Below are 225,703 nucleotides of genomic sequence, written 5' to 3' on the forward strand. Positions count from 1 at the left end.
CACCCCGATGCGCTGCCGGCGCACGAACGGGCCCAGCCGCGTGTGCAGCGTCAGCACGTCGTCGGTGACAACCAGCCGCTCATCGGCCCAGAAACAACGCAGCCATTCGCGTATCGCCATCACCCCTCCCAGGGTCCAGAGGCTCACCCACAGCAGCAGGAAGGCGGTCACCGCTGCGGCCTTCCCCACGCTCATGTCCATCGGGCCGGCCCCGGTCCACTCCCGCAGCAGACGGCTGAGCGTGAACAGCGCGAACACTTCCCCGGCCGCCCAGCCGCCCAGCCAGAGGGTGAGGAAGCCCCCCACCGCGAAGCGCGCGGGGCCGCGGGGGCGGAAGTGAAAGGTGAGCGTGGCGGGCATGGCCGTGGGTCGCGCGTGGATTCGCCGGCGTGCGGTCTGGCCGGTCGGGTTCAGAACTGGAAGCTGGTGGTGATCAGGGCGCCGAACTGGCGGAACTGCTCTCCTGCGGGGGTGTCAGCGCCGAGCGGCCGGCTGAGCAGAAACAGTGCCGGGGTCACGGCAATCCTGTCGCTGACCTGCAGCCTGTACCACCATTCGGCCACCAGATTGCTGTCCTGGCCGTCGCCGCCGCCGACCAGCCGCGTGGCCACGATCGGTTGCCCCACGGCCATGCCGAGCACATTTCCCTTGCCCAGCACGTCGCTCCACTGGAGGCCCACCGCCCACGACTGGCTGGTGGCCACGAGGCCGTTGCTGCCCCCAGTGCCACTGTTGCTCAGCCCACTGCTGAGGCCGCGGCTGGAATAGGTGGTGCTGTTGAGGCCCCAGCCGGCGCTGATCGAGGGCCACCAGCCCGCCCGTGACGGCTGCCAGTAGCCGCTCAGGCCGAAGGCCTCCGTGGTGCCCGGGACGCTGAGGCTGGCGGTGGTGAAGGGGCTGGCGGCACCGATCAGGCCGTTGGTGTTCTGCAGGCGGGTGTACACCGCCGCCACGGCCCAGGCCTTGTGCCCGTAACCCACCTGAACGGTGCCGGTGGCGCCGGCGTTGGCGGTGCCGAACCCCCCCTGCCCCGCATTGCCGGCATTGCCACTCGCGGCCACGTAGTTGGCGCTGATGCTGAAGCCCCGGCGGGCCCACCACAGGCCCACGCCTGCCCCCAGGTTCTCGCTGTAGGCGGCTGGAGTCCCGGCCAGGGTGAACAGGTCGAGCACGGCTGAAGCCGGGTAGACGCTGGGCCAGAGGGCGAGCATGTCGTCCTGCTCGACGCGGCCGCCGATGGTGGCGGTGAAGCCCGCCCCCAGGGGGAACTGATAGAACGCGCGATCGATCGCCAGCGCGTTGCCGCAATTGCTGACGTTGAAGCCGCAGTTCTCCTGAAACGCGGCGGCGAGGGTCGAGAGGTTGCTGGGCCCGGCGCCACCGAAGCTGCTGGAGGCGAGGTTGCCCGCCCGCAGCGTGGTGCGCAGCAGGTCCTTGCCGTTGAAGCTGGTGTCGGCGATGAGCTGCAGGTCGTAGCTGAAGCTGGCGGCACCGAAGGCCTGCCGGTTCTGCTGTACCAGCCCTGCGGCGGAGCCACTGAAGGCGTTGGTGCCCAGCACGAAGCTGGCCTGGCCGCTGAGGGTGGTGGTGGTGGAGAACGCGGCGGCTTCCAGCGCCCGCAACCGGGCCTGCTCGTTGCCGAGCTGCCCCTGTAACACGGCCAGTTCGGCGGCGAGCTCGTGCTGCAGTTGCTGCAGGTCGCCTGTCGCCGGCGCCAGTTGCTGAAGGCAGGCCTGCAGCATGGCGGCCGCGTTCCAGCGGCTCAGGGCCCGCTGACCCCCGGCTGTTGTCGGCAGTCTGTTGGTGCGGCACCCCTGCGATGCCATCAGGTCCGTCAGGGCCGCCTCGGTCCGGGCGATGGTTTCGGACGGGGCGGCCACAGGTGCCGCCTCCACAGGAGCTGCGGTCGCCGGCGCCCCTGCTGCCGAAGCCACAGCAAGCGACCACGGAACGAGGCTCAGCAGGCCAAGCGGGACGGGGCGCGGCACCGGAGGCAGCACTGTGACGCCCATCATCGGCGGTTGTTCAGGTCAACGCTTCCCTTTGTTCAGCGCCTGCCGGTGTTGGCAGCCTGCCGGCGGCAGGATCCTGCTGGCGGCGGGATCCCGGTTTCCTGCTTCGCACTCCCGCCACAGGCTCCCCCTAGGGTGCGCACTCCCCACGCCCCACCACCATGCAAGGCTCGATGCGACCGGCCGGTGATGGCCCGGGCGCCATGTTTCAGCTGCTGATCGCCGGCGCCGTGGCGCTGCTGATCCTTTTCACCCAGACGATCTTCATCGTGCCGGCCGGCAACGTCGCCGTGGTCACCACGCTCGGCAAGGTGACCGGCAACCAGCGCGACCCAGGCCCCAACCTCAAGATCCCCTTGATTCAGGCCACCTCGTTCTTTGATGTGCGCACCCAGGTGCGGCCGGAGCAGTTCTCCACCCTCACCAAGGATCTGCAGGTGATCGAGGCCACCGCCACGGTGAAGTACGCGATCAAGCCCAGCGAGGCGGCCCGCGTGTTCGAAACGATCGCCACCGATAACTCCCAGATCTATCCGCGGGTGATCCAGCCCTCGTTGCTCAAGGCGCTCAAATCGGTGTTTTCCCAGTACGAGCTGGTGACGATCGCCACCGAATGGAACGACATCTCCGCCCTGGTGCAGGAGAAGGTGGCGGAAGAACTCAGCAAGTTCAACTACGTGATCGTGCAGGGCCTCGACCTCACCGGTCTGCAGATCGCCGAGGAATACCGCGCCGCCATCGAACAGAAACAGATCGCCGAGCAGCGGCTGCTGCGCGCCCAGACCGAAGTGAAGATCGCCGATCAGGAGGCCAAGCGCTACCAGATCCTCAACTCCAGCCTCGATGACCAGGTGCTCTACAAGCTGTTCCTCGACAAATGGGACGGTCAGACCTCGGTGGTGCCCGCCCTGCCCGGCACCGCTCCAGGTGGTGGCACACCGGTGATCGTCAGGGGGCGCTGAAGCCTTCTGAGCCCCCGTCAGCACGCACTCAGCCGTCTGCGCCCCGCGCCAGCCCTCACTCAGCTGACGGCGTCGCTGTGACAGGGCGGCGTGAGACCGGGGAGCTGGAATTCCAGAAACCAGAGAAATTCCCGCGACCGCCAGCCCAGATCGAAGGGAGCGGTGGGCTGCCAGTCGTGCCGCTCCAGCCCGAACGCCTCCTGCAGGTAGGCGGGCACCAGCGCTTCAACCTCGTCCTGGCCTTCAGCTTCCTCCTCCTCGAACAGGCGGTCGAGATAGAGCGCGGCGAAGATCCCCTGCTCCTCGTCGACCACCACCACCTCAAAGGGGCCATCGGCGGCGGGCAGCGGGTTCACTTCGAAGAATTCATCCCGCTCCAGGGGGTCGGTGGGCGCCTGCTCCATCAATGTGGCCAGGGCCTGCTTGAACCGTTCGAGGGTCATGGGGCCACCGGCCTGGGGGCCTCCATCCTCAACCGCAGGCGTCCGCCCAGGGGCCACAGCCACAGGGTCACGGCCAGCCAATGGATCAGCACGGGCGGCCACAGCGAGCCGCTGAGCAGGAAGACGCCCGCGCACACGGCGCCGAGCCAGCTGCAGGAGAGCAGGAAGGCCGGATCACGGAACAGCTGCCGCCCCGGCCGGTACCAGGTGGCGCCAGCCAGTGGGTGGTAGGCCACGAACAGCCCCACGCTCAGGGCGCCCCAGGCCAGCGACGACCAGGGCCCCACCCCCTCCATTGCGGCTGCCGGCAGCAGGGCGGCGCGGAACACCGCTTCCTCCCCCAGCGCTGGCATCAGCAGCAGCAGCGGCGCCTGGCGCAGCATTGGCCCCAGCGGTCGCCAGCGCCAGCCCTGCCGCAGCAGGCCGCTGCGCCGCGCCAGCGGCAGGGCCACCAGTGCGTACAGCAGCATTCCCAGCACCGCCACCAGCCCATTGCCGCCCAGCAGCGGCGTGCTCACCGCATCGGAGAGCCGCCGCAGCGGCACCGACAACCAGGGCCACTGGCCGAGCAGCAGCGTGGGTGCCAGCGGCAGCAGCTCGGGGTCGCGGCCCGGCACCTGGTTGGTGCGTTGGAACCACAGCTGCGAGCCGTTCTGGAGGAACACGCGGGCGATGTCGTCATGGCCGCGGCGGGGCAGCATCGAACGCCAGCTGAGCAGGGCATCGCGCACGCTTTCCCCGCGCACGAAATGCTGCTCACCGCTGGTGAGCGTGTCAGCGCCGGCCACCACTGCCGCGTTGCGCACCCAGTCGGAGCGCACCATGCCGAAGGGAGTGAGCAGGTCGTCGAGTGACCGGCCCAGGGCCAGCAGCCGCTCGAAGCGCCGGCTGTCGCTGTCGTTGGGATGGGCGCGCCACCAGGCCATCAGCCCGGGATCGGCCAGCACCTGCTGGCGCAGCCGTTGCAGGGCGATGTAGAGGGTCTGGCTGGAATCCTGCACGCAGGAGGTGGCCGGCGTCACCGACGACAGGCCCGTGCCGTCGCCGCTGCGGTAACGGGCCATCATCACGTTGGCCTGCACCCCCAGTTCATCGAGCAGGGAGAAGCGGCGGGGGCCGAGCTGCACGTCGCTGAACAGGTCCTGACGGATCAGCACATCGGAGATCGGTCGCAGCCACAGCCAGCCCCGCTGCAGATCGCCGCTGTAGGCACTCCAGTCCTGGGTGCCGGCCACGATGCCGTTGGGGTTGTTGGCGTAGATCTGGTGAAAGCGCAGCGCAAACAGCGGCTCACCGCTGAAGGGGTCGCGCCCCAGTTCGGCGTCGCCGAAGGCGAAGTGGCCGGTCACGGTGCCGGCCACGATCGCTTCGCCAGCGGGGCCGCCGATGCCGCCGAAGCTGTGGATCAGCAGGCCCCGCTCGCCCAGCTGCCAGCTGCCTTCTCCCCCCACCTGAACCCGTGAGAAGCGGCCCTTGCGCTCGGGTGTGCGGGCCCAGTTGCGGTGCAGCAGGTAGTCGAGGCCGGCGCCGCGGCCCTGCACCAGCTGATCGGCCTGGGGCTGCAGCAGCGCCCGGGGCAGCAGTGCCTGGGCCGTGAACAGGCCGCTGGCATCGGGCGCGCCGTACACCAGCCAGCCGGCGGCGCCGATCGGATCCCCCACCAGGCCATCCGGGTTGAACAGCCGGCGCCCATCGCGATCGGGTGGCTGCCGCGGAATCCGCACCACGTCCAGCGGGCCGCTGAATCCGCCCTGGCGCCGATCGAAGTGCCGCACCTCGAAGCGATCGCCGTCGGGGTTCTCGGCGGCGGCGGCTGGTTGCAGCAGTTGCACCAGGGCCACATAACGCCCGGTGATCTGCACCGGCGGCTGGGCGATCGCCAGGCCGGGGCTGCCGGTGGGGCTGGTGGTGAGCTCCACCTCCTCCAGCCGCACGATCACGTCGTCGTGGGGGCGAGCCCCGGCCAGCGATTGCAGCGGACCCACGCCGCGGCGGCCATCGAGCCGCTGCGGCAGCACGTTGCCGGCAGCGATCGCCGCATGGGCCGCCGCATCCAAGTGGATGTCGGTGCTGACGGTGCGCACCATGGCCTGCAACAGCGGCCGCTCCTGCCAGCCCAGCCGCAGCCTCTGGCCCACCAGTTTCTCGTGCTGGGGAGGCGCGTGCTGCACCTCCAGCCACACCCAGTCAGCGCCGGGATCCTGGGCGCTTTGACCCTGACCGGCGGGATCTGCGGCGCGCGCCTCCGGCAGGATCAGCCGGCCGATCCAGGCGCCGTTCGGCTTGTAGAGCGCCGGATCGGGACGCTGATCAAGGGGGTAGTGATCTGGGCGGTTGAAGGGTTGCTCCCAGGCCAGGGCGTAGCTGGACGGCCGCGTCGCCGCCGGCGCCGACTGAAGCATGGGCAGCAGAACCGCCAGCAAGGCCGCCAGAACAGCGGCGAGACCGGCGGCGAAACCAGCGGCCAGGGTCGCCGCCCTTCTGGTGCTGGGCAGGGGCCGCAGCCGGCGCGTTCGGGGAGGCACGACGGCGACCGGGGGAAGAGCCGAGGTTACGGGAGCCACTTGGCTGCTGTTTTGCATGCCAGTCGGTTGCCAAGCCCACTTGTTCAGGGCGTGACGCAGCCCGGCCTGGCTACAACAGAGGCAGGAGCTGTCTGCGCGTGGCCTTGCAATGTCCCCCTTCCCCGACTACCCGGTCCCCGTCGATGAACTCCAGCGGTTGCGCTCGCTGGAGCGCCACGACCTGCTCAACCATCGCAAGGATCCGCACCTCGATCGCCTGCTGGAGCTGGCCACCGAGTTGCTTGACACACCGATCGGCCTGATCTCCCTGATCGATGCCGACCGCCAGTTGTTCATCGCCCGCCAGGGGCTGGAGATCGAGGAGACACCGCGCAAGATGGCCTTCTGCGCCCATGCCATCGCCGGCAACGGCGTGCTTGTGGTGCCCGATGCGCTCGAAGACCCGCGCTTCAACACCAATCCCCTCGTGCTGGAGGAGCCCAGGATTCGCTTCTATGCAGGCGCACCGCTTACCTCTGAAGACGGCCACAACCTCGGCACGCTGTGCGTGATCGACCGCAAGCCTCGCCAGCCCAGCGATCAGCAGATCCGTCTTCTGGAGCGCATTGCTGAATTGGCGATGCGGGAAATCGAGATGCGCCGCCAGTCGCTGCATTGCCCGATCACCCATCTGCTGGGGCGCAGCCTTTTCCTGCAGCTCGGCGAACTCGAACTGAGGCATGCGCGGGAGCGTCAGGTGCCGTTGTCGTTGGTGATTCTCGACATTGACAACTTCAGGATGATCAACAGCCGTTCAGGCCACAAGGCGGGCGATGAGGTGCTGGTGAAAGTGGCCGATCTCTGCCGCAGCCACGCGGCGGACCAGGATCTGATCGGACGGGTGGGCGACGAGGAGTTCGCGATTCTGCTGATCAACAGCACCGATGAGCAGGCCACCTGGTTGGCGGAAAGCGTGCTGGAGGGCGCCCACCATATTGGTGTGTCGTCCTTCCACAGCGAGCAGCAGATTCACCTCAGCGGTGGAGTCACCACCATGAGCGACACCGATGCCGATTTCGCCGGCATGTTCCAGCGGGCAACCAAAGCCTCCGAACTGGCCCGGATAAACGGTCGCGATCAGATTGTGGCGATGGAAAGGGAATGAAGGCCGCTCCGCCCCAGCAACCCTGCGGAGGTGCCCCTTGGGGGGGTCGCTTCTTGTGCTCAGGGAGGCGGAGCGGACGGATCCGCTGCTGAAGTCTTGAAGGTGCGCCACTGCACCTGTTCGATCGAACCGAGGCGTTCAGCCGGTTTGCCTTCCAGACGGGCCGTCACCAGGTCGGGGCGCCCGGCCAGCACCTTGAGGCCATCGCCGAGCGGAAAGTGGCGCTCCCCCTTGAAGGTGCCGCGGAACACCACCTCCTCGCCGGCAGGCCCGCCCACCTGACGCACTTCCAGCCAGCTGGGGGCACTACTGCTCAGCAGCAGATCGCCAGGAGCTGGCGGCACGGCCACCGGGGCAACCATGGTAGGGGCTGGTTCGTTGGCCGGGGGCTCGGGCCGTGCAGGGGAGGGGGCAGCCGGCTGCGCGGAAAGCCGTGTCTGGAGGGTGCCGGCATCGAAGCGCCGCCAGCCCCACACCAGCGCCGATCCAGCGCCCACGATCAGAGCCATCACGGCAATGGAACGGACCATCACGCCTGCGGCGGCGGTCTTGGCGGACCCTGGCGCCGTCTGCTGTGTCGTTGAGGTGCTTGGGTCCAGGCAGCGGTGGGTGAGGCCACTTTTCTGCAGGTTGCGCAGCGGCTGCAACAACGGCGCCACATCCAGCCCGAGCACCCCGGCCACGCGCTGCGCTTGGGCAATCACATACACAAGCTCGGGCAGGGCGGCACGGTCGCCGGCTTCAAGCGCGTTCAACTGCTCCTCGCGGAAGAACAGGCGCTTGGCAAGCTCCGGCAGGGCAATGCCCTTGGCCTCGCGTGCTTGACGGAGCTGGGCTCCCAATGCGCCCAGTGCATTAGCCGCGGCCTGATCCTGGGCGTCCACGTCGCGCACGGGTTGGTTGGAGGGACTGCCCTCGCTCATGGTGTGGATCTCTGAGAGGGGGAGGTCAGAGGATTTGTAGCTCGAAATGGTGCTGATTGATGTCCATGGGAGGGTTCCTTTTCAGCATGGGTAAAGCTGCCCGCCAATCGCTAGCAAAACGTGAGAGATCTTGTGGCTTTGAATCTTCACACCTCCCTGATTTTGAAGCAGCCTGTGTGAAGGAGAACTGGTTTCTCGGTTAATGGATCCATCCCTCGTGCAGCAACCTGCTCTGGCCATTGCATGAGAGCAGGTCAAACGGTCGTGCGATTCGGCGGAGCAAGCCCACTCAGCTCGGCAAAGCGCGCTCAATAGAGGCGGCTGAGCACGAAGTCCGGCAGGGCCTTGAGGGCGTCGCTGGAGGCGGAAGGCGGTAGCCACTGGAGCGCTTCGCCGGCCTCTCGGGCAAAACCTTCGGCCAGCGTGCGCGACCGGGGGATCGCTTCGCAGCCCCGCACCAGCTCCAGCGCCTGATCGAGGTCGCCGGGTTCGCAGAGCTCTCGCTCGATCAGCCCGGCCAGGGGCGGACGTTCCTCAAGGGCGAAGAGCACCGGGGCCGTGAGGTAGCCGGCGGCCAGATCGCTGGCAGCAGGCTTTCCCAGTTGCTGATCGCTGCCGGTGAAGTCGAGGATGTCGTCGACCACCTGGAAGGCCAGGCCCAACTGGCGGCCGAAGCGGTAGAGCTGATCGAGGCGATCGACCGGCAGGTTGCTCAGCACCCCGGCGGCGCGGGCGCTGTTGGCGATCAGCGAGGCAGTTTTGCAGTAGCTCTTTTCGAGGTAGGTCTCGAAGCTCTGGCCGGTGTCGTAGCGGAACAGCCCCTGTCGCACTTCGCCGTCGGCCAGGTCCATGATCACGCGCGAGAGCAGCTTCACCACATCGAGGTCGTCGAGGTTGGCGAGGTGCCAGCTGGCCTGGGCGAAAAGGAAATCGCCCGCCAGCACCGCCAAGCGATTGTTGAAGCGGCTGTGGACCGTGTCCACGCCGCGGCGGGTGGAGGCCTCATCGACCACGTCGTCGTGGACGAGGGAGGCGGTGTGAATCATTTCGGTGATCTCAGCCAGGCGCCGGTGCCGGCTGGAGAGCTCACCATCAGGGCTGAGAGCCCGTGAGAGCAGCAGAACCACGCCGGGGCGGATCCGTTTGCCACCGGCACTAAAGAGGTGCTCAGCTGCAGCCTGGAGGATCGGGTGGCCGGCGCCGATCAGGCTGCGCAGATCGCTCAGCAGAGTTTCGAGGTCGTTCTCGACCGGCTGGAGCAATTGCGCGACCGTGGCCATGACCCCTGCTCAGTGGATGGATCCTAGAAGGCCTGGATCGGCGCTGAGAGCGCCACCTGCTCCACCACCGGCCGCCAGCCCAGCCAGGGCATGGCGGCACGGGCGAAGGCCTCCGGATCGCCGGTCACGCAGAAGCGGCTGCCACTGGCCAGTGCGGGAGACGGGTGCAGGCCGCAGCGCTGCGGCAGCGGCGCCGGCGTTCGGCCGATGCAGACCGACAGGCGCGCCACGGCGGCCTCGGCCGGATCCACCAGCACCACGTGCTGGGGCAGCAGCTCCCGCAGCAGGTCTTCCAGCAGCGGGTAGTGGGTGCAGCCAAGCACGACGGTGTCCACATCGGCGGCCAGCAGGGGCTTCAGATAGGTGTGGGCCGCCTCGCGCAGCTGCGGGTCGGTGAGATCACCCCGCTCGATCAGGGGCACGAAGGCGGGGCAGCCCACTTCCACCACCTTGATGAACGGACGCACGGCGCGCAGGGCGCGTCCATAGGCGCCGCTGGCTGCGGTGGCCGGCGTGGCCAGCACGCCCACCCGTTCCCCCTGCACCACGGTGGCAGCACTGTCGATCAGACCCAGCACCGGCACCTCGCGGCCGGCAATGGCCTCCACCACATCCAGGGCCAGGGCATGGGTGGTGTTGCAGGCCATCAGCACCACATCGACCGACTGCAGCTGCAGCCAGCTCACCACCTCGGCGGCAATCGAGCGGATCTCCCCCCTGGAGCGCTCGCCATAGGGCACCCTGGCGGTGTCGCCCAGGTAGATGTAGGGCTGGTCGGGATGCCGCTCCACCAGGCGGCGCAGCACGGTCAGGCCGCCGAGTCCGCTGTCGAGCAGGCCGATGCGTCGCTTGGTCATCCGCCCCCCAGGTAACGCAGGATGCCGCGGGTGATGGCCTGGGCCAGCCGCTGGCGGTGTCCCGCATCCGCCAGCCGGGGGGAATCCAGATCGCCTGTCACGAAGCCGGTTTCCGCCAGCGCCGCGGGCATCACCGTCCGGCGGATCACGAAGAAGCGGCCGGTCTTGACGCCGCGGTCGGGGCTACCGGGTGAAACCCGCAGCATCTCCTCCTGCACGGCCTCCGCCAGCGCCCGCGACTGAGCGCCCTGGAAGTAGAAGGTTTCGATGCCGTTCACATCCGGCCGGGCCATGCTCAGGGCGTTGGCGTGGATGCTGAGGAAGGCCTGGGCACCGCTGCTGTTCGCCAGCGCCACCCGCGGCGGCAGGTCGACGTCGATTTCGGAGGTGCGCGTCAGCACCACCTGCACACCCTTGCTCTGCAGCAGCTGGGCCACCTGCAACGAGATGTCGAGCACCACATCGGTTTCCCGCAGCCCGCCGATGCCCACCGCGCCCGGGTCGGGTCCGCCGTGGCCTGGATCGATCACCACCCGGAAGCGGCCGCGCGGCACTGCGGGCATGCCGCCGGTGGAGGGGAGGGGGCGGCTGCCGCCGAAGGGAGTCGGCCGTACCCAGCCTCCGCCTGCCACCTCCACGTTGCCTTCGCCGAGGGTGGAGATCAGCCGGTTGGAGCCCAGCCCGGTCAGCTCGAGGCGCCAGCGGTCGCGGGCGGTGCCCACCAGGCGCATGTTGCGCGGATCGAGCTGGGTGCCTGGGGCGAATTCGAGCACAAGGCGGGTGGTGCCGGGATCGGGCTTGCCGATGCGCACCTCGCGCAGGGCGCCGCTGCCGCGCAGGGTGCGAGGCCGCACCGGGGCGCCGGGGAGGTCGATCCACACCCGAGGACCCTGGGCGCCCCTGCCGCTTTCGTAGAAGGCCTGCAGGGAGATTGAGGGCGAGGTGCGCAGCTCAAGCACCCCATCCCGGCTGACGCGCCAGGCGGCCAGGGCGCTGGCGGCGTGGGCCGGCAGAGAGGCCAGCAGCAGGGCAGACGGCGCGAGCGTGGCGAGGGCGATCGCGCGGCACGACGCCCGCAGCGTGGTGAGCAGTGACGGGCAGGGCTTCCCCAGGGTCAGAACAGCGAAGGACGGCGGTGGTTCAGGCTCGGCATCTGGGTGCGAACCCGTTGGCCATGATCAGGGTCGACCGGCGCCACCGCCAGCCCGGGGGAGATTCCCGCATCCGCCAGCACGGTGCCCCATGGGTCGATCACCAGGGCGTGGCCATGGCTCTGCCTGCGGCCGTAGTGCAGGCCGGTCTGGGCCGGTGCCATCACGTAGGCCGTGTTCTCGATCGCCCGCGCCTGCAGCAGCACCTGCCAATGGTCCTTGCCGGTGAAGGCGGTGAAGGCGGCCGGAATCATGATGAGTTCGGCACCAGCACCGGCTAGGTGGCGGTAGAGCTCGGGAAAGCGGACGTCGTAACAGATCGAAAGTCCGATGCGGCACAGGCCCGGCACATCCACCACCGGCGGCAAGGTTTCGCCCGCTTTGACCGTTCCCGACTCCCGATAGGTGTTGCCATCGGGAAGATCCACGTCGAACAGGTGGATCTTGTCGTAGCGGGCCAGCAGCTGGCCTTCGGTGCCCACCAGCTCTGCGCGGTTGAAGGTGGCCCGCTCCCCGGCCGGCACCGGATAGCCGCCGCCCAGCAGAGTCACCTGGTAGCGCCGCGCCATCGTCACCAGAAAGCGGCTGCAGCGTTCGGCCAGGCTGCCCGCCAGCTCCAGCCGCCGCTCGTCGTTGCCCATGAAGGCGAAGTTCTCGGGCAGCCCCACCAGATCGGCGCCGCGCCGGGCCGCCAGATCGATCAGCTCCTCGGCGGCCGCGAAATTGGACTCCGGATCGGGCGTGCTGGTGAGTTGCAGAGCAGCGGCCAGGAAGCTCGTCACCATGAGCAGGGAAGAGGTCGGCGGAACTGTAAGGGAGCTGCCTTCCGGCACCGGAACGGGGCTGGGCGCCGGCTTCAGCTGGCTTTGAGTACGCCTGGCTCGGCCTGCATCGGCACGATCTCAAGCGAATCCACGCTGGCGCAGCAGCGGAAATCATCGTCGTGATCGCCCAGGCCGATCAGCCGCCGGCCATGGCTGGCGGTACGCAGGCAGCCTTCGGGATCGTGGCGCCACTGCTGCCAGAGCGCCAGCGCCGCCACCATCTCGTCATTGCCCGCCTCCACCGACCGGCCGCCAGCGGCTGCGGCATCCATCGCCGCCTGGGCCACCGCGCCAGCCGCCAGGGTGTCTTCCAGCGAGTAGGAGCCCTCCCAGCCGCTGCCCACGATCCACACCTGCTCGCATTGCCGCTCCAGCAGCCGCGCCGCCACTGCCGCGCGGTTGGGCAGGCAGGCGGTCAGCAGCAGGGGCACAGTGCGCACCTTGTCGAGCGAGCGGGTGCCGTTGGTGGTGCTCATGAAGATGCGCTTGCCCGCCACCAGCGCCGGCGTGACGGCCAGGGGGGAGTTGCCGAGATCGAAGCCCTCCACCCGGGCGCCGCCCCGTTCGCCGGCTGTGAGCCGTTGCGCGGCCGGCCAGGCCGCGGCCGCGGCCTTGAGGCTGTCGAGATCGGCGAACGCCTGCACCGCCTCGGCGCCGTTCTGGAGTGCCCAGGCGATCGTGGTGGTGGCGCGCAGCACGTCGATCACCACGGCTGCATCCGGGCCCGCCGCCGCCGCTCCAGGGCCGCGGTCTGGCACATCTTCGGAGGTGTGGAAGGTATGGATCTGCACGGCGCAGGGCACGGGTCGCGTGCGTCACAGTAGGCAGCGACGCTCAGGACCCACTCAATGACGGCCACGCTGCCGCGGAGTTCCACCAGAGATCTGCGGGGCTTTCTGTCGCTACTGGAGCAGCGCGGCCAGCTGCGGCGCATCACAGCCCCCGTCGACCCCGACCAGGAACTGGCCGCCATCGCCGACCGGGTGCTGGCCCGCGGGGGCCCCGGCCTGCTGTTCGAGAACGTGATCGGCAGCCCGATGCCGGTGGCTGTGAACCTGCTCGGCACCGTGCAGCGGGTGGTGTGGAGCATGGGCCTGGAGTCGGCCGAAGAGCTGGAGGATCTCGGCGCGCGGCTGGCCCTGCTGCAGCAGCCCCGGCCGCCGAAGGGGCTGCGCGAGGCGGTGCGCTTCGGCGGGGTGCTCTGGGATGTGGTGAAGGCCCGCCCCGACCTCGACCTGCTGCCGCCCTGCCACCAGCAGGTGTTCAAGGGGGAGGACGTGAACCTCGACAGCCTGCCGCTGCTGCGCCCCTGGCCCGGCGATGCCGGCGGGGTGATCACGCTCGGACTGGTGATCACCAAGGACCCGGAAACGGGCGTGCCCAACGTGGGTGTCTACCGGCTGCAGCGCCAGTCGGTGAACACCATGACGGTGCACTGGCTGAGCGTGCGTGGCGGTGCCCGCCACCTGCGCAAGGCGGCGGCCATGGGCAAGCCCCTGGAGGTGGCCGTGGCGATCGGCGTGCACCCCCTGCTGGTGATGGCCGCCGCCACCCCGATCCCGGTGCAGCTCTCCGAATGGCTGTTCGCCGGCATCTATGCCGGCGAAGGGGTGCGGCTGGCCAAGTGCAAAACAGTGAACCTGGAGGTGCCCAGCCACAGCGAGGTGGTGCTGGAGGGCACGATCACCCCCGGCGAGGAACTGCCCGACGGCCCCTTCGGTGATCACATGGGCTTCTACGGCGGCGTCGAGGCGTCCCCGCTGGTGCGCTTCCAGTGCATGACCCAGCGCCGGAACCCGGTGTTCCTCACCACCTTCAGCGGCCGCCCGCCAAAGGAGGAGGCGATGCTGGCTATCGCGCTCAACCGCATCTACACGCCGATCCTGCGGCAACAGGTGCCCGAGATCATCGATTTCTTCCTGCCGATGGAAGGGCTCAGCTACAAGCTGGCTGTGCTCTCGATCGACAAGGCCTATCCGGGCCAGGCGAAGCGGGCGGCGATGGCCTTCTGGACCGTCCTGCCCCAGTTCACCTACACCAAGTTCGTGGTGGTGGTGGACAAATCGATCAACATCCGCGACCCGCGCCAGGTGATCTGGGCCATCAGTGCCCAGGTGGATCCCCAGCGCGATCTGTTCGTGCTGGAGGACACCCCGTTCGACACGCTGGATTTCGCCAGCGAGCGTCTGGGGCTGGGCGGCCGTCTGGCGATCGATGCCACCACCAAGGTCGGGCCGGAAAAGCGCCACGACTGGGGCGAACCGCTCCGCCGGCCGGCGGCGATCGAAGATCGGCTCGATGCCCGCTGGCAGGAGCTGGGCCTGGCCGACATCGACGCCACCGAACCGGATCCCACCCTGTTCGGCTACACCCTCGAGAACGTGCTGGAGCGTCTGGCGGCGCGGCGTTGATCAAGCGCCGCGGCCTGCAGGCGCTCAAGGCGCTGCTGGAGCTGGCCAGGGAGCCGGGCGCCTGGCGCTCGGTGACGCAGATCGCCGCCGCTCAGTCGATTCCGGCCCCGATGCTGGAGCAACTTCTGCTGCAGTTGCGGCGGGCCGATCTGGTGGAGGCGCGCCGGGGCCGCAGCGGCGGCTACCGCCTGCGGCGGGTACCGGCGGCGATTCCTGTCGCCACCGTGCTGCAAGCCGTGCAGGCTGATCCGGCGCTGGGGCCGGCGGCGGCTACAGCCAGCGACCCGGCACTGGCGGGCGAGCAGGTGGCCCAGGCTCTGGTGCGGCGTCTGCAGCGGGCGCTAGAGCAGGAACTGGCCGTGCTCACGCTCGAGGAACTGCTCTTCGATCTGCGCAGCTGGCAGGAATGCCTCAGTGAAGACGGCGGCCTGATGGTGGGCTAACGCACAGAGCGGCCTGCGGAACCGCCGAACCCGGCCAGGATGGCCAGGTGTTGATCACGCGCTGATGCCCGACCGCGACGCCATCGAGTTCGCCGAACGGCGCCGCATGGCCGAACGGGATCAGGGGCTGGTGCCCTGGGCGCTCTGGGGCAGCTACCTACCTGATCGTCAGTGGGGCACGGTGCGGGAGGACTACTCCGCCGACGGCGATGCCTGGCGCTCCTTCCCGCACGACCACGCCCGCTCGCGCGTGTACCGCTGGGGGGAGGACGGCCTGCTGGGCCTCTGCGACGAGCACGCCCGCCTCTGCTTTTCGGTGGCGCTCTGGAACGGCCTCGATCCCATCCTCAAGGAGCGGCCCTTCGGGCTGGGCAACCCGGAAGGCAACCACGGCGAAGACATCAAGGACTACACCTTTCACCTGGCCAACACCCCCACCCACAGCTTCATGCGGGGGCTCTACAAGTACCCCCAGCGCTGCTTCCCCTACGACCACCTGATCCACGAGAACGGGCGGCGCGGGCGCGACAGCCCGGAGTACGAGCTGGTCGACACCGGGCTGTTCGACGACGACCGTTACTTCGATGTGGAGGTGGAGTACGCGAAGGCGGCGGCCGACGACCTGCTGATCCGCTTGCGCCTCACCAACCGAGGCCCCGATCCTGCCCCGCTCACCCTCCTGCCCACCCTGTGGTTGCGCAACACCTGGAGCTGGGGCTATGCGGGCGCGCTCGAGCAGCCGCTGGAGCTTGAAGGGGATCAGCTGCGCACCCCTGTGCTGCCCGGCCTCGGGTCGTACCGGCTGGCCTGCGCCGAGCCGGGCTCCTGGATCTTCACCGACAACGAGACCAACACCGAGCGCCTGTTCCGCCAGCCCAACCAGCGGCCGTATCAGAAGGACGGCTTTCACCGGTATGTGGTGGAGGGGGAGGAGGGAGCCATCAACCCCGCCCAGCGGGGCACCAAGGCGGCCCGCCTGCTGCGCCGCACACTGGCCCCGGGGGAGACCTGGGTGGTGGACCTGCGCCTGTGGGCGGGCGAGCAGCCGGCGGCGTTCGGCGCGGCGTTCGAGGCCACCCATCAGGCACGCGAGCAGGAATGGAGGGCCTACTTCGAGCACTGCGTGCCGGGGCTGGAAGCCGACGACCGCCGCATTCACCTCGCAGGCGCCGCCGGATTGCTGTGGTGCAAGAAGTACTACAGCTGGGACGTGAAACGCTGGCTGGAGGGGGATCCGGGCCAGCCGGTGCCGCCGCCGGAGCGCTTCAGGAGCGCCAATGCGGCCTGGCGCCGTCTGCATGTGGAAGATGTGATCTCCATGCCCGATTCATGGGAATACCCCTATTTCTGCCAGTGGGATCTGATGGTGCATGCCGTGGCCTTCGCCGGCTTCGATCCGGCCACCGCCAAGGAGCAGTGCATGCTGCTGCGCAGCCCCCGCTTCACGGCGCCCAACGCCCAGACCCCTGCCTACGAATGGGCGCTCTCCGATCCGAACCCACCGATCGGTGCCTGGGCGGCGATGCGTGTGTATCAGATCGACCGCAAGCAGAACGGTGAACCGGACATGCCCTTTCTGCGGGCGGCACTGCGCAAGCTGTTGCTGGAATACGGCTGGTGGGCCAACCGCAACGATCGTTCGGGCGACAACGTGTTCGAGGGTGGATTCCTCGGGCTGGATAACATTGCCGTGTTCGATCGCCGCTTTCCGCTCGCCGATGGCAGCCACATCGGAGAAAGCGATGGCATCGCCTGGATGGCGTCGCTGAGCCTGAATCTGCTCAACATCAGCGTGGAGCTGAGTGTGCGTGAACCGGAGTATGCGGATCTGTGCGAGCGTTTTGTCTACGACTTCGTGCAGCTCAACCTCACGCTCAACACCCCCACGGACAACGAATTTCTGAACTGGGACGAACAGGATGGCTTCTACTACGACGTGATCAAGCGGCCCGATGGCAGCACTGATTTCCTGCGCAGCCGCTCGATTGCTGGCCTGATTCCCCTGCTGGCGGTGGCCAGTTTCGATCAGGAAACGCTGGAGCGTCTGCCGGTGCTGGATGTGAAGAACAGCATGGCGTGGTACACCCACGAGCGCACCTCCCCCTCCTGGGTGGAAACGCACCTGGGCCGGCGCCACAACGACCGGCTGCTGTTTTCCCTGGTGCCGGAAGATCGGCTGCGCCGCATCTGTGAGCGGCTGTTTGATGAGACGGAATTCCTTTCTCCCTACGGCATCCGCTCCCTGTCGAAGGTGTACGAAACCGCACCCTTCTGCTACACCGAAGGCAGTGAATCAGATTGCCTCTCCTATTCACCGGCGGACAGCCCGGTGGCCATGTTCGGTGGCAACTCCAACTGGCGTGGGCCGGTGTGGATGCCGCTGAATTATCTGTTGATCGAATCTCTGCAGAAATTCGGCCATTTCTATGGCGACAGCTTCACGGTGGAGTTCCCTACCGGCTCCGGCGTATGGCTCAGCCTCTGGGATGTGTCGTTGAAGCTGGAGCAGCGGCTGGTGAATCTTTTCCGCCGTGACAGCCAGGGCCGGCGCGCCTTCCTCGGGGATGTGGATCTGTTTCAGCGCAACCCCCATTGGCGTGATCTGATCCAGTTTCATGAGTATTTCCATGGCGACAATGGCCGTGGGGTGGGCGCCAGCCACCAGACCGGCTGGAGTGCGATCGTCTGCAAGATGATCAACCAACTCTCCCAATATCCAGTGCCCTGATCGCAGCACCTGTCTCTGTTTTGCCCTCTGTTCCGCCGCCACCCTTCCGCCATGCCTGCCACCCCAACGGCCCGGATCATCGACCCGTCGATCACCCTTTCCCCGTTGCCTGGTGCCCGGCAGCTGAATCCACCGGATGGCAGCCACGTGGATGTGTTGATCATCGGCAGTGGGGCTGGCGGCGGCACCCTGGCGCGGCACCTGGCTGGCAGCGGCCTCAAGGTGCTGGTGCTGGAACGCGGCGACTGGCTCCCCCAGGAACCGCAGAACTGGAGCGCCGAAGCGGTGTTTCAGCAGGGGCGCTATGTGTCTGCGGACACCTGGCACGACAAGCACGGCAAGGCCTTTCAGCCCGGTAGCCACTACATGGTGGGAGGCGCCACCAAGATGTACGGAGCCGCCCACTTCCGCCTGCGCGAGGCCGATTTCGGCGAGCTGATTCACCACGACGGCATCTCACCGGCCTGGCCCCTCCCCTACGACGTCTTCGAGCCCTATTACCAGCGCGCCGAAGAACTGTTCCACGTGCATGCCCAGCAGGGGGAAGATCCCACCGAACCCCGCCGCAGTGCCCCCTATCCCCACCCGCCGATTGCCCATGAGCCGCGCATGCAGAAGCTGGTCGACGACCTGCGTGCCGCCGGCCTGCGCCCCTTCCACGCCCCCAGCGGGGTGATGCTCGATGAGGCCAACCTGCCCTTCAGCCGTTGCCGCAAGTGCAACCGCTGTGATGGCTTTCCGTGCCTGGTGCATGCCAAGGGCGATGCGGACGTGGTGGGCATTCGGCCGGCCTTGGCCGATGCGAATGTGTCGCTGCTCACCCGCGCCCATGTGCAGCGGCTGCTCACCGATGCCAGTGGTGGGCGGGTCACGGCGGTGGAACTTCTGCGCGATGGCGAGCCGATGCGCTTTTCCGCCGATGTAGTGGTGGTGAGTTGCGGCGCCGCCAACAGCGCCCGGCTGCTGCTGATGTCTGCCAACGACCGCCACCCGGCCGGCCTGGCCAATGGCTCGGGGCAGGTGGGGCGCAACTACATGTTCCACAACAGCAAGGCCCTCGTGGCCCTGGCCCATGAACCCAACACCACCGTGTTTCAGAAAACGGTGTCGATCAATGACTGGTATCTGGGCTCTGAGGCGTTTCCCTACCCGATGGGCAACATCCAGATGACCGGCAAGACCAGCGGCACGATCATGAAGGGCTATGCCCCACTGGAAACCTTCCTGATGCCCGGCTGGAGCATGGACCAGATCGCGGAACATGCACTGGATTTCTGGCTGAGCAGCGAGGATCTCCCCGACCCTGAGAACCGCATCACCGTGAACAAGGAGGGGGCGATCACCCTCTCCTACACCCCCAACAATCAGACGGCCAGCGCCAAGCTTGAGCATAATCTTCGCGGCTTGCTGGATTCTCTCTATCTGAAGAATCACCTGGTGGAGCGGCAGATCTACGTGAAATCCAGCATGGCGATTGCCGCCGTGGGCCACCAGGCTGGCACCTGCCGCTTCGGCACCGATCCCACCACCTCGGTGCTGGATCTTGATTGCAAAGCCCACGAGCTCGATAACCTCTACGTGGTGGACACCAGCTTCTTCCCCAGCATCGGTGCGGTGAATCCCTCGCTCACCGCCATCGCTAACGCCCTGCGGGTGGGCGATCATCTCATCGCCCGGCTGCAGGGATGATCCAGCCGGGGAGAGGCACCAGGGGGAATCTTCTTGGTTGAACGCTGTCAACCGAGTTGAATGCCCTCAGCACAGTTGCATCCTCTCAGCAGCGCCGAATGGTGTCAGCCGAAGTTGAGCATCAGGGCGTCGCGAATCAGGAGTCCGTCGAGGGAAAGGGCGCCACCTCCGGCTCCGATCAGCACCAGGCACATCACCACATACATGGCGGCCTTTTCCCAGCTGGGTGGTTCCCCCACGCCCATGGGGCCGGCATAATCTCCCGGCGGAATCTGATAGGGATCGGGGGCGATGAAGGGGGTGCCCGCTAGAACCTCCAGCACCATGGCGTACCCCATCGACACCAGAATCGCCAGGGCGGCCAGCGGCGTGAGCAGACCGGGGATCAGGGCGATACCGCCCGCCCACATTGAGAATGCCGACAGAAAGCAGAGCCAGCGTGGTGTTTTCAGCGCGGTTGCCCAGGTGGTGAGGTTGCGCAGCTTCGGCCAGCCGTGGCGGATGAAGGCGATGCCGGTGAACACCCGCAGCAGTGTCAGCACCGCTTCACTGAGGGGAGAGGGGCCGATGGGCACCAGGATCTCCACGATGTCCACGGCCACGGCAGCTCACGTGCGTCGGTGCCTCAAGGTAACCAAGGCGTCCCGAGCGGCTGCCGGGCTTCAGGGAGCGCTGACGCCAGCGGTTTCCAGCAGCAGCAGCTCGTGGCCATCGGGATCGGCCAGCCGCAGCGCCCGTCTGCTCCCGCCGGCCCCCGCTTCCAGCGCCACCAGGCCGGGCGGCAGCAGCTCGGCCCCGAATGCCGCCGCGCTGGCGGCGATGCGATCGAGGCCGCTGGCCGCCAGGCGGATCTGCCAGTGGGCCAGGTCCTGCGGCGCCTGATCCGCCAGTCGCGGGCGCCCCTGGTTGGGGGGCAGATAGCCAAGGGTTTCGATGCCCATGCCTGCCGCGCAGCGCAGGGGCGTGATCTGCACCCGCACCTCGCTCAGCCCATCGAGCCGGTCCTGCTCCAGCCCGCTGTTTTCGCCGCTGGGCAGTGCCGTGAGGCCGAGCAGCTCGCTGTAGAAGGCACGGCTGCGGGCGGTGTCGGCGATGGCGATGGCGCTGTGATCGATGCCGAGCAGCTCAGAGGCACCGGCCGGCCGCGGGCGATGCCAGCGGGGATCCCCCTTGCCGTCGGGAAACTGCAGCAGCTCCAGGTTGTGGCCATCAGGATCACGGAACTTGAAGGCCCAGATGCCGGCGGCGGCGGTGTTCCACTCGGGCAGCCGCTGCGGCGCCGCTGATACCGACGTGATTGCGCCAGCGGCCAGCAGGGGCTGCAGCCGGGCGTGGCTCGCCGCCAGATCCGCCGTGACCAGGCAGAGGTGCTGAAACCAGAGATCGCAGCTGCGTGAGTCAGGTGGCAGCGGCCGCCCCGGGCGCTGCCCCGGGCCAGGATCGAGCACTTCGATCAGATCCAGCCGCTCCTCGCCCAGCCCCAGCTGCACCCGTTGCAGCCGTCCCTGCGGCAGCCCGAACAGAGCGGCCTGGGGCCCGCCCTCCACCCGCTCCTCAGCGAGCCGGATGAAGCCAAGCGACGCGCAGAAGAAGGCGGCGCTGCGCTCGGCACTGGCACAGGTGATCGCCACCGCTTCGATGTGGGGGCCAGAGCTGACCAGGGGGGGCGTCATGTGCCGGTGCTGCCGGTGCTGCCCATGGGGCCAGCAGGCTGTGCGGTGCTCCCCGGGCGTTGCAGCACGATGCTCAGCACGCCGCCGAGGGTGATCAGCGCGGTGCCGACCCACACCGCCAGGGTGGGCGTCTCGGCGAACCAGATCCAGCCGATCAGGCCGGCGAACACCACCGACGAATACTGAAAGGCGCCGATCGCGCCGGGTTCGGCATAGGTGTAAGCCTTGATCAAGAGAAACTGAAAGCAGGCCAGGCACACGCCGGAGGCCAGCACCGTGAGCCATTGGCTGGTGTCCAGCCCGCTGAGCAGTGCACCGGCCTGTCCATCCGGCCGCAGCGGACCAAGGATCGCCAGGGTGGAGCCGACGCTGCCGATGAGCAGGAAATAGATCATCTGGGTGAGCGGCGCCTCGGTGCGGTCGAGCCGCTTCACGGCCAGGAACTCCACGGCGCAGAGCAGGCCGGCAGCCAGGCCCAGCAGATCGCCGGGGCGGGTGAGCAGGGAGGCGTTGGGCTGCACCACGATCACCATGCCGGCAAAGCCGATGGCGAGGCAGCCCCACAGAGCTCTGGGCACCTGCTGGCCGAGCACCAGCAGACCCAGCAGCGGGATGAACAACGGCGTGGTGTTCAGCAGCACATTGGCGTTGACCAGATTCACCAGTCGCGCGGCGGTAATGAACAGAAAGAACCCCGCCAGCCCGGTGCAACTGCGCAGCAGGTGCAGCAGTGGCACGGACGTGCGCAGATCACGGCCACCGCGCCACAGCACCCAGGGCAGGATCAGTGCCAGCGCGATCACGAAGGTGAGCCAGGTGAACGGCACGGGCCCCATGCCACTGCCGAGCGCTTTGCCGAAGGCGCTCTGGGCGGTGTTCGCCAGAAAGGCCAGCACCAGCAGGGCGGCGCCCAGCAGCAGTGAACGCATTGAGCCGGAGGCCTCCTGCGGGGGTGTGGATGGAATCACATTCGCCACGGCGTTCAACCCTTCCCGTTGGGCCCATGCTTACCTTCAAAGCTGCCCCTGTCACCCATGGATTCCGTGACCAGCACCACCAATCCAGACGCCATCCGCACCCTGGCCAAGCTGCTTGAAGGCAAGGTGGCGATCGTGACCGGCGGCAACAGCGGCATCGGCAAAGCGATTGTGGAAGCCCTGGCGCACCGCGGCGCCAAGGTGGTGATCGACTACCGCTCCCATCCTGAGGCCACCGAAGAGATCGAGCGGGAGATCGGCGCGTTCGGCGGCAGCAGCTTCGGTGTGCAGGCTGATGTGTCCAAGCTGGATGATCTTCAGCGCTTGGTGGATGCTGCAGTGGCGAAATACGGGCGCATTGATGTGATGGTGAACAACGCCGGTATCGAAACGCGCACCTCCATTCTCACCACCACCCCCGACGACTACGACAAGGTGCTGGATGTGAACCTGCGTGGCGTTTTCTTCGCCACCCAGTACGCCGCCAAGCAGATGATTGCCCAGGGCGGCGGCGGCCGCATCATCAACATCTCCTCGGTTCACGAAGACTGGCCCATGCCCAACAACACGCCCTACTGCCTCGCCAAGGGCGGCGTGCGCATGCTCACCCGCACCGCCGCCCTCGAGCTGGCTCCCCACGGCATCACTCTGGTGAATGTGGGACCGGGGGCCGTGGCCACTCCGATCAACGACGCCACGATGAAGGATCCGGAGCTGATGGCGAAGCTGGATGCCGCCATCCCGCTGGGCCGCATGGCCCAGCCGGAAGAGGTGGCCAAGGTGGTGGCTTTCCTCGCCAGCGACGACGCCAGCTACATCACCGCCACCACGATCTTTGCCGATGGCGGCATCATGCAGAGCAGCCCGGGTCTGTAGCGGCAGAGCCCTCCGGCACACCCTCCTCAAAGCGCGGTTCTCCCATGATCAGCAGGGAGCCGCGCTGCCGGGCGGCGATCGCCCACAGCCATTTGACCAGCAGGCTCACCCGGTTCTCGTTGGCGGGCATGAAGCCCAGGTGGGCCACGCCCCAGATCAGCCAGCCCAGCGGGCCGTCCACGCGCCAGCCGCGCAGGTCGGCTTCGGCGTGCAGGCGCCCCAGGATCGCCATCGAGCCGAAATCCACGAAGCGGAACGGCGCCTGCGGGCGCCCTTCCAGCCCGGCCCGCAGATCACGGGCCACCCAGCTGCCCATCTGCACCGCCACGCTGGCCAGCCCTGGCAGCGGGCTGGCGCCCGGGCTGGGGGCATAGGCGCAGAGGTCACCCACCACCCGGATCTCGGGATGGCCGGGCACGGAGAAATCCGTCTCCACCGGCACCCGGCCGCCCCGGTCGAGGGGCACGCCGGTGGCCTCAGCCAGCCGGGCACCCAGTGGGGACGCCTTCACCCCCGCCGTCCAGCACACCGTGGCCGCCTCCCGCACCTGCTCGCCAGCGGCGGTGCTGATCGTGACCCGCCCCGGCTCGATCGCCTTCACCCGGCCCCCCAGCAGCACCTCCACGCCGATGGATTCCAGGAAGCGCCTGGCGCCGGCGCCCAGATCGGGATGCATGCCCCGCAGCAGGCGATCGCCGGGATCCACCAACAGGATGCGGGTGTCTTCGGGATCGAGCTGGCGGAAATCCCTGGCCAGGGCGTGGCGCAGCAGCTCCGACACCGACCCCGCCAGCTCACAGCCAGTGGGTCCGCCCCCCACCACCACCACCGACTGCAGCAGGCGCCGCTTCTCCGCCTCGGGCGTCTGCTCCGCCTCCTCCATCGCCAGCAGCAGCCGCTCGCGGATCTCCAGGGCGTCGTCCAGCTGCTTCATCGGCGGGGCGATCGCCTGCCATTCGTCGTGGCCGAAGTAGGAGCTGCCGGAACCTGCCGCCAGGATCAGGTGGTCGTAGCTGAAGCGGCGCTCGTTGAACACCAGCTCCTTCGCCTCGGCATCGATTTCCTTCACCTCCCCCATCAGCACCTGCACGTTGCGCTGCCGCCCCACCAGCAGCCGCAGCGGCACGGTCACATCCCCCGGAGCCACCAGCCCGGTGGACACCTGATACAGCAGCGGTTGGAACAGGTTGTAGTTGCGCTTGTCGATCAGCGTCACGCGAACATCGGCGCCGGCCAGGGCTTTGCACGCCGATAGCCCAGCAAAACCCCCTCCCACGATCACCACATGGGGTCGCCCGCGCAGAGCTTCAGCCGGCGGCTCCAACTCCAGAAAGAAGCGCTCGCGTGGCATGGCGGTTGCAGGCCGGACGGTCGCAGCCTATTCAGGGTGCATCGGTGTGGATAGGCGCCCAGGATGTTGGTGCGAAGAACAGAGCAGGGCCGCGTGCTGACGTGCCCTCAAGCGCCCAGATAGCTGGCGCGCAGTTCGTCGTCGGCGAGCAAGGCAGCGGCAGAGCCGCGCAATTGCACTGTGCCAGCTTCGAGCACCACGCCACGGTCGGCGATCGCCAAGGCCGCCTGGGCGTTCTGCTCGACCAGAAGGATCGTGAGGCCCTGGCTGTGCAACGTGTGGAGCACCGCCATCAGTTCCTCCACCAGCCTGGGGGCGAGTCCAAGGCTTGGCTCATCCAGCATCAGCAGTTCCGGCCGTCCCATCAGGGAACGGGCGATCGCCAGCATCTGTTGCTCGCCCCCCGAGAGGCTGCCGGCCGGCTGGCGGCGCCGATCAGCAAGCCGCGGAAACAGGCTGTAGCACCAGTCGAGGTCGGCGTGGATCGCCTTGGCATCACGCCGCAGGAAGGCCCCCAGTCCCAGATTGGTGGCCACGCTCTGGCGCGCCAGCACCCGGCGGCCTTCGGGGCAATGGCCGATGCCAAGGCGCACGGTGGCTTCGGTGGACAACGAGGCGAGAGAGCGCCCCTTCCATTCCACCGATCCCGCGGCAGCATCCACCAACCGCGAGATGGCGCGCAGCGTGGTGCTTTTGCCGGCGCCGTTGGCACCGAGCAGCGCCACCAGCTCGCCGCTGTGGAGTTCGAGGTTCACATCGCCGAGGGCCTGGATCGCCCCGTAGCAGACCGTGAGCCCCCGCAGGGCCAGCAGCGGCGTGGGTCCGCCTGGCGGAACCCCGTTCATGTCTTGCTCCCCAGGTAGGCCTCGATCACCAGTGGATCGTTGCGTACCTCGGCGGGGGTCCCTTCAGCGATGCGCTGCCCGAAATTGAGCACGGCAAGGCGGTCGCACAGTCGCATCATCAAGGGGACGTGGTGCTCGATCACAAGCACGGTGAGATCGAAGTGCTGGCGCAGCCGCCGAATCAGATCGGCGAGTGTGGCTTTTTCGGCCGGATTCATGCCGGCAGCCGGCTCATCAAGCAGCAGCAACCTGGGGCCGGTGGCCAGTGCACGGGCCATCTCCAGCCGGCGCCGCAGCCCATAGGCGAGGCTGTCGGCCGGCTGGTGCGCCAGGTGATCGAGCTCCAGCAGTTCCAGCAGCTCATGGGCTCGCTGACGCAGCTGGCCCTGCTGGCGGCGGAAAGCAGACCGGTTCAGCAGGGCGCCGAGCAGAGGTGCTCTGTCGGCGCTGTGCAGTCCCACCAGCACGTTGTCGAGGCAGCTGAGCGGTCCGAACAGGCGCAGGTTCTGAAAGGTGCGGGCGATGCCCAGCCGGTTCACCCGTTCCGGCGGCAAGCCGTCGATGGCGGCACCGTGCCAGAGGATGCGGCCCGCATCGGGGGGCGTCAGCCCGGAGATCAGGTTGAAAAGAGTGGTCTTGCCAGCTCCGTTCGGTCCGATCAGCCCGGTGATCGACCCGGCTTCCACCTGCAGCGACACGCGGTTCACGGCGATCAGCCCGCCAAAACTCCTGGTGACCGCCTCCAGTTCCAGCAGTGGTGTGCCGATCATGCCGAGGTGCTTTTTTTGGCCGTTGGCAGTGGCAGGGCGTGAACCAGGGCCGCCAACCGTTCCGGTGTGATCAGGCCCTGCGGCGCCAGGATCGGGCCCACCAGGATCACCAGACCGAACACGATCAGGCGCAGATCCCCCACCGGCCGAAGCAGTTCCGGCAGTGCGGTGAGAAAGAGGCCACCCAGCACCGGCCCGAGCCAGGTGCGTGAACCCCCGAACACCACGAAAGCGAGGGTGGTGATGCTGGCATCGAAGCTGCCTTGGCGGGCGTTCCAGGTGTTGAGGAAATGGGCGGCCACCACCCCGGTGAGCGCCGCGATCGCGGCGCTCAGAACAAAGGCGCTCAAGGCCACTTGAGCCGTGGGCACTCCCATGCAGCGGGCGGCCAGTTCGTCCTCCCGCATGGCGGCCATCGCCCGTCCCAGGCGCATCTGCTCCAGCCGGGCGCACAGCCAGCAGCAGAACGCCAGGAGAAGCGCCGTGCAGATCAGATAGCCCTGCGGGCCGTTGAACGGTTGTGGGATCGCGAAGATGCCCACCGCACCACCACTCCAGCCGGCGTTGAGGTTCACCACCCGCAGAATCTCCACGAGGGCGATCGTGGCGATCGCCAGATAGATGCCCCGCAGCTGGAGCACCGGCCGGCCGATCAGCAGCGCCAGCCCTGTGGCCAACCCTGTGGCCAGGACCATTTCCAGCAGCAGCGAGGGCAAGGGATAGAGCGCTCCGTTGCCGGCCAGCGCTGGCCAGCGCGTGGAAAGCAGTGCGGCCACATAGCCGCCGATGGCATAGAAGCCCGGGGTGGCGAGTGACAGTTGACCCGCACGCAGTGGCAGGTAGACTGAAAGGGCGAGCAGAGCGCCCAGCCCCATCTGCACCAGCAGGGAGAGGTCGCTCACACCTTGCTGATCAGGGTTTTGCCCAGCAACCCCTGGGGCCGAAGCAGCAGCACCGCGAACAGGAAGGCATAGGCAACCCCGTCTTTGTAGCCGGAAAAGTCGGCAGGCACGAGTGCCTCGGCCAGGCCGACCACCAGGCCCCCCAGCATCGCTCCGGGCACAGTGCCCAGGCCGCCAAGCACCAGAACCCCGAGGGCCTTGATGCCGAAGCCGATCCCGAAGTACGGCCCGGAGATGCTCACGCTCAGCCCCACCAGCCCACCGGCCACGCCGGCGAGAAAGCCGCTCAGTGCAAAGGCGAGCTGGATCATGGCCCCGGCATTGATGCCCAGCAGCCTGGCGGTGTCTGGATCTTCCGAGACGGCCTGCAGAGCCTTGCCCATGCGACTGCCTTCCAGCCAGAGCGTCAGCGTGACGAGCACGATGGCAGCCACAGCCATCAGCAGCAGTTGCACGGAGCGCACCTGGGCTGCTCCGATCCGGATGGTGGCCGGCAGCTCTGCCAGGGTGGCGGCGGGGATCGAATAGCTTTCGGCGCCCATCAGCAACTGCACCACATTCACGATCACGACCCCAGCGCCCAGGCTGGAGATGAGGTAGAGCAGCGGCTCGGCCCGCCGCTGGCGCAAGGGTGCAAAAGCGGTGGCTTCCACCAGCACGCCCATGCCGGCGGCGCCGACACCGGCAAGCAGCAGGGCCAGCCAGAAGGGCAGGGCAAAGGGCAGCTGGACGCCTGCGAGCAGGCCATTGGAGCCCACGCTGCCGCCGATCAGCAGATACGTGAAATAGGCCCCGAGCGTGAACAGGGCCCCTTGCGCGAAGTTGATCACCCCGAGCACCGAGAAGACCAGCGTGTACCCGAGAGCAAAGAGGGCATAGACGGCCCCACTGGCCAGGCCATTGAGCAGCACCTGCAGCAGGTGATCCACGGTGTCGCTCAATCGAGCAAGGCGAAGCGCCCGCTTTGCCCGCCTGGAATCATCTGCACCTCTGCAACGTAGAAGCGCTTCTGAACCACTTCGCCCTCTGGGGTGAAGCCGAGCTCACCCAAGGGTGTGTCGTAGCGACCGGCCAGCAGTTCCTTCATCAGCTCCTGGCGCACCTCCGTCAGCGGCCGGCCGTTGATGGGCGAACGGCGGTTCAGCCGTGTGAGCGCTTCGGCCACGACCTGATACGCGGTGAAAGCCTGGGCAGTGAGCTGGGGGGGGATGGCGCCACCAGAGGCCTCCTTGAAGAGCTTCACGAAGGCCGCGTTGGTGGCTGTGTCCAGCTCCGGGCTGTACGCCTGTGCGATCAGGATCCCGTCGCAATAGATCTGGCAGATCGGATAGATGTTCGGGGTGTTCATGCCGTTGCCCACCACGATGCGGCCTTTGTAGCCGAGCTCTCGCAGCTGGCGGATCAGGTTGCCACCATCGACGGCCTGGGCCGAGATCACAATCAGATCAGGCTTCAACCGCAGCGCCGCAGTGATCTGGTTCTGAAAATCCTGGTCGTTCAACTGGGTGCGTTGCACGGTGACCGGTTTCAGCCCCTTTGCCACCAGGGCGTTCTGGAAGATCTCGGCTTCAGAGGTGCTGTAGGCGTCGTCCTGGGCGAAGAACACCGCTGTGCGCCGGATCGTTGGATCCTTCTTCAAGGCGGCTTCGATCGCCAACGGAGCGATCACAGCGCTGGAGGCTGAAACGCGGCTGATGAAGCTGCCGATCTGCGGAATGCCCTTGGCGGTGTTGGAAGGCGCGACGACAGGCACCCCGAGGCGCTGGGCGATCGGGGCGGCGGCAAAGGCTTGCTGGGAGAGGGTGGGACCGATCAGGGCCACCACACCGGCATCGATCAGGAGATTGAAGGCCTGACTGGCTGCCTGCTCATCACCACCTCCATCCTCGATCGTGAGCTGGATCGGCACACCCTTTCCCTTGAACCAGCGTTCGGCGAGCTTGAGGCCCAGCTGTTGGTCCTGCCCGTAGACGTTCGCGTTGCTGGTGAGAGCCAGCACCGCCCCCACCGGCACCCCCTTGTTGACATCGAGAGGCTTGTCGGAGGTGGTGGCCTCACAGCCAGACACCCCGAAGGCGAGCCCGATCATCGCCAGCAGGAGGCGGCGGGAGGGGTAAAGGTGCCTATGCATGCCGATCAGGCGATGGCAGCGAAGGCGGCCCGGAAGGCTTCGAGCGTGGCGTCGATGTCCTCCTCGCTGTGGGCCAACGAGGTGAAGCCGGCTTCAAAGGCGCTCGGCGCCAGGTAGACGCCGCGCTCAAGCATGGCGCGGTGCAGCTTGCCGAAGCGCACGGTGTCGGCGGCTTTGGCGTCTTCGAAGTTGCGCACCGGCCCGTCGCAGAGGAAAAAGCCGAACATGGCGCTGATGCTGCCGCCGCAGATCGGCAGGCCCGCATCCCTGCCGGCCGCCAGGATGCCGGCGATCAGCCGCGAGGTGGTGGCCTCAAGTTTCTCGTAAGTGCCTGGCTGGCGCAGCAGTTCGAGGGTGTGGATGCCGGCGGTCATCGCCAGCGGGTTGCCGCTCAACGTGCCCGCTTGATACATCGGCCCGGCCGGCGCCACCATGGCCATGATGTCGGCGCGGCCGCCGTAGGCGCCCACCGGCAGTCCGCCACCGATCACCTTGCCCATCGTGGTGAGATCGGGGGTGATGCCGAAACGGGCCTGGGCACCGCCATAGCTGATGCGGAAGCCGGTCATCACTTCATCGAAGGTGAGCAGGGCCCCGTTTTCGGTGGTGATCTCGCGCAGACCCTCCAGGAAGCCCGGTTCGGGGGGCAGGAAGCCGGCATTGCCCACCACCGGCTCAAGGATCACCCCGGCGATTTCACCGGGGTTCTCAGCGAAGAGCCGCTTGACCGCTTCCAGGTCGTTGTAGGGGGCGGTGAGCGTGTTGGCGGTGGTGCTGCGCGGTACGCCGGGGGAATCGGGCAGGCCGAGCGTGGCCACGCCCGAGCCCGCCTTCACCAGGAACATGTCGGCGTGGCCGTGGTAGCAGCCCTCGAACTTGATCAGCTTCTCGCGGCCGGTGAAGGCCCGCATCAGCCGCAGCACCGACATGCAGGCTTCGGTGCCGGAGTTCACGAACCGCACCATCTCCACAGAAGGCACGGCATCGACCACCATCTGGGCCAGCTGGTTCTCCAGGGCACAGGGGGCGCCGAAGCTGGTGCCTTTGCCCAGGGCGTTGCGCAGCGCACCGATCACCTTGGGGTGGGCATGGCCGCAGATCGCCGGCCCCCAGGAGCCGATGTAATCGATGTAGCGGTTGCCGTCCACGTCCCAGGCGTAGGCCCCCTGGACCCGATCGAAGACGATCGGTTGGCCGCCGACGGAACGAAAGGCCCGCACCGGAGAGCTCACCCCTCCGGGCATGAGCTTCTGGGCAGCGGCGAAGAGTTCCTGGGAACGGCTGGTGTTCAGGGCAGGAACTGACACAGGGGCCGAGGTCAAGGCGCGATCCGCAGACGGTTGAGAACGGCGCGACAGCGCAATGCCGCTCGGCCGATCTCCATCCTGACTCAAGATGTGTCAGTGCGGTGGTTGCCGCCTCTGCTCGGTAAGGTCTTGTTGGCCGAGGGCCATGAGCCTGGTGTCACAGGCCCATCACTGCTGGCCTGCCGGCCGCTCTGCCCGCCCAGCGTCCCCACCTCCAGGCCGTCATCCAGGCCGAAACCCCGTGAGCCTGCCCTGGTCCACCATCGAACGTCAGCTGCGCCGTCTGCTCCCGGCGCGTGCCGTGGTGGCCCGGCGCCAGGAACTGCTCACCTACGACAGCGACGGTCTCACCCTGCATCGCCATGAGCCGCCGCTGGCGGTGTTGCCGGAAACCACCGAGCAAGTGGCGGCGATCCTGCGCTGCTGCCATGCCCTGGGGGTGCCGTTCGTGGCCCGTGGCAGCGGCACGGGGCTGTCAGGCGGCGCCGTGGCGGAGCAGGAGGCCCTGCTGGTGGTCACCAGCCGCATGCGTTCGGTGCTGGCGATCGACCTCGACAACCAGCGCATCACCGTGCAGCCCGGTGTGATCAACAGCTGGGTCACCCGCGCGGTGGCGGGCGACGGCTTCTACTACGCCCCCGACCCGTCCAGCCAGGTGGTGTGCAGCATCGGCGGCAATGTGGCCGAGAACGCCGGTGGCGTCCATTGCCTCAAGTACGGCGTCACCAGCAACCACGTGCTGGAGCTTGAAGTGGTGCTCCCCGACGGCACGCTCACCCGGCTGGGGGGGGCGCTGGCAGAGCTGCCCGGTCTGGATCTGCGCGGTGTGTTCATCGGCAGCGAAGGCACCCTCGGCATCGCCACGGCGATCACCCTGCGCCTGTTGCCCCAGACCCCCAACGTGCAGGTGCTGCTGGCTGATTTCGTCACGATGGAGGCAGCCGGTGAAGCGGTGCGCCGGGTCACGGCCGCCGGGGTTCTGCCGGCGGGGATGGAGATCATGGACAACTTCACGATCAACGCCGTCGACGACCTCTTCGGGGTGGAGGAGTATCCGCGCGATGCAGCGGCGGTGCTGCTGATCGAGCTCGACGGCCAGGCGCGGGAAGTGGCGGCCGCGGTGGCTCTGGCCAGCGACCTGTGCCGTGAGGCCGGGGCCCGCTCCATCCGCCAGGCGGAGCAGGAAGCCGACCGGGCCCAGCTGTGGAAGGGCCGCAAATCGGCATTCGCGGCGGTGGGGCGCATCACCCCCACGTATTACGTGCAGGACGGGGTGGTGCCGCGCAGTGCCCTGCCTTCGGTGCTGGCGGCGATCGAGCAGTTGAGCCGCCACTACGGCCTGCCCGTGGCCAATGTGTTCCACGCCGGCGACGGCAACCTGCACCCGCTGATCCTTTACACCGCAGGCGAGCCCGGCGTGCAGGAGAAGGTGCAGGCCCTCGGCGCCGAGATCCTGCGGCTCTGCATTGAGGCGGGCGGCAGCATCACCGGTGAGCACGGCGTGGGCGCCGACAAGCGCTGCTATCTCGATTGGATGTTCTCCCACGACGACCTCGACACCATGCAGCTGGTGCGTCGCGCCTTCGACCCGCTGGGGCGGGCCAATCCCGGCAAGATCTTTCCCACGCCCCGCAGTTGCGGCGAGTCGTCCCGGCGGGTGGCGGTGCTGCGCGAAACGCCTGCCCACAACGGCGCTGCGGCCACACTGCCGCCGCCGGAGCCAAAGTCCGCCCCCCGGCTGGCCGACGGCCAGCCGGGCTTGCTGGAACGCGAGGCCGTCGAGCTGTTCTGAGCTCAGCTGTTCTGAAAGGCTCTGATTGCTCTGAGCCCGGCTGTCCGGCTGGAGCTCCTTCCCGCCCGTTCAGGCGCCCTTGCCAAGCTCCTGCTCGATCGCTGCCACCTGCAGGCGTGTGGTGATCACCGCATCGGGGTTGAGGCTGATCGAATCGATTCCCTCCTCCACCAGGAAGCGGGCGAAGTCGGGGTAGTCGCTGGGAGCCTGGCCACAGATGCCGATGCGGCTGCCACAGCGGTGAGCCGTGCGGATCGCCAGGCGGATCATCTCCTTGACGATCGCGTGCCGCTCATCGAACAGATCCGCCACCAGCGCGGAATCCCGGTCCAGCCCAAGGGTGAGCTGGGTGAGGTCGTTGGAGCCGATCGAGAAGCCATCGAAGTGCTCGGCGAAGGCTTCGGCGCCGATCACGTTGCTGGGCAGTTCGCACATCACATACACCTGCAGGCCGTGGCGGCCCCGCACCAGCCCATGACGGGCCATCTCGGCAAGCACCCGCTCGCCTTCCTCCGGTGTGCGGCAGAACGGCACCATCGGGATCACGTTCGTGAGCCCCATCGCCTCCCGCACCGCCTTGAGCGCCTGGCATTCCAGACCGAACGCCTCCCGGAATGCTTCGGCGGTGTAGCGGGAAGCGCCCCGCCAGCCCAGCATCGGGTTCTCCTCGTGGGGCTCGAAGCCGCTTCCCCCGAGCAGACGGGCATATTCGTTGCTCTTGAAATCCGAAAACCGCAGGATCACCGGTCGTGGATGGAAGGCGGCGGCGATGCGCGCCATGCCCTGAGTGAGCAGATCCACGTAGTAATCGGCGGGGTGGGCATACCCCTTGGTGCGCTGCGCAATCGCCTCGCGTTCACCGGCATCGGCCACCAGCTCCGGCTTCAACAGCGCCATTGGATGCACCTGAATGTGGTTGGCGATGATGAACTCCAGCCGGGCCAATCCCACCCCGTCCACAGGCAGAGCCGCCTGCTGGAACGCCTGCTCCGGATTGCCCACATTCACCAGGAGGCGGGTGCGGGTAGGAGGCAGCTCGGAGAGTTCCTGTTCCTCCACATGAAAGGGCAACGCGCCGCGATAGACCCGGCCCGCATCCCCTTCGCAGCAGCTGGCGGTGATCAGATCGCCATCGGCGATGCGGCTGGTGGCCGTGCCACAGCCCACGATCGCGGTGATCCCCATCTCGCGGGCAATGATCGCCGCATGGCAGGTGCGGCCGCCCTGATTGGTGATCACACCGCTGGCTTTGCGCAGGATCGGCTCCCAGTCGGGGTCGGTGCGCTCTGTCACCAGCAGATCCCCCTGCTCGAAGCGGTTGATGGCATCGGCGCTGGCCAGCACCCGGGCCACACCGCTGCTCACCGAGGCTCCGATCGCCCGCCCCTCCACGATCAGTTCGGCCTGATGGGGATCCAGTTGCCAGCGTCGCAGCAGGGTGCTCGAACGCCGCGACTGCACCGTTTCCGGCCGGGCCTGCAGGATGAACAACCTCCCGTTGAGGCCATCCTTGGCCCACTCGATGTCCATCGCGGTGGGAACACCGTGCAGGGCGCTGTAGTGCGCCTCGATCACGCAGGCCCAGCGGGCCAGGGTGAGCACATCAGCGTCGTCGATAGCAAAGCGTTCACGCTCTTCCGCCGGCACCGGCACGTTGCAGGTGTCCGTCTCGGCGTACACCATGCGCAGCTTCTTGCTGCCGAGCCGTCTGCTCAGGATCGGCGCGTGCCCCTGCAGCAGGGTCGGCTTGAAGATCAGGTATTCATCGGGGTTCACTGCCCCCTGCACCACGTTCTCACCCAGGCCATAGGCGGCGGTGAGCAGCACCGCCTCACGGAAGCCACTCTCGGTATCAATGGTGAACATCACCCCTGAGGCCGCCAGATCGGAGCGCACCATCGTCTGCACGCCGATCGACAGAGCCACCGCGTCGTGGGCGAAGCCGTTGATCTGCCGGTAGGAGATGGCCCGATCCGTGAACAGCGAGGCGTAGCAACGGCGGCAGGCAGCCAGCAGGGCGTCGATGCCCTGCACATTCAGAAAACTCTCCTGCTGCCCAGCGAAGCTGGCTTCCGGCAGATCTTCAGCGGTGGCACTTGAGCGCACGGCCACCGAAACTGGAACCGGCACCGAGCTGTCAGTACCGCCAGTGCCGCCCGTGCCGGTGCTGCGCGCGCCGCTGGCGCTGCTGTCACGATCACCGACACTGTCCTCATTCAGCTGCATGTAGTGCTGACGGATCGCTTCCTCCAGCGGCGGCGGCAGGCTGGCGTTTAGCACGAGTTGCCGCGCGGCGGCGCCACTCGCCTGCAGGGCCGCCAGATCGCTGGCATCGAGGCCATCGAACAGGTCGGCAAGCCGGGCCTCCAGTCCGTTGTGGGCGAGCAGCAGGCGGTAGGCCGCCGCCGTGGTGGCAAAGCCGCCGGGCACCGCCACCCCTCGGGGCCCCAGCTGGCGGATCATCTCTCCCAGGGAGGCGTTCTTGCCTCCCACCTGGGCGATGGCGTCAAGGCCGACGGACGCGAGCGGCACCACCAGGAGATCGGGGCTGGCCATCGCAGGTGCCTGACCCATCACGATCTCCGCTCATCCTTTGAGACTAGGAAGGGGGGGCGTTCCCAGCTGCAGGCAGGGGAGTCAGTCGCAGTTCGGCACTTGGAGCGCTGCCCGCGCCCAGATCCAGTTGGCTGGCGGCGCCCTTGAGCGCCGTGCGCCCGCCCTGCCGCCGGCTTTCGATCGCAGCGCAGAGGGCCCGGGGTTGTGCCTTGGGGTCGAGCCAGGCCATGTCCCACGGCGCGGCGTCACCTGGGCGGCGGGCGGTCACGGCCGCCAGCTGGCCGGTGTCGTACCCGGTGGCTTCCACCAGGCTGGGCACATAGTTGTAACGGCGCTGAAAGTTGGCGGCGAAGCGGTTCCAGCCGGGCCCGCGGCTGAGCGGATCCACGCCCAGCTGGGCGTTGGCCAGCGGTTCCGTGGCCGGAAACGGCCACACCAGGGTGAGATCGGCAGGCCAGCGCGCTTCTCGCACCGCCTTGGCCAGCGGGCTGGTCGGTGCTGTCATCACCACCAGGGCCTCGGGGCGGTAGTAGTCCACGTCGTCCACCAGGCGGGTGATGGTGCGGGCATCGGGATCGGCGATCTCCTGGCTCCCCTCCTGATAGCCCACCACCCGGCCGCCGTCGCCGCTGAGCGAGGCCACGAAGCGATTGGCCAGGGCGATCTGCTCACTGCTGCCGTCGTGGATCACCATCACGCGTGAGCGTTTCTCCTCGATCAGCCCTTTGGCGAGGCGGTCGGCCTCCAGGCTGCGCGCCGGCAGCACCGGCCAGAGCCGGTCGGCGCCGGCAAGGCTGGGCAGGCCGTTGAGGGAGCTGCCCCGCTGCAGCGGCAGCAGCACGGTGAGGCCCAGCTCCTGCGCCAGCAACCCATACGACACGAGGGACACCGCCGGCGGCGCGATCAGCAAGCCGGGCAGCGGCCGCACCATGAGCGCCGCGCGGGGGTCCTGCTCCGGCGGCAGCCAGCCGAGTTGGAGCGTGGGCGGCTTCACCCCGCAGACGCGTGCCTCTTCCATGGCCAGCGCGTAGCCGCGGCGCAGGCCGTCACCCACCCCTGCCAGCAGCCCTTCAGGCGTGAGCAGCATCAGCACATCGCTGCGGATCGGTGCACTGGCAGCGAGGCCCTGCAGCCCGAGCAGGGCGGCCACCACACCGGCACCCATCCAGAAGAGGTGGCGGCGAGGAGGTGGTTCAGCACCGGAGCCGGACGCGGACTTCCCCGGGGACATGCGGGTTTCCATTCAGCCGGTGAACACTAGGAGGGTTGTGCTCCTCCGCCATCCTTGTTCGTGCTGCCCCCAAGCTTGCCCAGGCTGCGGCCGGGCCGCGCTGGTGGTGTTGTTCGCTCTGGTTCGTCGAGGCTTGAGCTTTCCTTCTGGCTTTCTGGAAGCAGCTGGGTGAACAGCCCCGCAGCCACAAGCACTCCACCCAGGGTGAAGGCCAGGGGGCGGTTGGCGGCGGCTGCCCCCTCCATCCAGGTGCCTGCGGCGAGAAAGGCGCCGCCCAGCAGCAGGCTGGGCACCAGCACGATCCCTTTGGCGGTGCGGTTGATGCTCATGAAACCGCCGAGGCGGCTGCCGCCGGGCAGCCCTGTGGCGCGGCTGTCGCGTCGAGCGGGGTGGCCAGACCGGCCTGTTGCAGCCCTGTGCCCAGGTCGATGCCGCTGGAGAGCACGGTGACCCGCGCCAGCAGGGTGCCATCGGCGGTGCCCAGCGGGCGCAGATTCACGCGCGTGCGCCGCGGCAGTGCTTCCCGCAGCCAGGAGGTGGCGGCCGCACCATCGGCAGGGTCCACCTGCACGCATCCCAACCGCACCGGGTAGCTGCGGTTCTGGTCGCCCACCTGCAACAACGTGGCGCCACGCACCTGGAGCACTTCGGCCGCCTCAGCGGCAGCAGGGCTGAGGGTGACCATGAGCAGCGCGGCCAGCAAGCAAGGAAAAACAATCCACAGCAGACACTGCAGGGGATCGTGCAGAAGGCTGGAGTGCCGGTGAGGTCTCTGTCTCAGCTTCTTCTGCGACCGGATGGGGAGACAGGGCCCGAGTGCGCTGGCGATGCTCAGGGGGGCTAGGGCGCTATGGCCTCCTGTCAGGACGGCAGGGGAGGTCAGAGCTTTGCCCCGCAGCTGGGGCAGAACAGATGGGCGCTCTCTGTGGTGGCACCGCAGGAGCCGCAGTCGCGGGTGGTGTCGATCGCCAGCTCCGGATGGCTGGGCAGGCCCACCATCTGGGCGTTGCTGGCACCGGGGGGAACCATCGGGTAGCAGTTCTCGTTGCGCCGCACCTGCACGTTCACCACGGCCGGGCCTGGATGGGCCAGGGCCTCCTGCAGATCCTGATACAGACGGTTGCGGTCGGTGATGTCGACGCCACGCACCCCGAAGGCTTCAGCCAGGGCGGAGAAGTTCGGCATGCCGCCGGTCATCTCCGAGGCGGAGTAGCGCTCGCCGTAGAAACTTTCCTGCCACTGGCGCACCATGCCCTGCCAGCCGTTGTTGACGATCACGACCTTCACCGGGAGCCCGTACTGGGAAAGGGTGCCCAGTTCCTGGATGTTCATCAGGATGCTGGCGTCGCCGGCGACGCACACCACCTGATCCCCGGGGAAGGCCACCTGCACGCCCATGGCGGCTGGCAGTCCGTAGCCCATGGTGCCGAGTCCGCTGCTGCTGATCCAGTGGCGCGGAGGGGTGTTCATGAACTGGGCTGCCCACATCTGATGCTGGCCCACATCGGTGGTGACGAAGGCCTCGGGAGCGAGCTGCTGCAGGGCCAGCATCACTTCCTGCGGGGCGATCTCCCCCACCGGTTCAGGGATCACGAGCGGATAGTGGAGCTTCCAGCTGCGGATGCGCTCCAGCCAGGCCTCGGTGCGGTTGGTGGGCGGCTCGTCGCTGGAGGCTGCCAGCAGGGCATCAAGTGCCAGGCCCACATCCGCCACGATCGGCACCTCCGGCACCCGGTTCTTGCCCACTTCGGCTGCATCGATGTCGATGTGGATGACCTGGGCCCGGGGGGCAAAGCTGTCCAGCCGGCCGGTGACCCGGTCGTCGAAACGGGCGCCGGCGGCGATCAGCAGATCGCACTCGGTGACGGCGAAATTGGCATAGGCGGTGCCGTGCATGCCGAGCATGCCCACCGCCAGTGGATTGCGCTCATCGAAGGCGCCCTTGCCCATCAATGTGGTGGTAACCGGCAGGGCGAAGCGCTCGGCCAACCGGCGCAGGGCGCCGTGCGCGCCTGCGCTGACGGCACCGCCACCCACATACAGCAGCGGACGGCGTGCCTTGCGGATCAGCTCCAGCGCCTGCTGAATGCGCGCAGGGTCGGGGGCCACCGGCAGGGCGTAGCCGGCCGGAACCGAGCTGCCCGGCTCCACCGGCATGTAATCGAATTCCTCGAGGCCCACATCCTTGGGCACATCAATCAGCACCGGGCCCGGCCGCCCGGTGGCCGCGATCAGGAAGGCTTCCGCCACGATGCGGCCGATATCGGCGGGATCGCGCACCACCCAGGAGTGCTTCACGATCGGCAGGGTGATGCCGAAGATGTCGGTTTCCTGGAAAGCATCGGTGCCGATCGAAGCCCGGCCCACCTGCCCGGTGATCACCACCATCGGCACTGAATCCATCTGGGCGGTGGCGATGCCGGTGACCAGATTGGTGGCGCCCGGCCCGGAGGTGCCGAAGCACACGCCCACCCGGCCGGTGGCACGGGCGTAGGCGTCAGCGGCGTGGGTGCCGCCCTGCTCGTGACGCACCAGGATGTGCTTCAGCCAGCCGTGGCTTTCGGCCTGGTGAAGGGCGTCGTAGATGGGCAGGATCGCCCCGCCCGGGTAGCCGAAGATGTGCTCCACACCATGGCGATGCAGGGCATCCATCAGGGCGTGAGCGCCGGTGACCCTCCCCGGCACGGCCGGCATCGGCCGCAGGGGGGAAGCGGACACAACCGCTGTGGGGACGGTCGTCAGGGTCACGGTTGTCGCTGCAGACATCACGATGGCCTCACATTAAGAGGTGCTCAACGGCCGTGAGGTGAACTGTTTCGATTCCAATCAGCGGCCAGGGGCTCCGCCGCCGACACTGCGACGGCTGCGCACCATCGCCTGCAGGATCCGCGCCGGATCGAGCCATTGGCCCCGGTAACGGATTCCCCAGTGAAGATGGGGCCCGGTTGTGCGTCCGGTCATGCCGATGTGGCCGATCAGCTGGCCGCGCGCGACCCGTTGCCCGGCGGCCAGCAGCACCCGCCCGCTCTGATAGCGACCGCTGCTCACCTGCCCGCCGAGATGGCAATAGATGTGGTCGTAGTCGCCGGAGCGGATCACCAGGCCGATGCCGCAGCGGCCATCGTTGATCACATCACTCACCACGCCTCCCCACCAGCTGCGGATCGGTGAGCCCAGCGGAGCGGCGATGTCGAGGCCGGAATGCTGCTCGCGGCCACCGCCGGGCCCGATCCGAAAGCCGAAGTGGCTGGTGTACCCAGCGAAGTTCACCACCGGAAAAACGCCCAGGCGCCAGCGTTCATTGGCCGCCTGAACCGGCGGAATCGTGGCCGGGCCGATCATCAGGGCCAGGCCAAGGGCCGCCAGCCGGCGATTAGAGCAGCCCGATGGCATGCAGAGGGCCCTTGCCGCTCAGCAATTCCAGCAGGAAGGCGGAGAAGCCCAGCATGGCCAGCCGCCCGTTCCACACCTCCGAGCTGTTGTTCCAGCCCCACACCCACTTCTCCTGGGGGTAGAGCTTGACTGTGGTGGGCAGGCTGGCCGCCTGGTCGAGGTTCACCTCCGGCCCGGCCAGGGCCAGCTGCACCAGGTCGGCCAGTCCACGGATGAAGGTGGGGTAGGTGTCGAGCGCCGGCACGCGCCGGAAGGTGGTGATGCCGGCTTCGGTGGCGATCTCCCGGTATTCGATGTCGATTTCCTCGAGCGTCTCGATGTGTTCGCTCACGAAGCTGATCGGCACGACCACCAGCTCTTTGACCCCCTGTTCTCCCAGCTCCACCAGCGCTTGATCGGTGTAGGGCTGCAGCCACTCCACCGGCCCCACCCGGCTCTGATAGGCGAGGGTGAAGGGGTTGCTGTGGCCGAGCTGCCGGGCCAGTTCGGCCATGATCAGGTCGGTGCAGGCCTCGATGTGCTGCTGGTAGGGGTCGCCTGCCTCCTCCACATAGCTCTTGGGCACGCCGTGGGCGCTGAAGAAGATGCGAGCGGTGGTGGGGTCGTTGCACTCCTGCACCTCCCGGGCGATCAACTCGGCCATCGCCTGCACGTAACCGGGATGGTCGTACCAGCTGCGGATGCATCGGATCGGCAGGCGGCTGAAGGCGGGATCGGCCTGGCGCAGCCGCTGCAGCTCGCGGAAGCTTGAACCGCTGGTGCTGATCGAGAAGTGGGGGTAAAGCGGCAGCACCACCACCTCATCCACCGCATCGGCCTTGATGTCGGCGACAGCGGATTCGGTGAACGGGTGCCAGTAGCGCATGGCCACGTAGGTGGTGGCCTGCACCTGGCGCTGGCGCAACTCGCTCTGCAGCTCCCGTGCCTGCTGGTCGGTGATGCGGCGCAAGGGGGAGCCGCCGCCGATCGAGCGGTAGGCCTCCTGCGACTTACTGCTGCGCAGGGTGCTGATCAACCAGGCCAGCGGCTTCTGCAGGGCCGGAATCGGCAGCCGGATGATCTCCGGGTCGGAAAACAGGTTGTAGAGAAAAGGCCCGACATCCTCGATCCGCTCGGGACCGCCGAGGTTCAGCAGCAATACGCCGACCCTGGCCATGCCAGATCATTCCGTCAAGTCAGCCGAGCGTAACGCTGCCCCTCCGAGGCTGCTCACCGCCGGCTGGCGTGGCCAGGGCCGTGCCGATACCGTCGGCACCTGCCTGCGGAACGGCAACGGGGGTGAGCGAACAAGCGGTGAGCGCTGCAGCGGCCGGCGCACCGGGCCTGGCGGGGCTCGACGCTGAACTCCAGTGCGGCAACGCCCAGCTGGCCGCCGCCGGTGTCGCCCTGCGTCTGGAGCGACGCGGCCAGCGCCTCGGCCTGCGCGGCCCGCTGCCCTGCCGGCGGGGCAGCGGGCGTTTCCGTGTGCAACGGCTCAGCCTGGGGCTGCCCGCCGATGCGGAGGGACTGCGTCAGGCCCGCCGTGAACTGCGCCGCGTGCAGCAGGAGCTCCAGCAGCAGCGCTTCATCTGGCCCACCGCGCCGGCGGCGGGGCGGCCCGCCACCAACCCCTCTGCCGGCGGCATCGGTGTCACCCGTGCGGCGGCCACCGCGCTCGATGCCGCGCTGGAGCGTTTCGAGCGCCAGTTCTTCGAGGACCCTCGCCGTCGCCGCAACCCGGCCGGCACCCGCACCACCTGGACGGCGGCCTATCTGCCCTATGTGCGGCGCCTGGCCGCCCGCGCCGCCGGGGCCCGGCTCGACGGGGAGCTGCTGCTGCAGGTGCTGGAGAGCTACCCCGCCGCCAGCCGCAGCCGCCAGCAGTGCGGCACTGCCCTGGCGGCCCTGGCCGAGGTGGTGGCGATCGACCTGCCCGCCGACTGGAGCGCAAGGGCCGGCGGTTACGGCCTGCACCGGGCCCAGTTCCGCCAGCTGCCGAGTGATGCTCTGGTGGAGCAGCTGGTGGAGCGGATCCCCAATCCCGGCTGGCGGCTCGCCTATGGCCTGATGGCCACCTACGGTCTGCGCAACCACGAGGTGTTCTTCTCCGATCTGAGCGCCCTGCTGCCCGGCGGTGATCGGGTGATCCGGGTGCTTCCCACCAGCAAAACCGGTGAGCACCAGGTGTGGCCCTTCCAGCCCGACTGGGTGGAGCGCTTCGAGCTGCCACGCCTCGCTCTGGAGACGGGGGCCCTGCCACCGGTCTGCACCGATCTGCGCACCACCACCCTGCAGCAGGTGGGCCGGCGGGTGGCGGAGCAGTTCCGCCGCTACGAGCTGCCGATCACCCCCTACGACCTCCGCCATGCCTGGGCCGTGCGCACGATCCACATCGGCCTGCCCGACACGGTGGCCGCCCGGATGATGGGGCACTCGGTGTCGATCCATACGCGCACTTATCACCACTGGATCACGCGCCGCGATCAGCAGCAGGCCGTGGACGCCGCCCTCTCCCGCCGCCGTGCCGGCTGAGTCGGGCAGGATGCGGCCCTGCCCTGCTCACGGCAGGGGGGTGCCGCTGCTACACCGCTGCAACCCCTTGGCCTCTGCCCCCTGGCCTGACCCAATGACCCGCTCCAGCACCGATTCGACGGCCAGCTCCGCTGCCACTACCCCGCCTCCTACGTCCCTTGCTGCCACCGACCTGGCTGTCACCGCCCCAGTCCCCGATGCCAGCGCGCTGGATCAGGAGGCGGCCCGCCTGGGTCCCGGAGGGGCTCTGGCGCCGGAGGCCGATGGGGAGGCCTACCGCCGCCGCATGCAGCGGCGTCAGGAGGTGCAGCGCCAGCGGGTGGGGGAGCGCAACCTGGAGAAGGGTCTGGTGCTGGTGTTCACCGGCGACGGCAAGGGCAAGACCACCGCAGCGCTCGGATTGGTGCTGCGCACCCTGGGGCACGGCGAGCAGGTGGCTGTGGTGCAGTTCATCAAGGGGGGCTGGCAGCCGGGTGAAGCCCGCGCCCTGGAGCTGTTCGGTGAGGCGCTGCACTGGCGCGCCCTGGGAGAGGGATTCACCTGGGAGACCCAGGACCGGGAGCGTGACCGCGCGCTGGTGCAGCAGGCCTGGCAGACATCGCTCACCTACCTCGAAGACGCCGGCCGCAAGCTCGTGGTTCTTGATGAGGTGAACGTAGCCATCAAGTTGGGCTATCTCGCTGTTGAGCAGGTACTCGATGGGCTGAGCCGAAGGCCACCGCTCACCCATGTGGCGCTCACCGGGCGTGGGGCGCCGCCGGCGCTGCTCGAACGGGCGGATCTGGTGACGGAAATGCGCCTGGTGCGCCACCCCTTCCGTGAGCAGGGTGTGAAAGCGCAGGCCGGCATCGAGTTCTAGCGACCGCCATGCTTGCTACTGTTCGGCCGTCCGCAGCGGCTGAGCGCTCATAACGATGGCATTCAAGCGCGTCCTGCTCAAACTCAGCGGGGAAGCGCTGATGGGGGAGCTGGGCTATGGCATAGATCCGGCCATTGTCCAGTCGATCGCCACGGATGTGGCGGCTGTGGTGGCTTCCGGCACCGAACTGGCGATCGTGGTGGGTGGCGGCAACATCTTCCGGGGCCTCAAGGGTTCCTCGGCAGGCATGGACCGTGCCACCGCCGATTACGTGGGCATGCTGGCCACGGTGATGAACGCCATCACCCTTCAGGACGCCCTTGAGCGCGCCGGTGTTCCCACTCGCGTGCAGACGGCGATCGGCATGCAGGAAGTGGCCGAGCCCTATATCCGGCGCCGGGCGATCCGCCACCTGGAGAAAGGGCGGGTGGTGGTGTTCGGCGCCGGCTGCGGCAACCCCTTCTTCACCACCGACACCACCGCCGCTCTGCGGGCGGCCGAGATCAACGCGGACGTGGTGTTCAAGGCCACCAAGGTGGATGGGGTCTACGACAAGGATCCCGCCCGCTACCCGGATGCCGTTCGGTACGAGAGCCTCACCTTCCAGGATGTGCTGAGCGGCGAACTGGCCGTCATGGACAGCACCGCCATCGCCCTGTGCAAGGACAACGCCATCCCGATCGTGGTGTTCGATCTCTTCGGTGCCGGCAACATCGGTCGCGCCGTGGCGGGTGAGCCGATCGGCACCCGTATCACCCCGGCCCGCTGAGCCCTTCCCCTCACCCCACTCCTTCATGGAACTCGAAGCCAGCATGCGCAAGTCGGTGGAAGCCACCCAGCGCACTTTCAATACGATTCGCACCGGCCGGGCCAACCCCTCCCTGCTCGACAAGCTCAGCGTGGAGTACTACGGCGCAGATACCCCCCTGCGTTCCCTCGCCACCATCTCCACGCCCGACTCTCAGACGATCCAGATCCAGCCCTTCGATTCCGGTTCGATGGGCTTGATCGAGAAGGCGATCTCCATGAGTGATCTGGGCCTCACCCCCAACAATGACGGCAAGGTGATCCGCATCAATATCCCGCCGCTCACCGAAGAGCGCCGCAAGGATTTCTGCAAGCTGGCCTCCCGCTACGCCGAGGAAGGCAAGGTGGCCCTGCGCAATCTGCGCCGTGACGCCATCGAGAAGCTCAAGAAGCAGGAGAAGGACGGCGAGCTTTCCGAGGATCAGAGCCGCGATCAGCAGGACAACGTGCAGAAGCTCACTGACCGCTTCATTGCCGAGCTTGAGAAGCACCTGGCGGAGAAGGAAGCCGACATCCTTCGGGTTTGAGTCCGCTGGATGCCGATGTGATCGTCGTCGGCAGTGGAGCTGCCGGAGCGGCGAGCGCTTTCCAGTTGGCGGCTAAGGGCTGGCGCGTGAAGCTGCTGGAGGCGGCGGAGATGCCGCGCGCCAAGCCCTGTGGTGGCGGCATGGCAGCCTCGGTGCAGCGCTGGTTCCCCTTTGATCTCGCGCCGGCCGTGGATCGGGTGATCACACAGGTGCGGTTCACCTGGTGCCTGGAGGATCCTGTGCTGGCGGAGCTGCCGGGGGCATCGCCGTTCTGGATCGTGCGCCGCTCCGTGCTCGACGCCTTCCTGGCCCGGCAGGCCGTGGCGGCGGGTGCCGACCTGATGGCCGGCACTGCCGTCAGCGCCATCGTGCGGCAGGGGGAGCACTGGCAGGTGCAGCTGGAGCGGGGCGGCGCCCTGCAGGCCAGGGCCGTGGTGATCGCCGATGGCGCCTGTTCGCGCCTCGCCGCTCCTCTGGGGCTGGGGTCACCGCGCCCCCGTTACGCCGCGGCCCTGTCGGTGGAGCTGGAGGGCGCCGCGCTGGAGCCGGACACGGCCCGCTTTGAATTCGGCCTGGTGCGCCACGGCTTCTGCTGGGCGTTTCCCCACGAGGGGGGCGTGAGCGTGGGGGTGGGCACCTTCCTGGGCCGGGATCTTGTCGATGGTGAGGCTGCCCTGGCCCGGCTGTTGCCCAGCCTTGGCTTCGAGGCCGCCAGCGGCGTGCGGCGCCAGTGGCCGCTGCGGGTGTGGGATGGCCACCACCGCCTGCATGGCGATGGCCTGGCGGTGGTGGGTGATGCCGCCTCCCTTTGCGACCCCTTTCTGGCGGAAGGATTGCGGCCAGCCCTGTTGAGTGCCACCCGCGCTGCGGCAGGAATGGATGGCTGGCTGTCGGGCGACAGCGCAGCCCTGGCCGCCTACAGCGACACCATGCGCAAGGAGTGGGGCAGCTCAATGGCCTGGGGGCGCCGCATCGCCCAGGTGTTCTATCGGGTGCCGCGGGTGGGCTATCAGCTGGGTATCAAGCGCCCCACGGCGCCGCAGCGCATCGCCCAGATCCTCTCGGGCGACATGGGCTACGGCGACATCGCCCAGCGGGTGATCCGCCGGCTGCTGCTCAGCGGCGCAGGGAATCCTTGATGTGGCGCAGCCGTTCGTCGATCGAGCCGAGCAGCTCGATCGCGAACATGGGCGATTCCTGCACGGCGAACAGGAACTTCTCGCGGTTCATCACCAGGAGGCGGCAGTCGTTCAAGGCCGTGGCATTGCCATAGCGGCGGTGATCGCCGGTGACCAGGGCGCCTGCTCCGAACACATCGCCCGCCTGGATCTCCTCATGGGCAGCATCGCCGTTCCAGCTGAGCTGAACCACGCCTTCCAGCAGGCCGAACATGCAGTCGCCGGATTCACCGGCGCTGAAGATGCGCTCGCCGGCGGCAAAGTCGCGCACTTCTCCCTGGGAGGCGAGGGCACGCATCGTGTCGAGGGCGTGAACGGTCATGGCCGCGGGGCAACTGATCCCAGTGTGAGCCTCGGAGGTTAAGGGCTCCTTCAGCCCAGCACTTCCTCAGCTCAAGGCTGCTTCAGCCGAGGACGCCCTCAGCCGGCGGCCGTTGCTGAGAGAGAGAGCGCCAGCGGTGCGCCGAGGCCGCCACGGACGTCCTCCGGGACCAGGCGGCCATCATGGTCGGTGTCGAGCGCGTCGAACACCGCGTCGCTGCCGAGCCATTCCTCGCGGGTGATGCAGCCGTCGCCATCCATGTCGTTGAGCAGGAAGATCTCCTGGGCGGCATGGGCGAAGGCGGCTTCACCCTCCAGTTCAGCCAGCCGGTGGGCCAGCTGGGCTTCGAGCGTTTCGATCGCCTTGCAGAAGCCGCTGATGCCTTCCTCCAGCTTCTCGCTGGCCATGCGGTCGTTGGCCATGCGCGCCTCGAATCCGGCGCGATCAAGCTGCAGCTTGGCTTCGGAGGCCGCCGGCGCCTCCGCGTCGAGCTTCCGGATCAGAACCCCCTCCCGTTGCCGCAACTGGTCGAGCAGCTTGGGCGAGATCGTGAGCAGGTCGCAGCCGGCAAGTTCAATGATCTCCTCGATGTTGCGGAAGCTGGCTCCCATCACTTCCGTGGTGTAGCCGTGCGTTTTGTAGTAGTTGAAGATGCTGGTGACGGAGATCACACCGGGATCTTCCGGGCCCGGGTAGTGATCACGGCCGGTGTCCTGCTTGTACCAGTCGAGGATGCGGCCCACGAAGGGCGAGATCAAGGTGACGCCGGCTTCAGCGCAGGCCACCGCCTGGGTGAAACTGAACAGCAGGGTGAGGTTGCAGTGGATGCCTTCTTTCTCCAGCTCCTCTGCGGCCTTGATGCCCTCCCAGGTGGAGGCGATCTTGATCAGCACCCGCTCGCGGCCGATGCCGGCCTCCTCATAGAGGCCGATCAGCTTGCGGGCCTTGGCCACTGAGGCGGCGGTGTCGAAGCTGAGCCGCGCATCCACCTCCGTGGACACCCGCCCAGGCACGATGCGCAGGATCTCCTTGCCGAAGGTGACACAGATTTCATCAAGCGCTTCGAGCACCACGGCCTCTGCCGGTGCATCGGGGCCGATCACCTGGCGGGAGGCCTGCAGGGATTCGTCAATCAGGCCCTGATACAGGGGAATCTGGGCCGCCGCCAGGATCAGCGACGGGTTGGTGGTCGCGTCCCGAGGGGTGAACTGCTTGATGGCTTCCAACTCTCCCGTGTCCGCCACCACCACGGTCATGGCGGCGAGTTGATCGAGCAGGTTGGCCATGGCTGCACACACAAGCGTGGAGTCTCAAGCTACCGAGCAGCTTTGCGGCCCACTCCTGACCGTGCTCAACCCCGCACCGTTGCGGCCCCCTGAGCCGGGGTGGTCCTGCCAGCAGCTCCAGCTTGAGCGCCTGCAGCCGCAGCGGGATTGCGCGCCGGTTCGCTGGGGGCCACCTTTTCGAGCACCAGCAGGGCTTCGATGATCTGCCGGGCCACCGGCACCGCCACGGTGGAGCCGTAGGCATTGGACCCCTGGGGTTCGTCCACCACCACCAGCACCACGTAGCGGGGGTCCTCGATCGGCAGCGTGGCCACGAAGCTACAGATGCGGGCGCCGGCGATGTACACGCCGTTGAGGGCCTTCTGGGCCGTGCCGGTCTTGCCGCCGATCCGGTACCCCTCCATCTTGACGCCAGGACTACTGCTGCTCTTCACCACCGATTCCATCCAGGCCAGCACCTGCTTGGTGACGGCCGGATCCAGCACCGGCAGGCCCTGGGCCGGTGGTGCGGCGTCCGCCAGACCTTCGCCCGAGCGCAGGCCGCGGGTGATGTGCGGGCTCACCAGCCGGCCGCCGTTGGCGAGCATGGCGTGGAGCTGCAGCAGCTTGAGCGGGGTGAGCGAGAAGCCCTGGCCAAAGGCCGCGGTGGCCGGCTCGATCGGTTGGGTGGTGAAGATCTCCCGGCTCTTGAGCTGGCCGGCGACGGCTCCCGGCAGGTCGGTGTCCGGTGTCGTGTCGATGCCGATCCTGCGCAGCCATTCCCAGAACTGCGCCGGCTTCACCTGCCGCATGGCCAGCACCATGCCCACGTTGCTCGACACCTGCAGCACGGTGGGGAAATCGATCAGGCCGTTGCCCTTGCGGTCGTTGTTGAAGATCGGCCAGCCGCCGATTGTGAGCTGGCCGCTGTCACTCACTTTTCCATCGGCCTTGATCGCTTTTTCCTGCAAAGCAATCGCCAGGTTGATCGGCTTGAAGGTGGAGCCCGGTTCGTAGAGATCCTGCACCGACCACTCCCGGAAGAGGGACGGCGAGAAGCTCCAGAACCGGTTGGGGTCGTAGCTGGGGGCGGAGGCGAGCGCCAGCAGTTCGCCATTGCGCACGTCCATGACCATGGCGGCGCCGCGTTTCGCCTTCCATTGCTTCATCTGCTTCACCAGCGCCTGCTGGGCCACCTGCTGCAGCCTGGCGTCGAGGGTGAGCTGAAGCCTCAGGTCGTCGCTGTAGAGGGCACCGGCCTGGATGCCGTCCGGTAGAGGGGTGCCATCGGCGCCGCGGCGCATCTTGCGCACGCCCTCGTGGCGGCGGAGTTCCTTGTCGCGGCTCTGCTCAAGGCCCGCCTGGGCCACCCGTTCGAGATTGAGGAACCCCACCACGTTGGCGAACAGCTGCCCCTGGGGATAGATGCGCTGGGGGTAGGCCTCAAGATCCAAGCCGCTGATGCCCAGCTCCCGCACGCGGCGGGCAGTTTCCGGATCCAGCTCGGTGGCGAGTTTCACCCCTGAGCGGCGTGGCCCCATGCTCTGAACGAGGGCTGTTTCCGGCATGGCCAGCACCGATGCCAGCCTCTGGGCCACATCGGTGGGCGTGCGGACCAATTGCGGGTCATCGCCCGGAAAGTTGAAAAAGCGGGGATGGGCCCAGAGGGTGAAGCGCTCTTCATCGAGAGCCACCAGTCGCCCCTGGCGATCCACGATCGGCCTGCGGCGGCCGATCGGTTCCACCTGCTGGGTCTGAACGGCGCGCGCCCTCGACTGCAGCCGGTCACCTTCCTTGACCTGCAGCCAGGCCAGGCGGATCGACAGACCGACCAGGCCGGCGGCCAGCAGCAGGAAGACGGCCACTAGCCGTCCGGCCGGTACCGACTGCAACGCAACCACCCGACGGTTGCGGCCACCGCGCGCAGGGGGGTCGTTTCGCCGGATGGGCGCAGACGGCGCGGAACCGGTCCATCCCCTTGATCGCACCACCTCAGTAACCGGGACGAACGGTGCGCTGGCTGACGTCGAGCATGGTGGCGTTCACCTGGCCGAGCAGGGGGAGTTGCGCAGCGGCCTTGTGGTGATCCGATGGCGAGGGCAGATAAACGAGTTGGCGGATGCTCGTCGGGATCAACTGACCGGGCCGCCGAGCCGCCGTCAGGTGATGGCGCTCCAACTGGGCCACCGATTCCTGCAGGCGGTGCTCAAGCACCTGAGACGATTCCAATTCCTGGTAGCTCCTGGTCCATTGGCTCTGCCAGTGGACCGTGAGGGCTGCCAGACCGATCATCGAGCCGCCAAGGGCGATCAGGAGACCATCAGCAGCCTTGTGAAGCACGGCGAGAACTGGAGCTTGTCGCGCAACCTTGCGCGACGACAGAGAACCGTGGATGACGGCGAAGGAGCGCCGGTGAAGGGAGGGCTCTGCAGCAGGTGCGGCTGAAGGGACAGCGACCACGGGAATGTGCCTCGATCCGCCAGTGAACCATGCGTGCGCAGGCTCAGCAAGGCGACGTCAGCTTCCCAGCAGAAGCAGGTTGGTGAAGGTGAAGCCGTTCCAGAGGGAATGCAGCCACACACTTGCACTCAACCGGCCGCTGTTGAGCCGCAGCCAGCCCAGGGCCAGGCCCAGCACGAACAGGGCGGGAAGCTCCCCAAGACTCAGGTGCGCCACCGCGAAGATGGTGGCACTGATCACCACTCCCCAGCTGGGTCCAAGGTCGCGGGCCACCACCGGCAGCAGCACACCACGAAAGATCACTTCCTCGAACAGAGGAGCCAGCACAACGGCGGTGAAGGCGAAACACAGCAGGCCGAGGCTGCTGCGGTTGTTGAGCACCATCTCCAGCAGCGGATTGCTGCCACCGGGATCCGGCCAGATCTGCTGCTGCAGCCAGCCGGCGAAGCTCACCAGCGGCAGCACCATCAGAAAATACTGAAACGACCTACCCAAAGTGGGCGCCAGCGGCCGCCAGCGGAACTGCAGCCACCCCCCCTCGGGGCCGGCCTTGGGCAGCATCAGCAGCAGAATCGCCAGCGGAGCGGCGATGAGGCCGAGGTAGAGCGCCACCACGGTGAGGCCTTTCGCCAGGGAGGGTTCCACCTGCAGCCCGTCGAGCAACTGCTTCAGCACCGGGCTCACCAGCACCGGCGTGAGCACTTCGCCCAGCAGCACGAAGCCGCCCGAGATCAGCAGGATCAGATCCACCGCCCCCAGCTCCGGTCCCACCAGCGGCGGCAGCGGGCTCGGTTTGGTTCTCACGCGCACCCAGGCCGCTCGCACCAGCAGGGCCAGGCCGGCCAGCAGGGCCAGGGCCGGCAGCGCGTTCGCCGCCAGCAGCTGGGCCTTGGCCCGGCGCTCTTCTGCAGGCAGGGCGCAGCGGTCCGCAGACCCGCCCAGTGCCTGGCAGGTGAGGCGCCGCTGGAGCGGGTTCTCCAGCGGTAGAGCAGCGGCCACCGGGTCGACGCCGGTCCTTGGGCTGCCCGCCAACAGGCTCTGGATCAGGGCGCTCTGGCCAGGGTCGGTGCCGTCATCGAGCCGCTCCAGCAGGGGGCGGGCTTCCTCGGGAGTGCCCGCACGGATCAGCAGCAACGCCCGGGTCAACAGGGTGGAGCGCTGCTGGACGCGGGCAAACTCGGGGTCCTGATCGTTTTCGGCGCTGTCCGGCAGGGGCGGCAGCTGGGCCTGGCGCTGCAGTTCAGCCAGCAGTGAGGCTTCCGGCTCCTGGCCCACCACGGCGGCACGCCAGCTGGGGGGCAGTTGGGGCGCCGCCAGCGCGGCCAACTCAAGCTGGCGCCGGCCGAGATCGTTGCCTACCGATGGGCGGGTGAGGCTTGCCACCAGGCCATTGACCCAGAGCAGCAGGCTGAGGGCCAGGCTGACGAAGGCCAGCGCCGTTTTCCAGGGGGGGATGCGTTGTCTGGGGCCTGCCGTTGTCACAACACGTCCCGTCTTTGCATCGATTGTGCCCTGAAGCCCTCCCATACGATGGCCTCGCTTGCGGCTCCATCCCTGTGCCCCTCCGGCTTCTTCTGGTCCGTCACGGGCTGAGCAGCTTCAACACCGAGCATCGGGTGCAGGGGCGCGACGACCTTTCCACCCTCACGAGCGAAGGCGTGCGTCAGGCCACCGCCACCGGTGAGGCTCTGCGCGGGCTTGACATCGCCGCCGCTTACACCTCGCCGCTCAGCCGCGCCAGCGCCACGGCCGCCGCCCTGCTGGAAGCCCATGGCGGCGGACAGCGCGCCGAGGCGGACAGCGGTCTGCTGGAGGTGGATCTGGGCCCCTGGAGCGGTCTGCTGAGCCGCGAGATCCGCGACCGGTTTCCTGCCGACTACGCGCTCTGGCGCCAGGCCCCCCACACCCTCGAACTGACCCGCCACGGCCAGCCCTACCGGCCGGTACCCGAACTCAGGGACCAGGCCGCCGATTTCCTCGAACGCCTGCTGAAGCGCCATCTGCCGGTGACCGACCCTGCGGCCGAAACGTCTTCGGCTGATGGGCCCGTGTCGGTGCTCGTGGTGGCCCACAACGCCATCCTGCGCTGTCTGCTGCTGGCGGCACTCGGTCTGCCCGCCAGCGACTTTCAGCGGCTGCGCGTGGATAACGCCTCCCTCTCGGTGCTGAATCTGCGCCGACGCCCCGATCACACCGTGGAGGTGCAGATCGAATCGCTCAATGGCACCGCCCATCTGGGTGTGCCGGTGCCACCGAAGGGGGAGGGGCCCCGCCTGCTGCTCGTGCGCCACGGCGAAACCGACTGGAACCGCCAGGGGCGCTTCCAGGGGCAGATCGACATTCCGCTCAACGGCCATGGCCAGGAGCAGGCCGCCGCCGCCGGCCGTTTCCTGGCCGAGCTGCCGATCCAGCGGGCCTACAGCAGTGCCATGGCGCGGCCACGCCAGACCGCCGAAGCGATCCTGGCGCTCCACCCCGGCGTGCCACTCACCAGCCTGCAGGGCCTGGTGGAGATCGGCCACGGCCAGTGGGAGGGCAGGCTGGAGGCGGAGATTGAGGCCGGTTGGCCCCAGTTGCTGGCCGACTGGAAGCGGGCGCCCCACACCGTGCAGATGCCCGATGGGGAGAACCTTCAGCAGGTCTGGGATCGTTCGCTCGACACCTGGGAGCGGATCGCCCGCAGCCTTGCCGACGACGAGACCGCGCTCGTGGTGGCCCACGATGCCGTCAACAAAACCCTGCTCTGCGCCTTGCTCGGGCTCAGCCCCGCCGACATCTGGATGGTCAAGCAGGGCAACGGCGGCGTCACTGTCATCGATTACCCCGCCCGCCAGGCCAGCGGCCCTGTTTCCGCCTGGCCGGTCGTATCCAGCCTCAACCTCACCAGCCACCTCGGTGGTGTGATCGACCGCACGGCTGCCGGTGCGCTCTGATGGCGGCCCGCTTCCTGTCGCAGGTGCAGGTGCTGGCCGGTCCGGATCAGCCCCTGCGCCACCGCGATGTGCTGCTCGATGATGGCGTGCTGATCGGTTTCGATCAGGCCGCCGCCAGCGAGGCGCAGCATCGTGGTCTCGTGCCGCTGGTCGCCCACGACTGGCTGCTGGCCCCGGCCTTGGTGGATCCCCACAGCACCCTGGAGGAGCCCTTCGCTGGTCGGGCGGAAACCCTGGCCAGCCTGGTGGCCTCCGCGGCGGCGGCGGGCTATGGCACCGTGGCCTTGCTTCCCCGGGCCGGCAGTTGGCGGGACCGTCCGGAGCGGCTGCAGTTGCAGGCCCCAGATCCCTTTCTCCTGCCGCTCTGGGGGGCGTTCAGCCGCGGAGGACGCGGCCAGGAGCTGGCGCCCCATGGTGATCTGGCGGCGGTCGGCGCCATCGGCCTGGCCGAAGACGGCGCCCTGCCGCCCCTGGCGTTGCTGGAGCGCGGGCTGCGGCTGGCGGAGGCGGGGCCTCTGCCCGTGTTGCTTTCACCCCGCGACCCTGACCTCACCCTCGGCGGTTTCGTGCGGGAGAGCGTGGAGGCGCTCCGGGCTGGTTGGCCGCCGGATCCCGTGTTCAGCGAAACGCTGCCGTTGCAGAGCCTGCTGCAGCTGGCCCGCGCCCTGCCCGATGCTCCGCTGCGGCTGGCGAATCTCTCCACCGCTGCGGGGGTGGCCCTGTTGCGCAGCTCCGGGCTGCCGCTGCAGGCGAGCGTCTGCTGGTGGCACCTGGTGGCGGACAGCGGCAGCCTTGATCCGGTGGCCGAAGGCTGGCGCCTTGAACCCTCGCTGGGCAGCCCGGAGGATCGCCACGCCTTGATCCAGGCCCTTGCCGACGGGGTGCTCACAGCGGTGGCAGTGCATCACCTGCCGCTTGATGCCGAAGAACGCCTGCTGCCGCTCGATCAGCGCCGCCCCGGGCTGGCTGGTCACCGCCATGTGCTGCCTGCCCTGTGGCAGGAGCTGGTGGTGCAGCAGGGTTGGGCGCCTGCTGCGCTCTGGCAGCGTCTCTGCTGGGGCCCCGCCAGGTTGCTGGGGCTGGACGAAGACAGGCTGGAGCCCGGTTCACGCCGCTGGTTGCTGTTCGATCCCGCCGCCGCGTCAACCCTGGAGGCAGCCGATCCCTATGCGTCGCGTGCGGCTAATCAGCCCTTCGAAGGTGAAACTGTCACTGGCCGGGTGCTGGCGGTGGGGGTGCTGCCGGAGCTGTGGCGGGGGCCTCAGGTATGAGCAGGGGCGGAACCGCTGATTCACCACTGGCCTTGTCGTTTTCGCCGAGCTCACCCAGGCGATCCAGCGGCCAGAACCGGTAGAAGGCCCGGCCGATCACCTCTTTCTGGGGCAGGAAGGGGGAGCCGGGCCAGAAGCGTCCATCCCAGCTGTTGGCGCGGTTGTCGCCCAGCACCAGCACCGAACCGGCCGGTACCACGGTGTTGATGGTGCGGCAGGGCCCCGCTCCCTGACTGTCGACGGGGCAGTAATTCTTGACGTACGGCTCATTGAGCAGCTTGCCGTTGATGCTCACCCGCCCGCGGGGATCCACGGCCACGCGCTCGCCCGGCAGGGCCACCACTCGCTTGATGTAGGCATCGCAGGCCGGCTCCTGAAGGCCCGGCAGTGAGCCCACCAGTGGAATGTTCACCAGCAGGCAGCGCAGCGGACCGCTGTTGCGATCCTTTCGCAGAGCTGGATCGAAATGGAAGGGGGAGTTGAACACCAGGATTTCGCCCCGGCGTGGCTCGCGGTTCCGCAGCGACAGCTTTTCCACCAGCAGCCGGTCGTTGATCTGCAGCCCCGGCAACATCGAGCCAGAGGGGATGAAGCGGGCCTCCATCAGAAACTGGCGGATGCCCAGCGCCACCAGCAGGGTGATCAGGACGCTGCGCCAGAAGGCCCAGGCGCTCTCGGATTCACCGCCGCGATGGCCCTTCGGCGGAGGGGAAGGCTGCTCGGGGTTCGTGGGCGCTTCTGGAGGCCTTGGCAGATCCTCAGTGGTCAAGAGAGTTCGGGCAGCGGAGGGAGGGCGCCGGAGGCGCGAAGTGGCCGATTTGAAACCTTAAGCGCCCAGCCATGTTCCCTTGCGTTCCTACCCTGACCAAACCGCTCGGTGTTCATGGTCCGCCCCCGCTGGCATGCGATCCGGCCTTTTGCCAGCAATGCGTTGGCGCGCCGCTGGGACCGTTTCGTGGCGATCTGGGCCAGCTTCAATCTGCTGTGGGTCTGCTTCGACCTCACCTACGTTCCGCTGCGCACCTTCTGGCTGCAGCGGAACCTCTATCCGCTGCCTTCGCTGCCGGTGGTCCTGCCGCTGCCGTTGCTGCCCGACATCACCCCCCTCTACGACCCGGTGAAGGGCATCGAACCGCACCGGGAAACCCAGGCCTACCTGGCCGCGTTCGAGCAGCTCGATCGTGCCCTTTCCGCGGGTGAGAGCGCGCCGGAGCTGCGTCGTCGGCAGGTGGAGCTCACCCAGCAGATGATCGACGACAACCCGTTCCTGGCTTCGGTGGGGGCGGGCACGCTGGAGAAGATCAAGAACCGCCTGCGCCAGCAGGCTGACCTGGATTCCGCCAAAGGCTCTGCCGAGAGGCTGCTGAGCGATGCATGGCTGCGCCAGCACACCTGGGAAACGGAGCGCCGCTTCTGGCAGCAGCAGGTGCTGCCGCTGGTGTCCACCAACTACTGGCGATCAATCGATGAGAACGGCCGCCCCACCGACCACTTCTGGCGACTGGATCTGCTGGCGTTCCAGAGCGTCTTTCTGCTCGACATTCTCTTGCGCGCCGCCCGGCTGCGGCGGCGCATCCCCGGGCTGAGCTGGGGGGGAGCGCTGCTGCGCCGCTGGACCGATCTGCCACTGCTGCTCCCCTTCTGGCGCTGGCTGCGCCTGGTTCCCGTGGTGGAGCGGCTGCAGGTGAGCGGCCTCGTCAACTTCGAGCCGCTGCGCGCGGTGGTGAGCAGGGGAGTGGTGTCGCTGCTGGCCGTGGAGCTGTTCGAGGTGCTGGCCCTGCAGCTGGTGGATGGGGCTCAGGGACTGATCCGTTCCCCCCACTGGCCCCGGCGCATCCGGGCCCTGCGCAGCCACCAGACCGTGACGATCAACGAGGAGCGTGAGCTGGTGGAGCTGTTGCGCATCTGGGGCCCCCTGCTGCTCAACGACGTGATGCCGCGGCTGGCGCCGGAACTGCGAGCCCTGCTGAGCCACATCCTTCAGCAGAGCCTGCAGCAGACCGTGGTGCCTCAGGCGCTGCGCCAGCTTCAGCCGCTGCTGCAGGTGGAGCAGGAGCTCGCCCGCCAGCTGTCCGCCGGGATGGTGGACAGCCTCCTGGAGCTGTCCCGCAATGCCGGCCGGCGGCTGGAGTACCCGGACGACCGCCAGATCGACCTGATGCAGCGCTCCCTCGACCGTTTCTGGGAAGAGCTGGCCGGCAGCCTCGAATCGGGCCCAGCCGTGACGCGCAGTCAGCACCTGTTGTGCTCGCTGCTTGAGGAGCTCAAGCTCACCTATCTGGGCCAGATCAACCGCAGCGGCATCGATGCCCTGATCCGCGAGCTCGATCAGCTCACGGTGCCGCCGGTGCCTCCGGTCGAAGCAGCGTCTGCCACTGCTGGGGATCAAAGCCCGTGAGCACGGTGCCGCTGGCGCTGATCAGGAAGGGCCGCTTGATCAGCTTCCCGTCAGAGGCCAGTGCGGCCAAGGCGGCTTCGTCGTCCATGGCTTTCACCACGGCGGAGCCCAGGGCGCGGTAGCTGACGCCGCTGGTGTTGAACAAGCGGCGGCGTTCGAGCTGGGCGAGGGCCAGGCGCAACTCCTCCAGGGAAGGAGGATGAAGGGTGATGTCAATCACCTCGGCGTCGAGGCCATGCTCCTGCAGCCAGCGCAGGGCTTTTCTGCAGGTGGAGCAGGCGGCGTAGCTGTAGACCCTCAGGCCCACGCTCACTTCATGCCGACGAGGGCCTTGAGCGCACCAACCAGACTGTTGGAGCCCTTGCCGACGGCGGCATCCGGACGGGTGCGGATGGTGACATCCCCCGTGACGCTGGTGCGGCAGCTCAGGCGGTAGTTGGCCGGACGATCGGAGAGGTACACCTGTTCGACGTCGCTGCGGGGGGAGAGGTTGCGCTCGCCCTCCAGCACCTCGACGACGCAGGTGCCGCACTGGCCCAGGCCCCCGCAGTTGTTGAGGTTGTTCAACCCTTTGTAGGGGTTGATGCCAGCGTCGAGTGCCGCCTTGCGGAGGTTCGCCCCCTCGATGCAACCGACGTTCTGGCCTTCGTTTTCGAACCGGATCGTGGGCACGGCAGGGAGGGAGTCTGGGCGCCGACCAACCTACCTGCAGGCGGTGGCCCTTGCCCGTGAATGCAACGCTTGTTGGCCCATTTCCCAGGCTCGGCGTCGCTGTCGCGGGATTGCCAACGGGCTGCCCAGCCCGCGGTGCCGCCTAGCATCGCTGACAACGGATCCTGGGCCTTGGCGTCAGCTGAAGTTTCTCCTCTGATCGATCCGCTCGAACCCGAGGGTTACGACCTGGTGGTGCAGCGGTTGATCCCGGGCTACGCCAGCCTGGCGCGCTTGGCTGTGGCCTTGCTCGCCGCTTCCCCGCTCGCCGCTCCTGAGGGCGCCGAGGTGCTGGTGGCCGGATGCGGCACGGGGGCTGAGCTGGTGGAAGCCGTTGCTCAACGCCCCGATTGGCAACTCACGGCGATCGACCCTTCAGCGGCCATGCTCGCCGCCGCAAGGCAGCGCCTCGGCGAGGCTGCCCCGATCCGCTGGCTGCAAACCACGGCAGAGGCGCTCACGAACGAGCAGGGGTTCGCCGGCGCTCTTTCCGTGCTCGTGCTCCAGTCGCTCCCAGACGACGGCACCAAGCTGGCGTTCCTGAGTGCCTTGGCCCGCTGTCTGCGGCCCGGCGGCCAACTGGTGCTGGTGGATCTGATGCGGCCGGCCCTGCCGCTCCTCCAGGAGCAGATCACCGAGGCCTGGCTCGGCTTTCAGAGGGTGAGCGGCCTCGAGCTGGATGCCGACCGGATCGCCCCCCTCACCCAGGGCCTCCATCCGATCGGCGATGCCCGCCTCACGGCATTGGTGAATGCCGCAGGTTTCGGCGACCCTGCACGCATCTTTCAGGCCCTCGACTACGAAGGCTTTCTGCTCCAGCGCGTGGCCTGAGAGCAGACACTGCAGACCCCCTGAGCACCGCCAGTGCACCGCCTGTGAGCGCCGTCATGGGGCAGCACGTGCGGCGTTGCCATCGCACAACTTGCCACTGGAGTTGGCTCTGCCTGAGGGGACGTTCAGGAAGTGAGCAAGCTCAGCGAGGGGCTGTTCAGCGCAGAACCTTTCGGGGCAGGCTCAATGGACCGATGCCCGAGGAAGGCGGCTGGGCCTGGTTGTGGTGCAGGGGCGCTGGTGCGCTTGGCAGACGGCTCAGGCGGGGCAGGACGGCAGGCCGAGATCCCATCACCGAGATCAACGGAATGAACACGGCCATCAGGCCGATCAAGCCGCCCGCAACGGCCGAGCTGGAAAACAGGAGGGATTCCGTACTGAATGGGTCCTCGCCAGGGTCGGCGTCGGATTCAGTGAGCGTGGAAGGGAGGTCTTCGGCTGGAAATCGAGACTGGGCGGAGTCCATGGACGGGGATTGAGGGACACCCCCCGAGCTCAGGATTGCGGCACGAAAGGCCGTGGGGCTCGGGTGGCAGATCCAGAGCAGGAACAGCGCTGCTGGGGCAGGTCTGTAACGTCTGCTGCAAAAATGGTGGAGTTAATCCACCATTTCGGCATGGATCTTGGCTCGATTATGCCATCTTTTCGTTTTGCTTGCCGTGCGTCGTGTGGAACGCCTGTCAGGAGGCAGCGATCAGGCTGCCGGCCGTGACTGCTCAATGTGCTCCCGTTTGCTGTTCAGGTCGGTGGGAGCACGTTCCATGCCCTGAAGTAGGCGCCGGATCCCCTGCAGTTCGTCAAGGATGGATCCCAGCAATTGCTGGGTGATGGTGGAAGGGGCGTTGAGAACTTCCACTGTGACTTCCTTGATGCGAAGCACGTCACGGGCGAACCTGGCCACTTCGTTGGGGTGAAACAGCAGCGCTTCCTTCTGATCGGTGCGGTATTCGGGGTTGAGACGCCGTGGGTTGAAGGGAGGATTGAGATTGCGCGGTTCGGTGTTGGTGTAGCGATACACCGAGGCGCGCGAGCGGTTCAGAGCCCGCTGCACCTCATCGATGGTGATCAGGCCTTCCGGGGGTGCGTCGGCACTGAAGGACGGGGCGCCGGGGGGCGTGGAGTCTTGAGCGTGTGGGGGTACCGCAGGGGAACCAGGGCCAGGGCCGGCCACCCCACCCCCGAAAGCGCCCTTCGGATGTGTGGACATGAGACAAACCTTGGACTACTGGGACTCAAAAATGAATGTAGCAGAAATCGCCGCGGCGTTTGGGTTCCCGCCGAGCCTTTCGCCGTCGTTCTTGCCGCTCGCCCCTGCCGAGGGGCTCGGTGATAGCGTCCAGCCCCTGCTCCGGTTCGCTCGATGCGTGTCTCCCGCCTGATGCTGGTGACGCTTCGCGACGATCCTGCGGAGGCGGAGATTCCCTCCCATCGGCTGCTGCTGCGTGCTGGTTACATCCGCCGCATCGGTTCCGGGATCTACGCCTACCTGCCCTTGCTGTGGCGTGTTCTGCAGAAGGTGTCGGCCATCGTGCGAGAAGAGATGAACGCCACTGGGGCGCTGGAAACCCTTCTCCCCCAGCTGCAGCCCAGCGAACTCTGGGAGCGCAGCGGCCGCTGGCAGGGCTACACCGCTGGGGAGGGCATCATGTTCCACCTGCTCGACCGCCAGGACCGTTCGCTTGGCCTGGGCCCCACCCACGAGGAAGTGATCACGGCTCTGGCGGCGGATCTGTTGCGTTCCTACCGACAGTTGCCGGTATGTCTGTATCAGATTCAGACGAAATTCCGCGATGAGATCAGGCCCCGTTTCGGGCTGATGCGTGGCAGGGAATTCATCATGAAGGACGCTTATTCCTTCCACGCCGATGAGCAGGATCTCAAAGCGGCTTACGGCGTGATGGACCAGGCCTACCGACGCATCTTCGAGCGTTGCGGCTTGCGTGCCGTGGCGGTGGAGGCCGACAGCGGTGCCATCGGTGGTTCCGCCAGCCAGGAGTTCATGGTCACCGCCGATGCCGGCGAAGATCTGATCCTCGCCAGCCCCGATGGCCGTTACGCCGCCAACCAGGAGCGCGCCTGCTCCCGGGTGGAGCCGGCGGTGCCACTGGCAACGACGGCACCCCCCACCCTGCTGGCCACCCCCGCTCAGCGCTCGATCGAGGCGCTCTGCAGTGCCCATGGGTTTGATCCTTCCCAAACCGTGAAGGTGCTGGTGCTGCTCGCCCGCTTCGCCAGCGGTGGGCCCCTGCCCGTGCTGGTGAGCCTGCGCGGCGATCAGACTCTCAATCCTGTGAAGCTCTCCAACGCGGTTTCCGCCCGCTGCGCCGATTCAGGCGCCTTGCTGAGCCTCGAGCCGATCACGCCTGAGCAAGTTCTGGCGGAAGGGCTTGAGCCCTGGCCGCTGGGGTTCCTGGGCCCCCACCTGCCTGATGCGCTGCTGCAAGGGGCTGCGAGCTGGCAGCAGCGCTTCCTGCGGCTGGCCGATCCGTCGGCCGCCGATCTCGGCGCTTTTGTCTGCGGTGCCAACAGCCTCGACCATCACCTGGTGGGAGCCTGCTGGGGCGAGGCCATGCCCACGCCCGACACTGCGGATCTGCGCGCCGCCCAGCCGGGTGACCGTTGTCTGCACGACCCCGAGCAGCGTCTGGAAGCCAGCCGTGGCATCGAGGTGGGGCACATCTTCCAGCTGGGCCGCAAGTACTCCACTGCCCTGGATGCCTGCTTCACCAATGAGGCCGGAGTGGAGGAGCCGCTGTGGATGGGTTGCTACGGAATCGGTGTGTCACGGCTGGCCCAGGCGGCGGTGGAGCAGCACCACGACGCCAACGGCATTTGCTGGCCGCTACCGATCGCGCCCTACGAAGTGATCGTGGTGGTGGCGAACATGCAGGAGCCTGTGCAGGTGGAACTGGCCGAGCGACTCGATGCAGCCCTGGAGGCCGGCGGGCTCGAGGTGTTGCTCGATGACCGCCCCGAGCGCGCGGGTGTGAAGTTCAAGGACGCCGACCTGATCGGCATTCCCTGGCGGGTTGTGGTGGGGCGCGGGGCCGCCCAGGGCCAGGTGGAGCTGGTGGAGCGCCGCAGCGGCGAGCGGCAGGAGCTGGCCGCCGCTGATCTGCCCGCCCAGCTGATCGCGGTGGTGGAAGCGGGCCGGCTGGGCAGGGGGGCCCCCTCCTGCTGAGCGCCGGGGGCCTGAGTGCGGGGGGAACTCGCTGGCACGGCTTATAGAGTTTCCCGATTCAATCAGGAGCACCGATGGCCGCGCACCCCTGGCGTTTCGAAGCAGGCCAAGGCACCTTCCGGCCCTTGTTGCTCGCCGTTCAACGTCTCGGCCGCCGGCTGATGGCGTCGGCCCTGATGGTCGCGCTTTGCCTCTCCCTCACGCTCACGGCCTGTGGCAGTGCCACCGGCAACCTCAGCGGCGTCTACGTGGACGACACCGTGACCGTGGCCCAGAGCCTGCTGAGCACCATCGCCCTGGAGCAGGACGACCCCGCCCGCAGCGCTGCCGAGACCGACGCCCGCGCCCTGATCTCTGACTACATGGCGCTTTACCGCCCCCGGGCGAACGTGAACGGCCTGCCCTCCTTCACCACCATGCAGACCGCCGTCAATTCGCTGGCGGGCCACTACACCAACTACGCCAACCGCCCGCTGCCCGACGCGTTGCGCGCCCGCCTCGAGAAGGAGCTCAAGAAGGCTGAAACCAACGCCGTGCGCGGCGCCTGAAGCCCGGACCACCCCCGCCGGGATCACGGATGCCGCTGGGGGGTTTACGAAGGGGCAGCTGATCTGAGAGGCTCTCTGTTTGTGCTTAGAAGCGGCTTCGGGCCGCTGTTTCCTTCTTGGCCAATGTCGTCGTCATCGGTGCTCAATGGGGTGACGAAGGCAAGGGAAAGATCACCGATCTGCTCAGCCGCTCCGCCGATGTGGTGGTGCGGTATCAGGGGGGTGTGAACGCCGGTCACACGATCGTCGTCGACGACAAGGTGCTCAAACTGCACCTCATTCCTTCCGGCATTCTTTATCCCGACACCACGTGCCTGATCGGCTCCGGCACGGTGGTCGACCCGAAGGTCATGCTCGGTGAGCTCGACATGCTCGCCACGTTCGGCATCGACATCTCCGGCCTGAAGCTCGCCTCCACGGCCCACGTGACCATGCCTTACCACCGCCTGCTGGATCAGGCGATGGAGCAGCGCCGCGGCGATCGCCGCATCGGCACCACCGGTCGGGGCATCGGCCCCACCTATGCCGACAAATCGGAGCGCAACGGCATCCGGGTGCTCGACCTGCTCGATGTGGACCGGTTGCGGGATCGCCTGTTGGCCCCCCTGGCCGAAAAGAACCTGATCCTGGAGCGCATCTACGACCTGCCGCCGCTCGATCCCGAGGAGGTGATCCTTGAGTACGCCGCCTATGGCCAGCGGCTGGCGCCCCACGTTGTCGACTGCACCCGCACGATCCACGAGGCCGCCCGTGCCCGCAAGAACATCCTGTTCGAAGGGGCCCAAGGCACCCTGCTCGACCTTGATCACGGCACCTACCCCTACGTCACCTCGTCCAATCCGGTGTCCGGTGGCGCCTGCATCGGCGCAGGGGTGGGCCCCACGCTGATCGACCGTGTAATCGGTGTGGCCAAGGCCTACACCACCCGCGTGGGCGAAGGGCCTTTCCCCACCGAGCTCGAAGGCAGCCTCAACGATCACCTCTGCGATCGCGGCCATGAATTCGGCACCACCACCGGCCGGCGGCGCCGTTGCGGCTGGTTCGATGGCGTGATCGGCCGCTATGCCGTTCAGGTGAACGGCCTCGATTGCCTGGCGATCACCAAGCTTGATGTGCTCGATGAGCTCGACGAGATCCAGGTGTGCGTGGCCTATGAGCTCAACGGCGAGCGCATCGACCACTTCCCGAGCAGTGCCGAGGATTTCGCCCGCTGTCAGCCGATCTTCGAAACGCTGCCCGGCTGGCAGAGCTCCACTGCCGACTGCCGCCAGCTTGAGGAGCTGCCGGACACGGCAATGGCTTATCTCCGCTTCCTCGCCGAGCTGATGGAGGTGCCGATCGCCATCGTGTCCCTCGGGGCTCAACGTGACCAGACGATCGTCGTGGAGGATCCGATCCACGGTCCGAAGCGGGCCCTGTTGAGCGCGTGATGCCCAGACAATTTGATGTCGTCGGCATCGGCAACGCCATCGTGGATGTGCTGGTGCAGGCGGATGATGCCTTCATTGCTGCCCATGGCCTCACCAAAGGCACCATGGCGCTGGTGGATGAAGCCCAGGCCGATCGCCTCTACGCCGCCTCTGGCCCTGGCCTTGAAACCTCAGGCGGATCCGCAGCCAACACCTTGGCGGGCATCGCCCAGCTGGGCGGCCGCGCCGGTTTCATCGGTCGTGTCCGCAACGATCAGCTGGGCGGGATCTTCGCCCACGACATTCGTTCTGTGGGAGCTCACTTCCAGACGCCCCCCACCACGTCCGGTCCCTCCACGGCCCGCTGTCTGATCCTGGTTACCCCCGACGCCCAGCGCACGATGTGCACCTATCTGGGGGCCTCGGTGACGCTCGATCCCGCCGACCTCGACCTGGAGCTGGTGGGGCAGGCGAAGGTGCTCTACCTGGAGGGCTATCTCTGGGATTCCGAGCCGGCCAAGCGGGCTTTCATCGCCGCTGCCGAGGTGGTGCGCGCCCATGGTGGTGAGGTGGCCCTCAGCCTCTCCGACGGTTTCTGTGTGGAGCGCCACCGCGCCAGCTTCCTCGAACTGGTGGATGGCCACGTGGATCTGCTCTTCGCCAACGAGCTGGAGATCTGCTCCCTCTATGCCACCGACAGCTTTGAGGAGGCGGTGGACCGGGTGCGTGGTTGCTGCAAGGTGGCCGCGCTCACCCGCAGCGAAAAGGGATCGCTGGTGCTGGCCGGAGGGACCAGTCACACGATTGCGGCATATCAGCTGGGCCCCCTGGTGGACACCACCGGCGCCGGCGACCTCTACGCGGCCGGCTTCCTGCACGGCTACACCCAGGGCCAGAGCCTTGAGGACTGCGGTCGACTGGGCTCACTCTGCGCCGGCCTGGTGGTCACCCAGCTGGGACCCCGACCCCAGGCCTCCCTGCAGGATCTGGTGCGGCTGCATCTGGGCTGAGCCGGCCAGCTCATCCTGCAGCCACAGGCCATAGGCGCCTTCAGTCTGGGCCGGCCAGTGGATCCACTCCGGCGTGTCGTAGCTGTGCAATGCGTGCAGGCGCCGCCTCAACGCCTCCAGCTGGGTGGCGCTGGTTTTGATCAGCAGCTGCACTTCCGTGCTGCGCTCCATCCTTCCTTGCCAGTGATAGAGCGAGGTGATCGGCAGCAGGCTGACGCAGACCGCCAGCCGCTCCTCCAGCAGGGCCTGCGCCAGCCGCTCAGCATGGGCGGCGTCCGCCTCGGTGGTGAGCACCAGTGTGAGCGCCGTGGCAGGGTCGTTGGAAGGCGGTGGCATGGCTAGAGCCAGCGGGCGGGCTGGCCCAGCTTCTCCAGCAGCTCTGTCAGCGGCAAGCCTTCCACCCCTGGGGGTTCGGCGGGGCGCGCCAGCAACAGCAGCTGCAGATTTCTGGCGGCACAGAGCTGTTGCCAGCCGCGCTCTGTGTGCCCACCCGACTGCCGGCAGAGCACCGCGCTGATCTGCCACTGCCGCAGCAGCGCCTGCTCGATGCCGAGGGCCGCCCCCCCCAGTGGGCCGCCCGCCGGCCGCAGGCAGGCCAGGTGGGCATCCGGCAGCCCCGCTGCCCGCGCCTGCTGCAGGCTCGCGGGTGTGGGCAGCACCCGTGCGAAGAGCTCCACCCCGCTGGCATGGGCAGCGGCGGTGGCCAGATGGCGAGCACCGATCGCCAGCAGCAGCCGTTGACCGCGCAGATCTTCCTTCCCCAGGGCCTGCAGATCGCTCAACAGGGTCTGCCGCGGGGCGAGGTGCGGCTCCAGCGGCCGCAGCAGCCGCAGCAGCGGTTGCCCCAGCGGCTGGCAGGTCGTCGCCAGCTGAGCGCTGATCTGCACCGCAAAGGGATGGCTGGCGTCGATCACCCATTGGTAGGGGCGCCGCTGGAGGCGCGCCGCCTCCAGGTGCCGCTGGATGCCGGCGCTGCCCTGCATCGCGCCCACCTCCAGCAGCAGCCGGGGGTGCGGGGAGTAAGCGCGCCCCGCCGTTTGGCTCACCACGGAGACGGTCAGCTCCCAGCCGTTCGCCAGCAGCGCCCCCGCGAGCCAGGGACCTTCACCGGTGCCGCTGATCAGCCACAGGCGGCCGCTGGTGCATTTCACGGCCGTGCATCAGGATGTGGCCCGCCGGTGCGGACGGAGAGATGAATCACTGCTTGCTGGAGGGGGTGGTGCTGGAGGCGCCCCAGGTGCGCTACACCCAGGACAACCAGACGCCGGTGGCGGAGATGGCCGTGCAGATCGACGGGCTGCGCCCGGATGACCCGCCCGGCCAGGTGAAGGTGGTGGGCTTCGGCAATCTGGCGCAGGACCTGCAGAACCGCGTTCAGGTGGGCCAGCGCTTGGTGCTGGAAGGGCGCCTGCGCATGAACACTGTGAACCGCCCGGATGGCACCAAGGAGAAGCGGGCCGAGTTCACCCTCTCCCGGCTCCATCCCCTCGGCGGAGCTGTGGTCGGTGCTGGCGGAAGCGCCGACCCATCCAGGGCGCCGGCGCCAGCTCCTGCGCCGATGGGGGCCTCACGGGCCGCCGCTCCTGTGCGCCAGCCGGTGCGGCAGAACCCGCCACCTGCCGCTCCCGCCCCGGCCACACCCACCTGGAATTCCGCTCCTCTCGTGCCTGACACCCAGGAGGAAGACGACATCCCGTTCTGATCAGGAGACAGGGCATGCGTGAACCAACCTGCGCGCGTGACTGAAGCAAGCGGGCGTGCCCTGCTGAACGAATGGGCCGGATGCGCTCGGATGAGGGGGTTGGCGGCCAAACGGACGTCGCCACTCCCACCACCGGACGTTTCAGTCGGTCTGCAGCTTCTCGCGGGCCTGGTCGAGCATCTGGCCCAGTTCGCGCTCCAGGGCTGCCAGATCGAGGCGCAGCTCACCCCAGCGGCCCGCATCGATCTGACGCAGCAGCCAGAGCCGGTCTTCGGTGAGCTGATCGAGCAGCACCCGGTTGCTCGGTGCCTGTGCGGCTCCAGTGGGGTTGGCTGAGGCTGCCGCCCGGCCGGCATCAACGTTGGCGGCTACCGCAGGTTCGAGGCCGTCGGCAGGCGGCGACAGGGACATGGAGGCGGATCGCTGGCGTTGCCTCTCCATCCTGCACGGCTTTGCTGGAGGATGGGTCCATGCAAGCCCTCACCTCCCCCGGCAGCCTGCTCACGATTCTCGGAGCGGTGCTCACCGTGATCGGTTCGATCGCGTACGTCACCGATAGCCCGAACATCAGCCTGGCCGGTGTCTTCTATGGCATCCCTGTGTTGTTGGGTGGCCTGGCGCTGAAATCCTCGGAGTTGCCGCCTGCCGAACGGCTCACCCCCCCGGCCACCTATCAACGTCTGCGGGAGGAGACGGCCAGCGAGCCGCTCCGAAAAGTGCTCAAGGACGTGACCCGTTGGCGCTACGGCCAGAAAGCCCACCTGGAATCCTCCCTCGAAGCCCTCAAACTCTGGGACGAGGACAGCCCGCCCGAGCTGGTGAGCGTGGCTGAGCTGGAGCAGGGCGGTGCTTATGGCCTGATCCTGCGCTTCCGTCTCAATGGCGTGAGCCTGGAGCGTTGGCAGGCACGTCAGGAGCGCCTTGGTCGTTTCTTCGGCCCGGGCCTCACGGCCGAGTTGCGGCCGCTCGATGCCTCGCTCCTGGAGCTGACGCTGCTACCCACGGCGGCTGTCAGCCCCGAGCCTGTGCCCTGATCTCCGCACCTCCCCAGGGCCTCCGACGGCTCTGAACCCGTGGCGTTCCACCGCCCGGGCACAGCTCGGTACCAGCCCATCCCGGCCACGGACCCGTCCACTCCAGTCCAGCCCGGTACCCGCCAGCGCCGTCGATCCCGGCCCGCTCTCCTCAGTCTCTCCACCCACCATCACCCCGCAGTCCATTGAGCCAGGACCCCTTGATCAGCGCCGAGGACAGCCTGCGGGTCTCCGTCCTCAGCGAGGCCCTTCCCTACATCCAGCGCTTCGCCGGCCGCCGGGTGGTCGTCAAGTACGGCGGTGCGGCCATGGCCCACAAGTCGCTGCAGGAGGCGGTGTTCCGCGATCTGGCCCTGCTCGCCTGTGTGGGGGTGCGGCCGGTGGTGGTGCACGGCGGCGGCCCGGAAATCAACGAGTGGTTGACCCGGCTGGCGATCAAGCCCACGTTCCGTGACGGCCTGCGCGTCACCGATGCCGACACCATGGATGTGGTGGAGATGGTCCTGGTGGGCCGTGTAAACAAGCAGATCGTCAACGGCCTCAACCGCCTGGGCGGCAGGGCCGTGGGGCTCTCCGGCAGTGACGGGAGGCTGGTGGAGGCCCGCGCCTGGGGCGGTGGCTCCCACGGACTGGTGGGGGATGTGGCTGCCGTGAACCCCGCCGTGCTCGCTCCCCTGCTTGACGCGGGCTACATCCCGGTGATTTCCAGTGTGGCCGCCAATGCCGAAGGCCAGGCCCACAACATCAACGCCGACACGGTGGCGGGTGAGTTGGCCGCTGCCCTGCAGGCCGAAAAGCTGATCCTGCTCACCGACACCCCCGGCATCCTCACCGACCGCGACGATCCCAGCTCGCTGTTGCGCCATCTGACCCTGGCCCAGGCCCGCGAGCTGATTGCCAGCGGCGTGGTGGCCGGTGGCATGACCCCCAAGACCGAATGCTGCATCCGCGCCCTGGCCCAGGGGGTGGGGGCCGCTCACATCGTTGATGGTCGCGTCCCCCATGCCCTGCTGCTGGAGGTGTTCACCGATGCCGGCATCGGCACGATGGTGGTCGGTCGCTGCCAGCCGGATACCGTTGCCGCCTCGCCCGTCCGCCGCTCCGGCTTGCCTGGCCATGGAGGATGAGTCCTTGCTCAGCGCGCGCCGCGCTCTCGAGCGGGGCGACTACGGCCAGTGTCTGCGATTGCTTCAACCCCTGGCCGACCAGCACCCACCCAGTTCCCCGTTCGGCGGTCAGCTGCGGCTGTTGATGGTCACCGCCTGGATCGGCCAGGGTGACACCGCCGCTGCTCAGGCCTGCTGCCGCAGCCTGCGCGCCAGCACCGATCCTGAACTGCGCCTGCAGGCCAGGGATCTGCAGATGATCCTCGATGCCCCGGCGCTGCAGCGTCCGGCCAATTGGTCCCTCACCCTGCCGAGCCTGGGTGGGGCCGAACCCCTGGAAGGCCGGCTGAAGTCTGCCAGCCGCTGGCTGCCGCGCCGCGATGGGCCGCCTGAGCCGCCGCCGCCACCGGTGGGCCCCACGCGCCAGCCCCTTGGTTTCGCCGTGGTCGCCCTGGTGCTGCTGCTGGTGCTCACCCTGCTGAGCGGATGCCTGCGGGTGGACACGGAGCTGCAGTTTCCGGGCCCGGGGCGGCTGCAGCTCACCCAGGTCTGGAGCAGCGACACCGGCCGCCAGCTCCCCTGGCAGCAACGCTTCGCCACGGCCGTGGCGGAGGCCGATCCAGGTGCCCGCCTGAGCCTCAAGGGAGACGGCCCCCGCCAGGTGCTGCGCAGCCCCTCCCTGCCGGCGGTGGAGATTCAGGCCCTGCTGGCACGCACCACGACCCTGGCCGCTGAACGGATCGGTGTGGTGCTGCCCCCGCCCCGCCTCGAACTGAGCGAGCGGAACTGGCTGCTGGGGGTGCGCCAGCACCTGTGGCTGGAGCTCGATCTTCAGCCCCTTGACGCCGTTCCGGGCCTCGATCTCCAGATGGTGCTCCGTCCGGTTTCTCTCGGCGCCGTGCGGCAGGCCGCCCCCCGGCCGGCCGCTCGCGAAGGAACCGGTGTGCGCTGGCCCCTTGCCACCGGCGCCGCCAATCGGCTGGAGCTGCTCACCTGGCGCTGGAGCAGGCTGGGTCTGGGTGGGATGGTGATCCTGCTGCTGCTCTGTGCCGCCCTTGCCCTGCAGCGGTTGCGCTGGTCATCGGGGTTCGGCTGGCCCGAGCTGCCCGTTCCCCAGGACGCCGACGGGGCCTGATCAACGCCGCCTTTCCAGGTGCGCCGGCGCAGAGGTTCTGTTGCAGAGTGACTGGGAGCCGCTTGCCAGCCCCGAGAGGCTCTGCCGCTCAGAGCTCCATCGGATCGGGATCGATGCTGAGCGTCACCCGGCCGTCGAGGCCCTGGCGCAGCGCCTGCTCCTCGGCCAGGGGCAACGGGGTGCCGGCCGGCCCGTGCAGCAGCAGTTGCCAGCGGTGCCGACCGGCCACCCGCGCCACCGGTGCTGGTGCCGGCCCGATCAGCTCCCAGCCTGCCGCCTCCACCGCCGGGCGCACCCGCTCCGCCAGTGCGGCGGCGGTGGTGGCGGTGGCGCTGGCGGAGTCACCGGCGAAGCGCAGCAGACAGGCACGGCTGAAGGGCACCAACCGGGCCTGACGGCGGAGCCGCAGCTCCTCGTCGAGGAAGCGCTCGTAGTGGCCATCGATCAGGTGACAGATCACCGGATGGTCAGGGCTGTAGGTCTGCACCAGCACGGATCCCGGCCGTTCGCCCCGACCGGCCCGGCCGGCGAGCTGCAGCAGCAGCTGCAGGCACTGTTCCGCGGCGCGCAGATCGGGCCGGTGCAGCAGACCATCAGCCGCCAGCACCGCCGCCAGCGTCACCCGGGGCAGGTCCATGCCCTTCGCCAGCATCTGGGTGCCCACCAGCACGTCAGCGTCTCCGGCGGCGAAGGCTGCCAGCAGACGCCGGTGGCCGTCACGGCCGCGGGTGGTGTCGCGGTCGAAGCGGAGCACCCGCAGCCCTTCCAGCTCCTTCTCCAGCTGCTCGATCACTCGCTGGGTGCCGGCGCCGAAGGGTTTGAAGGCGGTGGAACCGCAGTGGCCGCAGCGCTCGGTGATCTCCTGGCGGTGGTCACACCAGTGGCAGCGCAGCCAGGCACGGCCCTCACGCTGGCGGTGCACGGTGAGTGCCACATCGCAGTGGGGGCACTGCACCACTTCACCGCAGCTGCGGCAGCTGAGGAAGCTGCTGTAGCCCCGCCGCGGCACCAGCACCACCGCCTGCTCGCCACGCTCCTGCACCTGCTCCAGCCGCTCCATCAGGGCCCGGCTGATCAGGCGCCGGTGGCCATCGGCCAGCTCCAGCCGCATGTCCACCACGCTCACCGACGGGGTCTGGGCGCCGCCGATGCGCTCAGGCAGCCGCAGCAAGGTGGTGGCAGGGCGCCTGCCGACGTCACCGTAGCCAAGTCTGGACGGTTGGCAGGCCAGCCAGGTTTCCAGGGAGGGGGTGGCGCTGCCCAGCAGCAGGCGGCCGCTGTTCCGGCAGCGGATCCGCGCCACGTCGCGGCAGTGGTAACAGGGCATGGGAGCGTCCTGTTTGTACGAGGTGTCGTGTTCCTCGTCCAGCACGATCAGACCGAGCGGCTGCAGCGGCAGGAACACGGCGGAGCGGGTGCCCACCACCAGCAACGGCTCGCCTTGCCGGGCCGCCAGGCAGCGGCGCCACACCTGGACCCGCCCGGCGTCGCTGACGCCGCTGTGGTATTCGAGAACGTCGCCGCCGAAACGGGCATGGCAGCGATCCAGCAGCTGGGGGATCAGGCCGATCTCAGGGGTGAGCAGCAGCACGCTTTCACCGGCCGCCAGCGCGGCGGCGGCGGCCTGGAGATACACCTCGGTTTTGCCCGAGCCGGTCACGCCCCAGAGCAGCAGCTCACTGCCCGGCGGCGAGGCCAGGATCGCCTCCAGGGCCTGCTGCTGGGCTGTGGTGAGCGACCGTGGCGTGCTGCGGTCGCCGCCGGGCAGGCCATGGGCACGAGCAGCCGTCTCCGGGCCCGGCAGACGGGCTGTGATGCACACCCCGCCCCCACGGCGCAGCCCCTCCACCACCGAACGGCTGAAGCCCCATCCGCCGCAGACATCGCGCAGCCAGGCCCCGCCCCCGCACTGGTGCAGGGCCACCAGCAACTGCTGCTGACGAGGACTGGCCGCTGCCGCGTCCGCCGTCGCGCTTACCCACTGGAGCGGGCGCGGCCCGGCCGGCTGGGATGGGCGCCACTGGCCAAGCCAGCCCGACGGCAGCGCTGATTTGAGCGTTTTGAACACCGTGGTGTGGCATTGATGGGCCACCTCCTGTAACAACTCCTGCCAGAGGGGATCCACGGCGGCGCGCTGATGCACGGCGGTGATCGCCAGCAGCCGCGCCGCCTGCAGATCGGGCGGAAGGGCCTGGAGCGCCTCCACCACCAGTCCCACATGGGGCCGTCCACGCAGTGGCACCCGCACCAGATCGCCGGCGGCGATCTCAAGATGCTGGGGATTGGCATAGGTGAAGATGCGGCCTTCCCGGCCGGCTTCCACCCAGACCTGCCAGTAGATCACTGCCGTGGAGGGTGGGGCGTGTGCATCGGCCACGACGAGCTGCTGCGTTTGCCTTGCAAACACCATGGGTGTTTCTTAAGGTGATCAGGTTGAGCAGTCCAAACGGCTGCTGTCGGAACCAGGCAGAGTTCCGTCCAGAGGGAAGATCTGAAGCCAGCCATACGGATTTTTCTCCGCAGGGCTGCTGGGTCTGCGACCACCCCTGACAGCCCTGCTCTGGCCTTCGCGCCGCCGTTGTCGTTTCCGGTCTGGTTCCATCTCGTTAGGGCGCTCGATTTCCCATCGTGCCTGGCACTTCGGCGAATGCCGCGGGGCCTCGGCATGTTGGTTGACGTCGATGCCATCACGCCAACGGGGCGACCTCTCCAGAACGCTTCTCCCAGCCTTCGTTTTCAACCCGTTTCGCCCTTCCCCCTATGAGCCCAGCTGCTGCGGCCAAGCCCAAGATTCCTGCTGCCACCATCCTCGCGGTGTCCTCGCCCAACGGTGAGGAAACGTTGATCCAGCCCAAACCCGCGAAGGCTGTCAAGAGCAGGTCCAAGCCCGCTGCTGCCGCAGCCTCTGCCGAAGGTGAAGCGACAGCCACCACCAAGGCGGCGGCCGAAGCCAAGCCCAAGGCCACCCGCACCCGCAAGCCGGCGGCGGCCAAAGCCGCCAAGGTGGCAGCGGCTCCTGTCAAGGACGCTGAGGCGGTGGACGCCGTTGATGACGTCGAGTCGCTCGACCTTGATGGCATCGCCGACGAGCTGCTCGCCCAGGCCGACGACACCACCAAGGCCAAGAAGGAGGCCAAGGCGGCTTCCGCCAAGGCTCTGGCCAGCATCAAGGTGGGCCCGAAAGGTGTGTACACCGAGGATTCGATCCGGGTTTACCTCCAGGAGATCGGCCGCATCCGCCTGCTGCGCCCCGATGAAGAGATCGAGCTGGCCCGCAAGATCGCCGACCTTCTCCACCTCGAGGAGCTTGCCGCCCAGTTCGAGCAGGACAACGGCCACTACCCCGACACCAAGGAGTGGGCGGTGCTGGTGGACATGCCGCTGGTGAAGTTCCGCCGCCGCCTGATGCTCGGCCGGCGCGCCAAGGAAAAGATGGTGCAGTCGAACCTGCGCCTGGTGGTGTCGATCGCCAAGAAGTACATGAATCGCGGCCTTTCCTTTCAGGATCTGATCCAGGAAGGCAGCCTCGGCCTGATCCGTGCCGCTGAGAAGTTCGATCACGAAAAGGGCTACAAGTTCTCCACTTACGCCACCTGGTGGATTCGTCAGGCGATCACCCGCGCCATCGCCGATCAGAGCCGCACCATCCGCTTGCCTGTTCACCTCTACGAAACGATTTCCCGCATCAAGAAAACCACCAAGGTGCTCAGCCAGGAATTCGGCCGTAAACCTACCGAAGAGGAGATTGCGGAGAGTATGGAGATGACGATCGAGAAACTGCGTTTCATCGCCAAATCCGCCCAGCTGCCTATCTCCCTGGAAACTCCGATCGGCAAGGAGGAGGATTCCCGCCTTGGCGATTTCATCGAGGCGGATATCGAGAATCCCGAGCAGGATGTGGCCAAGAATCTGCTGCGTGAGGATCTCGAAGGTGTGCTTGCCACCCTCAGCCCGAGGGAGCGCGATGTGTTGCGCCTGCGCTACGGCCTTGACGATGGCCGGATGAAAACCCTTGAGGAGATCGGTCAGATCTTTGACGTGACCCGCGAGCGCATTCGCCAGATTGAAGCCAAGGCGCTGCGCAAACTGCGGCACCCCAATCGCAACGGGGTGCTGAAGGAGTACATCAAGTAACCTCCAATCGTCAGCGTTCCCTCCGTTTTGCCCGCATCGGTCGTCGCGTCTGCCGGGTCTACCCCGGCAGCGAGGGTCACCATTGTTCTGCCCACTTTCAACGAGCGGCAGAACATCCAGCCCATCCTCCAGCAGTTGTTGGCTCTGCGTGATCGCTTTCAGCTGGAGGTGATCGTCGTTGACGATGATTCCGCCGATGGAACGGCTGATTTCGTCAAGGAACTGGCGCATGGGGAGCCTTGCCTGCGCCTCATCCGCCGTGTGGGGCGCTCAGGCCTCTCCAGCGCCATCAAAGAAGGCCTGCTGGACAGCACCGGCGATCTTGCCGTGGTGATGGATTGTGATGGCCAGCATGAGCCCGCGTCGGTGGCGGCGGCGCTGGAGCTGTTGCTGGCCCGCAACGTCGATCTGGTGATCGGCAGCCGCTTTCACCCAGAGGCTTCCATCAAGGGGTTGAGCGACAAACGGGAAGGGGGATCGGTGCTGGCCAATCGCCTGGCACGTTTCACCCTGCCCCGCTATCGCCACCTCAGCGATTTTATGAGTGGCTTTTTCGCCCTGCGCCTCGACCGCTGCCTGCCGATGATCCGGCAGGTGGATTCTCAGGGGTTCAAATTTCTCTACGAGCTTCTGTCGATCAGCCGCGGGCATCTGATTGCCGAAGAAACCCCGCTCACCTTCCAGCCCCGCACCTTCGGAAGCTCCAAGCTGGACATCTCCGTTCTGTGGGACTTCGGCGTTTCGATCATCCATACGTTGCTGCTGCGGATGGTTCCACGGCGTGCTGTGAGTTTTGCCCTGGTTGGTGTTTCCGGGATCGGCGTGCAGCTGTTGGTGTCCAACCTCTTAATCCTGCTGGGCTTCTCCTTCGTGGCCTCGTTGCCACCGGCTGTGATCGCCTCGGCCTGTAGTAATTATCTCGTGAACAACACCCTCACCTTCCGCCACCTGCGGCTCAAGGGTTTCCCTCTGTTTGCCGGGCTTGTCAAGTTTCTGGTGGTGGCCTCGTTGCCGATGCTCGCGAATATCGGCCTGGCCAGTGTGTTTTACACGAGGGTGGCGAGTGACACCCTCTTCGCCCAGATCGCCGGTATTGCCGTGGTGTTTGTGTGGAACTACGCTGCTTCATCGCGTTTTGTCTGGAACACCCCCTGAGCGGAAGTCTTCCGCTTGCACCCGATGGCCATTGACCTGATCGCCATTGACCTGATCGCCTTTGGTTCGATTTCCCTGGCTCTCATTCCCCTCGATTCAGACCCTTCTCGGCTCCAGTTGGATGTGTTGAAATCCGATCTGTCTCAGCGCCTCACCAGTCCCGCCGCTCTGGCGTCCCGCCGTCGGTGGCTGCTCCCTCCTTCCCCAGCCCGCCTCCTGATCGCATGCTCGTGATCTCCTCGCTGCAGGCGCGCCCGGCCCGCCTGGCCTTGGTGACTGCCGCCGGTCTGCTGCTGCTCTGCTGGCTGGCCTTCTTCAATCACCTGGGCACGCTCAGCTTGATGGACAAGACCGAAGCCCTCTTTGTGGAAGTGGGCCGGGAGATGCTGCTGCGCAACGACTGGATCACGCCCCACTGGAACGGCGAGCCGTTCTTTGACTATCCGGTGTGGGGGTACTGGATGGTGGCCCTCAGCTTCCGCCTCTTCGGCGTCAGCGCCTGGGCTGCCCGGCTGCCGGTGGCGCTGATGGCCAGCCTGGTGGTGGTGGCGGGGTTCGTGCTCCTGTGGCTGCTTGCTGAAGGCGAAGCCACGCCGGCTCGCCTGCGGCGCTCCTGGCTGGGGGCGGTGTTGCTGGCGCTCAACCCCGCCTGGGTGGGCTGGGGGCGCAGCTCCGTCACCGACATGTTCCTCTCCAGCGCCATCACCCTCTCGCTGTTCGGCTTTTTCCTGGCGTACAGCAAGGTGGACAGGCCCGTGCTGCGGCGCGTGGGCTACGTGGTGATGCCTGTGTTCAGTGCCATTGCGGTGCTCGCCAAGGGACCCGTGGGTCTGGTGCTGCCGGGGGCGGTGATTGTGGTGTTCCTGCTCTGCCAGGCCCAGCTGTTCACGGTGCTGCGGCAAATGCCGATGCTGCAGATGGCTGTGCTGTTCCTGGCGGTGGGCAGTCCCTGGTACGTGTGGGCTGCAAAGGTGAACGGCGCCGACTTTCTTGGCGGCTTCTTCGGCTTCAGCAACCTGCAGCGCTACACCTCGGTGCTCTACGGCCATTCCGGCCCTTGGTACTTCTATCTGCCCTGGTGCGTGATCCTGCTGCTGCCGTGGTCGCTGTTTCTGCCGTTGGCCATGGTGCGGCTCCGCTATTGGCAACTGGGCCACTGGCGCCGGCAACCCCGCACCGCCCAGTTGGCCCCGTTCTGCCTGGTCTGGTTTCTGGTGGTGCTGGTGTTTTTCTCTGTCGCCAGCACCAAGCTCGCCGGATATATCCTGCCCCTGATTCCCGCCGGTGCGCTGCTGGTGGCGTTGTTCTGGCAGCCGCTGCCCGCTGCGACCGCCCCCTTACCGGCCACCGATCGCTGGCAGAAGCTTTTCGGCTGGCTGAATGCGCTGCTGTTGGCGGTGATGGCCACTGCCGCCGTGGTGGCCCCGCGCTGGGCCGCTTCCGACCCCGCCTATCCCGGCTTTGCCAAGGCCCTCAACAGCTCCGGGTTGCCGATGCTGCTGGGGGGGCTGCTGGCGGTGGCGGCGTTCTCGATGGTGGTGCAGCTCCTGCGTCGCGGCCCGCTGCAGCACCTGTGGCTGCCAGATGCGGCGGCCTTTGCCGGCGTCCTCCTGCTGGTGGTGCCAGGACTTGCCCCCTTGATGGAGAGGGAGCGACAGCAACCGGTGCGCGAGCTCGCCGTTCTCGCCGGCCAGCTGGCTGGACCGCAGGAACCGCTGCTGGTGGTGGGCTACATGCGCTACAGCGTGGTGTTCTACAGCGGCCGGCCCGTGCAGTTCTTTGACAGCGTCAAAGGGGCCCGTCGGGGCTTGCGGGACAGCCAGCCGGCCAGCGTGCTGGTGTTCGGCGAACAGCGCAAGCTCGAGGACCTCAACACGGAGGGGGGGCAGGTGCAGACCCTGGCCAGCCGCGGCAATCACCGCCTGCTTCGCTACGTGCCCGGGCCGGCAGCGGTGAAGGGATCAGAGCCCCGCCCCGGCGGCGCCGGTTCGTGAACCGCTTCCGCCGCTGGTGCCGGCTGTTCGGCGTCCCTAGGCTGCTGGCCTGCGTGATCGCTCTGGGGCTGGTGCTCTGGATCGAGGCCACGATGGTGAACCAGAAGCACCCTGAGCTCGATATCGCCATCCTCGACTGGCTGGGCCAGGTGATTCCTCCCCAGCCGGGCGCCCTGCTCGTGCTCGTGTACAAGCTCAGCGGCACCCGCTTCACCGCCGTGCTGGTGGCGGCCGCACTGGTGTTCCTTTACACCAAGCGGGCTTGGAACGAGCTGCGCTGGCTGGCGGTGGGGACGGCTGGAATTCTGCTGATCGTGGATCGCTGGCTCAAGCCGATGTTTGATCGCTCGCGCCCCCCCGACCGGCTGGTGGAGGTGATCGGCCGCAGTTTTCCCAGTGGCCATGCCGCCGGCGCCGTGGTGTTCTATTTCCTCATGTGCATGATCCTCTCCTCGCTCTACCCGCGCCTGCGGCGCCCGTTGTATGTGGGTGCCTCGCTCTGGGTGGCGCTGGTGTGGCTCAGCACCCTCTACTGCCGGGTGCACTGGCCCACCGACATGGTGGGTGGCGCTTGCGTCGGCTTCATCTGGTTCAGCATCTGCGCCGTGAGCCTCCAGTTCTGCGCCCCCCGGCAGACTGGCCCTTCCCTGGGGCGAACCCCTTGACCACACCCGCTTCGCTCAGCACGCTCGCGGCTCTCTGCGGCCTGCGTACGGCGCCGGAGCTCACTGCCGCGGCCCGTCAGGCGCTGCGCAGTGAACTCGACCAGCGGCTGGCGGCCTGTGAATGGTTCACCGTCGGGGTGATGGCACCCTCCGCCTCCCAGGCGGTGGCGGCGCTGCGCGCCTGTGAGAAGGCCCTCGGCTGGGAGCCCCTGCAGGCTCCTGACCGCGACACCTCTGACAGTGAGGAGGGCCCGGTGTTCCTCAAGGGCAACCAGCGCACTGGTCACTTCCTGCTGCGTCCGGAATCCGGCCTCGGCTGCGGCCTGCTGATCACCGGCCACAGCAGCGTGGCGCCCGAAGCGGAAGACACCTGGGGACCGTTCCCCCTCGATTTCTTCGCCTGATCCGGGCCTGGTGCCGCTGATGGATCAGGTTCTCTGTTACGTCGCCCGGGCCCGCGGCCGGCCTGTCCTTAGGCTGGGCGGCTGTGAAACGGCCGTGACGCCGAAGTGAGGACTGACGTGATGGCCGGCTCCACCCTGCGCATTGCCTCCCGCCGCAGCCAGCTGGCGATGGTGCAGACCCACTGGGTGCGGGATGCCCTCTCCGCTGCCCATCCCTCGCTGGAGATCAGCATCGAGGCGATGGCCACCCAGGGCGACAAGATCCTTGATGTGGCGCTGGCCAAGATCGGTGACAAGGGCTTGTTCACCAAGGAACTGGAAGCCCAGATGCTGGTCGACCAAGCCGACATCGCCGTCCACAGCCTCAAGGATCTGCCCACCAACCTGCCTGAGGGGCTGATGCTCGGCTGCGTCACCGAGCGGGAGGATCCCGCCGATGCCCTGGTGGTGCACGCCCGCCATGCCGACAAGAGCCTGGCCACCCTGCCGGAAGGCAGCGTGGTGGGCACCAGCTCGCTGCGCCGGCTCGCCCAGCTGCGCCACCACTACCCCCAGCTCACCTTCAAGGATGTGCGCGGCAATGTGATCACCCGGCTGGAAAAGCTGGATGCCGGCCAGTACGACTGCCTGATTCTGGCTGCCGCCGGCCTGGGCCGGCTGGGGCTGGCTGACCGCATCCATGAACTGATCGACCCCTCGATCTCCCTGCACGCCGTGGGTCAGGGCGCGCTCGGCATCGAATGCCGCGAGGGCGATACCGCCGTGCTCGAAACGATCAAGGTGCTGGAGCACCTCCCCACGGCCCGCCGCTGCCTGGCGGAGCGGGCCTTCCTGCGCCAGCTCGAAGGTGGCTGTCAGGTGCCGATCGGGGTCAACAGCCGCTTCGACGGTGACGAGCTGGTGCTGACGGGCATGGTGGCCAGCCTCGACGGCCAGCGCCTGCTTCGCAACGAGGCCCGCGGCGATCAAACCGAGCCGGAGGCCATCGGCATCGCCCTCGCCCACACCCTGCGCAGTGAAGGGGCGGGCGAAATCCTGGAGGAGATTTTTGCAGCTGTCAGGCCCGAGGCTTGAACCGGCCGGCCCTCCCCAGCCACGGGAGGGTGACAGCCGTGGACTGCCCTTCCAGTGGAGCCTGCTGGCCTGGGCTGCGCTGGTGGGGGTGCTCACCGGCGCGGCTGTGGTGGGCTTCCACTATCTGCTCGGCTTCATCAACAATTTTCTGTTCGGCACGCTCGTAGAGTGGGGCACGGGGCTGCTGGGCAGCGCTCAGCCCGATCCCACCCCACCACCGGAGATCTTCACCACCTCCGCCCCCTCCGGCACCCCGCTGAAGGCGCTGGTGCTGATCGGTCTCGGTGGCATCGGCTTCCTGCCACCGCCTCCACTGCCGCCAGTGCCGGTGCCGCTGCCCGTGCCCGCCAGCGGCCTGGCCGGTTGGTTGACTTCCTGGCCGGTGCTGCTGGCGCCGGTGCTGGGTGGACTGTGTGTAGGGCTGCTGCGCCAGCTCGCGCGTGATCTGGGCCCCAGCCTGCCGAGCCTGATGGCCATGGCTGATGGCGCCCTGCCGGCGACGCCGCGCCTGCCGCTGCTGCGCCTGATTGCCGCCTCACTCAGCCTTGGCAGTGGCGCCTCGCTCGGGCCGGAGGGGCCGAGTGTGGAGAGCGGCGGCAACATCGGCCTCTGGCTCGGCTTGCGCGGGGGGCTCACACCCGATTCCCAGAAGGCACTGGTGGCCGCCGGCGTGGCGGCAGGGCTGGCGGCCGGTTTCCAGGCGCCGATCGCCGGCGTGTTCTTCGCCTTCGAGGGGGCCTACAGCACCATCCCCGGCCGGCCCAGCCTCAGGGCTGTGCTGGTGGCGGCGGTGGCCTCTTCCCTGGTCACGCAACTGTCGCTGGGGGACCAGCCGATCTTCCGCCTGCCCGCCTACGAGGTGCGCTCCCCCCTGGAGCTGCCCCTCTACCTGGGCCTTGGGGTGGTGGCGAGCCTGATGTCGTGGGCGCTGGTGAGCATCCTGGCCGCAGGCCGCAGCGCCGCTGTGCAGCGGCGGGTGGAGCGCCTGCCTGCCGTGCTCGTCAACGCCCTCGGCGGCCTTGGGGTGGGGGTGATGGCGCTCGGTTTCCCGCAGGTGCTGGGCGTGGGCTACGACACGATCGAAGCGCTGCTGGGCCGGGAAGGTGGTGTGGCCTTCACCAGCCTGCTGGCGCTGCTGGCCGTGAAGCTGCTGGCCACGGGGCTCAGCAATGCCAGCGGCTTTGTGGGGGGTGGCTTTGCGCCTGCTCTCTTTCTGGGGGCAGTGCTGGGCAACTGCTACGGCCAGCTGCTGGGCGAAAGCGGCTTCGGCCTGCCGGTGGCCGAACCGCCGGCCTACGCCATGGTGGGCATGGCCGCCGTGCTGGCCGGCAGTGCCCGGGCGCCGCTCACGGCCCTGCTGCTGCTGTTCGAGCTCACCCACGACATCCGCATCGTGCTGCCGCTGATGGCGGCCACGGGGCTGAGCGCCGTGCTGGTGGAGCGATGGCATGGCCTGGCCGATCCAGGCCTGCTGGGGCCCGATCCGGTGGAAGAGGAACGTCGTGCCCGCCTGGCGGGCCTGTCGGTGCGGGCAGCGCTGGAACCGGAGAGACCGCTGGTGCTGCCGGGAACCACCGCTGCGGCAGAGGCGCTGGCGCAGCTGGTGCGGGCCCATGGCCATTGTCTGCTGATCGAGCAGGACGGCTGGGTGGTGGGGCTGGCCACGCTGATGGACCTGCAGCGGGTGATCACCAGCCAGGGGGGGGCGGCGCCGCTGAGCGACTGCCGCCGAGCCGAGCTGATCTGGCTGCCGGCCAGCGCTAGCCTCGCGCAGCTGGAGGACCAGCTCAACCCCAACGGTCTGCGCCAGCTGCCGGTGTTTGAACAGGACGATGGCCCTCAGGCCAAGCTGCCGGCCGGCGTGCCCTGGGCAGGCTTGCGAGCCGATGAGCTTCAAGGCATGGCCAGCCGTGATGGCATGGCGCTCGCGCTGGCCCGTGGGCTCAGCGGGTGATCACCACCGGGGTGCCCACGTCCACCAGGTCGAAGAGTTTGCGCACGTGTTCGTGGAACATGCGCACGCAGCCATTGGTGACCGCCGAACGGGAGCTGACCGTCCATGCCCAGGCGCTGGGCGTGCCGTGGATGCCGAACTGGTTGGGGCCGACGGTCTTGAACCCCAGCCAGCGATCACCCAGGGGACCGTTCGGCCCGACGGTGCCTTTCACCTTGCCGGTTCTGGTGCTGGCGTAGATCGGGTTGACCACCTTGTTGGTGACCTGAAAGGTGCCGGTGGGCGTGGGCGTGCGGGCATCACCGATCGCCACCGGCCAGGGGCCATACACCTTGCCGCCCTGCTCAAGCCGGATGTCCCGCTTGCCCAGCCGCAGCACGATCCGTGAGGCCACGACCGGCTGCGCCGTTGGGGTGGCGGCGGGTGACGCGGTGGCTGGGGCAGTGGTGGCTCCAGGTGCCGGGCTGTTGGCTGCCGGGGTGGTTCCAGGCGCCGTGATTGTGGGTGTTGTGGCTTCCGGCGCTGCGACCGCAGGTGCCGGTGTGGCCGTGCCCGGCGCCGAGCTGGCCGGACCCGCCGGTGTGGCGGTGGGGAGTGCCAGTGCAGCGGTGCCTGCGAGCAGGGTGGCGCTGCACAGGCTGATCACCAGTGCGCCGGTGGAGGTCACCAGAGCACCGGTGGAGGCGCCAGGACTGCGAAGGTGCGGAAGAACCATTGGGATCGGGCGCATTCAGGTGCCGGTCGTGGGGCTTCAGCCCACAAGTTTGGCATCGATGGTGTCGAGATAGCGCTTTTCGCATTCCTTGATGATGCGAACCGCCTCCTCCACGCCGAAGAATCCATTCACTTTGCAGGTGCCGGGCTTCTTCAGATCCTTGTAGTGCTCCCAGTAGTAGTGGGTTTCCTTCTGCCAGTGGGCGCCCAGCTGCTCGTAGCTGGTGATGTGATCCATGCGCTTGTCATCGGCGATCACGGCGATCACCTTGTCGTCCACTTCGCCGCCGTCGTCGAAGGTCATGATGCCGATGATGCGGGCCTCCACCAGGCTGCCGGGCACCAGCGGCTCGGTCACACCCACGATCTCGATGTCGAGCGGGTCCCCGTCTTCATCCCAGGTGCGGGGGATGCAGCCGTAGGCGAAGGGATAGGCCAGGGAGGAGTAGCCCACCCTGTCGAGTTTGAGATGGCCGGTTTCGGTGATCAGTTCGTATTTGTTGATCGTCATCGAATTGAGCTCGACGATCGTGTTCAACCGCAGTTCCGCTTCGTCGGCGAAGGCCGGCAGCACATGCAGCAGGTTGAGCATCGTGCGGCTGGGCGGATGGTCGATGTTCGCCATGGCGATGGGAAACGAGCGGCGCGGCCGATCCTACGGAGTGCCCCAGACCGGCCTCACTCAGGGGCTCGCACGAAGGCGCATGCGAACGGCCTTGCTCTCAGGTCACCCTCAGACTCGGCCTCGAATCACCATGCACCCTGACGGCCTCACCCTCTGTTAACGACGCACGCTGACGGCCGCGCCACCAGCCCCCGCAGGCGCTCGCCTTGCCTTTCCCACCGGCTCAGTGGCGGACGCTGCTCAGCAACTGCTGCACCTTGGCTTCCAGATAGGTGAGGAACGGCGTGGCGCTGAGACGCTCCCCCGTGACCTGCTCCACCAGCTCCTCCCCGTTCACCGCCCGCCCCAGCGGCCAGACGTGGGCCGCCAGCCACTGCTGTAGCGCCTGTTCCTGGCCGGCGGCCACGTGTGCCTCGATCGACCCGATCTGCCGCTCCATCGCCTCGGCGAGCTGGGCGCTGATCAGATGGCCGAGGGCATAGGAAGGGAAGTAGCCGAACAGGCCTTCAGCCCAGTGGATGTCCTGCAGGCAGCCCTCGCTGTCGCTGGCCGGCCGCAGGCCCAGCAGGTCCACCATGCGCCGGTTCCATTCACCGGGCAGGTCGGCCACCGGCAGACCTCCCTCCAGCAGGGCCAGCTCCAGCTCGAAGCGCAGCACGATGTGCAGGCAGTAGCTCAGTTCATCGGCTTCCACACGAATCGGGCCGGGCCGCATCGGGTTCAGCCCCCGCCAGAAGCCATCGATGCCGCCCCAGCGATCTGCGCCGGCGCCGGCCACGAAGTGCGGCTGCCAACGGGCGGCGAAGGCGCGGCCGCGGGCCACCCGGCATTCCCAGAACAGCGACTGGCTCTCATGCACCCCCATCGAGGTGGCCTCGCCGAGCGGCCAGGGGAAGTAGTGGTCGGTGCTGCGGGGCAGGCCCTGCTCGTAGAGCGAATGCCCCCATTCGTGGGCGGTGGCCAGGAAGGAGGAGAACGGCTGCCCGGGCACCACGCGTGTGGTGATGCGGAAATCCTGAGGTCCGACCGTGCAGGAGAAGGGGTGAGCGGACCGGGAGCGCTGGCAGCGCGTCGGGTCGTAGCCCCAGCTGTCGAGCAGCTCACTGCAGAGGCGTTCCTGCTCCGTCTCCGGCAGCTCGGCGGTGGCGGTGCTCTCCCCGCTCTGCTGGGAGGTGGCGGCGGCCACCTGCTCCAGCAGCACCGGCAGGGTCGCCTTCAGCGGGGCGAACAGCTCCTCCACCCGCGCTGTGCTGATGTCGGGTTCGAACGGCTGGGCCAGCACCTCCCAGGGGCTGCGCGGCGCCAGCTCGGCGCTGGCCAGTTGCCCGGCCTGCTCCTGGCGCAGGGCGATCAGCTCCGCCAAGGCGGGGGCGAAGGTGGGGAAGTCGTTGTGGCGGCGGGCGTTCTGCCAGAGGGCGTTGCCCTTCGACTGCGCCCTGGCCAGGCTGGCCACCAGCGCAGGGTCGAGGCAGCGCTGCCGTTCCAGTTCGAGGCGCACCAGCTGCAGGTTGCGGCGCCGCTCGGCGGGCGCTGAGGCCCCCAGTTCCGCCTCGGCGGCCGCCACCAGTTCGGCGTAGTGGGCGCTGCTCTGACGGGCATGGATCTGGCTCGCCAGCAAGGCCAGCTGCTCGCCGCGCCACTCGGCCCCGGCCGCAGGCATCACCGTGTTCTGGTCGTAGTAGAGCGCGCTGCTGATCGACCCGAGCACCCTGGTTTCGTGCAGGTGATCCTGCAGGCGTTGCAGGGCGGTGGCCGGCTCGGACATCGGAGGAGCTGCGGTGGCGAGGCCCAGCATGGCGTCCTCGCTCATGCGGCCGGCGGCTGGTCTGAGGCGGGCGTGCCGGCGTGCTCCCAGATCAGTTCCATGGCCACGGCGCCTTCCAGGCTCTGCTTCACCGGGCAGCTTTCCGCCGCGCGCTGCAGCAACTGGCGATGATCCGCCGCCAGGCCCTCCGGCAGGGTGATCCACACCGTGAGCGCCTCGATGCGGCGTCGACCGGAGCGGGTCATCGTTTTCTCAACCCGGGCCCGGCTCCCCTCCAGCGCCCAGCCGTGCCGCTGGGCCGTGATGCCCATCACCGTGAGGATGCAGGTGGCCAGGGCCGTAGCCACCAGATCGGTGGGGGAGAAGCGCTCGCCCTTGCCTTCGTTGTCCAGCGGAGCATCGGTGAGCAGGGAGGAACCGGAGGGTTCATGCAGGGCCTGGCAGCGGAGTGAACCTTCGTACTGGCACTGGATGGTGGTCATCGCGGCGAGGCCGATCGTGTCTGCCCCTGAGAATGGCAGCGGAGTCTTCTGGCGGAATGCGATGACGGCCCCGGACATCCTCGTGCTCGCGGCCGGCACGGAAAGCACCGCAGCGGTCGCCAAGCTCTCCTATGCCATTCAGCTGTCGGTGGCGCCGGTGTTCCTGCTCACGGGCATCACCGGCCTGCTGAGCATGTTCACCCAGCGGTTGGCACGGATCGTCGACCGCACCCGCCTGCTGCAGGAGGCTCTCGCTCGGGGCACCACCCTGGAGGCGCGCCGCTTGCGCAAATCGCTGGATGTGCAGAAGAAGCGCATGTTTTTGATCAACCGCGCCATCTTCTGCGTCACCTTCACAGCGCTGCTGATCGCCGCGGTGGTGGCTGTGATGTTCGTGAGTGCGGTGGCGGTTTTGGATCTTGCCGCCATCCTGGTGCCAGCCTTCGTGCTGGCGATGCTGATGCTGATCGTGGGGCTGGTGCTTTTCCTGCAGGAGGTGCAGCTGGCGATTTCCCAGAATCCCAAGCGTTACTACTGAACCTGCCGATGCGCCAGGCGCAGTGACCGCGCGCTTCGGTATTGAGGCTTCAGGGCATTGCCTGGCCCGTGCGGTAGTGAAACTGAATGGGGCGCCAATGCGTTTTCAGAGGATTGCGTGTCTCCAGGCTGGTGTGAGTGACCGGTGTGGCGCAAAAAATGAGAAGAATAGGGTGCTGTTCTAACGGTGCCCGAGCGATGGCACGGCAATTCTTCTGCAATTCGCCATGGAAACGGCTACCCTCACACAACTTCGTTCTATACGACTTTGCCCGGCCGTGCACATTTTCCCACCCGCCCAATGTGGTCGATTTGGCCCGTGTCGGGGATGTTCCAGGCGGCTAACCGCCTTCAGATGGACCATGTCCCTGTTCTGTCCATCCCATGGCTGGCGTTGTTACCTCTGATACCCCAGTTGTCTGCACAAAGGCAACTCGACCATCTGCCGCTGCGGCATTCAGCGGCAGACTCGCCGGACGATTAATGGATTTCAACCCGTTCCTACAATCTGATCTGGAGCACGATGAAGCCACCAGGAAGCTACTCTTTGGTCGCTCGCTGCTGTGTGTGAGCGCTCGGCGCATGATGATCGGCCACATGAAAATTCTCCTGGAAAGTGTGTTCTGTTCACTGCATAGCGCCACTACTGAGGAGGCTGGCTTGAAGCATCTTCAGCAGCTCGTGCCCGATCTTGTGCTGGTGGGTGAATTCCTTGAAGGAAGCACGGGAATGGCTTTCATTCGCAGGATCAAGCATCGCTATCCCCACCTGCCGTGCCTGCTGATCTTGCAGAACGAAACATCGGACGTGCTGGAGGAAGCGTTCGCCTCGGGCAGTGATGGCATCTGCCTAGAGCGCTATGCGGGCCGGGGTTATATCGTCACGGCGCTCAAGGTGATCCTTGATGGCGGCATCTACATGGATGCCCCTCTGTTGACGATCATGCTGAAGGGTACGTTCAGCTCCGTTGGGGAAGTCAGAACACGGCTGACCCCCCGCGAACGCGATGTGCTCTGCAAGCTGGTGGAAGGGTACAGAAATGCAGAGATCGCTGCCCAGCTGCTCGTGTCCGTGGAAACGGTGCGAACCCACATGAAGGCGATTCGAAGCAAACTGGGAGCACGCAATCGCAACCATGCTGCCCTGATCGCCGTTACCACCGGGCTTGTGCGCTGGCAAAAGGGACCGAGCCAAGGCCGTGATCCCCTGTGATCATTTCTTGCGGCAATAGCCTCCGCCGATGTTCATCCACCCCGACTGACAGGCTTCTCCATCCCGTGGACTCACGGTGTAAGAGGTGACCCCGAGGGTACTGCACTTGCCGTTGAAGGTGTCGACATACCCGAGCGGACACATTCCTTCTCGCTTCGGGATCACCTGCTGTGCAATGGCCCCGCCCGCCACAGCCCCACCCGCCAGCGGAACCATGAGCAGCGCCATCAGGCCAATAGGAAGCTGTGCGGCACGCCATGAAGCAAGGGGAAGGGGAGCCATTGGAAATCTGTTGTGATGGCGCAACCATAGAGACTAAAGATGACCCAACCATGACCGCCCGGCCTGTTTTCCATGCTCTGTCAGTACTTGTCGCAACTGCGAGTTTCCACCGAGGGTGAGGGCTTCACCGACCTGACATCTCAGTTGGCTGCCTGCGTGACCGCTTCTGGACTCCGCCAGGGCGTTCTCAATGTGTTGCTCCGGCATACCAGCTGCAGCCTGACGATCAATGAAAACGCCGATCCCCGTGTGCTGCTGGACCTTGCTGCGTTTCTGCAGGCGCTGGTGCCGCAGGAAGGGGTGCGCCCGCTCAGTGGGCAAGGCCGGCTGCGGCCCTGGGTGCATGACGACGAAGGCCCCGACGACATGCCGGCCCATGTGCGCACGGCACTGACGGCCAGCACCCTGTCGCTGCCGTTTGAGCGGGGCCGCCTGATGCTCGGCACCTGGCAGGCGGTCTACCTCTGGGAGCACCGCGCCGCTGGCAGTTGCCGTGAGCTGAGCCTCCATCTGCTGGGGGAATGACCAGCTGACTGGGGGATGGGTCAGCTTCTGAGCCAGGGCAGCACTGGCAATTTCACCGGCACGGCGGCCGTGCAGGGTTGGGTGCTCCCGGTCCGAAAGGGCGGTCCACGGGGCGCTCTACCTGAGCCCGGGTGGTGAGCAAGAAGCGCAAGCACCAGCCACACCCTCCCCCGTGGTCACCGGACCGCTGCCCCAGGGAGGCGTGACGCTGGGCCACAGCGGCCCCCTCAATCCCGCTTAGGCCACCGCCAACGCCATCGCCGCCACCAAGGCTGAGCGCACCGCCTTAGACGGATGGCAGCGGCCCCTCCCTGGATCGGTGGCTCGCAGCTGATGGGCACCAGACGAGGCAGCCCGCTCAGCGGCACCCTTGGCACCACCGACGGGCTGATCGCCCCGCAGTTCGCCACCAATACCGCTGATCTGCTGCAATTGCTGAGTCAGCAGCCACCGGGACCATCACTTGCCCCACCGCCTGTGGAGCCCGAGTTCATGCCTGAGCTGACCAAGGCCATGATCGGGGTCGCCTGGTTCGAGCTCCAGGCCCTTGCCAATGAGCAGTTCCCACCTCATTGCCGGCGCCAGCCGTTCCTGACCCCTGAGCAGCGCAAGGTGGTGCAGAGGGCGTGGCAGAAGCGCGTCAGGGAGGCTGAGGCGGCTGACATCGATGCATAGGCCAACAGCGAGGCCCGCAGCGCCGCCAGGTAAAGCTGAGCCTCAGAGTTGCAGCCAATCCCCCGAGGCGCAGCCCCTGCCTTCGAGTGGCAAAGTGCTGCGGCCACCTGCAGGATTCTCCAGCATGAAACCAGGGAAAACCTTCGTCGCCACGGCCGCCGCTGCCGCTGCGATCGGCCTGTCCTTGCCGCTTGCCTCCCACGCGATCGATCCTGCCTATGCCAGGAAGCTGGAGAAGTCCGGCTGCACCCAGGTCACCGAGTTGCAGGGCTGTGACATCAACAAGACCAGGGAGCAGAACGCCAAGGCTGGATTCGGCACCGCAGGCGCGGCCGTGTCCCCCTATGCCGGCCAGTGGGTCGCCAGGAATGTGGACGGCCGAACCGTCTCCACCATCCGGATCGATGGCAAGAACAAGGTGCTAGTGAACGGCAAGTCCGTTGCCAGCAAACTCTCCGATGGCGCCCTCGTGTTCAAGTCCGGCTTCATCACCTACACAATTCAGGGCGACCCGCGTATCACCAACGAGAGCAGCTGGTTCGATGCCGACGCCAAGACCACCGGCCCCATTCGTCGGCAGTGATCCGCGCCCCCAGGGCATGGCGGATTGGGGTGACAGGGCACCCTGGGGTCGCTAGCAAAGCCCTGAGTGGAGTCACGCATCGATGGAGACCACCGCATCGGAGGGGGCCCGGGGGCCGCGTGTCCGTCCGACAATCCGTCTTGGGATCGCGCTCTGGCTCGCCTACAGCGCCCTGGCCGGAGTCCTGCAGTACCGCACCGGCATCCCTTACACGGACTGGTTCAAGACGGCGGGCAATGCCTTCGCCACGGCGGTTGTCCCCCTCAGCCTCGGCGGCCTGGCGCTGCTGGCCTTCACCCGCTGGTGCCGTTGGGACCACGTCTGGCGGGATCCCGTGCGACTGCGCTGCACAGGCCTGATGAAGCTGTCGATGCTGGCGTGGATGGCGATGATCGCCTTCCGCCTGGTGGGCATCCAGTGGAGCGCGGTGCCGCCGCCTCTGCTCCTGGCCATCCTCGCCGCCGGCGTCGGGGTGGGCTTCGCTGAGGAGTTGCTGTTCCGCGGTCTCTTCCTGCGCTGCCTGCGCCAGGGTGGTCGCTCGGAAGCCACCGCCGCGATCTGGACGGGCGTCTGCTTCGGCCTGTTCCATCTCCCCAACATGTTCATGGGGATGGGCTGGATCGGTGCGATCCAGGTGGTCCTGGCGGCCCTGAGCGGCATTCTTCTCTATGTCTTTCGCCGCTCCAAGGGCCTCCTCTGGCCGGCGATGGTGGCCCATGGTCTGTGGGACATCTCGACGTTCCTGGCCGGTGGCTATGCCTACCCGTGGCTGTCGCTTGCCTCGGTTGCGGCGCAGACCGTATTCGTGGTGCTTGGCCTGATCGTTTACGTAAGCCTCTACAGAACCGACCGGGCCACCGTCGTCATTCCTTCCTGAGGGAGGAGCATTTCCTCAGGCCGGCCAGTGAATACCGGGACGTGTTCGCCGGTGAGAGTGTCGATGCGTTCCCACCAGCGGAGAGAGGCGCCGAAAATGGCGAAACCCACCACTCTCCAGATGCGCTTCCCAGCCCTGATTGCGTCTCCTGTATTCGGCCTGGCCCTGGCTCCCCTGTCAGCGATGGCGGCGACGGTGATTTCTGTGGGCGTTAGCCCCAGTCTCAGCCCCGCCCCTGGTGCTGCTGCGTCGGGGTGACGCCGTAAGCGGCGGGGCCTGTCTGTAGTTCGACCCCGTGGTAAGCGCACCAGGCCTCCAGATCGTTCGGCTCGTTGGGGTCAGGAGGCAGTCCACGGTTGGTGGTCAGTGTCAGCGGCGCCCCCTTCAGGTCGTCTCGGTTAACTCCCCCACCAGCCGCACATCCTGAGCACCACGCCTGCAGTACGGGCTCTTGGGGCCACGGATCGTCAGGGTGATCCGGCGGCCCGCTCACTTCACCGGGGAATCCGGTCATACGGGCCTGTTGAACCAGCCTGAAGCGGCCTTCCCTCTCCAGCAGCTGCTCATCCGTCAGGTCGGGCCGTTCAGCCCGCTGCTGCTCGATGCTCGGTGGTGGTTGCATCTGAGGAAAGTAGGTCGACGGCGGGTGGTCACGGGTTGTGCTCCAGAACCAGGCGACTGAACTCCTTCAATTCTTCGATGCTCATGTCGTGCTTGGCGTCATTGGTACGCCAGGAGCAGATCACAAAGTCGCAGATGGGCTCGCTGTTGCGGTGGTCGATCGTTGGCTGCATCGCCCTCGCACGTTTGTAGGAGGCACCTTGCCGCCCTGACTCATCGCTGTCGTAGTTGCCGAGCAGATCCCAGCGGAGCGGTTCACCTGTCCAGTGATCGCGGCCGTTGCAGGCAACCATCGCGGCATGGACAGCCGCCTTGGCTTCGCTGACTGTGTATGAGCCCCACGTTCGCAGTCTCGTCGGCACAGACCTTGAGCCTTTCCCCGCAGCCAATTGTTGTAGGCGATCGGATCGAGATGCTCCGCTACCCATGGTGGAGGCTGGTACTTGTGGCGGGTGATGACTCCCGGCAAGTCTGGTGTCACTGGTCGGATCACTCGATCGGTCATGGCCAGGATGCTTTTGGACTGCTGGCCGCCTCATGATCACCGCCAAGTGGGGCAAAGGCCCTTCCGTGGCCTACGCCAACAACGATTCGCTGCTGCGCTTGAAGCCGCGCAAGCTGCCGGGTGCGCGGCTCGCTGCAGCATCCCCACCCGCTGCCCTGTAGGCGGTGCCTGGCTTCCCGAGGATCGCCCCCCAGCGGCAGTCGCGAGAAAGCCCCACCCGAAGGCGGGGCAGCAGGTGGGGGATCTCAGGCGGTGACGGCAGGGGAAGTGCGGGAGCGCTTCGACTGGGCGGGCTCAGCAGGCGGCTCGGGCTCTGCGACCACCACCACCGGCTCGGGCTCTGCGGGCGCCTCCTCGTCTTCGGGCTCCTCTTCCACCTGGGTGGCAGCGATCAACCAATCCAGCACCTCCGGATCGGGCTGGTGGTGGTTGTCGTAGTCGTCCAGGGCCTGCAGGCCGAGGTCGGAGGGGACATAGCTGGAGCGAGCCGAATCCCACTGGATGAAGCCCGACACGAGCAAGGCTTTCACGGTTCTGAAGTTGGCAGCAAGAGCCCAGTGAAGTTGGTGGGCGCGGGTTAGAGATAGGTCCTTCATCGGAGGATCAGGCGGTGGTGGTGAACGATTCGGCCAGTTCTTCAATCACTTCAGCGGCTCGACCCATAGAACCCGGAAATCCCCAGTCGGTGGGCGCTTTCTTCTGTGCAGCATCGAGGGCGATCAGGCGGGCTTCCAACAGTCGAACCGCCTGCAGGAAGCGGGTTCGCTAGGCGATGTACGAGGTATGAGCACGGCCCGCTGAACGGGCCTTGGTGTAGTCGCAGATCGGAAGACTCATCAGAGGCGAGTAGGTGGAGGCGAGATAGTTTCTCCACCTCTCTAGTCTTCGACAGATCCAGATTCGGTGTAGCCCGCACGATCTACTTCGGCAATGTTCAGCTACATCGAAGGATGAGCGAATGTTATGGCTAGAAGTAGCTGCACATCCCGAGTCGGGGCAGGCCTGACCGGCACGGGCTCCAGCCAGGCCGCAGGCGATCTGCGCTGCACCCGCTGCAGGGGCCGCCACCCGGGCCAGCGATCGGTGAGCTCTGCCCTGCCGATCCGGGGCAGCTCCACCACCGACGCGATGGTGTGCAGCCAGATGGTCGGCACCGAGGCAAAGGCCCGCTGCCAGGCCGTGGCCGTCACCCCCAACCGATGCGGGCCTGGGTCTGTCCAAAGGCGATCGGGGCAGTGCTGCTCCACCGCACCGATCCGAATGGCGGCGGTGATGGCCGAGACCGGCGCCCTGGAGTACAGAAGCACCCAGTCGCCAGCGGCGATGCCGGCCGAGTATGAGCGCAGCTCGCAGTTCTTACGCCCCGATCGAATCAGGCCGGCGTAGAGCGGTCGCACCGGCAGGATCCAGCGGGCGTCGGCGGCAGCGACTTCCAGTGGCGTCACTCGGCAGCCTCGGCCACCAGCCCGTCCAGGTCGACCTCGAGGAGCTCTGCGGCGAGGCCGGGTGCTGATCGGCCCTGCTCGGCAGCCGTGGCCCGCAGGACCACCACCGCCTCAGCCGGCAACCGAAGCCAGAGCACCTGCTCCTCCCACCGCAGGAGGTCGACATCGGTGAGCGTGCTGAGCCCACCAGCCAGCCTGCGCACGGCATCAGCACCGGCAACGGTCTACATCGTGGTCCTGCCGCCCAGCAAGGGAAAGCCGGAGGCTGTTCTCAAGGCCAGCTGGTAGGCCCGCAGATCGTTGTCGACCGCCGCGGCCCAGGTGCCGTGCGGGTGAAACGATCGGGCTAGAGCCAGCACCCGCTTTTCGGCGCGGGGTCGGCTTTCGATTGCCACCTCCCACCAGTGCGGGGGCCGCATCTGCTGATAGGTATCGATGAAGCGACCCAGGGCAGATATGCCTGGTTTGGTAGAGCGAGTGTTCGCCAAGTCGAGAGGGCTTGGTTGCCTCTCATTGTCTCATCATTGCCAGTCTGGTGTAGTCTGTCTCGGGCAATCGGCCAAGCTGGCTATAATTAGCTGGTGCGGTGATGTGCCTATGGCTACATTACGCTCTCTGGTGGGGTCGCCAAAATTAAAGGTCTTTTCGTATAGTGTTAGCCTGCCGGCTAGCTATTCAGTCCAATGGGTTTTCGATTTCGGAAGTCGATCCGGATCGCTCCTGGAGTACGAATCAATCTAAGCAAGTCCGGCGTAAGCACCTCAATTGGCGGAAAGGGCCTGACACTCAACAGCCGTGGCCGTGTCACCGCAAGCGTCCCAGGCACTGGTCTTTCCTACACCAGCACAATCGACCGTGGCGCTGGGCGTCGCTCGGGGTCAAGCCAGGCGAGCAGCAACACATCAGCAAAGGTCGGATGCGGATGTCTGCTCCTTCTTCTGGTACCGGTCGTCTTTGTTGCTCCATGGATCCTTCTCATTCTCATTCCAGTCGGCATCCTCTACTTGGTGGGCAACCAACTCGCCGACCAGGCTTCCAAGGCGGCACCGACAACTGCTATCACGCCTCAAGGCTCAAGGAGCAGTAGATCGAGTGCCTCAGCGCCGAGCCAAGCAATAGATTTACCTTTTGAGCAATCAGGCTCAGCAGCGCTGCGTATCCCGCCTCCACCGCCGCCGCCTCCACCGCCGCCGCCACCACCGGAGCTTGATTCATTGGCGACTTTTGGCTCTGAATACGCTGATTTTCAAGACTTTACCGATCAGGACTATCAGATCATATATGTGGACAGGAATGGCAATCGGACAGAGCGCAGAATTACGATTAACCGAATCGAGAATGGCTATGTCTACGCTTTTTGTCATTTGCGAAATGATGAAAGAGCATTCTTTTGGTCTCGGATGGAGCACTGCGTCAACTGCGCATCGGGCGAAGTTTTGAGGATTGCCGGAGAAGGTGTCTCGCGGGACGGGGTCCCAGCTGACGATGAATCCAATGAATATCAGAACAGTGATTTAGATGCGGCCATTGGCGTTCTCCTCTTCCTCGGCAAAGGAGACAGAAGGCTCATGCAGCACGAGCGGGACATACTGATTCGAGTCTATGGACTGCTTTATAAGGAAGGCGGTCTTTCGCCTGATCAGATAAGCGGGCGAATAGACTGCATGAACACGCCTTCCCGCACTCGCTACAAGGTCCTGGTCTCGCAAGTGAAATCTGCTGATCTAGAAGTCAGGCGAATCGTTCTAGATTCTGCAGAGGGATTGTTTTCCAAGCGAAAGACACTGAACCCGGTCGAAGTAGAAGCCATGGAGACATTGAAATCCAAAGTCATGCGTGACTAGAGAGCGCCATCAACCCGGCGGAGTGAGCACAGCAGTCCACGGCCAAGCCACTCCACGGCCAGGCGCACAATCCTCGGTTGAACATCAGGGATTGTTGAAAGCACAATGCGCGGCTGGTGGTGGTGGACATGTGTGGGCCTCCCGGGTGCGTCGCTCGATGTCCCGCAGATTGCGGACCACCGCATCCACCTGCTCTGCCGACCATGGGCAGTCGGTTGGCTGGGACTCTTCCAGGCCGGTGAGCCGTTCCTCGATGGCCTCCAGGCGGGGGAGGATCTTCGCAAGGACGCCCACCAGCCGCTCAAGCGTGATCGGATCGGGTGAGTTGGGGCGGGAGGCCCTGGGCGCGAGAGAGCGGGGGCGAGAATTAGCCGACCCGACGCAGCCGCAGCTACCAGGGACTGTGCTCAGCCACTTGTCAAGCTGTCTACCTCTGGGAGCACCGCGCCGCTGGCAGCTGCCGTGAGTGGAGCCTCCATCTTCTGGGGGAATGTCCAGCTGCCTGGGGAATGGGCCACCCAACTTCCCTTGGAAATGATCGGCCTCCCGGGGGATGGGTCAGCTCCCTCGGGTTGGGTCAGCTTCTTAACCACGCCATCTGAGCCACAGGTATGGACCTGGCGGGTTTTTGCCCAGTCCGACTGGCCCTGCAGCAGAGTGAATCTTCGGCAGAGTGAGGCCATGGAAAGCGCGCCATCCGCCCCGGTCCCGCCGGCCCCGGAGCCGGCTGGGCCGATTTCGGCGCCTGTTCACATGGACGCTCGCTCCAGGTCGGGGAGCAGCCCAGGCCGCAGCGCCGGGTCCATCCCCAACGCGGCCGCTGCGCTGAGCCGCGGCTGCAACGACGAGCTGATGGCGGAAATCGTGCACCTGCGCCGCGAGATCACGCAGCTGCACAGTTCGATCGGCGCTCTCACCGCCGCGATCACCTCCCTGGCCATCCGTCCGCCTGATGCCTGGCTGGAGCCGGCGGCAGAGCTTCCGCCCGCGATGGCCCAGGCCCAGGCCTCCCCCGTCACCCTGCTGGCACTGCGCAGCGGCGAACGGCTCAATGGTGAGGTGCAGCGTCGCCTGCGTCTGGGCGGCGATGCCGACAGCGACACCGAACTCGACCTCCTGATTGATCGGCTCCATGACCTCAGCGATGCCGGCTGCTGAACCAGAGGGCTGGCGTGCCCCCTGGGCGTGCTTCCACCCGCTTGCGCGCCTGGGCCTGCTTGCCATCCTGGTGGGAGCACTGTTCTGCGGACCTGTCATGGCGGCCCAATTGCTCACCCCTGAGGAGATCAAGGCGCTGCCAGCTCAGCTGCCGGGCTGGAGCATGAGCAACGGCAAGCTCCATCGCACCTTTGTATTCGCCGATTTCAACGCCGCCTTCGGTTTCATGGCCCGGGTGGCCCTGCTGGCGGAAACCCTTGGCCACCATCCGGAATGGAGCAACGTCTACAACCGCGTGGTGATTGATCTCACCACCCACGATGCGGGGGGCCTCTCCAGCCTGGACCGGGAGCTCGCGCGGCGGATCAACAGTCTGCTCACTCCCTGAGCATCAGATCCTGAAGGCTGGATCCAAGACGGCTGGATCTCAAGCAGCCGGATCTCAGAGGTACTGATCCATGACAGCTCCCGCCTCCAGGATTCCCGGGTCCAAGAAGACTGGGACCGGAAAGACTGGTTCCGAGAGGGCTGAATCTCAATCTGAGCCATGACCTCTGGCCAGACTGGGCCCAGTTTTGGGCGTGTCGTCCGTGCTGCCGCAGCCGATCCGCTCCCAGAGCGACATCAGCAGCGTGGTCGGGTCATCACCGGCGCGGAAGCGCAGGGTGTGCCGCTGCTCCAATGGCGTGAGCGGTTCGACCTGGCTGCGTTGCAGCGCCGCCACGGCCAGATCGGCATCGCTGGGGTCGTCGTTGCGCTGCAGGCGCGTCCGCAGGCGTGTCTCGATCAGTTCAGCTGAGGCGTCCACGTCGACGATGCACCAGGGCACCCCCAGCTCCTGGGCCAGGGCGGTGGCCCGCTGGCGGCTGGCGAGGCGCAGGTGGGTGGCATCGAGCAGCACGGCACGCCCGGTCTTCAGGCCTGTGGCGGCCTGCTCCAGCAGCGCCGCTTCGGTACGGGCATGGGCTTCGGCGCTGTAGAGGCGGTCCCGCTGTTCACCGCTGGAGCGGGCCAGGGGGTCCAGCCCGAACAGCGCCTTGCGCACCCGGTCGCTGCTGATCGTCTCGGCGATCAACCAGGGAGCCAGCAGGGCGGCCAGGTGGCTCTTGCCGCAGCCCGAGAGGCCCCGCAGCAGGATCAGCGGCGGCGGTTGCAAGCCGGTGCGGGCATAGGCGAGTGCCAGCGACAGGTGGCCGCGCGCACCGCGTTCAGCCGCCAGGCGTTCGGTGGCGGCGCGGTCGTGCTCGGCCCAGCTGACCGTTTCCACCTTGGCCCGCACATGGGCCCGGTAGGCGCAGAACAGGTTGAGCACCGCCGGATCGATCGGGCGGCCGTAACCCGCCAGCAGCGCTTCCGCCTGCTCGGCATGGCCGCTGGCCTGCAGTTCCATCACCAGGAAGGCGAGATCGGAGGCGCCATCCACCTCCCGCAGCCCCGCATTGAATTCCACGCAATCGACGATCAAGGGGCCGGGCTCTGCCTCCAGCAGCACGTGCTCGAGGCGCAGGTCGCCATGGCCGTTCACGCCCCAGTCGGCGGCGATCCGTGTGGCCAGCGCGTGGCGCTGTCGGCGCAGCTGCGCGGCCAGGCTGCTCACCAGGGCAGCATGCACCGGGGCGGGAAACAGTGCGGGCACGGCGCTGGCGGTGGCCTGCACGTTGCTCGCCAGCACGCGGGCGAAGCGCCGGATGGCGGCGCGGCCATCGGCGCCGGGCCTGCCATTGACCTTGTGAAAGCGGGCGATGACGCCCCCCAGGGCCCGCATCTGTGCGGCCGGCACGGGGCCGGCTTCGAGCCGGGCACGCAGGGTGCGCTGCCGATCAAAGCGCCGCATCACCACCACCGGCTCTCCTGCCAGCGCCCGCACGCCCAGGTAGATGGGGGCGGCCAGGCGCTGGTTCAGCCGCACCTCCTCCCGGCACCAGTGCCAGCGCTGCTCCAGGCTGCTGTAGTCGAGCAGATGCCAGAGCTGCAGCGGCTTCTTGAGCTTGTAGGCGTGGCGCGGGGTGAGGAACACCACGCTGATGTGGGTCTGCACCACCTGCACCTGCCGCTCGCTGGCCGCCACGCCCTGCCAGTCGGCCAAGGGATACACCGATGGCCGGCTGAGGGCAGCGATCGTGGCGGCCAGACTGGCCGCAGCCGCTGCGCTGGTCGGCGGGGGCGCGTCACTCATCGGCGCGCCTCCAGCAGGGGCCTCATGCGAGCGCAGGCTCCACCTGGCGCTGGGGTTGGAAGTGCAGCCGCTCGCCCAGCACTGACACCCCCACGCTGGAACCTTCGCCGTAGGTACCGGCCAGGATCGCCTTGGCGATCGGGGTTTCCAGCTCCCGCTGAATCGCTCGCTTCAGCGGCCGTGCGCCGTACACGGGGTCGTACCCGGCGGTGGCGAGCCAGTCGAGTGAGGCGGCATCGAGCTCAAGCCCGATCTTGCGATCGGCCAGCCGCAGCCGCAGCCGCTCCACCTGGAGCTCCACGATCTGGCGCAGTTCCTCGGCCCGCAGGCTGTGGAAGATGATCGTTTCATCGAGGCGGTTGAGGAATTCGGGGCGGAAGTGGCCGCGCAGGGCCTCATTCACCCGCCGCTCCATTTCGCCGTGGCGGGCTGGATCACCGGCCAGATCGAGAATCGAGGCACTGCCGATGTTGCTGGTGAGGATCAGCACGGTGTTGGTGAAATCCACCGTGCGTCCCTGCCCATCGGTGACGCGGCCGTCATCGAGGATCTGCAGCATCACATTGAACACATCGGGGTGGGCCTTCTCCACCTCGTCGAACAGGATCACCGCGTAGGGACGCCGCCGCACCGCTTCGGTGAGCTGGCCGCCTTCCTCGTAGCCCACATAGCCGGGAGGCGCTCCGATCAGGCGGCTCACGGCGTGCTTCTCCATGTATTCGCTCATGTCGATGCGCACCATGGCGTCGGCGCTGTCGAACAGCTGGGCCGCCAGCGCCTTGGAGAGCTCGGTCTTGCCCACGCCGGTGGGGCCGAGAAACAGGAACGAGGCGATCGGCCGATTGGGATCGGACAGGCCGGCGCGGGAGCGTTGGATCGCATCCGCCACGGCGGTCACCGCCTGCTCCTGGCCGATCACGCGGCGGTGCAGTTCCGCTTCCAGATGCAGCAGCTTGTCCATCTCCGACTGCACCAGCCGCGCCACCGGAATGCCGGTCCACTTGGCGATCACCTCGGCAATGTCGTCTTCGGTGACCTCCTCGCGCAGCAGGGTCTTGTCGGCACCGGCGGCATTGAGCTCGCTCTCCTTGGCTGCCAGTTTCTTGTTCAGTTCCGCCAGGGTGCCGTATTCGAGCTGGGCCGCCTTGTTGAGGTCGTAGCTGCGCTTGGCCTGCTCCACCTGCAGCTGCACCTGCTCGATTTCTTCCTTGATGGCGCTGAGCTCGTCGATCGAGCCCTTTTCCTTCTGCCACTGGGCATTGAGGCCGCTCTGCTGCTCACTCAGCTCGGCCAGTTCCCGCTCCAGCCGTTCGAGCCGATCGCGGCTGGCCGCATCGGATTCACGGCCCAGTGACAGCTTCTCCATCTCCAGCTGCAGGATCTTGCGATCGATCTCGTCGATCTCTTCCGGCTTGGAGGTGATCACCATCTTCAGCCGCGCTGCCGATTCATCCATCAGATCGATCGCTTTGTCGGGCAGGAAGCGATCGGCGATGTAGCGGCTGCTGAGCACGGCGGCGGCCACAAGGGCGTTGTCGGCGATGCGCACGCCGTGGTGCACTTCGTAGCGCTCCTTCAGCCCGCGCAGGATCGAGATCGTGTCCTCCACCGTGGGCTGGTCCACGAACACCTGCTGGAAGCGCCGCTCCAGGGCCGGATCCTTTTCGATGTGCTGGCGGTGCTCATCGAGGGTGGTGGCGCCGATGCAACGCAGTTCGCCGCGGGCCAGCATCGGCTTGAGCAGGTTGCTGGCATCCATGGCGCCGCCGCTGGCGCCGGCCCCCACCACCGTATGGATCTCGTCGATGAACAGCACGATCTGACCTTCGGAGGCGGTGACCTCCTTGAGCACGGCCTTGAGCCGCTCCTCGAATTCGCCGCGGTACTTGGCTCCGGCGATCAGGGCGCCCATGTCCAGCGACACCAGTTGCCGGTTCTGCAGCGCCGCGGGCACGTCTCCGTTGATGATCCGCTGGGCCAGGCCTTCCACGATTGCGGTCTTGCCCACGCCGGGCTCGCCGATCAGCACCGGGTTGTTCTTGGTGCGGCGGCTGAGGATCTGGATCGTGCGCCGGATCTCCTCATCGCGGCCGATCACCGGATCGAGCTTGCCGTCCTTGGCGGCCTGGGTGAGATCACGCCCGTACTTCAGCAGCGATTCATAGGTGCCTTCGGGGTTCTGATCGGTCACGCTCTGGCTGCCGCGCACGGCTTCGATGGCCTGACGCAGTTTCGTGGCATCCACGCCTGCCTGCGAGAGCAGCTGGCGGCCGCAACGGGCGTCGTTGGCGAGGGCGAGCACCAGATGCTCGATCGAGGTGAAGCTGTCGCCGAATTCCTTCTGCAGGGTGGCGGCGTGATCCAGCAGCAGGTTCAGCGCCTTGCCGAGGTACACGCTCTCGGGCGCGGTGGCGAGGCTGGGCTGGCCGCCGATGAAGGCTTCCACCTTCTCGGTGAGCACGGCGGGGTTCACGCCGGCCTTCTCCAGAATCCGCCCTGCCAGCCCCTGCTGGGCCAGGAGTGCGGCAAAGAGGTGCTCGCTTTCCAACTGTTGCTGGCGTTTCTGCTGGGCCAGCTGCTGGGCGGCCACGATGGCGGCCCAGGCCTTTTCGGTGAAGGTTTCGGCAGTGGGGTGCATGGCGGGGTGCGCGCGTTGCGCCGTCGGGGGGAGATGAAATCACCCTATGAATCACTTCTGCGCTGGGCTCAGAGGGAGCACCGAACCGATACCCACAGAAAACCCCCCATGGCGCCCGCGATCACGGCCCTGTGGCGGCGGGAAGCGGGAACTGCATCCGGCGCAGACTCTCCGTCCTGGTGCAACGGCGCACGGGGCAGCCATCGGGCCCATAGACGGCATCGGCCGCGGAGAGGCAGCCCATGCCGTTCTTGCCTGCCACCTGCTCGGGTTTGAGCTGCAGCGGCTGCAGGTTGGAATCAGGGGTGGGCGGCAGCCGGGGGCAGGCCTTCAGCGGCGCTGTGGAGGGGCCGATCGCCTCCGGCTGGTTGGGAGACTGGGTCTGGGCGCGGGCAGGACCCGCCGCTGGCCCGAGCAGGGCGGTGGTGAGGGTCGCCGCCGTGGTGAAGGCAAGCGCCGCCCGGCAGACGAAGACATGGCGCTTGCAGCGCCTGTTGAGAACGCTGTGGCCCCCCGGCTGGCGAAGCGGCGGGGCTGCGGGACTCATGGCCATGGAGGTAGGGGGGCGCCTGCCTAGTCTCGTTGGCCAGGCCATGGATGGTGCGCCCGCCGATGACAGCCCTGCCCCCTGATTCCATCCCGACCGACGAGCTGGTGAGCCGGCTGGCGGAAGAATCGCGGCTGTTCGATGCCACCGCCAGGGATCCGGAGCGCAACTGCTGGCTGGTGGTGCACCGGCATGCCCACGGCGTGTTGCCCAGCGAGTACGACATCCGCGATGTACCGGAAGACCTGTATCTGGCCGTGCTGGCCCGCCGCAAGCAGCTGGGCTGAAGCCTCGTCTGAAACCGCTGGGCTGAAGGCCGTGCCTCAAGGCGCTGGTCTGGCTGTGTCGACGCGTGGCAGGCATGGCGCGGGTGCGCTGCCCCTCGAACACCAGCACAGGAAGCTCACGGCAGCTGGCTGAGCGGCGGATCGCCGGACGGCATTGCCCTACCGGCTGATCCGCCCAGGCTCCCGCGCGCTCACAAAGAAAATCCGCCCCGGTGAAGAGGCGGATGGCAGATGGAGCCTCAGGCCAGGCTCAGGGATGGGCCGTGAAGATCAAAGCCTTGAGGGGCTCGAGCCTGACAGCGCGAGCGGAAGCAGAGCTCAGGACCAGCCTTCCGAGGACTTCTGCTCGATGTAGGCGGCCACATCAGCAATGTCAGCTTCGGTGAGCTTGCCGCCGAAGGCGGGCATGGCGTTCTTGCCGTTGGTGACCTGGTAGGCGATGGCCGATTCGTGGCCTTCGTTGTAGTTGGCCAGGTAGGCCTCGAGGGCTTCTTTCTTGAGTGTGCGCTCGGCGTTCACGACGTTGCCGCCGCCCATGTGGCAAGCCGCGCAGTTAGCGGAGAACACCTGGCCGCCATGGGCGACATCCGCGGCGAACGAAGGAGACGCGGAACCCAGCAGAAGCGCCAGGGCAAGGGCAACAAATGACAGCAGACGGCGCATCGAAAGGCGTGCAACGAGAAGAAGTTAGGGTCTCGTCCCCACGCGGCGCTGCAGCACGCGGGAGGATCGAAACAATCTCGTTACGCAAGCGGCGCGTGGCGCCAGCTGAGGTGGGCTGCCGTCAACCGGTGTGGCGGCCCAGCCTTCAGCCCACCGCGCCGCGATGGGGCAGGCCAGCGGCGTCGAACACCCGCTCCAGGGTGGGGGCATGGCTCACCAGGCCGAACCGTTCCGGCGGGCTGACCGGGCTGTGGATGAAGTGGCGCTGACGGATGCTGAAGCGATCCCAGGCGTTCACCTCGATCGGCAGCACCTTGATCAGGGCTTCGATCAGCCAGCCGCTCAGGGCCAGGCCGAACGGCGGCCGCCAACACTGGCGCCAGCGGCACAGGCTGGTGATCGCCCCATCCACCGTGACGGCGGGCTGACCCAGCACCAGGCGCCGCACCGGCCCCTGGCCGGGTTCGCTGTTGGGCTGGTGCGGCTGCAGGCACAGGTGGACGCACACCCGGCTGATGTCCACGGCATGAATGAAGTGGAAGCTGGCCTCCGCCCTCAACCAGCGCGCCAGCCACAACCAGCGCACCCCCTCCTGCAGACCGGCGGTGAGGTAGCTGGTGGGGAAGCGATCACCCGGCTGCACCGAGCCGCCGAACACCAGCGTGGGGAACACGGCCACGATCCGCTCCGCCAGCGGGTGCTGCTCCAGCTGCTGCAGGCACAGGGCCTTGGTCTGGATGTACTCGGTGCCGTAGGCCTGCGCTTCCGGCAGCAGCTGCAGGTTGCGATCCAGGATGCTGGCGGTGGAGAAATAGATCACCTGCTGCAGCCGTTCGGGATCGGTGCGGCCCAGCAACTCCTTCACCGCCACCACATTCACCTGCTGGGCCCGCTCGGGATCGCCCCAGGCGGTGGCGGTGTGGATGATGCGGTCAGCGGAGGCGATCGCCTCGGCATGGGGCTCCTGATCGCGCAGGTCGCCCACCAGCAGGGTGATGCGCGGATCGTCGGCCGGCAGGGCGGTGAGCTTGGCGGGATCGCGCAGCCAGAGCAGCAGCTCCACGTCGCTTTCGCGGTAGAGCTGTTCAGCGATCGTCTGTCCGACGCAGCCGCTGGCGCCGGTGATCAGCACCCGCTGGCGCGGGCCGGGCGATGCGGAACTGCTCAAACAGCCGCCCCGATCCACTCATTCACCGACTTGCCGGCTTCGAAGAACACGCGGGCGTTGTCTTCGGGGGTGCCGGGCAGGATGCCGTGCCCCAGGTTGAGGATGTGACGGCGGCCGCGCGCCTTGAGCACCGTGTCGACGATGCGGGCGCGGATCGCCTCAGGCGTGCCGAACAGCAGGCCGGGATCCACGTTGCCCTGCACCCCGAGGTGCTGGGGCAGACGGGCGCAGCCGTCGGCCATGTCCACGGTCCAGTCGAGGGAGATGAAATCCACGCCGGTGGTGGCCATGCGCTCCAGCACGCCGGCGCTGCCGGAGATGTAAAGGATCAGCGGGGTGTCCGGGTGCTTCGCCTTCACCTGGTCCACCACGCGCTTCTGGTAAGGAGCGGCGAAGGTGTCGTAGTCGATCGGGCTGAGCTGACCGGCCCAGGAATCGAACAGCTGCACCACCTGGGCGCCGCTTTCGATCTGGTAGCTCACGTAGGTGGCGATCGAATCGGCCAGGTGGCCCAGCAGCTGATGCAGCAGCGCCGGCTCCTGGAACGCCATCGCCTTGATCACGGCGTAGTTCTTGCTGCTCTTGCCTTCCACCGCATAGGCGGCAAGGGTCCAGGGTGCGCCCACGAAGCCGAGCACGGCCGCCTGGTTGCCCACGCTCTGGCGCAGCCTGCCCAGCACCTCGCCCACGAAGGGGAGGGTGGCGGCGGGTTCCAGCGGCCGCAGGGCATCCACCTGGGCCTGGCTGCGGATCGGCGGATCAATGATCGGCCCCTTGCTCTCAATGATGTCGAAGTCGATGCCGATACCCGGCAGCGGCGTGAGGATGTCGGAGAACAGGATCACACCGTCGGGCGCGAAGGCCTCAAACGGCTGCATCGAGATCTCGTAGGAGAGGTCGGGGATCTCCGAGCGTTCCCGGAAGCCGGGGTGGCGGTCACGCAGGTCGCGGTAGACCTTCATATAACGGCCGGCCTGCCGCATCATCCAGACCGGCGGCCTCTCCACCTGCTCGCCTCGGGCAGCGCGCAGCAGCAGGGGCAGGGTTTCGGCCATGGAGGGAGGGAATGCCAGCGGCGAACCTACCCGACCAGCCGGCCGGCTTCGGTGGATTCGTCACACAGGGCCTGGCTGCGGGCTTCATCGCGCTGCAGCACCAGCACGCTGAGGGGCGGAAGGCAGAGGTTGATGGATTGCTCGTAGCCGTGCATGGGGCAGGTATCGGTGAACTTGCCACCGAGATTGCCGAGGTTGCTGCCGCCGTAACGGCTGCTGTCGGTGTTGAACACCTCGCTGTAGTAGCCCTCGAGCGGCACCCCCACCCGGTAGTGGGAATGACTCTGCGGGGTGAAGTTGGCCACCACCACCAGCCAGCGCCCAGTAGTGCTCTCTCGGCGCATGAAGCTGATCACAGAGTGGCGGTTGTCGCTGCAGTCGATCCACTGGAAGCCGTATTCCACGAAGTCGTCGCGCCAGAGCGCTGGCTCTTCGCGGTAGAAGCGGTTGAGGTCGTCAACCATGGCCAGCAGGCCTTTGTGGGCGTCGTACTGGAGCAGATCCCACTGCAGATCGCCCCACACGTTCCATTCGGAGCGCTGGCCGAATTCCATCCCCATGAAGATGGTCTTCTTGCCCGGGTGGGTCCACATGTAGGCGAGAAGGGCGCGCACGTTGGCGAACTTAAGCCAATCGTCGCCGGGCATCTTGTGCAGCAGGCTGCTCTTGCCGTGCACCACTTCATCATGGCTGAGGGCCAGCATGAAGTTCTCGGTGTAGTGATACCAGATCGAGAAGCTGATGTTGTTCTGATGGAACTGGCGGAACCAATGATCCAGCTCGAAGTAATCGAGCATGTCGTGCATCCAGCCCATGTTCCACTTCAAGTTGAAGCCCAGGCCACCGATTTCGGTGGGCTTGGTGACCATGGGCCAGGTGGTGGATTCTTCGGCGATCGACAGCGCCCCCGGGAAATGATGGAAAAGCACCGCATTGGCCTGCTGCAGGAAGCGCACGGCCTCGAGATTTTCCCTGCCGCCGTATTCGTTCGGCAGCCACTCTCCATCCGGGCGGAGATAATCGCGGTAGAGCATGGACGCCACAGCATCCACCCGGATGCCATCGATGTGGAACTCCTCGAACCAATACACAAGATTGGCCACCAGGAAGTTGCGCACTTCGTTGCGGCTGTAGTTGAAGATCAGCGTGCCCCATTCCTTGTGCTCACCGATGCGTGAATCGGCGTGCTCGTAGAGGTGGCAGCCATCGAAGAAGGCCAGGCCATGGCTGTCCTTGGGGAAGTGGCCCGGCACCCAGTCGAGCAGCACGCCGATGCCTTCGGCGTGGCAGCGGTCCACGAAGGCACGGAACTCATCCGGGGAACCGAAGCGGCTGGTGGGGGCATAGAAGCCGGTGACTTGATACCCCCAGGAGCCATCGAACGGATGCTCGGCGATCGGCAGCAGCTCGATGTGGGTGAAGCCGCGTGCTTTCACATAGGGGATCAGGCGGTCGGCCAGTTCCGGATAGGTGAGCAGCCTGGCGCCTGGCTTGAGATCAGCGGCGGCCACCGGAGGCCGGGGCGTGCCATCAGGCTCAATGAACGGTTGATCCATGGCCGCGTGCATCCAGCTGCCCAGATGCATCTCGTAGACGGCGATCGGCTGCTCCAGCGGATCGCGGCTGTCGCGCTCGGCCAGCCAGCCCTGGTCGGACCAGCGGTACTGGCCCAACTGCGCCACCACCGACCCCTGCTGCGGTCGCACCTCGTGCTGGAAGCCGTAGGGATCGGCCTTCTGATAGCAGTGCCCGTGTTGATTGCGGACTTCGTATTTGTAGATCGTTCCCGGCATCAGCCCGGGGATGAACAGCTCCCAGATGCCACCGAGGCGCAGCTGCATCGGATGGTGGCGGCCATCCCAACCGTTGAAATCGCCCAGCATCGCCACCGTGAGGGCATTGGGAGCCCACAGGGCGAACTGCACGCCCGTCACACCATTGCGCTCGCACACATGGGCTCCAAGCCGCCGCCAGATGTGGTGGTGGTTGCCTTCGGCGAAGAGATGGCGATCGAGCTCGCCCATCCACTCTTCACGGAAGGCCCATGGGTCGTGCTGCTGGTGCTCGATACCTGCGCGTCGCACCCACAACTGGTAATTCTGGGCGGGATCGTGATCCAGTTCCGCTTCGAACAGCCAGCGGTGATGGGGGCACTCCATCGCCAGCGACTGGCCATTGAGACGCAGTTCCACCCGTTCGGCCTCGGGCATCCAGGCCCGCACCACCCAGTGATCGCCGAGAGGTTGGGGCCCCAGCACCGCAAACGGATGGTCGTGACGGCACTCTTCGAGTTTCTGACCGTCTTGGACCATCCAGTCGAGGCTGGCGGGAGCCATGGGCGCACATGCGGGCGAGCCGGGAGCTTAGGCCGCCCACCTGCTCCGCCGCCTCAGCGCGGCGGGGTGGTGGGGAAATCGATGCCGATGATGTGGCCGGCGGAATCGAGGATCACGAACAGGTTGTCGGTGAGACGACTGAACTGGGTGGTGACGAGCACCAGCTGCTGGTCACCACCCTGACTGGCCACCAGGGTGCCGCGCACCCGCTGGAAGGGGCCGGTGCGTTTCTCCAGGTTCTGCCAGCGGTTTGTGAGTTCCTGCGCGGAGATCTGCTGCTGCAGCTCCAGCGACAGCATGCTCCGTGCCGTCACCACTTCGCCACGGCTCACTGCGGTAACGAAGCTGCTGGCGATCTGACGGATTGGTGTGCTGCTGCGCTCCCACTCCCAGGCCAGTAACCGGCCCCGTTCGTCGACCACCAACACGATCTTCTTTGCGCCGCTGGGGGTGGTCAGCTCCGCTTCCACCGTGCTGTCGTCCACCCCACTCACAACCTCGAGCACCTTGCTGCCGAGAATCCTTTCCTGGCCCTGCAGGCGCTGATTGACCTTTTCAACGGTCGTGGATTGGCGCAACTCCGGAGCCAGCTGCTCGTAGATCGCCTGGCTGTTCCTCTGGCCGATGGCCGTGAGCAGGTTTTCTGCTGCACGCTTGGCGTCGGCCTGGGAGAGGCTGGTAGTGGCCAGTGCCGCCGGCCCCGAGAAGCCGGCCAACAGGGCCGCAGCCAGAAGGGCTGAACGTAGAACCATGGCAGTCAGAGGGTTGGGATCAGCAAAGTTTCGCCGACGTGAGCGGCTTGAGGTGCAACTGCGCCTCTTGGAGACTGAACTGGAGGGTGATCACCCGATGGTCGGGACCTGTGAGGCCCCTGGGGTGATAGCCATCGCCGGGATTGACGGCGATCTGCGGCCATGCCGCCGCCGCCAAAGACAGGCGCAGGCATTCGCCGGCGCGAAGCGTGGCCAGCAGGGGCTGGAACTGCAGCCGGCGTCGTTGCACGGTCAGGGCATCGTGGCCGAGCCAGCGACTCACCCCTGTGCAAAGCTGCAGCACCTGACTGCCACCGGCGCGCACCACCGAAAGCGCCCCACACAGGTCGTGGCCGAGCTGATCGGCGGCCAGATCCACCACCAGCTCTGGCCTGCCGCACAGCTGCACATCCTGCGGGAGAGGCGCCGAGGTGAAACAGGCCACATCGCTGCGCTGGTCGATGTCGCCCCTCTCCACCAGGCCGGCCTCCAGGGCCAGATGGCCACCACGGCCGGGGCAGGGCCGCCAGGGGTCGTGCACCAGCCACACCGCACCACCCCCCTTCCCGGCCTCTGTGAGCTGCCCCTCATTTGCATTGATCGCCGCCAGCCCGCCGCTGCGTAGGCCCCACACCAGGGAAGGATGAGGAGCGGCCGGGGCAGGGACCCAGGCCCCGCTGGTGAGGTCGCCTAGTGCGCAGGCAGCCGGCATCTTGGTGGGCTCACGGCCACGCAGATGCCGGTCGAAGAAGGCCAGCTGCAGCTGATCAATTCCGCCGTTCCAGTTCAGATGGGTCCAGGGACCCACCAGCAGTTTCGCTGAGCCGCCGCAAGCCCGACTGCGTTCAAGCAGGTCAAGCACGCCGCAAAGATGTGGGTCGAGCCAGCCGCCGATCAGCAGCATGGGCTGGCGCAGCAGGGCCGGCGGAGGGTGGTGGCAACGCCAGCCGTGCGGTTCCCGGGGATCAAGGTGCAGCCAGCCGAGCCCCATGCCGTTGGGGTCGTGGCGCTCCAGCAGCGCCATCCCCTCCATCAGGAACTGCCCGCTCTCCAGGCTGCGGCGGATCGCCTGCCAGGCGTCGCGGTCACCGCGGCGGCGCACGGTTTCTGCGGCCAGTTGCAGTGCCCAGCCCAGCCCCAGCGCCCAGCGGTGTGCGCCCCCGTCGCTAGCCCAGTGAAGCCGTTCATCGAGGCCGGTCATGGCCGGGGCCATGGCATCCGGTGGCGCCATGTCTGCGCTGCCCAGCACCTGGGTGAGGCCCTGATAGGAAAAGCCGTAGGTGCCCACCTTGCCATCGGCGAACGGCAGGCTGCGCGCCCATTGCACCGCGGTGGCCCCATCCAGGGCCTCCTGGGCGAATCCTTCGAACTGGCCGGCCGAATCGCCCCGACCGCGCACGTCCTGCACCACCACCGCATAGCCCTGCTGGGCATACCAGTGGGGATGGGCGGCGGTGATGGTGGAGGCGATGGCCCGGCCATAGGGCTGGCGCACCAGCAAAACCGGCCAGCGCCCAGGCGTGCTCGGTTTCCAGACGCGGCTGGCCAGCTTCACCCCATCGGCGCAGGGCATCCAGGTGTCGCTGGACTCCACCGGCAGGGCGTCAGGCACCGGTGCGGCTCAGCGCACGTCTGGGCAGTAGAGGCCCACCACGTAAGTCGTCAGCACTTCGGCGTCCTGGGTGCTGACGTTGCGGCTCTGGGCCACCATCGCTACAGCCTGGGGGGAACTGGAGCGGACGCCCTGGGCATTGAGGGCACGCAACTGACTGCAGAGGTTCTGGGCCACCTGCGGATTCTGTTTGACCGATTCGAGCAGGGCGGAAGCGGCACCGGCTGGAGCGGCTGCCAGTACGGCGAACGATGCGAGTGCGGCTGTGAGGGAGCAGAGCGCATGGCTGGTGTCTCCCCAGCGACGGGTGTAAATCAATGCAAGACCAAGGAGGGAGTGCTCCCATTCCAGTGAGATGGAGGGTGGGGCAGGGGCGCGGCGGGTCAGTTTGGGGAGCGACTGGATGCCTTGCGGGCCCGAAGGATCCAGCCGCGCACGGTGTCACGGTCGATTCTGGCAAGAGCTCCTGGCCGCAGGGCCCGCTCCAGCCGGGTGAGCTGCACCTGCAACCGTTCCGGTGAGCATTCCGCCAGAGCGGTGGCTGTGGCAATGCCGGCATGGAGCAACAGGGCCGCGTCACCGGCGTCGAGGGCGAGCGCCTCAATCAGCCTTGCCTGGCCGCGCAGACGCGTCAGCCGCTGTTCGGAAGCCCCCTGTCTCGCCAACTGGCGCAGGGCCCCGTCCTGGAGCCGGGCCAGGCTGGCCCACTCCCGCACGCCGGCGGCCTGGAGTTGCTCCTGCTCCAGATGGAAGTGCTGGGGCAGGGGATACATGGGGGCGGGGACGTTCAGGGCTTGATCACCACCACGGTTCCATCGCGGCCGCGGGTGGCTTCCGCCAGCACCACGGGCCGGCTCACGCCTGGTGCCACCGTTTCCACACGCCGCAGGCGCACATGCACGCTGCCGTCGGTGGTGATGCGGCCACTGCCGCGCAGGTTGCGGGCCACCTGCTCCACGGTGGGCCCGTAGGAGGCTGGGCTCAGATCGGCGCCGGCGGTGGCCACCACCAGGTTGGTGCCGTTGTCGAACACGATCGGAGCGTTCACCGCCCCTTCGACCTTCTCACGGGGGTTGTAGCTGATCGCGAAGGCCCAGCAGGAGAGTGACAGCAGCACAGTGAAGCTGGTGACCCCCACCAGCCGGAAGCGGATCCCCCAGCTGGAGATGAACCCCACCAGGGTCGCCACGGCCAGCACCGCGCTCGCCCCCGCGAGCCACTGCCCGGCTTTGAGCAGGATCGGATCGGCAGGCATGGGGGCTGGGCGGCAGGGGATTCAACTTATATATTGCGGCCACCTCAGGCGGTGATAGAAGCGAGCCGATGGGGGACGACGCTGAGCGCAATGCAGGGGCCGTGGCAGAGGCCGTGGGCCGGCGGCGACGGCGCCGTCCATTGGTGGTGGCCACAGTGCTCGGTGCAGGCCTGGTGGGCACGGGCTGGTTCGGCGCCGATCACATCGGCCGCAGCCTCTACGACCGCTGGCGCCCGGACCTTGAACGTCAGTTGACCCGCGCCCTGGGTCATCCCCTTGAACTCGGCCCCTACGACGGGCTGCGGCCCTGGGGCATGGCGATCGGCGCCAGCCGCTTCAGCCCCGGCCCCAATGACGGGTCAAGTGTGAAGGTGCGCTCCCTCACTGTGGGGCTGGATCCGTTGGGAAGCCTGCAGACCTGGACCCCCACCCTCCAGCTCACGGCGAGGGGCGCCGAGATGGATCTCGTCCGCAATGCCGCCGGCCAGTACTGGGTGTTCGGCGGCACCGTCGCCGGCCGACAGCCGCCGCGGCTGAACCTGAACGTGCACCTCGCCGATTCCACGCCGGTCACCATTGCCCCGGCGGGGCTCCACCTGCGGCTGCGGGGCTCGGTGGCGGTGAACCTGCAGAAGCGCCTGGTGAACTGGCGCCTCAACGGATCGCAACGCCTGCCCCGCAAGCCTGAGCCGGCGGCTCTCGCCGGACGGCCTGCAGCCGGCGACGGGCTGAGGCAAGCCGTTGGCGCTGCTGCCGGCCGCCTGCGCGCCGAGGGCCGCTTCCAGTGGGACCGCCGCGAGCTTGAACTGGCGCTGCGGCTGCGGCAGGTGCAGCTCGAGCCCCTGGCGGGCCTGTTGCCGGCCGGCATCGGTTTCGCGCGGCCAGGGGGTGCCGGCGGGCGCCATCTCAGCGGTCGCGCCGATGGCCGCCTGTCGTTGTCGCTGACACTGCCGCAGCAAGCCGGTCGCTTCCGCTGTAGCGGCAACTTGCGCCTGGGCGGACTGCAGCTGCAGGACCCCCAGCTGCCCGCCCCCTGGCAAGCCGACAGCGCCCAGCTGCGCTGCCGCGACGACCAGATCAGCCTCGATCCCATGCGCTGGAGCATGGCCAACTGGCGCGGCAGCGCCGCTGGTTCGCTGGTGCCGGGCCGTTCCTTCGCCCTCACCGGCGGTGCTGAAGATCCCCGTCGCGGCGATCGCCTGCAACTGCAGGTTCAGGGGCCCTGGCTGCAACCAAGAGTGCAGCTCACCGGCCGGGTACCGCTCGGCAAAGGCATGCCCACCAGTCCGGCACCGCTGGCGCTCAGCGCCGATCTGCAGGTGGACCGGCGCCGTTCCCTGGCAGTGGACTTGCGGCGTTTACAGCTGACGTCCGGCCGTTCCCAGCTGGTGGCCGACGGTGCGCTCTGGCCCAGGCTGGCGGTGCGCAGTCGGTCGGGCTCGCTGCACCCCAGCCTCTGGAGCGCCGCCCCCTGGCTGGGCTCGCTGCTGGGCCGTCAGGAGCCGCTGTCGCTGGAGCTGGAGTCGTCGGGAACGCTGCTGGCCCCACGCCTGCAGGGCTCGCTGGCCCGCCAGGGCCGCCCGCTGCTGAACCTCGACCTGCTGGCCCGTGCCGCCTCCGCTAGGGCGGGTGGCCGTCCTGCCGTGCCCAACACGCTCACGGCCGTGCTGCGGGCTCCGGCCGGTGTGAGCGTGGAGGGTCGGTCGGTGCTGGGCGCCACCATCGCGCAGCTGGGCTGGAGGGACGGGCTGCTGCGTCTCGACGACTTGACGGCGCCGGGCTTGACCGCCCAGGGGCGCCTGCCGCTGCGCTGGCAGAACCGCCGCGGGCTGGTGGCGGGTGATCTTGACCTGCTGCTCGACCTGCCCGCCTATCCCCTGCAGCGCCTCAGTCCGCTGGTGGGAGTCCGCCTGTTCGGCACGCTGGGGGCCCGCGGCAGCCTGCGCGGTCCGCTGGCGGCCTTGCGGCCCGACCTGCGCCTGGAAGTGGCCGACCTGGGCAGCGGTCCGCTGCAGCTGCGGGAACGCTGGACCGGGCGGCTGGTGGCGGCCGGCAGCGGCAGCCAGCTGAGCATGCGCTCCACCGGCACCGCCCTGCCCGGCACGCTTACCGCCGGCCTCGATACCTCCTGGTTGCCGCGGCAGGTGAGCCTGCAGCGCCAGGGGGGCACGCTCGCGCTCAATGGCAGCCGGGAGCAGTACCGCTGGCAGGCCCGCGGCCTGCCCCTCAACGGCCTGCGCCTAGAGACCACCCGAGGAGGCCGCCGCGAGCCGCTGCAGGGGCTGCTGAGCGGTCAAGGGGTGGTGGGCCTGGCGCCGCTCACGATGAACGGCCGGGTGCAGGTGGAGCGCCCGGCGCTGCTGGGGCTGCTCGCCCGCGAGCTGGTGGCCGAAGGTGACCTCCGCCAGGGCCGCTACCGGCTCCGTGGCCGGGTCGATCCGCTCAGCGGTGGCCAGCTCAACCTGCGGGCCTCCGGCAGTGGCGGTGGCCCGCTCCAGCTCGCCTTTGAAGGCCGTTCGCTCACCAGCGCCTTCTTCGAGCAGGTGCTTCAGCTCCGCGCCCGCACCGGCGGGGTGGTGGGTCCGCCCCAGGGACGCGCCAGCGATCTGGGTGTGCTGGCGATCGACACCCTGGGCGGCACCGTGGCCGATCAACTGGCAGCTCTGGCGGCGGCTCGCGCCCGGCTCGAGGACTCCGCCCAGGCCGGCATGGCGCCCAGGCCGAAGTTCCGCACCGATCTGCTGCGCGGCCTGGTGGATCTCGACGGCACCCTGGCCGGACCCAACCTCGCCGCGCTCAGGCTGACCCTCAACGCCAAGGGTCACCTGTGGCTGAAGGGCGACGACCGCGATCAGGCCCTGCAGCTGGAGCCCTTCGTGGTGCGGCTGCAGGGGCCGCTCGGACCCGGCCTGGGCCAGTTCGCGCTGGAAGGTCTTTCGCTGGGGCTGCTGGCCCTGATCACGCCGGTTCCCAATGGGCTGCGCGGCACGATCGATCTGGAAGGCCGCTTCCGGATCGGTGGCGCGGGCCGGCCTGGGTCCGCACCGGAGCCACAGTTCACCACCCGGGTGGCCCTGCGCGACGGCTCGCTCAACGGCATGCCGCTGGTGCTGGAGAACGCCCAGGTGAGCCTCGATGAAGCCGCTGTGTCGGCCCAGGCCTCCCTGCGTGGTGATAGTGCCGCCGACAGCGTGGATCTGAGCGCGCGGGTGCCGCTGGATCCCGCCAGCGACGGCCTGCGGTTGCGGCTCTCCAGCCGCGGCGATGGCCTGCGCTTCCTCACGGCCCTGGGCGGCAAGCAACTGCTCTGGCGTAGGGGCAGCGCCGATCTGGAGCTGCTGGTGCGCGGCAGCCTCGACGACCCCTCCGCCAACGGCTTCCTGCGCGTCCGAGGCGGCGAGCTGCTGCTGGCCGGTCAGGAGGTGACCAGGCTGGAAGCCACCGTGCTGTTCGACTTTGAGCAGCTACTGGTGCAGGAGTTCAGCGGCCAGGTGGGGCAGAAGGGGGCGATCAAGGCCGCCGGCAGCCTGCGGCTGTTCACCCCGTTGCCGGAGGAGAAGCCGCTGCAGGTGGAACTCACCACCGCCCGCCTGAGCGTGCCGCGCCTCAACGCCCAGACCGATGCCTTGCTCACCGTCACCGGCACCCTGCTGCGGCCGCTGGTGGGCGGAGAGGTGAATGTCAGCCGCGGCAAGCTCAACGTGCAGCCCGGGCAATTAGCCCAGTCGGAGCAGATCGAGGGCGGCGAAGGCAAGACAGTGGCCGTGAGGCCGGTGGCGATGCAGACCCTGCTGGAGTCGAACTGGGACTTCCAGCAGCCGCTGGTGCTGATGGGGGCAGGTGTGGACACGGGTTCGGGAGAGGCGCTGCGCAGCTCGGTGCCCGATCTTTCCTATTTCAAGCTGGAGGATCTGCGCCTGAACCTTGGCCCTGATCTGGAGGTGGTGATGCCCCCGGTGGCGGCCTTCCGCACCACTGGTCTGCTCACCCTCAACGGGCCGATCGACAGCAGCCTGCAGGCCCGCGGTGTGGTGCGTCTTAGGGGCGGCCGCCTGACGCTGTTCACCACCACCTTCACGCTCGATCCCGATGCGCCCAACGTGGCGGTGTTCACCCCGTCGCTGGGCCTGGTGCCCTTCCTCGACATCGCCCTGCGCACCCGGGTGTCGAACAGCCTGGAGGTGGGCCGCAGCCCGGGCTTCGTGACTGAACAGGACCTGCGCGGCGGCTTCACCCCGCTGGACCAGCTCAATCTGGTGCGGGTGGTGATGAAGATCAGCGGTCCGGCCGACCGGATCGGTGAATCACTGGAGCTGCGCAGCAATCCGCCGCTGTCCCAGGAGCGGCTGGTGGCCTTGATCGGTGGCAATTCGCTGGCGGGCCTCACCGGGGGCAATGCGGGCGCGGCCCTGGCCACTGTGCTGGGCCAGTCGTTGCTCTCACCCCTGGTGAGCACGCTCACCGATGCGCTCGGCCAGCGGGTGAGCTTCGCGATCTACCCCAGCTACGTGGTGCCAACCGACAGCCAGAACCCCAACAGGGGCAACGGGCGGGTGCCCTCCCAGCTGGTGCTGGCCACCGATTTCGGCCTGGACCTTACCGATCGGATCAACCTCTCGATGCTGGCGGCACCGAACCGCAGCGACATCCCCCCCCAGTTCACCCTGCGCTATCAGGTCAACGACACCTACGGCCTGCAGGGATCGGTGGATGCGGAAGGTCGCTGGCAAACCCAGCTGCAATTCTTCTTCCGGTTCTGATCGTCCCCGCCCATGGCCGACGCCCCATCCAAGGCCTCAACGTCCGCCATGGCTGCCAGCGCGCTCGAGGCTTCCGCCCTAAGCCTGGCCTGCACGGCTCCGCGGCCCTCTCCCCTGCCGGCAGCCTCCGCGGCAGATCAGGCCATCGGGGTGGATCTCGGCGGTACGGCCATCAAGCTGGCCCGCGTTGACCGCAAGGGCCAGGCCCTGGCAGAGCTGGAGCTGCCCACCCCCCAGCCACCGATGCCCGGCGCCGTGTCCATGGCGATCGCCGCGGCGATCGAGCAGCTCGACCCAGAGCGGCAGGCGGCCGTTGTGGGCGTGGGCGTGCCCGGCCCGGTCGATGCGTCCGGTCGCGTTGCGCGCATCGCCATCAACCTGCCGGGCTGGCGCCGGGTGCCGCTGGCCGACTGGCTGGAGGCCCGACTCGATCGGCCGCTGGTGCTGGCCAACGATGGCAACTGCGCCCTGCTGGGCGAGGCCTGGTGCGGCGCGGCGCGCGGCGAGGACCACGTGCTGCTGCTGACCCTTGGCACCGGCGTCGGGGGCGGGGTGCTGCTGGGCGGCCAGCTGTTCACCGGGCCCCACGGGGCGGCGGCCGAGCCGGGGCTGATCGGCGTGGATCCGCAGGGTCCCGACTGCCACAGCGGCAACCGGGGCTCGCTGGAACAGTTCTGCAGCATCAATGGCCTGCGGCGCCTGTCGCTGCTGGCGCCCCGCGAGCTCTGCCGCCGTGCCGACGCGGGTGAGGCCGATGCCCTGGCGGTGTGGGACCGCTACGGCCAGCTGCTGGGCACGGGCCTCAGCTCCCTGCTCTATGTGCTCACGCCTGAGCTGGTGCTGCTCGGCGGTGGCCTGAGCGGCGCCAGCCACCACTTCCTGCCGGCGGTCTGGCGGGAGGTGGAGCAACGGGTGATGCCGGAGAGCCGCGAGGGCCTGCGTCTGCGCCGTTGTGCCCTCGGCAACGGGGCGGGCCGGCTCGGCGCCGCCCGGCTGGCCTTCGATCGTCTCGCGCCCCTGCCGCCCACCGATTGAGAAGATGGGGCCATGACCAGCCCCGTTCCTGACCCCTCCCCAGAACTGCTGCAGCGCGCCCTGGCGGTGCGGCGAGCGGCGGGTCAGCTCGCCCAGAGCAGTGACGCCGAGCGCCAGGCGGCGCTGGAGGCGATGGCGGCGGCACTGGAGCAGGCGTCCGCTGAAATCCTGGCCGCCAACGCAGCCGACCGCCAGGCGGCACAGGCCGATGGCCTGCCGGCGGCGCTGGCGGCACGGCTGGTGCTCGATGGCCCGAAGCTGGCGGCGGCCGTGGCGGGGGTGCGTCAGCTGGCGGCCCTGAGCGACCCGCTCGGCCAACGTCAGTTGCACACGGAGCTGGATGAGGGCCTGGTGCTGGAGCGGATCACGGTGCCGCTCGGGGTGGTGGGGGTGATCTTCGAGGCGCGCCCCGATGCGCTGGTGCAGATCGCAGCGCTGGCGGTGCGCTCCGGCAATGGCGCCCTGCTCAAGGGGGGCCGGGAAGCCCGCCTGAGCTGCGCCGCCATCCACAGGGCCCTGCAGCAGGGCCTGGCCGCCAGTGCGGTGTCACCGCAGGTGCTCGATCTGCTCACCTCCCGGGAGGAGAGCCTCGCCCTGCTCAAGCTTGAGGGCCTGGTCGATCTGATCATTCCGCGCGGCTCCAATGCCCTGGTGCGCTTCATCCAGGACAACACCCGTCTGCCGGTGCTGGGCCACGCCGACGGCATCTGCCACCTGTACGTGGATGCGGAGGCCAACAGCGAGGAGGCGCTGCGGGTGGCCCTGGATTCCAAGATCCAGTATCCCGCCGCCTGCAACGCGATCGAAACCCTGCTGGTGCATCGCGCCATTGCTGCTGATTTCCTGCCGCCGGCGGTGGCGGCCTTCGCGGCGGCGGGGGTGGAGCTGCGCGGTGATCCCCGCGCCTGCGCCCTCGGCGTGCCGCTCCCCGCCAGCGACGAGGACTGGGGCACGGAGTATTCCGATCTGGTCCTGGCGGTGAAGCTGGTCGACGACCTGGAGGCGGCGCTGGCCCACATCGCCCACTACGGGTCCCGCCACACCGAGGCGATCTGCACCGCCAATCCGGCCACAGCCGAGCAGTTCCTGCGCGCCGTCGACAGTGCCGGGGTGTTCGCCAATTGCTCCACCCGCTTCGCCGATGGCTTCCGCTACGGCCTCGGGGCGGAGGTGGGCATCAGCACCCAGACCCTGCCCCCGCGTGGGCCGGTGGGGCTGGAGGGTCTGGTCACCTACCGCTACCGCCTGCGCGGCCATGGCCAGACCGTGGCGGATTACGCCCGCGGCGATCAGCGCTTCATGCACCGCTCCCTCCCCCTGTGACTGCCGCCTCAAACCCGCCCGGCAAACCCGCCAGCGCCACGCCCAGCCAACCCATCGTTGAGCCTGCCGGCCACCCCGCAGGCTTTGGCGCGGACGCCATCCACGTGCGGGGCCTCCGGCTCTGGGCCCATGTGGGGGTGCTGGAGCGGGAGCGCCTGCTGGGCCAGTGGTTCGAGCTGGATCTCACCCTCTGGTGGCCACTGGCGCCGGCGGGGCGCGCCGATGCTCTGGGTCTAAGCCTTGATTACGGCGTGGCGATCCAGGCCCTGCAGCGGCTGGCCCGGGAGCTGCGCTGCCTCACCCTGGAGGCCTTTGCGGAGCAGACGCTCAACACGATCGAGCGGTTGTACGGCCCGGTGCCGCAGCGGCTGGAGCTGCGCAAGTGCCGGGCCCCTGTGCCGGGCTTCAGCGGCAGCGTGGCGGTGGAGCGCTGGCGGCACGCGGAGCGGATCGGCCAGCCAGTGGGGCTGCCTGCTGCACTTGCCACTTCTGCTTCCAGCGGCCACTGAGCCCCCGGCCATCAGGATGGCCCGATGACGGCGCTTCCCCCCCTTGTTCTCGTCCACGGTCTCTGGGACACCCCACGGCTGTTCGCACGGCTGACCCGCCAGCTGGCCGGCGCCCGCGACCCGCTGCTGATCCCCCACCTGCCCCACCGGCTCGGGGCCACCCGCATGCGGCCGCTGGCGGAGCGGCTCGGAGCGGCGATCGAGGCGGCCTTCGGCCCGGATCAGCCGATTGATCTGCTCGGCTTCTCCATGGGCGGAGTGATCGGTCGCACCTGGATCCAGCTGCTGGGTGGCCATCAGCGCACGCGGCGTTTCATCAGCGTCGGCAGCCCCCAGCAGGGCACGATCGTCGCCCAGCCGTGGCCCTCCTGGCTGGTGGGCGGCATCGCCGAGATGAAGCTGGGCAGCCCGCTGGTGCGCGAGCTCAACGGCGATCTCAGCGGCCTTGAGGGGGTGGAGTGCCAGAGCTACTACTCGCCTCTGGACCAGGTGGTGATACCGGCCTGGCGGGGCGTGCTGCCGGTGGGGCCGTGCACACCGCTGCCGCCCACCCTGCACCAGCACATCCTCAGTGACCCGCGCTCGCTGGAGGCGCTGAGGCTGGTGCTGCTGGCCCCCTGAACAGGCAGGTTCAGGCCACCGCCACCAGGCCCGAGTGCCGGATCAGCGCTTCCGGCGAGGGCTGCCGGCCGCGGAAGGATTCGAACACCTCGGCTGGATGGCGGCTGCCCCCCAGCCCCAGCACCGTGGCGCGGAAGCGGCGACCGGTGGCCTGGATGGCCTCCTCGTTGTCGAGGCCCACATCCTCGAAGGCGCTGAAAGCATCGGCGCTGAGCACCTCAGCCCATTTGTAGGAGTAGTAGCCGGCTGCGTAGCCGCCGGCGAAGATGTGGCCGAAGGAGCAGAGCAGCGCGTCTTCAGGGATCGGGGCGATCACGGTGGTGGTGGCAGCGATCTCACGGCGCAGTGCATCCGGTGAGCGGCCGTCCTCAGGGGTCCACTGGCTGTGCAGGCGCAGATCGGTGAGCGCCAGGTGCACCTGGCGCAGGGTGGCGGCGCCGGTCATGAAGGTGCGGGCTGCCTGCAGCTTGGCGAACTCTGCTTCGGGCAGGGCTTCGCCGCTCTGCCAGTGGCGGGCCATGCCCAGCAGGGTGGAGCGGTCGTAGCACCAGTTCTCCATGAACTGGCTGGGCAGCTCCACCGCATCCCACTCCACGTTGTTGATGCCTGCCGCCTGGGGGCGCTCCACCGTGGTGAGCATGTGCTGCAGACCATGGCCGAATTCGTGGAAGAGGGTCTCCACGTCCTCGAAGGTCATCAGGCTGGGGGTGTCGCCCACCGGCGGGCTCTGGTTGCACACGAGGTAGGCCACCGGCAGCACCGGCCTGCCGTCGTCCGTCACGCTGCGCACCAGGCATTCATCCATCCAGGCACCGCCCCTTTTGCTGCCGGGACGGCTGTAGGGGTCGAGATAGAACGCTGCAATGGCTTCGCCGCTGCCGGCGTCGTCGACGCGGAAGTAGCGCACATCGGGGTTCCACACCGGCGCCTCGCCATCGGCGGCGTTGATGCGGATGCCGAACAGGCGGTTGCAGAGGCCGAACAGACCATCCAGCACGCGCGGCAGCGGGAACCAGGGGCGCAGCGCCTCGCTGTCGAGCGCGAAGGCTTCCTGCCGGCGGACTTCCGCCCAGAAGCTCACATCCCAGGCCTGGAGGTCCTCGGCTTCAGTGGCGCCGGCGCGGACAGCACAGGCGCGCAGTTCGGCCAGTTCCTGCAGGGCAACGGGATGGGCGGCGGCACGCAGATCCTCCAGCAGCCGCTCCACCTCCTCCACCGAGCCGGCCATCTTGGCGGCCAGGCTCACATCGGCCCAGTGGGCGTAGCCCAGGCGCTGGGCCTGCTCGCGCCGCAGGGTGAGGATCCGCTCGATCAGCGGCCCGTTGCCGCCGTCTTCGCCGGAGGCCCGGCTCACATGGGCCTTGTAGAGGCGCTCGCGCAGATCACGGCGGCGGCTGTATTTGAGAAAAGGGGCATAGCGGGGCATGTCGAGGCCCAGCAACCAGGGGCCCTCGGCGGCGCTGGCCTCGGGGTGATCGGCCTGGCGTGCCGCCTGAGCCAGCTGCCCGCGCAGGCTTTCGGGCAACCCTTCCACCTCGGCCGCTTCTCTGAGCAGGAGGCTCCAGCCGTTGGTGGCATCGAGCAGTTGGTTGCCGAAGCGGGTGGAGAGCTCGGCCAGCTCCTGGCTGGTGGCGTTGAAGGCGGCCTGGGCGTCGCCTTCCAGCCCCACGCCGCGCAGCTCCATGTCGCGCCGTTCGGCCGCGAGGATGCGCTGCTGGGTGGCATCGAGGTCGTTGCTGGCCTGCAGGGTTTCCAGCGCCCGGTAGAGCACCCTGCTCTGGCCGACGCGATTGCCGAAGGCCACCACGGCGGCCTGCTGGCCGGCATGGGCGGTGCGCAGCTCCGGCCCGTTGCAGACGCCGTTGAGGTGGCTCACCACCCCCCAGCTCCAGCGCAGCCGCTCACCCAGCCGCTGCAGCGGCCCCATCACCTGCTGCCAATTCAGCGGAGCGTCGGCCTCGAGGGCTGCCGAGAGCTCTGCTTCCAGCCGGTCGAGCTGCTGATCGAGCTCGGCCAGCAGGCCGGGCATGTGCGCGCTGACCTGCTCGGGAGTGATCGCTGCGTAGTCAGGCAGGCCCTCGCCGACCAGCAGGGCCACAGGAGCTTCGAGGGTGGATGGCATCGCCGGGGAGCGTTGGGGTGGTGTGGACCCATTTCACCCCAGCGGTGCAGCCGCCGGCGGCTCAGCCCAGGACGGGAAGCCGGCCAAGGGCCAGCTGGGCGTGGGCGCTGAGCTTCTCGGCCAGGGCGTTGGTGCTGGCGCCATAGAGATCAATGGCCAGGCGGGGCCAGAAGCCGATCGCCAGGGTGGGGACCAGCAGCACCAGGCCGATCACCAGTTCGCGGGGTTTCATGTCACCCACCACGGCCAGGGCAGGAATCCTGGGGCCGAAGAACACCCGCCGGCTCATCGACAGGAGATAGACGGGGGTGAGCACCAGGCCGATGGCGGCCAGGATGATGGTGATCACACGGAAGCCGATCGTGAAGCTGTCGTTGCTGGTGACCCCCAGGAAAACGGTGATTTCACTGATGAAGCCACTCATTCCAGGCAACGCCAGCGAGGCCAGTGAACTGGCCAGGAAGAAGGCGAAGGTGATAGGCAGCACCTTGGCCAGGCCGCCCATGTTGGGGATCGACAGGGTTTTGGTGCGCTCGTAGAACACACCGGTGACGAAGAACATCGAAGCGGCGATCAAGCCGTGGCTGATCATCTGCAGCATGGCCCCGCTCAGCCCGAGGGTGTCGATGGCGCCGATGCCGAGCAGCACGAAGCCCATGTGGCTCACCGAGCTGCAGGCGATCCGCCGTTTGACGTTGTCCTGGGCGAAGGCATTGAGCGCGCCATACACGATGTTGACAATGCCCAGCACGATCAACGCCGGCGCCAGGCGCATATGGGCGTCGGGAAGCATCTGCACGTTGAAGCGCAGCAGGGCGTAGCCGCCCATCTTGAGCAACACGCCGGCCAGCAGCATCGACACCGGCGCGTTGGCTTCGCCGTGGGCATCGGGCAGCCAGGTGTGCAGCGGGAACATCGGCAACTTCACGCCGAAGCCGATCAGGAAGCCGAGGTAACAGAGCAGGGCGAAGCTGCCGCCGTAGGAGCGCTCACTGAGTTCCTGAAGGTTGAGGGTGAAGCCATCGCCGCCGAGGGCCAGGGCCAGTCCGCTGATCAGGATCAGCAGTGAGGCGGTGGCCGTGTAGAGGATGAACTTGGTGGCCGCGTACTGGCGCTGGGCGCCGCCCCAGATGGCGATCAGCAGGTACACCGGCACGAGCTCCAGTTCCCAGGCCAGGAAGAAGAGCAGGAAATCCTGCGAGAGGAACACCAGCGATTGGGCGGAGGCCTGCAGCAGCAGCAAGCCGAAATAGAGCTGGCATTTGCGGTTGAGGTTCCAGCTGGCGGCCACCGCCAGCAGGGTGACCAGGCCGCTGAGCACCACGAGCGGTGCCGAGAGGCCATCGGCGGCCAGCGACCATTCCAGGCCGAGGGCGGGCAGCCAGGGCACCCGCTCCACCAGTTGCAGGCCGCTGAGGCTGCTGTCGAAGCGCTGGCTGAACACCCAAAGGATCAGCAGGAGGTCGACGAGCAGCACCCCGAGGGCAATGGTGCGGGGAGCGCGCGGATCGGTGCCATCGCCGGGCACCAGGGGCATCAACAGGGCCCCCGCCGCCGGGATCAGGGCGATCAGCGTGAGCCAGGGAAAGTCTGCAGGGAGAGAGGACGCGGCCGTCAGGGGCAGATTGGCGTCCATTTCAGCCTGCGAGGGGAACGTTCGGGCCGCCGCTGGGGCGGTGCAACCCGGAGAATTTATCAGTTACACGCACGGTGCTGAGTAGTTCTACTCAACAGGGCTGTGGACACGGATCGCAGCAGGGATCCGCCGTGGCGTCGGCGGGAATTGTGGCGAACTCCGGGTTCAGTTGCGGTCGGGCAAGGGCTCCCAGCGGCTGCCGCCCAGATGCAGATCCAGCACCTGAAAGCGCGAGGCCACCCCTTCCCGTTCCCAGGCCTGGGTCATCGCCCGGCCCACCGCTGCGGCCTGGTCGCGGTTGCTGAGCGCCAGCAGCGTCGGACCGGCACCGCTGATCACACACCCCCACGCCCCTGCGTTCAGCGCCGCCTCCCGCACCTGCCGGCCGCCCTGGATCAGGCCCCAGCGGTAGGGCTCATGCAGACGGTCGTGCATGCCATCGGCGATCAGATCGCCGCTGCCGGTGCGCAGGCCCTGCAGCAGCAGGGTGAGCGAGCCGAGGTTCACCACCGCATCGGGGATCGGCACCACCCGCGGCATGGCCCGGCGCGCCTCGCTGGTGGAAAGCCGTATCGCCGGGATCGCCACCACGGCCTTCACCGCTTCATGCCATTCACAGCGCACAACGCGCCAGCGGTGCGACGCCGCCTTGGCCGTCATGCAGAGGCCGCCGAGCAGGGAGGGCACCACGTTGTCGGGGTGGCCTTCGATGTCGATCGCCAGCTCCAGCAGCTTCTCGCGGCTGAGCGGTTCTCCCACCAGCGCATTGGCGCCGATCAGGCCGGCCACGATTGCGGTGGCACTGCTGCCCAGGCCTCGCGCCGGCGGCACCGCCAACCGCACCCGCGCTTCGAGCGCCACCGGCTGTTCGCCCGCCTCTTTCCACACCCGCTGTGCCGAGCGGTACATGAGGTTGTCGGGGCCGCCGCGCAGGTGGGCGCCCTCGCTGCCTTCGATGATCAGCTCGAAGCGCTCACCATCCCCCTCGATGCAGGTGAGCTGGAAGTGGTTGTTGAGATCGAGGGCGGCGCCGAGACAATCGAACCCCGGCCCCAGGTTGGCGGTGGTGGCGGGGACATCCACCGCCACTCCCTGCCCGATGCGGGGCCTGACCATGCGTTCCTTCCCTTCCTGCTGACCGTGATGGGTTCAGTGTCCCATTCGCCGGTGCGCGCCGATACAGGCCCGCTGCTCCACGCCCGCCATTCCGGCCCTGCGCTCAGCCCATCAAGGTGCGGGCGCGGCAGGCGGCGCTGAACAGGCCAGCCCCCGGATCCACCAGCGCCCGCAGCGGAATCGTCTTCAGCACCGGCGAGAGCCGCCCCTTCGCCCCGAAGGCCTCCAGGAAGACGGGAGAACGCAGCTGGGGCAGCAGCTTGGCGGCCGTGCCGCCGCCCACCCACAGGCCGCCGCTGCAGAGCGTCTGCAGGGCCAGGTCGCCGGCGGCGCTGCCGTAGGCCCCAAGCCAGAGATCGAGCGCCGCTGCAGCGAGCGCCTCCCCGGCCAGGGCCGCCTGGGCCACCAGGGCCGGCAGATCCGGCCGCTCCGCCAGCCCCTGCCTCTCCGCCTGCCACCAGGCCTCGGCCGGGGCGTGCAACGGGTGGCTGCCGCCCGGATCGCGCTCCCGCAGCATCCAGCGCGCCACATGGCCGAGCCCGGTGCCGCTCACCACCCGCTCGATCGAGACACGCTCCAGTTCCAGCTCGTTGAGCAGCCATTGGCGCAGGCGCCATTCCTGCTCCTGGCGCGGCGCAAAGGCGGCATGGGCCGCTTCGCTGGCCAGGGCGATCGGGCCGTGCGGGCCGGGCACGCCGATCGCCACCCCCAGGCCGGTGCCGGCGCCGAGCACGGCCACCGGCCCCGTGGCAGCGGCGGCAGCCGGGTGGGCGTTGCCGCGCAGCGGTTGCTGCTGCTCGGGCGAAAGATGGGGCAGGCCATGGATCAGCACGGCGAAGTCGTTCACCAGCTCCACGGCCTCGAACGCGCAGGCCTTGGCCAGGGCGCCGGCATCGAGATGCCAGGCGAGGTTGGTGAGCTTCACCTGGCCGTTCTGCACCGGCCCCGCTACCGCGAAGCAGGCCTGGCGGGGCGGACCTGTCTCTGTGCCCTGGGCACCTTCGGCCAGGAAGTGACGCACCATGGCGCTGAAATCGCTCCAGGCGGCCGAGGCATAGCGGGCCGAGCGCAGCTGCACCAGCTGACCCTCCCGCACGGCATAGGTGGCGAGCAGGGTTTTGGTGCCGCCGATATCGCCGGCCAGCAGGATGGGCATGGGGAAGGTGCGCCGTGGTGGGATGCTGCCAGGCCCGGTGACGACGCGCCGCAGGGCCCAGGGCTCAGCCGACCGGCAACTCCAGACCCGCCGCACGCACGCTGTTGGCCTGGGCGGCTGCGGCCAGCAGCTCGGCCAGGGCCACCGCGCCAAGATCACCGTTGCGGCGGCTGCGCAGGTTGACGCTGCCCTGCTCGGCTTCCTGGGTGCCGATCACGCCCAGCAGCGGAATCTTCATCTGCTCGCCCTTACGGATCAGCTTGCCGAGCCGTTCTCCGCTGCGATCCAGCGTGGCTCTCACTCCAGCGGCGTTGAGCTGGGCGAGCACGGTGTGGGCATAGGGCAGCACCTCATCGGTGACCGGCAGCAGACGGATCTGCTCCGGTGCCAGCCAGAAGGGGAAATCACCGGCGTAGTTTTCCACCAGGATGCCGAAGAAGCGCTCCAGCGAGCCGAAGATGGCGCGGTGAATCATGATCGGCCGCGCCCGCTGGCCATCGGCGGCCACGTAGTGCAGATCGAAGCGTTCGGGCAGGTTGAAATCCAGCTGAATCGTGGAGCATTGCCATAACCGGCCGATCGCATCCTCGATCTTGATGTCGATCTTGGGGCCGTAGAACGCGCCGCCCCCTTCATCGATCTTGTAGGCCCAGCCCTTGCGATCGAGCGCCTCCACCAGGCCGGCGGTGGCCAGCTCCCACACAGCATCCTCCCCGATCGATTTCTCTGGCCGGGTGGAGAGATGAACCTCGTAGTTCTGGAAATCGAAGGTGGAGAGGATGGTTTCGGTGAGGTTGAGCACACCGAGGATTTCATCGCCGATCTGCTCGGGCAGACAGAAGATGTGGGCGTCGTCCTGGGTGAAGCCGCGCACGCGCATCAGACCGTGCATCACCCCTGGCCGCTCGTAGCGGTACACCGTGCCCAGCTCCGCCCAGCGGATCGGCAGTTCCTTGTAGGAGCGCAGGGTGTTGGCGTAGGTGAGCACGTGGAAGGGGCAGTTCATCGGCTTGAGCTGGAACTGCCGCTCATCCACATCCATCGGGCCGAACATGCTCTCCCGGTAGAAATCCAGGTGCCCGGAGGTTTTCCAGAGGCTCAGATCGGCCACATGGGGCGTGTAAAGCAGCTCGTAGCCGGAGGCGAAGTGCGCCTGCCGCCAGAAATCCTCGATCAGCAGCCGCATGCGGGCGCCGCGCGGATGCCAGAACACCAGGCCGGCACCGGCCTCGTCTTCGATGGAGAAGAGGTCGAGGTCGATGCCGAGCCGGCGGTGATCGCGGCGCAGAGCCTCCTGCTTGCGGCGCTGGTGCTCCGCCAGCTGCTCGGCTGTTTCCCAGGCGGTGCCATAGATGCGCTGCAGCTGGGCACGTTTCTCATCGCCGCGCCAGTAGGCGCCGGCCACGCTTTCCAGCTCGAAGGCCTTGGGATTCAACTCGCTGGTGTTGGCCACGTGGGGCCCGGCGCAGAGATCCCACCACTCCTCGCCGAGCGTGTAGAGGGTGATCGGCTCGATGAGGCCCGCGAGAATTTCCAGCTTGTAGGGCTCGTTCTGGGCCGAGATGCGCGCCTCCGCTTCAGCGCGGCTCACCTCGATGCGCTCCAGCGGCAAGCGGCGGCCGATGATCTTGCCCATCTCCTTCTTGATCGCCTTGAGATCGGCTTCGGTGAAGGGTTCGGGATGGTCGAAGTCGTAATAGAAGCCGGATTCGGTCCAGGGGCCGATCGTGACCTGCGCCCGGGGAAACAGCTTCTGGACAGCCATGGCCAGCACGTGGCTCATCGAGTGGCGAATTTTGAGCAGCTGGGGGCTTTCGCTCGTTTTGGGCAGCAGCACTGGGGTGGTGACCGTTTCCCCAGAGCGGCTGGCGGGCTCGGCGGCAGGGGAAGCGGTAGGCACGGCAACGGGCCAGAAGACCCTCAACTCTAAGCATCGGCTGTTGATCCTCCTAGTGATAGGAACGCTGCCATCCCCTGGGTGCGGCGATTGCCGCTGGCCGGCCGCTTCGGAGCCCCTGGCGCTAGGAGGCCAGTCTCAGGTGGGACGTTGAGAGAAGGCTAAAAACCTGAGAAGTGTCTCTACTGCTGGACGAGTGACCGAATCTGCGGGCACTGCCAGGCAGGGCTGGATGCGGAGAACCCGGTTCAGCGACAAGGTGGCTGGATCCAGGGACACAGCGGCGTCCGGGACCGTGGTCAGTGGCGTGGCCGCTGCCGCGCCGGCGAATGCATTGCTCTTTGGGGTGAGCTCGTGTAATCGCCTCTACTGGATCACTCGTTCTAGGCAGAAGGAACAGGTGCTTTCTCATTCTCTGGATCCCACCACCCTCTTGGGCCATGGCCTTGCTGTGCATCCCCACAGGTTCAATCTGTTGGTAAGGGATCGCGTCAATAATCTCCGGACTTTGCGTGATGGCACCGACGCGCTGGCGATCGCTGCCACCTCCATGCTTGACAGCGACAATCGGCTGCGCAGGGTAGGAGCCTATTCTTCGCTGGATTGGAGCATGGTGCCGGAGGGAACCATTACGTTTGACCGGAACGATCCACGACATCCCGATCTGCAGCTGTTACAGACCTGGCAATCATCAACTTGCCCAGTATTCAGACAAGAACGTTCTCTACGGCGTATCCAGCAATTCTGACCAATGGTATTGGGTCAGCATCCAGCTTGCCAACAACACATGCGCTGCCACAGATGTGCCCTCATGGAGCACACACCTGGTTTTCTTCGATCGTTCTGATGTGACGCTGACGCGGGAGATCAGCCGAAGCGGCCCCATGCCCGTTCTGTTCCCCAGCCGCGGTTGAAAGCTGTAGCGGCGTTGGCTGGAGCCACAGAATCAAGCGCCGGACTGCGGCAGAGCATGCACGGCCTAAGGCCCCGCCTCGGTCTCCCATCCGAGCCACTCCGCCCGGAGCCGCGCGATCCCGCACGGATGTGGCCGCCGCCTTGGCTGATCCTGCGTTGCACCTGCAAGCGTGGGTCCGGCGCACCACAGTTTGCGCCAGTACGCCAGCCGCTGCTCTGCCGAAAGCGGGCTGTGTTCCTAGGCTGTCCATGAGCTGGAGCACACCGATTCCCGACTCTTCCTCACCGTTTTCGCAGCCTGCGGGAGCTGGCCCGCTGCTCAATCAAGTGCTCGATTCGTTGCTGGATGATTTTCAGCGTTGGTTCGAGCGGGGCCAAGATCTGCTGGCCTATTGCCCGGAAACGGTGCTGGGGCCCACGGAGCAGCGGGATTTTGATGCCATGCTTACGCGCTCGTTGCAGGAGTTGATGGCGGCACGAGCACTGCGCGGCGCCATGAGTGAAACCCTCGCCCTCGACATGCAGGCAATGGCCCCTTGGCACCGCCTTGTGATGAAGGTGTGGGGTTTGTCGGCAGCCTTGCGGGAGGCGGGGGTGACCCTGCCCCCGGACCGCCAGAAACCGGCCCTGTTCCCCCCGCCGCCCCCTGGAGACGGATGACACCACGCCAGGCCGGAGCCCAGCCAGAGCCCCGATAGCATCGGGGATCCGCTGTGAGCATCGCTGGTTTTGAGCATGGCGAGCCCCCTGATCGAGCGACGCCACGTGGCACTCGGCTATCTGTTCTGGGCATGCGGCTTCGTCGGCCTGTGCGGTCTGCATCGCTTCTACGCCCGCAAGCCGCTGAGCGGGGTGTTGTGGCTGCTCACCTTTGGCTTCTGCGGCATCGGCCAACTGATTGATGCGCTGCTGATCAGCTCGATGATCGAGCAGGCCAACCAACCGCTGGTGTTGCAGGAAGCCCTCGCCAAAGCCGACACCAACCGTCCGGAGCCGTTGGCGCGCCAGTTGCTCGTGCTGGCCCGCAGTTCCGGCAGTGTTGGCTTCACCCTCAATGACGCGATCCTCGCTGTAACACTGCCCGCCGGCACCGACCACGACGCCGTGCGCACCGAAATCGAAGAGCTGCTGCATGAGCATCTGCTCGATGTGGGCAATGATGAACGTGGTCGCGTGGTGTACCGGGAGCCTTGAGCGGCGTACCGCAGCCTGACTGCTCCCGCGCGACCAAGGCGAAGAGGAGCGTGACGCCATAGGTTGCCCCAGTCAATCAGCACGATTTCCCGTTTGGCTCCGTTGTGTTAATCATGGCGAAAGGTTTATCAGTCGCATCGTGCCACTCACTGCTCAGCAAAGCAGGCACGCCAAGGGCTATGTCTGCATCGGCTTGGGGAAAAGCAACGTCAGTCTTCAAGGAACGCGGCATCGCCCTCGTGATCAGGCCGCCGGCAAGAAGCCCAGGGCTGCCTTCACACGCTCCAGCGTGGCAGTGGCCACGGCTGCCGCCCGCTCCTTGCCCTCGCGCAGCACTTCGCTCAGGTAGGCCTCGTCGCGGCGGATCTCGGCATAACGCTCCTGCAGCGGCTGCAGGGCGGCCACAGCGGCTTCCGCCAGCAATGGCTTGAACTGTCCCCAGCCCATCGCGGCGCATTCGGCGGCAGCGGTGTCCCGTGTCTTGCCGCTGAGCAGGGCGAAGAGCCCGAGCAGGTTGTCGGCTTCGGGGCGTTCGGGGTTGCCGAATTCCAGCCCCATCACCGGATCGGTCTTGGCGCGTTTGATCTTTCTGGTGATCAGCTCGGGCGGATCGAGCAGGTGCAGGCGTGAGCCCTCATTCGGTTCGCTCTTGCTCATCTTGCAGCGGCCGTCGATCAGGCTCATCACCCTCGCACCCTCCGCCAGGATCAACGGCTCGGGCACCTTCAGCAGCGGCTGGTCTTCCGGCGCGAAGCGGGCATTGATGCGCTGCTGGGCGATGTCGCGGGCGAGCTCCAGATGCTGCTTCTGGTCTTCGCCCACCGGCACCAGATCGGCGTCATAAAGAAGGATGTCGGCAGCCATCAGCACGGGGTAATCGAGCAGCCCCACCGACACGTTGTCGCCCTGCTTGCGTGCCTTCTCCTTGAACTGGATCATGCGCTCCAGCCAGTTGAGCGGCGTGACGCAGTTCAGCAGCCAGGTGAGCTCACTGTGCGCCGGAACCTGGCTCTGCACGAACACCGTGGAGCGCTGTGGATCAATGCCGCAGGCCAGGTAGAGGGCGGCGGTGCGGCGCGTGGCCTCCGCCAGCAGGGCGGGATCGTGCGGCACCGTGATCGCGTGCAGATCCACCACACAGAAAAATGTGTCGTGGCTGTCCTGCAGTTGCACCCAGTTGCGGATCGCCCCCAGCCAGTTGCCCAGGTGCAGCGATCCGGTGGGTTGCACGCCCGAGAGCACACGTGGCCGAAGCGTCACAGCTGCGTCTCGGCGTCGGTGGGCAGCGCCTCGGCGTCGCTGGTGTGTGGGCTGCTGGTGTCTGCAGCGTCGTCGGCCAGGGTGGGTTCCTCAGCGGGGGCGCTGGCTTCGGCCACTGGCTCGGGCTCACGCACCGGCTCCGGCCGGCTCGGGCGGGCGAAGGGATCGGGCCGGCTGATCACGCGGCGCTCGCCGCGCCCCTCCGGACGTCCTTCACCGGAGCCCTCGCGCCGGCCACGCCGGCCTTCGCCGCCTTCGCCATAGCGGCCCGTTTCTGAGCGCCCGCCTTCGGGGCGGCTGCGTTCCGGCCGGTTGCCCGCCTGGGCGCGCATCTCGGCCACCAGTGCATCGAGCGCACCCTGCTCCAGCAGCTGGGCCACGGTGCGGATCGAAAAGCCCAGCGCCGCGATCGTGGAACGCAGCTGGAAGGCCTCCTGCACCACCTTGGCGGCCCGTTGCTCGTTCTCGCTCAGGCGGATGCGCAGGCCGCCACTCTCGCGGTGGCTGCCGGCTTCCCTGCCACCGCCCGGCGGGCGACCACCGCCCCGGCGTTGCACCTGTTGCCCAGCCTCAACGGGCACCACGTCGGTGGTCACCACGTCTGTGGTCACCGCTTCGGTGGTCACAGAGTCGGTGGGCATCGCGTCTGTGGGCACCGATGCGTTCTCCAGGTCGGCCATGGCCGCAAGCCTTCAATCAGGGGGCAAGTGTGCCGCATCAAGGGCTCCGGTCTCCACCAGCCAGTGGATGCGGTGCGGCTCCTGGCTGCCGCGCCGGCCCAGCACCACCAGCGGCAGCGGCCGCTCCTGGCCGGCCGCGAACAGCTCGCGGTAGGTGCGCAGGAAGGCCAGGTAGGCGGCCAGCGTCCAGCCGTGATGCGGGCCCTCCAGGGCCTGCCAGTGGCGGTGCAGGGCGAGCTGGCAGGCCGCGGGTCCGAACTCCTCCCAGCAGCGGGCCTGGGCGGCGCCTTCGCTGAACCCCTGCTGGCGCAGTTCGCGGAAACGCACGAGTTCCGGCGCCTCCGCCGTGCTGTCGGGCGGCAACAGCCGGGCCAGGTGTTCCACCGGTGTGACCCGCAGCCGCAGCCAGCAGCGATCGAGAACCAGCACCGGCACGCCGCCGTGCCAGCTGGCATGGCCCTGCTGCTCCAGCAGCAACTGGCGCACGCGCACCTGCTGGCGGGGCGTGAGCAGTGCGATCAGCTCACGGTTGCGATCAGCCATGGGCTCCGCGAAAGGTGATCTCCGAACGCGCATATTCGCGCGGTTCCAGGTGAATCGTGCAGCGCACTGGCCCGAAGCGTTCCTCCAGCCGTTCCTCCACCCGTTCGGTGATGCGGTGGGCGGTGGGCAGGTCGTCGGCGTCCACCACCATGTGCATGTCGATGAACACCTGCTGGCCGAGCACCCCGCGGCTGGCGATGTCGTGGCAGTTCAACACCCCCGGTACCGCCATGGCCACCGTGTGGATCGCCTCGGGGGCGATGGCGATGTGATCCACCAACCAGGGCAGGTTGGTGCGCACCACCTGCCAGCAGGAGCGCACCAGCAGCAGGGCCAGGGGCGCCGCCACCGCCACATCCAGCCAGTTGAGCCCGAACATCCTGGCGCCGCCGAGGCCGGCCAGCACCATCAAGGTGGTCCAGATGTCACTGGTGGTGTGGTGGGCATCCGCCAGCAGCAGGGCGCTCTTGAGCCGCAGCCCCTGCTGCCGTTCGTAGCGGGCCAGCAGGATATTGCCCAGCAGCGACACCACCAGCAGCACGAAGGCGCCGTTCTCCAGCCGCAGCGGTTCCAGCCCGCCCAGCACCCGTTGCGCCGCCGACTGCAGGATCTCGATGCAGGCGAACAGGATGAACACCGCGATCGCCAGGGCGCCGATGCCTTCGTATTTGTGGTGCCCGTAGGGGTGGTCGCGGTCGGGGAGTGGATCGGAAAGGCTGTTGGTGATCACCCCCAGCAGGCTGGAGAGGCCATCGGTGGCGCTGTGCATCGCATCGGCCAGCACCGCCAGCGAACCGCTCCACAGCCCCACGAACAGTTTCAGGAAGCTCATCGCCACGTTCACGCTCAAGGCGATCAGCAGCACCGTGTTCACCGCTTCGCGGTTGTCGGCCACGGCCGAGCGGGGCGCGTCTCCATGGGCGGCGCCTTCACGGGCCAGCCCCCCGTCGGCCACGTCCTTCGGGGCCTGGGCGCCCGTGTCGGGACGGATCCGCTCAGCCGTCATCGGAGAGGCCCCCGGGCCTGGCTCGGTTGCCCCCAACCTATTGAGCCCCTGGGCAGGGGAGAGGAGCTGAGCTAAAGATGCTGACGTTCGTTCGCAGCGGGCGTTGCTCTCCTTGCCTTCTTCCGCTCGCCCCCTGGAGGCCGCTTCCTGGCGCGGCCTGATTCCCTTCCTGCCGGTGGCGGCCCCTGCCGCGGCCGTGCTCGGCGGTTGGCTGCTGCTCGACAGCCTGCACACCCCCCTCTCGGGCGGCCTCCCCCTGCTTGCGGCAGCCGGTGCCTGGTGGTGGTGGCGGCGCCCACGCGGCCCGATCACGCCCCAGCTGCCCAGCTCCTGGAGCGGCTGGATCGAACGCTGTGAGGGGCTGCTGCCCCAGTTCGAGCAGCTGGAGAGCGCCACCACGACCGCCTCCGACACCTTCCAGGCGGCCCAGCAGCAGCGCCGCGACCAGCTCCAGCAGCTGCGTGGCCGCCAGCACCGCCAGGCCCTCGATCTGGGGCTGGTGGGCCTGCGTCCGCTGGAGCGTGCCCTGGAGGGCCCGCTGGTGCAGGGCGTGCGCGCGCCCCTGCCGATCACCCTGCACTGGGGCCATCCGCTGGCGTCCCACAGCCCCGATTGGAGCTGGCCGGCCCCCTTCCCCCGCTGCGACCTGCTGCTTCATGCGGTGCACCCGCCGCTGCAGGCCGCCGATCTGCGCTGGCTGGAGACGCTGCCTGCCGGCCAGCCCGTCTGGCTGCTGGTGGTGGGTGAGGAGCCGCAGCTGGTGGCCGATCTGCAGGCCCAGCTGCCGGCGCCTCTGCGGGAGCGGCTGCTGCCCTGGAGCGGCCAGCCCGAGGCCCTGCCTGCTGCCCTGACGCCCTTGGCCCAGGAGCTCCGCCAGCAGGGCCACGCGCTGCTGCACCGCACCGAGCAGCGCCAGCTCGAGCGGTTGCACGGCGAATGGCAGGGTGTACTGGAGCGCCTGCGGCGTGAGCGCTGCAAGGCTCTCGTGCAACGCACCCAGTGGCTGGTGGCCACCGGCGTGTTCGCCGCACCGCTGCCCAGCGTGGATCTGCTGGTGCTGGCCGTGGCCAACGGGCTGATGCTGCAGGAGATGGCCGGGCTGTGGGATTGCCCCTGGGGGATGGAGCAGCTGCGGGCGGCGGCCACCGAACTGGCCCGTGCTGCCCTGGCGCTGGGGGTGGTGGAGTGGACCGGCCAAGCCCTCGCCAGCGTGATGCGGCTGGAGGGCAGCGCCTGGCTGGTGGGCAGCAGCCTGCAGGCGCTCAGCGGTGCGTATCTCACCCGGGTGGTGGCCCGGGCGATGGCCGATGTGCTGGCCCTCAGCAGCGGCGTGGCGGAAGCGGATCTGCAGGCGATCCGTCTGCAGGCCCCCCTGCTGGTGGCACGGGCCGCCGAGAGCGAACGGCTCGACTGGCCGGCGTTCCTCCACCAGGGCCGTCTGTGGGTGCTGCGCCAGGCCACGGCCTAAGGATTTTGGCTAAGGGCTTAGGCCTGGGGATTGTTGCGTTTGATCTACTGAATGATGTAGTTGCGTGAAGTTCGGAGCGCTTCTGTTGAACATCTGCGAAGAGATGGAGGACGCGTGCCTCGCTTCGGCAGCTCTTCCTTAGCGTTTTTGTACGGTGCCTTTTGCTGCTCTCTCGCTGCGGATGCTGGCGGATTTTCCGTTGCTGCCTGAGGCGAGTGGAGGGTGAAGAAGCCGTTTCCTTCCGTCCTCTTACCTCCAATGGCCACGGCTGTTCGCAGCGGACGTCTCAGCTCCTGGGAGAGCTTCTGTCAGTGGGTCACCTCCACCGACAACCGGATTTACATCGGTTGGTTCGGTGTGCTGATGATCCCCTGCCTCCTGGCAGCCACGATCTGCTTCATCATCGCCTTCATCGCCGCTCCTCCCGTCGACATCGACGGCATCCGGGAGCCCGTTGCCGGTTCCTTCCTGTACGGCAACAACATCATCTCCGGCGCCGTTGTTCCTTCCAGCAACGCCATCGGCCTGCACTTCTATCCCATCTGGCAAGCCGTGAGCCTCGATGAGTGGCTCTACAACGGCGGCCCCTATCAGTTGGTGGTGTTCCACTTCCTGATCGGCATCTCCTGCTACATGGGCCGGCAGTGGGAACTCTCCTACCGCCTCGGCATGCGCCCCTGGATCTGCGTCGCCTACAGCGCGCCGCTCTCGGCCGCTTTCGCGGTGTTCCTGATCTACCCCTTCGGTCAGGGTTCCTTCTCTGACGGCATGCCCCTCGGCATCTCCGGCACCTTCAACTTCATGCTGGTGTTCCAGGCGGAGCACAACATCCTGATGCACCCCTTCCACATGCTGGGTGTGGCTGGTGTGTTCGGCGGCTCCCTGTTCTCGGCCATGCACGGTTCGCTCGTCACCAGCTCGCTGGTGCGTGAGACGACCGAAAGCGAGAGCCAGAACTACGGCTACAAGTTCGGCCAAGAAGAAGAGACCTACAACATCGTGGCTGCTCACGGCTACTTCGGTCGCCTGATCTTCCAGTACGCCTCCTTCAACAACAGCCGCAGCCTGCACTTCTTCCTGGCCGCCTGGCCGGTGGTGGGCATCTGGTTCACCGCCCTGGGCGTGAGCACGATGGCCTTCAACCTCAACGGGTTCAACTTCAACCAGTCGGTGCTGGATGCCCAGGGCCGGGTGCTCAACACCTGGGCCGATGTGCTCAACCGCGGCAACCTCGGCTTTGAGGTGATGCACGAGCGCAATGCTCACAACTTCCCGCTCGACCTGGCCCTGCTGGAGTCGGTGCCGGTGGCGCTGCAGGCTCCGGCGATCGGCTGAGCCAGCCTCTGTCGCCAGCCGCCGGGGGCCAGCTCCCCTGGCACCTGCACCCCTGAAGGCCTCCGCTGCGGCGGGGGCCTTTTCTTCTGGCCCGGCAGCGCCTCCGCTGCCGCAGGCACGTGCCGCACCAGCAACGGTTACGTCAGCGCCGCTTGTGTTCTCTTAGACCATTTTCGTGTTTGACGTTGCGCCGTTGATGGCGGCCCGCTCGATTCTCAGGCGTCCTGCCCTGGCCCTTTGTGGCGTGCTGATGCTCACCAGTGGCGCCCTGATGGGTTGCACGCCGTCGCCGCGTCCGGCCGAGCGGACACCGGCCCCCGGCACCTCCGCGGCTGGCACGCCAGGGGCCGCAGCGACGCAAGGGAAACCGCGCGTGCTCACCACGTTCACAATCCTGGCCGACATGGCCCGCCAGGTGGCCGGCGACCACCTGCAGGTGGAGTCGATCACCCGGCCGGGCGCCGAGATCCACGGCTACGAACCCACTCCCAGCGATCTGCGGCGGGCTGAGGGGGCCCAGCTGGTGCTGGTCAACGGCTTCGGCCTCGAGCGCTGGGCCGATCGGTTTCTCTCCGGCCTGCCGGACGTGCCGCGGGTGGTGCTCACTGACGGCATCGAGCCCTTGCCGATCGCCGGGGATGCCTACGCCGGCAAGCCCAATCCGCACGCCTGGATGTCGCCCTGGCTGGCGGAGGTTTATGTGGAGAACATGCGCAAGGCCTTCACCCAGCTCGCCCCCGCCCATGCGGCCGATTTCAAGCGCAACGCCGAGGCCTACCGCGCTGAGCTGCGCGCCCTCGACAGGGACCTGCGCCGCGATCTGGCCACCCTGCCGCCCCAGCACCGCCTGCTGGCCACCTGCGAAGGCGCCTTCTCCTACCTCGCCCGCGATTACGGCCTCACCGAGGCCTACCTCTGGCCTGTCAATGCCGAATCCCAGGTCACCCCGCAGCGCATGGCCCGCCTGATCGCCACGGTCCGAGAGCGCCAGGTGCCGGCGGTGTTCTGCGAAAGCACAGTGTCGGCAGAGGCGCAGAAGCAGGTGGCCGCGGAGAGCGGCAGCCGCTTTGCCGGTGTTTTCTTCGTGGATTCCCTGTCGCCTGAAGGTGGCCCGGCCTCCTCCCTGCTGGAGCTGCAGCGGCACAATGTATCCACACTGATCAACGGACTCAAGGGGCGCTGAGCCGATGCAACACCGCCCGCCCCGCCCGCCTCAGCACCGTCCGGCCCAGGAGCGCATCGTCGTCGACAACCTCTGCTACGCCTACAACGGCGTGGTGGCTCTGCATGACGTGTCGCTGCGGGCCTACGCCGGCAGCATCTGCGCCCTCGTCGGCATGAACGGCGCCGGTAAATCCACCCTGTTCAAGGCGCTGATGGGGTTCGTGAACCCTTCGCGCGGCACCATCGCCATCAACGGCGTGCCCCTGCGTGAAGCCCTGCGACAGCAGGCGGTGGCCTATGTGCCGCAGACCGAAAGCGTCGACTGGAACTTCCCGGTGAGCGTGGCGAACGTGGTGATGATGGGCCGCTACGGCACCATGAACCTGCTGCGCATTCCTCGTCGGAGCGACCACCAGGCCGTGCGTGAGAGCCTGGAGCGGGTGGAGCTCTGGCCGTTGCGCCACCGCCAGATCGGTCAGCTCTCGGGGGGCCAGCGCAAGCGGGCCTTCGTCGCTCGAGCCCTTGCCCAGGAGGCGTCAGTGATGCTGCTCGATGAACCCTTCGCCGGCGTGGACATCCGCACCGAGAAGCTGCTGATCCAGCTGTTCCAGCAGTTCCGCCAGGAAGGCCGCACGCTGCTGATCTCCACCCACGATCTGAGCCACGTCACCGGGTTCTGCGACGACGTGGTGCTGATCAATAAGACCGTGCTCGCTTACGGCGACACCTCTGAGGTGTTCACGCAGGAGAACGTGGCCCGCACCTTCGGCGGCGGACCGCTCGATTCGCTCACGATCACCCCGCCGGATCCGTCCGGTGAGGGCGACCTGTGATGGACGCGCTCCCCTGGCTCACCGAACCGTTGCAGCATGCCTTCATGCAGCGGGCCCTGCTGGTGAGCATGCTCGTGGCCTCCGTGTGCGGCCTGCTCTCCTGCTACATGACCCTCAAAGGCTGGGCGCTGATGGGTGATGCGGTGTCCCATGCGGTGATGCCTGGCGTGGTGATCGCCTATGCCCTCAACCTGCCCTTCGCCCTCGGCGCCTTCGTGTTCGGCGTGGGATCGGTGGCGGTGATCGGCTACATCAAGCAGATGACGCGTATCAAGGAAGACACCGTGATCGGGCTGGTGTTCACCGGATTCTTCGCCTTCGGCCTGATCCTGGTGTCGAAGGTGCGCAGCAGCATCGATCTCACCCACATACTGTTCGGCAATGTGCTGGGCATCAGCCCCGCTGACATCCAGCAGACGCTCTGGATCTGCGGCCTGGTGCTGGCGGTGCTGCTGCTGCTGCGCCGAGACCTGATTCTGTTCTGCTTCGATCCCACCCACGCCCGTTCGATCGGCATCCACACCGGCGTGCTGCATTACCTGCTGCTGGCGGTGCTGTCATTGGCGGCGGTGGCCGGCCTGCAGACCGTGGGCATCATCCTGGTGGTGGCCATGCTGGTCACCCCGGGGGCCACGGCTCACCTGCTCACCGATCGCTTCGACAGGATGACCTGGATCGCCGTCGGCTCCGCCATGCTCTCCAGTGTGGTCGGCATCTACTGGAGCTACTGGCTGGATGCCTCCACCGGCGGCTGCATCGTGGTGGTCCAGACCTGCCTCTTCCTGGCCAGCTTCCTCTTCGCGCCCCGCCATGGGCTGATGGCGCAGCTGCGGCAGTGAGAGCCTCCAACGGCCTGCCCCCCACGCCGAGGCTGCGGCAGGGGTGGCCCTGGTGGCCGCTGCTGCCGCTCTATCCCTATGGCCGCCGCCGCACCCTGGTGCGCGAGCTTGTGCCTGGCCAGATCTGGAGTTTCGAGCAACTTCAGGGCGTGCTCTACGTGGCGGTGCCGATCCGCATGACCGTGGCACGCCTCACCGATGGGCTGCTGCTCTACGCGCCAGTGGCGCCCACCCAGGAGCTGCTGCACAGCCTGCGCGAGCTCGAAGCCCGCTATGGGCCGGTGCGCACGATCGTGCTGCCCACCAGCTCAGGGCTGGAGCACAAGCTGCCGGTGCCGGCGATGGCCCGGGCCTTCCCTGCCGCCACCGTGTGGGTGAGCCCGTGCCAGTGGAGCTTTCCGCTGCCGCTGCCCCTGCCCTGGCTCGGATTTCCCGCTGGCCGCACCCGGGTGCTGTTCGAGCAGGGCCTGCCCCACGCCGAGCAGCTGCAATGGGAGATGCTTGGCCCGCTGGACCTGGGCCTCGGCACATTCGTGGAAGTGGCCTGCCTGCACCGGGCCAGCGGCAGCCTGCTCGTCACCGATGCGCTGGTGGCCATCTCCAGCGAACCGCCGGAGATCTTCAGCACCGATCCCACGCCCCTGCTGTTCCATGCCCGCGAGCAGGGCGCCGAGCCGCTCAGCGATGGCCAGGAGCAACGGCGGCGCGGCTGGATGCGGCTGGTGCTGTTCGCCTCCTACCTGCGGCCGTCCGCGCTGGAGGTGCGACCCTGGCCAGAGGTGATCGCCGGCAGCTTCCGGCCGGGGCTGCGCGCCGCAAAGGCCTACTTCGGCCTCTACCCCTTTCGCTGGCAGCCCGGTTGGGAGGCTGAATTCGAGGCGCTGCTGGGCGGTGATGCCCATCCTCTGCAGGTGGCGCCGGTGTTGGAGCGCCTGGTGTTTCCCAGGGCCCGCACCGCCCTGGTGGCTTGGCTGCGGCGGCTCGCTCAACTGCCAAGCATTCGCCAGGTGGTGCCTGCCCACTACGCGGCACCTGTGGCGTCCACCCAGGAGGATCTCCAGCGTCTCGCCGATGCCCTGGAGCAGCGCCCGTGGGCGCCCTCCAGCGGATCGTGGGAATTCCTTGCCGGCATCGACAGCGCCCTTGTGCGTTGGGGCGTGGTGCCGGAGGTGCCGGCAGCGGAGCCTCAAGCCGCCGGAAAGGGCTGATCAGCCCGGATCTGGAGAGCCCAGCGGGGCTCTGGGCTCAGAGGCTCAGCTCGCCGGGGTCGGCATCGAGGGTGCCTTCGCCGAACAGGCTGCTCTCCAGCTCCATGCGCTGCTCCATCTGGCGCAGGAAGTAACCCGTCATCATCGCGGAGGCCAGCAGGCCAGCGAGATTGTCGCGACTGGCCTGGATCTTCACTTCAAACTGCTCGCCCGGCAGCATGCCCAGCAGGCCCTGAACGTTGTGGCGGATGATGTCCTGAATGTCGCCGCTGGCGGATCGGGCCACACGCTGCAAAACGTCCGGAGATTGCTCCTGCAGGTACTGGATCAGCGAGTTGCCGCTGATTGATTCGCTGTCGGTCGTCAGGAACTCCGGGTTGAACATCTCCGGTGTGCTCTGCGTCACGGCCTGCACCATAACGCAGCTCTCCGGGTCAACCCATGGCCGCTGAGGGGGAGAACCGTATGGGTCCGAGTTTGTTCCAGGGCCAGTAGCGGAACACGGCGGTGCCGATCACATGGTCGGCCGGCAGGGGGCCCCAGAGGTGCGAATCGAGGCTGGCATTGCGGTTGTCGCCCATGACCAGCAGGCAATCAGGCGGCACGGCGAGCGGCGCCAGTTCATAGGCGATCGGCTCGGCCCGCCACGGCTCCGGCACCGGCTGGCCGTTGCGGATCAGCTGGCCGTCATGGACGGCGATCCGATCCCCCGCCGCTCCCACCACCCGCTTGATCAGGGCGGCATCGGGGTCGTAGCCGGCCGCCAGCAAGGCGTCGGGAGGGTGGAACACCACGATCGTGCCCACCGGCAGGGGCCGGTGCAGGCGAGCCCGCAGTTTCTCCACCAGCACCCGGTCGTTGAGCTGGAGGGTGGGCAGCATGGAGCCGGAGGGGATCCAGCGGGGTTCGATCACCGCCCAGCGCAGCAGCAGCGCCACGCCCACCCACAGCAGCAACAGGCCGACCTGGCGCAGCAGCCCGGCGCGGCCTCCGTCCGGAGAGCTGCCGCCGGTGGGAGTGACGCTCATGTCGGGGGGCTCCGGTCGTGGGCATGATCAGGCCATCCTGAACAGTCATGGGCCCCGGTGAGCGGCAACGACGGCCTCGGCAGCCATGCCCCAGCGGGCACCGATGCTCACGCTGCGGCGAATCTGGGCGCGGCCCATGCGCTGCTGCTCGCCTTCCGGCAGCTGGGGCTGGGGCGGTTCGTGCTCTGCCCCGGCAGCCGCTCGGCGCCGCTGGCGATAGCGGCCGGCCTGCTGGAGGCCGAAGACGAAGGCCTGCGGCTGTACACCGCGATCGATGAGCGCTCCGCTGCGTTCTTCGCGCTGGGGCTGAGCCGCGCCGATGGCCTGCCGGCGGCGGTGATCACCACGTCCGGCACGGCGGTGGCCAACCTGCTGCCGGCGGCGGTGGAAGCCGACCATGGCGCGATTCCGCTGCTGCTGCTCAGCGCCGACCGGCCCCAGCGGTTGAAGGGGCGTGGCGCCAACCAGACGGTGAACCAGGAGGACTTTCTGCGCTGCAGCTGCCGCTGGGCCGGTGCTGGCGCTGCCGAGGGACTGGCCGTGATGACGCCCGCCAGCCTGCAGGCGCTCGCGCAGCGGGCCTGGCAGGAGGCCATCGGCCACCCGGCCGGCCCTGTGCACCTCAACCTGGCCTTCGAGGAGCCGCTCCATCCCTCGGCCGCCGCCATCGCGTCGCTGATGGCCCGCACGCCCAGCGACAGGGTGGTGGGGGTTCAGCCGGAGCCGTCCGTGACCTCGGAAGCCTTGCCGCTGCTGGATCCCGATCAGCCCGGCGTGATCGTGGCCGGGCCCTGGCGCGGTGCCCCGGAGCAGTGGCCGGCCCACCTGCAGGCCCTGCAACGCTGGCAGCGGCGCAGCGGCTGGCCCCTGCTCGCTGATGGCCTTTCGGGCCTGCGGGGTCAGCCGCTGCTGGAGCTGGTGGCGGGCTACGACCTGCTGCTGGAGGAGCCCACGGAGAAGTTGCAGGTGTCCCAGTTGCTGCGGCTCGGGCCCCTGCCCGCCAGCCGCCGGCTGCAGCACTGGATCGGGCGCCAGTGTGGTTGCCAGCTGGTGATCAGCGAGGGCGACCCGCGCGATCTCGATCCGCTCGGCACCGCCAGCCACCGCTTCGGCCATGGGCTGGCGGCCTGGTGCCGGGCGCTGCCAGCGGCGCTCTGGGCGGGGGAGCCGCCGGCGGCCAACCACGCCTGGCAACGGCGCTGGATGGAGCTGGAGCACACGGTGCAGGCCGGCCTCAGCCAGGCCCTGCCGGCCAAGGGTGCTGCCAATGAACCCGCCGTCGCCCGGGCCCTGAGCCAGCTGTTGCCGCCGCAGCTGCCGGTGATGCTGGCCAGCAGCAGCCCCGTGCGCGACTGGGAAAGCTTTGCTTCGCAGGCGGGCGCGCCCCGGCCGCTGTTCGGCTTCCGCGGAGCCTCCGGCATCGACGGCACCCTCTCGCTGGCGGCCGGCCTGGCGGAAAGCGCCGGATCCCTGCTGCTCCTCTGCGGCGACCTCGCCCTCCTGCACGACAGCAACGGCTGGCTCTGGCGCCAGCAGCTGCGCGGACGCCTCACCGTGGTGCTGATCGACAACGGCGGTGGCGGCATTTTCGAGCAGCTGCCAATTCGCACCTCCGGCGCCTCGCCCGTTCCGCCGGAGGTTGCCGCGCCCTTCGATTTTGAGCGCCTGTTCGCCATGCCGCAGAGCCTCGATCAGGCCGCCCTGGCGGCGTTGCATGGCGTGCCCGTGCGGCGCGTGGCTCAGCTGGAGGAGCTGGAGGAGGCACTGGCCTGGGCGCTGCCCCAGCCCCTGGCCCTGCTGGAGCTGCGCACCGATCGCCAGGCGGATGCCCGCCTGCGCCAGCAGCTGCGGGTCGCGCTGGCGCCTGGCTCCCCAGCATGAGCCGGCCCACGGCTCCGCAGAATGAGCCGAAGCCGCTGCCGTTGTCAGGCCTGATGCGCCCCGATTCCGCCGCACCTCCCTCCCAGCCCGCGCCGGCGGACCCCGTGCTGCCCGGCACAGCTCCGGTGCTCTGGACGCCGGCCGCCACCTACACCGACATCCGCTTCGACACCTGCGCGCAGGGGATGGCCCGCATTGCGATCAACCGGCCGGCCAAGCGCAATGCCTTTCGCCCGCTCACGGTGCAGGAGCTGTGCGATGCCTTCTCGCGTGTGCGCGACGATCCCAGGATTGGTGTGGTGCTGTTCACCGGTGTCGGGCCGGCCGCTGATGGCGGCTATGCCTTCTGCTCCGGTGGCGACCAGAGCGTGCGCGGCGATGGCGGCTACCTCGATGCCAGTGGCCTGCCGCGGCTGAATGTGCTCGACCTGCAGCGGCTGATCCGTTCGCTGCCCAAGGTGGTGATCGCCCTGGTGGCGGGCTATGCGATCGGTGGCGGGCAGGTGCTTCACCTGCTCTGTGATCTCAGCCTGGCGGCGGAGAACGCGGTGTTCGGCCAGACGGGCCCACGGGTGGGCAGCTTCGATGGCGGCTTCGGCGCCGGCTACCTCGCCCGCGTGGTGGGGCAGCGCAAGGCACGCGAAATCTGGTTTCTCTGCCGCCGCTACGACGCCAGCCAGGCCCTGGCCATGGGGCTCGTCAATGCGGTGGTGCCGTTGGAGGAGCTGGAGGCGGAAGGAGTGCGCTGGGGCCTGGAGATCCTGCAGCACAGTCCCACAGCGATTCGCTGCCTCAAGGCAGCCTTCAATGCCGAAACCGACGGCATGGCCGGCATTCAGGAGCTGGCGGGCCAGGCCACCCATCTGTTTTATCGCACGGAAGAAGGGCAGGAAGGGCGCAACGCCTTTCTTGAAAAGCGCGAGCCGGATTTCAGCGAGGCGCCGTGGCTTCCCTGAAGCGCCGCGCGACCAGCCCGGGACGGGACCTCACCAGGACAGGACATACTGCAAGTTATGGGATAGAGGGCCGAACGGCGGCGTCCCGGTCCCCCCTGCGTCCTGCTCCCCGCGATGACCGCCTACCCCGTACCGGACAACGAGGCTGAGCGCCAGGCGGCCCTCGACGAGCAACACATTCTGGATGCGGAGTCCGATGAGGACTTCAATCGCATCACACGCCTGGCCAGCCAGATGCTGGGCGTGCCGACGGCCCTGATTTCCCTGGTCGATCGCCAGCGGCAGTGGTTTCTCTCCCGGGTGGGTCTGGAGGCGAGTGAAACGCCCAGGGATGTGGCCTTCTGTGCCCACGCCATCTGCGGCAATGACGTCCTGGTCGTCAATGACGCCAGTGCGGACGAGCGTTTCAAGGACAATCCCCTGGTGACGGGGAACCCCAACATCCGCTTCTATGCCGGGGTGCCGTTGCGGACCCACTCCGGCTTCAACCTCGGCACCCTGTGCGTGATCAGCCCCCAGCCGAGGCAACTCGCCGGCAACGAACAACAACTGCTGCAGGACCTTGCTGGGATGGTGATCCAGCACATGGAATCGCGGCGCAACAGTTACCTCTGCCCCCTCACGGGCCTCAAGAACCGAAGACCCTTCTTCGATGCAGGCCTGAACGAGTTTCGGCGGCAAAGGGAGAACGGAGAACCGTTGACCCTGATGATCTTCGGTCTGGATGACTTCCATGGTTTCTGCACACGATTCGGCCAACAACAGGGCGATCGGTTGCTTCAGGAGCTGGCCAGACAACTGCAATCGGACTTTGGGGAGAGCGCCCTCTACGGGCGTGTGAGTGATGACGAGTTCGCCGTGTTGCAGACAGGCTTGGTGGGGCAGGAGGCGGTAGCCCAGGCGGAGGGCTTCCGTTCCGGCCTGGCTCTCCAGGGCTGGCTGGTGGGGGGAGTCCGCCATCCTCTTCCCGTCAGCCTGGGCACGGCTTGCGCCAGCAGCGACGACACCAGCTTCAAGGACCTGTTCCAACGGGCTGAAGCGGCCCTGAAGCAGGCCAGGCTGTCCGGAACAAGCCTGCCTGGCTGAACCGAGCCACACTCACGGGGCCAGTACAGCCGCGTGGGCCCCGGACAGAGCGGCTTGCAGGGACTCGACCCTGATGGGCTTACCAATGAAATCATTCATGCCGCTGGCCAGGGCCTCGGCACGGTCGCAGTCACGAATGTTGGCGGTGACCGCGACGATCCAGGGCCGCACCGTGTTGCCGGCCTGCTCACGAATTCTGCGGGTGGTCTCAAAGCCATCAACCTTTGGCATGCGCAGATCCATCAGGATGATGTCCGGATCCAGCAGCCGCTGCTGGACAGACCTGAAGAGAGTCCGTTCAGCCACCCAGTAGGTAACAATCAGAGCAGAACCGGTAATGGAAAAGATTCCCAATGCCAGCAGGATGGAAGCCCGGGAGAGCCTGCACCTTGACTCCGATGGACCATCAATGGTGCCCACCCCGCCCCTCATCGCATCACTCAGTATCATTCGGATGCAACCGACTCTGTGGCTCGGCGCCAATCGCGATACCTGCTCAAGGCCACGCGAAGATCCGCTAATCGAAGTGGTTTGGAGAGAAAGTCGTTCATCCCAGCCGCTGCACACTCCTGCCGGTGGGAGTCGAATGAATAGGCTGTCAGGGCAATGATGTAGAGATCAGAGTAACCTTCGCTGCGCAGTTGGCGTGAGGCGGCCATGCCATCCAGACCTGGCATGGCCACATCCATGAAGATGAGATCCACGTTCCCCTTCCTGACGGATTGAATGGCCGCATGGCCGTCTCCCACCGCATCTGCGCTTAGATGCAATCTGGCCAGCATCAACTCAAGCACCCTGCGGTTGACGCGGTTATCATCAGCAACGAGAATTCTGATTCCAGGCTCCAAGCCTTCTTCGGGATTGTCCCTGACAATCTCACCCTGCTCCTGCGAAGCCAGCGTGAACGGCAGACTGACCGTAAAGCAACTGCCGGATCCGAGACTCGAATCAACGGAAATGTCGCCCTCCATCAATTGGCACAATCTCGAACAGATGGCGAGGCCGAGGCCGGCACTTTGCTGCGTCTGGGCGGGATTGGAATGGCCAATGAACTCCTCAAAGATATGCGGTAGAGCCTCCCTGGAGATGCCAATACCCGTGTCGGAAACATGGAACATTAAGGATCTCAGGTTAGCCGTGGCCGCCAAGGTATCAACGCTGAGACGAATCTCCCCCTGATTGGTGTACTTGCAGGCATTCCCCAGCAGGTTGAACAGAATCTGACGCAGCTTGAGATCATCACCAAAGAGCCATCTCGGCGTATCCGGTGGCATGCTGAGGTGCAAGCCGAGGTGTCTTACAGAGGCTTGATACTGAAAGAGATGAATGATGTCATTGAGTAAACTATGAAGGTCGAAGGTTCTGGAGTTGAGTGCCAATCGCCCGGTTTCAATCTGCGAGATGTCCAGAATGTCGTTGATCAGGCTTAGCAGATACTCGCCGTTTTGATGAATCGTTTCGAGCATCTCCCGTTGCTGCCCCTCCATTGGGCTGCTGAGCAGCACATCCGTCATCCCGATCACAGCGTTCAATGGGGTGCGGATTTCATGGCTCATGTTGGCCAGAAACCGGGTTTTGGATTGGCTGGCTGCCAGGGCCTCATCGCGCGCCAGCTGCAACGCGCGGGTTCGCTCGACCACCTGCACCTCCAGCTGGTCACGGGCATCGATCAACTTGTCCTGGGCCTGAACAATCGCGCTTTTGTCCCTGAAGGTGAACACCAACGACGGCTTACCAGGGAGATCGACAGTCGCCCAGGACACCTCAATCACCTGGCGGAGAGGCGCACCCAGCAGTTCCCAGGTGCTGGATCCTTCTGATCCCGAGCTCCAGAACGGCAGGCCTGATTGGCTGTCGCTGAGCTCGTGGAGATAGGGCCTCGGGAGGATCTGGCTCAGGCATTGGCCAAGGCTCTGCAAGCGGGACAAACCCACGAACCGATCAAACGATGCATTCGTCCATTCCACGATTCCGTTGAGATCGGTGAAGGCAAGGGCCTCGTCAACGGCTCCCAGGGCCGCCTCCAGCCTCCCGAGAGTGCTGCGAAGCTGGCCGACAAGGGTCTGGTCCGGCATGCACGCCTCAGGTCAACGGACGCAGGGTTGCCGCGAACACCCAGCTATCGCCACGGCGTTCGGCCACAATGAAATGCTCCGAGTTGATGGCCTGGTTGTCTTTGCAGATGGTCATCAATTGCAGGGGATGGTTGAGAATCTGCGATTCACCAATGATCTGGAAACGGGAGAAGCCGAGATGGTGGGCGTCTTGATAGGCAGCCGGCAGGATCATGGAAAGAGAATGGCCCTTGAGATCGTCCAATGTCCATCCATAGGTCGCCTCAAACAGATCGTTGATCTCTACAATCAAACCTTCCTGGTCGGCAGCGACAAAGGGAAGAGATTGGCGTCGTAACTCTTCAATCGTGACCATGAACCTCGCGGCTGAAGCGGCCTACCTGGTTACGAACTGTAGCGCTGTGCTCCATTGGCTCCCTCCTACCCTCTTAGCGGAATGGGGGCTTGTGGTCAGACCCACACCCGCTCGCCACCAGCGGGCGGACGGGTCTCAACACCCCAGGCCCAGACGAATGGGCTTTCGGCGATGAGTGGTAAACTCTTAGCAATTTGCGTTTCAATGTGTGGATAATCTGTACATCCTGAAACCCATGGGCCTGCTCGACGCCCAGAATGGCGCTGAGTTGCGGCAGTCTGTCGGTTCAGTTCTGGCGGAGCAACCCAGGGACATCCTGATTGATTGCCAGGGCGTCGACTTCATGGACAGCAGCGGATTCGGCGCTCTGGTTTCCGTGCTCAAACGGGTCAAGGAGCAAGGTCGGCAACTGTTTCTTTGCGGTCTGTGCAGCCAGGTCCGCATCGTTCTGGACCTCACCGGCACCGAAAAAGTGTTCACCACGTTTCCGAACAGTGAGGCATGCATCGCCGCATTGGCTGCCGATCAATCGGGCGGCTCAACCGACACCTGAACAACCAGAAGGCCCGTAACGATCACGACAGCAGCGCCCGGATCAGCGAGTAGTCATCGGTGAATGGCGCATGGCCCGAGACGTGGAGGATCTGGGACAGCAACCGATCCAGGCCATCGTCATCAGCGAGCACGTCTTGGCACTGCTCCACCAGTTGCATGAAGTCGGGCAGTGTCCCCATCAAGCCACCGGGCCTCGGCACTTCATAGAGGCCATCGCTGTAGATGAGAAGACAGGCCCCTTCGCCCACCTCCAGGCTCTCGGTGCCATAGGTCGCGTCGTCGAACAGGCCCACGGCCATGCCCTGACCTTTGAGCCAATGGCAGGGAAAGGCACTGGTGCGGCTCCAGAGAAAGGCTGGGGGATGGCCCGCGCTGGCAAAACTCAGGGTTCGGCTGGAGGGCTGATAAACCCCATACCAAAGCGTCAGATACCGCCCCTGGTGACGCTCCATCGGAAACCCGGAGTTCAGGGTCTGCAGCACAGCGCCCGGATCAGGCAGATCAACGGGCAGCGAGCGGGAGCGCAGCTGGTTGTGAACGGAAATCGAGGGGAAGGCCGCCGCCAGGCCATGGCCGGAGCCATCGGCGAGGTAGAGGACGAAGTGGTCGTCATCAAGCCAGAAGAAATCAAACGAATCACCACCCAGTTCATGGCAGGGCTCGAAACGGGAGTCCGCCCGCACGGCACCACCGATGGGCTCGGGCAGCAGGGATCGCACATAACTGGCCGCCTCCTCAAGCTCCTGATCCAGCCGCAACTTCTGCTGATGCAACTCACTCGCAAGGAGCTTCAGCCGTTCATTGGCCTGGTGCAGGCGGATGCCGGAGCGGACCCGGGCCAGCAGCTCCTCCGGATCCACCGGCTTGCTGAGGAAATCATCGGCGCCGCAGTCGAGCCCCTCCACCCGGTCTTCCACCCGGGAGCGTGAGGTCAGCAGGATGAAGTGGGCCGATTCCAGGGCCGGTTCCGCCTTGAACGCCCGGCAGACGTCCAGCCCATTCATGCCGTCCATCAGCCAGTCGCAGACGACGACCGTGGGGGGGCAGACACGGGCCTGCACCAGGGCACTGTCACCCGAATCCGCCACAACAATCTGGTAGCCCTGGGCGCGTAGACGGACCTCGAGGATGCGGGAATGGATGCGATCGTCATCCACCAGCAGAATCGAAATCGGGGCGGGACAACCTTCCATCGGCGTCAGGCGTCCATCGGACGCCGCTGGCGCAGCGCTTCGGTCACCCGTCCAGCCTCGACAAGCAGCTGATCGATTCTGACCTGGGGCCACAGCTCGGAATCGGAGCGCAGGGACTCCTCAACCTGGCCGCACAGCGTGGCCAACCGCAGGGCCCCCAGGCTGGCACTGGGGGAGCGCAGCGAATGGGCAGCGGCGATCATTGCCGGGGGATCGTGGTACTGGTGGGCCATCACCACCGACGAAACGAGTCGCATCGCGTCCTCGAGGTAGAGGTCGATGAGCTCCTGGAGCACGGCCGCCGCCCCGTCTCCCATGGCTTGCTCCAATTCCTCCCAGGCGGCCGCGTCGATCGGGTCGGCCCCTCCACCCGCTGGCGCTTGGGGTTGGTCGCGGGGCTGGTAGTGCTCCAGGGCGTAGGTGAGCTGGGCAGGCACGATCGGCTTGGCCAGAAAGTCGTCCATGCCGGCCTGGAGGCAGGCCTGGCGATCCTCTGGACGGCCATGGGCGGTCATGGCAATGATCCAGGGCTGCACGAAGGGAGCCGGCAGACAGCGGATCGCCCGCGTGGTCGCGTAACCATCAAGCTCCGGCATCTGCACGTCCATGAACAGCACGTCGAAGGGGGTCTCCTGCACGGCTGCGATCACCTCGGAGCCCGAAGCCACGGCCTCGGCCCGGTAACCCAGCCGCTGCAGCAACTGAAGCGCCAACTGGCGGTTCACGGGGATGTCATCGACGACGAGCAGCCGCAGCGGCAGCCGGTCAGCGAGGCGATGGGGGCCGCCCTGGGGGGCAGATTCGCGCGTCAGCGTTGGCGGCCCGGCCAGCCGCAGCTCCAAAGGGCTCTGCCCTTGCTGAATCAGGGCCAGGCGGAGCTGTTCGAATCGCACAGGCTTGGAGAGCATCACAGCCGGCGTCTTGGCCAGCGCTGCCAGCTCTGACACCTTGCACCTGTCAGCCAGGACGATCCAGGGACGCCGCTGAAGCAAGGGGTCCTGCAGAAAGGCTGGTTGGGTTGTCTCCCCTTCGGAGCACAGCAGCCGCCCATCGATGACCACCACGCCAGGGCCGAGGTCGCCGATCTGGGGCTGGGCGGTCGGTATGGGGATCTGGCAGGGATCGGGGGCGATCACCGAGAGCCCTATCCAACCCAGCTGCTTCTGGAGCACGGCGCGCAGGGTGGGATTGCCGACCAGCAGCAGGATGGCGGACGCCGGCGGCACCAGGGGCTCCGGGCTGTTGCTGGCCTGGGGGGCCGGATCAAGATGCAGCAGCACGTTGAAGGTGAAGACACTGCCTTTGCCTTCCTGGCTGGCCAGGTTGATCGAGCCCCCCATCAACTCACACAGGCGCCGTGTGATCGCCAGACCAAGGCCCGTGCCGCCGTAGCGCCGGGCGGTGGAGGGATCGGCCTGGCGGAAGGGCTCGAACAACTGGGGAATCAGCGCGTCGGACACGCCGATGCCGGTGTCGCGGATCTGAAACGTGAACTGGCACGGGGTCGGCTGACCGGCCTCAGCGGCCTGGGGCTCCGCTGACACCGTGACGACGATCTCGCCCTGGGGGGTGAATTTGACCGCATTGCTCAGCAGATTCCAGAGGATCTGGCGCAGACGGGTGAGGTCGCCGATGACAGCCGTGGGCAGGCCGGGCTCGATGTCGAGGATCATTTCCAGCGGCTTGTCCAAGAGGCGGGACACGCTCAGATCGAGGGCCTCTTCGATGCAGATGCGGAGGTTGAAGCGCTGCTCATCCAGCTGCATGGCACCGGATTCGATCTTCGAGAAGTCGAGAATGTCATTGATGATCGTCAGCAGGGAATCGGTGCTGCTGTTGATGATCTCGACATACTCCCTCTCCATGGGCTCCAGCTGGGAGTCCTGAAGTAAACCGGCCATGCCGATGATGGCGTTCATCGGAGTTCTGATCTCATGGCTCATCGTGGCCAGAAACGTATCCTTGGCGGCATTGGCGGCTTCAGCAGCCTGCTTGGCCGCCTCCAGCTCCGCATTGAGCGTCGACAGACGCTGGGTTGACTCGCGCAACTCCCCACGCTGCGCGAAGAGAATCTCATTGAGCTTCTGGCTTTCTGAGAGCGCCACATTCCTGGCCTGCAGCAGGAAAAGAAAGTCAACCAGGGAGTCATGCAAAGGAAAGTCATTGATCTTTAGACTGAGGGTCTTAAGATCCTCCAGTTGCAGCAAACAGGGCGTACCAACAAACAACAGCTGTTCCCTTTCGTCAAGGCAACAGATCTGGCCCTTCAGTTGCAATGGAATCGCGGCGGACTTGAAAATCACGTGCCGGTCTGTGCAGTCACTCAGACTGGCGAAGTTCATGGGGACATCCGGTCGCAGGAGCAGGAAGTGCTCATCGAGGGGCTGCCCCACCAGCTCCGGGACAGAAAGGATGCGACGCAGAACAGAGCCGACGGACTGGATACGTAGCTCTCGGTCGACGACGAAATGGAAAGGGAACAGGGGATCGAGAAGGTGGTCAGGTAACGGCACGGAAGGCACCTTCAGAAACGACGAACCTTCACTCGCTCGTCATGCCGTCATCCGGCCGACCTGCGACAGATTCGGAAGGCGGAGAAAGGCGAACGTGGAACAGGTCCGTGGCATCGCCCCTGTCGCGAGAGGCGACCTGATCGACCGCCAGTGGAGTACGAAAACGCTTGCCCAGGCCATGAAGCAGGCCGGTCACCATGGGGGCAAGGCCGCGCCGCTTTGAACGGTACTCCAGTTGCATAGAGGCGTCAGCACTGTGCTCGCAACGGAAGGAGGGAGGCTGTAGCTCAGGAAAAGCCAGGGCGGCGCGGGCGTGGAGATTATCGAGATGATCCAGGAATTCTGGCAGGGTGTCCCCTGTGCTTTCGAGCAACTGCTCGTAACCTTCCGTGGCTGTGTAGGTGATCCAGTACTCACCAAAAGCCTGCATGATCTGATCACCCGTGAGGCCAAGTTCCTCCGTGGCCGCTGCCACCAGCCGATGGGTCACGTCGTCGGGATAGGCCTGGTACGTGGAAAAGAAATCCAGATCCTGGAGATCGGCCCGCTCCTTGATGCGCTGCCACACCTCCTCACCATGGTGGGTGGTGACCATCTGCTGAATGGCCCGGTTGACAAGCCCGTACATCGTTGAACGGCCAGATAGATGAATCTAGCTCAGGGAACCAAGGGGCTAGACGACGACCGTCAGATCACAGCGGGGAGTTGATCGAGGCACCACCGGAAATCGCTGCGCACCTGTTCACGCACGTGCTGATGATCGAACCGGCGCCCGCGGCTGGCCAGAATCGCTTCCAGCGCCGACGAAGGAACCAGGCTGGCCAGATCACAGCCGGGTAGATCGAGTCGCCGGCTGAGGTCCCTGCCCTTGTTGGAATAGTGGAGATGGTACGGAACCCGCCCGGCCGCCAGCGAAAGAACGGCCGTGTGAAAACGTACGGCAATCACGCTGTCGACCAGAGCGAACAGGGCCATGGCCAACTGCCAACTCGGCACGGCTGGATCGGCGACGAACGGGTTGAGGATGGCGGTGTCGGGGGCCCGTTCCTGGATGGCGGCGGCCACTTCGAGATCATTATCGGAGCCATAGGCGCCCGATTGGATCAAAATGACGGGCCTGAGTCCGGCCCCGGTGAGTTCAACGCTGAGCTGGGCCATTCTGGAAACGAAGGCCTCATTGTCGTGGCCGTACATGCTGTCGAAACCACGCACAGACAGGACGGCTGCCTGGGATGGATCAATCCCTAGCCGCTCCAGGCATTGCCGCGCCGTGGCCTCCGCCAGGGGGGAACTCTCCAGCACAAAGGCAATGTCGTAGGACAACCGTGCTTGAACCCCTGCGGCGCAGAGGCGCTGGTGACTTTCGGCATCCCGCACACAGACAGCCGCCAGGCGCTTGAAATACCGCTGCAACAGGAGAAAGCTGAGGCCGTGGCAGGAGCGAGGAATCGACTGGCCGAACAGGATGGTGCGGTTCGGACTGTGCCTCAGTTCAGCCAGGTTCTTGAGGAAGGCTTTGGTGACAAACCATTCACGGGAATTGTTGAAGATGTCCCCCCCCACGCTCACGTAAGCGTCGCAATTCCTGGGCCGTTCGGACAAGAACGTGACCCCAAGGGTGGCATCGGGCCGTTCATCCTGAACGCAACCCACCAGCTCCACATCAGGCAGCAACTGACGAAAGGCGCTGTAGATCGCTGCATCCCCCAGATTCAGGGTGCTGTAGGCGTTGATCAGGCCAATGCGCACGGGAGAGGGCAGAAGTGGAGAACAGTGATGGAAACGGCGCAGAAACGACTAACGCGTTACGCATGAATCCATAGTGAAGCAGGAGCAAGCCACTGGTTCTTATCCTATCAGCCCTGGCCAGAAGGTAACCACGTGGTGGGTCGGGTAGCTTGTGCAACGACCTGGGCCAGACCTGCCGACCAATCAGATGGCTTGTCCAGATCCCTATGCCCAGGCTGCTGCTCGCCTTAGCGGGTCTGGCAGGCCGTGTGAGCCAGGCCATCAGCGCAGAACACTTCTATCCTGGCGGCAACGATAGAATCAAGTAGACCGAATGAGTCGCCGCAGTTTACCTTTCACCATCTCCAAAGTAGGAACAGTACGGACAAACTTGCGATAGGCGGCTGCTATACCGAGTAGTTTAACAGGACGCTGACCGGCAAAGGCGGTTCGATCCAGTAGTGCAAACCATCGATCTTGAAAATTTGCGGCATAATCTGCGTGCCAGGGCTTGACTTTGCCTAAGAAATGAATAATGCCATCTGAAAAATCAGCATCGGCCCTGCCTTTGGATGTATTCCACTTCGGATCGAGCACCAGCCAATCGCCTGCCAAGACGATATTCAGAGCATCTTGATCCATTTGGTCAAGCAAATCATAGTTGTCCTGTGCAACCGCTAGAGCCTTCGATTGGATCTCATGATGCCTCCATGCATCCAGATCCATCACAATCACTCCTGAATTAAAATACTGGCGAGGATTGTCTAGTTTCAGCTTTTCGCGAAGTCGCTGCTGCTGCTGTGGGGTGTCTATGCCACCATCAATAACACAAGCACTGAATTTGCCATGCAGATCCAGAAGCTGCAGTTCAGTTAGATCCGAGCAAACGATTAAGTCCGTATCTAAATAGATGCAGCGAGATACACCCGCCAAATATTCGGGTATAAAGAAGCGCGCATAAGGGGATTTGCTCTTGACAAGCAGAGTGCTGCGGAAGCTATTGACCCGCTCAAGATTGAACTCAATAAAGCTGATTTCGCCGATGTTGGCAGCTTGCCAGGAATTGGAGAGCTGCTGCTTATCGTCCTGCGATAGATCGACGCAAATGGCATAGACATTTAGGGTTGTGCTACAGGCTTCCAAAGCGGAACGAACGGTGACCGCCGCCCCCCAAAGATAGTTAGCCGTTGCCACAATTACAATGTTAACCATCATACCTTCAGGGACCTTGCCACACGAATTTAGCTCAGCTTTGTGATTGAGACCTGGCAGGGTGGCCATCTCCCCAGCTCCATTGCCCCAGCAGCCGTGAGCATCCCAACGGCAGTGAGGGGCATGGATCCAGTTCCCGCCTGCATGCTCCAGCAGGCCCCTACCTGTAGGAACGGCGTCTGAGGTGGTGCGCAGCTCTCCGGTGGGGGCATGGCGGCGCTCCTTGACAAGGCCTGGTGGACCAGGACGGCGCCAAGGCCCCAGGCTGTACCGGTTCCTGGGGGACGACCGGTTCTCATGAGCCTCAGCCTCGCGACAACTAGCCGCAACACTGGCGGAGACAGCACTCCGCGCCGGCAGCGACCATTTGGGAAGAGCCTTGCGGTAGCTCAATAGATTAGCCGCCACCCACTGATTGGCTGCGCAGGGCTAGTCTTCGCGGTCGGGAGCAGAGCGATACACCGACTCAGCCGAAGACGGATAGGCAAGCCAGGGGCCATACAGACACACGTTGCACCGGACCTGCCTCCAGGTGACGGGAATCATCAGGCGATTGAGTGATCACTCGTCAAACTCGCCCAGGCTGAAAGCCGGTAGCCCGCAGTCTACGGATACGCTAAGATTGTCTGAGCAAGCCAAAAAGCGAACTCTCCCAGATCGACACAGATGTCGAAACTTCTTTTTTGGCTTGTAGGGCTCGCTTGCTTTGTTGGCACTCCAGGATCGTCCTTGGCATTACCGATCTCCCCAGGAGATCGAGTCAAGGTGACAATCCCTGAAGGGGAAGAATTCAGTGGCATCTTTGAAATCAATCTGAACGGAGAGCTTGAAATTCCCTTTTCCAAGGGAATCTACGCTGTGGGTCTTGAGCCGGAACAGCTTCAGAAGCGGGTCTATCAAACCCTGGTGCAACAAGGCTTTTTTCAGCCATCTTTTCTGAGGGTCAGTCTGAGTGTCATTCAATGGGCACCTGTCCCGGTCTTTGTCATTGGATCTGCTTTTCAGCCTGGACGGTTGTTGATCAACGAATTAAGTGACGTCGAACAGACCCAGACTCCTGTTCAACTTTCTGGGCAAGCCCCGCTCAATCGTATGCTCACAACGGCACTCCGTCGTGCAGGAGGCATTACTCCCACGGCCGATGTCGCCGCGATACAGGTGAAACGAGGTTCAAAAAGGCAAGTGATTGATATGTCCGGTGCTTTTACGGGAGAACCTTTTAACGACATCCCACTCATTGCTGGTGATCAAGTCATTGTTCCGGACACTGGTACCGTTAATCCACTAATCGTTCGCCCTTCTCAGATTACGCCCGCTGAAGTTGAGATTAACATTTCAAATCTTACTGTTCCTGCGGCTGGAAACTCTGTTGCTGGCATTGGCTCTCAGGCTAGGAACTTTCCCTATGGATCTCGCTTGTCCCATGCGGTTGTCTCGGCCAACTGTGCTGGTGGAACCATGGTCACCAATGCGCGACGCCGAGCCATCCTGGTGAGAACTGAAAGGATCTCGGGGAAGACGACTGTCTACGAACGAGGAGTAGAAGATCTTCTTCGCGCGTCTACAAGCAACGCCAACAACCCCTATCTCATGGCAGACGATGGTGTTGCCTGTTATGATTCGAAGATGACCAACTTCCAGGCTGTTCTTAGCATCTTTACTCAGTTTCTGAATCCATCCGTTTTGATTTATGATCGCAGTATTCCCTAGAATCGAGTGAAAGACTCTCCGCCGATCATCGGACGACTCAGGCCTAAGGTGCAGGCCGTGCGAGAACCCTTGGGAAAGGCGAAGCGACTGTTTGCCGAACAGTTTGGAAATATTCCTGGGTTGAAGGCACCCGATCCAAAAGGTTGGTGGAACAGACTGAGTCGAACCGACAAGCTTCGCTGGAGTCGTTATCTTTTCGTATCCACATGCACAAATGGATTGATATGGGGTACCAGTATTTTGTATCTTGCACTTGCGAAACCTGTCTACACTAGCTCCTTTGCTTTAGTTTTACCTGGAAGCGCTAATGCTGTTAATTTAAGCCTGCCTGAAATTGGTCAAGCCACGGCATCAAACGAATCACTCGGCCTGGCTACGTTTGATCCTCGTGCAAACTATGAATACATCTTCGTTAGCGAGCAAGTCATCGCGCGGGCTGCCAAGATTGCCAATATTCCTAAGGCAGATTTCGCCAAGCCTCGCATTAAGAACATTGATAACACAACGCTGATGCAGATTGATACCACCGGTCCATCGCCTGTAGATGCACGAAAGCGCGCCTATGCGTTGCATGACGCCATGGTAGAGCGTCTCCATGAGCTGCGTGTCAGCGAGATCGAGCAACGGCAAGGCCCAGCACAGGAGATTCTGCTGGAAACGCAGCAGAAGCTTGAAACTGCACAAAAGCAAGTTTCCGCATACAAGCGCAAGTCTGGCCTCACCTCTATTGAACAGGTTGAAATCCTTTCGGCTAACATTGAACAGCTACGCAAACAGAGAGCCGAGCTGGCTGCGCTGCAATCGCAGGCAGAGAGTCGATTGCAGAAGTTGAGTCGTAGCCTGGGGCTGTCTCCTTCAGAGGCAACAGATGCGTTCAAGTTGCAGGTTGATCAGATCTTCCAGCAGAATGTGAAGGACTACAGCGAGGCCACGTCTATACTCAAGGTCCAACTGTCTAAGTTCGGTCGGAATAATCCTCGCATTCTCAAAGAGATCAAGCGGCAAGAGGCTGCTAGGCAGGCAATGAATCGGCGTGCCAACGAGTTGCTCGGTCGCTCTCCATCTGCCCAGACTCTCACCAGACTGGCGTTGACTGGTGCCAGTTCTGGCCGCGATTCACTCTTCCAGAACTTGGTGAACTACCAGTCAGATGCTTCAGGTGCAGCAGCACAGGTTCGCAAGCTTGATCAACAGATCAGCTCCTTGGAGGGGCGCCTCAGGTTGATGTCCCAGAAACAGTCTTCTTTGGAGAACCTTAAGCGAAATGAACAGATAGCAGAAGCTGTCTTTGCATCCACATTGGCCAAACTGGATCTTGGCCAGGCCAATATCTTTGCAGCATTCCCACTGATTCAAATAGCTGTGGAGCCATCCTTGCCAGAAACAGCTACGTCACCAAAGCGAACATTGGTGCTTGCTGGCTCAGCATTTGGTTCCATCCTGACGACTGTAGGTCTTTGGATCCTATGGATCCGCAAGCCCTGGATCAAACGGGTCGCCAATTGGATTTCTACATAACAAGGGGTCTTCATTGGGACTTAAAACGCTTCTTTCAAGGGCCTTCCAGTCTGAGGATGATCTTCAGCCGAGAAATTGGCCAGAGCGTTTGGTCTGGTGGTCGATTATTTGCACCTACCCTATCTGGCTATTCGGTGGACTTTACGTTGTGGGGTCTATTCTCTGCTGGCTGCTTCTGGGCTGCCTATTGATTAAGATTCTGGCCCGAATGGATCACCCAGAGGAAAATGAAGAAATTTCCATATCACCCGTGATTTGGCTTTGGATCATCGGCATGATCATCATGGAAGTTGCCTTGATTGCAGGACATGTGAACTTCAACCTCGGGACTGGAGCTATCATCAAGTCCACGATTGGTTGGGCCAAAGGGTGGGCCGCCCTAGCGCTCTATCCGTTAGCAGGAGCTCTGCCGATTCGGAGCAGCATCCCCACGCGTGCCATTTGCATCGTGGGCTTTCATACGCTCCTCATCATGCCGCTCCTTCTGCTAACCCCGCATCTGGGCCTGCCAGAAGTGCTCTATGTCTCGCCATTGAGAGCCGTCGGTGGTCCAGGAAATGAATTCTTTGACGTTCCACTCTACGAGATTGATGGTAGCACCGGTGACCTTCGCTGGCGGCTCTTCGCTCCATGGGGGCCTGCTCTTGGGTTTGTCGGCAATATCAACTTCATGATCTGTCTGCTGGAAAAAGATCGGAAATGGAAGGTTCTGGGCATCATTGGCTCGATCCTTATGTGCTTCGTCTGCAAGTCGCGTCTTGCCCAGCTCTGCATCATCCTGATTCCAGCCGTTACGGCAGTGGTATCCAGGCTGCGTCAACCATTCATGCTGATTTCTCTTGGCGTAGTTTCCTATCTTGGAGGAATCTTTGCTACGTCTATTCTTACCGCCATCAGCGACTATTGGGAAGGGTTCAAAGGTGCTCGGGCTGGCTCTACGCGTGTTCGCTTTGCCTTAAAGCGCATCGCCTTCCATCGCTGGGAGACAGAGGCTCCGATTTGGGGACATGGTGTCGTAGAGGGCGGCCCCCATCTGGTTGAGTACATGGCCATTGGCTCCCATCACACCTGGGCCGGAGTGCTTTTTGTGAAGGGTATTGTTGGCTTCGTCGCTCTGGCTGTTCCCATGTTGGTTACAGCGCTTGATCTATTGCGGCGTGCTGCCAGTCCCCGCTATCAACTTGGCTCAGCTGGGCTGGGAATCATTATTCTCTTGTTTATGTATACATTTGGCGAGAATCTGGAGATCCTGGTCTACCTCTTTTGGCCTGGAATGCTTATCATGGGAATGGCTCTACAGGAGAACAAAGCCCCGCTCCAGTCAGAAATTCTTCCCGTACCGTGATTCACACCCAATCCGCCAGCCGTGAGACACCTTGATGCCATGACGAGCATTCTGAAGGCAACAGCATGGCCAGTGTCGTTGCGGTCTCGACCGCTCTGCCTGTGGGGACACAGTCTGTGGCCGTTGCTTTGCCACTCGAGTCTTAACCGTGGGGTAGACCTTTGATGCGTCTGCTCAGCCAGCTGAAGAGTTTCATCCCGAAGGATCGATTCATCCGCAACATCGGCTGGATGGGGGTGGGGGAGGTGGGGATTCGCGTCTCGCGTCTCGTCGCCACAGTGCTGTTGGCCAGGCTGCTGAGCCCCAGGGACTATGGCCTGGCCGCCATCGTGTTGACGTCCGGCGAGCTTGTCAAGGTCTTCACACGCAACGGCATCGGGGACAAGATCGTGCAGGCCGATGCGGAGGATGTCAAAGAAATCTGCCAGACGGCATGGAGCCTGAACTGGCTGATCGGCTTTAGCCTCTTTGTCGTGCAGATCATTGGTTCGTTTATCTTTGCCCGCGTTTACAGCGACAACGCACTGATCCTGCCAATCATTGTGGTGAGTTTCAGCTATCTGATCTACCCACTCGCCATGGTCCAGACGGCCTTGGTACGCAGGCAAAACAGGCTCAAGTTCTACAGCTTGACCAATCTCACGGCGGTCGTCACCGACAATCTGCTGACCGGGATCTTTGCGCTGTTTGGTATGGGCATGTGGGCGATTGTACTGCCCAAGTTGCTGGTGGCTCCGGTCTGGGTCGCGATGATGCTGCGGTTTGAACCCTGGCGTCCCGTCATGACGTTCACCCTCAAACGTTGGAAATCCGTGCTGGGATTCGGCAGTCGCATCCTGGGTGTGGAGATGCTCAACACGTTCCGCGAGAATGTTGATTATCTTTTGATCGGTCGCTTCATCGGTGTCAAAGCACTAGGGGTGTACTACTTCGCCTTCAACGCTGGATTGGGCCTGAGCCTGAGTGTGATCAATGCGCTGTCCGTCTCCATCTACTCCGACTTCTGTGACGTCAGAAGCCAACCCGCCGAACTCAAGCAGCGCTTCAGCAAGAACTTGCTCACCATCACCAAGGTGATCGTGCCCGTTGTGGCGATGCAATGCAGCCTGGCCCCTCTCTATGTACCGATCGTTTTTGGGCAGAAGTGGGTGACGGAGGGTGCCGTGCCGATCTTGATGCTGATCTGCCTGTCGGCCCTGTCCCGACCCTTCGCCAACGCCTCCTCGATGCTGTTCCGCGCCGTAGGCCTGCCCCAGGTGGATCTGCTGTGGAACCTGGCCTTCACGGTGGCCCTTACCGTCGCCATCCTGATCGGCACGTCCTGGGGATCCCTGGGTGTGGCCGTGTCCGTGGCAGCGGCCCATCTCACGCTTCAGCCGATCTACCTGATGATGGGGCAACGGCTGTTGCGAAGGATTCAGGTGGCCCAGCCGGCCAGCCTTTGACGCACCTTCACAGGCCTGAGGCCCAATCCCTTTCCCCATGGAGGCCGCTGCCAGCGCGCGGTTAGGGTGATGGAAATGTTTCAAGCCTCGCTGGCCCCGCCCCAGTCCCGGGTCACGTCGGTGGTGCCATGGGTGCCATCGGAGCAAGCCGTACCGTCCTCCCGCCCGATTCACGCGTGAAGATCTACGCCATCTGTCTGATCAAGAATGAGGGCGACGTCATTGCGGATTGTCTGATTCATGCGCTGACGTTCTGTGATCGCATCTTCGTTCTCGATAACGGCAGCACCGATGGAACCTGGGAAACCGTGAATGCCCTGGCACAGCACTATCCGACGATTGTGATCGAGGACCAGCTCCTGATCCCATTCCGCGATGGGATGCGCTCGATCGTCTACAACAAATACAACCACGAACTGGCTGATCAGGATTGGTGGCTACGGCTCGATGGGGATGAGTTCCTCGAAGGGGACCCCAGAGAGGTGCTGGCCACGGCCAACCGTGAAAAAGCCGATTTCGTGACGGCCTGGAATCTGCAGTTCTACTACACGGATGCCGATTACAAGAATTGGGCGGCTGAGAAGCTTGAACCCCACCGTCCCATCACCGAACGGCGCCTGTACTACTCGGCCAATTGGCGAGAGTACCGCTTCTTCCGCAACCAACCCCATCAGACCTGGAACGAAGCGGTGGCCCCACAGTGGCCCAACGGACTCACCAAAGCCTGCTCGCAGCGTCTCTACAATCGCCACTACCCCTACCGCACGCCTGACCAGATCAAGGAGAAGCTTCAGGCCCGCTACGGCCACGAACAGTTTCGCCATATCGACTCCGTCGACTGGACATCGAAGTTGCTGCCTGCGCGCCAACTGAACCACTTCCAGGAGGGTCAGCCGCCCATCATCAACCAGTTCGATTACTACGCCAAACGCCTGCGGATGATCCGGATCACCCTGATGGGACGGATCAGGGCCGTCCTGCGTCGTCTTCTGGGTGGCCACCGCTCCAGCCATACGTCGTAGCCACCACGATGGTGAACCTTCATCACCACGGGACAGCTGCGGTGGTTCCAGACCCTGAACAACTGGACGACCCGGCCATTTCCGTGGTGGTACCGATCTACAACGCGGCGCCACACATCGAGCAAACCCTGCGCTCCGTGCAGAACCAGAGCCTGAGCAACTGGGAGCTGATCGCTGTTGATGACGGATCCACTGACGACAGCCTCGCCATCGTGTCGCGCCTGTTTGGGGACGATCCCCGGGTGCACCTGGTAAGCCAGCCCAACGCGGGAGTCTCGATCGCCCGCAATCGCGGGGTGGCCCTCAGCCGTGCGCCCCTGATCGCCTTTCTCGATGCCGATGACCTCTGGCATGCCGACAAACTGCGCCAGCATGTGGCCTACCACGCCAACCATCCTGATGTCGGCGTGAGTTTCGCCCGCATCGCGTTCCTTTCCCCTGGGGGAACGCCCACCGGCCTGCTGGCGGCCCTGCCCCGGGAATCGCATCGGCCGGTGGATTTTCTCTGTGAGAACCCCACCAACACCACGTCGAACTGGGTGCTGCGGCGGCAGGTGTTCGACGCAGTGGGCGGATTCGTCACCGACATGAGTTATTCGGAGGATCTGGAATGGCTGCTGCGGGTGGCCTGCGATGGCCGCTGGCAGATCGCCGGCTTGCCCCAGGTGCTCACCTACTACCGCACCTCGGCAGGGGGACTCTCCTCAAGCCTGCACCGCATGGAACAGGGCTGGCTGCGGCTGATCAGCGAAGCCCGTGGCTATGCGCCCGAGCTGGTGGCGAACCACTTCGCCACGGCCCAGGCCATCCACCTGCGCTACCTGGCCCGGCGCTCCCTGCGCCTCGGAGGAGCCCCCGCCATCGGCACCGATTTCATGCTGCGCTCCCTGCGCTCGGATTGGCGGATCCTGCTGCGGGAGCCGCGCCGTACCGTGCTCACGGCCCTGGCCGTCTTCACCAGGCAGCTGCTGGCCCCCTTCCGCCGCCTGGGTGGCCGCCACGACGAGGCACGGCCATGATGGCCTTCGCCAATGCCCCTCTGCCTGTGAGCGCACTGACATGAGCCAATCCCCTCTGGTCTCAGTGGTGATGCCGCTCTACAACTCCGCCGCCACGGTGAGGGAAAGCCTGGAATCCGTTCTCAGCCAGACCTACCCCAACCTGGAGATCCTGGTGGTGAACGATGGCTCCACCGATGACGGGGTGGCGATCTGCCAGGGGTATGGGGACGGGCGCGTTCGGGTGGTGCATCAGCAGAACCGGGGCCTGGCCGGGGCGCGGAACACAGGCATCCGGCAGGCCCAAGGGGAGTTCCTCGGATTTCTGGACAGCGACGATCTGTGGCTTCCCACCAAGGTGGAGAGGCATGTGGCCCATCTGCAAGCGCGGCCGGAGGTGGGTGTCAGCTTTTCCCGCTCCGGATTCATCGATGAGAGCTCCAGGCCGATCGGGATCTACCAGATGCCGAGGCTGCAGGACATCACGCCGGAGATCGTCTTCTGCCGCAATCCGATCGGCAATGGCTCAGCTGTGGTGATCCGCCGAGACGTCTTTGACGCCATTCGCTTTGAGGCGAATCTCTATGGCGAAGTGGAAGACTTCTTCTTTGACGACACCTTTCGACAGTCCGAAGACATTGAGTGCTGGCTGCGGATTGCGCTGCAGACCCATTGGCGGATCGAGGGAATCCCCGAGGCACTGACGCTCTACCGCATCAGCGACGGCGGACTCTCGGCCAATCTGATGAAGCAGTACGCCTCCTGGGAGCGGGTTCTGCTCAAGACCAAAGCCACCCACCCCGATTTCGTCGCCCAATGGGGCTCCAGGGCCCGCGCCTATCAGCTGCGCTACCTGGCCCGCCGGGCCACCCGCCAGCGGGACGGCGCCCTGGCCGTGCGTCTGCTGCACCAATCCCTGGCCACCGACTGGAGGGTGCTGCTCGAGGAACCGCGACGTACCTTGATCACGCTGCTGGCCGCCTACCTGCTGCGGCTGTTGCCGGAGGCTCCCTATCGCTGGCTGGAGGGTCTGATGCTGCGCTCCACGGGGGCCAGTCAGCAGCGGCGCATGCGTGGGGAACTGAGCTGATGAAGATCCTGCTGGTCTGCTCTTCAGGGGGGCATTTCAAGGCGCTGCAGCAGCTGGCCGATTTCTGGGGGCGCCATCCCCATCTCTGGGTCACGTTTCGAACGCCCACGACGGAAACGGCCCTGGCCGATGAACAGGTGCTCTGGGCCCACAGCCCCACGAATCGCAACCTGCCGAATCTGCTGCGCAACCTGGGGCTGGCGTTGCAGGTGATCCGCAGAGAGCAGCCAGACGTGATTCTTTCCACCGGCGCCGGTGTGGCTGTTCCCTTTCTTCTTCTCGGTAAGCTGTTTCGATGCAAGACCGTGTTCATCGAGTCCGTGACCCGCATTGAGACGCTCAGCCTGTCGGCGCGGCTGGTGCGACCCTTCCTGGACATCCTCTATGTGCACTGGCCCCAGCTGCAGCGTCGCTATCCCCGGGCCGAACTTGTCCAGGGCAAGCTCGGATCATGATTCTCGTCAGTGTCGGAACAGAGCAGTTCCCCTTCAATCGGCTGATGCAGTGGGTGGAGCTGCTGATCCAACAAGAGCTCATCGATGAAGAGATCGTCGTTCAATACGGCACCTGTACGTTTCTCCCCAGTGGCACCACCGTGTATCGGCTGTTGAAGGAGGAGTCGTTTCGGGCCCTCGTGCAGAGGGCCCGGGTGGTGATTGCCCACTGCGGAGAGGGCACGGTGCTGTTGCTCGATGAGATGCAGCAGCCCTTCATTCTTGTTCCCCGCAGTGTGCGTTACCAGGAGCATGTGGATGATCATCAGGTGGAACTCGCCCTGGCACTGACGGAAATGGGGGTGCCGATCGCCTGGAGCCCGGGCGATCTGGTTCGCTTTCTTCTGGCGCCTTTCAAGACCTCGATCAGCGACGTGACCGATAGCTCCGCCCAGTCCCTGTGTCGCAGTCTGCAGAGCCACTTTTCTCCGGCATGACAGCTCACCCTTCTCCCAACGCGGCTGTGGTCAGAACCGTTCAGAACGGGGTGCTGATTCTCCAGCTGCCCCCACGGCTGACCGTCACTGAGGCCGTGGCTTTCCGCGCCGGTTTCTGCGGCTGGCTTGAGGAGGTGGAGGATCTGCGCGAAGTGATCCTGGATTTCGGCAGGACGGCCAGCATCGACAGCAGCGGCATCGGTGCCCTGGTCGGCGCCATCAAGGCCGTCCAGGAGCGGGCCGTTCCCCTCTGCGCCTGGAGCCTGCACCGGCAGGTGTTCCTGGCCCTGCAGCTGACAGGGCTGGAGAAGCTGTTGCCGATGGCAGCCCATTCCGAGGGCCTGCTCCCCCAGCTCTCCCACGTTGAGGACCAGCGCCCCCCCCTCACCCACCCTTCGGTGCGCTCCGGGATCAAGCGGTTCATGGACATCTGTGGCGCACTCATCGGCCTGGGGATCACGGCGCTGCTGTTCCTGCCCCTGGCCGTGGCCATCCGCCTGGACAGCCCGGGGCCCATTCTGTTCAGTCAGGTGCGCTGCGGCTGGATGGGCCGCCGTTTCCGCATCTGGAAGTTCCGCTCGATGGTGAGCGATGCCGAGACCCTCAAAGGCAGTGTGGCGAACCAGGCCCAGGGCGCTTTCTTCAAGAATGACAATGACCCCAGGATCACCAAAGTGGGCCGCATCCTGCGCAAGACCAGCCTCGATGAACTGCCCCAGTTCTGGAACGTGCTGATCGGCGACATGAGCCTGATCGGAACGCGGCCAGCCACCCCGGATGAGGTGCGTCGCTACGCCATTCCCAGTTGGCAGCGGTTTGATGTGCGCCCCGGGCTGAGTGGGGAATGGCAGGTGAATGGCCGCTCTTCCATCCGTGATTTCGAAGATGTGATCAAGCTCGACCTCCGCTACCAGCAGAACTGGAGTCTGGGCTACGACCTCCGACTGATCGCCAGAACATTCCTTGTGCTGCTCAGCAAGGATTCGGGGGCAGCATGAGTCTGCCCATGGCGGCAGATTTCGTGCCAGATGGGCAGCTTGCGGTCAGCAGTGATCTCAATCAGCTTGAGCTTGTCCTCAGCTGGTTCGAGGGACTGGGCCACCCCGACGTGCCCGCCGATGTCTGGATGCAGGCCCAGCTGGCTCTTGTGGAAGGGTTCACCAACGCCGTGCGCCATGCCCATGCCCACCTGGTGTCGCCACCACAGGTGCAGCTCGCGCTGCAGCGGAGCAGCCGCCTTGTGCGCCTTCAGATTGTCGACCACGGCGACGCCTTTGATCTGGCGTCGGCACTGGTCAGGGTGGAAGCCGAGATCGCCGCCAGTGGTTCGGACCCCCTGGCCAGGGAGGCCCATTGGGGGCTGGTGATGTTTCTGAAGCTTCAGAAGGAGTATGGCTGGACGATCAGCTACTGCAGGGAGGACGACGACATCAATGTCCTGTGCCTGAGCCACGCCCTGACGGCGGATGCAGGGGCCGGTGGGTCATGCTGAAGGACTCGGGATGGCATCGGGCAGGTTGAAAGATCGACCACCGCGTCCAGAGGTGAAGGTAGTAATTGGTTCCCTCCGGTCCCCGCCCCCAACCATTGGCCAGGTGCTGGCCCCAGATGATGCTGGTGGCTTCCATTGATCTCCGGCTCTCCTTCGGAAGACTCCCCAGATCACCGCTGTAGAGAATCCTCCGGCCTCGGTAGTAAAAGGCGGTCTCCAGGGGGAGCTCTCTGAGCTTGTCATCCAACCTGAACCAGACTTTCTTACTCTTGTGCAGCAACCAGAAGCTCCTCGAGCAGGTGGCCGGCACTGTGTTGTCCTTGTAGCTGTAGAGAACTCCGGGGTGGTGCTCAGGGGAGCCGAGCGATGCAGCCGTGATCTCCAGACCCATGAACAGAGCGGCAGACGTCAGGGAAGCGATGCGATGCAACCGTCCTCACCGTTCGGATCGCCAGCGTCAACGTAGCTTGACCTTCTGCGTGGCCATCACTTCTGGAAGGCCCTGGGGCCCTTGCGCTGGCTAGCCTGCAGAGCCTGCCCACGCCGTCCGCCCTTCCGACCGTGGATCCGGACCGCCGCTCCGCCTCCCTGCCCCAGTCGCGCTGGCGGCCCGCCGCCGGGTTGCTGCTGGCCGCCGCCTTGCTGTTGCCGGCCATCTCGTTGCCGTCTCCGGCCGCTCTTGCGGCCCCGGCTGCGTCGAGCAGGGCCTCCTCCAGCCAAAGCCTGCTGGCGGGGGTGCCCGTGGCACTGGTGCAGCGGCCCGATCGCCATCTGGTGCTGCAACGCCGCCAGCGGCGCCTGCTGGTGCTGGAGGCGGGCGAGCTGATCCGCACCTATCCCGTGGCGGTGGGCATGCCGGGCTGGGAAACCCCGCTGGGTCGCTTCGAGGTGTTGAACATGCACAAGAATCCGGTGTGGGAGCACCCGGCCAAAGGCACCCGCATCGGCCCGGGGCCCGCGAACCCGCTCGGCAGCCGCTGGATCGGCTTCCAGAAGGATTGTGCGGGCCGCCGCGGCTTCAGCGGTGATCAGGCGCTGGATCTGCAGGGTTGTCTGATGACCGGCTTTCACGGCACCCCGCACCGTTGGACCGTGGGCCGGGCCGTGTCCCACGGCTGCGTGCGCCTTCACGACGAAAGCGTGCAGGAGCTGTTCGAGCTGGTGGAGGTGGGCACCTCGGTCACGGTGCTGCCCTGAGCCCGATGCCTCCGGGGTCACACAGGCAGGCCCTTCAGGCAGCCCGATCAGACAGACCCGTCAGGCAGCCCCCGTAGAGTTCGGCCCTGCCGACCGGATCTTCTGATGCGTGTGCTGTTCGCCGCCGCCGAATGTGCTCCGATGGTGAAGGTGGGCGGCATGGGGGATGTGGTGGGATCGCTTCCCCCGGCCCTTGCCGCACTCGGCCACGACGTGCGTCTGATTCTTCCTGGTTACGGCCGGCTCTGGAGCCAGCTGTCGATTCCCAGTGAGCCGATCTGGCGGGGCTGGGCGATGGGCACGGAGTTTGCGATCTATGCCACCACCCATCCCACCAATGGCCTGCCGCTGTATCTGGTGGGGCATCCGGTGTTCGACCCGGAGCGCATCTACGGCGGTGACGACGAGGACTGGCGCTTCACCTTTTTTGCCAACGCCATCTCCGAGTTCGCCTGGAACCACTGGAAGCCGGATGTGCTGCACTGCCACGACTGGCACACCGGCATGATTCCGGTGTGGATGCATCAGGACCCGGAGATCAGCACGGTCTTCACCATCCACAACCTGCGCTATCAGGGCCCCTGGCGCTGGAAGCTCGACCGCATGACCTGGTGCCCCTGGTACATGCAGGGGGATCACACGATGGCGGCGGCCCTGCTCTACGCCGATCGGGTGAATGCGGTGTCTCCCACCTACGCGATGGAGATCCGCACGCCCGAATATGGCGAGCGCCTCGATGGCCTGCTCAACTACATCAGCGGCAAGCTGCGCGGCATCCTCAACGGCATTGATATCGCCGACTGGAATCCCGCCACCGACAAGACCCTGCCTGCCACGTTCAGCGCCGACGACCTGGCACCGCGGGCGACCAACAAGCGGATGCTGCAGGAACGCATGGGCCTGCGGGTGGACCCTGACACCTACGTGATGGGCATGGTGAGCCGCCTGGTGGATCAGAAGGGGGTGGACCTGCTGCTGCAGGTGGCCGATCGCGTGCTCGCTTACACCGACAGCCAGATCGTGGTGCTGGGGACCGGTGATCGCAACTACGAGGCGGGGCTCTGGCAGATGGCCCTGGCCCATCCCGGCCGGTTCGCGGTGTTTCTCACCTACGACGACGCCCTCTCCCGCCTGATCTATGCCGGCGCCGATGCCTTCCTGATGCCCAGCCGCTTCGAGCCGTGCGGCATCAGCCAGCTGCTGGCGATGCGCTACGGCTGCATTCCGGTGGTGCGCAAGGTGGGCGGCCTGGTGGACACCGTGCCGGCCCACGTGCCAGCCACTCACACCGGCACCGGCTTCTGCTTCGATCGCTATGAAGCGATCGATTTCTACACGGCGATCGTGCGCTCGTGGGAGGCCTATCGGCACACCGCCAGCTGGCAGGAACTGCAGCAGCGCGCCATGCGCGCCGATCACAGCTGGACCCGCTCCGCCCTGGAATACGACGCGATGTACCGCGAAGTGAAGGGCGTCAAGGAGCCCTCGCCGAACCGCGAGGCTGTCGAGCAATTCTCGTTGGGTCAGGAGGCCGACCCGGCTCTCGCCGATGGTGCGGCCCTCCCGGAGCGTCCCCCGGTCGCGCCCCGGCCCACCCCGGTGGTGTCGCGCAACCCGTTCTCGGCCCTGCTGCGGCGCGGCAACAGCTGAGCGGGTAGAGCTGCCTTGATCCGTGCGGGTCCGCCCTGATCCCACCGTCTGCTTCTGAACCTGGCCCATGACGGACCCGGACCCCGGCCGCTCCCAGCTCCCGTCGCTCTACACCAGCCCCTGGAGTGCCCTCGGCCGGGATCTGATCGCCGTGCTCGCCAGCCTGCGCCTGAAGGCGCAGGAACTGTGGCGTCGCAACCGCCAGGCCGATCTGATCGTGCCCGGCTTCTGGCCACGCGCGCTGGCGCCGCTGTTCTGGCCGCTGTTGCTCCTGCTGGCATTGCTGGGGCTGACGGGCGTTGTGGTGGGGCTCAGGGCGCTGGGGCCCCGTGCGGTTCCCCCTGCTGCCCCCGTAGCGGCCCCTTTGCAGCCGCCCATCACCCCCGCCGGCAGTCCCGGCCAGGCTCCCGGCCTCCCGCATTCCCCGGCCGCTGGCTCAACAGACTCCCCGAGCTCCCGGACCGTCGCCCCTGAGCCGGCAGGGGAGCGGCGGGGAGCGCGATCCCCTGCCACTCCTTCACCAGCCACACCCTCCACGAGAGCACGCTCCGCCGGCACCCCTTCGCCGTCGCCAGCGCCGCCGCCGTCGCGGCCGCCTTCTGCGCCGTCACCTGCGCCGTCATCTGCCCCGCCTGGAGCCGCCCCGCCTGATTCAGCCCTGAGCGAACCCTCCCCGCCGGCGATCGAACCGCTGCTGGAGCTGTTGGCCGACCTGGACCCGCAGCAGCTGATCCGCGTTGCCCGCCCCCATCCCGCCAGCGGCACCCTGGAACTGGAGCTGGACGCCAGGCTCGATCGGCTCAACGCTCAGGAGCGCCAGCAGCAGGCGAACCTCTGGCTGGAGCGGGCCCGCGCCCTTGGCTACGACAACCTGGAGCTCAGCGATGGCGACGGGCTGCTGATGGGCCGGCCTGCCTGGGTGGGAGGGGGCATGATCCTTCTCGATCACCAGGCTGGGGGCTGAGCGGATGCGGCTGGAGCAACTCGTGGCGCTCTGGGGCGACCCCATCGGTCCGGCCCTCGATCCCGCTGTGCCGCTGCCCCGCGTCTGCACCGATAGCCGGCGTCTGCAGCCGGGTGATCTGTTTGTGCCGCTCACGGGTGAACAGCACGATGGCCACCGGTTCCTCTCCCAGGCGGCCGAAGCCGGCGCCCTGGCGGCACTGATCGCGCGCACGCGTGCCGCGGAGCGCCCTGCCTCCCTGCCCGCCTGGCTCGTGGACGACACCCAGCTGGCCTACCAGCAGCTGGCACGGGCCTGGCGCCAGACGCTGGCGGCACCGGTGATCGCCGTGACGGGTTCCGCTGGCAAGACCACCACCCGCGAACTGGTGCGCGCCGTGCTGGCGCCGCTGGGGCCGGTGCTGGCCACCAGCGGCAATGAGAACAACGATGTGGGCGTGCCGCTCACCCTGCTCAAGGCCAGCCCCATTGAGGCGGCCGTGGTGGTGGAAATGGGCATGCGCGGTCTGGGGGAGATCGAGCGGCTCTCCCGCTGTGCGCTGCCCGATGTGGTGGTGATCACCAACATCGGCACGGCCCACATCGGCCGGCTCGGCAGCCGTGAAGCCATTGCCCAGGCCAAGTGTGAGATCACAGCCGCGCTCAGCCCGGCCGGTCTGGTGGTGATTCCCGCCGGCGATCCTCTGCTCGAGCAGGCGCTGGGCGCCGTGTGGAGCGGGCGGGTGCGCCGCGTGGCGCTCACAGGCGATGACGTCGCCGGCTCTGGTTCTGCCGCCGTGGGCCCGCACGTGCCAGCCCCTGACCTGCTCGGCCAGATCGAGGGGGATCCCGGCGCGGCCGGCGGCGCCTGGCTGCAGCTGCTTGCCGGCCCCGGCGCCGCTGCAAGCACTGCCGCTCCCGCTCCTGCTCCTGTTGCTTCAGCTGAGGGAGCTTCCATTGGCGAGGCTTCCACTGACCCTTCTCCAACGGAGTTTCGGGTGCCGCTGCCTCTGCCCGGGCGCCACAATGCCCGGAACCTGCTGCTTGCCCTGGCGGTGGCCCTGGAGCTCGGCGTGCGGGGCGATCAGCTGCAGGCCCTCCAGGTGGAGGTGCCCGGTGGCCGCAGCCGCCGTCTGCAGCTCGGCGCTGTACAGGTGCTCGACGAGACCTACAACGCCTCCCCCGAAGCGGTGCTGGCGGCCCTCGATCTGCTGGCGGCCCAGCCGGGACGCCGCTTTGCTGCTCTCGGCACGATGCTGGAGCTGGGCGAGCAGAGCGAGGCGCTCCACCGCGCCGTGGCACGCCGTGCTGCGGACCTGCAGCTGGATGGGCTGGTGATCGTGGATGGTGGTGCCATGGGCGCCGCCATGCAGGAGGCGGCCAGTGGCCTGCCGCGGCTGGCTCGCGTGCAGAGCCCGGCTGAGGCGGCCGAGGCGCTGCTGGGGTGGCTGCAACCGGGCGATCAGTTGCTGCTCAAGGCCAGCCGTGGCGTGGCCCTGGAGCGGGCGATCCCGCTGCTGGCGGCTCAGCTGGCCGGCGCCGCCGGCGTGGCGCCGGCCTGAGGCCCCGGCCAGTTCTCGCGCACCAGCTGGCGGGCCCGGCCCAGAGCCAGGGAGCCGGCGGGAACATCGCGGGTAAGGGTGGAGCCGGCCCCCACGGTGACGCCCTCACCCAGGCGGATCGGGGCCACCAATACGGAATTGGCACCGGTTTTGCTGCCGGCGCCGATCACGGTGCGGTGCTTGCGCACGCCGTCGTAGTTGGCGGTGATCGTGCCGGCTCCCACATTCACGTTCTCGCCCAGCTCCGCATCGCCGATGTAGCTGAGGTGGTTCACCTTGCAGCCGGCGCCCAGCCTGCTCTGCTTGATCTCCACGAAGTTCCCCACCCGGCAGCCCGCCGCCAACTCGGTACCGGGCCGCAGCTGGGCGTAGGGCCCGATGGCGCAGCCATCAGCGATGCTGGCCTCGCGTACCACCGAAAGCAGCACCTCCACTCCGTTGCCGAGTGTGGCGTTCTCCAGCAGGGAGCCTGGCCCGATCCGGCAGCCATCGCCGATCCGGCAGGCGCCGCGCAAGTGGGTCTGTGGCTCCACCACCACGTCGCGCCCGAAGCGGGTGGCGTCGCTGAGCGTGCAGCTGGCCGGATCGATGAAGGTGACACCCTCCACCATCCAGTGCCGCCGCAGCCGCTCCTGCAGCACCTGCTCGCACTGGGCCAGCTGCAGGCGGTCGTTGATGCCGTTGGTCTCGGCGCTGTCCTCCACCTCCAGGTGCTGGGCGGAGCCGAGCAGGGCCACGGTGTCGGTCAGGTAGAGCTCGCCCTGGTCGTTGTCGCTGGAGAGCTGGGGCAGCACCGCCGCCAGGCGGCTCCAGTCAAAGCAGTAGATGCCGGCGTTCACGAGCGGGTTGTCCCGCTGGGCGGCATTGCAGTCGCGGTGTTCCACGATCGCGCTCACCTGTGCATCCTCGTCCGCGAACACCCGGCCGTAGCCGCTCGGATCCTCCAGCCGGGCTGTCAGCAGGGTCACGGCGGCGCCACCGCGCCGGTGGCTGTCGAGCAGCTGGCGCAGCGTTTGCGGACGCAGCAGCGGCACATCTCCATTGAGCACCAGCAGATCACCCGTGAACCCCTGCAGCGGCTCCAGCAGCTGCTGCACGGCATGGCCGGTGCCGTTCTGCGGCTGCTGCAGCACGAACTCCAGCCCGTGGTGGGCCGCCAGCGACGCCTCCACCCGCTCGGCCTGGTGCCCCACGATCAGCAGGCGCCGATCGGGTTCGAGGCTGTCGCAGCAGCGGAGCACCCGCTCCACCAGCGTGGCACCGGCCAGCGGCTGCAGCACCTTGGGCAGGTCGCTGCGCATGCGGGTTCCCTTCCCGGCGGCCAGAACGGCAACGGCAAGCATGCGGGGGGCGGCAATTGGCGGGAATCTATCCGGCGCCCCGCTGCCCTTTCGCCGGTGGGCTTCAGGCCTGCAGACGTGCCAGATCGTCCCAGAAGCCGGGGTACGACACCGCCGCTGCTTCGCTGCGGTGCAGCCGCGTGGGACCGATGGCCACCTGGGCCGCCACCGCCAGGCTCATCGCCACCCGGTGGTCGGTTTCGCTGTCCACCTCGGCGCCGTGCAGCTCCACCCCTCCGGTGATGTCGAGCCCGTCGGGGTGCTCCACCAGCCGTGCCCCCATCGCGCCCAGCTGGCGGCACATCACGGCGAGCCGATCGGTTTCCTTGACGCGCAGCTCAGCTGCTTCGCGGATCCGGCTGGTGCCCTCGGCCCGGCAGGCGGCCACCACCAGCACGGGGATTTCATCCACCAGGCGCGGAATCAGCTCGCCGCCGATGTCAAAGGCCTGCAACGGCCCATAGCGCACCCGCAGATCCCCCACCGGCTCGCCCGCCACCAGGCGCTGCTCCAGCCTCTCGATGCGGGCGCCCATGGCTTCGAGCACCTCCAGCACCCCGGTGCGGGTGGGGTTGAGGCCCACGTTGCGCACGGTCAGGTCGGCGCCTGGGGTGATCGCCCCGGCCACCAGCCAGAAGGCCGCCGAGCTGATGTCGCCCGGCACTTCCACCGGCTGCCCCACCAGCTCCCGGCCCGGCGTCAGCCGCACGTGCCGGCCGGAGTCGCCGCCGATCTCGATGTCGGCGCCGAAGCCACGCAGCATCCGCTCGCTGTGATCGCGGGAGCGGGCCGGTTCGATCACGCTGGTGGGACCGGTGGCGGTGAGACCCGCCAGCAGGATCGCCGACTTCACCTGGGCCGAGGCGATCGGGGTGCCCAGCACGGCCCCATGCAGCGCGCTTCCCTGGATCGAGAGCGGCGCCAGCTTGCCGCCGGCGCGGCCGCGGATCTGGGCGCCCATGGCGGCCAGCGGTTCGGCCACCCTTCCCATCGGCCGCTGGCGCAGGGACGCATCGCCGTTCAGCACGAAGTGGCAGCCGCTGCGTCCCGCCAGCAGCCCCATGATCAGCCGCATGGTGGTGCCGGAATTGCCGCAATCCAGCACGTCGTCGGGTTCCCGCAGGCCTTCGAGGCCCACCCCCTGCACGATCACCGGCTGCCCTGCTGCGATCGGGCTGATGGTCACCCCCATGGCGCGCAGGCAGGCGGCGGTGCTGAGCGGATCCTCCGCAGGCAGCAAGCCATCGATGCGGGTTTCGCCGGTGGCGATTGCCCCGAACAGCAGCGCGCGGTGGGAGATCGACTTATCGCCCGGCACCTGCACGGTGCCGCTCAACGAACGCGAACCTTCCTGCCCGAGGGCACGGGCCGGGGGCGGTGAAGCGGCGACAGCCAGTCCCATGCCAGGGGAGCAATGGCCCGTGAGCCTAGGTCTGGGCCTGGGCGCCACGGTCTGGCCGAGCACGACAGAGGAGGGCTGGAGCCGCGCCTGCTGCAGGCATCAGGGAATGGCCGCCGCCGGGGTGCCGAACAAACGATCACCGGCATCGCCGAGGCCCGGGACGATGCGGAAGTCGGCATCCAGGTCAGCGTCGATGCAGGCGGTGTAGAGGGTGAGGTGGGGGAAGCGCTGCCCCAGGGTGTTGAGCCCGGGCCGGGCCGCCAGGGCCGTGATCACCCGCAGCCGGTCACCGCTCACCCCTTTGCTCTCGAGCCGTTCCAGCACCTGCACCAGGCTGCCGGCGGTGGCCACCATCGGATCGAACACCAGCACCCCCACCTGGGGGCCGATTGTTTCGGGCAGCGCGTCGTAGTACCAGGAGGCCCTGGCATCAGCTTCATTGCGGCGCAGGCCCACGTGGGCGACCCGGGCCGTGGGCAGCACGGCCTGGGCCCCCTGCCACAGCCCCAGGCCCGCCCGCAGGATCGGCACCGCCAGCAGGGGCACGCTGCCGTCCACCACGCTGCCTTCGGTGCTGGCCAGCGGTGTCTGCACCGTCACCCGCTGATGGGGCAGCCAGTCGCGCACGGCTTCATAGGTGAGCCAGCGGCCCAGCTCGGCCATGGCGGTGCCGAACAGAGAGGGGGGCGTGTCCTGGTCACGCAGCAGGGTCAACCAGTGACCGATCAGGGGATGGGGCGGCACCACCACCCGCAGGGACATGCTCATGTCGATCGCGCCGCGGCCGTGGCTGCCATAACTTGAGGGCCCACGGTACGTGTGTTCTTGCCCCCCTTCACTCGCCCCGGTTGGCTCAGCTCCCTGCTTGCCCTGCTGGTGGTCACGGTCGCCTGGCTGGGTCTGGTGGGCCCCCTGGCGCCGGCCCTGGCGATCACGGCACCGGAGCTGCGCGGCCAGCGGGCGCTGAAGGATCTGCAGCCCGCTATGCATGGCCGCAACCTGCAGCAGCAGGAGTTTCTGAAGGCGTCGATGCAGGGCTTCGACCTCAGTGACACCAACCTGCGCGGTGCCGTGTTCAATTCCAGCGATCTGCAGGGCAGCAATCTCAGCGGCGCCGACCTCGAAGACGCCGTCGCCTTCGCCACCCGCTTCGACAACGCCGACCTCAGCGGTGCGGTGCTCCGCAACGCCATGCTCATGCAGAGCCGCTTCACCGGGGCCACGATCGAGGGGGCCGATTTCAGCGACGCCGTGCTCGACCTGACCCAGCAGAAAGCCCTCTGCGCCAGGGCCGCAGGCGTCAATCCCCGCACCGGCGTCAGCACGGTTGAAAGCCTCGGCTGCCGGTAGATTGGCTCGCCGGTTCCAGGGGATCCATCCCTTGGAGGCAAGGGGGAAAGTCCGGTGCGATTCCGGCGCTGTCCCGCAACTGTGAAGCCTGTTCCGCGAGTCCTCGTGGCAGGGCCAGTCAGAACACCCGCCGGCGTTTCAACCCATCCAGTTCCGGCGAGGACCGGTCGAGCCATGTTTCTTCAACCCCGGGCTGCTGGCCCAGGCCGTCGTGCGGCCCAGCCAGCCAGCCCTCTGCTGTTGTCTGGCGCCCTGCAGCTCGCGCCACTCCTGGTCGTCCCGCTGCTGCTCGTGCCACTGCTGGCCACCCCCGCAGCTGCCCACCACCTGATGGAAACCTTCGCCCTGAAGGAGGGCCCGCTGGCGGGTCTGCTCAGCGGCATCGGTCATCCGCTGCTGGGTCCGGATCACCTGCTGTTTCTGCTGGCGCTCGGCCTGGTGGGCCTGGTGCAGCGCCTGCGCTGGGTGCTTGCTCTGCTGGCCGTGGGTCTTACGGCCACCGGCCTTGGCCTGCTGCTGCCCGCCCTGCCTGGCGCCGAAGCGCTGGTGGCGCTGTCGCTGGTGGTGGTGGGGCTGGTGGTGATCCAGCGGCTGCCTGTCTGGACCCTGCTGCCCGCTTTCGCCCTGCACGGCTATGTGCTCAGTGATGCCGTGAGCGGCTGGCAGCCCGCCTCCGTGGTTTGGTATCTGCTGGGCCTGCTGATCAGCCAGGGCGCCCTGCTGTGGCTGGCGCTCACGTTGGTGCAGCGCTGGCGCGCGGGCCTCGCTCCGGCGCGGTTGATGCTGGCGGCCGGCGTGCTGATCGGCGTCGGCTCCACGTTCGCCTGGTCCGCGTTGGTGCCCTGAGATGACAGCCTCCATGCAACGGCGTCTGCCCGTCACCGTGGTGACCGGCTTCCTCGGCGCGGGCAAAACCACCTTGCTGCGCCATCTGCTCACCACCAGCGGCCTGCGCCTGGCGGTGCTCGTGAATGAATTCGGCGAAGTGGGCATCGACGGTGACCTGCTGCGCAGCTGCGGCTTCTGCCCGGAGGAGGAGCTCGATGGCCGGCTGGTGGAGCTCGCCAATGGCTGCCTCTGCTGCACCGTCCAGGACGATTTTCTGCCGACGATGCAGAAGCTGCTGGCGTCCGCCGACCGCCTCGACGGCATCGTGGTGGAAACCAGCGGCCTGGCGCTGCCCGAGCCCCTGGTGCAGGCCTTCCAGTGGCCTGACATCCGCACCCGCACCCGCGTCAACGGCGTGGTGACGGTGGTGGATGGTGAAGCGCTGGCCGGCGGCAGTGTGGTGGCCGACCCCGCCGCGCTTGAGCGGCAGCGGGCCGCCGACCCCAGCCTTGATCACCTCTCCGACCTGGAGGAGCTGTTCGAGGACCAGTTGCGGGCGGCCGATCTGGTGCTGGTGAGCCGCGGCGACCGCCTCACGCCTGCAGAGCTGGACCGGGTGCGCGGGCGCCTTCAGGCCTCCTGCCGCCCCGGCGCCCAGGTGTTGCCAATGCAGCGCGGTCAGGTGCCGCCCGAGCTGCTGCTGGGCCTGGAGCGCCCAGCCGTCGCGCCGGCTCCTGGCCCCCATGGCGAGGCCTCCCACGACCACGATCACGATCACGATCATCACAACCACGAGCACCACGACCACACCCACGTGCCCATGCAATCGGTGGCGATTCAGCTCGCTGGCTCCTTCGATCGTGAGGCCCTTGAAGCCACGCTCCTGGAGCAGATCCAGCACCAGGCCCTGCTGCGCCTCAAGGGCTGGCTGATTCAGCCCGGCAAACGACGGCCTCTGCAGATCCAGGCGGTTGGCCCGCGGCTCGATTGCTGGTACGAGGACCACGACGCACAGAGGGCAGCCCCCGCAGGCCCGATAGCCCCCGCACCCAGGGAGATTGGCTCCCCTGGCAGCCCCCACGAGGGTCGGCTTGAGCTGGTGGCGCTCGGGCTGCGTGTCGAGCGCAGCTTGCTGCTGCAGGCGATCGAAGGCACCCGACGCAGGCAGGTCAGCGCCAGCCGGGTCTGAGCAGGCTCGCAGCCAAGCTCAGGCGGCCTGCCTGCGATCCATTTGATGGCGGCTTGTCTGTGATCCATTCACAGCCTTCCCAGGTGTGCCATCCACTTCCAGCTGACCAAATCTTCCAGCCGACCAAATCCGATGGTCGGTTCAGTCCAGGGGGATGTCCCCCTGGGCACAGATGCCGTCCCAGCAGAGGGCCTGATCCTCGCTCCAGCGGGCCTTCACCGTCTCCCAGCTGCCGGCTGGTCGCTGCATCTCCACCACGCCCTTGCCGTCGTGGCGGAAGCTCAGCTGTGTGTTGTCGAAGCGCAACCTCCAGCGCTCACCCACCGCTTCCACCGTCATCACGCAGGGAAGCCAGGGGCCATCGGCCAGCCGGCAGCGCAGGGGCACCCGCTGCACCTGTGCCAGGGCCGGAGCAAGCAGAGCGGTGCCTGCCATCGCGATCAACACCGCCACCATCCCCGCCCGGGCCAGCCGGGCTCCCAGGCAGGGTTGGCTGGCGCCTGTCGCTTGCATTGCTTCCCACGCCCACCTCTGTTTTGACCATGCTTCGGCGCTGGTCCCGAGGGGGAGGCAAGCTGCCAAGATTTAACAAACGACATCCCTGCCGGTGCCCCGCTTTCAAGCCCGTGTGCTGGTCTCCCTGAGACCATCGGTTCTCGATCCGGCAGGAGAAGCCACCAGAGCCGCCGCCCAGCGGCTCGGCGTCGATGGCATCACGCGTCTGCGCATTGGCAAGGCGATGGAGGTGGAACTCGATGCGCCGGATCTCGACGCCGCGCGCAGCACGATCGAGCGGCTCAGCGATCGCCTGCTGGCCAATCCGGTGATCGAGAACTGGTGCCTCGAGCAGCTCAAGCCCGTGGAGGGCGCCGGGTCATGACGATCGGAGTGGTGGTGTTTCCCGGTTCGAACTGCGATCGGGATGTGCGCTGGGCGGCGGAAGGATGCCTCGGCATTCCCACCCGCTTCCTCTGGCATGAGGAGTCGAGCCTGGAGGGCATCGATGCGGTGGTGCTGCCCGGCGGGTTCAGCTATGGCGACTATCTCCGTTGCGGCGCCATTGCCCATGTCTCGCCGCTGTTGAGCGAAGTGGCCAGCTTCGCGGCCCGTGGCGGCCCGGTGCTGGGCATCTGCAACGGCTTCCAGGTGCTCACAGAAATGGGCCTGCTGCCCGGAGCGCTCACGCGCAACCGCCAGCTGCACTTTCTCTGTGAAGCGGCTCCGCTCACGGTGCACCCGGGCGCCTCCCAGTGGCTGCGCCACTACAGCGAAGGTGAGCAGATCAGCCTGCCGATCGCCCACGGCGAAGGTTGCTTCCAGGCCGACGCTGACACGCTGGCGGAGCTGGAGGGGGAAGGCCGGGTGGTGCTGCGTTACGCCGCCAACCCCAACGGTTCGGTGGGGAATGTCGCCGGCCTCTGCAACGCCCAAGGCAACGTGCTGGGTCTGATGCCCCACCCGGAGCGGGCCTGCGACCCGATCACCGGCGGCACCGACGGCACCCGCCTGCTGGCCTCGCTGCTGGGCTGACCGCCAAGGCGGTGGCAGGGGGTAGCTCAGCCGTGGGCGGCGAAGTACTCCTTGCTGCCGACCGGGTCGGGCTTCATGGTCGCAGCGCCCGGCATCCAGTTGGCGGGGCACACCTCGCCAGGGTGCCCCTGCACGTGCTGGAAGGCCTTGAGCACGCGCAGGGTTTCTTCCACGCTGCGGCCCACCGAGAGATTGTTGATGGTGGCGTGCTGCACGATGCCGTCCGGATCGATCAGGAACAGGCCCCGCAGCGCCACACCGACCTCCTCGTCGAGCACGCCGTAGGCGCGGGCGATCTCCTTCCTGAGATCGGCCACCAGCGGATAGGCGATGTCGCCGACACCACCGTCCTGGCGCGAGGTCTGGATCCAGGCCAGGTGGCTGTACTGGCTGTCGACTGAGACGCCCAGCACCTCAGCGCCAAGTGCGGCGAACTCTGCGTGCCGATCGCTGAAGGCTGTCACCTCCGTGGGGCAGACGAAGGTGAAATCGAGCGGATAGAAAAACAGCACCACATACCGGCCGCGGTACTGCGACAACTGGATTTCGCTGAAGTCCTGGTCGACCACGGCGGTGGCGGTGAAGTCGGGCGCCTGCTGACCCACGCGCAGGGAGGCGTTGATCGTCATGGCGGAGAGATGCTCAGGGACGGGAAGGTTGGGGAGGCTATGGCCGCCGGCGACAGCATCACGCCGGAAGCCGGAGATTGCAGCTGCGAAAGGAGGTGTGCCGCGGTGTTCCTGCCGTCTCCATCACTGTATCCAGCGCTGTCTGTGTGCAGCGGCCGTGGCGCGGATCAGCGGCGCTCGCAGCCGATCAGCAGGGGCCTCAGCCAGACGGATCAGGGCAGCCCTTGCCGGCCAAGCGCAGCGGGTCAAGAACTTTTGTCATAAAACACTGGCTGCATGCCTGAATGGGGTCGTTGGCGCGGTAGGCAGGTGAAGTGGCAGGCTGCTTCGTCAGCTCCTGTCCGCAGCACCGAACGCCAGCCTGGAGCGCACCCGGTTTCGGTGGTCCTTTTCTTTTGCCTGCCCTGATGTCCTGGGATCCCGTCCTGCTTCGCAAGTACAACGCCACCGGGCATTTCCGTCTGCTCAGCCAGCTGCGCAGCGAAATCGTCTCCCACCCGATTCAGCGTCCCCAGGCCGATGGCAGCCCGGCACGCCGTGGCCGTGGTTCCTCATCCTCCTCAAGGCGCTCCGGTGCCCGTGGTGGCGCCAGCGAGGCTGCGAACACCACCTCGGATTACGGAGCCGCTTCAGCCAATTCCGCCCCCAGCTTTCGTGAGCGCCTGAACGCCATCGAAATGCGCTGAGATCACGCGGCGATGCGCGATGGTGACTCAGATAGCGAGAGCCTCAATCAGAAAGCGAGACGCTGAGTCAGAAAGCGGCAGGTTGATTCAGGAAGCGAGAGAGAGGATCACGTTCACCCCGCATGGAACCCACCCAACATTGACCCCCCGCGGATTGAACGCACCCCACAGTCAATCCACCGCGGCTGGAACCAACCCCGGATGGGACCCACCCCGTTTTCATGCGGACCCAACTTGAGTGCTGGCTGATTCGCACGCCCCGGCACGCAGGGCCGGGATTGAGTCATTGGCCGAGCCGTGCAGAGCGCTCAGCAGAGCTCGCCAGCTTCAGGCGCCAACAAAGTCTCGCCAACGTCAGGTGTCAACCCATTGAGGTGACAAGGATGTCAAACCATCCATGTCAAAGAATTGAAGTGCCACTGGATCTACCACTGGGTTGGATCGATTTTCAGGGCAATGGCTCGGGGGAGACTTGAACTCCCGACCTTGGGGTTATGAATCCCACGCTCTAACCAGCTGAGCTACCGAGCCCTGTGTGGAGAGCTTAAACGACGGCCCGACGCCTCCCGTGCGGCGCGTCTCAGGCGCGGCCGGGGAGGAACTCCAGGGGATTCACGGCACCACGGCCGGGGGGATGGATCTCGAAGTGGAGGTGAGGCCCGGTGCTGCGTCCGGTGCTGCCCATCGAGCTGATCACGGTTCCCTGGCCCACCATCTGGCCGACTCTCACCATCAGGCGGCTGTTGTGGGCGTAGAGCGACTTGCTGCCGTCGCTGTGCTGGATCTCCACCAGGTAGCCGTAGCCCCCGTCATGCCAGCCGGCAAAGACCACCTGGCCGGAGCGGGCGGCCACAATCGGCGTGCCGACGTTGTTGGCGATGTCGACGCCTTTGTGCATGCGCCCCCAGCGCCAGCCGAAGCCGGAGCTGAACACCCCTCTGGTGGGCCAGATCCAGGTGGCGTCGCCCTGGGTGGGGCCTTGCTCCACCTCTGGACGGCCACCGAAGGAGGGGAGATCCGGCCAGCTGAGGCCGCCGCTGCCCACGGGATTGAGCCCGAGCACCATCCGGGTGCGACCGGGGGCGGAACGGGCCAGCCGCACCTGGGTACCGGCCACGAGCCGGGCGGCCTCTAGGCCGGGGTTCAGCCGCAGCAGCTCCTGAATCGTGAGGTTGTAGCGCTTGGCGAGCTTCATCAGGCTGTCGCCGAAGCGCACCACTCCGGTGGATTCCAGGGGTGGCAGCTCGGAGAGCGGGGCGGAGCGCCGGATCTGCTCGGGATCGAGGGCGGCCACGCTGCGGGCCCGGTTGGTGTCCCGTCCAGGGATCACCAGCCAGTCGCCCTGGCTGAACCTGTGGTCTTCGGTCACATCATTCATGCGGGCCAGGGGCGTTTCCTGGATGCGCAGCTGCTGAGCGAGCTCATCCAGGGTGACCTCTGCGCGCACCTGGATCCACACCCTGTCGCTGGCCTTGGGGAGCGAGGCGAGCTGCTGGACCGCTTTGGGTTCGGCCGTCAGCCCCAGAGCATCCCCGAAGCCGGCAGACAGCTCATCAACCCCGCTGGAGCGGGAGTCGGCGATGCCAGGGATGGCCGCAGCAGCCACCAGAGAGAGAACCGGGAGGGCTCCCATCAGAGGCAGGATCAGTTGCGAAGGCTTCATGCAAATTCACCCATTGGACAAAACCCGGTGGAGAAGCCGCCACCCCCCGGGTCGCGCCGACAGTAGCGGCCTGAACTCCTTTAGACAACCTGAAGGCCGGAGCGAACGGGGTTCAAGCGTCCCTGGCGGTGCTGGAGATCCCTGTCCCCAACTGGCGAATGGCCTCAAACAACACCACGGCGGCGGCCACGGAGAGGTTGAGGCTGCGCACCCCACCACCGCTGCGCACCGAGCCCGGCATCGGCACGGTGAGCCGGGCATCGGCGGCGGCCAGCACATCCGGCGGCAGGCCGCTCGATTCACGCCCATGCAGCAGCCAGTCGTCGTCTCGGAAGGCGAAGGAGGTGTAGGGCTGGTCCACCTGGCTGCTGAAGGCCACCAGGCGCCCACCGCACCTGCGGCGGTGCTGCTCGAAGCTCACCAGGTTGGCGTGGCGGTGCAGCTGTACCCAGGGCCAATAGTCCAGGCCCGCCCGCTTCAGCTGCCGGTCATCGATCTGGAAGCCCAGCGGTTCGATCAGGTGAAGCTCGCAGCCGGTGGCCGCACAGGTGCGCGCCACATTGCCGGTGTTCGGCGGGATCTCCGGCTCAAACAGCACCACGCGCGGCATCGCTCAGAGCTCCGGCACCGGCCTGCTCAGCCGCAGCAGATCGATCGCCCGCCCGTGCACCACCAGCCAGGCCTCGTTGCAGCGGGGCAGCAGCTCTTGCTGCAGCGCCCCGAGCCGATCCCGGAAGCGCCCGCCGATCGCCGTGGGGGGCACCACACCCCAGCCAGTCTCCTCAGACACGATCAGCGCGGCGGCGCGGCAACGCTGCAACGCCGACAGCAGATGCTGCTGTTCCTGCTCCCAGGCGCCTGTGTCCAGTTCGAGGTGGTGCGCCAGCCAGGTGCCGAGCGAGTCGATCAGCAGCAGTCGCTCAGCGGGCGCCCGCTCCAGCGCGGCGCTGAGCTGCCCTTCCACCTCCCAGGTGGGCCAGTCGGCCGGCCGGCGGCGGCGGTGCAGGGCCAGCCGCTCGCTCCAGCTGGCATCGCCCTCGAGGCGGGGGCCGGTGGCGATGTAGGTGACCGGCCGGCCCGAATGCAGGGCCAGGTGCTCGGCCCAGCGGCTCTTGCCGCTCCGGCTCGGACCGGTCACCAGGGTGAGCATGGCGTCAGCCCCCGCCATTCATGTTGCGCAGCGTGGCCACAGAAGATGGGGACACACGGTTGAGATAGCGGAAAATCCAATACTTGAAGATCGTGGCCAGAATCACCGGGAAGGTGGCGATGAAGAGCATCACGAAGTTCTCTCTCACCGGTAGTCCCAGGTGGGTGGCTACACCATCGAGCAACACAGTCCAGCCTTCCGGGCTGTGAAATCCCACGAAGATGTCGGTAAAAAGAATGATTGCAAAGGCCTTGGCACTGTCGCTCAGGCCATACACCTGTTCGTCCAGAAAGCCGCGCAGCACCCGGATGTCCTCACGGGCCAGCAGGCAGACCAGCCCGAAACTGAGCAGCCCGAAGGCATCGGAGAGCACGTTCTTGATCGCCAGGGTGCTCTGTCCATCCGCTTCTTCCTTCAGTTCGGCGGCGCGGCTGGCCAGGGCCTTGTGCATCGCCGCCGGATCGGGGAGGTCTTCGCCCTTGAGCAGGGCATCGAATTCCAGCTCCGCTTTGTACACACGCAGCTTCTCCACAGCCGCCTCTTCAAGCTGCGGCTTGGGGTAAGTGAGGAAGGGCACGTCGGGCGCGAAGCGATCCACCAAGGGCGAAATCACGAAGGTGCGGCTGGCCTGCTGCATCAGCAGCGGCACCAGCACCAGCAGCAGCAGGATGCGCAGCGACACCAGCGTGGAATCGCGGCGCCGGCGAAAGCCAGCCACCACGGTGGCCTCTGCCTGGGGATCCAGCTGCCGTCGCACCTTCTCCATCAACCCCATCAGGCTGCGGGGCAACAACTCCGGCGAGCGGGTGAGGGTGGAGAGCGGCTTGCGGTTGGAGTAGCGCCCCTCGACTGTTTCAATCAGCTGGAACTGCCGCAGCTCCTGGGGATCGAGTTCGTGGCGGCGGGGCTGGAGTTCCTCCACCACCTGCCGGCACAGCTCCAGTGAACTGCGAAACCGCCGCATCATCTGCGCCTGCACCGACGCCGGCATGCTCAGCTCAAGCTCCGGCCGCACAGGGCGGTCGTTGAAGTATTCGAGCTCAATGTTCTGGATCAGCAGGGCGGCCTCATAGGCGCGCTCCAGATTGCTGCGCAGATCCTTGGTGCGGGCCTTCCCGAAGGTTCCCATCCAGTCGGTCAGACCCATGGGTGCTCAGCGGGAGAAAACCCACCAGGTGAGCATCGGCACCACCGTGCCCACCACCAACAGCACGACGATCCAGGTGAAACCATTGCTGGAGGCCGTTTCCTCCTGGGTGGGGATGTTCGACTCCACTGGCACGATCACCTGCTCCAGCGGCGGGCCAGGGTCTTCGCCGCCTGCCAGCACGGCCGTGATGCGGTCGAGGGCATCGAGTGAGGCCTGTCGGTAGCGTGATCCCAACCGGATTGGAATCGCCATGGTGCGATCGGCGGTGTTGCGCAGCAGGGATTCAGGAAGCTGGTCCAGCAGGGTGTCACTGGCCACCACGGCGGCAGTGTTCGTCTGCGAATCGATCAGCAGGATCAGCTGGGAGGAGTCGTCGCTGGAAGCGGTGGACCAGCGGTCGATCAATTGCTGGCCGAGGGTCTCGAGATCGAGGCCGTAGTCGAGGCGCTGCACCGTGACCAGGCGGGCTTCGATGTGATCAGCCTGCAGCTCCTTGAGCCGGCGTTCCAGCTCCACCGCCGTGGCCCTGCTGAACAGCTCGGCGGGATCGATCAGGTGCTGTTGGGGCAGAGCGGGATAGGCGCTGGCTCCGACGGCCCAGGCCGCCGCTACGGGCAGGAACTGGAGCAGCAACACGGTGATGGCAGCCAGTAGACGCAGCGGCAGACGCAAAGACCGGGCCTCACAGTTGTGATTGTCAGTCTGCCGCCCGCAGGCCCTGCTGTCGCGCCCTGATGTGTCAGCGTTCGTATTCCAATCGCCAGAATCCCATGGCCGGTCTCCCGCCGCCGGCACGGCTCTGCCTGGCTGCCGGAGTGCTCGGCCTGCTGCTCTGCCTGCTCAACCAGCTCACGGCACCCGACCTTTCTCCCGCTCTGGAGCGGGCAGCCGTGCTCGCCAGCCTGATGGCGGTGGGCCTGATGCTGGTGGCCGTGCTCTGGACGCGGGCCTTGCCGGCGGCACCGGAGCGGGTGGAGTTGCCCGGGCCCCAGGGGCTGGAACTTGATGAGGCCCTCCCGCCCCTGGCCCGGGAGGAACTCGCCTGGGGCAGCCACATGCTGCTCACCGCCACGCCCGCCGCCAGCGTGCTGCTGTTCTGGCAGGGCCGGGTGGTTCTGCGCCGCGGGGTGCTGGCCGAAGAGCCCTTCTTCCCGGGTGCAATCTGCGAGCGGGCCCGACGGACGGAGCGCTGCGTTTCGCTGGTGGACCTGCGCCTTTATCCCGGCCGCCAGGAGTTCACCGGCCTGCCGCTGGGCACGCCAGCCGTGATCGTGCAACCCATCGGTGCGGTGGGCTGGTTGCTGGTGGGGGGCTGGTCGCCACGATGCTTCTGCCGCGCCGATGAACTGTGGCTGGAGGGCTGGGCTCGCAAGCTCAGAACGACACTGGAGGACGCTTCCGCGCCGGGCCCGGCGCCCGTGGCGGCACCGTGAGCTCGGTGAACACCCGCGCCCCCGGACTGACAAACTCAACGGTGCCGTCTTTGCCCACCTGGCCGCTGAGCGCCTCGCTGCGGGTGATCTGCCGGTTCGCCTCGCGTTCCAGCCGCACGGCCCCCTGGGCCTGAACCTCTTTCGAGGTCCAGTTCCACCGGCAGACGTTGGCCTGCAACCACTCGCCTGGTTGGCGCACATCGCAGCCGGCGGGGATGAAGGCCGTGGTGTCCGCCAGATTCGCTTCCAGTGCCTTGCCGCGCACCGTGAGCTGATCGAAGCGGCCCGTGAAGGGTTCGGCGCTGGAAATCCATTGCTTCTCGAGGTTCCAGCGGGTTCGCCCAGCGGCGATCTCCGTCTTGGCGGCGGGGTCGAGGAACTGCACCGGCGCGATCCCGTCGAACACCTGCTCGCGCGTGTTGCCCTCCAGTGCTGATGCGGTGAGGCGCTGGGCGGGCTTGCCGGGCTGCTGCCTCAGCGCCAGCACCGGCCCGGCCGCCTTCAGATTGCCGCTCGGCGGATACCAGTCGGCTTCGCGGGTGAGCAGGTTGAGGCCCGGCTGGAGCAGACGGGGAGATCCGCGCAGTTCCAGCTTGTCTTCGGCGATCAGGAAACGGGCGCGATCCGCCGTCAGGCGGGTGGAGCGGTCGGTGGCAATGGGCCTCCCGCTGATCTCAATCAGGGAGCGGGATGGCGTCCAGCGGACGCGATCGCCCGTGATCGTGGCGCCCTGGGGGCCGATCACCACGATGCTCACCTTCCCCTCCAGCTGGATCACCTCGCCGTCGTTGATCACGGTGCCGCTGCCGGCCTGGATGCGGTAGCGCGGCTTGCCGGCCGCATAGATCACACCGCGCGGTTGCCTGGCGGTGGCCACGCGGCGCTGCAGGTCGTAGCGGGCTTCAGGGCTGGTCAGCTCCCAGCTGGGTCGTCCCTTGGCATCCTGCTGGCGGAGGTTGAGGGCGCGGAACACGAACGGCTGCGGTTTGGCCGGCGTTCTGGCGCTGCGCGCACAACCGAACAACGGCACCCCCAGCAGCAGCACCAGCAGCAGAAGGCCCCTGCGGCGTGTGGAGCGGGAAGCGATCAAAGCGCTTCCTCCAGCTCGAGGCGGGCCATCACCGGCGCTGGCTCAGGCAGGGGTGTACCCGCCACTAAGCCACCCCAGCGCAGCCGTTCGCTCCATGGCGGATTGGCGGGGTTGCCGGCGGGGGCCGGCTCAGGCGCATCGCTGAGCACGGGGGCCTGCGCCAGCTGGACCAGCATGCGCCCGGCCAGATCCGGCAGCAAAGGGGCGATCAGCAGGGCCACGATCCGGGCAGCCTCGAGCACGGCGTAGAGATCATCCGCCACTAGCTCCACCCCCTCCTGCCGTTTCATGCGACTCCAGGGGGCCTGCTCGTTGAGGTAGCCGTTGGCGGCCACCGCCAGCTGCAGCGCCGCCTCCGCCCCCGCGCGGAAATCAAGCCGTTCCAGTGCCGCCATCACCCGCTGCGTGGCCTCCGCGCTGGCCAGGGCCAGCGGATGCTGATCGGTGACGGCGCTGCTCACCGGCGGCACAGCCTCGGCGAACCAGCGACGCGCCATGGAGGAGGTGCGGTTGAGCAGGTTGCCGATCGTGTTGGCCAGGTCGTTGTTGACCAGGTCGGTGAAGCGCTGCTGCTGAAAGTCGCCGTCGTCGCCGAAGCCGATGTCCCGCAGCAGATACCAGCGCACCGCATCGGGCCCACAGCGCTCCAGCAAGGTGGCGGGATCCAGCACGTTGCCCAGCGACTTGCCCATCTTCTGCCCTTCACGGGTGAGAAAGCCGTGGCCGAACACCCGCTCGGGCAGCGGCAGGCCAGCCGACAGCAGCATCGCTGGCCAGTAGACGGCATGAAACCGCAGGATGTCCTTGCCGATCACATGCACCGACGCCGGCCAGCCCCGCTGGCTGAGGAGATCGAGATCGGGGGCATCACCCGGCTCCAGCAGGGCGGTGAGGTAGCCCAGCAGCGCATCGAACCACACATAGAACGTCTGCGGTTCATGGCCCGGCACCGGCAGCCCCCAGGGCACGTTCAGGCGGGAGATCGAGAAATCGCGCAGGCCCTGCTGCACGAAGTTCTCCACCTCCTTCTGCCGGCCGGGCGGGGCGATGAAGCCAGGACGGCGGATCAGCTCCTCGATCGGCTGCTGGTAGCGCGAGAGCCGGAAGAAGAGATTGGTTTCATCGCGCCACTCGAGCGGGCGGTGGTGAATGCTGCAGTTGGGTGAATCGGCACCGGCGGCCTCGTCCTTGAATTCCTCGCAGGCCACGCAGTACCAGCCCTGCTGGCGGCCCTCCACCACGTCGCCGGCGGCCTCGACCCGCCGGAAGAACTGATCCACGAGTTGGCGATGGCGTGGATCGGTGGTGCGGATGAAGCGGTCGTTGCTGATCTCCCACGCCTGCCACAGCTCTCGGTACTGGGCGCTGACGCGGTCGCAGTGAGCCTGGGGGGTGAGCCCGGCCTGCTCGGCGGTGCGTTGGATCTTCAGGCCGTGCTCGTCGCAGCCGGTGATGAAGATCACCCGTTCCCCCTGGAGGCGCTGGAAACGGGCCAGGGCGTCACAGGCCAGGGTCGTGTACGCGCTGCCGAGGTGCGGCTTGTCGTTGACGTAGTAAAGGGGGGTGGTGAGCGTGTAGGTCATTCGGCGGGGATCAAGGGCTCGCTGGCCCGCCAAAGCGGCCCTGCGCCGGCGACGGATCCTACCGAGCGTCTCTTGGCGCCGACCTTTCTGCCAGCGGTGCCTCAGCACTTTCGGGCACTCTGACAACCTTTCCCCACCAGCCGCCCTGCCGCCGATGGCCTTGCTTCTGTGTGACCGCCTCCCGCTGCCCGGTTGCCGCTGATGGGCGCCGCAGCGGAACAAGCCCAGGTGGTGGTCTGGGGCGGTGGCAGCGGCGGCGTGGCAGCGGCGCTGCAGGCGGCTCGCGCCGGCGCCGACACCCTGCTGCTCACCCCCGGCGGCTGGCTGGGGGGAATGGTGAGCGCTGCAGGGGTCTGCGCGCCTGACGGCAATGAGCTCACCCCCTGGCAGACCGGTCTCTGGGGGGCGCTGCTGCGGGCCTTGCAGCAGGCGGAAGCCGAAGGGCTCGATCACAACTGGGTGAGCTGCTTCGGTTGGAGGCCGGCCACGGCCGAACGGATCCTGCGCGGCTGGGTGGCGGCAGAACCGCGCCTGCGCTGGTGGCCGTGCTGCACGCTGCGCGGCGTACGGCGCCAGGGACGGCGGGTCACCGCCTTGGAGATCGAGGGGGAGCACGAGCCCCAGTCGATCGCTCTGGAGGTGCTGATCGATGGCAGCGACCGAGGCGATCTGCTGCCCCTGGCGGAGGTGCCGTTCCGCTGCGGCTGGGAAGCCCGCGAACAGTGGGGGGAACCCAGCGCTCCGCCACAGCAACAGCTGGAAAACGACGCCTTCTTCCTGCGGCAGCCGGTGCAGTCGCCCACCTGGGTGGTGCTGGGCCAGCTCGGGCAGGGCCCCTGCCCCTCCGGCCGGCCGCCGGCCCCACCCTTCGCGCGCTCCACCGAGGCCCACGGCCTGCTGCGCACGCTCACCTATGGGCGCCTTCCGGGCGGGCTGGTGATGCTGAACTGGCCCCTGCACGGCAACGACTGGCACGACGGCCTGGAGCGGGCCTTCAGCGCCGATCCGCAGCAGCAGCAGGCGCTGCAGGCGGAGATGCGGGCCCACAGCCTCGCGTTTGCTGCGGCCCTGGGCGAAGCCAGTGACGGCTGGGTAAAGACGGCGGCGGTGTTCCCGGAGGCGGCGGCAGCGGCGGCCCTGCAGGGCTCCTCGGCCTTGGCGTTGATGCCCTACTGGCGCGAGGGCCGGCGCCTGCACGGTCTGGCCACTGTCACTGAACGGGATCTGTTGCCCCAGGCCTGCGCCGGCGGCACAGCCGAGGCACGCCTGGCCCCGCTGGCCACCGGCCCAGACGGGACGATCAGCTCCATTGCCGTGGGCAATTACCCCAACGATCACCACTACCCCGGCCCTGACTGGCCCCTGGCCCCGAAGAGCTGCCGTTGGGGCGGACGCTGGAGCGGCACCCCCTTCACGATTCCCTATGGCGCACTGGTGTGCGCCGACCTCGACAACCTGCTGGCCGCCGACAAGTCCTTCAGCACCAGCCACATGGCCAACGGCGCCACCCGGCTGCAGCCGCTGATCCTCAACATCGGCCAGGCGGCGGGAGCGGCGGCGGCATTGTGCGTGGCCCACGCACTGCTGCCGGCCGAGCTGCCGGTGCGCCAGCTGCAGGAGGCCCTGATCAACGACCCGCAGGCGCCTGCCGGGCCGCTACCGCTCTGGGACACCTCCTGGCATCACCCCGAGTGGCGCCTGCGCCAGCACGCGGCGCTGGCCGCGCCCGAGCGCCTGTCGCCGGGCGGCGCGCTGCTTGGCGCCGCGCCAACGGATCCCGGTGTTGCCCCAGCGGAGCCCCACGAACGCCTGTTCCAGGGCAGCCTGCAGAGCGATGGCAACGGCGGCTTTCTCCTCGACACCGGCGAGCGCCCCTGGCCTGTGATCACGCTCGAACCCGGTCTGCACCACTGGCTGGCCGCTGTTGAGCGACCTCGCACGGTGCAGCTGATCGGCTGCGCCAATCCCTGGGGGCCCTGGCTGCGGGTGTCACGGCTCGTCGCAGACTGACGCCTGCGCTGGCCATCGCCTGAGGCCGCTTCAGCGCGCCTCGAGGCGCAGCAGATCCGACAGCGAATCCACCATCTGCACGTGCACGGTGAGGGTGGTGCCAGGTTCGGCGGCGGCGGGGCAGCGGGCAGCCACGTCCAGCGCCAGCGCTTCGAGATGCACGAGGCCCAGCCGGTCCTGCTCCCGTAGCCAGCGCAGGAACACCCCCTCCAGGCGTTCCTGGGGGTGCTGCTCAAACCACACCTGCTGCCAGTGGCGCTGGTCTTCGCGGCTGATCTGCACCCCCTCCCGCAGCGGCGGATCGAGTTGATCGAGCAGGGCGCCGAGGTCGGTTCCATCCAGGGGCGGCTGGTGCTGCTGATGGGCCGCCAGCTGGCGTTGCACCACCAGATCGGCGTAGCGACGGATCGGTGAGGTGGCCTGCACGTAGGCGCTCAGCCCGAGGCTGAAGTGATGGCAGGGCTGCACACCGGTGACACCCCGGGTGAGGCAGCGGCGCAGGGCCATGTGTCGCACCGGACCAGGGGGCAGGGCCTCCAGCTGGGCAGCGGGCGGCAGCTCGGCGCTGGGCTGGCCCCGGTAAGGAAGGGCCAGACCCTCGCTCACGCCATAGGCGGCGATCACGGCGCCGTTGAGGATCATCGCTTCGGCCACCAGCGCCCGGGCCGGGCTCGGGTCGGTGATCTCCACGCTTGTCTGGCCGTCCACCGCGCGGATGCGGCCCTCCGGTTGCTCCATCTGCAGGGCACCCTGGGCCACACGCCAGCGGCGACGGCGCTCCAGCAGGGCGTCGATGCTGGCCAGATCCGGTTCTTCCTTTGGAGCCAGTTCGATCAGGGCATCGCCGTCGGCGTAGGAGAGGCGATAGGTGGGCAGCACCCAGCTGCGCACAATCTCCACGGCAGCCACTGCACCTTCGTCATCCAGCTCGATCGCGGTGCTCCAGGCGGCACAACGGTGACCCTGGCGCAGGCTGAAGGGGCCGGTGGCCAGAGGAAAGGGAAACATCGGCACCACCCGGTCGGCCAGGTAGAGGCTGGAGGCGCGGCGTCGTGCCTCCAGATCCAGGGGCGACTCCGGTGGCACCAGCCGCCCAGGATCGGCGATGTGCACCCACAGACGCTGACGGCCATCGCCCAGCTGCTCCAGGGAGAGGGCGTCGTCGATCTCCAGGGTGTCGGGATCGTCGAGGGTGTAGGTGCGCAGGGTGGTGAGGTCGCGGCGCTGGTCGTCGCCGGGTTGCGGGTCAGCGGCGGCAGCGATCAACCGCTCGGCCTCGGCCAGCAGCTCGGGCACGAAGCCCTGTTCCCACACGGTGCGCTGCAGCGAGGGGAGTGCGTGGGGCTCCCACTGGCCCAGATCCACCAGCAGGCGTCGCACCGCCCCCGGCTCCGCACTGCAGTGGGCGCCGTGCAGGGCCTGGCGCAGGGCCACCGGCAACGGCGTGGTGGTATCCCCGCCGGCCAGGGCCAGCAGGTGGTCGAGCTGGGCACGGGCCTGGGCGTCGAGGCTGCTCGGATCGAGCGGCTGACGTTGCTGCAGCAAGGCTTGCCAGCGCTGTTCGCGCAGCCGGCTCAAGCGTTCGAGGTGACGCTCCCGGCGCAGCTGGCGGAGATCCCGCAGCGTGCGGGGCTGAACCGCGCCGTGGCGCCAGCGAAAAAAGTGCTGCTCCTGGTGCTGCAGGACCAACCAGCAGGCGGCTCGAGCCGCCGGTGTGTCGGCAGGGGCCACCAGGGCCACGAGCTCCTCCAGTGGCATGGCCGCAGGAGGTGCGCCATGGGAAGAAGCCCCGGCGGCGGCAGGCGACGCCGGCTCACTGAGCAGCAGCCAAGCGGCGCCGAGATCACGGCTGGAGGGCCGCTGCTGTTGCAGCAGCTCCGCTGTGAGCCCCCAGGGGGGGGCGACCATAGAGGCGGGCGGGTTGAAGGTGCCTGGCAACGACACCAGGGGATCAAGCTCACGCAACGGCACCTGTTGGCGTCTGGCCTCAAAGCCGACCCGCAGGGCCGCTTTGCTGCCGGACAGGGTGTCGATGACGGCAAGCTCAGGCCCCCTGGAGCCGTTCAGACCGACCAGGTCGCCGGGCTGAAACGCCAAGGCGAACTCAGCCCTCGGGGTTCACGAAGGGAAGCAGCGCCAGGATGCGGGCGCGCTTCACGGAATTGGTGAGGTCGCGTTGCTGCTGGGCGGTGAGCCCGGTGAGCCGGCGGGGCAGGATCTTGCCGCGTTCGGTGATGAACTTCTTGAGCAGATCAACGTCTTTGTAGTCGATCGGATCGCCGGGTTTGATCGGCGAAAGACGCTTCTTGAAGAAGGAGCTGGACATGGGGAAGGGCAGAAAGGAAGAAGACGTGGAGAGAGGAAATGCTGTGGGGCTGGCGGTCATCACCGCCAGCCCTCACTCACTTGATCTCCTTGTGGTTCGTGCTCTTGTTGCAGTGAGGGCAGAACTTCTTCAATTCGAGCCGTTCGGTGGTGTTGCGGCGGTTCTTCTGGGTGGTGTAACGAGACACACCAGGAGACCGCTTGGCGGGGTTGGACCGGCATTCGGTGCACTCAAGAGTGATCACGAGCCGGACGCCCTTGTTCTTTGCCATGGAAGGACGTGCGCCGCTGAAGCGAGGCGAGCTGACAGCTGAACAACATACTCTCCGGCCTGCAACGCGCCGGTCATTAGGATCTCGGCGACTGGACGCCGTGGATTCGATGCAGGTCTCGCTCCAATGGCTGCGGGAGCTGGTGGCCTGCTCCATGCCCGCCGCTGAACTGGCCGAACGTCTATCGATGGCCGGCTTTGAAGTCGATGCGATCGAGGATCTTGCTGCCCGCGCCGCCGGCGTGGTGGTGGGCTTCGTGGAAGAGCGCAGCCCCCATCCCAACGCCGACAAACTCAGCGTCTGCCGGGTGCGTTTCTCGGCCGCTCCAGGCGACGACCTGCTGCAGATCGTCTGCGGCGCCCCCAATGTGCGGGCCGGAATCCATGTGCCCGTGGCGTTGGTGGGCGCCCACCTGCCGGCGGTGGATCTCACCATCAAACCCGCCGAACTGCGTGGCGTGGCCAGCAGCGGCATGATCTGCTCGCTGCGGGAGCTGGGACTGCCCGAAAGCAGCGATGGCATCGCCGTGCTCGACGATTTGCTCAGCGACGTGCCGCCCCTGGGCACCCCGGTGGGACCCAGCCTCGGTCTTGACGATCAGGTGCTGGAACTGGCGATCACCGCCAACCGCCCCGATGGGCTTTCGATGCAGGGCATCGCCCGCGAGGTGGCGGCCCTCACCGGCGCAGCGCTCACGCTCACAGCGCCGGCTCCGCAGGTCTCCGCCGTGCCGTTGCCGGTGGCGGCTGCTGACGCCGCCGCGATCGAAGCCGGTGGGCTTTACAGCCTCACGGCCATCACCGGCGTGAAGGTCGGGCCTTCGCCGGACTGGCTGCAGCAGCGCCTGGAGCGGGCCGGCCTGCGGGCGATCAACAACGTGGTCGATGTCACCAATCTGGTGATGCTGGAATTTGGCCAGCCCCTGCACGCCTTTGACAGCGAGCGGCTCGCCCTGCTCGGCCCGGCAGGCTCTGTCAGCGCCGATCCCGGCGCCATCGGCGTGCGTCAGGCCGGCGACGGCGATGCCTTCGAGGCGCTTGATGGCAGCAGCCATCGCCTCACCCCTGAAGCACTGCTGATCACCTACGCCAACCAGCCGGTGGCCCTGGCGGGGGTGATCGGTGGAAGCAACGCCTCGGTGCACCCCGGCACCGGCGCCATCTGGCTGGAAGCCGCTGTGTTCGCGCCCCAGGCGGTGCGCCGCAGCGCCCGCAGCGTGGGCCTGCGCACCGATGCCAGCCATCGGTTCGAGAAAGGCCTGCCGCGGGAGGTCACCCTGGCGGCGGCGGATCGTGCCGCCGCCCTGCTGGTGGAGCTGGCCGGCGGCGTGATCCAGGGCCGCTGGCTGCACCAGGCGCCTGTGGATCCCCGCCCACCGCTGGCCTTGCGCCGCGATGCCCTGCACCAGCTGCTGGGTCCCGTGCTCGTCGATGGCGTGGCGGACGACCTGGCCGATGAACGCATCACGGCCACCCTGGAGGCCCTGGGCTGCCAGCTGGAGGACAGCGAGGAGGGCTGGTGGGTCACCGTGCCCCCGTCGCGGGCGATGGATCTGCAGCGGGAGGTGGATCTGATCGAGGAGGTGGCCCGGCTCGTGGGTTACGACAATTTCGCCAGCCATCTGCCGGACCCGATCTGCCCTGGCGGCCTGGAGCCTGCCCAGAAGGCCGAGCGTCTGTTGCGCCGTGCCCTTTGCGCTGCCGGACTGCAGGAATGCTGCTCGCTGTCGCTCGGGCCGGCCCAGGCCCCGGTGAGCAGGGGCATTGGGCTGACGACGGCAGAGCGGGTGGCGCTGGCCAATCCTCTTCTGGCGGAATACGGCCACCTGCGTGATTCGCTGATCGACGACCTGCTGCTGGCGGCACGCCGCAACCTGCAGGCCTCACAGCCAGGCTTCTGGTCCTTCGAGATCGGCCATGTGTTCCGTGCCAACGGCGATGCCGCCGACACCGATGCGATCAGCGAGGCGAAGCTGGCGGGGGTGATCTGCGGGGAACGGCGCTCCGAGCTGTGGAGCAGCGCCGGCAAGCCCCGGCCGTTGGGGTACTACGAAGCGCGGGGTGTCCTGCAGCAGGCTCTCGGCCAGTTGACGCTGACCTGCGACGACCGCCCCCTGCAGGGCCATGCGCTGCTGCACCCGGGCCGGGCGGCGGAGCTGGTGCTCGAAGGCCGCGCTGTGGGCTGGTTTGCACAACTGCACCCGGCCCAGGCCGAAGCCCTCGACCTGCCGGAAGCCACCCATCTGTTTGAGCTCTCGCTGGAGCCGCTGCTGCGCGCGGCCACCCGCAGCAACCGCTGGCAGCCCAGCTTCAGCCCCTATCCCACCGTTCCCGCCTCTGAACGTGACCTGGCTGTGGTGATCCCTGCCAGCGTTACGGCTGCCCAGCTGCTCACGGTGATGCGCAAGGCCGGCCGGCCGTTGCTGGAGTCGGCGGAACTGATCGACCGCTATGCCGGCAGCCAGGTGGCCGAGGGAGCCGCCAGCCAGGCCTTCCGCCTGCGCTACCGCGATGCGCGCCGCACCCTCACCGAAGCGGAGGTGGAGCAGGCCCACGCGGCGGTGCGCCAGGCCGTCGAGAAGCAGTTCGACGCCCAGCTGCGAGCCTGATCCCCAGCAGTGGGCCTGACACTCAGCTGGCGGTCAGCACCGCCAGCGCCTCCACGTGGCTCGTCTGAGGGAAGAAGTCGACGGGTTGCACGCTCTGCAGCGTCAGCCCCCCGTCCTGTGTGAGGCGGGCCAGGTCGCGGGCAAGTGTGGCGGGGTTACAGCTGAGGTAGGCGACCCGTCGGGGGGGGCAGGCACGGATCACGGCCGTGACCTGCTCGGGAAGGCCTTTGCGCGGTGGATCGAGCAGCAACCCATCCGCCTCCGGCAGCAGCTCCACCAGCGCAGTGGCCACGTCGGCGCTCTCCACCGACAACCCATTGAGACCGTTGAGCGCCGCATTGAGCCGGGCCTGCTCAACGCTGGGCAGGTGCAGCTCCAGCCCCCGCACGCTTGCCCCGGCGGCCGCCAGAGGCAAGCCGAAGGTGCCGATGCCGCAGTAGGCCTCCACCAGCGTGCGTCCGGCGCGTGGTTCAAGCGCGTCCAGCAGCAGCGGCACCAGCCGCTCGGCCTGGGGGGTGTGCACCTGAAAGAAGGTGTCCGGCGCGATGCGCAGCTCGTGCCCGCAGAAGCGTTCGCTCAGCCAGCCCCGCCCGGCGATCACCTCGGTGCGCGGACCCATCAAGGTGTTGGTGGGCAGGGGCTGGAGGTTCAGGCACACGCCCACCAGTTCAGGCCAGCGCTCCATCCAGGCGTCTGCACGTTCGCTCAGCCCGGGCAGCTGGCTGTGGCTGCTGATCAGGGTCACCAGCACCTCGCCGCTGTGATGCCCGACGCGCAGGCCCAGATGGCGAAGACCACCGCCTTCGCTCAGGTCCGCGTCCACGGGCCAGCCGCTGGCTTCCAGCTCCTGCTTCAGTGGCGCGATCAGCGAGTCGATGCGCGCATCGAGCACCGGACAGCGGTTCATATTGACGATCTTGTGGCTGCCGCTGCGGTAGAAGCCGGCTCTCAGGGTGCCGTCGGGCCCGCGCTCCAGCGGAATCACGGCCCGGTTGCGATAGGCAAGCGGCTCAGCCGCCGCCAGGATCGGCTGCACCGCCAGGGAAAAGCCACCGATCCGCTGCAGGGCCTGCTGGACCAGATCCTGTTTCCAGCGGGCTTGGGCCTCATCGACGAGATGCTGGACGCTGCAGCCGCCGCAGCGCTCGGCAAGGATGCAGGGAGGACGCCGGCGCTCTGCCGCCGTGTTGTGCCGCTCGATCAGCTCCGCCACCACGTGGCCTTTAGCCTGGTAGGTGACGCGGGCTGTCACGGCCTCACCGGGCAGGGCCTGTGGCACAAACACCACCACGCCACGCTCACCTCCCCCTTCCGTGGCTGCGCCCCAGCGACCGACACCCTCGCCGAGGTGGTTCAACCCGGTGATGCTCAGCTCCAGTTCCGTGCCGGAGGGGGGCAAGAGAAGGGCCATCCAAAGACCTGCGACACAACGGGCAGCCCCTGACCCTAAAGGCCCCCCCGGATGCAAAGGGCCGTTACACAAAGGCGCTTCCGGCCATCGCGAGGGACTCTTCTCGGTAAGATCGGCCCCAGCGTGGTGCTTTCGATGAGCGTCGTCAGGGACCTGATCCTGCAAGCCGATGATCAGTTGCGCTACCCCAGCGGCGGTGAATTGCGCTCCATGGCGGAGTACCTCTCCGGCGGAAACCAGCGCATTCGTGTCGCCCGCGTGCTCACGGAAAACGAGAAAAAGATCGTCAATGAGGCGGCGCGGCAGCTGTTTCTGCGCAAGCCCGAATACGTGGCCCAGGGCGGCAATGCCTATGGCCAGCGCCAAAGGGCCCAGTGCCTGCGCGATTTCAGCTGGTACCTCCGCCTGGTCACCTACGGCGTGCTTGCCGGCAGCACCGAAAAGATCCAGGACATCGGCCTGATCGGTGCCCGCGAGATGTACAACAGCCTCGGGGTGCCCATGGCGGGCATGGTCGAAAGCATGCGCACACTCAAAGAGGCGTCACTGGCGCTGCTTGCCACCGAGGATGCCGTCATGGCTGGCCCCTACTTCGACTTCCTGATCCAGGGGATGCAGACGCCCGGCTGATCTGCCTGCCCCGTCGGATCTGATCGTGTCTGGCCTGGCCTGATGATCTTCTGCTCTTGAGCCAGCAACCCAGCTTGCGTTGAGGTGTTTCTTGGTCTCGTCTGCTTCGGTTGCGCCACCCTCATCGACAGGTGAAGGCCCTTCGCAAGCCCTCTGACATCTAGGCAACTGTTCAGCTGGCTGCGCACACCTCTGACAGGGAGTGCAGCGTCTGCACCTGCCCTGGGGTGAGATCAAAGCTGAGGTCTTCCAGGGAACTGGGCAGCACGATTTGAAGGCTCATCCCAGCTGCAGGGATCGGATCCAGGCAACCGGCCTCGAACTGGGACGACCTCACCGCAACCAAGGCGCCCAGCCTTTGGCTCGCACCGTTGTCAAGGTTTCAGTTGCCGGGCTCGTCCTCTTGAACGGCTGCCAAGAAGAAAAGCGCAGCGCAGAACAGAAGCGCCGTGCCTGCCATCCATGTGCCGAATCTGGCCAAGCAGGATCGTCATTGCCTCTGTCCTGCAAGAGGGAATGAATCCATTGGCTTCTGCGCTGAGGCCAGTCGTGGAGTCGCCTCTTCTCCACCGTCTCACTCTGGACATGTAGTAGGTCCTGAGCTGGTTCTGTCGTGAGGCACATGAGATCCAATGAAAGCCACAGCAGGATCGCCCTAAGCAGCGGTTAAGCGATCGATCGAGCCTCGCCTCATGGATCGGTGAGGCGAGGCAAGGGCGTCATTTCCAATTGTGTCTCGCTCATCGGGAATCTTTCAGGTGCGCAGTAGAGGTTCGGTGGGAACAATTCACCCAGACGTTCCCTCATCGCGCAGGCTTTGTCGGCAGTCACCTCGTCATGGCTTGGCTGCGTTGTTTCCTGGGTCGCCTGGCGCTGGAGGCCCGGTGTTCGCCGAAGGCCGCACTCTCCCAGCTGTCCCATGTGCGACCAGCTACGGGTCCAGTGCTGAGTCTTGTCTGCGCTGCTTGAAAACCAGATTTTCCTGCGATTCCACCTGTGCAGATCGACCCTTTTCCCCTCTGAGCCTGCAGAGATGGTCGGCCCGGTCATGGGGGTGGCTGGAGTTGCTTCCTGTTCATCTGTGCCGCCTTGGACGTTCAGTGCTGATCGCCGTCGACCGTGACCCACACAACCCCCGGCTCTCTGCGAGCCTGGCGGATCCTGAGCTGGTCCAGCCAGCAACACGGCACTCCACCACAGAGCCTTCGAGCCGGCTCACCCCTTCGCTGCCTGTGGCTTCATGCCACGCCATCGTGATTTCGCTAGCGCTCACTCCGGTGCAGCCTGTCGAAGCTGCGCCTTGGTCAACCCTCTGCGTACCTGTGTCTCACGCAGGTACGCAGCTGAACTTTTGCGCGAAGCTCTCCTGTCCTGCTTGGGTTTTCAGGTCCTCCCGATTCCATGTCCACCTGCTGGACACCTGCCCTGTTGGCTGGTGGACAAGCCGCTGCAGGACAAAGGTGTCATTGGCGCGGTGATCCCTAGCCAGACGATTGCGGAACCGATGGTCAGTGGTTGCCTCTCCTCGTCAGCGATCCGCCCGGGGCTTTGGCTGGGTACCGAGTGCATGGCGCTCTTATGGTTTTCGATCTGATGGGTGTTGTGTCTGTGCTGGGACGGTGCGGCTGCATCGTTTTGCGCCTGGGGGTGTTCCCCCTCGCGGGCGGCACAATCGCCATTATGTGCCGCTCATCTCATACGGGTCCCGTCGCGAGACTCATAACGCGTCTCACCGTGGATAGATGGGCGAAGCCTTTCAGGCGGAGGCTCGCAGAGGCCTCCGCCTGAAAGGACCATGAGCCAAGCAGGAGCTCTGGCCTGCCCAGAGGGTCAGCTGGATTTGCGATAAAGCTCCTTGAGCAGTTGGTAGGCCTCATTCAGGCGGCGCATCGTGTCGGCGCTGCCGCCGGAATCGGGGTGGTGCCGTTGGGCCTGCTCCCGATAGGCCTCGCGGATCCGTTTCAACGTGAGCCGTTCGCCGACCTCGAAGGGAATCTCCAGCACCTTGAGGGCTCCCTGCAGCGTCATCGTGTGCTCCAGCGTCTGGAAGGAGGTGCCCTGCCGGCGGCGGCGGAAGCGATGCACGAAGCGCCTGATCAAGGTGGGCAGTCGCAGGCTCAACGTGGCCGGGCTGAACGGATCCTCCAGCAGCCCGGCGCCCACCATCACCCGCTCGAAGCTGGGCGGGCCAGCCGGCCAGCTCGGAGCACAGCCCACGATCCAGTGTTCCAGCGCCGACCAGGTGAAAGGTCGCCCTTCCGCCTGGTCGGACTGGGGCCAGATCTCCTGGCCCAGCCATACCATCGCCGCTTCCAGGACAGCGTCGTTGGCGGCCGTGCCGTACAGGCCCACCCAGTGGGCTGTGGCGGCAGTGAGGGCGGCGCTCAGATCGTGCTCAGAGATTTCTGGAAAAGGATCATTGGGCCGTGTTGGCGTGCTCGGCTGCGGGTGGAGGCTCTGGCGCAGCCGTGCCGACCGTTGCTGCACGAATCCAGGCAGATCGATGCCACCTCCCATGCCTCGGCTTCCGGATCCGCCGCTGCCGGTTGCGGCCGTCTCCCGCCCCTTGTGCGGACCCGGCAGTGTTCGAGGCTGTTTGCGGGTCTCACTTGAGACCTCTTCTGAGTCTCGTGTCAGGTCTAACTCGAATTCGGTGAGACCGTCCTCGGTAGTGAGCACGAGTTGCGTGCTTTCGCCGCTGGACGCCAGCACCAGAGCTCCCCGTTCAAGCAGCACCTCATGTTCTTGATCGTCGCCGTCGTCCTGCTCCGCCTCCTGGTCGGGGGATTCAGGCAGCAGTAACTCCAGCAGGTGCTCCATGGCCTGCCCGTGGGTGGAGAAGCCCCATTCGCGCTGGAGTTGCTTGAACTGCGCGATCCTTGCGGTCGGCAGCGTCATCGACAGAGTTTTGCGCTCCTTTCGTACCGGCTCAGCCACGTCGGAACCGATGGGAGTGGACCTAGCGCCCCATCATCTCCCTGAGGAACCGCTGTTGGGCCTCGGCCGCTTCCCGATAACGGCCAAGCAGCACGGTCTGGGTGCCGTCGTTGGGGCCCTCACCCGGCAGCTGGTTGAGCAGGGGGAGCGGGATGGCCGGCAGCGGGCGTATCCAGGCCGGCACCAAGGTGGGCAGAAAACGGGGGGCGGCAGCCGGTGCCGGGGGTGGAGGCGTGGGACGCGCGGGTGCTGGTGCCGGGGGCGGTGCGCTGGCGGTGCGGCCGGAGGCGGGACGGGTAACCGGCACTGGGGCCGCCAGGGTGGGGGGAGCTTTGGGAGCGGGCCGTTGGCGGGCGGCTTCCGCGGCGGCGGCACGGGCCATGGCGATGCGCTGTTCCCGCTCGCGCAGCTGAGCCAGCTGGTAGCTGGGGACCACGCTCAGCAGGTGTCCGGGCGTGGCATCGGCTGGGTACACCATGCTCACCCGCACAGGGTTGTTCACACCGGGGACCAGGTTCAACGAGGCCAGAGAAAGACTCTCGCCTGAACGCAGGCCTACGTGCACGTCGTTGTAGCCCTCCTTGGTACGGATGCCGATCGAGCCGCGGAAGGCCGTGAACTGGCGGCCGTTCGCGGTGGGATGGCTCATCACCAGCTCATGGGGCCCGTTGCCTTTGAGATTCAGATCCACATCGAAACGGACGCCATAGGTGCCCACGTTGTCGAGGGAGGAATCAATCATGCGGCTGGCCAGCGGGTTCACCTGCACTTCGCGGGTGCCGAAGGTGTGGCGGTTTGTGCTCGTGAAGGGCACGTGCAATGGGCCCTGATTGAGATCGTGCACCAGGCTCGCCTGGTACTCATCGCCGATCGCCACGCCACCGACCCGTGAGAACACCTGGCCGTAGTGGATCTTTGAGAGCATGTCGAGGTAGATGCGGCCTGGCGCGAGCATCCCTTGATCCAGCACTGCGAACAGATCGGCATCAGTTTCCGGATCCTCCGCTGCCACCACCGCCATCTGGAACGGCCCGTCACTGCGGCCTTTCAGCAGGCCATTGGCGATGCCCCGGGCGGGCAGACGGGTGTGGAACAGTACCCGGCGGCTATAGGGAGGAACCACCAGGGTTTCCGGCATCTTGGGATCCAGCTCCCCGCGCAACATGATCACCGAGGTGGCATCACCCGGTCCGGTGTTCCAGGGGCGCCGCCCCAGTGGTTTCACGCCCATCAGGTGGTTGCCTAGATAAGGCGCTTCAAAGCTGTTGCGAACGGCCCCGCGCTCCATCTCAAGGGTGACAGGACGCGAGCCCGGGTTCATCACGATCGTGGCGATCGTGAGCTTGCCGCGCACATAACGGCCGCCGAGACGGCTGGCATTTTCTGGGAAATACTTGTGATGAACGTGGAGCCCGAAATCTCCGTTGAAAGTGTAAGTAGCGTTGTTGAGATATTGACGGGTTTCCGTGGCGATAGCCTGGCCAGGCGCTGTGTTCACCAGAATTCCCGGGCCGAAGACCTCCTCAGGCTGGTTGGAATGCAGCACCGGCACGGTGTTGAACGCGCCGTTGAGTGGACGGGCTGACTGGCCCGCCATCAAGGCCACGTAGGCGTGGGCGGCAGGCGCCTGCAGCACGAGCGTGCCGGCGATCACCACCAGACAGGGGCGAAGAAACCTTGTGGGAATCATGGGTCCCATTTGATTGATCTGGCGGGGGGACAACGGCAAAACGGTGGCGGTGCGGGGGTGGATGTGGTGGGCCAGTATTCCCTGCCTGCCTTTGGTTTCGACGCTTGAAGGCCGAGTTCACCAACGGGTGGGGCAGGGAACGCATGGGCACCAGAGCACTGGCTAGAACCTTCAGGCACTGTGAAATTTTCCCATGTTCCCGCCCTTTGCCTGTTACGGATCCAGCAGCGGTGATCATGAAGCGATGCGCCGCCATCATCAGCAGCGCAAGATGCGCATGCTTACCTACTGGCGCGATGGAGTGGAGCGTCAGCTCGCTGCCGTGAATGCGGCGATCAGCACCCTGGAGAAGCAGATGCAGCGTGATGGGGTACAGCCGGCGGAGTAACCACCTGCTGAAGGCCGCGGTCCAGTTCCTGCCTGAGCCGCTCCAGACCTTTGTGCAGGGCCCTGTGCACGGTCATCGGGCTGAGCTGAAGCCGGCGGGCCGCCTCCCGCAGGCTCCGCCCCTCCAGCACCACCTGCTCCACCACTTGACGCTGCCGGTTCTCCAGCTGCGTCAGCAGGGCCATTGCCTGGGCGGTTCCGCCATCAACGCAGTCGTCGTCGTCATGGTCTGCCGCAATGCCCTCCATCGAGGCTTCGAGCGGTGCCAGGTGGCGCAGCCGCTCCAGCCGCTCGAACGTGCACCATTGGGCCACGGACAGCTCCAGGCCGCTGCGCAGTTCGGCCTCACTCGGGCTCTGCCCGAATCGCGTCTGCCAGTCACGGGTGAACTGCCGCATCCGGTCCTGAAGCTCCTGCTGACGCCGCGGCAGCCGAATGGGCGGGGCCTGATCCCGCAGGTAGTGCAGGATCGCGCCACGGACGTGCTGGCGAGCAAAGGCGGAAAACGGAGTTCCGGTGCATGGTTCGAACCGCTCCGCGGCGCGGATCAGGCCCAGCAGGCCCACCTGGATCAGATCATCCGCCCCTTCCCGACAAAGGGCGGCGTAGTGGAGAGCGATCGGCCGTACCAGCTCCCTGTAGGCCTCCACCCTCTGGTTGCGTTGTCGCACGGTGGCGTGCTGGCTGGCATGAGTGCCGGCATTCGTGTTCGTCCTGCGCTTCGTGGTCGGCGTGTTCGCCTTGGTGGCGTTTGTGGCCGTATGGACGGCGCTCAGGCGGCTTGCTGAAGCAGCGGTCTTGCTGCTGGTCGATCGGCCAGGCAAGAGCAAAGCCGATGCTGCAGCCGAAGCGTTGGTGGGTGGAGCGCTGATGGGTGGAGCGCTGGTTGGCGGGACACGTGTTGGCGCGACGCTCAGTGGGGTGGTGGAGCGCTGGGCCGCCAGTGGGGAGCAGGTCATGAACAGGGAAGCGGAGATGAGAAGGAAGCTGTAGGGAGAACCGCCGGTCGTTCCGTCCGGTTCCTTTTCCAGAAAGATCCCTTGCTGCCACCATGTGCAACCGTGCTTTCACTGAACTTTTTTGAAGAGGGTTCAGGACGAGACCGAGTTCTTCACCCCCAGAGCACCAACTGGAGGGGGCTGCAGGCTCCTCGTCCACAGGCTCCAAGGCGCTGAGGGTCCTTGGTCAGCCTCATCCAGACCGTTGCCTTTGCGCCTCCCTGAATCAGCCGCGGCGCACAGGGCTCGGCGAAGATCGGAGCCCACCTCCATGCCCAATCACTGGCCCACTGCCTCGCTCAGTGCCTCGTCTGAGGCGGGCCTTCTGCAGGCTCCAACGCGGCGTCCACGGCCGGCGCCACGGCGCGGAGCAGCTGCCATGGTCCATGCTCCTTCAGCCACGGCAGATCCGACTGTTCCGTCAGCAGCAGGTAGCCAGCGAAGCCCAGCGCATTGAGGCTGAACCCGGCGGCATGTTCGCGGGTTCGCAGGATGGTGAGAAACCAGGAGCTGGTGAACAGCAGGTTGTAGGGATAGCTGGGCTCCCCACCGTCCGCCGGATCACCCAGGCCGAGCTCCAGGGCATGGCGGCGGTAGAGCATCGCCAGTTCGGCGGGTCCGCCGCCCTCGGGGCGCGGGCTGAGCCGGTAGCGCCAGGGCCAGGGTGGCGCCTGGCCCTGCAGCTGGGCGCGTAGGGCGGGCTCCAGCGGGCAGTTGGGTGCCCCGCGATGGCGGGGCAACAGCTGCAGATGCCGGTGAGGCTGGCTGGCGCCCGCCCGCCCGCTGCTGTTGAAGAACCACAGACCAGTGGTGTCCGCATCGACATGGGCCACCGCCTGCCAGTCGGCCGCTCTCAGCCAGCCGCTCTGCGGCGCCCAGCCCTGGGTGATCAGCAGCAGATGGCCGGCTTGCACCGGGTACTTGTTCAGGATCACCGCATGGCTGTCGCCCAGTCGCGTCACCTCCAGTTGCCGCTCCCAGGGGAGAAACGGGTTGGGCCGGGGCCCACCGCTGCGCAGGTGGCGCGGCACGGGCGAGTCGAGCTGGCGCAGCTGGAAGGGTGCCCAAGCTCCCGGCGGCAGCACCCTGGTGACGAGCGGCACCAGGGCACCGCGTTCGCGCGCGGCCTGGCTCTGCTGCAAGGCCGTTCGCCACAGGCGCTCAGTTCGCTCCACCGATCTGCAGGCGTGCCAGCGAGGCCCCACGGTAGTAGTGGCCCAGGATCTCGTTGTAACGCCGGCCCGCGAGGGCCAGTTCCTGGGCGCCTTCCTGGCTCATGCTCGCTCCCAGGTGCCCGTGCGCTTCCAGCGTGATCTGGCTGTTGGCCGCATACAGGCTTTCCACAATGCCCCCCTGGTAGCTGAGGATTAAGCCGTTGGTGCGCGCGGCAGCTTCGGTGGTGCGGCCATTCACCGAGGTGAGGCCCCGGTAGGCTTGCCAGCGGGTGGTGTCCCCCAGATGCCAGAACTTATTGGCCGGTCGGGCCAGGTGGGCCAGGGCGTAGGACCGGGCCGCCACCGCCTGGGCCTTGAGGGCCTCCATCGACCAGGACGTGGGCATTTCCGCCCCCACCACCGAGGCGATGTAGGCCTCCAATGGCAGGTGATTGATCGGTGTGATGCCTCCCCGCTCCGCCAGCAGACGCAGGCGACCGGTGTACGGCTGGCCGTTCACCAGCAACGCTTCCCCGGGTGCGGTGTCCAGCCAGAGATCGTTGGCGCCGGTGCCGGCGCTGAGATCGACAGGGCTGCGGGCCTGACCCTGGGCCAGCACCTGCCCGTCGCCGTTGCGCAGCCACCAGGGGCCGGTGGCCGAAAAGCTGGGCTGGCCGGCCTGACGCAGCAGGGCCACCCGCACCTCAAGCGGAACCGGGCGGCCAGCGGCCGGTTCCACCAGGGAGGCGGGGGCATCCGGCAGCTGGGCCGGAGCGGGAGGCTGCTGGGCGCGGCGCGCTTCGATCGCCCGCAGGCGGCTCTCCTCACCCGCCGGGTCGGTGGCTTCACCGGTGGTGCTGGCCGGCAGCAGCGCCTCCATCACCCGTGCGTCAAGGTCGGGCTTCGGCTGGCTGAACGATTGGGCATAGAAGCCGATGCCCAGAGCCACCACGCTCAAGGGTGTGGTGAGCAGCAGCGTGGTGCGGCGTTGAGGGCTGAGAGTCCGCTGCAGGCGTCGCGCCAGCCGCTCGCTGCCGAGCTTCAACGGACGCAGGGCACGTGCGCCCTGTGCCACCAACTGCTGCCCTGCCGGCCAGTTCATGAACCTTTCCCTCTGTTCACATCCCTGTCCCACTAGTCGTTGGAGCGATCATGGCTGAGAACGGCCGCGAACATACGGTTGTCGCGCAGACGTGGGCCCTGGATGGGCGCTGGTAGGAGCTGTGGGGCCTCTGGATGTGGCCCTGCGACTCACACCCATTCCCGGCGCAGATCGCGCTCCATCAGCGCCCGCACGGCTTCCTGCGGGGTGTTGCGCCGCTGCAGCAGGCCCACCACCTGCTCACAGATCGGCAGGTGCAGGGCATGCCGATGGGCCAGCACCAGCGCGGCTTCGGCCGTGGCGGGTCCCTCCACCGTGGCGCCGATGCGGGTGAAGGCCGCCGCTGCAGAGTCACCTTCGGCCAGATGCAGCCCGAAGCGGTAGTTGCGGCTCAGGGGGCTGTTGGCGGTGGCCAGGAGATCGCCAAGGCCGGCCAGGCCGTAGAGGGTGGCGGGATCGCCGCCCAGCAGCTGGCTGAGCCGCCCCATTTCGGCCAGCCCGCGGGTCAGCAGGGAGGCCTTGGCATTGGCCCCCAGCCCGAGACCATCGCAGATGCCGGCCGCCACCGCCATGACGTTCTTGAGCGCGCCGGCCAGTTCGGTGCCGATCGGATCGGCGTTGGTGTACAGCCTCAGCCGCTGGCTACTGAGCTGGCGTTGCAGCTCGCTGGCCAGTTCGGTGTGGATGGAGGCCAGCACGCTGGCGGCCGGCAGGCCCTGATCCAGCTCAGCCGCCAGGTTGGGCCCGCTCAGCACCAGGCACGCCAACGACGGAATGGCCTGCTGCCACAACTGGCTGGCTGTGCAGTGCTGCTGAAGGTCGATGCCCTTGCTGCAGCTCACCAGGGGCACAGCCCCGGGCCAGCCGGCTCTCAGCTGCTGCGCCAGCGCCGGCACCCCGGCCATGGCCACCGCTGAGAGCACCAGGTCCTGCCGCTGGAGCACCGCGGCTGGATCGCTGCCGTGGGAGCGCGACCACACCGCGAGCTCATGGCCCTGCTGGCGCAGCACGCTGGCCAGGGTGCGCCCCCAGGCCCCTTGCCCCAGAACGGCGATCCTCATTGCCATCGCGCCATCATGCGCCATCCCCTCCACCGCTTCGCCCCAGGTGTTGCCCCCGCTCCCGTCCCGGCCGTCCCTCAGCAGCTGGAACGGCCATGCCCTGGTGGTGGGTGCCGGCGGCATCGGCCGCGCCCTGGTGCAGGCCCTGGCCGAGCGGGCCCCCGGGCTCTGCCTCTGGGGCGCCAGCCGCCGCGGCTGGCCTGCCCGGCCGGGAGAGCCGCAGCTGGGCGCGCGCGCCCTGCAGCTCGACCTCTGCGCGGACGCCAGTCTGCAGGCCGCTGCCGCCACGCTGCAGGCCCAGGCCGGCACCTTGCGCCTCGTGATCAACACGGCGGGCCTCCTGCACGACGGCCCGGCTCTGCAACCGGAAAAGCGGCTCAGCCAGCTGAACCGCGCCGCCCTGGAGCGAGTGTTCGCGGTGAATGCCTACGGCCCGATTCTGCTGGCCCAGGCCCTGGAGCCGCTGCTGCCGGCCGCAGAGCCGGCGCTGTTCGCCAGCCTGTCGGCACGGGTCGGCAGCATCGGCGACAACGGCCTGGGGGGCTGGTACGGCTACCGCAGTGCCAAGGCCGCCCAGAATCAGTTGCTGCGTTGCCTGGCCCTGGAGTGGCGCCGCCGCCGACCCCTCGCCACCGTGACCCTGCTGCATCCCGGCACCACGGCCACCGATCTCTCAGCGCCTTTCCGCAGCGGCGTGCCGCCGGAGCGCCTGTTCAGCCCCGAGCGAACCGCCCACCACCTCCTGGACGTGCTGGAACTGCAGGGGCCGGAGCAGAGCGGCAGCTTCCTGGCCTGGGACGGGAGCCCGGTTCCGTGGTGAAGGCGGGGTGTGAAGACGGTGGAGTGTTCGGCTGACGCGGGCTGATGTGACCGGGGTGACGTGAAGGGTGGTGCAGGTGGTGGGAGAGAGGTGATGCCGCTGCTGCGGCGCGGCGCTCACCCCACGTGGGCCAGCTCCTTCAGCAACTCCAGCGGGATCACCTCAAGTGCAGACGCTTCCGTGGCCTCCAGCCGCACCGGCGGCGCCACCCCGTCCTGGTAGGCCTCCAGCCAGCGGGCGGCACAGATGCACCAGTGATTTCCGGGCTGAAGACCCGGAAAGCCGTAGGCCGGCATCGGTGTGGAAAGGTCGTTGCCGCGGGAACGGCTGTAGCGCAGGAAGACATCGTTCACCACACAGCAGACGGTGTGGCGTCCCGTGTCGCTGCTGTCGGTACGGCAGAAACCATCGCGGTACCAGCCGGTGCGGGGTGTGCATCCGCAGATCTCAAGCGTCTCACCGAGCACATTGCGGGCCACCACTGGCGCTGAAGAAGAACGCGGTTCCACGGATCGTGCCGAAATCATCCCAAAGTCTGCAGGACCAATGGCGGGAATGGCCCTGGGAGGTTGACGGAATCGGGGGGGCAGGCGTTAAAGGTCATTGTGCAGTGGTGCTGGAAGGCTCCCTTCTGCCGCCCTTACGACTTGCGATACCCCCTTCATGAGCTGGGATTTCACCGAAGATGCTGCCTTCATGGCGCTGCTCGACGCCTTCAAGGAAAGCGGTGAAAGCTCCGCGATGGAGTTTCTTGCCCACGGTGAAGGCGCTTTCCATTTCCAGGAGCTCACCCAGAATGCCGCCGGTGAGGGGGTTGACCTGAGTGATTCGACCGATCTCCAGGCGTTTCAACAAGAGGTGATCGACACCCTCGAAGATCTCTGATCCGGCTATGGCGCTGAAACCTCTCCGTTCAGTGCGTTGCCTTGATGGCTCGCTGACGGAGCTTCGGTGTTGGAGGTTCTGTGTCGAACCCGCATGGCTGAATGCTGAGGGCCAGTGGCTCCCGGCCAAAGGCATGGGCTGAGATAAACGCATCGCTTGAACTGCCGCCTGCTGGTTGCGCTGACGCGGCGGAATCAAGCGCTGACGCAACGCAGGGCACGTCAGCGGCCCGGTTCCTCCAGTGGCTGATTGAACCCAAGCGATTCAGCCGTAGAAGAAGGCGATTTCCTTGTCCTTGAGGCCATCCCAGCCGGCGGCCTTGAGGCGGGCATCAAGGCTGGCCTGATCGAAATGCTTGGCCCCGGTTTTCACCACCCGGTTGCGCATCGATTTCTTCACGCCGCTGCGGGCCCGTTGGGCCTCCAGTGCCATCACCTCGCGGTACAGGCTCAGCATCTCGGCCGGAATCGGCGAGCCGTCAAGGTCGAGTCCGGCTGCGATGGCCGCATCCACTCCGTCAGGTCCGGCAATGGCCATGGCAGCAGTGCAAGAGAGCCTCCCCAGCCTGCCACCGCGCCCCTACCTGCCATCGCCCCGGGATGGATTCCTCAGGCGCTGAAGTAGCGCGCCTGGCTGTGCAGGGCCACCAGGGCGGTGGTGCTCTGCTCGGGCTCCAGCTGGTCGCTTTCGTCCATGCTCAGCCCGATGCGCTCCGCCCCCAGCCACTGCAGCTGGGGACGGGAATCGGCCACGTTGGGGCAGGCGGGATAGCCGAAGGAGTAGCGGCTGCCGCGATAGCGCTGGGCAAGCACATCGCGCAGGGCGCTGGGTTCCTCGGCGACGAAGCCCAGTTCGCGTCGGATGCGTGCATGGGTCCACTCGGCCAGCGCTTCTGCCATCTGCACCCCCAGACCGTGGAAATAGAGATAGTCGGTGTAGCGATCGGCGGCGAAGAGTTCGCGCGCAAACCCTGTGGCCTTCTCCCCCATCGTGACGGCCTGCATCGGCAGCACATCGGTGGGCCGCCCCTGGCGGAGGTCGCGGTAGAAATCGGCGACGCAGTAGCGGTTGCCGCCCCTCTGGCGCGGCAGCTCGAAACGGCCCAGCTCCCGCTCAGGCGCGGCCGGATCGAAGACCACCAGCGCGTTGCCGAGCCGGCCACAGGGGAAGTAGCCGTAGGCCACCCGTGGAGTGAGCAACTTCTCCTCCAGGCAGCGCTGCATCCAGTGCTGCAACACCGGTTCGGCCTTGGCCGCCAGCATCTGCTCGTAGTCGTCGCGGCTCTGCTGCTGCGTCTTGCGCAACTGCCACTGCCCGGCGAACAGGGCGTTGCGATCCAGGTAGCCGAACACCTCAGCCAGCGGAATCGCCTGCTCATCGAGCACGCGGCTGCCCAGGAACGGCGGCTGGATGGCGGCCTCTTCTGGAACGGCCTCGGAGCGATGGTCGTTGAGCGGCGCTGCTGCGCTGGATGGCGTCTCTGGCACGACTGCGGCAGCCGCTGGGTCCTCGGCATCAGGGGCTGTCTGGGCCGCTGCTGCTGATCCCGGGGCTGCCGGTGCCCCTTCCGCACCGGCGGGGGCGGTTGTCGTGGCGTCATCGGCCGTGTCTTCACCGCGCTCCAGCCCAAGTCCGGGCGGAATCTCACCGCTGAAGCCTTCCGCATCACTCCAGCGGTTGTTCTGCTTGGCCTCCACCAGCGCGTCCATGAAGCGCAGGTCGGCGAAGGCATCCCGGCCGTAGATCACCTGCCCCCGGTAGACCGCGCGGCAATCCTTGTTGACGAATCGGGGTGTCAGCGCCGCCCCACCAAGAATCACCGGCACCTGAATGCCCGCCTCATTGAAGGCCTGGAGGTTGTCTTTCATGAAGGCGGTGGACTTCACCAGGAGGCCGCTCATGGCGATGCAATCGGCCTGGTGCAGTTTCTGGGCTTCGATGATCGCTTCCACCGACTGCTTGATGCCGAGATTCACCACCTCATAACCGTTGTTGGTGAGAATGATGTCCACCAGATTCTTGCCGATGTCATGAACGTCACCTTTTACCGTGGCGATCAGAAACTTGGCCTTGGCGCTACTCTCCCCTTCCACCCGTTCCATGAAGGGTTCAAGGAACGCCACGGCGAACTTCATCGTCTCAGCGCTCTGCAACACGAAGGGCAACTGCATCTGGCCGGAACCGAACAGCTCACCCACCACCTTCATGCCATCGAGCAGGAAGGTGTTGATGATCTGCAGCGGCGGGTACTTGGCGAGGGCTTCGTTGAGTGAAGCTTCGAGGCCGATGCGCTCCCCATCGATGATGTGCTGGGTGAGGCGTTTCTCCACCTCCAGATCCGCCAGCTGCGGCCCCGCGTCGCGTGCTTCCCGGGCGCTCACCCCCTCGAACAGGGTGCTGAGCGTGGTGAGCGGGTCGTAGACGCAGACATCCCCGTCGAAACGGCGTGCATCGGCGATCAGATCACGGCATACCTGTTGGTGTTCCTCGCTGATCTTGATCAGCGGCAGGATCTTGGCCGGGCTGATGATCGCCGCATCCATGCCGGCGGCACAGCACGCGTGCAGAAACACGGAGTTGAGCGTGATCCGCGCTGCTGGTGACAGCCCGAAGCTGATGTTGCTCACCCCCAGCACCACGTGCACGCCAGGAAGCTCGCTGCGGATGCGGCGGATCGCCTCGATCGTGGCGGCTCCATTGAGGCGGTCTTCCTCGATGCCGGTGGAGATTGGCAGCGCCAGGGGGTCGTAGAAGATTTCGTGCGCTGGAATGCCGAATTCCAGGGCATCGCGATAGGCGCGCTGGGCAATGGCGAACTTGCGCTCGGCGGTGCGCGCCATTCCCTCTTCATCAATCGTGCCGATCACCACGGCAGCGCCGTAGCGCCGTGCCAGTTCCAGCACCTTGAAGAAGCGCTCATCCCCATCTTCGTAGTTGGTGGAGTTCAGCAGACATTTCCCGCCTGCCACCTTCAGGCCGGCTTCCATCTTCTGCCACTCGGTGGAATCGAGCATCAGCGGCAGATTCACGTTCGTGACCAGCCGGCTGACCAGCTCATGCATGTCACGCTCACCGTCGCGGCCCACATAATCAACGTTGACGTCGAGCACGTGGGCGTTTTCCTTCACCTGGCCGCGTGCCACGGCCACCAGCCCGTCCCAGTCTTCTGCGTTGAGCAGATCACGCACCTTGCGCGAGCCGCTGGCGTTGAGCCGCTCACCGATGATCAGGAACGAGTTGTCCTGGTGGTATGGCGTGACGCCATAAATCGAGGCGGCCGCAGGTTCGTAGTGGAAAGCCGGCCGCTCCAGCCGTTGCTCCGGACGCCGCACGGCCCGCGGGCGGGGTAGCAGATCGGCGGTGAGCTCGGAGAGGGCTGCGATGTGGGCGGGAGTGGTGCCGCAGCAACCGCCGATCACCTGCACGCCGAGATCATTGACGAAGTGCATCAGCTGCAGCTTCAGCTCCAGCGGTGTCAGCCGGTAGTGGGCCACGCCGCCCACGTTTTCGGGCAGCCCGGCGTTGGGAATGCAACTCACCACGAACGGACTGTGCTCGCTCAGGTAGCGCATGTGCTCCTTCATCTGCTCGGGCCCGGTGGCGCAGTTGAGGCCGAGCACATCGATCGGGAACGGCTCCAGGATCGACACCACCGCGGCGATGTCGGAGCCCACGAGCATGGTGCCGGTGGTTTCCATCGTGACCGACACCATCAGCGGCCGCCGCTGCCCGGTGGCGCTGAAGGCCGCTTCAATTCCCTGCAGGGCAGCCTTGATCTGCAGCACGTCCTGGCACGTTTCCACGATCAGCAGGTCCACGTCGCCCGCAATCAGGCCTTCCGCCTGCTCCCGGAAGGCGTCGCGCATCGTGTCGAAGTCGATGTGCCCAAGCGTGGGCAACTTGGTGGTGGGCCCCATCGAGCCGGCCACGAAGCGGGGTTTGGCGGGGCTGCTGTATTCAGCAGCGCAGGCGCGGGCCAGTTCGGCCGCCCGCTTGTTGATCGTGAAGGCCTGGTCTTCCAGGCCGTATTCGGCCAGCACGATCGAGGCGGCGCCGAAGGTATTGGTTTCGATCACATCACAGCCGGCCTCCAGAAACTGGCGGTGCACGGCTTGCACGGCATCCGGCCGGGTGAACACCAGCTGCTCGTTGCACCCCTCCAGGGCTGCGCCACCGAAGTCGGCGGCGCTGAGATCCATCTGCTGGAGTGAGGTGCCGGTGGCCCCGTCAAACACCAGCACCGGCCGCTCAGGTGCGTGGAGACGCTCCAGAAACCCCATGCGCTGGGTCGCTGGCGCCCCTGCCTGCTGCACCGCTGCCGTCATCGATTACGCGCTCAAGGCCAGCTGTCACTGTAGGAAGTGCCGCTGGCTTACCCATCGAGCCGCACGCGGGTCACCCAGTGCTCGTAGGCCGGATCGCGGCCCTCGGTGATCGCGGTGAGGGCGCTGCGCAGCTTCTCCATGATCGGCCGCGGTCCAGCCAGATCCGTGGTTTCCACGCGGCGCACTGGCGTGACCCGGGCGGCGGTGCCGCTGAGGAACACCTCGTCGGCGACGAACAGCTCCGTTTTGTCGACCGCGCGTTCCAGGGTGGGGATGCCCATGGCCTGCGCCAGCTCGAGGATGCTGGCGCGGGTGATCCCCTCAAGGATGTCCTGGTCGACCCCGGGGGTGATCAGCACGCCGTCGCGCACCATGAACAGGTTCATGCCGCTGGCTTCGCTTACCTTGCCGCGGCTGTTGAGCAGCAGCGCTTCATCAAAGCCGCTCTTGACCGCTTCGGTTTTGGCCAGGGAGCTGGTGATGTACGCGCCGCTGATCTTCCCGCGCAACGGCAGGGAGCGGTCCTCCTGGCGGCACCAACTGCTGATGCGGCAGCTCACCCCATCGGGGGAGAGGTAATCGCCGAGTTCGATGCCGTAGATCAGGAAATCTGTCTCAATGTCGTGGAGGCGTGGCGCGATTCCCAGATCGCTGGTATACACGAACGGCCGCAGATAGATCGGGGTGGTGGGACGGTTCGCCTGCAGGAACTGCTGAATCGCATCGAGAATCGTGGCCTCCGGCAGCTCGGCCAACAGCAGCCGCGCGCTCTGGGAGAGGCGGCGCGTGTGCCGATCGGCGCGGAACAGCAGGATCTCGTTGGGATCTGCCGGGTTGGGCAGGGCCCGCATGCCGCCGAACGCGCCGGTTCCGTAATGGAGGGCGTGGGTGGCCACTGAAATCGTGGCTTCACCGAAGGGAACACAGCGGCCGCCGAACCAGGCGTAAGGAAGAAACTTCTGCATGCGGAAGCGCGTGGAGATGCGGCGCCGGCGGCGTTCGCTGGTGAGATCTTCTCACTGCCGGGGCCGAAGATGGCGTGATGCACCGTCTTGCCGTCGTTCCAGGCCTGCCTTCCGGCTTCGAGGACTCCGCCTTCGTGGAGCAGGAGTCCACGCCGTTGCTGGTGCTCAGCAGTTCAGACACCGATCTCCAGACCCTGGCCGCCGTTCTCGCCCGGCAGCCCAGTGCGGTGCCGGTGCGGGGGCTGAACCTGGCCGCGCTGGCTGCGCCGGCGGTCCTCGATCACTACATCGCCACCAGCCTGTCCACCACCCGCGTGGTGTTGGTGCGGCTGCTTGGTGGACGGGGCCACTGGAGTTACGGGCTGGAGCAGCTGCATGCCTGGGCGGAGCACCAACCCGGGCGCCAGCTGATCGTGGCGGCCGGCACGGCCGATCAGGAGCTGGAGCTGGCCAGCCTTGGCAACGGGCCTGAGGAGATGGCCGTGGCGATCAGCCGCTGCCTGCGCGAGGGCGGTGCTGACAACCTGCGCCGCGTGCTCGACAGCCTGGAGGCGCTCGCCGCTGGCCAGGCGGCGCCAGCGCCGGTGCCCTTGCCCCTGGCCGACCCCCTTCCCCACGACTGGCGGGCTGACCCGGGGGCACGGGTGGGGGTGATCCTCTACCGCGCCCTGTTGCAGGCCGGCGACGATCAGCTGGCCACCGTCCTGCTCCAGGCCCTGCGCCGCCAGGGACTCTGCCCGCGGGCGCTGTGGGTGAGTGGCCTGAGGGATCCCGCTGTCCAGCAGGGGGTGGCCGACCTGCTGGACAGGGAGGGGGTGCAGGGCGTGCTGTGCACCACCTCCTTTGCCTCGGTGCAGTTCGAGGAAGCGGGTCTGGGTGCCCCGCTCTGGGACCGCCTCAACGTGCCGGTGATTCAGGTGCTCTGCAGCACCCGCAGCCGTGAGCAATGGGCTGCCAGCAGCATCGGCCTCGGCCCGCTCGATCTCAGCCTGCAGGTGGCTCTGCCCGAGCTTGACGGACGCATCACCAGCCGGGTCGGTGCCTTCAAGGAGCTGGAGCGGGCCGATGCCTCGCTTTCGGCAGCGCTGATGCACTACCAGCCGGATCCGGAACGGCTCGACTGGATCGCCCGCCTGCTGGCGGCCTGGGTGGAGCTGCGCCTCACCCCGGTGAAGCAGCGCCGTGTGGCCCTGGTGTTGGCCAACTACCCCACCCGCAACAGCCGCCTGGCCAATGGCGTGGGCCTCGACACCCCCGCCAGCGCCGCGGCGATGCTCCGCTGGCTGGCGGAGGCCGGCTACGACCTGGGCGTGACCCCCACGGACCTGCCCACGGACCTGCCCGCGGAACTGACGACAGGCCTTCCCGCTGACGGGGATGCCCTGATCCAGCAGCTGCTGGCCGGACGCACCAACGACCCGGAAAGCCAGCACCGGCCGCCGCTCGATCACCTGCCCCTGGCGACCTATCTCGCCTGGTACCAGCAACTCCCGGCGGCGGGCAGGGCCGTGCTGGAGACCCGCTGGGGGCCGCCCGCTGCCGATGAGGGCCTGGAGCAGGGGCCGGCGGGTGCCGGCTTCCCGATCCGAGGTCTGCGCTTCGGCGCCGTGGCCGTGCTGGTGCAGCCGGAGCGGGGCTACGGCCGCGACCCCAGCCTCAGCTATCACTCCCCCGACCTGCCGCCCACCCATGCCTACCTGGCCCAGTATTTGTGGCTGCGCCAGGTGGCCGCCAGCCAGGTGGTGGTCCACGTGGGCAAGCACGGCAACCTGGAATGGCTCCCCGGCAAGGGGCTCGGCCTCTCCGATCAGTGCTTCCCCGAGTGGGCGCTGGGGCCCATGCCCCACCTGTATCCGTTCATCGTCAACGATCCGGGCGAAGGCTCCCAGGCCAAGCGCCGCGCCCAGGCGGTGATCCTCGATCACCTCACCCCTCCGCTCGATCGGGCCGGGCTGCACGGGCCCCTGCAGGAGCTCGAAGCCCTGCTCGACGAGTACTGGGAGGCCCGCCAGCTGGGCAGCGAGCGCGTCGCTCCCTTACGGGAGCGGCTCGCCGGGCTGCTCGCCTCCCTGGAGCTGCCCGCGCATGCCGCTGCTGGAGACGGCACATCTGCAGATCGATCAGCTGCAGACAGATCATTCGCGGCCGGCGCTGCTGTGGGATCCGCCTCTGCCCAGGCCATCGATGATCTTGAAGCGCGTCTCGATGGCGCCGATGGCTACCTGTGTGAGCTGAAGGAAGCTCAGATCCGCACCGGCCTGCATGTGTTCGGCCACCTGCCTGGTCCCCAGCCCTTGCTGGAGCTGCTGCTGTGCCTGGTGCGGCCCCCCCTGGCCGAGGGCCCTGGTCTCACCCAGGCCCTGGCCGCTGATCTGCAACTGGAGCTGGACCCGTGGGCGGATGCCGAGGAGGCGCCACTCAGCGTGGCGGATCGCCTCCGCCTCCAGGCGTCTCCCGCGGCCGCCGTCTCTGACCCGGCCTCTCCCTCTGCCCCGACCGCCCTGCGCCGCTGTGGTGATGCCGTTGCCCTGCTGGAAGCACAGGCCCTCGATCTGCTGAAGCCGCTGCTGGCGCCCACCACCGCCACTGCCGCTTCTGCAGCGGTGGTGGTGGGACCAACAACCCAGGCTGTGCTGGAGCGTGTGCGGCGTCAGCTGCTGCCGCGCCTGCTGGCCTGCGCCAGCGCCGAGCGTCAGGCCCTGCTGCGCGGCCTGGCCGGGGAACGCATTGCCGCCGGGCCCTCCGGGGCGCCCACACGCGGCCGCCCTGATGTGCTGCCCACCGGCCGCAACTTCTACAGCGTGGATCTGCGCGGGCTGCCCACCGAAGCCGCCTGGGACCTGGGGCGTCGCAGCGCCGCCCTGCTGCTGGAAGCCCACCTGCAGCAGGAGGGAGACGACCTGCGCCACCTGGCCCTGTCGGTGTGGGGCACCGCCACGATGCGCAATGGCGGCGAGGACATCGCCCAGGCGCTGGCGCTGATGGGGGTGCGGCCGGTGTGGGACGGACCGACCCGGCGGATGGTGGATCTGGAGGTGATTCCGCTCAGCCTGCTGCAACGCCCCCGGGTGGATGTGACGCTGCGCATCTCCGGCCTCTTCCGCGATGCTTTCCCGCAGCTGGTCGACTGGATGAATCAGGCCAGCCGCCGGGTCGCTGCTCTTGATGAAGACGAGTGGCACAACCCGCTGGCAGCCCATGCCCGCCAGGAAGGCCACAGCGGCAGGGTGTACGGCTCGGCGCCGGGGGCCTATGGGGCGGGGCTTCAGGGGCTGATCGACAGTGGTCAGTGGGAGCAGCGGGGCGATCTCGGTGAGGCCTTCCTCAACTGGAGCGGCTGGCGTTACGACGCCAGCGGTGACGGCCGTTGCGAGGCCAGCCCCGATCGTGAGGGGCTGGAGCAGCGGTTGCGTCAGGTGGAGGTGGTACTCCACAACCAGGACAACCGTGAGCACGACCTGCTGGATTCCGACGACTACTACCAGTTCCAAGGAGGACTCAGCGCCGCCAGCGAACGGGTGCGCGGCAGCGCTCCGGCCCTCTGGTTCGCCGATCATTCGCGCCACCAGCGGCCGCGCGTGCACCGGCTGGAGCATGAATTCGACAAGGTGCTCCGCTCACGCGTGCTGAACCCGCGCTGGATTCAGGGCATGCTTGCCCACGGATACAAGGGCGGTTTCGAGCTGGCCGCCAGCCTCGATTACCTGTTCGCCTACGACGCGAGCACGGGCCGGGTGCCGGATTGGAGCTATGGCGCCATCTGCCGCCAGTGGCTGCAGGACGACGACGTGTTGCAGGCGCTTCGGCAGTCGAACCCGTGGGCGCTGCGGGACATGGCCGAGCGGCTGCTGGAGGCCGCCAACCGCGAGCTGTGGCGGGGAGCGGATCCTGCCCAGCTTGAACATCTGAAGGCCTTGGTGATCGGCAGCGAAAGCCTGATCGAAACCTGAACAAGTGAGCCGCGGCCACTCACATTCGAAGGAGTGAACCGCGGCTGCTCACCAAGCCGATCAGTTGTTGAGGTCGCGGGCCATGGCCTTGAACGGGTCAATGTCGCCAGGCTTGGCCGGCTTCTGGGTGAACTGGGGCTGGGAACTGCCGGCGGCATCGGCCTTGCGCCCTGCAGAGCTGCCGCCGGGCGTGTTGACGGCGACTGCCGCGCCCTTGAGCCGCTGACCAAGTTCAGCGGAGGTGAGGCGGGCCGCGAAGGTTTTCTTCACCGGCTTGGGCACGCCACCGGTGAGGCTGGTGTTGGATTCAGGCGATGCGTTCACCGGCAGGCCGCTGCTGGCTTTCTCCAGCCGCGCCGACATCGAATCGACTTCCTGCACCATCTCCTTTTCACCCGGATTGTCGGCATTGCCGGGGAAGGTGCGCCGGATTTTGTTGGAGCGCCGCATGTACTCCACGTTGCCCATGGAGCTGGAGGTGTCGGGGTCGAGGAAGAACGTCTGTTCGCCAGCCTTGGCGGCGGGCTTCTCGGGTTTGGCCGGCTTGGAGGAGAAGCTGGCGTCCTTGGTACCGATGTTCAACAGACGATCGAAGAGACCCATGGTGAGGAAACGGAAACCTGTGATGAACCCTAGCGGCCTGACAAGGCCAGTCCATGGGTATCGGTGCCACAACTTCTCAGCAAACCCAGGCTCTGCAGCTGGCTGGCGATTGCGTCGCACACCAACGGTGTGGGCTGCCAGCGGCTGGTCAGGTCGTAGTCGTAGAAGGCTTCGGCCCCATCGAAGCCGAGCTCTGCCGCCGCCGCGATCAGCTGCTGGTGGGGACGCCGGTAGCGGGCCGGATGGGCCAGCAAGGCCAGGCCACCGGCGGCATGAATCGCTTCCCGCACCTTGCCGGCGCGCAGCCCTGGCCCCACCACCGCATGGCCGCGCACGTAAGGCGCCAGGGCCGGGTGGTGCAGCTCGAAGCCCAGGGCCAGCACATGCACCAGGCAGCCCTCCAGCAGGCAGCTGATTTCCACCCCACTCCACAGCTGCGGCACCCGCTGCCCCAGTCGCTGGCGCTCCTCCAGGTGAGCCCGAGCCGGTTGGTAGGCCGCGATGCTGTGGTGATCGGTGACGGCGAAATGCTCCAGGCCCATCGCCAGCGCCTGGTCGGCCACGGCGGCCGGTTCGAGGCTGCCGTCGCTGCAATGGGTGTGGCAATGGAAGTTGAGCCGGGTGGGGCAGCTCTGCGCGTCCACCGCCGCCAGCACCTCCACGAGTGGGTGGTCAGCCGGCACCTGCGATCGCCTCCCGTTCGGAACGCAGCCGCCGCCAGCGGGCATAGAACTGGATCGAGGCCGCCATCGCCACCACCAGGGCCACCAGGAACCAGGTGGCAGCTCCCGTGGGGAACTGGGCCTTGAACACCACCAGCATCACCACCAGCACCAGCATCAGGGTGGGCAGCTCATTGAGCGCCCGCAGCTGCCTGCCACTCCAGCGACAGGTGCCCGCCTTGAGCTGCCCCATCAGGCGATAGCAGAACCAGTGGTACACGAGCAGGGCCAGCACCACGGCCAGCTTGGCGTGCATCCAGCTCTGTTTCAGCCAGATCGGCTGCACCAGCAGCAACCCCACCGCCATCGTCACCGCCACCACCATGCCGGGCGTGGTGATGATGTTGGCCAGCCGGCGCTCCATCAGCTCGTACTGGCTGTGGAAAGCGGCGCGCAGGGGCTCGTCCAGCGCTTCGGCTTCCACGTGATAAATGAACAGGCGCACCAGATAGAAGAGTCCGGCGAACCACACCACCACGCCCACAATGTGGAGGGTCTTGAACCAGAGGTAGGCCTCGGGGGGCAGGGCCAGGGCCGGCATCGGCAGCGAAGGGATGGCCCGTTCAAGTTAGGCGGCACCGGTGGGGGCCGATCCGGCCGCCCGCTCCAGGTGGGCCGCAGCGGCGACGGCGACCGCTTGCCGCTCCTCGGCAGGGAGGCGATCGAGCTGGGAGATCACCAGGGCCATGCGGGGATTGCCGCGCAGTAGAGCTTCGTGGCGATCCAGAAAATGCCAGTAGAGGGTTGTGAAGGGGCAGGCTGACGGCCCGGTCCGCTGTGCCGGGTCGAAACGACAGCCTTTGCAGTAGTTGCTCATGCGGGCGATGTAGCGGCCGCTGGCGGCGTAGGGCTTGCTGGCCAGCAGGCCGCCGTCGGCAAAGACCCCCATGCCCAGCACGTTGGTCTGCATCACCCAGTCGTGGCCGTCGATGAACAGACGGTGGAACCAGGCGGTGAGGGCCTGGGGATCGAGCCCTGCCAGCAGACCGTAGTTGGCCAGCACCATCAGCCGCTGGATGTGATGGGCGTAGCCGGTGCGATCCAGTTCGCCGAGCACCTGATCCAGGCAGGCCATGCCGCTGCCACCAAGCTGCTCGAACCAGAGGGGCAGGGGCCGGGTGTGGCCGAAGTGGTTGCGGCCTGCATAACCCTCGCCGAACCAGTGGTAGAGGCCGTGCATGTATTCGCGCCAGCCGAGCAGCTGCCGGATCACCCCCTCCAGGCTGGCGAGCGGCACCGGTGGCTCCACGCCGCTCGCCGCGCCCGTACCTGCCGACTCCAGCCGGCGGATCACCTCCAGCGGTTCCAGTAGGCCCAGGTTCAGGTAGGGGCTGATCAGGGCATGCCAGAGCGTGGGCTGGCCGCTGACCATGGCGTCCTGGTAGGGGCCGAAACCAGCCAGGCGGGTGGCCACGAAGTGATCAAGCACCTGCAGCGCCTGCTGGCGGGTGACCGCCCAATGGAAAGGCTCCAGCGCACCGGGTAGCGGCGCTTCTCCGGCGGCGGCCCGCTCCGCATCGAGACGCCGCACTTTCTCGATCACGGCCCGCGTGATCGCATCGGGGCTGAACAGCAGCGGGGCCGGCCCTTCCAGTCCCTGGCGCGGTGGCTTGCGGTTGTCCTTGTCGAAGTTCCACTGCTGGCCGCGCGGTTCGCCGTCCTCCATCAGCACGCCGAAGCGGCGGCGCCCCTCCCGGTAGAAGAGCTCCATGCGCAGCTGCTTGTAGCGGCCAGCCCAGGCCGCGAACGCCTCCCGGCTCCAGAGGAAGTGGTTGGAGGGCAGCCATTCGAGCTGCACGCCGGTGCGCCCGCCCAGATCAAGCCGTTCGATCGCCTGCCGGAAGGGGCGATCCGCCGGCTCCATCACGCGCAGGGTGCGGATGCCCTGCCTCTGGATCCAGTCGATCAAGGTGGTGCCGAATTCCGCCGCCTCCAACAGGTCCACCTGCCAGCCGAGCGCCTGCAGCTCGGCGCTGAAGTGCCGCATGGCGCTCCACACCAGCACCAGCTTCTGGCGGTGGTAGCGGCGGCGGGCCACCACACCACTGCTCTCGATCAGCACCACCCGCGCCTGGCCGGGGGCGCTGCTGGCCAGAGCAGCTTGCTGCGCGTGCAGCTGGTCACCCAGCACCCAGAGCCCGAGCCCCGCCATGGCTTGCCTCCTGCTCAGTGCACGAGGGCGGCGCCGGCGCCGCTGCCGATCCGGCCACCAGGCTCCTGCGCAACGCTTGGGGCTTCATGCCGCTCACAATCGGCGGCCGGCACCAGGTTGTCCGGATCGGGCCCGTCATGGTCAGCCGTGTCGTGGTCAGCCTCGGGGTGGAAGTAGCTCCAGATCTGCTGGGCCAGGGCGGGGCCCACGCCGGGCGCCGCAGCGATCTGGGCCGGGCTGGCCAGCTGGATCGCATCGATCGAGCGGAAGTGCCCCAGCAGCTCCTTCACCCGTTTGGGTCCCAGCCCGGGGATGTCGCTCAAGCGCGAACGTTTCATCCGCTCCCCCCGCTGCTGGCGGTGGAAGCTCACCGCGAAGCGGTGCGCTTCATCGCGCAGACGCCGCAGCAGCACGACGCCGAGCTGGTCGGGTTCGGTCTCCAGCGGCTGGCTGGTGCCGGGCAGGAACACTTCCTCCCGCTGCTTCGCCAGGGAGCACACCACCAGGTCTTCGTGCAGGTTCAGTTCCCGCAGCGCCTCCATCACCGCCGAGAGCTGTCCTTTGCCACCGTCGATCATCACCACATCGGGCCAGTCGTTGAGGCCGCCGGTGTGGAGTGCGGTGCCTGTGGCCTTGCGCAGTGCCACCAGATCGGCCCCCTCCGCCTTCGCCTGGGCCCAGCGGCGGAAGCGGCGGCGCATGATCTCGGCCATGGCCATGAAGTCGTCGGAGTGGCCGGAGCGGATGCTGCTGCTCTGGATGCGGTACTTGCGGTAGTGCTGCTTGGCCGGCAGCCCATCCACGAACACCACCTGGGAGGCCACCGCGTCGCTGCCCTGGATGTGGCTGATGTCATAGCCCTCCACCCGACGCGGCGGCACGGGCAGATCCAGCAGTTGGGCCAGGTCTTCGGTGGCGAGCTGGTGCTGCTCGGCGCTGCGCTGGGCCCGGCCCAGCTCAAAGGCCGCATTGCGTTCCACCAGTTCGATCAGATCGGCCTTCTGCTGCCGCTGCGGGTGCTGCAGCCGCACCTTGCGGCCCCGGCGCTCGCTCAGCCAGTCTTCCACCAGCGCCTGCTGCGGCAAGGGGTGCTGCACCAGCACCTCCGGTGGGATCTCCACCGGCTCCACCTGGCTGTAGTGCTCTTCCAGCACCCGTTGCAGGATGGCCCCGGGGCTGGCGACCGAGGCATCGGCGGTGTAGCCGAGCCGCCCCACCAGCTTGCCGGCCCGCATCTGAAACAGCTGCACGGCGGCCACGCGCGCATCGGCCGCCAGCGCCAGCACATCCCTCGACACGGAGGCATCGGGCAGGGCCATCTTCTGGTCGGCGGTGAGCTGCTCGAGCCCCTGCATCTGGTCGCGTACCCGGGCGGCCGCCTCGAAATCCTCCCGTTCGGCGTAGCGCTCCATCTGGGCGCGCAGCAGCACAAGCAGTTCGTCGCTGCGGCCCTGGAACACCATGGCCACCTTGCGCAAGGTGTGCTGGTAGGCCTCAGGGCTGATCTTTTCCTGGCAAACGCCGGGGCAGCGGCCGATCGCGTGGTTCAAGCAGGTGCGATCCCTGTAGAGAGGCTGGGGGCGCTGACGCAGCGGAAACACCCGCTTGACCAGAAACAGGGTGCGGCGCAGCAGACCCACATCCACATAGGGCCCGTAGAAGCGATCGAGCGGGCTGCGCAGCCGGCGGCGACGGGTGATGAAGATGCGCGGGTAGGCCTCGCTCCAGGTGATGCAGAGATAGGGATATTTCTTGTCGTCCTTGAGCAGCACGTTGAAGTGCGGCTGGTGGTTCTTGATCAGGTTGGATTCCAGCGCCAGCGCCTCGGCTTCGCTGTCAGTGACGATGAACTCGATCTCCGCCACCTGACGCACCATCAGGCTGATGCGGGGGCTGAGATCGTGGGAATCACGGAAGTAGCTGCGCACGCGGCTGCGCAGGCTCTTCGATTTGCCGATGTAAAGGATGCGGTCGTCGAGATCGCGCAGCAGGTAGCAGCCCGGCTCGGCCGGCAGCTCCTTCAGCCGCTGAGCCAGGCGTGCCTGATCCATCAGCAGCGGTTGCAGCGTGGCCCCCATGCCCAATGCTCCCGCGAGAGGCGGCTCAGCCGCCGTACTGCCAGCCGGTGGCGGACAGCTCCAGTGCGGCGCCATCGCGGTGCAGCTGGGCCGACTTCACTTCCGCCACGAACACGGTGTGATCACCGTGGGCCACCTGGCCCACCACCGTGCATTCCACGGCGCCGAGCGCGTCGTCGAGCACAGGCAGGCCCAGGGGCCCCAGCGTGAAGGGAGCGGCATCGAAGCGGCCACCGATGCCTTTCTGGGGCTTGAAGAACACCGCCGCCAGGTCTTTCTGCTCGGCAGAGAGCACGTTGAGCGAGAAGCGGCCCGTGCGGCTGATGATGCCGTTGCTGGTGGAATCGGCACGCACGGCCATCACCACGAGCGGCGGATCGAACGACCCCTGGGTGACCCAGCTGGCGGTGAAGCCGTTGACGTCATCGCCCTCGGCCACGCCACAGATGAACACGCCGTGGGGGATCTTGCGCAGCAGGGTTTTCTTCGCGGCGCTGTCGAGCACGGGGGTGGCGGCGCCATCGACGTTGAGATCCACAGCCATGGCCTGGTTCCTGGAGGTGATTCCAACCTTAGGCAAGCCGGAGGGGGGGACCGCTCGCGACCGCAGCCAGCAGCAGCCTCCATAGGATCCCCCCGCCGCTCCCGCCGCCGGGCCCCTCGCCCCCGCTCCCATGAAGGCCCTCTACCCCGGCAGCTTCGATCCGATCACCCTTGGCCACCTCGACCTGATCGAGCGCAGCAGTCGCCTGTTCGAGCAGGTGCTGGTGGCGGTGCTGCAGAACCCCTCCAAACAGCCCAGCTTTTCGCTTGACCAGAGGCTGGCGCAGATCCGCCGCGCCACCGCCCATCTCAGCAATGTGGAGGTGGGCAGCTTCGACGGCCTCACCGTGGAGTTCGCGCGCCGGACGGGTACGGGAGTGATCCTGCGGGGGCTGCGGGCGATGAGCGATTTTGAGTTCGAGCTGCAGATCGCCCACACCAATCTCAGCCTGGCGCCGGAGGTGGAAACGCTGTTCCTGGCCACCGCCGTGCCCCACAGCTTCCTCAGCAGCAGCGTGGTGAAGGAGGTGGCGCGCTTCGGCGGTGAGGTGCGCCACCTGGTGCCCGGCGGAGTGGCGGAGGAACTCGCCAGGCTCTTTAATCAGACATTCCCGCCCCGATGAGATGACCGAGACTCGGATCAGCGTGCTGGAACAGCTCGAACAGCTCGAAGAGATCGTGCTGGAGGGCTCGCGCATCCCCTTCAGCGGCGGCCGGCTGGTGAACGAGCAGGACGCCATCGAGGTGTTCGACACGATTCGCGAGAAGCTCCCGGCGGAGCTGCTTCAGGCGCAGGAGCTGCTGGCTCAGCGCGACACGTTCATCGCCAAGGCGCGGCAGCAGGCCGAAGAGATCATGGTGCAGGCCCGCCGCGAGCGGGAGCAGCTGATCAATGCCGCTTCGGTGCGGCAGGAAGCGGAACAGCAGGGGGCGCAGATCCGGGAGCACACCCGCCAGCAGTGCGAGCAGATGCAGCTGGCCACCCGTCAGCAGGTGGCCCAGGCAGAGCAGGAGCACCAGACCCGTCAGGCCCAGATGGAGCAGCAGTTCGGTGCGCGCCGCCAGCAACTGGAGCAGGAGGCGATCCAGCGCCGCCAGCAGCTCGACGCCGAGTACACCGAGCTCAAGCGTCAGCTGGGCGACCAGCATGAACGCAGTCGTCAGCAGAGCCTGCAGGAGATCGAGCAGATCCGCCAGGAAGGCTTGCGCATTCAACGCGAGAGCCAGGCGGAGGCCGAACGCCTGCACAGCGACGCCCTGCAGTTCCGCCAGCAGACCCAGCAGCAGTGCGAACAGCTGATCACCCGCACGCGGCAGGAGGCGGGAGCGGTGCAGGAAGGCGCCAACCGTTATGCCGAGCAGGTGCTGACGGAGCTGGAAACGCGGCTCGGTGAACTCAACAAGGTGGTGCATGCAGGGCGGCGTGAGCTGGGGCGGCTGCAGACCAGCGAGACCCCTCCGGCCAGTGATCGTGCCGTCCTCCAACCCGCCGCTGAGGCTGAAGCCAAGGAGGCTCCCCTCACCAGCCGCGCCCGCCGCGCCGCCTCACGCCTCAGGCAGGTGGCTGGCAGAGGCTGACGATCTGCACGTCGCGGAGCACCCGGCCGATCGTGGTGTTCGGTGAACCGGCTCCATTGGAGATCAGGCTCACGTAGCGGTGGCCATCCGTGGTGTCGAGCACGCCGCTGATCGAACGCACGCCGGTGAGCGTCCCGGTTTTGGCGTGCAGCCGTCCGTCGAGGCTGGTGCCCTTGTAGAGGTTGCGCAGGGTGCCGCGCCGCCCGGCCACGGCCATCGAGGCGATGTAGTTGGAGCCGAAGGGGTGCTGGGCCATGCGCAGAAGCAGGCCGGCGAGCAGGCGGGACGTTAGCCGGTCGCCGCGGTCGAGGCCGCTGCCGCCCATCACCACCACACCTTCGGTGGGCAACCCCTGGGCCCGCAGCCACTGCAGGGCAGCCTGCCGGCTCTGGGGCAGCGACCAGGTGCCGCTTGCCTGCCGCAGCAACACCTCAGCGGTGAAGTTGTGGCTTTCGGAATTCGCCAGGCTGAGCAGGTTGTGCATCGGTGCTGAGGGTTCCTCGTGCAGCAGCACGGATCCTTCCGGCAGCGGTGCCAGGGACGACACCATGGCCAGCTGCACGTTCCGCCCTCCCTGGCTGGTCAGTGTGCGGGTGAGCAGGCGCTGCAGACGACCGGGTGGATTGGCCACAGCCATGTCGATCGCGTTGCTGGTGATGGCCAGCCGGGTGATCGGCGCCCCATAGGCGTAGGCGCGATCCTCCGGATGCCAGCCCTGGGGCCACCAGGCCTGGGGCGGTTCTTCGGCCAGCTCCAGGCGCACGTTGGCACCCGGCAGGCCTGGCCCACCTCCTGAACCAAGGGCCAGCTGGGCGAAGCGCTGCAGCTGGGGCAGATCGAGATCGGGATCCCCCTCGCCTGTGAGGCGCAGGGTGCCATCAGGCAGACGCCAGAGCCGGGTGGTGAGGCGGTAGTCGGGGCCCAGCCGGTCGAGGGCGAAGGCGGAACTGACCAGCTTCTGGTTCGAGGCCGGCACGCGTGGACGCAGGCCGTTCACATCGGCCAGCAGCCGGCCGTTGCCATCGGCCACGGTGACACTCCACACACCGATTTCGGGGCCGAGGTGGGCGCGCACCCGTTGCTGCAGGGCCGGGCAGCTGACCTGGTTCTGCAACTGGGGCAACCCGACGGCCGGCGGCGCCGCCGGCAGGCTCGCCATCGGCATGGCCATGGCCGGAGCGCAGGTGGCCAGCGCCAGCCCGAGGCTGAGGCCGAGGCGGCTGAGCTTCTGAGCGGAACGTGTCATGTCAGCTGACTCCGAGTTTCAGACCCGACACCGTGCCGCCGATGCGGAAGTCACGGCCCTCAAGCTCCACAGGGGCGCCGATCTTGAGGTTCTGGTTGCCGAACACCACGCCACCGCTGGTCTTGCGCCCTTTGCCCTCAAGGACGAAGCGGGCATCAAGCGAACCGAACACGGCCTGGTTGGGGTCGATGGCGGTCACCACCCGTCCGTCGGGCTGGACCGCCACGAGGCGGCGCTGCAGCGGCACCAGCTCCTGCAGCTTCACCGTGCCGTGGGGTTGGTTGCGGATCACGATGCTCACCTCCCCGTCGTTGCGGATCGAGCGGATCAGGGCCTGGGGATCCGCCACCGAGGCTCCTCGCACATCCACCATCACCGTGACCGGCTGCATGGCGCCGGTGGCTTCCGCCACCGCACCGCTGAGCTTCGGGCTCCAGATCACCCCGGCCAGGGCCATCAGCACGGCGGCGGCTGCTCCGACGTCCACCAGACTCCAGGAGCGGCGGGTGGTGTGGGGCTCGGCGGCCATGGCGCAACGTTCAGACACGCAAGCTTAAGGAGCCTGGCCAGGGGCCACCAGGGGGGTGGAGCTCCTGAATTCGCACATCGGTGCGGCCGCAGGCCGTCAGTTCCTCAGACTGCCGAGAAAGCGATCGAGGGCCTGCAAACCGCCCGCCACTGTGGCCGCCTGTCCGGGGCTGAGCGTTTCCGCCACCTGCTCCGCATCGGGCTTCTGCTCGAAGGTCTCCACCAGGCGGTGGCCATCGGGGTCGTTGCGGTACAGTTCCCACGGGCCGGGGAAGCAGCGGCGCAGGGCACCCTCGGGCAGGGGTAGCAGGGCATAGGCACTGCGCCAGGTGGAGAGGAAGCCTCGCCGCCGCTCCCGCGCCACGCTGCCGATCCCAACGGCCACATCCTCGAGGCTGCCGTTGAGCAGCACCACTCCGCCGCGATGGTTCAGGCAGAGGCGCTCGACCGCGTCGTAGTCCGACGGGCCTGGCGCCACCAGCAGCAGCAGGGTGTCGCCCGGGGTGGCATCGCTCTTTGCGTCGCCGGCAGTGCCCTGAGGGGCGCTCGAATCCCCAGCCTCTGCGCTGGCGACATCTGAATCCAAAGGCTCCGCTGCAGCCCCAGCTCCAGCAGCAGCCACAGGATCAGCGGCGGCGGCCTTCAACCGCTCCTGGTCCTTCAGGCTGCCGGTGCGGGCGGCCAGATCAGGGGCGTCGCGCTGGGCCAGGGCAGTGGCACCCGCATCGGGGAACACCAGGCGGAACTGCCGTTCCTGCGCCTGCAGGGCCTGGCCGAGCCGCAGCACCAGTGGCAGCAGACGCAACCCTTCAAAGCGGAACTCCAGGGTCCAGCGACCGTTGGCGCTCTCCGCCAGGGCGGCGTTCAAGCCCTCCATGGCCTGGGCTTCGGCGCTGAGCAGATCGGGAGGAAGCACGCTGAATCGGTGGCGGGCGCGCCGACCCTACTCAGGCTGCTCAGCCCTCCCGTTCCAGCCGTTGTCGCGTGCGCGCCTCCAGGGAGTTGCTGGCCAGGGTCACCAGATCATCAAGCGAGCGGCTGTTGAGCAAGGCCTCCACCCGGGCCCGTGCCGCCGCATTGGGGCAGTCGTCCGGTCGCTGACAGCCCCTGGTGCATTCCACCGCGCAGTTGACGGCTGGATCCGCAGGGGCCGCCTCGGGCAGGTCCGCTGGTGCGCCCAACGGGCTGGTGCCGGCAACGCCCGCGAGGCCGCCGCTCGGCGCGGAGGGGGCAGTGCCTTCGAGGCCATCGCTCTCCTCTGCCCGCTCAGCAGCTGCGGGCGCATCGGGCGGCAGCTCACCGAACAGCTCCGGCGCCAGCACCCCGTCGAACACGGGCTCTGCCGGCCCGCTCATGAACAGGTGGTCCGAGCTGGTGTCCCAGTCGATCCAGAGGGTGCCGCCGGGCAGATCGACGCGGGCCGAGCGTTCGCACAGGCCGAGGCGATGACTGGCCACGAGGGTGGCGCAGGCGCCCGTGCCGC

General features: G+C 66.9%; 211 protein-coding genes, 1 tRNA gene, 3 pseudogenes and 1 riboswitch (2 of these 216 only partly in view). Of the genes and pseudogenes, 95 read left to right on the forward strand and 120 right to left on the reverse strand.

Annotated features, from left to right (window positions below; genetic code table 11):
- Positions 1-360 carry the beginning of a hypothetical protein gene (locus tag KBZ19_RS09430; RefSeq protein WP_255100762.1) on the reverse strand. The gene continues 867 nt to the left of window position 1, outside the view, so only the first 360 of its 1,227 coding nucleotides appear in the window; the start codon lies at positions 358-360; the stop codon falls past the left edge of the window.
- Between the two features lie 50 nt (positions 361-410).
- On the reverse strand, positions 411-1,988 hold the full coding sequence (locus tag KBZ19_RS09435; RefSeq protein ID WP_255100763.1) for an iron uptake porin: 1,578 nt from the start codon (positions 1,986-1,988) through the stop codon (positions 411-413).
- A 227-nt stretch (positions 1,989-2,215) separates the two neighbouring features.
- On the opposite strand from KBZ19_RS09435, the gene KBZ19_RS09440 reads away from it, so the two are divergent.
- Complete coding sequence (locus tag KBZ19_RS09440; protein WP_399220132.1) at positions 2,216-2,974, forward strand: prohibitin family protein; 759 nt, start codon at positions 2,216-2,218, stop codon at positions 2,972-2,974.
- 59 nt (positions 2,975-3,033) lie between these two features.
- On the opposite strand, the gene KBZ19_RS09445 is transcribed toward KBZ19_RS09440, so the two are convergent.
- Positions 3,034-3,417: a hypothetical protein gene (locus tag KBZ19_RS09445; protein WP_094512985.1), complete on the reverse strand. Its 384-nt coding sequence runs from the start codon at positions 3,415-3,417 to the stop codon at positions 3,034-3,036.
- Complete coding sequence (locus tag KBZ19_RS15115; protein WP_255100764.1) at positions 3,414-5,942, reverse strand: type II CAAX prenyl endopeptidase Rce1 family protein; 2,529 nt, start codon at positions 5,940-5,942, stop codon at positions 3,414-3,416. Before KBZ19_RS15115 ends, KBZ19_RS09445 begins: the two co-directional genes overlap by 4 nt.
- A 148-nt stretch (positions 5,943-6,090) precedes the next feature.
- On the opposite strand from KBZ19_RS15115, the gene KBZ19_RS09455 reads away from it, so the two are divergent.
- Positions 6,091-7,086: a sensor domain-containing diguanylate cyclase gene (locus tag KBZ19_RS09455; RefSeq protein WP_255100765.1), complete on the forward strand. Its 996-nt coding sequence runs from the start codon at positions 6,091-6,093 to the stop codon at positions 7,084-7,086.
- A gap of 59 nt (positions 7,087-7,145) precedes the next feature.
- Here KBZ19_RS09455 and KBZ19_RS09460 read toward each other — a convergent pair whose 3' ends face one another.
- The 6 genes from KBZ19_RS09460 to KBZ19_RS09485 all read right to left on the reverse strand — a co-directional run bounded on the left by KBZ19_RS09460 (position 7,146) and on the right by KBZ19_RS09485 (position 12,912).
- Positions 7,146-8,009 (reverse strand): helix-turn-helix domain-containing protein, encoded by an 864-nt coding sequence (locus tag KBZ19_RS09460; RefSeq protein WP_255100766.1) that lies wholly within the window; start codon positions 8,007-8,009, stop codon positions 7,146-7,148.
- Between the two features lie 308 nt (positions 8,010-8,317).
- Positions 8,318-9,289, reverse strand: a complete 972-nt coding sequence (gene sds / locus KBZ19_RS09465) for a solanesyl diphosphate synthase (protein ID WP_094512982.1) — start codon at positions 9,287-9,289, stop codon at positions 8,318-8,320.
- A gap of 23 nt (positions 9,290-9,312) precedes the next feature.
- Positions 9,313-10,146 carry a glutamate racemase gene (murI, locus tag KBZ19_RS09470; RefSeq protein ID WP_255100767.1) on the reverse strand — a complete coding sequence of 278 codons (834 nt, stop codon included), beginning with the start codon at positions 10,144-10,146 and terminating at the stop codon, positions 9,313-9,315.
- The gene (locus KBZ19_RS09475; protein WP_094512980.1) at positions 10,143-11,225 is read right to left on the reverse strand and encodes an N-acetylmuramoyl-L-alanine amidase; all 1,083 of its coding nucleotides are present in this window, start codon (positions 11,223-11,225) and stop codon (positions 10,143-10,145) included. The genes murI and KBZ19_RS09475 overlap by 4 nt, the downstream gene beginning before the upstream one ends.
- Before the next feature lie 35 nt (positions 11,226-11,260).
- Entirely contained in the window at positions 11,261-12,079 is an 819-nt protein-coding gene (locus KBZ19_RS09480; RefSeq protein ID WP_094513055.1) for a carbon-nitrogen hydrolase family protein, read from the reverse strand.
- A gap of 74 nt (positions 12,080-12,153) precedes the next feature.
- Positions 12,154-12,912: a 2-phosphosulfolactate phosphatase family protein gene (locus KBZ19_RS09485; protein ID WP_094513054.1), complete on the reverse strand. Its 759-nt coding sequence runs from the start codon at positions 12,910-12,912 to the stop codon at positions 12,154-12,156.
- Positions 12,913-12,969: 57 nt separating this feature from the next.
- Between KBZ19_RS09485 and KBZ19_RS09490 the strand changes: the two genes are divergently transcribed.
- From KBZ19_RS09490 to KBZ19_RS09505, 4 genes are all read left to right on the forward strand, one after another.
- Positions 12,970-14,532 (forward strand): UbiD family decarboxylase, encoded by a 1,563-nt coding sequence (locus KBZ19_RS09490; RefSeq protein ID WP_255100768.1) that lies wholly within the window; start codon positions 12,970-12,972, stop codon positions 14,530-14,532.
- Positions 14,529-14,975, forward strand: a complete 447-nt coding sequence (locus KBZ19_RS09495; protein WP_094512978.1) for an Rrf2 family transcriptional regulator — start codon at positions 14,529-14,531, stop codon at positions 14,973-14,975. Before KBZ19_RS09490 ends, KBZ19_RS09495 begins: the two co-directional genes overlap by 4 nt.
- 64 nt (positions 14,976-15,039) lie before the next feature.
- The gene (locus tag KBZ19_RS09500) at positions 15,040-17,703 is read left to right on the forward strand and encodes an MGH1-like glycoside hydrolase domain-containing protein (protein ID WP_255100769.1); all 2,664 of its coding nucleotides are present in this window, start codon (positions 15,040-15,042) and stop codon (positions 17,701-17,703) included.
- Positions 17,704-17,754: 51 nt separating this feature from the next.
- The gene (locus KBZ19_RS09505) at positions 17,755-19,392 is read left to right on the forward strand and encodes a GMC family oxidoreductase (protein WP_255100770.1); all 1,638 of its coding nucleotides are present in this window, start codon (positions 17,755-17,757) and stop codon (positions 19,390-19,392) included.
- A gap of 104 nt (positions 19,393-19,496) precedes the next feature.
- Here KBZ19_RS09505 and KBZ19_RS09510 read toward each other — a convergent pair whose 3' ends face one another.
- From KBZ19_RS09510 to KBZ19_RS09520, 3 genes are all read right to left on the reverse strand, one after another.
- The gene (locus KBZ19_RS09510; protein WP_369803040.1) at positions 19,497-19,988 is read right to left on the reverse strand and encodes a DoxX family protein; all 492 of its coding nucleotides are present in this window, start codon (positions 19,986-19,988) and stop codon (positions 19,497-19,499) included.
- Positions 19,989-20,054: 66 nt separating this feature from the next.
- On the reverse strand, positions 20,055-21,065 hold the full coding sequence (locus tag KBZ19_RS09515) for a VOC family protein (protein WP_255100771.1): 1,011 nt from the start codon (positions 21,063-21,065) through the stop codon (positions 20,055-20,057).
- The gene (locus tag KBZ19_RS09520) at positions 21,062-21,994 is read right to left on the reverse strand and encodes a DMT family transporter (protein WP_255100772.1); all 933 of its coding nucleotides are present in this window, start codon (positions 21,992-21,994) and stop codon (positions 21,062-21,064) included. Before KBZ19_RS09520 ends, KBZ19_RS09515 begins: the two co-directional genes overlap by 4 nt.
- 105 nt (positions 21,995-22,099) lie before the next feature.
- Between KBZ19_RS09520 and KBZ19_RS09525 the strand changes: the two genes are divergently transcribed.
- Entirely contained in the window at positions 22,100-22,918 is an 819-nt protein-coding gene (locus KBZ19_RS09525) for an SDR family NAD(P)-dependent oxidoreductase (protein ID WP_255100773.1), read from the forward strand.
- Here the strand turns inward: KBZ19_RS09525 and KBZ19_RS09530 are convergent.
- From KBZ19_RS09530 to hemL, 7 genes are all read right to left on the reverse strand, one after another.
- Positions 22,893-24,269 carry an NAD(P)/FAD-dependent oxidoreductase gene (locus tag KBZ19_RS09530; RefSeq protein WP_255100774.1) on the reverse strand — a complete coding sequence of 459 codons (1,377 nt, stop codon included), beginning with the start codon at positions 24,267-24,269 and terminating at the stop codon, positions 22,893-22,895. The two genes, KBZ19_RS09525 and KBZ19_RS09530, sit on opposite strands and share 26 nt — an antisense overlap.
- A gap of 107 nt (positions 24,270-24,376) precedes the next feature.
- Positions 24,377-25,114, reverse strand: coding sequence for an ABC transporter ATP-binding protein (locus KBZ19_RS09535; RefSeq protein WP_255100775.1), 738 nt, complete (start codon positions 25,112-25,114; stop codon positions 24,377-24,379).
- The gene (locus tag KBZ19_RS09540; RefSeq protein ID WP_255100776.1) at positions 25,111-25,884 is read right to left on the reverse strand and encodes an ABC transporter ATP-binding protein; all 774 of its coding nucleotides are present in this window, start codon (positions 25,882-25,884) and stop codon (positions 25,111-25,113) included. Before KBZ19_RS09540 ends, KBZ19_RS09535 begins: the two co-directional genes overlap by 4 nt.
- Positions 25,881-26,786 (reverse strand): branched-chain amino acid ABC transporter permease, encoded by a 906-nt coding sequence (locus KBZ19_RS09545; protein WP_255100777.1) that lies wholly within the window; start codon positions 26,784-26,786, stop codon positions 25,881-25,883. Before KBZ19_RS09545 ends, KBZ19_RS09540 begins: the two co-directional genes overlap by 4 nt.
- Positions 26,783-27,727, reverse strand: a complete 945-nt coding sequence (locus tag KBZ19_RS09550) for a branched-chain amino acid ABC transporter permease (protein ID WP_255100778.1) — start codon at positions 27,725-27,727, stop codon at positions 26,783-26,785. Before KBZ19_RS09550 ends, KBZ19_RS09545 begins: the two co-directional genes overlap by 4 nt.
- On the reverse strand, positions 27,724-28,917 hold the full coding sequence (locus KBZ19_RS09555) for an ABC transporter substrate-binding protein (RefSeq protein WP_255100779.1): 1,194 nt from the start codon (positions 28,915-28,917) through the stop codon (positions 27,724-27,726). Before KBZ19_RS09555 ends, KBZ19_RS09550 begins: the two co-directional genes overlap by 4 nt.
- Before the next feature lie 5 nt (positions 28,918-28,922).
- Positions 28,923-30,224, reverse strand: coding sequence for a glutamate-1-semialdehyde 2,1-aminomutase (gene hemL, locus KBZ19_RS09560; protein WP_094513051.1), 1,302 nt, complete (start codon positions 30,222-30,224; stop codon positions 28,923-28,925).
- A 241-nt stretch (positions 30,225-30,465) separates the two neighbouring features.
- On the opposite strand from hemL, the gene KBZ19_RS09565 reads away from it, so the two are divergent.
- Positions 30,466-32,016 carry an FAD-linked oxidase C-terminal domain-containing protein gene (locus KBZ19_RS09565; RefSeq protein ID WP_255100780.1) on the forward strand — a complete coding sequence of 517 codons (1,551 nt, stop codon included), beginning with the start codon at positions 30,466-30,468 and terminating at the stop codon, positions 32,014-32,016.
- 69 nt (positions 32,017-32,085) lie between these two features.
- Here the strand turns inward: KBZ19_RS09565 and ppsA are convergent, their stop codons facing one another.
- The 7 genes from ppsA to hemH form a co-directional block, all read right to left on the reverse strand.
- Entirely contained in the window at positions 32,086-34,572 is a 2,487-nt protein-coding gene (gene ppsA / locus KBZ19_RS09570) for a phosphoenolpyruvate synthase (protein WP_255100781.1), read from the reverse strand.
- Between the two features lie 43 nt (positions 34,573-34,615).
- Positions 34,616-35,803: an ABC transporter substrate-binding protein gene (locus KBZ19_RS09575; RefSeq protein ID WP_255100782.1), complete on the reverse strand. Its 1,188-nt coding sequence runs from the start codon at positions 35,801-35,803 to the stop codon at positions 34,616-34,618.
- A 26-nt stretch (positions 35,804-35,829) separates the two neighbouring features.
- Positions 35,830-36,132: a GIVxVP protein gene (locus KBZ19_RS15120; RefSeq protein WP_315856344.1), complete on the reverse strand. Its 303-nt coding sequence runs from the start codon at positions 36,130-36,132 to the stop codon at positions 35,830-35,832.
- Entirely contained in the window at positions 36,129-36,506 is a 378-nt protein-coding gene (locus KBZ19_RS09585) for a hypothetical protein (protein ID WP_315855824.1), read from the reverse strand. The genes KBZ19_RS15120 and KBZ19_RS09585 overlap by 4 nt, the downstream gene beginning before the upstream one ends.
- A 176-nt stretch (positions 36,507-36,682) precedes the next feature.
- On the reverse strand, positions 36,683-38,551 hold the full coding sequence (ilvB, locus tag KBZ19_RS09590; protein ID WP_399220133.1) for a biosynthetic-type acetolactate synthase large subunit: 1,869 nt from the start codon (positions 38,549-38,551) through the stop codon (positions 36,683-36,685).
- Positions 38,552-38,629: 78 nt separating this feature from the next.
- The gene (locus KBZ19_RS09595; protein ID WP_255100783.1) at positions 38,630-39,196 is read right to left on the reverse strand and encodes a M23 family metallopeptidase; all 567 of its coding nucleotides are present in this window, start codon (positions 39,194-39,196) and stop codon (positions 38,630-38,632) included.
- The gene (gene hemH, locus KBZ19_RS09600; RefSeq protein WP_094512963.1) at positions 39,177-40,352 is read right to left on the reverse strand and encodes a ferrochelatase; all 1,176 of its coding nucleotides are present in this window, start codon (positions 40,350-40,352) and stop codon (positions 39,177-39,179) included. Before hemH ends, KBZ19_RS09595 begins: the two co-directional genes overlap by 20 nt.
- 137 nt (positions 40,353-40,489) lie before the next feature.
- Here hemH and KBZ19_RS09605 point away from each other — a divergent pair, with 137 nt between their 5' ends.
- The 5 genes from KBZ19_RS09605 to KBZ19_RS09625 all read left to right on the forward strand — a co-directional run bounded on the left by KBZ19_RS09605 (position 40,490) and on the right by KBZ19_RS09625 (position 45,039).
- On the forward strand, positions 40,490-41,707 hold the full coding sequence (locus tag KBZ19_RS09605) for a site-specific integrase (protein WP_399220134.1): 1,218 nt from the start codon (positions 40,490-40,492) through the stop codon (positions 41,705-41,707).
- A gap of 94 nt (positions 41,708-41,801) precedes the next feature.
- On the forward strand, positions 41,802-42,566 hold the full coding sequence (gene cobO, locus KBZ19_RS09610) for a cob(I)yrinic acid a,c-diamide adenosyltransferase (RefSeq protein WP_094512962.1): 765 nt from the start codon (positions 41,802-41,804) through the stop codon (positions 42,564-42,566).
- 55 nt (positions 42,567-42,621) lie between these two features.
- Positions 42,622-43,335, forward strand: a complete 714-nt coding sequence (pyrH, locus tag KBZ19_RS09615; RefSeq protein ID WP_094512961.1) for a UMP kinase — start codon at positions 42,622-42,624, stop codon at positions 43,333-43,335.
- 25 nt (positions 43,336-43,360) lie between these two features.
- A complete protein-coding gene (gene frr, locus KBZ19_RS09620; protein WP_094512960.1) occupies positions 43,361-43,900 on the forward strand; it encodes a ribosome recycling factor in 540 nt (179 codons plus the stop codon).
- Between the two features lie 5 nt (positions 43,901-43,905).
- Positions 43,906-45,039 carry an NAD(P)/FAD-dependent oxidoreductase gene (locus KBZ19_RS09625; protein ID WP_255100971.1) on the forward strand — a complete coding sequence of 378 codons (1,134 nt, stop codon included), beginning with the start codon at positions 43,906-43,908 and terminating at the stop codon, positions 45,037-45,039.
- On the opposite strand, the gene KBZ19_RS09630 is transcribed toward KBZ19_RS09625, so the two are convergent.
- The 5 genes from KBZ19_RS09630 to KBZ19_RS09650 all read right to left on the reverse strand — a co-directional run bounded on the left by KBZ19_RS09630 (position 45,017) and on the right by KBZ19_RS09650 (position 50,607).
- Positions 45,017-45,400, reverse strand: a complete 384-nt coding sequence (locus tag KBZ19_RS09630; RefSeq protein ID WP_255100784.1) for a Crp/Fnr family transcriptional regulator — start codon at positions 45,398-45,400, stop codon at positions 45,017-45,019. The two genes, KBZ19_RS09625 and KBZ19_RS09630, sit on opposite strands and share 23 nt — an antisense overlap.
- A 98-nt stretch (positions 45,401-45,498) precedes the next feature.
- Complete coding sequence (locus KBZ19_RS09635) at positions 45,499-46,686, reverse strand: transaldolase (protein ID WP_094512959.1); 1,188 nt, start codon at positions 46,684-46,686, stop codon at positions 45,499-45,501.
- Positions 46,687-46,751: 65 nt separating this feature from the next.
- Positions 46,752-48,566, reverse strand: coding sequence for a penicillin-binding protein 2 (locus KBZ19_RS09640; RefSeq protein WP_315856346.1), 1,815 nt, complete (start codon positions 48,564-48,566; stop codon positions 46,752-46,754).
- A 91-nt stretch (positions 48,567-48,657) separates the two neighbouring features.
- On the reverse strand, positions 48,658-49,005 hold the full coding sequence (locus tag KBZ19_RS09645; protein WP_094512957.1) for a hypothetical protein: 348 nt from the start codon (positions 49,003-49,005) through the stop codon (positions 48,658-48,660).
- Between the two features lie 177 nt (positions 49,006-49,182).
- Entirely contained in the window at positions 49,183-50,607 is a 1,425-nt protein-coding gene (locus tag KBZ19_RS09650; RefSeq protein WP_255100785.1) for a CPBP family intramembrane glutamic endopeptidase, read from the reverse strand.
- Between the two features lie 74 nt (positions 50,608-50,681).
- On the opposite strand from KBZ19_RS09650, the gene KBZ19_RS09655 reads away from it, so the two are divergent.
- Both KBZ19_RS09655 and KBZ19_RS09660 read left to right on the forward strand, forming a co-directional pair.
- Entirely contained in the window at positions 50,682-52,058 is a 1,377-nt protein-coding gene (locus KBZ19_RS09655) for a histidine phosphatase family protein (RefSeq protein WP_255100786.1), read from the forward strand.
- Positions 52,058-53,329: a dihydroorotase gene (locus tag KBZ19_RS09660; protein WP_255100787.1), complete on the forward strand. Its 1,272-nt coding sequence runs from the start codon at positions 52,058-52,060 to the stop codon at positions 53,327-53,329. Before KBZ19_RS09655 ends, KBZ19_RS09660 begins: the two co-directional genes overlap by 1 nt.
- On the opposite strand, the gene lepB (KBZ19_RS09665) is transcribed toward KBZ19_RS09660, so the two are convergent.
- Positions 53,268-54,098: a signal peptidase I gene (gene lepB / locus KBZ19_RS09665; RefSeq protein ID WP_255100788.1), complete on the reverse strand. Its 831-nt coding sequence runs from the start codon at positions 54,096-54,098 to the stop codon at positions 53,268-53,270. The genes KBZ19_RS09660 and lepB (KBZ19_RS09665) overlap by 62 nt on opposite strands.
- 114 nt (positions 54,099-54,212) lie before the next feature.
- Here lepB (KBZ19_RS09665) and KBZ19_RS09670 point away from each other — a divergent pair, with 114 nt between their 5' ends.
- Complete coding sequence (locus KBZ19_RS09670; RefSeq protein WP_255100789.1) at positions 54,213-55,727, forward strand: hypothetical protein; 1,515 nt, start codon at positions 54,213-54,215, stop codon at positions 55,725-55,727.
- On the opposite strand, the gene KBZ19_RS09675 is transcribed toward KBZ19_RS09670, so the two are convergent.
- Entirely contained in the window at positions 55,663-56,040 is a 378-nt protein-coding gene (locus tag KBZ19_RS09675) for a Spx/MgsR family RNA polymerase-binding regulatory protein (RefSeq protein ID WP_255100790.1), read from the reverse strand. The genes KBZ19_RS09670 and KBZ19_RS09675 overlap by 65 nt on opposite strands.
- Positions 56,037-56,399, reverse strand: coding sequence for a 2Fe-2S iron-sulfur cluster-binding protein (locus tag KBZ19_RS09680; RefSeq protein ID WP_094512953.1), 363 nt, complete (start codon positions 56,397-56,399; stop codon positions 56,037-56,039). The genes KBZ19_RS09675 and KBZ19_RS09680 overlap by 4 nt, the downstream gene beginning before the upstream one ends.
- 171 nt (positions 56,400-56,570) lie before the next feature.
- On the opposite strand from KBZ19_RS09680, the gene KBZ19_RS09685 reads away from it, so the two are divergent.
- A complete protein-coding gene (locus KBZ19_RS09685) occupies positions 56,571-57,269 on the forward strand; it encodes a class I SAM-dependent methyltransferase (RefSeq protein ID WP_233132999.1) in 699 nt (232 codons plus the stop codon).
- A 694-nt stretch (positions 57,270-57,963) separates the two neighbouring features.
- Here KBZ19_RS09685 and KBZ19_RS09690 read toward each other — a convergent pair.
- Complete coding sequence (locus KBZ19_RS09690) at positions 57,964-58,476, reverse strand: hypothetical protein (protein ID WP_233132998.1); 513 nt, start codon at positions 58,474-58,476, stop codon at positions 57,964-57,966.
- A 153-nt stretch (positions 58,477-58,629) separates the two neighbouring features.
- Between KBZ19_RS09690 and KBZ19_RS09695 the strand changes: the two genes are divergently transcribed.
- From KBZ19_RS09695 to KBZ19_RS09710, 4 genes are all read left to right on the forward strand, one after another.
- The gene (locus KBZ19_RS09695) at positions 58,630-60,450 is read left to right on the forward strand and encodes a proline--tRNA ligase (protein WP_255100791.1); all 1,821 of its coding nucleotides are present in this window, start codon (positions 58,630-58,632) and stop codon (positions 60,448-60,450) included.
- A 74-nt stretch (positions 60,451-60,524) separates the two neighbouring features.
- Entirely contained in the window at positions 60,525-60,998 is a 474-nt protein-coding gene (psb27, locus tag KBZ19_RS09700) for a photosystem II protein Psb27 (protein ID WP_198948288.1), read from the forward strand.
- A gap of 116 nt (positions 60,999-61,114) precedes the next feature.
- A complete protein-coding gene (locus KBZ19_RS09705) occupies positions 61,115-62,428 on the forward strand; it encodes an adenylosuccinate synthase (protein WP_094512949.1) in 1,314 nt (437 codons plus the stop codon).
- Complete coding sequence (locus KBZ19_RS09710) at positions 62,428-63,417, forward strand: adenosine kinase (RefSeq protein ID WP_094512948.1); 990 nt, start codon at positions 62,428-62,430, stop codon at positions 63,415-63,417. The genes KBZ19_RS09705 and KBZ19_RS09710 overlap by 1 nt, the downstream gene beginning before the upstream one ends.
- Here KBZ19_RS09710 and cutA read toward each other — a convergent pair.
- Both cutA and KBZ19_RS09720 read right to left on the reverse strand, forming a co-directional pair.
- Positions 63,331-63,753 carry a divalent-cation tolerance protein CutA gene (cutA, locus tag KBZ19_RS09715; protein ID WP_255100792.1) on the reverse strand — a complete coding sequence of 141 codons (423 nt, stop codon included), beginning with the start codon at positions 63,751-63,753 and terminating at the stop codon, positions 63,331-63,333. The two genes, KBZ19_RS09710 and cutA, sit on opposite strands and share 87 nt — an antisense overlap.
- Before the next feature lie 2 nt (positions 63,754-63,755).
- Positions 63,756-64,568 carry a precorrin-6A/cobalt-precorrin-6A reductase gene (locus KBZ19_RS09720; protein WP_094512946.1) on the reverse strand — a complete coding sequence of 271 codons (813 nt, stop codon included), beginning with the start codon at positions 64,566-64,568 and terminating at the stop codon, positions 63,756-63,758.
- A 41-nt stretch (positions 64,569-64,609) separates the two neighbouring features.
- Between KBZ19_RS09720 and KBZ19_RS09725 the strand changes: the two genes are divergently transcribed.
- Positions 64,610-65,119: a single-stranded DNA-binding protein gene (locus KBZ19_RS09725; RefSeq protein WP_255100793.1), complete on the forward strand. Its 510-nt coding sequence runs from the start codon at positions 64,610-64,612 to the stop codon at positions 65,117-65,119.
- A gap of 141 nt (positions 65,120-65,260) precedes the next feature.
- Here the strand turns inward: KBZ19_RS09725 and KBZ19_RS09730 are convergent, their stop codons facing one another.
- Positions 65,261-65,530: a hypothetical protein gene (locus tag KBZ19_RS09730; protein ID WP_255100985.1), complete on the reverse strand. Its 270-nt coding sequence runs from the start codon at positions 65,528-65,530 to the stop codon at positions 65,261-65,263.
- Between the two features lie 59 nt (positions 65,531-65,589).
- Between KBZ19_RS09730 and KBZ19_RS09735 the strand changes: the two genes are divergently transcribed.
- The 3 genes from KBZ19_RS09735 to KBZ19_RS09745 all read left to right on the forward strand — a co-directional run bounded on the left by KBZ19_RS09735 (position 65,590) and on the right by KBZ19_RS09745 (position 68,394).
- On the forward strand, positions 65,590-66,153 hold the full coding sequence (locus tag KBZ19_RS09735) for a DUF2854 domain-containing protein (RefSeq protein ID WP_255100794.1): 564 nt from the start codon (positions 65,590-65,592) through the stop codon (positions 66,151-66,153).
- 185 nt (positions 66,154-66,338) lie between these two features.
- Positions 66,339-67,280: an acetylglutamate kinase gene (argB, locus tag KBZ19_RS09740; protein ID WP_255100795.1), complete on the forward strand. Its 942-nt coding sequence runs from the start codon at positions 66,339-66,341 to the stop codon at positions 67,278-67,280.
- Entirely contained in the window at positions 67,270-68,394 is a 1,125-nt protein-coding gene (locus tag KBZ19_RS09745; RefSeq protein ID WP_255100796.1) for a DUF3153 domain-containing protein, read from the forward strand. The genes argB and KBZ19_RS09745 overlap by 11 nt, the downstream gene beginning before the upstream one ends.
- 88 nt (positions 68,395-68,482) lie before the next feature.
- Here KBZ19_RS09745 and priA read toward each other — a convergent pair whose 3' ends face one another.
- Positions 68,483-70,771 carry a primosomal protein N' gene (gene priA / locus KBZ19_RS09750; protein WP_255100797.1) on the reverse strand — a complete coding sequence of 763 codons (2,289 nt, stop codon included), beginning with the start codon at positions 70,769-70,771 and terminating at the stop codon, positions 68,483-68,485.
- Between the two features lie 383 nt (positions 70,772-71,154).
- Here priA and rpoD point away from each other — a divergent pair, with 383 nt between their 5' ends.
- The 8 genes from rpoD to KBZ19_RS09790 all read left to right on the forward strand — a co-directional run bounded on the left by rpoD (position 71,155) and on the right by KBZ19_RS09790 (position 79,774).
- Entirely contained in the window at positions 71,155-72,528 is a 1,374-nt protein-coding gene (rpoD, locus tag KBZ19_RS09755; protein WP_255100798.1) for an RNA polymerase sigma factor RpoD, read from the forward strand.
- A gap of 27 nt (positions 72,529-72,555) precedes the next feature.
- Positions 72,556-73,683: a glycosyltransferase family 2 protein gene (locus tag KBZ19_RS09760; RefSeq protein WP_094512938.1), complete on the forward strand. Its 1,128-nt coding sequence runs from the start codon at positions 72,556-72,558 to the stop codon at positions 73,681-73,683.
- Between the two features lie 24 nt (positions 73,684-73,707).
- The gene (locus tag KBZ19_RS09765; protein ID WP_255100799.1) at positions 73,708-73,917 is read left to right on the forward strand and encodes a hypothetical protein; all 210 of its coding nucleotides are present in this window, start codon (positions 73,708-73,710) and stop codon (positions 73,915-73,917) included.
- A complete protein-coding gene (locus tag KBZ19_RS09770) occupies positions 73,908-75,677 on the forward strand; it encodes a glycosyltransferase family 39 protein (protein WP_255100800.1) in 1,770 nt (589 codons plus the stop codon). The genes KBZ19_RS09765 and KBZ19_RS09770 overlap by 10 nt, the downstream gene beginning before the upstream one ends.
- Positions 75,674-76,342 carry a phosphatase PAP2 family protein gene (locus KBZ19_RS09775; RefSeq protein ID WP_233132995.1) on the forward strand — a complete coding sequence of 223 codons (669 nt, stop codon included), beginning with the start codon at positions 75,674-75,676 and terminating at the stop codon, positions 76,340-76,342. The genes KBZ19_RS09770 and KBZ19_RS09775 overlap by 4 nt, the downstream gene beginning before the upstream one ends.
- Positions 76,339-76,746: a DUF1824 family protein gene (locus KBZ19_RS09780; RefSeq protein ID WP_255100801.1), complete on the forward strand. Its 408-nt coding sequence runs from the start codon at positions 76,339-76,341 to the stop codon at positions 76,744-76,746. The genes KBZ19_RS09775 and KBZ19_RS09780 overlap by 4 nt, the downstream gene beginning before the upstream one ends.
- A gap of 120 nt (positions 76,747-76,866) precedes the next feature.
- Positions 76,867-77,820: a hydroxymethylbilane synthase gene (gene hemC / locus KBZ19_RS09785; RefSeq protein WP_094513039.1), complete on the forward strand. Its 954-nt coding sequence runs from the start codon at positions 76,867-76,869 to the stop codon at positions 77,818-77,820.
- On the forward strand, positions 77,795-79,774 hold the full coding sequence (locus KBZ19_RS09790) for a chloride channel protein (protein ID WP_255100802.1): 1,980 nt from the start codon (positions 77,795-77,797) through the stop codon (positions 79,772-79,774). The genes hemC and KBZ19_RS09790 overlap by 26 nt, the downstream gene beginning before the upstream one ends.
- Here KBZ19_RS09790 and KBZ19_RS09795 read toward each other — a convergent pair.
- From KBZ19_RS09795 to KBZ19_RS09810, 4 genes are all read right to left on the reverse strand, one after another.
- Positions 79,764-80,489 (reverse strand): L,D-transpeptidase, encoded by a 726-nt coding sequence (locus KBZ19_RS09795; protein ID WP_255100803.1) that lies wholly within the window; start codon positions 80,487-80,489, stop codon positions 79,764-79,766. The two genes, KBZ19_RS09790 and KBZ19_RS09795, sit on opposite strands and share 11 nt — an antisense overlap.
- A gap of 36 nt (positions 80,490-80,525) precedes the next feature.
- Positions 80,526-81,113 (reverse strand): inorganic diphosphatase, encoded by a 588-nt coding sequence (locus tag KBZ19_RS09800; protein WP_255100804.1) that lies wholly within the window; start codon positions 81,111-81,113, stop codon positions 80,526-80,528.
- A 223-nt stretch (positions 81,114-81,336) separates the two neighbouring features.
- Positions 81,337-82,878, reverse strand: coding sequence for a carboxypeptidase M32 (locus KBZ19_RS09805; RefSeq protein ID WP_255100973.1), 1,542 nt, complete (start codon positions 82,876-82,878; stop codon positions 81,337-81,339).
- 41 nt (positions 82,879-82,919) lie between these two features.
- Positions 82,920-83,360: an OsmC family protein gene (locus KBZ19_RS09810; RefSeq protein WP_094512931.1), complete on the reverse strand. Its 441-nt coding sequence runs from the start codon at positions 83,358-83,360 to the stop codon at positions 82,920-82,922.
- Positions 83,361-83,421: 61 nt separating this feature from the next.
- On the opposite strand from KBZ19_RS09810, the gene KBZ19_RS09815 reads away from it, so the two are divergent.
- Both KBZ19_RS09815 and KBZ19_RS09820 read left to right on the forward strand, forming a co-directional pair.
- Positions 83,422-83,898 (forward strand): DUF2721 domain-containing protein, encoded by a 477-nt coding sequence (locus KBZ19_RS09815; protein ID WP_255100805.1) that lies wholly within the window; start codon positions 83,422-83,424, stop codon positions 83,896-83,898.
- 383 nt (positions 83,899-84,281) lie between these two features.
- Entirely contained in the window at positions 84,282-85,109 is an 828-nt protein-coding gene (locus KBZ19_RS09820) for a response regulator transcription factor (protein ID WP_255100806.1), read from the forward strand.
- Here KBZ19_RS09820 and KBZ19_RS09825 read toward each other — a convergent pair whose 3' ends face one another.
- Entirely contained in the window at positions 85,110-85,391 is a 282-nt protein-coding gene (locus KBZ19_RS09825) for a hypothetical protein (protein WP_369803032.1), read from the reverse strand.
- 72 nt (positions 85,392-85,463) lie between these two features.
- Between KBZ19_RS09825 and KBZ19_RS09830 the strand changes: the two genes are divergently transcribed.
- The 4 genes from KBZ19_RS09830 to KBZ19_RS09845 all read left to right on the forward strand — a co-directional run bounded on the left by KBZ19_RS09830 (position 85,464) and on the right by KBZ19_RS09845 (position 88,051).
- Entirely contained in the window at positions 85,464-85,916 is a 453-nt protein-coding gene (locus KBZ19_RS09830) for a secondary thiamine-phosphate synthase enzyme YjbQ (RefSeq protein ID WP_255100807.1), read from the forward strand.
- A 294-nt stretch (positions 85,917-86,210) separates the two neighbouring features.
- Positions 86,211-86,591 carry a hypothetical protein gene (locus tag KBZ19_RS09835; RefSeq protein WP_255100808.1) on the forward strand — a complete coding sequence of 127 codons (381 nt, stop codon included), beginning with the start codon at positions 86,211-86,213 and terminating at the stop codon, positions 86,589-86,591.
- A 124-nt stretch (positions 86,592-86,715) separates the two neighbouring features.
- Positions 86,716-87,174, forward strand: coding sequence for a hypothetical protein (locus tag KBZ19_RS09840; protein WP_255100809.1), 459 nt, complete (start codon positions 86,716-86,718; stop codon positions 87,172-87,174).
- Between the two features lie 82 nt (positions 87,175-87,256).
- Positions 87,257-88,051 (forward strand): CPBP family intramembrane glutamic endopeptidase, encoded by a 795-nt coding sequence (locus KBZ19_RS09845; protein WP_255100810.1) that lies wholly within the window; start codon positions 87,257-87,259, stop codon positions 88,049-88,051.
- 650 nt (positions 88,052-88,701) lie between these two features.
- Here KBZ19_RS09845 and KBZ19_RS09850 read toward each other — a convergent pair.
- Positions 88,702-88,965: a hypothetical protein gene (locus KBZ19_RS09850; RefSeq protein ID WP_255100811.1), complete on the reverse strand. Its 264-nt coding sequence runs from the start codon at positions 88,963-88,965 to the stop codon at positions 88,702-88,704.
- Positions 88,966-89,209: 244 nt separating this feature from the next.
- On the opposite strand from KBZ19_RS09850, the gene KBZ19_RS09855 reads away from it, so the two are divergent.
- Entirely contained in the window at positions 89,210-89,338 is a 129-nt protein-coding gene (locus KBZ19_RS09855) for a hypothetical protein (protein ID WP_255100812.1), read from the forward strand.
- 84 nt (positions 89,339-89,422) lie between these two features.
- On the opposite strand, the gene KBZ19_RS09860 is transcribed toward KBZ19_RS09855, so the two are convergent.
- The 5 genes from KBZ19_RS09860 to KBZ19_RS09880 form a co-directional block, all read right to left on the reverse strand.
- Complete coding sequence (locus tag KBZ19_RS09860; protein WP_255100813.1) at positions 89,423-89,707, reverse strand: hypothetical protein; 285 nt, start codon at positions 89,705-89,707, stop codon at positions 89,423-89,425.
- Positions 89,708-89,780: 73 nt separating this feature from the next.
- Complete coding sequence (locus tag KBZ19_RS09865; protein ID WP_255100814.1) at positions 89,781-89,912, reverse strand: hypothetical protein; 132 nt, start codon at positions 89,910-89,912, stop codon at positions 89,781-89,783.
- Between the two features lie 203 nt (positions 89,913-90,115).
- Positions 90,116-90,622, reverse strand: a complete 507-nt coding sequence (locus tag KBZ19_RS09870; RefSeq protein WP_255100815.1) for a hypothetical protein — start codon at positions 90,620-90,622, stop codon at positions 90,116-90,118.
- Positions 90,619-90,825: a hypothetical protein gene (locus KBZ19_RS09875; RefSeq protein ID WP_255100816.1), complete on the reverse strand. Its 207-nt coding sequence runs from the start codon at positions 90,823-90,825 to the stop codon at positions 90,619-90,621. The genes KBZ19_RS09870 and KBZ19_RS09875 overlap by 4 nt, the downstream gene beginning before the upstream one ends.
- A 21-nt stretch (positions 90,826-90,846) precedes the next feature.
- On the reverse strand, positions 90,847-91,041 hold the full coding sequence (locus KBZ19_RS09880; RefSeq protein ID WP_255100817.1) for a hypothetical protein: 195 nt from the start codon (positions 91,039-91,041) through the stop codon (positions 90,847-90,849).
- A gap of 264 nt (positions 91,042-91,305) precedes the next feature.
- Here KBZ19_RS09880 and KBZ19_RS15220 point away from each other — a divergent pair.
- Together KBZ19_RS15220 and KBZ19_RS09885 are read left to right on the forward strand one after the other, a co-directional pair.
- Positions 91,306-91,452 (forward strand): annotated as a pseudogene (locus tag KBZ19_RS15220) (DUF4236 domain-containing protein); the annotation flags it as partial.
- Positions 91,453-91,629: 177 nt separating this feature from the next.
- Positions 91,630-92,466 (forward strand): hypothetical protein, encoded by an 837-nt coding sequence (locus tag KBZ19_RS09885; protein ID WP_255100818.1) that lies wholly within the window; start codon positions 91,630-91,632, stop codon positions 92,464-92,466.
- Between the two features lie 84 nt (positions 92,467-92,550).
- Here the strand turns inward: KBZ19_RS09885 and KBZ19_RS09890 are convergent, their stop codons facing one another.
- Positions 92,551-92,760 (reverse strand): hypothetical protein, encoded by a 210-nt coding sequence (locus KBZ19_RS09890; protein WP_255100819.1) that lies wholly within the window; start codon positions 92,758-92,760, stop codon positions 92,551-92,553.
- A 459-nt stretch (positions 92,761-93,219) separates the two neighbouring features.
- Here KBZ19_RS09890 and KBZ19_RS09895 point away from each other — a divergent pair, with 459 nt between their 5' ends.
- Positions 93,220-93,624, forward strand: a complete 405-nt coding sequence (locus KBZ19_RS09895) for a hypothetical protein (protein WP_255100820.1) — start codon at positions 93,220-93,222, stop codon at positions 93,622-93,624.
- A gap of 97 nt (positions 93,625-93,721) precedes the next feature.
- Entirely contained in the window at positions 93,722-94,012 is a 291-nt protein-coding gene (locus tag KBZ19_RS09900) for a 4a-hydroxytetrahydrobiopterin dehydratase (protein WP_094513037.1), read from the forward strand.
- 147 nt (positions 94,013-94,159) lie between these two features.
- Here KBZ19_RS09900 and KBZ19_RS09905 read toward each other — a convergent pair whose 3' ends face one another.
- From KBZ19_RS09905 to KBZ19_RS09915, 3 genes are all read right to left on the reverse strand, one after another.
- Positions 94,160-95,800: a bifunctional aminoglycoside phosphotransferase/ATP-binding protein gene (locus tag KBZ19_RS09905; protein WP_255100821.1), complete on the reverse strand. Its 1,641-nt coding sequence runs from the start codon at positions 95,798-95,800 to the stop codon at positions 94,160-94,162.
- 22 nt (positions 95,801-95,822) lie between these two features.
- Positions 95,823-98,438, reverse strand: coding sequence for an ATP-dependent chaperone ClpB (gene clpB, locus KBZ19_RS09910; protein WP_094512924.1), 2,616 nt, complete (start codon positions 98,436-98,438; stop codon positions 95,823-95,825).
- A gap of 121 nt (positions 98,439-98,559) precedes the next feature.
- Positions 98,560-98,985, reverse strand: a complete 426-nt coding sequence (locus KBZ19_RS09915) for a hypothetical protein (protein WP_255100822.1) — start codon at positions 98,983-98,985, stop codon at positions 98,560-98,562.
- Positions 98,986-99,050: 65 nt separating this feature from the next.
- Here KBZ19_RS09915 and KBZ19_RS09920 point away from each other — a divergent pair, with 65 nt between their 5' ends.
- Complete coding sequence (locus KBZ19_RS09920; RefSeq protein ID WP_255100823.1) at positions 99,051-99,272, forward strand: hypothetical protein; 222 nt, start codon at positions 99,051-99,053, stop codon at positions 99,270-99,272.
- 318 nt (positions 99,273-99,590) lie between these two features.
- On the opposite strand, the gene KBZ19_RS09925 is transcribed toward KBZ19_RS09920, so the two are convergent.
- The 9 genes from KBZ19_RS09925 to KBZ19_RS09965 form a co-directional block, all read right to left on the reverse strand.
- Positions 99,591-99,935: a c-type cytochrome gene (locus KBZ19_RS09925; protein WP_094512922.1), complete on the reverse strand. Its 345-nt coding sequence runs from the start codon at positions 99,933-99,935 to the stop codon at positions 99,591-99,593.
- A gap of 145 nt (positions 99,936-100,080) precedes the next feature.
- Positions 100,081-101,103, reverse strand: coding sequence for an NAD(P)-dependent oxidoreductase (locus KBZ19_RS09930; protein ID WP_255100824.1), 1,023 nt, complete (start codon positions 101,101-101,103; stop codon positions 100,081-100,083).
- Positions 101,100-102,158 carry a uroporphyrinogen decarboxylase gene (gene hemE / locus KBZ19_RS09935; RefSeq protein WP_255100825.1) on the reverse strand — a complete coding sequence of 353 codons (1,059 nt, stop codon included), beginning with the start codon at positions 102,156-102,158 and terminating at the stop codon, positions 101,100-101,102. Before hemE ends, KBZ19_RS09930 begins: the two co-directional genes overlap by 4 nt.
- 26 nt (positions 102,159-102,184) lie before the next feature.
- A complete protein-coding gene (glgB, locus tag KBZ19_RS09940) occupies positions 102,185-104,494 on the reverse strand; it encodes a 1,4-alpha-glucan branching protein GlgB (RefSeq protein ID WP_255100826.1) in 2,310 nt (769 codons plus the stop codon).
- A gap of 53 nt (positions 104,495-104,547) precedes the next feature.
- Positions 104,548-105,246, reverse strand: a complete 699-nt coding sequence (locus KBZ19_RS09945; RefSeq protein WP_094512918.1) for a DUF3887 domain-containing protein — start codon at positions 105,244-105,246, stop codon at positions 104,548-104,550.
- Positions 105,247-105,265: 19 nt separating this feature from the next.
- Positions 105,266-106,858: a CocE/NonD family hydrolase gene (locus tag KBZ19_RS09950; protein WP_315856347.1), complete on the reverse strand. Its 1,593-nt coding sequence runs from the start codon at positions 106,856-106,858 to the stop codon at positions 105,266-105,268.
- Between the two features lie 9 nt (positions 106,859-106,867).
- Positions 106,868-107,176: a hypothetical protein gene (locus KBZ19_RS09955; RefSeq protein ID WP_255100827.1), complete on the reverse strand. Its 309-nt coding sequence runs from the start codon at positions 107,174-107,176 to the stop codon at positions 106,868-106,870.
- Positions 107,177-107,241: 65 nt separating this feature from the next.
- Positions 107,242-107,631 carry a DUF4332 domain-containing protein gene (locus KBZ19_RS09960; protein WP_255100828.1) on the reverse strand — a complete coding sequence of 130 codons (390 nt, stop codon included), beginning with the start codon at positions 107,629-107,631 and terminating at the stop codon, positions 107,242-107,244.
- A 14-nt stretch (positions 107,632-107,645) separates the two neighbouring features.
- On the reverse strand, positions 107,646-108,113 hold the full coding sequence (locus KBZ19_RS09965; protein WP_255100829.1) for a Ycf51 family protein: 468 nt from the start codon (positions 108,111-108,113) through the stop codon (positions 107,646-107,648).
- Between the two features lie 68 nt (positions 108,114-108,181).
- Between KBZ19_RS09965 and KBZ19_RS09970 the strand changes: the two genes are divergently transcribed.
- From KBZ19_RS09970 to KBZ19_RS09990, 5 genes are read left to right on the forward strand one after another with little or no spacing between them, the layout of a single operon-like run.
- Positions 108,182-112,873: a translocation/assembly module TamB domain-containing protein gene (locus tag KBZ19_RS09970; RefSeq protein WP_255100830.1), complete on the forward strand. Its 4,692-nt coding sequence runs from the start codon at positions 108,182-108,184 to the stop codon at positions 112,871-112,873.
- Positions 112,874-112,885: 12 nt separating this feature from the next.
- Positions 112,886-113,908, forward strand: a complete 1,023-nt coding sequence (locus KBZ19_RS09975) for an ROK family protein (protein ID WP_255100831.1) — start codon at positions 112,886-112,888, stop codon at positions 113,906-113,908.
- Positions 113,909-113,920: 12 nt separating this feature from the next.
- Positions 113,921-115,231, forward strand: coding sequence for a glutamate-5-semialdehyde dehydrogenase (locus KBZ19_RS09980; RefSeq protein ID WP_094512913.1), 1,311 nt, complete (start codon positions 113,921-113,923; stop codon positions 115,229-115,231).
- Positions 115,228-115,740, forward strand: a complete 513-nt coding sequence (locus KBZ19_RS09985) for a dihydroneopterin aldolase (RefSeq protein ID WP_315856348.1) — start codon at positions 115,228-115,230, stop codon at positions 115,738-115,740. The genes KBZ19_RS09980 and KBZ19_RS09985 overlap by 4 nt, the downstream gene beginning before the upstream one ends.
- Before the next feature lie 24 nt (positions 115,741-115,764).
- Positions 115,765-116,361: a triacylglycerol lipase gene (locus tag KBZ19_RS09990; RefSeq protein WP_255100832.1), complete on the forward strand. Its 597-nt coding sequence runs from the start codon at positions 115,765-115,767 to the stop codon at positions 116,359-116,361.
- Positions 116,362-116,371: 10 nt separating this feature from the next.
- Here the strand turns inward: KBZ19_RS09990 and KBZ19_RS09995 are convergent, their stop codons facing one another.
- From KBZ19_RS09995 to thrS, 5 genes are all read right to left on the reverse strand, one after another.
- Positions 116,372-118,483 carry a M3 family metallopeptidase gene (locus tag KBZ19_RS09995; protein WP_255100833.1) on the reverse strand — a complete coding sequence of 704 codons (2,112 nt, stop codon included), beginning with the start codon at positions 118,481-118,483 and terminating at the stop codon, positions 116,372-116,374.
- Between the two features lie 61 nt (positions 118,484-118,544).
- A complete protein-coding gene (locus KBZ19_RS10000) occupies positions 118,545-120,119 on the reverse strand; it encodes an NAD(P)H-quinone oxidoreductase subunit 4 (protein ID WP_255100834.1) in 1,575 nt (524 codons plus the stop codon).
- Positions 120,120-120,284: 165 nt separating this feature from the next.
- Positions 120,285-121,235: a homoserine kinase gene (thrB, locus tag KBZ19_RS10005; RefSeq protein WP_094512909.1), complete on the reverse strand. Its 951-nt coding sequence runs from the start codon at positions 121,233-121,235 to the stop codon at positions 120,285-120,287.
- A gap of 103 nt (positions 121,236-121,338) precedes the next feature.
- Positions 121,339-122,391 (reverse strand): glucokinase, encoded by a 1,053-nt coding sequence (locus KBZ19_RS10010; protein ID WP_094512908.1) that lies wholly within the window; start codon positions 122,389-122,391, stop codon positions 121,339-121,341.
- A 64-nt stretch (positions 122,392-122,455) separates the two neighbouring features.
- Entirely contained in the window at positions 122,456-124,291 is a 1,836-nt protein-coding gene (thrS, locus tag KBZ19_RS10015; RefSeq protein WP_255100835.1) for a threonine--tRNA ligase, read from the reverse strand.
- A gap of 193 nt (positions 124,292-124,484) precedes the next feature.
- On the opposite strand from thrS, the gene KBZ19_RS10020 reads away from it, so the two are divergent.
- From KBZ19_RS10020 to KBZ19_RS10030, 3 genes are all read left to right on the forward strand, one after another.
- Complete coding sequence (locus tag KBZ19_RS10020; protein ID WP_255100836.1) at positions 124,485-125,036, forward strand: hypothetical protein; 552 nt, start codon at positions 124,485-124,487, stop codon at positions 125,034-125,036.
- 416 nt (positions 125,037-125,452) lie between these two features.
- Entirely contained in the window at positions 125,453-125,863 is a 411-nt protein-coding gene (locus KBZ19_RS10025) for a DUF2605 domain-containing protein (protein WP_255100837.1), read from the forward strand.
- Between the two features lie 75 nt (positions 125,864-125,938).
- The gene (locus KBZ19_RS10030) at positions 125,939-126,397 is read left to right on the forward strand and encodes a TM2 domain-containing protein (protein ID WP_094512907.1); all 459 of its coding nucleotides are present in this window, start codon (positions 125,939-125,941) and stop codon (positions 126,395-126,397) included.
- Between the two features lie 243 nt (positions 126,398-126,640).
- On the opposite strand, the gene trpS is transcribed toward KBZ19_RS10030, so the two are convergent.
- Genes trpS through KBZ19_RS10050 form a run of 4 tightly spaced genes read right to left on the reverse strand, consistent with a single transcriptional unit; the run spans position 126,641 to position 129,886 of the window.
- Positions 126,641-127,657: a tryptophan--tRNA ligase gene (trpS, locus tag KBZ19_RS10035; protein ID WP_255100838.1), complete on the reverse strand. Its 1,017-nt coding sequence runs from the start codon at positions 127,655-127,657 to the stop codon at positions 126,641-126,643.
- Entirely contained in the window at positions 127,654-128,298 is a 645-nt protein-coding gene (locus KBZ19_RS10040) for a hypothetical protein (protein WP_255100839.1), read from the reverse strand. Before KBZ19_RS10040 ends, trpS begins: the two co-directional genes overlap by 4 nt.
- Before the next feature lie 51 nt (positions 128,299-128,349).
- The gene (locus KBZ19_RS10045) at positions 128,350-128,880 is read right to left on the reverse strand and encodes a hypothetical protein (protein WP_255100840.1); all 531 of its coding nucleotides are present in this window, start codon (positions 128,878-128,880) and stop codon (positions 128,350-128,352) included.
- On the reverse strand, positions 128,873-129,886 hold the full coding sequence (locus KBZ19_RS10050; protein ID WP_255100841.1) for a cation diffusion facilitator family transporter: 1,014 nt from the start codon (positions 129,884-129,886) through the stop codon (positions 128,873-128,875). The genes KBZ19_RS10045 and KBZ19_RS10050 overlap by 8 nt, the downstream gene beginning before the upstream one ends.
- Before the next feature lie 112 nt (positions 129,887-129,998).
- On the opposite strand from KBZ19_RS10050, the gene KBZ19_RS10055 reads away from it, so the two are divergent.
- The 6 genes from KBZ19_RS10055 (at position 129,999) to KBZ19_RS10080 (ending at position 136,733) form a co-directional block, all read left to right on the forward strand.
- Complete coding sequence (locus tag KBZ19_RS10055; RefSeq protein ID WP_255100842.1) at positions 129,999-131,354, forward strand: YcjF family protein; 1,356 nt, start codon at positions 129,999-130,001, stop codon at positions 131,352-131,354.
- A gap of 258 nt (positions 131,355-131,612) precedes the next feature.
- A complete protein-coding gene (gene psbA / locus KBZ19_RS10060) occupies positions 131,613-132,689 on the forward strand; it encodes a photosystem II q(b) protein (protein WP_255100843.1) in 1,077 nt (358 codons plus the stop codon).
- A gap of 175 nt (positions 132,690-132,864) precedes the next feature.
- On the forward strand, positions 132,865-133,872 hold the full coding sequence (locus tag KBZ19_RS10065; protein WP_255100844.1) for a metal ABC transporter substrate-binding protein: 1,008 nt from the start codon (positions 132,865-132,867) through the stop codon (positions 133,870-133,872).
- Positions 133,873-133,876: 4 nt separating this feature from the next.
- On the forward strand, positions 133,877-134,686 hold the full coding sequence (locus tag KBZ19_RS10070; protein WP_094512902.1) for a metal ABC transporter ATP-binding protein: 810 nt from the start codon (positions 133,877-133,879) through the stop codon (positions 134,684-134,686).
- Positions 134,686-135,525 (forward strand): metal ABC transporter permease, encoded by an 840-nt coding sequence (locus KBZ19_RS10075; RefSeq protein ID WP_094512901.1) that lies wholly within the window; start codon positions 134,686-134,688, stop codon positions 135,523-135,525. The genes KBZ19_RS10070 and KBZ19_RS10075 overlap by 1 nt, the downstream gene beginning before the upstream one ends.
- Positions 135,522-136,733 (forward strand): DUF4336 domain-containing protein, encoded by a 1,212-nt coding sequence (locus KBZ19_RS10080; RefSeq protein WP_255100845.1) that lies wholly within the window; start codon positions 135,522-135,524, stop codon positions 136,731-136,733. Before KBZ19_RS10075 ends, KBZ19_RS10080 begins: the two co-directional genes overlap by 4 nt.
- Before the next feature lie 37 nt (positions 136,734-136,770).
- Here KBZ19_RS10080 and KBZ19_RS10085 read toward each other — a convergent pair whose 3' ends face one another.
- Both KBZ19_RS10085 and lepB (KBZ19_RS10090) read right to left on the reverse strand, forming a co-directional pair.
- The gene (locus KBZ19_RS10085; RefSeq protein ID WP_094513026.1) at positions 136,771-137,118 is read right to left on the reverse strand and encodes a DUF760 domain-containing protein; all 348 of its coding nucleotides are present in this window, start codon (positions 137,116-137,118) and stop codon (positions 136,771-136,773) included.
- A 49-nt stretch (positions 137,119-137,167) separates the two neighbouring features.
- Positions 137,168-137,761, reverse strand: coding sequence for a signal peptidase I (gene lepB / locus KBZ19_RS10090; RefSeq protein WP_094512900.1), 594 nt, complete (start codon positions 137,759-137,761; stop codon positions 137,168-137,170).
- Positions 137,762-137,818: 57 nt separating this feature from the next.
- On the opposite strand from lepB (KBZ19_RS10090), the gene menD reads away from it, so the two are divergent.
- The 3 genes from menD (at position 137,819) to KBZ19_RS10105 (ending at position 141,684) form a co-directional block, all read left to right on the forward strand.
- Positions 137,819-139,642: a 2-succinyl-5-enolpyruvyl-6-hydroxy-3-cyclohexene-1-carboxylic-acid synthase gene (menD, locus tag KBZ19_RS10095; RefSeq protein WP_255100846.1), complete on the forward strand. Its 1,824-nt coding sequence runs from the start codon at positions 137,819-137,821 to the stop codon at positions 139,640-139,642.
- A gap of 53 nt (positions 139,643-139,695) precedes the next feature.
- A complete protein-coding gene (menB, locus tag KBZ19_RS10100) occupies positions 139,696-140,598 on the forward strand; it encodes a 1,4-dihydroxy-2-naphthoyl-CoA synthase (RefSeq protein ID WP_094513024.1) in 903 nt (300 codons plus the stop codon).
- 114 nt (positions 140,599-140,712) lie between these two features.
- The gene (locus tag KBZ19_RS10105; protein ID WP_255100847.1) at positions 140,713-141,684 is read left to right on the forward strand and encodes a sensor domain-containing diguanylate cyclase; all 972 of its coding nucleotides are present in this window, start codon (positions 140,713-140,715) and stop codon (positions 141,682-141,684) included.
- 12 nt (positions 141,685-141,696) lie between these two features.
- Here the strand turns inward: KBZ19_RS10105 and KBZ19_RS10110 are convergent, their stop codons facing one another.
- From KBZ19_RS10110 to KBZ19_RS10120, 3 genes are read right to left on the reverse strand one after another with little or no spacing between them, the layout of a single operon-like run.
- A complete protein-coding gene (locus tag KBZ19_RS10110) occupies positions 141,697-142,104 on the reverse strand; it encodes a response regulator (protein WP_255100848.1) in 408 nt (135 codons plus the stop codon).
- Between the two features lie 26 nt (positions 142,105-142,130).
- Positions 142,131-143,759, reverse strand: coding sequence for a response regulator (locus KBZ19_RS10115; RefSeq protein ID WP_255100849.1), 1,629 nt, complete (start codon positions 143,757-143,759; stop codon positions 142,131-142,133).
- A 7-nt stretch (positions 143,760-143,766) separates the two neighbouring features.
- Positions 143,767-144,114, reverse strand: a complete 348-nt coding sequence (locus tag KBZ19_RS10120; protein WP_255100850.1) for a PAS domain S-box protein — start codon at positions 144,112-144,114, stop codon at positions 143,767-143,769.
- Positions 144,115-144,319: 205 nt separating this feature from the next.
- Here KBZ19_RS10120 and KBZ19_RS10125 point away from each other — a divergent pair.
- Positions 144,320-144,667: pseudogene (locus tag KBZ19_RS10125) on the forward strand (STAS domain-containing protein); the annotation flags it as partial.
- A gap of 22 nt (positions 144,668-144,689) precedes the next feature.
- Here the strand turns inward: KBZ19_RS10125 and KBZ19_RS10130 are convergent.
- The 5 genes from KBZ19_RS10130 to KBZ19_RS10150 form a co-directional block, all read right to left on the reverse strand.
- Entirely contained in the window at positions 144,690-145,862 is a 1,173-nt protein-coding gene (locus KBZ19_RS10130; RefSeq protein ID WP_255100852.1) for a PP2C family protein-serine/threonine phosphatase, read from the reverse strand.
- A gap of 5 nt (positions 145,863-145,867) precedes the next feature.
- A complete protein-coding gene (locus KBZ19_RS10135) occupies positions 145,868-148,384 on the reverse strand; it encodes an ATP-binding protein (protein WP_315856349.1) in 2,517 nt (838 codons plus the stop codon).
- A gap of 19 nt (positions 148,385-148,403) precedes the next feature.
- A complete protein-coding gene (locus KBZ19_RS10140; protein ID WP_094512893.1) occupies positions 148,404-149,003 on the reverse strand; it encodes a heme NO-binding domain-containing protein in 600 nt (199 codons plus the stop codon).
- A 59-nt stretch (positions 149,004-149,062) separates the two neighbouring features.
- Complete coding sequence (locus KBZ19_RS10145; RefSeq protein ID WP_255100854.1) at positions 149,063-150,124, reverse strand: polysaccharide pyruvyl transferase family protein; 1,062 nt, start codon at positions 150,122-150,124, stop codon at positions 149,063-149,065.
- A gap of 300 nt (positions 150,125-150,424) precedes the next feature.
- Positions 150,425-151,384, reverse strand: coding sequence for a glycosyltransferase family 8 protein (locus tag KBZ19_RS10150; RefSeq protein ID WP_255100855.1), 960 nt, complete (start codon positions 151,382-151,384; stop codon positions 150,425-150,427).
- Positions 151,385-152,044: 660 nt separating this feature from the next.
- On the opposite strand from KBZ19_RS10150, the gene KBZ19_RS10155 reads away from it, so the two are divergent.
- The 15 genes from KBZ19_RS10155 (at position 152,045) to murF (ending at position 168,217) form a co-directional block, all read left to right on the forward strand.
- The gene (locus KBZ19_RS10155) at positions 152,045-153,025 is read left to right on the forward strand and encodes a polysaccharide biosynthesis/export family protein (protein ID WP_255100856.1); all 981 of its coding nucleotides are present in this window, start codon (positions 152,045-152,047) and stop codon (positions 153,023-153,025) included.
- Positions 153,026-153,031: 6 nt separating this feature from the next.
- Entirely contained in the window at positions 153,032-154,543 is a 1,512-nt protein-coding gene (locus KBZ19_RS10160; protein ID WP_255100857.1) for a hypothetical protein, read from the forward strand.
- A gap of 187 nt (positions 154,544-154,730) precedes the next feature.
- On the forward strand, positions 154,731-155,888 hold the full coding sequence (locus tag KBZ19_RS10165) for an O-antigen ligase domain-containing protein (protein WP_255100858.1): 1,158 nt from the start codon (positions 154,731-154,733) through the stop codon (positions 155,886-155,888).
- A gap of 164 nt (positions 155,889-156,052) precedes the next feature.
- Positions 156,053-157,333, forward strand: coding sequence for a lipopolysaccharide biosynthesis protein (locus KBZ19_RS10170; RefSeq protein WP_255100859.1), 1,281 nt, complete (start codon positions 156,053-156,055; stop codon positions 157,331-157,333).
- A gap of 128 nt (positions 157,334-157,461) precedes the next feature.
- Entirely contained in the window at positions 157,462-158,355 is an 894-nt protein-coding gene (locus tag KBZ19_RS10175; protein ID WP_255100860.1) for a glycosyltransferase family 2 protein, read from the forward strand.
- A 41-nt stretch (positions 158,356-158,396) separates the two neighbouring features.
- On the forward strand, positions 158,397-159,374 hold the full coding sequence (locus KBZ19_RS10180) for a glycosyltransferase family A protein (protein ID WP_255100861.1): 978 nt from the start codon (positions 158,397-158,399) through the stop codon (positions 159,372-159,374).
- Positions 159,375-159,414: 40 nt separating this feature from the next.
- Positions 159,415-160,443 carry a glycosyltransferase family 2 protein gene (locus KBZ19_RS10185; protein ID WP_255100862.1) on the forward strand — a complete coding sequence of 343 codons (1,029 nt, stop codon included), beginning with the start codon at positions 159,415-159,417 and terminating at the stop codon, positions 160,441-160,443.
- Positions 160,443-160,898, forward strand: coding sequence for a PssD/Cps14F family polysaccharide biosynthesis glycosyltransferase (pssD, locus tag KBZ19_RS10190; protein WP_094512885.1), 456 nt, complete (start codon positions 160,443-160,445; stop codon positions 160,896-160,898). The genes KBZ19_RS10185 and pssD overlap by 1 nt, the downstream gene beginning before the upstream one ends.
- Complete coding sequence (locus KBZ19_RS10195; protein WP_094512884.1) at positions 160,895-161,374, forward strand: glycosyltransferase; 480 nt, start codon at positions 160,895-160,897, stop codon at positions 161,372-161,374. The genes pssD and KBZ19_RS10195 overlap by 4 nt, the downstream gene beginning before the upstream one ends.
- Complete coding sequence (locus KBZ19_RS10200; RefSeq protein WP_255100863.1) at positions 161,371-162,372, forward strand: sugar transferase; 1,002 nt, start codon at positions 161,371-161,373, stop codon at positions 162,370-162,372. Before KBZ19_RS10195 ends, KBZ19_RS10200 begins: the two co-directional genes overlap by 4 nt.
- A complete protein-coding gene (locus KBZ19_RS10205; protein WP_255100864.1) occupies positions 162,369-162,866 on the forward strand; it encodes an ATP-binding protein in 498 nt (165 codons plus the stop codon). Before KBZ19_RS10200 ends, KBZ19_RS10205 begins: the two co-directional genes overlap by 4 nt.
- A 561-nt stretch (positions 162,867-163,427) precedes the next feature.
- Positions 163,428-164,063 carry a L,D-transpeptidase gene (locus KBZ19_RS10210; RefSeq protein WP_399220138.1) on the forward strand — a complete coding sequence of 212 codons (636 nt, stop codon included), beginning with the start codon at positions 163,428-163,430 and terminating at the stop codon, positions 164,061-164,063.
- A 105-nt stretch (positions 164,064-164,168) separates the two neighbouring features.
- The gene (gene glgA / locus KBZ19_RS10215; RefSeq protein WP_094512881.1) at positions 164,169-165,713 is read left to right on the forward strand and encodes a glycogen synthase GlgA; all 1,545 of its coding nucleotides are present in this window, start codon (positions 164,169-164,171) and stop codon (positions 165,711-165,713) included.
- A 67-nt stretch (positions 165,714-165,780) separates the two neighbouring features.
- On the forward strand, positions 165,781-166,677 hold the full coding sequence (locus KBZ19_RS10220; protein ID WP_255100865.1) for a hypothetical protein: 897 nt from the start codon (positions 165,781-165,783) through the stop codon (positions 166,675-166,677).
- A gap of 4 nt (positions 166,678-166,681) precedes the next feature.
- Positions 166,682-168,217 carry a UDP-N-acetylmuramoyl-tripeptide--D-alanyl-D-alanine ligase gene (murF, locus tag KBZ19_RS10225; RefSeq protein ID WP_255100866.1) on the forward strand — a complete coding sequence of 512 codons (1,536 nt, stop codon included), beginning with the start codon at positions 166,682-166,684 and terminating at the stop codon, positions 168,215-168,217.
- Here murF and glmU read toward each other — a convergent pair.
- The 3 genes from glmU to upp form a co-directional block, all read right to left on the reverse strand.
- Positions 168,181-169,560 carry a bifunctional UDP-N-acetylglucosamine diphosphorylase/glucosamine-1-phosphate N-acetyltransferase GlmU gene (gene glmU, locus KBZ19_RS10230; RefSeq protein ID WP_255100867.1) on the reverse strand — a complete coding sequence of 460 codons (1,380 nt, stop codon included), beginning with the start codon at positions 169,558-169,560 and terminating at the stop codon, positions 168,181-168,183. The two genes, murF and glmU, sit on opposite strands and share 37 nt — an antisense overlap.
- A gap of 61 nt (positions 169,561-169,621) precedes the next feature.
- Complete coding sequence (gene aroA / locus KBZ19_RS10235) at positions 169,622-170,959, reverse strand: 3-phosphoshikimate 1-carboxyvinyltransferase (RefSeq protein ID WP_094512876.1); 1,338 nt, start codon at positions 170,957-170,959, stop codon at positions 169,622-169,624.
- A 99-nt stretch (positions 170,960-171,058) separates the two neighbouring features.
- Entirely contained in the window at positions 171,059-171,727 is a 669-nt protein-coding gene (gene upp, locus KBZ19_RS10240; RefSeq protein ID WP_255100868.1) for a uracil phosphoribosyltransferase, read from the reverse strand.
- Positions 171,728-171,778: 51 nt separating this feature from the next.
- On the opposite strand from upp, the gene KBZ19_RS10245 reads away from it, so the two are divergent.
- From KBZ19_RS10245 to cobW, 3 genes are all read left to right on the forward strand, one after another.
- Positions 171,779-172,309 carry a pentapeptide repeat-containing protein gene (locus KBZ19_RS10245; RefSeq protein ID WP_369803028.1) on the forward strand — a complete coding sequence of 177 codons (531 nt, stop codon included), beginning with the start codon at positions 171,779-171,781 and terminating at the stop codon, positions 172,307-172,309.
- A riboswitch (cobalamin riboswitch) is annotated at positions 172,303-172,459 on the forward strand. (Overlaps the previous gene by 7 nt.)
- Before the next feature lie 90 nt (positions 172,460-172,549).
- Positions 172,550-173,155, forward strand: a complete 606-nt coding sequence (locus tag KBZ19_RS10250) for a HupE/UreJ family protein (RefSeq protein WP_255100869.1) — start codon at positions 172,550-172,552, stop codon at positions 173,153-173,155.
- Between the two features lies 1 nt (position 173,156).
- Complete coding sequence (gene cobW / locus KBZ19_RS10255; RefSeq protein WP_255100870.1) at positions 173,157-174,326, forward strand: cobalamin biosynthesis protein CobW; 1,170 nt, start codon at positions 173,157-173,159, stop codon at positions 174,324-174,326.
- Positions 174,327-174,467: 141 nt separating this feature from the next.
- Here the strand turns inward: cobW and KBZ19_RS10260 are convergent, their stop codons facing one another.
- Complete coding sequence (locus KBZ19_RS10260; protein ID WP_255100871.1) at positions 174,468-174,839, reverse strand: hypothetical protein; 372 nt, start codon at positions 174,837-174,839, stop codon at positions 174,468-174,470.
- Positions 174,840-174,933: 94 nt separating this feature from the next.
- Here KBZ19_RS10260 and purS point away from each other — a divergent pair, with 94 nt between their 5' ends.
- Both purS and purQ read left to right on the forward strand, forming a co-directional pair.
- Positions 174,934-175,206, forward strand: a complete 273-nt coding sequence (gene purS / locus KBZ19_RS10265) for a phosphoribosylformylglycinamidine synthase subunit PurS (protein WP_094512874.1) — start codon at positions 174,934-174,936, stop codon at positions 175,204-175,206.
- Positions 175,203-175,856 (forward strand): phosphoribosylformylglycinamidine synthase subunit PurQ, encoded by a 654-nt coding sequence (gene purQ / locus KBZ19_RS10270; RefSeq protein ID WP_094512873.1) that lies wholly within the window; start codon positions 175,203-175,205, stop codon positions 175,854-175,856. Before purS ends, purQ begins: the two co-directional genes overlap by 4 nt.
- Before the next feature lie 26 nt (positions 175,857-175,882).
- On the opposite strand, the gene KBZ19_RS10275 is transcribed toward purQ, so the two are convergent.
- A complete protein-coding gene (locus KBZ19_RS10275; RefSeq protein ID WP_255100872.1) occupies positions 175,883-176,485 on the reverse strand; it encodes a peroxiredoxin in 603 nt (200 codons plus the stop codon).
- Positions 176,486-176,892: 407 nt separating this feature from the next.
- Here KBZ19_RS10275 and KBZ19_RS10280 point away from each other — a divergent pair, with 407 nt between their 5' ends.
- The gene (locus KBZ19_RS10280; protein ID WP_144037006.1) at positions 176,893-177,171 is read left to right on the forward strand and encodes a hypothetical protein; all 279 of its coding nucleotides are present in this window, start codon (positions 176,893-176,895) and stop codon (positions 177,169-177,171) included.
- A gap of 457 nt (positions 177,172-177,628) precedes the next feature.
- On the opposite strand, the gene KBZ19_RS10285 is transcribed toward KBZ19_RS10280, so the two are convergent.
- The 6 genes from KBZ19_RS10285 to psb32 all read right to left on the reverse strand — a co-directional run bounded on the left by KBZ19_RS10285 (position 177,629) and on the right by psb32 (position 181,806).
- Positions 177,629-177,702, reverse strand: a tRNA-Met gene (locus KBZ19_RS10285).
- Positions 177,703-177,751: 49 nt separating this feature from the next.
- The gene (locus tag KBZ19_RS10290; protein WP_233132971.1) at positions 177,752-178,804 is read right to left on the reverse strand and encodes a M23 family metallopeptidase; all 1,053 of its coding nucleotides are present in this window, start codon (positions 178,802-178,804) and stop codon (positions 177,752-177,754) included.
- A gap of 142 nt (positions 178,805-178,946) precedes the next feature.
- Positions 178,947-179,444: a tRNA (cytidine(34)-2'-O)-methyltransferase gene (locus KBZ19_RS10295; RefSeq protein ID WP_094512869.1), complete on the reverse strand. Its 498-nt coding sequence runs from the start codon at positions 179,442-179,444 to the stop codon at positions 178,947-178,949.
- 3 nt (positions 179,445-179,447) lie between these two features.
- Positions 179,448-180,002 carry a bifunctional adenosylcobinamide kinase/adenosylcobinamide-phosphate guanylyltransferase gene (gene cobU / locus KBZ19_RS10300; protein ID WP_094512868.1) on the reverse strand — a complete coding sequence of 185 codons (555 nt, stop codon included), beginning with the start codon at positions 180,000-180,002 and terminating at the stop codon, positions 179,448-179,450.
- A complete protein-coding gene (gene pxcA / locus KBZ19_RS10305) occupies positions 179,989-181,131 on the reverse strand; it encodes a proton extrusion protein PcxA (protein ID WP_094512867.1) in 1,143 nt (380 codons plus the stop codon). The genes cobU and pxcA overlap by 14 nt, the downstream gene beginning before the upstream one ends.
- A 6-nt stretch (positions 181,132-181,137) precedes the next feature.
- Positions 181,138-181,806 carry a photosystem II repair protein Psb32 gene (gene psb32 / locus KBZ19_RS10310; RefSeq protein ID WP_094512866.1) on the reverse strand — a complete coding sequence of 223 codons (669 nt, stop codon included), beginning with the start codon at positions 181,804-181,806 and terminating at the stop codon, positions 181,138-181,140.
- A gap of 98 nt (positions 181,807-181,904) precedes the next feature.
- Between psb32 and KBZ19_RS10315 the strand changes: the two genes are divergently transcribed.
- Positions 181,905-182,567, forward strand: a complete 663-nt coding sequence (locus KBZ19_RS10315) for a cofactor assembly of complex C subunit B (RefSeq protein WP_255100873.1) — start codon at positions 181,905-181,907, stop codon at positions 182,565-182,567.
- Here the strand turns inward: KBZ19_RS10315 and lptC are convergent.
- Positions 182,509-183,657: an LPS export ABC transporter periplasmic protein LptC gene (gene lptC / locus KBZ19_RS10320; RefSeq protein WP_255100874.1), complete on the reverse strand. Its 1,149-nt coding sequence runs from the start codon at positions 183,655-183,657 to the stop codon at positions 182,509-182,511. The two genes, KBZ19_RS10315 and lptC, sit on opposite strands and share 59 nt — an antisense overlap.
- On the reverse strand, positions 183,654-185,240 hold the full coding sequence (locus KBZ19_RS10325; RefSeq protein ID WP_255100875.1) for a methionine--tRNA ligase: 1,587 nt from the start codon (positions 185,238-185,240) through the stop codon (positions 183,654-183,656). Before KBZ19_RS10325 ends, lptC begins: the two co-directional genes overlap by 4 nt.
- Before the next feature lie 201 nt (positions 185,241-185,441).
- Between KBZ19_RS10325 and KBZ19_RS10330 the strand changes: the two genes are divergently transcribed.
- Positions 185,442-187,250, forward strand: coding sequence for an FAD-dependent oxidoreductase (locus tag KBZ19_RS10330; RefSeq protein WP_255100876.1), 1,809 nt, complete (start codon positions 185,442-185,444; stop codon positions 187,248-187,250).
- Positions 187,251-187,280: 30 nt separating this feature from the next.
- Here the strand turns inward: KBZ19_RS10330 and KBZ19_RS10335 are convergent, their stop codons facing one another.
- From KBZ19_RS10335 to rpmG, 3 genes are all read right to left on the reverse strand, one after another.
- The gene (locus tag KBZ19_RS10335) at positions 187,281-189,347 is read right to left on the reverse strand and encodes an RNB domain-containing ribonuclease (RefSeq protein WP_255100877.1); all 2,067 of its coding nucleotides are present in this window, start codon (positions 189,345-189,347) and stop codon (positions 187,281-187,283) included.
- A gap of 7 nt (positions 189,348-189,354) precedes the next feature.
- Positions 189,355-189,576, reverse strand: a complete 222-nt coding sequence (rpsR, locus tag KBZ19_RS10340) for a 30S ribosomal protein S18 (RefSeq protein WP_094512863.1) — start codon at positions 189,574-189,576, stop codon at positions 189,355-189,357.
- Between the two features lie 76 nt (positions 189,577-189,652).
- The gene (gene rpmG / locus KBZ19_RS10345; RefSeq protein WP_094512862.1) at positions 189,653-189,847 is read right to left on the reverse strand and encodes a 50S ribosomal protein L33; all 195 of its coding nucleotides are present in this window, start codon (positions 189,845-189,847) and stop codon (positions 189,653-189,655) included.
- A gap of 109 nt (positions 189,848-189,956) precedes the next feature.
- On the opposite strand from rpmG, the gene pheT reads away from it, so the two are divergent.
- Positions 189,957-192,455 carry a phenylalanine--tRNA ligase subunit beta gene (pheT, locus tag KBZ19_RS10350; protein ID WP_255100878.1) on the forward strand — a complete coding sequence of 833 codons (2,499 nt, stop codon included), beginning with the start codon at positions 189,957-189,959 and terminating at the stop codon, positions 192,453-192,455.
- Between the two features lie 22 nt (positions 192,456-192,477).
- Here the strand turns inward: pheT and rlmD are convergent, their stop codons facing one another.
- Complete coding sequence (gene rlmD, locus KBZ19_RS10355) at positions 192,478-193,866, reverse strand: 23S rRNA (uracil(1939)-C(5))-methyltransferase RlmD (RefSeq protein ID WP_255100879.1); 1,389 nt, start codon at positions 193,864-193,866, stop codon at positions 192,478-192,480.
- Between the two features lie 135 nt (positions 193,867-194,001).
- Between rlmD and apcD the strand changes: the two genes are divergently transcribed.
- Positions 194,002-194,496, forward strand: a complete 495-nt coding sequence (gene apcD / locus KBZ19_RS10360; RefSeq protein ID WP_094512860.1) for an allophycocyanin subunit alpha-B — start codon at positions 194,002-194,004, stop codon at positions 194,494-194,496.
- A gap of 1,830 nt (positions 194,497-196,326) precedes the next feature.
- Here apcD and KBZ19_RS10365 read toward each other — a convergent pair.
- Positions 196,327-197,394 carry a J domain-containing protein gene (locus KBZ19_RS10365; RefSeq protein ID WP_255100880.1) on the reverse strand — a complete coding sequence of 356 codons (1,068 nt, stop codon included), beginning with the start codon at positions 197,392-197,394 and terminating at the stop codon, positions 196,327-196,329.
- A 61-nt stretch (positions 197,395-197,455) separates the two neighbouring features.
- Positions 197,456-199,123: a DUF3370 family protein gene (locus KBZ19_RS10370; RefSeq protein ID WP_233132968.1), complete on the reverse strand. Its 1,668-nt coding sequence runs from the start codon at positions 199,121-199,123 to the stop codon at positions 197,456-197,458.
- Positions 199,124-199,316: 193 nt separating this feature from the next.
- Here KBZ19_RS10370 and KBZ19_RS10375 point away from each other — a divergent pair, with 193 nt between their 5' ends.
- Positions 199,317-199,511 (forward strand): sigma factor SigF, encoded by a 195-nt coding sequence (locus KBZ19_RS10375; protein WP_094512857.1) that lies wholly within the window; start codon positions 199,317-199,319, stop codon positions 199,509-199,511.
- On the opposite strand, the gene KBZ19_RS10380 is transcribed toward KBZ19_RS10375, so the two are convergent.
- On the reverse strand, positions 199,459-200,181 hold the full coding sequence (locus KBZ19_RS10380; RefSeq protein WP_255100881.1) for a sigma-70 family RNA polymerase sigma factor: 723 nt from the start codon (positions 200,179-200,181) through the stop codon (positions 199,459-199,461). The genes KBZ19_RS10375 and KBZ19_RS10380 overlap by 53 nt on opposite strands.
- A gap of 22 nt (positions 200,182-200,203) precedes the next feature.
- On the opposite strand from KBZ19_RS10380, the gene KBZ19_RS15125 reads away from it, so the two are divergent.
- On the forward strand, positions 200,204-200,503 hold the full coding sequence (locus KBZ19_RS15125) for a hypothetical protein (RefSeq protein WP_255100882.1): 300 nt from the start codon (positions 200,204-200,206) through the stop codon (positions 200,501-200,503).
- Positions 200,504-200,807: 304 nt separating this feature from the next.
- On the opposite strand, the gene KBZ19_RS10390 is transcribed toward KBZ19_RS15125, so the two are convergent.
- The 3 genes from KBZ19_RS10390 to KBZ19_RS10400 all read right to left on the reverse strand — a co-directional run bounded on the left by KBZ19_RS10390 (position 200,808) and on the right by KBZ19_RS10400 (position 203,825).
- Positions 200,808-201,650, reverse strand: a complete 843-nt coding sequence (locus KBZ19_RS10390; protein WP_255100883.1) for an ATP adenylyltransferase — start codon at positions 201,648-201,650, stop codon at positions 200,808-200,810.
- Positions 201,651-201,669: 19 nt separating this feature from the next.
- Positions 201,670-202,764 (reverse strand): SpoIID/LytB domain-containing protein, encoded by a 1,095-nt coding sequence (locus KBZ19_RS10395; RefSeq protein WP_094512854.1) that lies wholly within the window; start codon positions 202,762-202,764, stop codon positions 201,670-201,672.
- A gap of 149 nt (positions 202,765-202,913) precedes the next feature.
- Complete coding sequence (locus tag KBZ19_RS10400) at positions 202,914-203,825, reverse strand: NAD(P)H-dependent glycerol-3-phosphate dehydrogenase (protein ID WP_315856350.1); 912 nt, start codon at positions 203,823-203,825, stop codon at positions 202,914-202,916.
- 49 nt (positions 203,826-203,874) lie between these two features.
- Between KBZ19_RS10400 and KBZ19_RS10405 the strand changes: the two genes are divergently transcribed.
- Positions 203,875-204,645 (forward strand): SDR family NAD(P)-dependent oxidoreductase, encoded by a 771-nt coding sequence (locus KBZ19_RS10405; RefSeq protein WP_255100885.1) that lies wholly within the window; start codon positions 203,875-203,877, stop codon positions 204,643-204,645.
- A gap of 116 nt (positions 204,646-204,761) precedes the next feature.
- Here KBZ19_RS10405 and KBZ19_RS10410 read toward each other — a convergent pair whose 3' ends face one another.
- The gene (locus tag KBZ19_RS10410) at positions 204,762-205,154 is read right to left on the reverse strand and encodes a DUF2237 family protein (protein WP_255100886.1); all 393 of its coding nucleotides are present in this window, start codon (positions 205,152-205,154) and stop codon (positions 204,762-204,764) included.
- A 154-nt stretch (positions 205,155-205,308) separates the two neighbouring features.
- Here KBZ19_RS10410 and KBZ19_RS10415 point away from each other — a divergent pair, with 154 nt between their 5' ends.
- Positions 205,309-205,530, forward strand: coding sequence for a hypothetical protein (locus KBZ19_RS10415; RefSeq protein WP_094512850.1), 222 nt, complete (start codon positions 205,309-205,311; stop codon positions 205,528-205,530).
- A 264-nt stretch (positions 205,531-205,794) separates the two neighbouring features.
- On the opposite strand, the gene KBZ19_RS10420 is transcribed toward KBZ19_RS10415, so the two are convergent.
- From KBZ19_RS10420 to KBZ19_RS10430, 3 genes are all read right to left on the reverse strand, one after another.
- On the reverse strand, positions 205,795-206,067 hold the full coding sequence (locus tag KBZ19_RS10420; RefSeq protein WP_094512849.1) for a DUF4090 family protein: 273 nt from the start codon (positions 206,065-206,067) through the stop codon (positions 205,795-205,797).
- 71 nt (positions 206,068-206,138) lie between these two features.
- Positions 206,139-209,855, reverse strand: coding sequence for a methionine synthase (metH, locus tag KBZ19_RS10425; protein ID WP_255100887.1), 3,717 nt, complete (start codon positions 209,853-209,855; stop codon positions 206,139-206,141).
- A 47-nt stretch (positions 209,856-209,902) separates the two neighbouring features.
- Positions 209,903-210,820, reverse strand: a complete 918-nt coding sequence (locus KBZ19_RS10430) for a branched-chain amino acid transaminase (RefSeq protein WP_094512847.1) — start codon at positions 210,818-210,820, stop codon at positions 209,903-209,905.
- Between the two features lie 77 nt (positions 210,821-210,897).
- Here KBZ19_RS10430 and cobN point away from each other — a divergent pair, with 77 nt between their 5' ends.
- A complete protein-coding gene (gene cobN / locus KBZ19_RS10435; protein WP_255100977.1) occupies positions 210,898-214,770 on the forward strand; it encodes a cobaltochelatase subunit CobN in 3,873 nt (1,290 codons plus the stop codon).
- A 60-nt stretch (positions 214,771-214,830) separates the two neighbouring features.
- Here the strand turns inward: cobN and KBZ19_RS10440 are convergent, their stop codons facing one another.
- The 6 genes and pseudogenes from KBZ19_RS10440 to KBZ19_RS10465 all read right to left on the reverse strand — a co-directional run bounded on the left by KBZ19_RS10440 (position 214,831) and on the right by KBZ19_RS10465 (position 220,869).
- Positions 214,831-215,373 (reverse strand): hypothetical protein, encoded by a 543-nt coding sequence (locus tag KBZ19_RS10440; RefSeq protein ID WP_094512845.1) that lies wholly within the window; start codon positions 215,371-215,373, stop codon positions 214,831-214,833.
- A 29-nt stretch (positions 215,374-215,402) separates the two neighbouring features.
- Positions 215,403-216,056: a PHP domain-containing protein gene (locus KBZ19_RS10445; RefSeq protein WP_369803023.1), complete on the reverse strand. Its 654-nt coding sequence runs from the start codon at positions 216,054-216,056 to the stop codon at positions 215,403-215,405.
- The gene (gene hemJ, locus KBZ19_RS10450) at positions 216,046-216,636 is read right to left on the reverse strand and encodes a protoporphyrinogen oxidase HemJ (RefSeq protein ID WP_094512843.1); all 591 of its coding nucleotides are present in this window, start codon (positions 216,634-216,636) and stop codon (positions 216,046-216,048) included. The genes KBZ19_RS10445 and hemJ overlap by 11 nt, the downstream gene beginning before the upstream one ends.
- 27 nt (positions 216,637-216,663) lie before the next feature.
- Complete coding sequence (locus KBZ19_RS10455; protein ID WP_255100888.1) at positions 216,664-218,247, reverse strand: cryptochrome/photolyase family protein; 1,584 nt, start codon at positions 218,245-218,247, stop codon at positions 216,664-216,666.
- A 155-nt stretch (positions 218,248-218,402) separates the two neighbouring features.
- Positions 218,403-220,400, reverse strand: a pseudogene (uvrC, locus tag KBZ19_RS10460) (excinuclease ABC subunit UvrC); the annotation flags it as partial.
- Positions 220,351-220,869, reverse strand: a complete 519-nt coding sequence (locus KBZ19_RS10465; protein WP_094512840.1) for a flavin reductase family protein — start codon at positions 220,867-220,869, stop codon at positions 220,351-220,353. The gene KBZ19_RS10465 and the pseudogene uvrC, both read right to left, overlap by 50 nt.
- Positions 220,870-220,999: 130 nt before the next feature.
- On the opposite strand from KBZ19_RS10465, the gene coaD reads away from it, so the two are divergent.
- Together coaD and KBZ19_RS10475 are read left to right on the forward strand one after the other, a co-directional pair.
- On the forward strand, positions 221,000-221,491 hold the full coding sequence (gene coaD / locus KBZ19_RS10470; RefSeq protein WP_094512839.1) for a pantetheine-phosphate adenylyltransferase: 492 nt from the start codon (positions 221,000-221,002) through the stop codon (positions 221,489-221,491).
- A gap of 1 nt (position 221,492) precedes the next feature.
- Positions 221,493-222,446 carry a hypothetical protein gene (locus KBZ19_RS10475; RefSeq protein ID WP_255100890.1) on the forward strand — a complete coding sequence of 318 codons (954 nt, stop codon included), beginning with the start codon at positions 221,493-221,495 and terminating at the stop codon, positions 222,444-222,446.
- On the opposite strand, the gene dacB is transcribed toward KBZ19_RS10475, so the two are convergent.
- The 4 genes from dacB to dapF form a co-directional block, all read right to left on the reverse strand.
- Entirely contained in the window at positions 222,421-223,692 is a 1,272-nt protein-coding gene (gene dacB, locus KBZ19_RS10480) for a D-alanyl-D-alanine carboxypeptidase/D-alanyl-D-alanine-endopeptidase (RefSeq protein ID WP_255100891.1), read from the reverse strand. The two genes, KBZ19_RS10475 and dacB, sit on opposite strands and share 26 nt — an antisense overlap.
- Position 223,693: 1 nt before the next feature.
- Positions 223,694-224,221, reverse strand: coding sequence for a DUF4330 domain-containing protein (locus KBZ19_RS10485; protein ID WP_255100978.1), 528 nt, complete (start codon positions 224,219-224,221; stop codon positions 223,694-223,696).
- 96 nt (positions 224,222-224,317) lie between these two features.
- Positions 224,318-225,136: a DUF1995 family protein gene (locus KBZ19_RS10490; protein ID WP_255100892.1), complete on the reverse strand. Its 819-nt coding sequence runs from the start codon at positions 225,134-225,136 to the stop codon at positions 224,318-224,320.
- A 40-nt stretch (positions 225,137-225,176) separates the two neighbouring features.
- Positions 225,177-225,703: the 3' portion of a diaminopimelate epimerase gene (gene dapF, locus KBZ19_RS10495; RefSeq protein ID WP_255100893.1), read on the reverse strand. Its footprint extends 676 nt past the window's final position; the window shows 527 of its 1,203 coding nt (coding positions 677-1,203); the start codon falls outside the window, past its right edge; its stop codon occupies positions 225,177-225,179.

It is taken from the genome of Synechococcus sp. L2F (assembly GCF_024345695.1).
In the GTDB taxonomy this organism is placed as follows: domain Bacteria; phylum Cyanobacteriota; class Cyanobacteriia; order PCC-6307; family Cyanobiaceae; genus MW101C3.

Excerpts from the sequence above, each read along its gene's own strand:
- KBZ19_RS09440 (WP_399220132.1), top strand. The coding sequence starts at position 2,216 with ATGTTTCAGCTGCTGATCGCCGGCGCCGTGGCGCTGCTGATCCTTTTC.
- KBZ19_RS09445 (WP_094512985.1), bottom strand. The coding sequence starts at position 3,417 with ATGACCCTCGAACGGTTCAAGCAGGCCCTGGCCACATTGATGGAGCAG.
- KBZ19_RS09455 (WP_255100765.1), top strand. The coding sequence starts at position 6,091 with ATGTCCCCCTTCCCCGACTACCCGGTCCCCGTCGATGAACTCCAGCGG.
- KBZ19_RS09460 (WP_255100766.1), bottom strand. The coding sequence starts at position 8,009 with ATGAGCGAGGGCAGTCCCTCCAACCAACCCGTGCGCGACGTGGACGCC.
- sds (WP_094512982.1), bottom strand. The coding sequence starts at position 9,289 with ATGGCCACGGTCGCGCAATTGCTCCAGCCGGTCGAGAACGACCTCGAA.
- murI (WP_255100767.1), bottom strand. The coding sequence starts at position 10,146 with ATGACCAAGCGACGCATCGGCCTGCTCGACAGCGGACTCGGCGGCCTG.
- KBZ19_RS09490 (WP_255100768.1), top strand. The coding sequence starts at position 12,970 with ATGACGGCCACGCTGCCGCGGAGTTCCACCAGAGATCTGCGGGGCTTT.
- KBZ19_RS09500 (WP_255100769.1), top strand. The coding sequence starts at position 15,040 with ATGCCCGACCGCGACGCCATCGAGTTCGCCGAACGGCGCCGCATGGCC.
- KBZ19_RS09505 (WP_255100770.1), top strand. The coding sequence starts at position 17,755 with ATGCCTGCCACCCCAACGGCCCGGATCATCGACCCGTCGATCACCCTT.
- KBZ19_RS09515 (WP_255100771.1), bottom strand. The coding sequence starts at position 21,065 with ATGACGCCCCCCCTGGTCAGCTCTGGCCCCCACATCGAAGCGGTGGCG.
- KBZ19_RS09520 (WP_255100772.1), bottom strand. The coding sequence starts at position 21,994 with ATGCGTTCACTGCTGCTGGGCGCCGCCCTGCTGGTGCTGGCCTTTCTG.
- KBZ19_RS09525 (WP_255100773.1), top strand. The coding sequence starts at position 22,100 with ATGGATTCCGTGACCAGCACCACCAATCCAGACGCCATCCGCACCCTG.
- KBZ19_RS09530 (WP_255100774.1), bottom strand. The coding sequence starts at position 24,269 with ATGCCACGCGAGCGCTTCTTTCTGGAGTTGGAGCCGCCGGCTGAAGCT.
- KBZ19_RS09535 (WP_255100775.1), bottom strand. The coding sequence starts at position 25,114 with ATGAACGGGGTTCCGCCAGGCGGACCCACGCCGCTGCTGGCCCTGCGG.
- KBZ19_RS09540 (WP_255100776.1), bottom strand. The coding sequence starts at position 25,884 with ATGATCGGCACACCACTGCTGGAACTGGAGGCGGTCACCAGGAGTTTT.
- KBZ19_RS09555 (WP_255100779.1), bottom strand. The coding sequence starts at position 28,917 with ATGCATAGGCACCTTTACCCCTCCCGCCGCCTCCTGCTGGCGATGATC.
- ppsA (WP_255100781.1), bottom strand. The coding sequence starts at position 34,572 with ATGGCCAGCCCCGATCTCCTGGTGGTGCCGCTCGCGTCCGTCGGCCTT.
- KBZ19_RS09575 (WP_255100782.1), bottom strand. The coding sequence starts at position 35,803 with ATGTCCCCGGGGAAGTCCGCGTCCGGCTCCGGTGCTGAACCACCTCCT.
- KBZ19_RS15120 (WP_315856344.1), bottom strand. The coding sequence starts at position 36,132 with ATGAGCATCAACCGCACCGCCAAAGGGATCGTGCTGGTGCCCAGCCTG.
- KBZ19_RS09595 (WP_255100783.1), bottom strand. The coding sequence starts at position 39,196 with ATGCCATCGGGCTGCTCTAATCGCCGGCTGGCGGCCCTTGGCCTGGCC.
- hemH (WP_094512963.1), bottom strand. The coding sequence starts at position 40,352 with ATGGCCAGGGTCGGCGTATTGCTGCTGAACCTCGGCGGTCCCGAGCGG.
- cobO (WP_094512962.1), top strand. The coding sequence starts at position 41,802 with ATGACCCGCTCCAGCACCGATTCGACGGCCAGCTCCGCTGCCACTACC.
- pyrH (WP_094512961.1), top strand. The coding sequence starts at position 42,622 with ATGGCATTCAAGCGCGTCCTGCTCAAACTCAGCGGGGAAGCGCTGATG.
- frr (WP_094512960.1), top strand. The coding sequence starts at position 43,361 with ATGGAACTCGAAGCCAGCATGCGCAAGTCGGTGGAAGCCACCCAGCGC.
- KBZ19_RS09630 (WP_255100784.1), bottom strand. The coding sequence starts at position 45,400 with ATGACCGTTCACGCCCTCGACACGATGCGTGCCCTCGCCTCCCAGGGA.
- KBZ19_RS09635 (WP_094512959.1), bottom strand. The coding sequence starts at position 46,686 with ATGGCCAACCTGCTCGATCAACTCGCCGCCATGACCGTGGTGGTGGCG.
- KBZ19_RS09660 (WP_255100787.1), top strand. The coding sequence starts at position 52,058 with ATGGCGGCCCGCTTCCTGTCGCAGGTGCAGGTGCTGGCCGGTCCGGAT.
- KBZ19_RS09670 (WP_255100789.1), top strand. The coding sequence starts at position 54,213 with ATGGTCCGCCCCCGCTGGCATGCGATCCGGCCTTTTGCCAGCAATGCG.
- KBZ19_RS09690 (WP_233132998.1), bottom strand. The coding sequence starts at position 58,476 with ATGTCCACACATCCGAAGGGCGCTTTCGGGGGTGGGGTGGCCGGCCCT.
- KBZ19_RS09695 (WP_255100791.1), top strand. The coding sequence starts at position 58,630 with ATGCGTGTCTCCCGCCTGATGCTGGTGACGCTTCGCGACGATCCTGCG.
- psb27 (WP_198948288.1), top strand. The coding sequence starts at position 60,525 with ATGGCCGCGCACCCCTGGCGTTTCGAAGCAGGCCAAGGCACCTTCCGG.
- KBZ19_RS09710 (WP_094512948.1), top strand. The coding sequence starts at position 62,428 with ATGCCCAGACAATTTGATGTCGTCGGCATCGGCAACGCCATCGTGGAT.
- cutA (WP_255100792.1), bottom strand. The coding sequence starts at position 63,753 with ATGCCACCGCCTTCCAACGACCCTGCCACGGCGCTCACACTGGTGCTC.
- KBZ19_RS09725 (WP_255100793.1), top strand. The coding sequence starts at position 64,610 with ATGAATCACTGCTTGCTGGAGGGGGTGGTGCTGGAGGCGCCCCAGGTG.
- KBZ19_RS09730 (WP_255100985.1), bottom strand. The coding sequence starts at position 65,530 with ATGTCCCTGTCGCCGCCTGCCGACGGCCTCGAACCTGCGGTAGCCGCC.
- KBZ19_RS09735 (WP_255100794.1), top strand. The coding sequence starts at position 65,590 with ATGCAAGCCCTCACCTCCCCCGGCAGCCTGCTCACGATTCTCGGAGCG.
- KBZ19_RS09745 (WP_255100796.1), top strand. The coding sequence starts at position 67,270 with ATGGAGGATGAGTCCTTGCTCAGCGCGCGCCGCGCTCTCGAGCGGGGC.
- rpoD (WP_255100798.1), top strand. The coding sequence starts at position 71,155 with ATGAGCCCAGCTGCTGCGGCCAAGCCCAAGATTCCTGCTGCCACCATC.
- KBZ19_RS09765 (WP_255100799.1), top strand. The coding sequence starts at position 73,708 with ATGGCCATTGACCTGATCGCCATTGACCTGATCGCCTTTGGTTCGATT.
- KBZ19_RS09770 (WP_255100800.1), top strand. The coding sequence starts at position 73,908 with ATGCTCGTGATCTCCTCGCTGCAGGCGCGCCCGGCCCGCCTGGCCTTG.
- hemC (WP_094513039.1), top strand. The coding sequence starts at position 76,867 with ATGGCCGGCTCCACCCTGCGCATTGCCTCCCGCCGCAGCCAGCTGGCG.
- KBZ19_RS09795 (WP_255100803.1), bottom strand. The coding sequence starts at position 80,489 with ATGGTTCTTCCGCACCTTCGCAGTCCTGGCGCCTCCACCGGTGCTCTG.
- KBZ19_RS09800 (WP_255100804.1), bottom strand. The coding sequence starts at position 81,113 with ATGGCGAACATCGACCATCCGCCCAGCCGCACGATGCTCAACCTGCTG.
- KBZ19_RS09805 (WP_255100973.1), bottom strand. The coding sequence starts at position 82,878 with ATGTCCGAGCCGGCCACCGCCCTGCAACGCCTGCAGGATCACCTGCAC.
- KBZ19_RS09810 (WP_094512931.1), bottom strand. The coding sequence starts at position 83,360 with ATGACCACCATCCAGTGCCAGTACGAAGGTTCACTCCGCTGCCAGGCC.
- KBZ19_RS09815 (WP_255100805.1), top strand. The coding sequence starts at position 83,422 with ATGACGGCCCCGGACATCCTCGTGCTCGCGGCCGGCACGGAAAGCACC.
- KBZ19_RS09820 (WP_255100806.1), top strand. The coding sequence starts at position 84,282 with ATGGCTGGCGTTGTTACCTCTGATACCCCAGTTGTCTGCACAAAGGCA.
- KBZ19_RS09825 (WP_369803032.1), bottom strand. The coding sequence starts at position 85,391 with ATGGCTCCCCTTCCCCTTGCTTCATGGCGTGCCGCACAGCTTCCTATT.
- KBZ19_RS09830 (WP_255100807.1), top strand. The coding sequence starts at position 85,464 with ATGCTCTGTCAGTACTTGTCGCAACTGCGAGTTTCCACCGAGGGTGAG.
- KBZ19_RS09835 (WP_255100808.1), top strand. The coding sequence starts at position 86,211 with ATGGCAGCGGCCCCTCCCTGGATCGGTGGCTCGCAGCTGATGGGCACC.
- KBZ19_RS09840 (WP_255100809.1), top strand. The coding sequence starts at position 86,716 with ATGAAACCAGGGAAAACCTTCGTCGCCACGGCCGCCGCTGCCGCTGCG.
- KBZ19_RS09845 (WP_255100810.1), top strand. The coding sequence starts at position 87,257 with ATGGAGACCACCGCATCGGAGGGGGCCCGGGGGCCGCGTGTCCGTCCG.
- KBZ19_RS09850 (WP_255100811.1), bottom strand. The coding sequence starts at position 88,965 with ATGGTTGCCTGCAACGGCCGCGATCACTGGACAGGTGAACCGCTCCGC.
- KBZ19_RS09855 (WP_255100812.1), top strand. The coding sequence starts at position 89,210 with ATGATCACCGCCAAGTGGGGCAAAGGCCCTTCCGTGGCCTACGCCAAC.
- KBZ19_RS09880 (WP_255100817.1), bottom strand. The coding sequence starts at position 91,041 with ATGCGGCCCCCGCACTGGTGGGAGGTGGCAATCGAAAGCCGACCCCGC.
- KBZ19_RS09895 (WP_255100820.1), top strand. The coding sequence starts at position 93,220 with ATGGACGCTCGCTCCAGGTCGGGGAGCAGCCCAGGCCGCAGCGCCGGG.
- KBZ19_RS09900 (WP_094513037.1), top strand. The coding sequence starts at position 93,722 with ATGGCGGCCCAATTGCTCACCCCTGAGGAGATCAAGGCGCTGCCAGCT.
- KBZ19_RS09905 (WP_255100821.1), bottom strand. The coding sequence starts at position 95,800 with ATGAGTGACGCGCCCCCGCCGACCAGCGCAGCGGCTGCGGCCAGTCTG.
- clpB (WP_094512924.1), bottom strand. The coding sequence starts at position 98,438 with ATGCACCCCACTGCCGAAACCTTCACCGAAAAGGCCTGGGCCGCCATC.
- KBZ19_RS09915 (WP_255100822.1), bottom strand. The coding sequence starts at position 98,985 with ATGAGTCCCGCAGCCCCGCCGCTTCGCCAGCCGGGGGGCCACAGCGTT.
- KBZ19_RS09920 (WP_255100823.1), top strand. The coding sequence starts at position 99,051 with ATGACAGCCCTGCCCCCTGATTCCATCCCGACCGACGAGCTGGTGAGC.
- KBZ19_RS09925 (WP_094512922.1), bottom strand. The coding sequence starts at position 99,935 with ATGCGCCGTCTGCTGTCATTTGTTGCCCTTGCCCTGGCGCTTCTGCTG.
- hemE (WP_255100825.1), bottom strand. The coding sequence starts at position 102,158 with ATGGCCGAAACCCTGCCCCTGCTGCTGCGCGCTGCCCGAGGCGAGCAG.
- glgB (WP_255100826.1), bottom strand. The coding sequence starts at position 104,494 with ATGGCTCCCGCCAGCCTCGACTGGATGGTCCAAGACGGTCAGAAACTC.
- KBZ19_RS09945 (WP_094512918.1), bottom strand. The coding sequence starts at position 105,246 with ATGGTTCTACGTTCAGCCCTTCTGGCTGCGGCCCTGTTGGCCGGCTTC.
- KBZ19_RS09960 (WP_255100828.1), bottom strand. The coding sequence starts at position 107,631 with ATGTATCCCCTGCCCCAGCACTTCCATCTGGAGCAGGAGCAACTCCAG.
- KBZ19_RS09965 (WP_255100829.1), bottom strand. The coding sequence starts at position 108,113 with ATGCCTGCCGATCCGATCCTGCTCAAAGCCGGGCAGTGGCTCGCGGGG.
- KBZ19_RS09970 (WP_255100830.1), top strand. The coding sequence starts at position 108,182 with ATGGGGGACGACGCTGAGCGCAATGCAGGGGCCGTGGCAGAGGCCGTG.
- KBZ19_RS09975 (WP_255100831.1), top strand. The coding sequence starts at position 112,886 with ATGGCCGACGCCCCATCCAAGGCCTCAACGTCCGCCATGGCTGCCAGC.
- KBZ19_RS09980 (WP_094512913.1), top strand. The coding sequence starts at position 113,921 with ATGACCAGCCCCGTTCCTGACCCCTCCCCAGAACTGCTGCAGCGCGCC.
- KBZ19_RS09990 (WP_255100832.1), top strand. The coding sequence starts at position 115,765 with ATGACGGCGCTTCCCCCCCTTGTTCTCGTCCACGGTCTCTGGGACACC.
- KBZ19_RS09995 (WP_255100833.1), bottom strand. The coding sequence starts at position 118,483 with ATGCCATCCACCCTCGAAGCTCCTGTGGCCCTGCTGGTCGGCGAGGGC.
- KBZ19_RS10000 (WP_255100834.1), bottom strand. The coding sequence starts at position 120,119 with ATGGACGCCAATCTGCCCCTGACGGCCGCGTCCTCTCTCCCTGCAGAC.
- thrB (WP_094512909.1), bottom strand. The coding sequence starts at position 121,235 with ATGGTCAGGCCCCGCATCGGGCAGGGAGTGGCGGTGGATGTCCCCGCC.
- KBZ19_RS10010 (WP_094512908.1), bottom strand. The coding sequence starts at position 122,391 with ATGCCCATCCTGCTGGCCGGCGATATCGGCGGCACCAAAACCCTGCTC.
- KBZ19_RS10025 (WP_255100837.1), top strand. The coding sequence starts at position 125,453 with ATGAGCTGGAGCACACCGATTCCCGACTCTTCCTCACCGTTTTCGCAG.
- KBZ19_RS10030 (WP_094512907.1), top strand. The coding sequence starts at position 125,939 with ATGGCGAGCCCCCTGATCGAGCGACGCCACGTGGCACTCGGCTATCTG.
- KBZ19_RS10040 (WP_255100839.1), bottom strand. The coding sequence starts at position 128,298 with ATGCCCACCGACTCTGTGACCACCGAAGCGGTGACCACAGACGTGGTG.
- KBZ19_RS10045 (WP_255100840.1), bottom strand. The coding sequence starts at position 128,880 with ATGGCTGATCGCAACCGTGAGCTGATCGCACTGCTCACGCCCCGCCAG.
- KBZ19_RS10050 (WP_255100841.1), bottom strand. The coding sequence starts at position 129,886 with ATGACGGCTGAGCGGATCCGTCCCGACACGGGCGCCCAGGCCCCGAAG.
- psbA (WP_255100843.1), top strand. The coding sequence starts at position 131,613 with ATGGCCACGGCTGTTCGCAGCGGACGTCTCAGCTCCTGGGAGAGCTTC.
- KBZ19_RS10070 (WP_094512902.1), top strand. The coding sequence starts at position 133,877 with ATGCAACACCGCCCGCCCCGCCCGCCTCAGCACCGTCCGGCCCAGGAG.
- KBZ19_RS10075 (WP_094512901.1), top strand. The coding sequence starts at position 134,686 with ATGGACGCGCTCCCCTGGCTCACCGAACCGTTGCAGCATGCCTTCATG.
- KBZ19_RS10085 (WP_094513026.1), bottom strand. The coding sequence starts at position 137,118 with ATGTTCAACCCGGAGTTCCTGACGACCGACAGCGAATCAATCAGCGGC.
- lepB (WP_094512900.1), bottom strand. The coding sequence starts at position 137,761 with ATGAGCGTCACTCCCACCGGCGGCAGCTCTCCGGACGGAGGCCGCGCC.
- menB (WP_094513024.1), top strand. The coding sequence starts at position 139,696 with ATGCGCCCCGATTCCGCCGCACCTCCCTCCCAGCCCGCGCCGGCGGAC.
- KBZ19_RS10105 (WP_255100847.1), top strand. The coding sequence starts at position 140,713 with ATGACCGCCTACCCCGTACCGGACAACGAGGCTGAGCGCCAGGCGGCC.
- KBZ19_RS10115 (WP_255100849.1), bottom strand. The coding sequence starts at position 143,759 with ATGCCGGACCAGACCCTTGTCGGCCAGCTTCGCAGCACTCTCGGGAGG.
- KBZ19_RS10120 (WP_255100850.1), bottom strand. The coding sequence starts at position 144,114 with ATGGTCACGATTGAAGAGTTACGACGCCAATCTCTTCCCTTTGTCGCT.
- KBZ19_RS10130 (WP_255100852.1), bottom strand. The coding sequence starts at position 145,862 with ATGGAAGGTTGTCCCGCCCCGATTTCGATTCTGCTGGTGGATGACGAT.
- KBZ19_RS10140 (WP_094512893.1), bottom strand. The coding sequence starts at position 149,003 with ATGTACGGGCTTGTCAACCGGGCCATTCAGCAGATGGTCACCACCCAC.
- KBZ19_RS10150 (WP_255100855.1), bottom strand. The coding sequence starts at position 151,384 with ATGGCCACCCTGCCAGGTCTCAATCACAAAGCTGAGCTAAATTCGTGT.
- KBZ19_RS10170 (WP_255100859.1), top strand. The coding sequence starts at position 156,053 with ATGCGTCTGCTCAGCCAGCTGAAGAGTTTCATCCCGAAGGATCGATTC.
- KBZ19_RS10175 (WP_255100860.1), top strand. The coding sequence starts at position 157,462 with ATGGGTGCCATCGGAGCAAGCCGTACCGTCCTCCCGCCCGATTCACGC.
- KBZ19_RS10185 (WP_255100862.1), top strand. The coding sequence starts at position 159,415 with ATGAGCCAATCCCCTCTGGTCTCAGTGGTGATGCCGCTCTACAACTCC.
- pssD (WP_094512885.1), top strand. The coding sequence starts at position 160,443 with ATGAAGATCCTGCTGGTCTGCTCTTCAGGGGGGCATTTCAAGGCGCTG.
- KBZ19_RS10195 (WP_094512884.1), top strand. The coding sequence starts at position 160,895 with ATGATTCTCGTCAGTGTCGGAACAGAGCAGTTCCCCTTCAATCGGCTG.
- KBZ19_RS10200 (WP_255100863.1), top strand. The coding sequence starts at position 161,371 with ATGACAGCTCACCCTTCTCCCAACGCGGCTGTGGTCAGAACCGTTCAG.
- KBZ19_RS10205 (WP_255100864.1), top strand. The coding sequence starts at position 162,369 with ATGAGTCTGCCCATGGCGGCAGATTTCGTGCCAGATGGGCAGCTTGCG.
- glgA (WP_094512881.1), top strand. The coding sequence starts at position 164,169 with ATGCGTGTGCTGTTCGCCGCCGCCGAATGTGCTCCGATGGTGAAGGTG.
- KBZ19_RS10220 (WP_255100865.1), top strand. The coding sequence starts at position 165,781 with ATGACGGACCCGGACCCCGGCCGCTCCCAGCTCCCGTCGCTCTACACC.
- murF (WP_255100866.1), top strand. The coding sequence starts at position 166,682 with ATGCGGCTGGAGCAACTCGTGGCGCTCTGGGGCGACCCCATCGGTCCG.
- glmU (WP_255100867.1), bottom strand. The coding sequence starts at position 169,560 with ATGCTTGCCGTTGCCGTTCTGGCCGCCGGGAAGGGAACCCGCATGCGC.
- aroA (WP_094512876.1), bottom strand. The coding sequence starts at position 170,959 with ATGGGACTGGCTGTCGCCGCTTCACCGCCCCCGGCCCGTGCCCTCGGG.
- upp (WP_255100868.1), bottom strand. The coding sequence starts at position 171,727 with ATGAGCATGTCCCTGCGGGTGGTGGTGCCGCCCCATCCCCTGATCGGT.
- cobW (WP_255100870.1), top strand. The coding sequence starts at position 173,157 with ATGACAGCCTCCATGCAACGGCGTCTGCCCGTCACCGTGGTGACCGGC.
- KBZ19_RS10260 (WP_255100871.1), bottom strand. The coding sequence starts at position 174,839 with ATGCAAGCGACAGGCGCCAGCCAACCCTGCCTGGGAGCCCGGCTGGCC.
- purQ (WP_094512873.1), top strand. The coding sequence starts at position 175,203 with ATGACGATCGGAGTGGTGGTGTTTCCCGGTTCGAACTGCGATCGGGAT.
- KBZ19_RS10275 (WP_255100872.1), bottom strand. The coding sequence starts at position 176,485 with ATGACGATCAACGCCTCCCTGCGCGTGGGTCAGCAGGCGCCCGACTTC.
- KBZ19_RS10280 (WP_144037006.1), top strand. The coding sequence starts at position 176,893 with ATGTCCTGGGATCCCGTCCTGCTTCGCAAGTACAACGCCACCGGGCAT.
- KBZ19_RS10290 (WP_233132971.1), bottom strand. The coding sequence starts at position 178,804 with ATGGGAGCCCTCCCGGTTCTCTCTCTGGTGGCTGCTGCGGCCATCCCT.
- KBZ19_RS10295 (WP_094512869.1), bottom strand. The coding sequence starts at position 179,444 with ATGCCGCGCGTGGTGCTGTTTGAGCCGGAGATCCCGCCGAACACCGGC.
- cobU (WP_094512868.1), bottom strand. The coding sequence starts at position 180,002 with ATGGCGGGGGCTGACGCCATGCTCACCCTGGTGACCGGTCCGAGCCGG.
- pxcA (WP_094512867.1), bottom strand. The coding sequence starts at position 181,131 with ATGGGTCTGACCGACTGGATGGGAACCTTCGGGAAGGCCCGCACCAAG.
- KBZ19_RS10315 (WP_255100873.1), top strand. The coding sequence starts at position 181,905 with ATGGCCGGTCTCCCGCCGCCGGCACGGCTCTGCCTGGCTGCCGGAGTG.
- KBZ19_RS10325 (WP_255100875.1), bottom strand. The coding sequence starts at position 185,240 with ATGACCTACACGCTCACCACCCCCCTTTACTACGTCAACGACAAGCCG.
- KBZ19_RS10330 (WP_255100876.1), top strand. The coding sequence starts at position 185,442 with ATGGGCGCCGCAGCGGAACAAGCCCAGGTGGTGGTCTGGGGCGGTGGC.
- rpsR (WP_094512863.1), bottom strand. The coding sequence starts at position 189,576 with ATGTCCAGCTCCTTCTTCAAGAAGCGTCTTTCGCCGATCAAACCCGGC.
- rpmG (WP_094512862.1), bottom strand. The coding sequence starts at position 189,847 with ATGGCAAAGAACAAGGGCGTCCGGCTCGTGATCACTCTTGAGTGCACC.
- pheT (WP_255100878.1), top strand. The coding sequence starts at position 189,957 with ATGCAGGTCTCGCTCCAATGGCTGCGGGAGCTGGTGGCCTGCTCCATG.
- rlmD (WP_255100879.1), bottom strand. The coding sequence starts at position 193,866 with ATGGCCCTTCTCTTGCCCCCCTCCGGCACGGAACTGGAGCTGAGCATC.
- apcD (WP_094512860.1), top strand. The coding sequence starts at position 194,002 with ATGAGCGTCGTCAGGGACCTGATCCTGCAAGCCGATGATCAGTTGCGC.
- KBZ19_RS10365 (WP_255100880.1), bottom strand. The coding sequence starts at position 197,394 with ATGACGCTGCCGACCGCAAGGATCGCGCAGTTCAAGCAACTCCAGCGC.
- KBZ19_RS10370 (WP_233132968.1), bottom strand. The coding sequence starts at position 199,123 with ATGATTCCCACAAGGTTTCTTCGCCCCTGTCTGGTGGTGATCGCCGGC.
- KBZ19_RS10375 (WP_094512857.1), top strand. The coding sequence starts at position 199,317 with ATGTTCCCGCCCTTTGCCTGTTACGGATCCAGCAGCGGTGATCATGAA.
- KBZ19_RS10395 (WP_094512854.1), bottom strand. The coding sequence starts at position 202,764 with ATGAACTGGCCGGCAGGGCAGCAGTTGGTGGCACAGGGCGCACGTGCC.
- KBZ19_RS10400 (WP_315856350.1), bottom strand. The coding sequence starts at position 203,825 with ATGAGGATCGCCGTTCTGGGGCAAGGGGCCTGGGGGCGCACCCTGGCC.
- KBZ19_RS10415 (WP_094512850.1), top strand. The coding sequence starts at position 205,309 with ATGAGCTGGGATTTCACCGAAGATGCTGCCTTCATGGCGCTGCTCGAC.
- KBZ19_RS10420 (WP_094512849.1), bottom strand. The coding sequence starts at position 206,067 with ATGGCCATTGCCGGACCTGACGGAGTGGATGCGGCCATCGCAGCCGGA.
- metH (WP_255100887.1), bottom strand. The coding sequence starts at position 209,855 with ATGACGGCAGCGGTGCAGCAGGCAGGGGCGCCAGCGACCCAGCGCATG.
- KBZ19_RS10430 (WP_094512847.1), bottom strand. The coding sequence starts at position 210,820 with ATGCAGAAGTTTCTTCCTTACGCCTGGTTCGGCGGCCGCTGTGTTCCC.
- cobN (WP_255100977.1), top strand. The coding sequence starts at position 210,898 with ATGCACCGTCTTGCCGTCGTTCCAGGCCTGCCTTCCGGCTTCGAGGAC.
- KBZ19_RS10440 (WP_094512845.1), bottom strand. The coding sequence starts at position 215,373 with ATGGGTCTCTTCGATCGTCTGTTGAACATCGGTACCAAGGACGCCAGC.
- hemJ (WP_094512843.1), bottom strand. The coding sequence starts at position 216,636 with ATGCCGGCCCTGGCCCTGCCCCCCGAGGCCTACCTCTGGTTCAAGACC.
- KBZ19_RS10455 (WP_255100888.1), bottom strand. The coding sequence starts at position 218,247 with ATGGCGGGGCTCGGGCTCTGGGTGCTGGGTGACCAGCTGCACGCGCAG.
- KBZ19_RS10465 (WP_094512840.1), bottom strand. The coding sequence starts at position 220,869 with ATGGCTGTGGATCTCAACGTCGATGGCGCCGCCACCCCCGTGCTCGAC.
- coaD (WP_094512839.1), top strand. The coding sequence starts at position 221,000 with ATGAAGGCCCTCTACCCCGGCAGCTTCGATCCGATCACCCTTGGCCAC.
- KBZ19_RS10475 (WP_255100890.1), top strand. The coding sequence starts at position 221,493 with ATGACCGAGACTCGGATCAGCGTGCTGGAACAGCTCGAACAGCTCGAA.
- dacB (WP_255100891.1), bottom strand. The coding sequence starts at position 223,692 with ATGACACGTTCCGCTCAGAAGCTCAGCCGCCTCGGCCTCAGCCTCGGG.
- KBZ19_RS10485 (WP_255100978.1), bottom strand. The coding sequence starts at position 224,221 with ATGGCCGCCGAGCCCCACACCACCCGCCGCTCCTGGAGTCTGGTGGAC.